The 230686-nt window shown below is 56.7% G+C and carries 195 protein-coding genes, 4 tRNA genes, 1 other RNA gene and 6 pseudogenes (1 of these 206 only partly in view); 142 read left to right on the top strand and 64 right to left on the bottom strand.

Annotated elements, in window-relative coordinates; translation table 11 throughout:
- The 4 genes from metC to ACLHDD_RS12420 form a co-directional block, all read right to left on the bottom strand.
- Positions 1-627, bottom strand: the 5' portion of a protein-coding gene (metC, locus tag ACLHDD_RS12435) for a cystathionine beta-lyase (RefSeq protein ID WP_427104363.1). 564 nt of this gene lie to the left of the window's left edge; only the first 627 of its 1191 coding nucleotides appear in the window; its start codon is at positions 625-627; its stop codon lies beyond the left edge, outside the window.
- A 133-nt stretch (positions 628-760) separates the two neighbouring features.
- The gene (locus ACLHDD_RS12430) at positions 761-2047 is read right to left on the bottom strand and encodes a TRAP transporter large permease (protein ID WP_427104362.1); all 1287 of its coding nucleotides are present in this window, start codon (positions 2045-2047) and stop codon (positions 761-763) included.
- Positions 2048-2061: 14 nt separating this feature from the next.
- A complete protein-coding gene (locus ACLHDD_RS12425) occupies positions 2062-2568 on the bottom strand; it encodes a TRAP transporter small permease (protein ID WP_427104361.1) in 507 nt (168 codons plus the stop codon).
- A gap of 46 nt (positions 2569-2614) precedes the next feature.
- Positions 2615-3586 carry a TRAP transporter substrate-binding protein gene (locus ACLHDD_RS12420; protein WP_427104360.1) on the bottom strand — a complete coding sequence of 324 codons (972 nt, stop codon included), beginning with the start codon at positions 3584-3586 and terminating at the stop codon, positions 2615-2617.
- Positions 3587-3934: 348 nt separating this feature from the next.
- On the opposite strand from ACLHDD_RS12420, the gene exbB reads away from it, so the two are divergent.
- The 3 genes from exbB to ACLHDD_RS12405 all read left to right on the top strand — a co-directional run bounded on the left by exbB (position 3935) and on the right by ACLHDD_RS12405 (position 6645).
- Positions 3935-4657, top strand: coding sequence for a tol-pal system-associated acyl-CoA thioesterase (gene exbB, locus ACLHDD_RS12415; protein ID WP_427104359.1), 723 nt, complete (start codon positions 3935-3937; stop codon positions 4655-4657).
- Between the two features lie 6 nt (positions 4658-4663).
- Positions 4664-5086: a TonB system transport protein ExbD gene (gene exbD, locus ACLHDD_RS12410; RefSeq protein WP_427104358.1), complete on the top strand. Its 423-nt coding sequence runs from the start codon at positions 4664-4666 to the stop codon at positions 5084-5086.
- Between the two features lie 236 nt (positions 5087-5322).
- Entirely contained in the window at positions 5323-6645 is a 1323-nt protein-coding gene (locus ACLHDD_RS12405; RefSeq protein WP_427104357.1) for an MFS transporter, read from the top strand.
- Here ACLHDD_RS12405 and ACLHDD_RS12400 read toward each other — a convergent pair.
- From ACLHDD_RS12400 to ACLHDD_RS12380, 5 genes are read right to left on the bottom strand one after another with little or no spacing between them, the layout of a single operon-like run.
- Positions 6642-7616, bottom strand: coding sequence for a Csu type fimbrial protein (locus ACLHDD_RS12400; protein ID WP_427104356.1), 975 nt, complete (start codon positions 7614-7616; stop codon positions 6642-6644). The two genes, ACLHDD_RS12405 and ACLHDD_RS12400, sit on opposite strands and share 4 nt — an antisense overlap.
- Positions 7613-10063 carry a fimbria/pilus outer membrane usher protein gene (locus ACLHDD_RS12395; RefSeq protein ID WP_427104355.1) on the bottom strand — a complete coding sequence of 817 codons (2451 nt, stop codon included), beginning with the start codon at positions 10061-10063 and terminating at the stop codon, positions 7613-7615. Before ACLHDD_RS12395 ends, ACLHDD_RS12400 begins: the two co-directional genes overlap by 4 nt.
- A 7-nt stretch (positions 10064-10070) precedes the next feature.
- Positions 10071-10769 (bottom strand): fimbrial biogenesis chaperone, encoded by a 699-nt coding sequence (locus tag ACLHDD_RS12390; protein ID WP_427104354.1) that lies wholly within the window; start codon positions 10767-10769, stop codon positions 10071-10073.
- A gap of 25 nt (positions 10770-10794) precedes the next feature.
- Positions 10795-11310 (bottom strand): Csu type fimbrial protein, encoded by a 516-nt coding sequence (locus tag ACLHDD_RS12385; protein WP_427104353.1) that lies wholly within the window; start codon positions 11308-11310, stop codon positions 10795-10797.
- Positions 11311-11332: 22 nt separating this feature from the next.
- A complete protein-coding gene (locus tag ACLHDD_RS12380) occupies positions 11333-11902 on the bottom strand; it encodes a spore coat protein U domain-containing protein (protein ID WP_427104352.1) in 570 nt (189 codons plus the stop codon).
- 544 nt (positions 11903-12446) lie between these two features.
- Here ACLHDD_RS12380 and ACLHDD_RS12375 point away from each other — a divergent pair.
- From ACLHDD_RS12375 to ACLHDD_RS12365, 3 genes are all read left to right on the top strand, one after another.
- Positions 12447-14531 carry a putative bifunctional diguanylate cyclase/phosphodiesterase gene (locus ACLHDD_RS12375; RefSeq protein WP_427104351.1) on the top strand — a complete coding sequence of 695 codons (2085 nt, stop codon included), beginning with the start codon at positions 12447-12449 and terminating at the stop codon, positions 14529-14531.
- Positions 14532-14675: 144 nt separating this feature from the next.
- Positions 14676-16817, top strand: coding sequence for a putative bifunctional diguanylate cyclase/phosphodiesterase (locus ACLHDD_RS12370; protein ID WP_427104350.1), 2142 nt, complete (start codon positions 14676-14678; stop codon positions 16815-16817).
- A 114-nt stretch (positions 16818-16931) separates the two neighbouring features.
- Positions 16932-18335, top strand: a complete 1404-nt coding sequence (locus ACLHDD_RS12365) for a PLP-dependent aminotransferase family protein (protein ID WP_427104349.1) — start codon at positions 16932-16934, stop codon at positions 18333-18335.
- Here ACLHDD_RS12365 and ACLHDD_RS12360 read toward each other — a convergent pair.
- Positions 18332-18814: a YlaC family protein gene (locus tag ACLHDD_RS12360; RefSeq protein ID WP_427104348.1), complete on the bottom strand. Its 483-nt coding sequence runs from the start codon at positions 18812-18814 to the stop codon at positions 18332-18334. The genes ACLHDD_RS12365 and ACLHDD_RS12360 overlap by 4 nt on opposite strands.
- A gap of 332 nt (positions 18815-19146) precedes the next feature.
- On the opposite strand from ACLHDD_RS12360, the gene ACLHDD_RS12355 reads away from it, so the two are divergent.
- The gene (locus ACLHDD_RS12355) at positions 19147-19758 is read left to right on the top strand and encodes a cupin domain-containing protein (RefSeq protein ID WP_427104347.1); all 612 of its coding nucleotides are present in this window, start codon (positions 19147-19149) and stop codon (positions 19756-19758) included.
- 270 nt (positions 19759-20028) lie between these two features.
- Positions 20029-22878 (top strand): EAL domain-containing protein, encoded by a 2850-nt coding sequence (locus tag ACLHDD_RS12350; RefSeq protein WP_427104346.1) that lies wholly within the window; start codon positions 20029-20031, stop codon positions 22876-22878.
- Here the strand turns inward: ACLHDD_RS12350 and ACLHDD_RS12345 are convergent.
- Complete coding sequence (locus ACLHDD_RS12345; RefSeq protein ID WP_427104345.1) at positions 22875-23939, bottom strand: LacI family DNA-binding transcriptional regulator; 1065 nt, start codon at positions 23937-23939, stop codon at positions 22875-22877. The genes ACLHDD_RS12350 and ACLHDD_RS12345 overlap by 4 nt on opposite strands.
- Before the next feature lie 223 nt (positions 23940-24162).
- Between ACLHDD_RS12345 and ACLHDD_RS12340 the strand changes: the two genes are divergently transcribed.
- Positions 24163-25473, top strand: a complete 1311-nt coding sequence (locus ACLHDD_RS12340) for an MFS transporter (RefSeq protein WP_427104344.1) — start codon at positions 24163-24165, stop codon at positions 25471-25473.
- A 10-nt stretch (positions 25474-25483) separates the two neighbouring features.
- The gene (locus tag ACLHDD_RS12335; protein ID WP_427104343.1) at positions 25484-27853 is read left to right on the top strand and encodes a TIM-barrel domain-containing protein; all 2370 of its coding nucleotides are present in this window, start codon (positions 25484-25486) and stop codon (positions 27851-27853) included.
- Between the two features lie 165 nt (positions 27854-28018).
- Here the strand turns inward: ACLHDD_RS12335 and ftnA are convergent, their stop codons facing one another.
- Positions 28019-28525 (bottom strand): non-heme ferritin, encoded by a 507-nt coding sequence (gene ftnA / locus ACLHDD_RS12330; protein ID WP_427104342.1) that lies wholly within the window; start codon positions 28523-28525, stop codon positions 28019-28021.
- Between the two features lie 466 nt (positions 28526-28991).
- On the opposite strand from ftnA, the gene ACLHDD_RS12325 reads away from it, so the two are divergent.
- The 13 genes and pseudogenes from ACLHDD_RS12325 to mrdA all read left to right on the top strand — a co-directional run bounded on the left by ACLHDD_RS12325 (position 28992) and on the right by mrdA (position 42873).
- The gene (locus ACLHDD_RS12325; RefSeq protein ID WP_427104341.1) at positions 28992-29663 is read left to right on the top strand and encodes a nucleoside recognition domain-containing protein; all 672 of its coding nucleotides are present in this window, start codon (positions 28992-28994) and stop codon (positions 29661-29663) included.
- Positions 29653-30129, top strand: coding sequence for a YjiG family protein (locus tag ACLHDD_RS12320; RefSeq protein WP_128085743.1), 477 nt, complete (start codon positions 29653-29655; stop codon positions 30127-30129). The genes ACLHDD_RS12325 and ACLHDD_RS12320 overlap by 11 nt, the downstream gene beginning before the upstream one ends.
- Positions 30130-30133: 4 nt before the next feature.
- Entirely contained in the window at positions 30134-31237 is a 1104-nt protein-coding gene (locus tag ACLHDD_RS12315; protein ID WP_427104340.1) for a M20 peptidase aminoacylase family protein, read from the top strand.
- A gap of 290 nt (positions 31238-31527) precedes the next feature.
- Positions 31528-33114, top strand: coding sequence for a peptide chain release factor 3 (prfC, locus tag ACLHDD_RS12310; RefSeq protein WP_427104339.1), 1587 nt, complete (start codon positions 31528-31530; stop codon positions 33112-33114).
- A gap of 261 nt (positions 33115-33375) precedes the next feature.
- The gene (gene osmY, locus ACLHDD_RS12305) at positions 33376-33990 is read left to right on the top strand and encodes a molecular chaperone OsmY (protein ID WP_427104338.1); all 615 of its coding nucleotides are present in this window, start codon (positions 33376-33378) and stop codon (positions 33988-33990) included.
- A 98-nt stretch (positions 33991-34088) separates the two neighbouring features.
- The gene (locus ACLHDD_RS12300; protein WP_003848537.1) at positions 34089-34250 is read left to right on the top strand and encodes a DUF1328 domain-containing protein; all 162 of its coding nucleotides are present in this window, start codon (positions 34089-34091) and stop codon (positions 34248-34250) included.
- Positions 34251-34468: 218 nt separating this feature from the next.
- Positions 34469-35520 (top strand): annotated as a pseudogene (locus ACLHDD_RS12295) (patatin-like phospholipase family protein).
- Positions 35517-36314: a TatD family hydrolase gene (locus ACLHDD_RS12290; RefSeq protein ID WP_427104337.1), complete on the top strand. Its 798-nt coding sequence runs from the start codon at positions 35517-35519 to the stop codon at positions 36312-36314. The pseudogene ACLHDD_RS12295 and the gene ACLHDD_RS12290 overlap by 4 nt, the downstream one beginning before the upstream one ends.
- Before the next feature lie 241 nt (positions 36315-36555).
- Positions 36556-37335, top strand: a complete 780-nt coding sequence (deoC, locus tag ACLHDD_RS12285) for a deoxyribose-phosphate aldolase (protein ID WP_427104336.1) — start codon at positions 36556-36558, stop codon at positions 37333-37335.
- 59 nt (positions 37336-37394) lie between these two features.
- On the top strand, positions 37395-38723 hold the full coding sequence (deoA, locus tag ACLHDD_RS12280) for a thymidine phosphorylase (protein WP_427104335.1): 1329 nt from the start codon (positions 37395-37397) through the stop codon (positions 38721-38723).
- 95 nt (positions 38724-38818) lie between these two features.
- On the top strand, positions 38819-40042 hold the full coding sequence (deoB, locus tag ACLHDD_RS12275) for a phosphopentomutase (protein ID WP_427104334.1): 1224 nt from the start codon (positions 38819-38821) through the stop codon (positions 40040-40042).
- A 26-nt stretch (positions 40043-40068) separates the two neighbouring features.
- On the top strand, positions 40069-40782 hold the full coding sequence (deoD, locus tag ACLHDD_RS12270; RefSeq protein ID WP_427104333.1) for a purine-nucleoside phosphorylase: 714 nt from the start codon (positions 40069-40071) through the stop codon (positions 40780-40782).
- 219 nt (positions 40783-41001) lie between these two features.
- On the top strand, positions 41002-42873 hold the full coding sequence (gene mrdA / locus ACLHDD_RS12265; RefSeq protein ID WP_427104332.1) for a penicillin-binding protein 2: 1872 nt from the start codon (positions 41002-41004) through the stop codon (positions 42871-42873).
- A 29-nt stretch (positions 42874-42902) separates the two neighbouring features.
- Here the strand turns inward: mrdA and ACLHDD_RS12260 are convergent, their stop codons facing one another.
- On the bottom strand, positions 42903-44222 hold the full coding sequence (locus ACLHDD_RS12260; protein ID WP_427104331.1) for a methyl-accepting chemotaxis protein: 1320 nt from the start codon (positions 44220-44222) through the stop codon (positions 42903-42905).
- 222 nt (positions 44223-44444) lie between these two features.
- On the opposite strand from ACLHDD_RS12260, the gene ACLHDD_RS12255 reads away from it, so the two are divergent.
- From ACLHDD_RS12255 to ACLHDD_RS12235, 5 genes are all read left to right on the top strand, one after another.
- Positions 44445-44520: transfer RNA gene (locus ACLHDD_RS12255), tRNA-Phe, on the top strand.
- A 320-nt stretch (positions 44521-44840) separates the two neighbouring features.
- A complete protein-coding gene (locus ACLHDD_RS12250; RefSeq protein WP_427104330.1) occupies positions 44841-45812 on the top strand; it encodes a diguanylate cyclase domain-containing protein in 972 nt (323 codons plus the stop codon).
- A 703-nt stretch (positions 45813-46515) separates the two neighbouring features.
- A complete protein-coding gene (locus ACLHDD_RS12245) occupies positions 46516-46680 on the top strand; it encodes a general stress protein (protein WP_004571242.1) in 165 nt (54 codons plus the stop codon).
- A gap of 500 nt (positions 46681-47180) precedes the next feature.
- Positions 47181-47663, top strand: coding sequence for a ferritin-like domain-containing protein (locus ACLHDD_RS12240; protein ID WP_427104329.1), 483 nt, complete (start codon positions 47181-47183; stop codon positions 47661-47663).
- A gap of 10 nt (positions 47664-47673) precedes the next feature.
- Positions 47674-48180 carry a ferritin-like domain-containing protein gene (locus ACLHDD_RS12235; protein ID WP_427104328.1) on the top strand — a complete coding sequence of 169 codons (507 nt, stop codon included), beginning with the start codon at positions 47674-47676 and terminating at the stop codon, positions 48178-48180.
- A gap of 74 nt (positions 48181-48254) precedes the next feature.
- Here the strand turns inward: ACLHDD_RS12235 and treF are convergent, their stop codons facing one another.
- Together treF and ACLHDD_RS12225 are read right to left on the bottom strand one after the other, a co-directional pair.
- Positions 48255-49913, bottom strand: coding sequence for an alpha,alpha-trehalase TreF (treF, locus tag ACLHDD_RS12230; RefSeq protein ID WP_313655340.1), 1659 nt, complete (start codon positions 49911-49913; stop codon positions 48255-48257).
- A 351-nt stretch (positions 49914-50264) separates the two neighbouring features.
- Positions 50265-51122, bottom strand: a complete 858-nt coding sequence (locus ACLHDD_RS12225; RefSeq protein WP_427105208.1) for an SDR family oxidoreductase — start codon at positions 51120-51122, stop codon at positions 50265-50267.
- Between the two features lie 98 nt (positions 51123-51220).
- On the opposite strand from ACLHDD_RS12225, the gene ACLHDD_RS12220 reads away from it, so the two are divergent.
- From ACLHDD_RS12220 to ACLHDD_RS12185, 8 genes are all read left to right on the top strand, one after another.
- Entirely contained in the window at positions 51221-51601 is a 381-nt protein-coding gene (locus ACLHDD_RS12220) for a winged helix-turn-helix transcriptional regulator (RefSeq protein ID WP_427104327.1), read from the top strand.
- Positions 51602-52388: 787 nt separating this feature from the next.
- Entirely contained in the window at positions 52389-53801 is a 1413-nt protein-coding gene (locus ACLHDD_RS12215) for a cytochrome ubiquinol oxidase subunit I (protein WP_427104326.1), read from the top strand.
- Position 53802: 1 nt separating this feature from the next.
- Entirely contained in the window at positions 53803-54807 is a 1005-nt protein-coding gene (gene cydB, locus ACLHDD_RS12210; protein ID WP_427104325.1) for a cytochrome d ubiquinol oxidase subunit II, read from the top strand.
- A gap of 1 nt (position 54808) precedes the next feature.
- Positions 54809-54976 carry a DUF2474 domain-containing protein gene (locus tag ACLHDD_RS12205; RefSeq protein ID WP_427104324.1) on the top strand — a complete coding sequence of 56 codons (168 nt, stop codon included), beginning with the start codon at positions 54809-54811 and terminating at the stop codon, positions 54974-54976.
- A 336-nt stretch (positions 54977-55312) separates the two neighbouring features.
- Positions 55313-56182 (top strand): helix-turn-helix domain-containing protein, encoded by an 870-nt coding sequence (locus ACLHDD_RS12200; protein ID WP_427104323.1) that lies wholly within the window; start codon positions 55313-55315, stop codon positions 56180-56182.
- Positions 56183-56374: 192 nt separating this feature from the next.
- Positions 56375-56569 (top strand): hypothetical protein, encoded by a 195-nt coding sequence (locus ACLHDD_RS12195; protein WP_427104322.1) that lies wholly within the window; start codon positions 56375-56377, stop codon positions 56567-56569.
- 402 nt (positions 56570-56971) lie between these two features.
- The gene (locus ACLHDD_RS12190; protein ID WP_427104321.1) at positions 56972-57727 is read left to right on the top strand and encodes a siderophore-interacting protein; all 756 of its coding nucleotides are present in this window, start codon (positions 56972-56974) and stop codon (positions 57725-57727) included.
- A gap of 72 nt (positions 57728-57799) precedes the next feature.
- Positions 57800-58330: a PadR family transcriptional regulator gene (locus ACLHDD_RS12185; protein ID WP_427104320.1), complete on the top strand. Its 531-nt coding sequence runs from the start codon at positions 57800-57802 to the stop codon at positions 58328-58330.
- A 2-nt stretch (positions 58331-58332) separates the two neighbouring features.
- Here ACLHDD_RS12185 and ACLHDD_RS12180 read toward each other — a convergent pair whose 3' ends face one another.
- Entirely contained in the window at positions 58333-58629 is a 297-nt protein-coding gene (locus tag ACLHDD_RS12180) for a SelT/SelW/SelH family protein (RefSeq protein WP_427104319.1), read from the bottom strand.
- 485 nt (positions 58630-59114) lie between these two features.
- Between ACLHDD_RS12180 and ACLHDD_RS12175 the strand changes: the two genes are divergently transcribed.
- Positions 59115-59612: a CinA family protein gene (locus ACLHDD_RS12175; RefSeq protein ID WP_427104318.1), complete on the top strand. Its 498-nt coding sequence runs from the start codon at positions 59115-59117 to the stop codon at positions 59610-59612.
- 26 nt (positions 59613-59638) lie between these two features.
- Here the strand turns inward: ACLHDD_RS12175 and ACLHDD_RS12170 are convergent, their stop codons facing one another.
- On the bottom strand, positions 59639-60622 hold the full coding sequence (locus ACLHDD_RS12170; protein ID WP_427104317.1) for an MDR family oxidoreductase: 984 nt from the start codon (positions 60620-60622) through the stop codon (positions 59639-59641).
- Positions 60623-61182: 560 nt separating this feature from the next.
- On the opposite strand from ACLHDD_RS12170, the gene ACLHDD_RS12165 reads away from it, so the two are divergent.
- Entirely contained in the window at positions 61183-63336 is a 2154-nt protein-coding gene (locus tag ACLHDD_RS12165; RefSeq protein WP_427104316.1) for an ornithine decarboxylase, read from the top strand.
- A gap of 764 nt (positions 63337-64100) precedes the next feature.
- On the opposite strand, the gene mltC is transcribed toward ACLHDD_RS12165, so the two are convergent.
- From mltC to mutY, 3 genes are read right to left on the bottom strand one after another with little or no spacing between them, the layout of a single operon-like run.
- On the bottom strand, positions 64101-65180 hold the full coding sequence (gene mltC, locus ACLHDD_RS12160) for a membrane-bound lytic murein transglycosylase MltC (protein WP_427104315.1): 1080 nt from the start codon (positions 65178-65180) through the stop codon (positions 64101-64103).
- A gap of 54 nt (positions 65181-65234) precedes the next feature.
- Positions 65235-65507, bottom strand: a complete 273-nt coding sequence (locus ACLHDD_RS12155; protein ID WP_269293789.1) for an oxidative damage protection protein — start codon at positions 65505-65507, stop codon at positions 65235-65237.
- A complete protein-coding gene (gene mutY, locus ACLHDD_RS12150; RefSeq protein ID WP_427104314.1) occupies positions 65507-66592 on the bottom strand; it encodes an A/G-specific adenine glycosylase in 1086 nt (361 codons plus the stop codon). The genes ACLHDD_RS12155 and mutY overlap by 1 nt, the downstream gene beginning before the upstream one ends.
- Positions 66593-66746: 154 nt before the next feature.
- Here mutY and trmB point away from each other — a divergent pair, with 154 nt between their 5' ends.
- From trmB to ACLHDD_RS12135, 3 genes are all read left to right on the top strand, one after another.
- Positions 66747-67466, top strand: coding sequence for a tRNA (guanosine(46)-N7)-methyltransferase TrmB (gene trmB / locus ACLHDD_RS12145; protein WP_427104313.1), 720 nt, complete (start codon positions 66747-66749; stop codon positions 67464-67466).
- Positions 67466-67792 (top strand): YggL family protein, encoded by a 327-nt coding sequence (locus ACLHDD_RS12140; protein ID WP_427104312.1) that lies wholly within the window; start codon positions 67466-67468, stop codon positions 67790-67792. The genes trmB and ACLHDD_RS12140 overlap by 1 nt, the downstream gene beginning before the upstream one ends.
- 104 nt (positions 67793-67896) lie before the next feature.
- Positions 67897-68613: a DUF2884 domain-containing protein gene (locus ACLHDD_RS12135; RefSeq protein WP_427104311.1), complete on the top strand. Its 717-nt coding sequence runs from the start codon at positions 67897-67899 to the stop codon at positions 68611-68613.
- A gap of 35 nt (positions 68614-68648) precedes the next feature.
- On the opposite strand, the gene hemW is transcribed toward ACLHDD_RS12135, so the two are convergent.
- Genes hemW through ACLHDD_RS12115 form a run of 4 tightly spaced genes read right to left on the bottom strand, consistent with a single transcriptional unit; the run spans position 68649 to position 71670 of the window.
- Positions 68649-69788, bottom strand: a complete 1140-nt coding sequence (hemW, locus tag ACLHDD_RS12130) for a radical SAM family heme chaperone HemW (protein ID WP_427104310.1) — start codon at positions 69786-69788, stop codon at positions 68649-68651.
- Positions 69781-70374, bottom strand: coding sequence for an XTP/dITP diphosphatase (locus ACLHDD_RS12125; RefSeq protein ID WP_427104309.1), 594 nt, complete (start codon positions 70372-70374; stop codon positions 69781-69783). The genes hemW and ACLHDD_RS12125 overlap by 8 nt, the downstream gene beginning before the upstream one ends.
- A 21-nt stretch (positions 70375-70395) precedes the next feature.
- A complete protein-coding gene (locus tag ACLHDD_RS12120; RefSeq protein ID WP_427104308.1) occupies positions 70396-70950 on the bottom strand; it encodes a YggT family protein in 555 nt (184 codons plus the stop codon).
- Positions 70951-70962: 12 nt separating this feature from the next.
- Positions 70963-71670, bottom strand: coding sequence for a YggS family pyridoxal phosphate-dependent enzyme (locus ACLHDD_RS12115; protein ID WP_427104307.1), 708 nt, complete (start codon positions 71668-71670; stop codon positions 70963-70965).
- Between the two features lie 14 nt (positions 71671-71684).
- Between ACLHDD_RS12115 and ACLHDD_RS12110 the strand changes: the two genes are divergently transcribed.
- Positions 71685-72677 (top strand): type IV pilus twitching motility protein PilT, encoded by a 993-nt coding sequence (locus ACLHDD_RS12110; RefSeq protein ID WP_427104306.1) that lies wholly within the window; start codon positions 71685-71687, stop codon positions 72675-72677.
- Between the two features lie 6 nt (positions 72678-72683).
- Here ACLHDD_RS12110 and ruvX read toward each other — a convergent pair whose 3' ends face one another.
- The 6 genes from ruvX to ACLHDD_RS12080 all read right to left on the bottom strand — a co-directional run bounded on the left by ruvX (position 72684) and on the right by ACLHDD_RS12080 (position 76896).
- Positions 72684-73103 carry a Holliday junction resolvase RuvX gene (gene ruvX, locus ACLHDD_RS12105; protein ID WP_427104305.1) on the bottom strand — a complete coding sequence of 140 codons (420 nt, stop codon included), beginning with the start codon at positions 73101-73103 and terminating at the stop codon, positions 72684-72686.
- The gene (locus ACLHDD_RS12100) at positions 73103-73666 is read right to left on the bottom strand and encodes a YqgE/AlgH family protein (protein WP_427104304.1); all 564 of its coding nucleotides are present in this window, start codon (positions 73664-73666) and stop codon (positions 73103-73105) included. Before ACLHDD_RS12100 ends, ruvX begins: the two co-directional genes overlap by 1 nt.
- Positions 73667-73752: 86 nt before the next feature.
- Entirely contained in the window at positions 73753-74697 is a 945-nt protein-coding gene (gene gshB, locus ACLHDD_RS12095; RefSeq protein WP_427104303.1) for a glutathione synthase, read from the bottom strand.
- A gap of 104 nt (positions 74698-74801) precedes the next feature.
- Entirely contained in the window at positions 74802-75533 is a 732-nt protein-coding gene (gene rsmE, locus ACLHDD_RS12090) for a 16S rRNA (uracil(1498)-N(3))-methyltransferase (protein ID WP_427104302.1), read from the bottom strand.
- 69 nt (positions 75534-75602) lie between these two features.
- A complete protein-coding gene (gene endA / locus ACLHDD_RS12085) occupies positions 75603-76307 on the bottom strand; it encodes a deoxyribonuclease I (protein ID WP_427104301.1) in 705 nt (234 codons plus the stop codon).
- A gap of 76 nt (positions 76308-76383) precedes the next feature.
- A complete protein-coding gene (locus tag ACLHDD_RS12080; RefSeq protein ID WP_427105207.1) occupies positions 76384-76896 on the bottom strand; it encodes a SprT family zinc-dependent metalloprotease in 513 nt (170 codons plus the stop codon).
- 207 nt (positions 76897-77103) lie between these two features.
- On the opposite strand from ACLHDD_RS12080, the pseudogene ACLHDD_RS12075 reads away from it, so the two are divergent.
- Both ACLHDD_RS12075 and ACLHDD_RS12070 read left to right on the top strand, forming a co-directional pair.
- Positions 77104-78248, top strand: a pseudogene (locus tag ACLHDD_RS12075) (glycosyltransferase).
- Positions 78238-79509 carry an O-antigen ligase family protein gene (locus ACLHDD_RS12070; protein WP_427104300.1) on the top strand — a complete coding sequence of 424 codons (1272 nt, stop codon included), beginning with the start codon at positions 78238-78240 and terminating at the stop codon, positions 79507-79509. Before ACLHDD_RS12075 ends, ACLHDD_RS12070 begins: the two are co-directional and overlap by 11 nt.
- A gap of 80 nt (positions 79510-79589) precedes the next feature.
- Here the strand turns inward: ACLHDD_RS12070 and ACLHDD_RS12065 are convergent, their stop codons facing one another.
- Positions 79590-80987: a sugar porter family MFS transporter gene (locus ACLHDD_RS12065; protein WP_427104299.1), complete on the bottom strand. Its 1398-nt coding sequence runs from the start codon at positions 80985-80987 to the stop codon at positions 79590-79592.
- Positions 80988-81512: 525 nt separating this feature from the next.
- Entirely contained in the window at positions 81513-82664 is a 1152-nt protein-coding gene (metK, locus tag ACLHDD_RS12060; protein WP_427104298.1) for a methionine adenosyltransferase, read from the bottom strand.
- Between the two features lie 839 nt (positions 82665-83503).
- Here metK and speA point away from each other — a divergent pair.
- The 3 genes from speA to ACLHDD_RS12045 all read left to right on the top strand — a co-directional run bounded on the left by speA (position 83504) and on the right by ACLHDD_RS12045 (position 87218).
- Positions 83504-85480: a biosynthetic arginine decarboxylase gene (gene speA / locus ACLHDD_RS12055; protein ID WP_427104297.1), complete on the top strand. Its 1977-nt coding sequence runs from the start codon at positions 83504-83506 to the stop codon at positions 85478-85480.
- Between the two features lie 170 nt (positions 85481-85650).
- Positions 85651-86571 (top strand): agmatinase, encoded by a 921-nt coding sequence (gene speB / locus ACLHDD_RS12050; RefSeq protein WP_313654865.1) that lies wholly within the window; start codon positions 85651-85653, stop codon positions 86569-86571.
- A gap of 236 nt (positions 86572-86807) precedes the next feature.
- The gene (locus ACLHDD_RS12045; protein ID WP_427104296.1) at positions 86808-87218 is read left to right on the top strand and encodes a YidB family protein; all 411 of its coding nucleotides are present in this window, start codon (positions 86808-86810) and stop codon (positions 87216-87218) included.
- Between the two features lie 63 nt (positions 87219-87281).
- Here ACLHDD_RS12045 and ACLHDD_RS12040 read toward each other — a convergent pair whose 3' ends face one another.
- Complete coding sequence (locus tag ACLHDD_RS12040) at positions 87282-88037, bottom strand: M48 family metallopeptidase (protein WP_427104295.1); 756 nt, start codon at positions 88035-88037, stop codon at positions 87282-87284.
- A 271-nt stretch (positions 88038-88308) separates the two neighbouring features.
- On the opposite strand from ACLHDD_RS12040, the gene tkt reads away from it, so the two are divergent.
- From tkt to ACLHDD_RS12005, 7 genes are all read left to right on the top strand, one after another.
- The gene (tkt, locus tag ACLHDD_RS12035; protein ID WP_427104294.1) at positions 88309-90303 is read left to right on the top strand and encodes a transketolase; all 1995 of its coding nucleotides are present in this window, start codon (positions 88309-88311) and stop codon (positions 90301-90303) included.
- A 315-nt stretch (positions 90304-90618) separates the two neighbouring features.
- Positions 90619-91638 carry an erythrose-4-phosphate dehydrogenase gene (gene epd / locus ACLHDD_RS12030; RefSeq protein WP_427104293.1) on the top strand — a complete coding sequence of 340 codons (1020 nt, stop codon included), beginning with the start codon at positions 90619-90621 and terminating at the stop codon, positions 91636-91638.
- 51 nt (positions 91639-91689) lie between these two features.
- On the top strand, positions 91690-92853 hold the full coding sequence (gene pgk, locus ACLHDD_RS12025; protein WP_427104292.1) for a phosphoglycerate kinase: 1164 nt from the start codon (positions 91690-91692) through the stop codon (positions 92851-92853).
- Positions 92854-92958: 105 nt separating this feature from the next.
- Positions 92959-94038 (top strand): class II fructose-bisphosphate aldolase, encoded by a 1080-nt coding sequence (gene fbaA, locus ACLHDD_RS12020; protein ID WP_427104291.1) that lies wholly within the window; start codon positions 92959-92961, stop codon positions 94036-94038.
- A 180-nt stretch (positions 94039-94218) separates the two neighbouring features.
- Positions 94219-95100, top strand: coding sequence for a small-conductance mechanosensitive channel MscS (gene mscS, locus ACLHDD_RS12015; protein WP_427104290.1), 882 nt, complete (start codon positions 94219-94221; stop codon positions 95098-95100).
- Positions 95101-95224: 124 nt separating this feature from the next.
- On the top strand, positions 95225-95848 hold the full coding sequence (gene argO, locus ACLHDD_RS12010; RefSeq protein ID WP_427104289.1) for an arginine exporter ArgO: 624 nt from the start codon (positions 95225-95227) through the stop codon (positions 95846-95848).
- Between the two features lie 144 nt (positions 95849-95992).
- On the top strand, positions 95993-96718 hold the full coding sequence (locus ACLHDD_RS12005) for an oxidative stress defense protein (RefSeq protein WP_427104288.1): 726 nt from the start codon (positions 95993-95995) through the stop codon (positions 96716-96718).
- A gap of 30 nt (positions 96719-96748) precedes the next feature.
- Here the strand turns inward: ACLHDD_RS12005 and ACLHDD_RS12000 are convergent, their stop codons facing one another.
- Complete coding sequence (locus ACLHDD_RS12000; RefSeq protein WP_427104287.1) at positions 96749-97654, bottom strand: LysR family transcriptional regulator ArgP; 906 nt, start codon at positions 97652-97654, stop codon at positions 96749-96751.
- Between the two features lie 181 nt (positions 97655-97835).
- Between ACLHDD_RS12000 and rpiA the strand changes: the two genes are divergently transcribed.
- Positions 97836-98495, top strand: coding sequence for a ribose-5-phosphate isomerase RpiA (rpiA, locus tag ACLHDD_RS11995; protein ID WP_288475651.1), 660 nt, complete (start codon positions 97836-97838; stop codon positions 98493-98495).
- A gap of 279 nt (positions 98496-98774) precedes the next feature.
- Positions 98775-100013, top strand: coding sequence for a phosphoglycerate dehydrogenase (serA, locus tag ACLHDD_RS11990; protein WP_427104286.1), 1239 nt, complete (start codon positions 98775-98777; stop codon positions 100011-100013).
- Between the two features lie 152 nt (positions 100014-100165).
- Here the strand turns inward: serA and ACLHDD_RS11985 are convergent, their stop codons facing one another.
- The 3 genes from ACLHDD_RS11985 to zapA form a co-directional block, all read right to left on the bottom strand.
- Positions 100166-100759, bottom strand: coding sequence for a 5-formyltetrahydrofolate cyclo-ligase (locus ACLHDD_RS11985; protein WP_427104285.1), 594 nt, complete (start codon positions 100757-100759; stop codon positions 100166-100168).
- Between the two features lie 76 nt (positions 100760-100835).
- A non-coding RNA gene (ssrS, locus tag ACLHDD_RS11980) (6S RNA) lies at positions 100836-101019 on the bottom strand.
- Between the two features lie 40 nt (positions 101020-101059).
- Entirely contained in the window at positions 101060-101389 is a 330-nt protein-coding gene (gene zapA, locus ACLHDD_RS11975) for a cell division protein ZapA (protein WP_008925677.1), read from the bottom strand.
- Positions 101390-101559: 170 nt separating this feature from the next.
- Here zapA and ACLHDD_RS11970 point away from each other — a divergent pair, with 170 nt between their 5' ends.
- The 8 genes from ACLHDD_RS11970 (at position 101560) to ACLHDD_RS11935 (ending at position 111594) form a co-directional block, all read left to right on the top strand.
- The gene (locus ACLHDD_RS11970) at positions 101560-102138 is read left to right on the top strand and encodes a YecA family protein (RefSeq protein ID WP_427104284.1); all 579 of its coding nucleotides are present in this window, start codon (positions 101560-101562) and stop codon (positions 102136-102138) included.
- 46 nt (positions 102139-102184) lie between these two features.
- Positions 102185-103507 carry a Xaa-Pro aminopeptidase gene (gene pepP / locus ACLHDD_RS11965; RefSeq protein WP_427104283.1) on the top strand — a complete coding sequence of 441 codons (1323 nt, stop codon included), beginning with the start codon at positions 102185-102187 and terminating at the stop codon, positions 103505-103507.
- Positions 103504-104682, top strand: coding sequence for a 2-octaprenyl-6-methoxyphenyl hydroxylase (gene ubiH, locus ACLHDD_RS11960; RefSeq protein ID WP_427104282.1), 1179 nt, complete (start codon positions 103504-103506; stop codon positions 104680-104682). Before pepP ends, ubiH begins: the two co-directional genes overlap by 4 nt.
- Positions 104683-104695: 13 nt before the next feature.
- Positions 104696-105898, top strand: a complete 1203-nt coding sequence (gene ubiI / locus ACLHDD_RS11955; RefSeq protein WP_427104281.1) for an FAD-dependent 2-octaprenylphenol hydroxylase — start codon at positions 104696-104698, stop codon at positions 105896-105898.
- Positions 105899-106328: 430 nt separating this feature from the next.
- Entirely contained in the window at positions 106329-107426 is a 1098-nt protein-coding gene (gene gcvT, locus ACLHDD_RS11950; protein ID WP_427104280.1) for a glycine cleavage system aminomethyltransferase GcvT, read from the top strand.
- 23 nt (positions 107427-107449) lie between these two features.
- A complete protein-coding gene (gene gcvH / locus ACLHDD_RS11945) occupies positions 107450-107836 on the top strand; it encodes a glycine cleavage system protein GcvH (protein WP_427104279.1) in 387 nt (128 codons plus the stop codon).
- An 80-nt stretch (positions 107837-107916) separates the two neighbouring features.
- A complete protein-coding gene (gcvP, locus tag ACLHDD_RS11940) occupies positions 107917-110790 on the top strand; it encodes an aminomethyl-transferring glycine dehydrogenase (RefSeq protein ID WP_427104278.1) in 2874 nt (957 codons plus the stop codon).
- Between the two features lie 60 nt (positions 110791-110850).
- The gene (locus ACLHDD_RS11935; RefSeq protein WP_427104277.1) at positions 110851-111594 is read left to right on the top strand and encodes an SDR family oxidoreductase; all 744 of its coding nucleotides are present in this window, start codon (positions 110851-110853) and stop codon (positions 111592-111594) included.
- Between the two features lie 30 nt (positions 111595-111624).
- Here the strand turns inward: ACLHDD_RS11935 and ACLHDD_RS11930 are convergent, their stop codons facing one another.
- A complete protein-coding gene (locus tag ACLHDD_RS11930) occupies positions 111625-113064 on the bottom strand; it encodes a 6-phospho-beta-glucosidase (RefSeq protein ID WP_427104276.1) in 1440 nt (479 codons plus the stop codon).
- Between the two features lie 115 nt (positions 113065-113179).
- The gene (locus ACLHDD_RS11925; RefSeq protein WP_427104275.1) at positions 113180-113896 is read right to left on the bottom strand and encodes a MurR/RpiR family transcriptional regulator; all 717 of its coding nucleotides are present in this window, start codon (positions 113894-113896) and stop codon (positions 113180-113182) included.
- A 167-nt stretch (positions 113897-114063) separates the two neighbouring features.
- On the opposite strand from ACLHDD_RS11925, the gene trhA reads away from it, so the two are divergent.
- Complete coding sequence (trhA, locus tag ACLHDD_RS11920; RefSeq protein ID WP_427104274.1) at positions 114064-114729, top strand: PAQR family membrane homeostasis protein TrhA; 666 nt, start codon at positions 114064-114066, stop codon at positions 114727-114729.
- Between the two features lie 63 nt (positions 114730-114792).
- Here trhA and ygfZ read toward each other — a convergent pair whose 3' ends face one another.
- A complete protein-coding gene (ygfZ, locus tag ACLHDD_RS11915; protein ID WP_427104273.1) occupies positions 114793-115779 on the bottom strand; it encodes a tRNA-modifying protein YgfZ in 987 nt (328 codons plus the stop codon).
- A 226-nt stretch (positions 115780-116005) separates the two neighbouring features.
- Here ygfZ and sdhE point away from each other — a divergent pair, with 226 nt between their 5' ends.
- Both sdhE and ACLHDD_RS11905 read left to right on the top strand, forming a co-directional pair.
- The gene (sdhE, locus tag ACLHDD_RS11910) at positions 116006-116272 is read left to right on the top strand and encodes an FAD assembly factor SdhE (protein ID WP_111142224.1); all 267 of its coding nucleotides are present in this window, start codon (positions 116006-116008) and stop codon (positions 116270-116272) included.
- Positions 116247-116657 carry a protein YgfX gene (locus tag ACLHDD_RS11905; RefSeq protein ID WP_427104272.1) on the top strand — a complete coding sequence of 137 codons (411 nt, stop codon included), beginning with the start codon at positions 116247-116249 and terminating at the stop codon, positions 116655-116657. The genes sdhE and ACLHDD_RS11905 overlap by 26 nt, the downstream gene beginning before the upstream one ends.
- Before the next feature lie 58 nt (positions 116658-116715).
- On the opposite strand, the gene fldB is transcribed toward ACLHDD_RS11905, so the two are convergent.
- A complete protein-coding gene (fldB, locus tag ACLHDD_RS11900; protein ID WP_128083941.1) occupies positions 116716-117234 on the bottom strand; it encodes a flavodoxin FldB in 519 nt (172 codons plus the stop codon).
- A gap of 102 nt (positions 117235-117336) precedes the next feature.
- Between fldB and xerD the strand changes: the two genes are divergently transcribed.
- The 6 genes from xerD (at position 117337) to ACLHDD_RS11870 (ending at position 124174) form a co-directional block, all read left to right on the top strand.
- On the top strand, positions 117337-118230 hold the full coding sequence (gene xerD, locus ACLHDD_RS11895; RefSeq protein WP_427104271.1) for a site-specific tyrosine recombinase XerD: 894 nt from the start codon (positions 117337-117339) through the stop codon (positions 118228-118230).
- A gap of 21 nt (positions 118231-118251) precedes the next feature.
- Positions 118252-118965, top strand: coding sequence for a bifunctional protein-disulfide isomerase/oxidoreductase DsbC (gene dsbC / locus ACLHDD_RS11890; protein ID WP_427104270.1), 714 nt, complete (start codon positions 118252-118254; stop codon positions 118963-118965).
- Positions 118966-118968: 3 nt separating this feature from the next.
- On the top strand, positions 118969-120705 hold the full coding sequence (gene recJ, locus ACLHDD_RS11885) for a single-stranded-DNA-specific exonuclease RecJ (RefSeq protein ID WP_427104269.1): 1737 nt from the start codon (positions 118969-118971) through the stop codon (positions 120703-120705).
- Positions 120706-120933: 228 nt separating this feature from the next.
- Positions 120934-122032 (top strand): peptide chain release factor 2 gene (gene prfB / locus ACLHDD_RS11880; RefSeq protein ID WP_111142219.1). Its coding sequence is split into 2 segments (ribosomal slippage): positions 120934-121008 and positions 121010-122032, totalling 1098 coding nucleotides; the frame shifts between segments, so codons are not numbered across the junction.
- Between the two features lie 9 nt (positions 122033-122041).
- Entirely contained in the window at positions 122042-123562 is a 1521-nt protein-coding gene (gene lysS, locus ACLHDD_RS11875) for a lysine--tRNA ligase (protein ID WP_427104268.1), read from the top strand.
- Positions 123563-123679: 117 nt separating this feature from the next.
- Positions 123680-124174, top strand: a complete 495-nt coding sequence (locus ACLHDD_RS11870; RefSeq protein WP_427104267.1) for a cupin domain-containing protein — start codon at positions 123680-123682, stop codon at positions 124172-124174.
- On the opposite strand, the pseudogene ACLHDD_RS11865 reads toward ACLHDD_RS11870, so the two are convergent.
- A pseudogene (locus ACLHDD_RS11865) lies at positions 124171-124604 on the bottom strand (serine protease); the annotation flags it as partial. The gene ACLHDD_RS11870 and the pseudogene ACLHDD_RS11865 overlap by 4 nt on opposite strands.
- A gap of 472 nt (positions 124605-125076) precedes the next feature.
- On the opposite strand from ACLHDD_RS11865, the gene ACLHDD_RS11860 reads away from it, so the two are divergent.
- From ACLHDD_RS11860 to ACLHDD_RS11825, 8 genes are all read left to right on the top strand, one after another.
- The gene (locus ACLHDD_RS11860) at positions 125077-125637 is read left to right on the top strand and encodes a helix-turn-helix transcriptional regulator (protein ID WP_427104266.1); all 561 of its coding nucleotides are present in this window, start codon (positions 125077-125079) and stop codon (positions 125635-125637) included.
- Between the two features lie 1107 nt (positions 125638-126744).
- Positions 126745-127290, top strand: coding sequence for a fimbrial protein (locus ACLHDD_RS11855; protein ID WP_427104265.1), 546 nt, complete (start codon positions 126745-126747; stop codon positions 127288-127290).
- 590 nt (positions 127291-127880) lie between these two features.
- A complete protein-coding gene (locus ACLHDD_RS11850; RefSeq protein WP_427104264.1) occupies positions 127881-130430 on the top strand; it encodes an outer membrane usher protein in 2550 nt (849 codons plus the stop codon).
- A gap of 26 nt (positions 130431-130456) precedes the next feature.
- Entirely contained in the window at positions 130457-131203 is a 747-nt protein-coding gene (locus ACLHDD_RS11845) for a fimbria/pilus periplasmic chaperone (protein ID WP_427104263.1), read from the top strand.
- 271 nt (positions 131204-131474) lie between these two features.
- Positions 131475-132023, top strand: coding sequence for a fimbrial protein (locus tag ACLHDD_RS11840; protein ID WP_427104262.1), 549 nt, complete (start codon positions 131475-131477; stop codon positions 132021-132023).
- 12 nt (positions 132024-132035) lie between these two features.
- On the top strand, positions 132036-132548 hold the full coding sequence (locus tag ACLHDD_RS11835) for a fimbrial protein (RefSeq protein ID WP_427104261.1): 513 nt from the start codon (positions 132036-132038) through the stop codon (positions 132546-132548).
- A complete protein-coding gene (locus ACLHDD_RS11830) occupies positions 132548-133108 on the top strand; it encodes a fimbrial protein (RefSeq protein ID WP_427104260.1) in 561 nt (186 codons plus the stop codon). Before ACLHDD_RS11835 ends, ACLHDD_RS11830 begins: the two co-directional genes overlap by 1 nt.
- A 167-nt stretch (positions 133109-133275) precedes the next feature.
- A complete protein-coding gene (locus ACLHDD_RS11825) occupies positions 133276-134199 on the top strand; it encodes a fimbrial protein (RefSeq protein WP_427104259.1) in 924 nt (307 codons plus the stop codon).
- 48 nt (positions 134200-134247) lie between these two features.
- Here ACLHDD_RS11825 and ACLHDD_RS11820 read toward each other — a convergent pair whose 3' ends face one another.
- Positions 134248-134874, bottom strand: coding sequence for a serine protease (locus tag ACLHDD_RS11820; protein ID WP_427104258.1), 627 nt, complete (start codon positions 134872-134874; stop codon positions 134248-134250).
- Positions 134875-135202: 328 nt separating this feature from the next.
- Here ACLHDD_RS11820 and ACLHDD_RS11815 point away from each other — a divergent pair, with 328 nt between their 5' ends.
- Complete coding sequence (locus ACLHDD_RS11815) at positions 135203-136366, top strand: MFS transporter (protein ID WP_427104257.1); 1164 nt, start codon at positions 135203-135205, stop codon at positions 136364-136366.
- Here ACLHDD_RS11815 and ACLHDD_RS11810 read toward each other — a convergent pair.
- Positions 136363-137283, bottom strand: coding sequence for a LysR family transcriptional regulator (locus tag ACLHDD_RS11810; protein WP_427104256.1), 921 nt, complete (start codon positions 137281-137283; stop codon positions 136363-136365). The genes ACLHDD_RS11815 and ACLHDD_RS11810 overlap by 4 nt on opposite strands.
- A 102-nt stretch (positions 137284-137385) precedes the next feature.
- On the opposite strand from ACLHDD_RS11810, the gene lysA reads away from it, so the two are divergent.
- Positions 137386-138642 (top strand): diaminopimelate decarboxylase, encoded by a 1257-nt coding sequence (gene lysA / locus ACLHDD_RS11805; protein ID WP_427104255.1) that lies wholly within the window; start codon positions 137386-137388, stop codon positions 138640-138642.
- 165 nt (positions 138643-138807) lie between these two features.
- A complete protein-coding gene (locus ACLHDD_RS11800) occupies positions 138808-139260 on the top strand; it encodes a GNAT family N-acetyltransferase (protein ID WP_427104254.1) in 453 nt (150 codons plus the stop codon).
- A 36-nt stretch (positions 139261-139296) separates the two neighbouring features.
- On the opposite strand, the gene ACLHDD_RS11795 is transcribed toward ACLHDD_RS11800, so the two are convergent.
- From ACLHDD_RS11795 to mutH, 4 genes are all read right to left on the bottom strand, one after another.
- The gene (locus tag ACLHDD_RS11795; protein ID WP_427104253.1) at positions 139297-140337 is read right to left on the bottom strand and encodes an NADP(H)-dependent aldo-keto reductase; all 1041 of its coding nucleotides are present in this window, start codon (positions 140335-140337) and stop codon (positions 139297-139299) included.
- Positions 140338-140477: 140 nt separating this feature from the next.
- The gene (locus ACLHDD_RS11790; protein WP_427104252.1) at positions 140478-140696 is read right to left on the bottom strand and encodes a YgdI/YgdR family lipoprotein; all 219 of its coding nucleotides are present in this window, start codon (positions 140694-140696) and stop codon (positions 140478-140480) included.
- Positions 140697-140814: 118 nt separating this feature from the next.
- Positions 140815-141525, bottom strand: a complete 711-nt coding sequence (locus ACLHDD_RS11785; RefSeq protein WP_128083953.1) for a TerC family protein — start codon at positions 141523-141525, stop codon at positions 140815-140817.
- A gap of 98 nt (positions 141526-141623) precedes the next feature.
- Positions 141624-142301, bottom strand: coding sequence for a DNA mismatch repair endonuclease MutH (gene mutH / locus ACLHDD_RS11780; RefSeq protein WP_427104251.1), 678 nt, complete (start codon positions 142299-142301; stop codon positions 141624-141626).
- Positions 142302-142985: 684 nt separating this feature from the next.
- Here mutH and rppH point away from each other — a divergent pair.
- From rppH to recD, 12 genes and pseudogenes are all read left to right on the top strand, one after another.
- A complete protein-coding gene (rppH, locus tag ACLHDD_RS11775; protein ID WP_313654756.1) occupies positions 142986-143513 on the top strand; it encodes an RNA pyrophosphohydrolase in 528 nt (175 codons plus the stop codon).
- Between the two features lie 12 nt (positions 143514-143525).
- Positions 143526-145772 carry a phosphoenolpyruvate--protein phosphotransferase gene (ptsP, locus tag ACLHDD_RS11770; RefSeq protein WP_427104250.1) on the top strand — a complete coding sequence of 749 codons (2247 nt, stop codon included), beginning with the start codon at positions 143526-143528 and terminating at the stop codon, positions 145770-145772.
- A gap of 267 nt (positions 145773-146039) precedes the next feature.
- Positions 146040-146920, top strand: a pseudogene (lgt, locus tag ACLHDD_RS11765) (prolipoprotein diacylglyceryl transferase).
- Positions 146917-147711, top strand: coding sequence for a thymidylate synthase (gene thyA / locus ACLHDD_RS11760; protein ID WP_427104249.1), 795 nt, complete (start codon positions 146917-146919; stop codon positions 147709-147711). Before lgt ends, thyA begins: the two are co-directional and overlap by 4 nt.
- Positions 147712-147896: 185 nt before the next feature.
- Positions 147897-148364 (top strand): prepilin-type N-terminal cleavage/methylation domain-containing protein, encoded by a 468-nt coding sequence (locus ACLHDD_RS11755; protein WP_427104248.1) that lies wholly within the window; start codon positions 147897-147899, stop codon positions 148362-148364.
- On the top strand, positions 148361-148888 hold the full coding sequence (locus ACLHDD_RS11750; protein WP_427104247.1) for a prepilin peptidase-dependent protein: 528 nt from the start codon (positions 148361-148363) through the stop codon (positions 148886-148888). Before ACLHDD_RS11755 ends, ACLHDD_RS11750 begins: the two co-directional genes overlap by 4 nt.
- Positions 148885-149289: a DUF2509 family protein gene (locus tag ACLHDD_RS11745; RefSeq protein ID WP_427104246.1), complete on the top strand. Its 405-nt coding sequence runs from the start codon at positions 148885-148887 to the stop codon at positions 149287-149289. The genes ACLHDD_RS11750 and ACLHDD_RS11745 overlap by 4 nt, the downstream gene beginning before the upstream one ends.
- 46 nt (positions 149290-149335) lie before the next feature.
- Complete coding sequence (locus ACLHDD_RS11740; RefSeq protein ID WP_427105206.1) at positions 149336-149575, top strand: prepilin-type N-terminal cleavage/methylation domain-containing protein; 240 nt, start codon at positions 149336-149338, stop codon at positions 149573-149575.
- 101 nt (positions 149576-149676) lie between these two features.
- Positions 149677-153054, top strand: a complete 3378-nt coding sequence (gene recC, locus ACLHDD_RS11735; protein ID WP_427104245.1) for an exodeoxyribonuclease V subunit gamma — start codon at positions 149677-149679, stop codon at positions 153052-153054.
- A gap of 106 nt (positions 153055-153160) precedes the next feature.
- On the top strand, positions 153161-156052 hold the full coding sequence (gene ptrA / locus ACLHDD_RS11730; protein ID WP_427104244.1) for a pitrilysin: 2892 nt from the start codon (positions 153161-153163) through the stop codon (positions 156050-156052).
- Entirely contained in the window at positions 156049-159588 is a 3540-nt protein-coding gene (recB, locus tag ACLHDD_RS11725) for an exodeoxyribonuclease V subunit beta (protein ID WP_427104243.1), read from the top strand. The genes ptrA and recB overlap by 4 nt, the downstream gene beginning before the upstream one ends.
- Positions 159585-161426, top strand: coding sequence for an exodeoxyribonuclease V subunit alpha (recD, locus tag ACLHDD_RS11720; protein ID WP_427104242.1), 1842 nt, complete (start codon positions 159585-159587; stop codon positions 161424-161426). Before recB ends, recD begins: the two co-directional genes overlap by 4 nt.
- 51 nt (positions 161427-161477) lie before the next feature.
- Here the strand turns inward: recD and argA are convergent, their stop codons facing one another.
- Complete coding sequence (gene argA, locus ACLHDD_RS11715) at positions 161478-162806, bottom strand: amino-acid N-acetyltransferase (RefSeq protein ID WP_313654743.1); 1329 nt, start codon at positions 162804-162806, stop codon at positions 161478-161480.
- Positions 162807-163038: 232 nt separating this feature from the next.
- On the opposite strand from argA, the gene amiC reads away from it, so the two are divergent.
- Positions 163039-164283, top strand: a complete 1245-nt coding sequence (amiC, locus tag ACLHDD_RS11710; protein ID WP_313654742.1) for an N-acetylmuramoyl-L-alanine amidase AmiC — start codon at positions 163039-163041, stop codon at positions 164281-164283.
- A gap of 110 nt (positions 164284-164393) precedes the next feature.
- Here the strand turns inward: amiC and ACLHDD_RS11705 are convergent.
- The 3 genes from ACLHDD_RS11705 to ACLHDD_RS11695 form a co-directional block, all read right to left on the bottom strand.
- Positions 164394-164470 (bottom strand) — tRNA-Met (locus tag ACLHDD_RS11705).
- Positions 164471-164523: 53 nt separating this feature from the next.
- Positions 164524-164600, bottom strand: a tRNA-Met gene (locus ACLHDD_RS11700).
- A 59-nt stretch (positions 164601-164659) separates the two neighbouring features.
- Positions 164660-164736: transfer RNA gene (locus ACLHDD_RS11695), tRNA-Met, on the bottom strand.
- A gap of 203 nt (positions 164737-164939) precedes the next feature.
- On the opposite strand from ACLHDD_RS11695, the gene mltA reads away from it, so the two are divergent.
- Both mltA and tcdA read left to right on the top strand, forming a co-directional pair.
- Complete coding sequence (gene mltA, locus ACLHDD_RS11690) at positions 164940-166088, top strand: murein transglycosylase A (protein ID WP_427104241.1); 1149 nt, start codon at positions 164940-164942, stop codon at positions 166086-166088.
- Positions 166089-166136: 48 nt separating this feature from the next.
- A complete protein-coding gene (tcdA, locus tag ACLHDD_RS11685; RefSeq protein ID WP_427104240.1) occupies positions 166137-166949 on the top strand; it encodes a tRNA cyclic N6-threonylcarbamoyladenosine(37) synthase TcdA in 813 nt (270 codons plus the stop codon).
- Here the strand turns inward: tcdA and csdE are convergent.
- Positions 166928-167383, bottom strand: a complete 456-nt coding sequence (csdE, locus tag ACLHDD_RS11680) for a cysteine desulfurase sulfur acceptor subunit CsdE (protein ID WP_427104239.1) — start codon at positions 167381-167383, stop codon at positions 166928-166930. The genes tcdA and csdE overlap by 22 nt on opposite strands.
- Positions 167384-167385: 2 nt before the next feature.
- Positions 167386-168594 (bottom strand): cysteine desulfurase CsdA, encoded by a 1209-nt coding sequence (csdA, locus tag ACLHDD_RS11675; protein WP_427104238.1) that lies wholly within the window; start codon positions 168592-168594, stop codon positions 167386-167388.
- A gap of 208 nt (positions 168595-168802) precedes the next feature.
- Here csdA and ACLHDD_RS11670 point away from each other — a divergent pair, with 208 nt between their 5' ends.
- The 4 genes from ACLHDD_RS11670 (at position 168803) to rlmM (ending at position 171815) form a co-directional block, all read left to right on the top strand.
- Positions 168803-169027 carry a YgdI/YgdR family lipoprotein gene (locus ACLHDD_RS11670; protein WP_427104237.1) on the top strand — a complete coding sequence of 75 codons (225 nt, stop codon included), beginning with the start codon at positions 168803-168805 and terminating at the stop codon, positions 169025-169027.
- Between the two features lie 331 nt (positions 169028-169358).
- Positions 169359-170276, top strand: coding sequence for a transcriptional regulator GcvA (locus tag ACLHDD_RS11665; protein ID WP_046102471.1), 918 nt, complete (start codon positions 169359-169361; stop codon positions 170274-170276).
- Positions 170277-170326: 50 nt separating this feature from the next.
- A complete protein-coding gene (locus ACLHDD_RS11660; RefSeq protein ID WP_111141923.1) occupies positions 170327-170722 on the top strand; it encodes a DUF423 domain-containing protein in 396 nt (131 codons plus the stop codon).
- Entirely contained in the window at positions 170715-171815 is a 1101-nt protein-coding gene (gene rlmM, locus ACLHDD_RS11655; protein WP_427104236.1) for a 23S rRNA (cytidine(2498)-2'-O)-methyltransferase RlmM, read from the top strand. Before ACLHDD_RS11660 ends, rlmM begins: the two co-directional genes overlap by 8 nt.
- A gap of 24 nt (positions 171816-171839) precedes the next feature.
- Here the strand turns inward: rlmM and xni are convergent, their stop codons facing one another.
- The 3 genes from xni to queF form a co-directional block, all read right to left on the bottom strand.
- On the bottom strand, positions 171840-172595 hold the full coding sequence (gene xni, locus ACLHDD_RS11650; protein WP_427104235.1) for a flap endonuclease Xni: 756 nt from the start codon (positions 172593-172595) through the stop codon (positions 171840-171842).
- 34 nt (positions 172596-172629) lie between these two features.
- Positions 172630-173994, bottom strand: coding sequence for a nucleotide 5'-monophosphate nucleosidase PpnN (gene ppnN, locus ACLHDD_RS11645; protein WP_427104234.1), 1365 nt, complete (start codon positions 173992-173994; stop codon positions 172630-172632).
- Positions 173995-174162: 168 nt separating this feature from the next.
- A complete protein-coding gene (gene queF, locus ACLHDD_RS11640; RefSeq protein WP_427104233.1) occupies positions 174163-175008 on the bottom strand; it encodes an NADPH-dependent 7-cyano-7-deazaguanine reductase QueF in 846 nt (281 codons plus the stop codon).
- Between the two features lie 62 nt (positions 175009-175070).
- On the opposite strand from queF, the gene syd reads away from it, so the two are divergent.
- The 4 genes from syd (at position 175071) to ACLHDD_RS11620 (ending at position 177771) form a co-directional block, all read left to right on the top strand.
- The gene (gene syd, locus ACLHDD_RS11635) at positions 175071-175619 is read left to right on the top strand and encodes a SecY-interacting protein (RefSeq protein ID WP_427104232.1); all 549 of its coding nucleotides are present in this window, start codon (positions 175071-175073) and stop codon (positions 175617-175619) included.
- 584 nt (positions 175620-176203) lie between these two features.
- Positions 176204-176533: a YqcC family protein gene (locus tag ACLHDD_RS11630; RefSeq protein ID WP_427104231.1), complete on the top strand. Its 330-nt coding sequence runs from the start codon at positions 176204-176206 to the stop codon at positions 176531-176533.
- Positions 176533-177312 (top strand): tRNA pseudouridine(65) synthase TruC, encoded by a 780-nt coding sequence (truC, locus tag ACLHDD_RS11625; protein ID WP_427104230.1) that lies wholly within the window; start codon positions 176533-176535, stop codon positions 177310-177312. Before ACLHDD_RS11630 ends, truC begins: the two co-directional genes overlap by 1 nt.
- A 12-nt stretch (positions 177313-177324) precedes the next feature.
- Positions 177325-177771, top strand: coding sequence for a flavodoxin (locus ACLHDD_RS11620; protein WP_427104229.1), 447 nt, complete (start codon positions 177325-177327; stop codon positions 177769-177771).
- Between the two features lie 64 nt (positions 177772-177835).
- Here ACLHDD_RS11620 and garD read toward each other — a convergent pair whose 3' ends face one another.
- Positions 177836-179395: a galactarate dehydratase gene (gene garD, locus ACLHDD_RS11615; RefSeq protein WP_427104228.1), complete on the bottom strand. Its 1560-nt coding sequence runs from the start codon at positions 179393-179395 to the stop codon at positions 177836-177838.
- A 573-nt stretch (positions 179396-179968) separates the two neighbouring features.
- Between garD and ACLHDD_RS11610 the strand changes: the two genes are divergently transcribed.
- The 6 genes from ACLHDD_RS11610 (at position 179969) to ACLHDD_RS11585 (ending at position 186999) form a co-directional block, all read left to right on the top strand.
- Complete coding sequence (locus ACLHDD_RS11610) at positions 179969-181327, top strand: MFS transporter (RefSeq protein ID WP_427104227.1); 1359 nt, start codon at positions 179969-179971, stop codon at positions 181325-181327.
- The gene (locus tag ACLHDD_RS11605) at positions 181327-182673 is read left to right on the top strand and encodes an enolase C-terminal domain-like protein (protein ID WP_427104226.1); all 1347 of its coding nucleotides are present in this window, start codon (positions 181327-181329) and stop codon (positions 182671-182673) included. Before ACLHDD_RS11610 ends, ACLHDD_RS11605 begins: the two co-directional genes overlap by 1 nt.
- A 10-nt stretch (positions 182674-182683) precedes the next feature.
- The gene (gudD, locus tag ACLHDD_RS11600; RefSeq protein WP_427104225.1) at positions 182684-184015 is read left to right on the top strand and encodes a glucarate dehydratase; all 1332 of its coding nucleotides are present in this window, start codon (positions 182684-182686) and stop codon (positions 184013-184015) included.
- Positions 184016-184060: 45 nt separating this feature from the next.
- Entirely contained in the window at positions 184061-184831 is a 771-nt protein-coding gene (garL, locus tag ACLHDD_RS11595; RefSeq protein WP_427104224.1) for a 2-dehydro-3-deoxyglucarate aldolase, read from the top strand.
- Positions 184832-184850: 19 nt separating this feature from the next.
- Complete coding sequence (gene garR / locus ACLHDD_RS11590) at positions 184851-185735, top strand: 2-hydroxy-3-oxopropionate reductase (RefSeq protein WP_427104223.1); 885 nt, start codon at positions 184851-184853, stop codon at positions 185733-185735.
- A gap of 73 nt (positions 185736-185808) precedes the next feature.
- A complete protein-coding gene (locus ACLHDD_RS11585; protein WP_427104222.1) occupies positions 185809-186999 on the top strand; it encodes a glycerate kinase in 1191 nt (396 codons plus the stop codon).
- Between the two features lie 72 nt (positions 187000-187071).
- On the opposite strand, the gene barA is transcribed toward ACLHDD_RS11585, so the two are convergent.
- A complete protein-coding gene (barA, locus tag ACLHDD_RS11580; protein ID WP_427104221.1) occupies positions 187072-189801 on the bottom strand; it encodes a two-component sensor histidine kinase BarA in 2730 nt (909 codons plus the stop codon).
- Positions 189802-189893: 92 nt separating this feature from the next.
- On the opposite strand from barA, the gene rlmD reads away from it, so the two are divergent.
- The 6 genes from rlmD to queE all read left to right on the top strand — a co-directional run bounded on the left by rlmD (position 189894) and on the right by queE (position 198625).
- A complete protein-coding gene (gene rlmD / locus ACLHDD_RS11575; RefSeq protein WP_427104220.1) occupies positions 189894-191210 on the top strand; it encodes a 23S rRNA (uracil(1939)-C(5))-methyltransferase RlmD in 1317 nt (438 codons plus the stop codon).
- 29 nt (positions 191211-191239) lie between these two features.
- A complete protein-coding gene (gene relA / locus ACLHDD_RS11570; RefSeq protein ID WP_427104219.1) occupies positions 191240-193471 on the top strand; it encodes a GTP diphosphokinase in 2232 nt (743 codons plus the stop codon).
- A 137-nt stretch (positions 193472-193608) separates the two neighbouring features.
- Complete coding sequence (mazG, locus tag ACLHDD_RS11565; protein ID WP_427104218.1) at positions 193609-194397, top strand: nucleoside triphosphate pyrophosphohydrolase; 789 nt, start codon at positions 193609-193611, stop codon at positions 194395-194397.
- Between the two features lie 229 nt (positions 194398-194626).
- Entirely contained in the window at positions 194627-196264 is a 1638-nt protein-coding gene (gene pyrG / locus ACLHDD_RS11560; RefSeq protein WP_010248572.1) for a glutamine hydrolyzing CTP synthase, read from the top strand.
- 76 nt (positions 196265-196340) lie between these two features.
- Entirely contained in the window at positions 196341-197636 is a 1296-nt protein-coding gene (eno, locus tag ACLHDD_RS11555; RefSeq protein WP_427104217.1) for a phosphopyruvate hydratase, read from the top strand.
- Between the two features lie 317 nt (positions 197637-197953).
- Positions 197954-198625 carry a 7-carboxy-7-deazaguanine synthase QueE gene (gene queE, locus ACLHDD_RS11550; RefSeq protein WP_427104216.1) on the top strand — a complete coding sequence of 224 codons (672 nt, stop codon included), beginning with the start codon at positions 197954-197956 and terminating at the stop codon, positions 198623-198625.
- Positions 198626-198714: 89 nt separating this feature from the next.
- On the opposite strand, the gene queD is transcribed toward queE, so the two are convergent.
- Entirely contained in the window at positions 198715-199074 is a 360-nt protein-coding gene (queD, locus tag ACLHDD_RS11545; RefSeq protein WP_427104215.1) for a 6-carboxytetrahydropterin synthase QueD, read from the bottom strand.
- 297 nt (positions 199075-199371) lie between these two features.
- Here queD and cysJ point away from each other — a divergent pair, with 297 nt between their 5' ends.
- From cysJ to ACLHDD_RS11530, 3 genes are read left to right on the top strand one after another with little or no spacing between them, the layout of a single operon-like run.
- Positions 199372-201177 carry an NADPH-dependent assimilatory sulfite reductase flavoprotein subunit gene (gene cysJ / locus ACLHDD_RS11540; protein ID WP_427104214.1) on the top strand — a complete coding sequence of 602 codons (1806 nt, stop codon included), beginning with the start codon at positions 199372-199374 and terminating at the stop codon, positions 201175-201177.
- Positions 201177-202898, top strand: coding sequence for an assimilatory sulfite reductase (NADPH) hemoprotein subunit (gene cysI / locus ACLHDD_RS11535; RefSeq protein ID WP_427104213.1), 1722 nt, complete (start codon positions 201177-201179; stop codon positions 202896-202898). Before cysJ ends, cysI begins: the two co-directional genes overlap by 1 nt.
- A complete protein-coding gene (locus ACLHDD_RS11530; RefSeq protein WP_288474539.1) occupies positions 202895-203629 on the top strand; it encodes a phosphoadenylyl-sulfate reductase in 735 nt (244 codons plus the stop codon). Before cysI ends, ACLHDD_RS11530 begins: the two co-directional genes overlap by 4 nt.
- A 76-nt stretch (positions 203630-203705) precedes the next feature.
- On the opposite strand, the gene ACLHDD_RS11525 is transcribed toward ACLHDD_RS11530, so the two are convergent.
- Positions 203706-203990, bottom strand: a complete 285-nt coding sequence (locus ACLHDD_RS11525; RefSeq protein WP_427104212.1) for a YciI family protein — start codon at positions 203988-203990, stop codon at positions 203706-203708.
- 9 nt (positions 203991-203999) lie between these two features.
- Positions 204000-205013: an aminopeptidase gene (locus ACLHDD_RS11520; protein ID WP_427104211.1), complete on the bottom strand. Its 1014-nt coding sequence runs from the start codon at positions 205011-205013 to the stop codon at positions 204000-204002.
- Between the two features lie 364 nt (positions 205014-205377).
- Between ACLHDD_RS11520 and cysG the strand changes: the two genes are divergently transcribed.
- From cysG to rpoS, 13 genes and pseudogenes are all read left to right on the top strand, one after another.
- Positions 205378-206793, top strand: coding sequence for a siroheme synthase CysG (gene cysG, locus ACLHDD_RS11515; RefSeq protein WP_427104210.1), 1416 nt, complete (start codon positions 205378-205380; stop codon positions 206791-206793).
- Positions 206794-206802: 9 nt separating this feature from the next.
- Entirely contained in the window at positions 206803-207711 is a 909-nt protein-coding gene (gene cysD / locus ACLHDD_RS11510; RefSeq protein WP_427104209.1) for a sulfate adenylyltransferase subunit CysD, read from the top strand.
- Between the two features lie 11 nt (positions 207712-207722).
- Positions 207723-209149: pseudogene (gene cysN / locus ACLHDD_RS11505) on the top strand (sulfate adenylyltransferase subunit CysN).
- Positions 209149-209754 carry an adenylyl-sulfate kinase gene (gene cysC / locus ACLHDD_RS11500; protein ID WP_427104208.1) on the top strand — a complete coding sequence of 202 codons (606 nt, stop codon included), beginning with the start codon at positions 209149-209151 and terminating at the stop codon, positions 209752-209754. Before cysN ends, cysC begins: the two are co-directional and overlap by 1 nt.
- Before the next feature lie 54 nt (positions 209755-209808).
- Positions 209809-210129, top strand: coding sequence for a DUF3561 family protein (locus ACLHDD_RS11495; protein WP_111141643.1), 321 nt, complete (start codon positions 209809-209811; stop codon positions 210127-210129).
- Between the two features lie 177 nt (positions 210130-210306).
- Positions 210307-210624, top strand: a complete 318-nt coding sequence (gene ftsB / locus ACLHDD_RS11490) for a cell division protein FtsB (RefSeq protein ID WP_111141653.1) — start codon at positions 210307-210309, stop codon at positions 210622-210624.
- 3 nt (positions 210625-210627) lie between these two features.
- A complete protein-coding gene (ispD, locus tag ACLHDD_RS11485; RefSeq protein ID WP_427104207.1) occupies positions 210628-211344 on the top strand; it encodes a 2-C-methyl-D-erythritol 4-phosphate cytidylyltransferase in 717 nt (238 codons plus the stop codon).
- On the top strand, positions 211344-211826 hold the full coding sequence (gene ispF, locus ACLHDD_RS11480) for a 2-C-methyl-D-erythritol 2,4-cyclodiphosphate synthase (RefSeq protein WP_086906370.1): 483 nt from the start codon (positions 211344-211346) through the stop codon (positions 211824-211826). The genes ispD and ispF overlap by 1 nt, the downstream gene beginning before the upstream one ends.
- Positions 211823-212863, top strand: a complete 1041-nt coding sequence (gene truD / locus ACLHDD_RS11475) for a tRNA pseudouridine(13) synthase TruD (protein WP_427104206.1) — start codon at positions 211823-211825, stop codon at positions 212861-212863. Before ispF ends, truD begins: the two co-directional genes overlap by 4 nt.
- Before the next feature lie 191 nt (positions 212864-213054).
- Positions 213055-213816 (top strand): 5'/3'-nucleotidase SurE, encoded by a 762-nt coding sequence (gene surE, locus ACLHDD_RS11470; RefSeq protein ID WP_427104205.1) that lies wholly within the window; start codon positions 213055-213057, stop codon positions 213814-213816.
- A complete protein-coding gene (locus ACLHDD_RS11465) occupies positions 213810-214436 on the top strand; it encodes a protein-L-isoaspartate(D-aspartate) O-methyltransferase (RefSeq protein WP_427104204.1) in 627 nt (208 codons plus the stop codon). Before surE ends, ACLHDD_RS11465 begins: the two co-directional genes overlap by 7 nt.
- A gap of 162 nt (positions 214437-214598) precedes the next feature.
- Positions 214599-215699: a murein hydrolase activator NlpD gene (gene nlpD, locus ACLHDD_RS11460; RefSeq protein ID WP_427105205.1), complete on the top strand. Its 1101-nt coding sequence runs from the start codon at positions 214599-214601 to the stop codon at positions 215697-215699.
- A gap of 57 nt (positions 215700-215756) precedes the next feature.
- A complete protein-coding gene (gene rpoS / locus ACLHDD_RS11455; RefSeq protein ID WP_427104203.1) occupies positions 215757-216749 on the top strand; it encodes an RNA polymerase sigma factor RpoS in 993 nt (330 codons plus the stop codon).
- A gap of 146 nt (positions 216750-216895) precedes the next feature.
- Here the strand turns inward: rpoS and mutS are convergent, their stop codons facing one another.
- Positions 216896-219457 (bottom strand): DNA mismatch repair protein MutS, encoded by a 2562-nt coding sequence (gene mutS / locus ACLHDD_RS11450; RefSeq protein WP_427104202.1) that lies wholly within the window; start codon positions 219455-219457, stop codon positions 216896-216898.
- A 295-nt stretch (positions 219458-219752) separates the two neighbouring features.
- Positions 219753-220400 (bottom strand): two-component system response regulator NarL, encoded by a 648-nt coding sequence (gene narL, locus ACLHDD_RS11445; RefSeq protein WP_427104201.1) that lies wholly within the window; start codon positions 220398-220400, stop codon positions 219753-219755.
- A 316-nt stretch (positions 220401-220716) separates the two neighbouring features.
- Between narL and ACLHDD_RS11440 the strand changes: the two are divergent.
- The 7 genes and pseudogenes from ACLHDD_RS11440 (at position 220717) to ACLHDD_RS11410 (ending at position 230559) form a co-directional block, all read left to right on the top strand.
- Positions 220717-222107 (top strand): annotated as a pseudogene (locus ACLHDD_RS11440) (NarK family nitrate/nitrite MFS transporter).
- Between the two features lie 102 nt (positions 222108-222209).
- On the top strand, positions 222210-225971 hold the full coding sequence (locus tag ACLHDD_RS11435; protein WP_427104200.1) for a nitrate reductase subunit alpha: 3762 nt from the start codon (positions 222210-222212) through the stop codon (positions 225969-225971).
- Positions 225968-227512, top strand: a complete 1545-nt coding sequence (narH, locus tag ACLHDD_RS11430) for a nitrate reductase subunit beta (RefSeq protein WP_427104199.1) — start codon at positions 225968-225970, stop codon at positions 227510-227512. The genes ACLHDD_RS11435 and narH overlap by 4 nt, the downstream gene beginning before the upstream one ends.
- Positions 227509-228237, top strand: a complete 729-nt coding sequence (gene narJ, locus ACLHDD_RS11425; RefSeq protein WP_427104198.1) for a nitrate reductase molybdenum cofactor assembly chaperone — start codon at positions 227509-227511, stop codon at positions 228235-228237. Before narH ends, narJ begins: the two co-directional genes overlap by 4 nt.
- Positions 228234-228911, top strand: a complete 678-nt coding sequence (gene narI, locus ACLHDD_RS11420; protein ID WP_427104197.1) for a respiratory nitrate reductase subunit gamma — start codon at positions 228234-228236, stop codon at positions 228909-228911. Before narJ ends, narI begins: the two co-directional genes overlap by 4 nt.
- A gap of 149 nt (positions 228912-229060) precedes the next feature.
- Positions 229061-230143, top strand: a complete 1083-nt coding sequence (mltB, locus tag ACLHDD_RS11415; RefSeq protein ID WP_427104196.1) for a lytic murein transglycosylase B — start codon at positions 229061-229063, stop codon at positions 230141-230143.
- Between the two features lie 80 nt (positions 230144-230223).
- Positions 230224-230559, top strand: a complete 336-nt coding sequence (locus tag ACLHDD_RS11410) for a zinc ribbon domain-containing protein YjdM (RefSeq protein ID WP_427104195.1) — start codon at positions 230224-230226, stop codon at positions 230557-230559.
- Positions 230560-230686: the final 127 nt, after the last annotated feature.

Genomic DNA, 230686 nt, shown 5'->3' with positions numbered 1-230686 from the left:
GGTGCCGGCCTGAATCGAGATATCGACGCCGTGCGCGAGGGCATTAAAGAAGATCCCGGCCGCCCAGGTGTTGTCGAGCATGATGATTGCGTCAGGTGCGCGGGCGCGAACGGCCGCGACTATTGCCGGAATATCCTGCACTTCCATGGTGATGGAAGCGGGTGATTCAAGGAAAACGACCCGGGTGTTGGGCTGCACAAGCTCAGCAATTTCGCTGCCAAGGGTGTGATCGAACCAGCCCGTCGACACCTGCATCTTCGCCAGGATTTTCGTGCAGAAATCCTGCGTTGGTTCATAAACGGCACCGCTCATCAGCACATGATCGCCCGCTTCTACAAACGCCAGAATCGCATTCGCCACCGCCGCTGCGCCGCAGGGGTAGAGCACGCAGCCTGCACCGCCTTCCAGCTCGGTCATCGCATCCTGCAGTGCAAAGTGAGTCAGGGTGCCCCGGCGGCCATAAAAGAGTTCGCCTTTTGCCCGGCCTGCGGTGGCGCGCTTTTTTTCCGCAACGCTATCGAAAACCAGCGAAGAGGCGCGCTGAATAACCGCATTCACCGAACCCTGGGTATAACGCTTGCTGCGTCCTGCGCTGACGAGCGTGGTATCAATTTTTCTGGTGGTCATGAGTCGCCTTTGCCGCTTCTGACTAAGCCCTCACGTTATCACGAAACGACCAGCAGGGTTGAGACTCAATGGTGATTATCAGAGTGCGTCGCAGCATAAAAAACGGGCCCGCGAACGGGCCGCTTTTATTGTGCTACATCACGCCCATCAGGTGCGGTAACCAGAGCGAAATGGCAGGGACATAGGTAATCAGCATCAGCACCAGGAACAGCATGCCGTAGAAGGGCAGCATCTCGCTGACCACCTGTTCAATCTTCTGTTTACTCACGGCACTGGCAACAAACAGCACCGTGCCGACCGGCGGCGTAATCAGCCCGATCCCCAGGTTGGTCAGCATGATCATGCCGAAGTGAACCGGATCGATGCCCAGCGCGGTCGCCACCGGCAGCAACACCGGCGTCAGAATCAGGATTAGCGGTGCCATATCCATCAGCGTGCCCACCACCAGCAGCAGGATATTGATGCACATCAGAATCACATATTTGTTATCGGAGAAGCTGGTGAAGGCTTCCGTAATCAGGGTCGGAAGCTGCATGAAGGTCATTACTGCGCCGAAGCCCGTCGCGAAAGCGATCAGCACCATGACGATGGTGACGGTTTTAATGGTGCGGAACAGCAGAATGTGCAGCTGACGCCACCTGAAATCGCGATAGATAAACATCGTCACAAAGAAGGCCCAGAGACAGGCAATGGCCGCAGATTCCGAGGCGGTAAAGATGCCCGAGAGGATACCGCCCATAATGATCACCACGGTAAAGAGCCCCCAGAACGCATCGAAGAAGATCTTTAGCGCCAGACGAAACGGGATCCGTTCGCCTTTGGGGTAGCCGCGTTTGCGGGCAAAGCCCAGACACATCACCATCAGGCAGGCCGCCAGCAGCAGGCCAGGGAAGATCCCGGCGACAAACAGGGACGAGATGGTCACCATGCCGCCGGTCGCCAGCGAATAAATCACCGAGTTATGACTGGGGGGCGTCAGCACCGCCTGCACCGAGCCACTGGCGGTGACAGCGGCGGCGAAATCACGCGGATAACCTTTCTCCTCCATCTGCGGGATCATCACCGAGCCAATCGAGGCGGTATCCGCGACCGATGAGCCGGAGATCGCGCCAAAGAAAGTTGAGGCGACAATGTTAACCAGGGAGAGCCCGCCGCGAATAAAGCCGACAAAGATATAGGCGAAGTTGACCAGCCGCCGGGCAATGCCGCCCTCTGCCATGATTGCGCCAGCCAGAATAAAGAATGGGATGGTCAGCAGCGAAAATTTATTGATACCGTTGGTCACCTGAATCACCACCGCCTCCAGCGGCAGATCGATCCACCACGCCCCGATAAAGGCGCTGAGGCCGACGGCGAAGGCGACCGGAAAGCCCACCATCAGCAATACCAGCAAACTGCCTATCAGAATCAATGCATCCATTTTTCTGCTCCGCGTTAGTGGGTGCCGCCCAGCGAGACAACCGGCCGCTGACTCTGATCGCCGTTCAGCAATCGCTCAATGACAAACAGCAGGGTAAAGATCGCGCCGATCGGAATCGGCAGATAGATCTCGCCGTAAGTCACCGCAGGCAGCGCAGCGAGATGCTGAAACCACATCGCTTCGCACAGGCTGTAGCTGGCCTGAAAGATGACCAGACAGGTGACGATCATCAGCAGGTCGCTGATGCGCAGCATCAGGCGCTGCCGGGCGGGCGACAGGCGATCGGTAACCATCGACACGCAGATATGGGTTCCGGCGCGCAGGCCCACCGGCGCGCCAATAAACGTAAAAATAATCATGCAGATAATGGCGACCGGTTCCGGCCAGGAGAGCGCGCCATTCATCACGTAACGGGCGAAGATCCCCACCGGGATCACCGTCACCATGATCAGCAGCGCCACAGCGGCCACCAGCATGCAGAGCAGATAAAGCCCATCCATCAGACGCGTATAAGCAGTCATAACTGATACCTGTGTAAGCACGCCACACGGCAGTGTGGCGCCGGGATTATTTCACCTCAGCGATCCGGGTCATCAGATCCTGATATTTGCCGGCAAACTGATCGCGCACCGGCTGCGTCGCTTTGACGAAATAGTCGCGGTCGGTCTGCTGGAACGTGACGCCGCCCGCCTTCATTTTGGCGATCGCGTCGTCAGTGTAGGTAGCCCAGAGCTGGCGCTCTTCATCCTGCGCCTCTTTACCCAGCTTTTTCAGCAGCGCCTGATCCTCGGGTTTAAGGCGATCCCAGGCGCGTTTTGAATAGAGGATCATCTCTGGCTGGATAAAGTGGCCGGTGAGGGTGTAAAACTTCGCCACCGGCAGATAGTTGTGGGCCACAAAGGTGGGGGGATTGTTCTCGGTGCCATCGACTACGCCGGTCTGCATGGCGCTGAAGACCTCGCTGACGCCCATCGCCACCGGGTTGGCACCCATGGCTTTCAGTGTCGCCAGTGAGATGGCACTGTTCTGCACCCGAATTTTCATACCTTTGAGATCCTCGGGTTTCGCCAGGGGGTTTTTGGTGATCATGTTGCGCTCACCCGCATCGGTCCAGCCGAGAAAGACCATGCGGGCATTAGGATCGCTGTCGAACCGGCTGGCGATCTCGCGACCTATCTCACCATCCAGAACCTTGTGCATGTGGTCAACGTTGCGAAAAATATAGGGCAGCGTCAGCACGCTGGTTTCCGGAGCAATGGAGGTCACTGGCGCCAGCGAAACGCGAATCATATCAATGGCGCCGAGCTGCACCTGCTGTAGCGTCTGGTCTTCATCACCCAGTACGCCACCGGCATAAATTTTCATCTCCAGCCGTCCGTTCGTGGCCTGTTTCAGCTTGTCACCCATGTGCTGCAGGGCGACCACCGTCGGATAGCCCGCAGGCTGGACTTCGGCAACTTTAATGACCTGTGCCAGGGCGGTACTGCTCATCACCGTCACCGCCAGGGCCGTCGCCAGACCTGTTTTTATCATTCTCATTATATTGTCTCCCGCAGAGGTAGGACGGCCCGGGATCGGGGCTGAACGCAGAGGGCCGTGAGGAGCCAGCATAGTGAAAACCGTCCTGAGTAAAATGCAGCAATGCTGATTGAATGAAACCCATCACATTTTGAAACGTTGTTTTAATAAATTTTCATGCGGCTTCACATTTTAGAAACGTACAGGCATATCGCCATTAAAACCGCCGAAAGCAGGTCATCTGGGACCCTTAACTTTGTAAATACTAATGAGAACTACTATCAATTCGGCACCATTTTGCTATTATTTGTCCTTGTTTTGCATCCCTGAATCAGAAGTTGGAGAAGCAGCGTGGTAGCCAGTGAGTTGATGCAAACGGACCTCTCCGTTTGGGGCATGTATCAACATGCCGATATCGTGGTAAAGGTGGTTATGGTTGGCCTGTTGCTGGCCTCTGTCATAACCTGGGCGATTTTCTTCGGCAAATATGCCGAACTCAGCGCGGCTAAGCGTCGCCTGAAGCGTGAGCAGCAGGCGCTGGGCGAAGCCCGCAATCTCAATGATGCCGCCCGTATCGCCCAATCGTTTACCGGCCACAGTCACAGCGTGGTGCTGCTGAACGACGCACAGAATGAACTTGCGCTGTCGGCGGGTGTGGAAGACACCAACGGAATCAAAGACCGCACCAGTTTTCGCCTTGAGCGCCGCGTGGCGGCCTTCAGCCGTCATGCCGGACGAGGCAATGGTTTCCTGGCGACCATCGGCTCTGTCGCGCCATTCGTAGGGCTGTTCGGCACGGTCTGGGGCATCATGAACAGCTTTATTGGCATCGCGAAAACGCAGACCACCAATCTCGCCGTGGTCGCGCCGGGGATTGCCGAAGCACTGCTGGCGACCGCAGTAGGTCTGGTGGCGGCTATCCCGGCAGTTGTCATCTACAACGTGTTTGCCCGCATGATCGCTAACTATAAAGCCTCGCTGGGCGATGTTGCCGCTCAGGTTATGCTGCTGCAGAGTCGTGATATCGACCTCGGCACCGTTGCGCGGGATGTTCCGCGTCCTGCCACTGCGCAGAAGCTGCGGTTAGGGTAAGCACTGATGGCAATGCGATTAAACGACGACCTGGATACACAGGGTGAAATGCACGAAATCAACGTGACGCCGTTTATCGACGTCATGCTGGTGCTGCTGATCATCTTTATGGTGGCTGCGCCCCTGGCGACAGTCGATGTGCGGGTTAATCTGCCGGCCTCCACCAGTGCGCCGCAGCCACGACCGGAAAAGCCGGTCTATCTGTCGATTAAGGCGGATAAGCAGCTCTATGTCGGCAACGATCGGGTCACGCCTGATTCGCTGGTAAACGTGCTGACCAGCCAGACCCAGGGCAATAAAGAAACCACTATCTTCTTCCAGGCAGACAAGTCAGTAGATTATGAAACGCTGATGAGCGTGATGGATAAGCTGCGCACGGCGGGTTATCTGAAGATCGGCCTGATGGGCATGGAATCCGTAAAGAAATAGCGGCTTATCCGGTTTCTGAACAAGGCGACGGCTTCCGTCGCCTTTTTTTATGCCTGCGCGACAGCCATACAAAATCAGGCCAACGGGCGATCGCACCGATCGGTTATGCTGGCTGCGCTTATTTGTTAACTGGTTGTTACTCATGTACATAGTTTTGTAAAGTGCAATGGTGAGCCCGGTCACATTATTCCTGCTTCAGGCAGGCTAAAACGGCTAAAAAACAATAGGAAGCCGTTATGAGTCACACCCCGTCTTTACAAAAGCCACCCAAAAGTGCCGCGCGGACAATCTTTAACGTCACCAGTGGTAACTTTCTGGAGATGTACGATTTTATGGTGTTTGGTTATTACGCAACTGCGATAGCCAAAACCTTTTTCCCGGGTGACGACCCCTTCGCTTCTCTGATGCTGACCCTGATGACCTTTGGTGCAGGCTTTCTGATGCGCCCGCTGGGGGCGATCATTCTGGGGGCCTATATTGACCATCACGGTCGTCGTAAAGGGCTGCTGCTGACGCTGAGCCTGATGGCGATAGGTACGCTGACCATCGCGCTGGTGCCGGGCTATGCGACCCTGGGCGCGGCGGCTCCGATTCTGATTCTGCTGGGCCGGCTGCTGCAGGGCTTTTCCGCAGGTGTTGAGCTGGGTGGCGTATCGGTCTATCTGGCGGAGGTTGCTCCTGAAGGCCGCAAAGGCTTTTTCGTCAGCTGGCAGTCGGGCAGTCAGCAGATTGCGGTGATCTTCGCCGCACTGCTGGGGCTGATGCTGAACCACCTGCTGGCAAAAGAGGCCGTAACAGAGTGGGGCTGGCGTATCCCGTTTGTAGTCGGCTGTCTGATTGTGCCGTTCCTGTTCTATATCCGCCGGATGCTGGAGGAGACCGAGGCCTTCAGCAAGCGTAAACATCGTCCGGGCATGGCAGAAATCATGCGGTCGGTAGCCAGTAACTGGGCGCTGGTGCTGGCGGGGATGCTGATGGTCGTTACCACGACGGTGATGTTCTATATGATCACCGCGTTCACCCCCACCTTTGGCAAAACCGTGCTGATGATGAGCGACAAGCAGGCGTTTCTTGTGACGCTCTGCGTGGGTGTGTCAAACCTTTTCTGGCTGCCGCTGATGGGGGCGCTGTCAGATCGTGTCGGGCGTCGTCCGCTGCTGATTGTCTTTACGCTGCTGATGATTGTCACCACCTGGCCGGTGCTGCACTGGCTGGTGGGATCGGCCAGCTTTGCCCACCTGCTGGAAGCGGAGCTCTGGCTGTCGTTCCTCTATGCCAGCTATAACGGGGCAATGGTGGTTTATCTGGCGGAGATCATGCCTGCTGAGGTGCGCGCTGCCGGTTTCTCAATGGCTTACAGCCTGGCAACGGCGCTGTTTGGCGGCTTCACCCCGGCCATCTCCAGCTACCTGATCCACGCCACCGGTGACAAGGCGATGCCGGGTGTCTGGCTGACCTTTGCGGCCGTCTGCGGGCTGATCGGCACACTGCTGATTGGCCGGATGGTGAAGCAGTACCAGCTGCGTCACCGCACCGCGCCGGTCAGCGCCTCACTCTAAAACGACAAATCGACCACCACGCTGTCGCTGTAGTTTCCGGCTGGCGGCGTGCTCTGCGAAGTCAGGATGCGCGCGGTGTAGTTATAGCCGCGCGTCAGTCCATCCGCTGACACCGCCGAGGAGATCGTACTGCTCCAGCGTTCCGTTCCTGCCGACCCCCAGCGATTGCTGCCGGACTCTTTGTAAATCTCATAACTCAGACGATTAGCCCCGCTGGCCATATTCCGTACGCTGCCGACCGGATAGCTGCCATTACTCAGCCCCACCGTATAGGTACTGCCTTTGCTGCACAGCACGTTAATGGTCTGTGTGACGGCGGAGAAACTGCCGACCAGCGGCGCACTGCCAAAGCTGATGTTGGGTGAGGTAATCGTCGTGCAGTCATTGGTGAGGATGGCGGTGACGGTGATGGGGATGAGGCCGCTGCCGTTCTGTTCGCTCAGGCAGAGACCGCCTAAACTGATGCTGGTGCAGACGCGATATGTCACCGCCATATTCAGCGTTACCTGATACGTCCCGGCGGCCACGACCTGGCCGGGCACGGTTCGCAGATAGACCGGAATGGCGAAATTAAGACTGCCCAGCAGGCCCGCCAGGTTGATCAGGGTCTGCGATACATAGACGTAAGGCGCGCCGCCAATCGTCAGTTCGCTGGCACAGGCCGAGTCGGTACAGAGCCGGACCGGCACGTTGTCGCTGCCGGTGTCACCGCTGCGCTTTAATATACCGCGCGTGCCGTTATTGCTGGTTGCGCCGGTCAGCTGGAAGGTAATCTGGTTATTGCCCAGCAGTGACAGGGTTGAACCCGCCCCGCAGTTGACGTTGGCGTTGGTGCTCGCAGAACTGATCGTGGTGTTTGCCACAAAGGTGGTGATCGAGCCGAAGCTGGCGCTGGAGGCGGGCAGGTTACAGGCGGCGTAACCCAGCGGGGACAGCAGCAGCAGGCCAGCCAGTAGCAGAAATCTCATCATGGTTTTGCTCCGGAGGGAAAAGAATCAGCGGCCGTGACGGCGTTGTCGGGCGTCAGGGGCAGCAGCGCACAGGTCAGGGGACCGTAAGTTTTCAGCGCCTGAGGCTGGCCGCTGGCGATGTGCAGTCTGGTTTCGCAACGGCGACCGTCGGGCGTGAGCACCGTAATCGGGTTAAGGGTGGCGAGATTCTCCATCCAGACGAGGCCATCCCAGCCAACATATTCGGTGGGATGATCGGGGCGCAGCACCTGACTGGAAACCGGCAGCGGCTGCCCCTGAGCGTCAAGCAGGATAACGCTGGCCGAACGCAGTTTCTCCACCGGGAAATCGAGCAGGTAGCCGCTCTGACGTTTCACTGCGAAGCGCTGCTCGACCCGGGGCGTCGTCATGTCGGCGGGCAGATCGAGTGTGTCGATATCATAGCGGGCCGGGTAGTAACTGCTGATGGCGGGCACCAGCAGATAACCCTGCTGGCTGGTGCGGCCCATCGGCTGATTTTCGTAGCGGACGGTCACACCGGGATAGCGGGTTTTCACCAGCACAAAGGCATCATTGATCGCGTTAGCGGCAAAGAGATGATTGTCCATCACCACCAGCGAGCCGGAGAGATCGGCCCACTGCGTGAGGTTGTCATCGTCGCCATAAAAACCCGCTGCGGTGTCGATCTGGTTATTACGATAGCGCAGACTGCCCTGACGATAGTCGCCGCTGTTACCGCTCTGATTCGCCCAGCCCGCATCCCAGGCGATACCGCCGTCGCTGGGCATGGCACGCGAAGCATAAAGGCGCTGACTGTCCCGGCCTCGCTGGTCGCGTTCGGTGCTGATTGCCGCGCTGCCCTGTTCGCCAAACGGAATTACCAGCGAAATGGCGCCGGTCCAGCTCTTCTCCTGCTGATCGCGGCTGGCCGAGACGTAAAGGCTGCTGTTACCCCACAGGTTTTTGCTCCAGGAGAGGTTCCATAGCCGGGTGCGATCGCCCTGGCCGTCCGTGATATCGATAAAGGCGGCCCCCACGCTGCCAAAGCGGTTCAGGGAGACGCTGGCGCTATACTGCGCGCTGCGGCGCGACAGGGCATAGCGGCGGCTGTCCGGCATCCCCCCGGCGCGACTGCCGACCAGCGCCAGATTGCCGAACGTGCTGCTGCGCTGGATCTGCTGCGTGCCAAGGTTGAACCAGCGATTGTTGTACTGATATCCCCAGCTATATTGCCTGCCGTTTTCACCCTCAAGCTGGCTCTGCGCAACCGCGCCGTTGACCACGCCCCAGCTGCCGACGCGTAGCTGCCCGCCAACGCCGCCCATTGCCAGGCGTTTACTGCCTTCGGCGTGGCTCTCCAGCGTCAGCCAGTCCGTCATGCCGTATCGCCAGGAGCCGCTGGCGGCGGCAGCCCCATAATCGAAGTTGCGGATACCGTAGTTTTCGCGGATCGCGCCCGCAGAGAGCGCGTAGTCCGACAGGCCCGGTTTCAGCAGATTACTGGAGACATAAAACGGCATGGTGGTGGTAATGCGGCGACCCACCGCGTCGGTGGTGGTGATCACGGCGTCACCCGCACCGTTGACAAAGGGCACGTTGGTCATCGACCACGGGCCGGGTTGCACATTTGCCTGGCTGGAGCGATAGCCGTTGATAAAGAGATCGACAGTTGAGGGCACGGCGGCCTGGCCGGAGAAGGCGGGCAGCGGATAGGTCACCAGATCGGGGCGCACGCTGAAGTCGCGGCCCACCTGCAGGCCGCCGAGCCGCACGCTGCTGCTCCACGCCAGCGAGTCGGTGATCAGATCGCCGACCCGCCAGCTCATCGCCATGTTTTCATCGTCGTAACTCCACCAGCTGTCATAACGGATGTAGCCATCGTCCTGATAGGTGGTCTGGCCTTCGAGCTGCTGCAGCCAGACGCCGTTGCTGGAGAGGTGCCCGGCCTCGCCGAACAGACGCAGCTCATTCCACACCGAGAGACGGGTGCCGCTGTTATCAGTGCGGCTGGCGTAAAGATCATAATTAATCAGCGCGCCCCGGCTGGTGCGGCCCGGATAGCGTGGCCCGTTTTTCGCCTCGCCGATCACCTGACCCGGCAGCCACGCGGGCGGCACGGTCAGCAGCAGCCGCTGCCGCGCCGCGTCATATTCCACGTCTGCCGCCTGCAGGCTGCTGACATCGACCAGCGACTCAGCGCCCAGCTTTTCCGCTGGCAGACCGGCACGCTGCAGGTCGCCACGGCGCAACAGAAAATGTCCGTTGCGCTGCCCGACCGGTACGATGTTGCCGCTGGCCTGCTGGTTAACGACCAGCTCCAGCATATATTGCTGTACGTCGCTGTGGCTCTGCAGGCTGGGCGGCGGTGGCAGGACGGAGTAAGTCTCCGCCCGCACCGCATCAGGTGCTGCCGCGCAGAGAAGGCTGGCGACTGCCAGCGCGCAGGGATGTGGGGAAAAAGTTCGCATGCAGCGCTTACTTCTGAGCCGCGCTGCGCCACTGCTTTTTGTTCACTTCTGCGCTGAGTTCACCACTGACCGGTGAGGTCAGTGGCCAGCGGTGATCACTCTCTGCCAGGACGTAGCCATAGAGGCCTTCCCCCAGCCGGCGACCGCCAATCGTGACATTGCTCAGCCGGGCATGGCCGTTGCCGCTGTTGGTCAGCTGAAGCCAGCGTTTGCCGCCCTCGCTGACCTGGTGCCAGCGCAGCACCGGGCGCACGCTGTCGGCGGTCACACCCTGTCCATACACAAACAGCGGCACCGAATAGCGCATCTGGAAGGTCAGCCCGGCCTGGTTTTCACCGGGATTGCGCGGTGTCGGAATTTCATCCAGCACCACCCGATAAGCCTGCTCTTTACCGGCGGCAGGCGACATCTGTTTGATCAGCCTCACCAGCTGTTTCTGCCCCGGATCCATCCGCACCATCGGTGGACTGGCGACGACTTCCTGCTGGGTCTGATACTGCTCCTGGCCGTTAATCTGCTGCCAGCTGAAGACCCGGACCTGCATCATGGTACTGCTGTTTCCCCGGTTCTCCAGCCAGAGTTCGCTGGCTTTCTCTTCGGGATTAATGGCGGGGTCAATGGGCCAGATCATCACCGAGTTAGCGGCGAAGGCCGGAGAGAGCAGGCCGGAATTCAACAGTAACAGCAGAGCGCGCAGTGGCTTCATGTGCATATCCTTGTTTTATATTGCCTCACCAGCTCAGGGTGACGGTCAGCGTGTCGGTATAGACGCCCGCGCGTGCAGTGCCAGGCAGTTTCAGCTGCCCGTAAATGGGCAATGTAATGTTGCTGGCATTGCTGTAGCTCAGTGGCACCGACTGATTAACCGGGATCACGGTAGTGCGGCTGGCGTCACTAAAGAGCGTATAAGGCACGGTATTGCTGAAACCGGGCAGCTTCAGATTACGGCTTGTGGTGAAGTTACTACCCTGATTGATGCTCATGCTCAGCGTAGTGCCCGGCGTACAGGCCAGATTAATGGAGGTGCTCTGCACAAAGCTGGCGTTGACGGTCGTGGCTGACACGCCAGACTGCGAACCAAAATTCAGCGCACCGAAAATGCCGGTGTTGGTTCCGGAGATTACGCAGCCTGCCACAATCGATGCGGTGACCTGGAAGGTGCTGGTCGGCAGACTCCAGGCGCGGAGACTACCGGTCAGCAGCGTCACACTGCATACGATTAGCAGGCAGGCTCGCCAGAGAACCACCCTGAGTGTCCTGGGACAGCAGTTAATAGTTCACGGCGACGTTGATCGTATCGGTGTAGGTGCCGGCAGGGATTAGCGGGTTAAAACCGCCGCCCACGACCCGTCCGTAGATGGCGTAATTTGTGCCCAGTGTCGGATCGGAGGTGCCGCTGGCCGCGATGGGCGTATTGTTCGCAATCGCGGTTGTGAAGGAGGCGTCACTGTAGAGGGTATAGGCGATGCCCTGAGCATTGTCCGATCCCAGCAGCAGATAGCGTGGCGAGGCCGAGGCGGTACCATAGATCGTGGCGGGTGCCGTATTGCTGCTGGTCACGACCACGTTGTAGTCCTGACCCGTGGTGCAGCGCACAAAAATACCGTTACCGGCGGCCCCGACAAGGGTGGCGTTCAGCGTATCAAAGGTAGCTGCACTGCTGCCAAAGTTCAGTGTACCGAAGTTAACACCCGCCGTGGCGGACTGGCCGTTAACCAGGCAACCGGTCGTCAGCGTAAGGGTGGCATTGATGGTTCCCGAGGTCGTCGCGGCCTGCGTTAAGGTGGGAAAGGCGACCGTTAATCCAGCAGCAGCAAAAAGAAAAAGCTTGAGTTTCATAATATTTCCTTACGGATTATCGAGATTCAGTGCTTTTTCACCCGGTGCAAATTAATAATTCCAGCGCAAAAACAGGAAATAAAAAGAGCAGCGTGCTTACTGCTGTCGTTATAAGAAAATCCCTGGACTTAAGGATGATGATTTATATCAGTTTTACTTACTATAGATCAGTTAAAGCGTTACGCGAAGCACCGCCGTTTATTTTTCTCTAATCTAATGCGCATCCTGGCCGATAACCCAGTAACAGCAAGGCGCAAAGCGGAGCGGCAAAGCGGAATGACCCGATTTTTTCGACCTCTGGAATGCTTTCTGCTCCGGTGATATGTTCCTGAACCAATCAGACAAAATAACGATTTACCGGCTGGCATAGCTGGCGGGTAATCAGATGCAGAATATTAAACGCCTGCGTCTGCGGGCGCGTTTGGCCGGATCTTAAGAATGCATAAATACCGGAATTAACCACTTTCACCCACTGGGTGTTTATTTAAATGATTTTTCAGACTGCACACAGCACCTGTTTTCTGCAGGTGGTGAGGAGTTACCTATGTTGCCTGTCACCTGGGATAGCGTTCTGATCAGCGTTTCGCTGATCGTGGCCTTTATTGCCTCTTTTACTGCGCTGGATACTGCCGGACGCGTGGCGGTTTCCCGTGGCTGGAGCGCCCGGTTCTGGCTGCTGGCAGGCGGTTCCGCCATGGGCATCGGCATCTGGGCGATGCACTTTATCGGTATGCTGGCGATGATGATGCCGATGACGATGCGCTATGACATCCGGCTGACGGCCCTCTCGTTGCTGGTGGCGATCCTGGCCTCAATGCTGGCCTTTGGCCAGACGGTCGGCGGGCTGCATCTTACCCGGCAGCGGCTGCTGCGCGGTAGTCTGATTCTGGGTGCGGGCGTAGTGGCGATGCACTATCTCGGCATGTGCGCACTGCTGATTGAACCGCGACCTGAATGGGATAGCGTGCTGGTGGCGCTCTCAGTGCTGATTGCCTTTGTCGCCTCAGGTGTGGCGCTCTGGCTGGCATTTCATCTGCGCAAAGCTGAACAGCATCTCCTGCTGATGCGGGGACTGGCGTCGCTGGTCATGGGGATTGCAATAGCCGGTATGCACTATGTGGGCATGGCGGCGGCGACATTCAGTCATCACAGTATGATGCAGTCACACGGTCTCAGTAATCCGGGACTGGCGGTATGGGTAACGCTGATAACACTGACGATCCTGGGGATCACGCTGCTCTGCTCAATGCTGGATGCACAGATGCGCGCCACGCGGCTGGCGGCTCGGCTCAGGCGTGCAAACAAGGAGCTGCTGCAGCTGGCACTCCATGACAACCTGACCGCGTTGCCAAATCGGGTCATGCTGGAGCAGCAGCTCGATCGGGTGATCAAAAAAGCGATGCTCAATGATTTTCGCTTTGCCGTGATCTATATGGATCTTGACGGCTTCAAAGCCGTGAATGATACATGGGGCCACCACGTCGGCGATCGGCTGCTGCTGGCGGTTGCGGAACGGTTGCGCAGCCAGCTCAGCGAGACCATGCTGCTGGCGCGTCTGGGCGGCGATGAATTTGTGCTGATGGTGAAGAGATGCGACATCAGCCCGGCACGCCAGCTGGCACAGCGACTGGTGAAAGTGATCGGCGCACCGTTTGAATTTGACCGCTATGTCCTGCACGTTTCGCTCAGCGCGGGCATTGCGATCTTTCCTCTGCATGGCCGCAACCGGCAGGAGCTGTTGTTTAACGCCGATGCCGCCATGTACCACACCAAAAACAGCGGGCGAAACGGCTGGTGCCTGTTTGAACTGGCCATGAGTGCCGCGACGCAGCATCAGCTGGAACTGACCAACGATCTCTGGGAGGCGCTGGAGCGCCAGCAGATGAGACTGTTTTATCAACCGAAATTCCGTTCCGGCGGCACACGCTTAATGGGATTTGAAGCCCTGCTGCGCTGGCAGCACCCCCAGCGGGGCTTGCTGACGCCGGAGCTGTTTCTGCCGCGTGCCGAAAAAACCGGGCAGATTGTGGCACTTGGCAATTGGGTGATCGAGGAAGCCTGCCGTCAGCTCAGAATCTGGCACAACCAGGGCCATACTGAATGGACCGTATCGGTTAATCTCTCCGCTTTGCAGTTTCATCAGCGCGATTTGCTGGCCACCCTGACCCGGACGCTGACCCGTTATCAGTTGCCGGGCTGCGCGCTGATGCTGGAGATCACGGAAGCCATTGCGATGCGCGATCCTGTTTTCAGCCAGCAGCGTATCCGGGAACTGCAGCAGGCGGGCGTCAGCATCGCGATCGATAATTTCGGTATCGGCTACGCCAACCTGCTGCATCTGAAAGATCTGGATGCCAGCGAACTCAAGATCGACCGCAGCTTTATTAACTGCCTGCGACCCGGCAGTGAAGATGCAACGGTGGTCAGTGCCATGCTGACCCTGGCGCAGAGCCTCAATCTGCGGATGGTGGCAGAAGGCGTTGAGACGGAAGAACAGCAGCATTTACTCACCAGCCTGGGCTTTGATGCGCTACAGGGGTATCTGCTGGGCAAGCCGACGCCCGCCGATCGGGTTGAGGTGTTCAGCTTCACCGCCCGGCAACACCCGATGGCGTCGGCTTCAGGCTGACGCTTTTAATAGGTTTCAGCATTCACAATAAGCGGAAACCTGCGGCATTAACGGCTCATCAGCCGTTAAACCGCGCCGATAATAAAGAAAATAGTCATGAAATCTCTGTTCAACGCCTGACACGGCTTTACCCGGGAATGCACAATGTTAGCAACCTCATACGACTCATTTATTGTCATCGTTTCAGTTCTTGTCGCGATGCTGGCTTCGTTTACTGCCCTGGACATGGCAGGCCGCGTGGTGCATTCGACCGGCAACGTTGCGCTGGTCTGGCTGTTTGGCGGCGGTTTTTCCATGGGAATTGGCATCTGGGCAATGCACTTTATCGGCATGCTATCGATGAACATGGAAATGGTCATGAGTTATGACGCTGCACTCACGGCGTTATCAGCGGCTATCGCGGTGTGCGCATCGATCTTCGCGCTATGGCTGGTCTGCAATGGCGATCTGCCGCTGCGGCGGCTGGTGGGCGGAGCACTGATCCTCGGCAGCGGCGTGGTAGCGATGCACTATACCGGCATGGCAGCCCTGATGTTCACGCCCGGCATCGTCTGGAAGTGGGGCTGGGTGGCGCTGTCAGTGGTCATCGCCCTTGTCGCCTCCGGCGCGGCGCTGTGGCTGGCGTTTAACCTGCGGGAGGGGGGCTCTGGCCGGATTACCCTGCTGCGTATCGGCGCATCAATGGTCATGGGATGCGCGATTGCGGGGATGCACTATACCGGCATGGTGGCGGCAGAGTTTCCTGTTCACAGTCATTCGGTCGGGCAGGGGGTCAACAGCGACTGGCTGGCGATTCTGGTTACGGTAGTCACGCTTTCCATCCTGGGCATCACGCTACTGGTGTCGATGCTGGATGCGCGGCTCCAGGCGCGCACCTCGCTGCTCGCCAGTTCGCTGGCCGATGCCAATCGCGAGCTGGCGCAGCTGGCGCTGCACGATAACCTGACGCGGCTGCCTAACCGCATCCTGCTGGAAGATCGGCTGGAGCAGGCGATAAACAAAGCGAACCGCGAAAAGACGCAGTTTGCGCTGATGTTTATGGATCTCGACGGGTTCAAGGCGGTAAACGATGCTTTCGGCCACCATATTGGCGACAGCCTGCTGGTGGGCGTGACCGAGCGAATGAATCAGCAGATGACCGGCTACTTTACGCTGGCGCGGCTGGGCGGGGATGAGTTTGTGCTGCTGGCGGAGATCGAGGATCCTAACGATGCGGCGGCCATCGCCGACAAACTGGTTAAAGCGGTAGACTCCCCGTTCGATATCTCACGCTATGAGCTGGTGGTGTCGCTGAGTGTTGGCATCGCGGTCTATCCCGGCGATGGGGTAGATGAGCGTGAACTGATGTTCAACGCCGACGCGGCGATGTACCACACCAAAAACAACGGCCGCAACGGCTATACCTTCTTCCAGCCCTCTATGAACATTCAGGCGCAGAGCCAGCTTCAGCTGAACAACGATCTCTGGCAGGCGCTGGACAATGAGGAGCTGCGGCTCTTCTATCAGCCCAAATACTGCGCTCCGCGCGGCCCGATCCTCGGCTTCGAGGCGCTGCTGCGCTGGCAGCATCCGCATCGCGGCCTGCTATCGCCCGATAAGTTCCTGCCGATGGCGGAAAAGACCGGCATGATTATCAGCATCGGCAACTGGGTGATCCACGAAGCCTGTCGCCAGCTGCGGCAGTGGCATCTGCAGGGCCATCCGGACTGGTCGGTCGCGGTAAACCTGTCGGCGCTGCAGTTTGAACAGGCGAATCTGGTGAAGACCGTGATGGAGGCGCTGAAAACGCATCAAATCCCGGCCGAACAACTGACGCTGGAGGTCACGGAAACCACCGCTATGCGCGATCCGGACGAGAGCGTGCGGATTCTCACCGAGCTGACTCAGCTGGGCGTTAAAGCCTCGATCGATGACTTCGGCACCGGCTACTCCAGCCTGCTCTATCTGAAGCGGCTGCCCGCCAGCGAACTCAAAATCGATCGGGCATTTGTCAGCGAACTGCAGCATCAGAAAGAGGATGCGACCATCGTCTCGGCGATTGTGGCCCTGGCGCAGTCGCTGCAGCTGAAAGTGGTGGCAGAGGGTGTGGAAACCGCCGAACAGCAGGCCTTCCTGACCAGCCTGGGCTGCAGTATGCTGCAGGGCTATCTGCTGGGCAGGCCGGTGCCGCCTGAGCAGGTGCCGGAAATGGCAAACTTTGTAGCAGAAAAGGAAGAGCCGGCTGCCACTGAAAGCGACTGTGCAGACAGCCGTCAGCCGCTGACCCCGGAGATTGCTGCCGTCTGATGCGCCTCTGACCGGACAGATATCCTTTGTGCCAGGCCGATAAGCGACGCGTAGCGCCTGCCATTGATCGCTGTGCGTGGTAAAGTCTCGCGGTTAAACAAGGAGAGGTCACCCGTGGCAAAATACCAGCGATTGATGGATGAGATTCAGCAACAGATAGAGGCCGGTATCTGGCTGCCGGGCACCCGTCTGCCGTCGTTGCGCCAGCAGGTGGCGCAGCAGGGAGTCAGCCTGATGACGGTGCTCCATGCCTATGAGTTGCTTGAAAGTCAGGGCTGGATTGTTTCCCGTCCTCAGTCGGGCTATTACGTGGCGCCGCGTGCGCTGGCACCCGCTCCGCTGAGTGTCGCGATCAGCGAACAGGTCGATATCAACGACTTCGTATTTGATGTGCTTCAGGCAACGCGCGATCCCGCTATCGTCCCGTTTGGCTCCGCCTTTCCCGATCCTGCGCTCTTTCCGCAGCGCCAGCTGATGCGCTCGCTGGCAAACGTCTCGCATCATCTGACCCCCACCGATGCGCTGCACAACCTGCCGCCCGGTAACGCCACGCTTCGTCAGCTGCTGGCACAGCGCTACGCGCGGCAGGGCATCACTCTGTCGCCGGATGAAATTGTGATCACCAGCGGGGCGCTGGAGGCGCTGAATCTCAGCCTGCAATCCCTGACGGAGCCGGGCGACTATGTGGTAATCGAACAGCCGGGCTTTTATGGGGCGCTGCAGGCGATCGAGCGGCTCAGGCTCAAGGCGCTGGCGATCCCGGTGGACGCTAAACAGGGTATCGATCTGATACAGCTGGAGGAGGCGCTACAGCGCTGGCCCGTAAAAGCCTGCTGGCTGATGACCACGCTGCAGAACCCGCTCAGCGTCAGCCTGACCCCGGAGCGTAAGCAGCAGCTGGTGGCGCTGCTGGCACGGTATCAGGTGCCAATGATCGAAGACGATGTGTATGCCGAACTCTGGGCCGGAGACGTTCCGCCGCTGCCCGCTAAAGCCTGGGATCGTCAGGGAAACGTGCTGCATTGCGGGTCATTCTCGAAATCGCTGGTAGCGGGGTTTCGCGTGGGCTGGGTCGCTGCAGGCCAGCATGCGCAGCGAATCCAGCGGCTGCAACTGATGAGTACGCTCTCAACCAGTGCGCCGATGCAGCTGGCACTGGCTGATTTTCTCGCCACCCGGCGTTATGACACCCACCTGAAGCGGTTGCGGCAGATTCTGTCGAAGCGACAGCAGATGGTGCGTCAGGCGTTACTGAAGGTGCTGCCGCTGCAGGCCACGGTGAGTGAAGCCCGCGGCGGCTATTTTCTCTGGGTGACCCTGCCGGAACGTATTGATACCACCCGGCTTTACCAGCAGGCGCTGGCGCAGGGGATCAGTATCGCACCGGGGCAGTTATTTTCGGCAGGCGAGCAGTTCAGTCACTGCTTCAGGCTGAACACCGCCTGGCCGTGGGACAGTCGGGCCGAGGCGGCAATCGAAACGCTGGGCCATCTGATGGCGGAAGGGCTGGCGGATTAAACGTTCGCTGCCTGCTGGTGGCCCCAGGTCAGGTAGTAGACATCGTAGAAATCCACTTCTCCTTTTTGCGTCAGCAGACGCTGGATGCCGCTTTTCACCCGCTCCGGCGTCTCGGGCAGGGAAAGGATGCGCGTGATAGCCTGCTCACGCACCGGCTGCACGTAATACCATTCGCCGTTGTAGCAGACGCGCAGGTCGAGCGCATCGATATCTTCAAAGCGATATTTCGGGTTGATATCAAGTAGCATCAGCAGGCTCATCACCAGCACAAACACGGTAGCAAACCAGAAGGCAGGCCAGCCCAGCATCTCCGTGGTGAAAATCAGCGCCACACACAGGCCGTAGCAGAGGTACATGACGGCCCAGAGGCCCGGATGATTTTTCAGAAACGAGAGGCTGAAGCGCGGCAGGTTGTCGCGACGTTCTTCACGGTTGAGTGTGGCGATCTCGTCGATCAGGATTTGTTTAATAGCGTCCATTAGTTACCTCACTGTCATCTGTTAGCTATTACAACAGATAACAGTCAAGCACATCAGAAACAGATCAGTGCATTTTTTATATAACAGTTAAAGGGGCAGCTGCCCGGCCAGGTGCGGACAGAACCGGCTTCCACGGCAATCTGACAATTTGCAACACTTTAGCGCAGCAACAACCGCTCTCTGGCCGCTACCCGGGCACGGGCTGGCCCTACAGATTGCGATACATTTGACTTTAGTCAGCCATATCAGTCAATTATCGCAGTTCTGCTGGCTGGCGCACATTGCTTTGTGGCCGGGGTTTGCCACACTGAGAAAAAAGCCGGAGAACCTGTATGCGAGCCCCATCTTCCAGTCTGCTATTAATGATGTCTTTTGCCGCAGGAACCTTCTCGGCCGGAGCCTCTGACAATCCGCAGCACCTGATGCTTGCCAGCCCATCGGGCGGCGTGCCTAACAATCCGTTACCACTGATCATCTGGCCGCGCGTGGTGCCGGAAGATGAAGAGATTGCTGTCTGGTTTGAGAAAACCTTTGAGGAGAACGGCTGGCCGCCAGCCTGGCGCTATCCGATCTACCCTTATACCCACTACCATCCCAACACCCATGAGCTGCTGGGCGTAGCGGAAGGCTGGGCGGAAGTGCTGTTCGGCGGTGATTCCGGCCGGATGGTGACGCTGCGCGCCGGGGATGCGGTACTGATCCCGGCGGGTGTCGGCCACCGGCAGGTCAGCGCCAGTGACGATTTTATGGTGGTGGGGGCCTATCCCCGTGGTATGTCACCCGAGACACTTCGTGATGAGCCCGCGCGGCTGCAGCGATCGCAGGAACAGGTGAAAAACGTGCCTCTGCCCACCCGGGATCCCTTTACCGGCAAAGAGGGCGCATTGACAGAGATCTGGCAGCCGATTGCGGCGATGCATTTGCAGCAGCAGACCGATTTCTAGACGTCCGCTATCCCGCAAAAAGTAAAAAATCGCGAGCCTGCCTCGCGTTTTTTCTGGCTGCCGGCACCTGACAATGCCATGCGTTATCTGCACATTTTTTCGCCACAGCACCATTGAATATTTGCTCACCGCTGCCGATAACTCTCCTGTTAAGACTCACTATTTTTTTGTAATACGCTTGTGATTACAGGCCTTTTCCGTTTTAGTCCCTGCGAGCGTATTAAGAAATTTCAGGCCGTTACCCGGCTTCCGAGCAGCAGGCAAATAACAATGGATAATAACTCAGATGTCATGTATCGCACGCTGGTACACAGTGTGATCGACTACGCGATCACGATGCTTAAACCGGACGGAACGATCGCCAGCTGGAACAGTGGCGGTCAGCAGGTGCTGGGTTACCTGCCGGATGAAATTATCGGTCAGCCCGTCGCCCTGTTCTACAGCGAAGAGGATCGTCGTCGCAGTCACCCGCAGCGGGATCTTGAGATGGCGGTCAGCACCGGACGTGCTGAAAGCGCAGGCTGGCGCTGCCGCAAAGACGGCAGCGCCTTCTGGGCCGAGGTGATAATCTATCCGATCCGTGACGAGGCGGGGCATCTGCTGGGCTTTTCTCTGGTCTGTCGGGACTGCACCCGGCAGCAGGAGCAGCAGCGTAAAGAGCGTGAGCAGGAGATGCGCTTCCGGCTGCTGGTCGAGGGCGTGACCGATTACGCCATTTACATGCTCGATCATGACGGCAACGTGGTGAACTGGAATGCCGGCGCGCAGCGCGCCAAAGGCTATGTGGCAGAAGAGATTGTCGGCCAGCACTTTTCCCGCTTCTACAGTGCCCAGGATCGCCTGAATCATATTCCCGGGCAGAACCTGCAGACCGCATTCCGCACCGGCCGTTTCGAAGATGAAGGCTGGCGCTACCGTAAAGATGGCAGCGCCTTCTGGGCACATGTCGTGATCGATGCGATCCGCGATGATCAGGGCAAGCTGCTGGGCTACGCCAAAATCACCCGTGACTGCACGGAGCAGCAGCGCGTCCGCAGTGAGCAGCGGCAGCAGGAGCAGCGTTTCCGTCTGCTGGTAGAGGGCGTCACCGACTATGCCATCTACATGCTGGATATCAACGGGGTGGTGGTGAACTGGAATGCCGGTGCGCAGCGCGCCAAAGGATACAACGCGGACGAGGTGGTGGGGCAACACTTTTCGTTGTTTTACAGTGCGCAGGAGCGGCTCAACAGGACACCGGAAGCGAACCTCGGCATCGCGCTCAAGACCGGGCGCTTTGAAGATGAGGGCTGGCGTTACCGCAAAGATGGCAGCGCCTTCTGGGCACATGTGGTAATCGATGCCATCCACGACGATGAAGGCAAACTGATCGGTTTTGCCAAGATTACCCGCGACCGTACGGAACGCCGTGAGCAGGAGCAGCAGATCCTGCGTGCCCGCGATCTGGCGGAAGCGCAGAGCGCACAGAAAACGGCACTCTCCCGTTTTCTGGATAATATCATCGCCAACATTCCCTCCTGCGTCATTGTCGAGGATGCGATCACCCGCGAGCTCCTGTTAGTTAACGATCGCACGCAGCAGCTGTTCGGGCTGTCGAAAGCGCTGATCGTCAACAAGCGCCCACACGAATGCATGTCGCCTGAACTCAGCGACTACTTCAACAATCTGGCCGACGTTGCGTTGCGCAGTGAGGGCGTTCATGAACGCGAACAGCTGCTGATGACCGCCAGCGGCGAACGTATCCTGCATACCCGCGCGAAAGCCATTGCCGGGCAGGATGCACGTCGTAACTACCTGATGCTGCTGGTAGAGGATGTCACCGATCAGCGGGCCGCGGATGCCCGTATTCACCACATGGCGCATCACGACAATCTGACCAGCCTGCCTAACCGCATCCTGTTCCGTCAGCGGTTGAGCGAAGCCCTGCGCATTGCCGGTCAGACGAAGCAACAGAGTGCCGCGCTCTGCCTTGACCTTGACCACTTTAAAAATGTTAATGATGCGCTGGGTCACCAGATTGGCGATGAGCTGTTGCGCAGCGTGGCAAAACGTCTGCGCAGCGCGCTGCGTGACCAGGATACGCTGGCACGCATCGGCGGCGATGAGTTCGCTATTGTTCTGCCATCAATCTCCAGCAGTGACGAGGCGAGCATCGTAGCGCAGCGCCTGATTGAGGCGATTCGGCCACCGATGAATATCGACGGCCATAATCTGTCGGTCGGGCTGAGCGTGGGGATTGCGCTCAGCACGGCCATCACCAATACGCCGGAGCAGCTGCTTCGCTGTGCGGATATGGCGCTGTATGAAGCCAAACGCAGCGGTCGCAACCGCTATGAGCACTTTACGCTGGAGATGGATGACCTGGCGCGCAGCCGTCGGCTGATTGAAAACGATCTGCGTGATGCCATCAGCGGCGGCCACCTGCGGCTCTACTATCAGCCCATCACCAACGGCGATCATCACACCATCATCGGCTACGAGGCGCTGATGCGCTGGCACCATCCGATCCGGGGGCTGATCATGCCCAAAGACTTTATTCCGATCGCCGAAGAGACCGGCCTGATTCACATGCTGGGCGCTTTCGCACTCTATGAAGCCTGCCGTGAAGCGGCGAGCTGGGAAGGGGAGCAGTCGGTCTCGGTCAATCTCTCACCATTGCAGTTTAAAAACAGCTCACTGGTGCAGGTGGTCGAAGGCGCACTAAAGGAGTCGGGGCTGGAGCCGGCGCGACTGGAGGTGGAGATTACCGAATCGGTGTTGCTGGATGATTCGCTGGGCAATATCCGGACTCTGCAGAATCTCAAGGCGCTGGGCGTTCAGATCGCGCTGGATGACTTTGGTACCGGCTATTCATCGCTGAGCTACCTGCGATCCTTTCCGTTTGACAAGATCAAAATCGACAAGTCATTCATTAATGATATGGGCGACAGCCGCGAGGCGCTGGCGATTATCCGCGCCATTACCGGCATGAGCCGCAGTCTGGATATCCAGATCACCGCTGAAGGGGTGGAGAGCGATGAGCAGTTCGCACGGCTGCGTGACGAGGGATGCACCCTGTTTCAGGGCTTCCTGTTCGGCCGCCCTCAGCCGTCGGAACTGCGGCTTAAAACGCTGGATTAATCGTAAAGGCCATGTTGCTGTACCGGCGCATGGCTGAGATTATCCCGGATGCGGCGCACCGAGTCGCGCACCACCAGCCTGCCATTCAGCAGCAGGCTGCCCGTGGGCGTGCCGGGATTCAGCCGCATCTCCTGCAGCAGCTTCACTGCGGCGGCACCCAGCTCATCCCGTGGCACCTGCACCGAGGTCAGCGGAATATCGTGGATGGTCGCAAGGTTAAAACCATCCATGCTCATCACTGAAATAGCCTGCGGTACCCGCAGCCCGGCCTGCTGCAGCGCACTCACCGCACCGGCAGCAATATAGTCGCCGCTGGCGAGGATTGCGGTAGGACGCAGCGCGTCCGGGCAGTGGCGCAGATAGTCACCGAGGCGTTCTGCCGCCTCATGGCTGCTGAAGCTGTTCAGGGTCAGCAGATGCTGGCGACTGTCAAAGCGCAGATTCATCGCGTGCCAGGCGTCACGGACCCCCTGCAGTCGCTGTTCCATGGTATAGCGGCGCAGACAGTGCAGTGACAGGATCTGCCGGTGGCCCTGCTCAAACAGATAGCGCGCGGAAAACTCGCCAATCAGCTGATGATGGGGGGAGACCGACGGCAGACGCATACGGCGGTCGCGGGCGTTAATCAGCACGCAGGGCTTGTGCATCTCCGCCGCCAGCTGATGAATATGTTCATCATCGATGCCGATCAGAATGGCCGCTTCAGTCTGCTGCATTTTATCAATAAACAGCGTGGCATCACTTTCGACTTCCTCCAGCGGGCAGAAGCGCAACCGCACCTCATGCGGCTCCACCGCCTGACTGATCCCCTGAATCACCTTGTAGTAGAAGATGTCGCTGCGCACATCAAAGGCGCGGGGCGGGGCAAACACCATCAGATCATTGAGCAGCAGGCGGCCGCTGTGCAGGTTATCCAGCACGCCCTGCTGCTGCGCCACGGCCAGCACCTTATCTCGCGTGGCGGGTCGGGTATTGGCTTTACCTGCCAGCACCCGCGACACCGTACTGACAGAGACGCCGCACAGGGCCGCAATTTCGCTGACTTTCAGCCTTTGTTTCATTCTGTGATCGCCTTCAAATCTGCTGATGAAAAATTTTTCATGACCTGCTAAATCGCTTCAGATAAGGGTCAGGAGGCCATTTTTTGCCCCCATTCAGCCTGCCATGAAAAGCGTTGCAAAAAAGAGGCTGTACCCGCGTTTCACACTTTTTTAAGTTCGAAAAAAGGACACGCGGTACGCCATCAGGCGATGTGCGTAATCAATGGTAATAAGGAGTGGCACGATGAGCCTCGAATCGACAACCAAACCCATGAGTGCATCGCGCACGGTGCGCGTGATCAAAAATTTACGCTGGTGGATGCTGGGGATGTTTCTGCTGGGGGTAACCGTTAACTACATCACCCGCAACTCGCTCGGCATCCTGGCACCGGAGCTGAAAACCAGTCTGAATATGACCACCGAGCAGTACTCCTGGGTGGTGGCGGCCTTTCAGCTGGCCTACACCCTGTTTCAGCCATTATGCGGCTGGCTGATCGACGTGATCGGCCTGAAGATGGGCTTTCTGATCTGTGCGCTGGTCTGGTCGGTGACCTGCCTGCTGCACGCGGGCGCCGGAAGCTGGCTGCATCTGGCCCTGCTGCGTTTTGTCATGGGTGCGTCGGAAGCGGCGGCGACCCCGGCTAACGCCAAAGCTATCGGCGACTGGTTCCCTAAAAAGGAGCGCCCGGTCGCGGCAGGCTGGGCGGGCGTTGGCTTTTCGATTGGGGCGATGCTGGCGCCGCCGATTATCTATATCGCACACGTTACTTTTGGCTGGCAGGGCGCCTTCCTGCTGACTGGTGGGCTGGGGCTGCTATGGGCAGGACTCTGGTGGTGGGGTTACCACGCGCCACAGAACCACCCCCGTCTTTCCGCCGAAGAGCGCGATTTTATTCATCAGGATAATGAGGCGGTCGGCGAAAAGCTGCCGTTCTTCGCCGCGCTGAAAGTGATTGGTAAGGAGAAGAAGTTTTACGGTATTGCGATCCCGGCCTTTCTCGCCGAACCGGCCTGGGCGGTACTGAGCTTCTGGGTGCCACTCTATCTTGCTAATGAGCGCGGCATGGATCTTAAACAGATCGTGATGTTCGCCTGGCTGCCGTTTCTGGCCGCCGATCTCGGCAGCATCGCCAGCGGCTATCTGACCCGACTCTGTGTGCGCTGGTTCGGCATGACCCGCGTAAACTCCATTGTCGCCAGCTCGGTGACCGGTGCGCTGCTGATGGTGTCACTGGCGCTGATGACCCTGGTGAAAGATCCCTGGCTGGCGATCGCCCTGATCTCTGTCGGTGGTTTCGGGCACCAGGTGATCTCCTGCATGTTGAGTGCGCTGGTCGTGGAGCGGTTTGATCGCCGCCAGATGGCTACGGTCAATGGGATGCGTGGCTCCTGCGCCTGGATCGCCAGCTTTATCTTCTCGCTGATTATCGGTGTTACCGCCGATACCATCGGCTTCAACCCCCTGTTTGTGGCGATGGGCTTCTTTGACCTGATTGGTGCCGTTTTCCTGGTGATGCTGATCGCCGAACGCCGCCAGCGCCCTGCTAACCTGTAAGGATACCGCAATGAAAACGCTGAAGAACTGGACGCTGCACCAGCACGCCGACCACTTTGTTGAGCTTAAGGTGGAAGATCGTCACGTCCTGCGGCTGTATGTGCTGGAAGATAAGCTGATGCGCGTGTTGCTGAAGCGCGACGGCGAGCTGGCGCTGAACCGCACCTGGAGTATCGCGCCAGTTGGGGATGTGCCCTGGCAGGGGCGCGACCGCGAAGCGCTGGATGGCTTCACGCTGCCAGCTTTTCAGCTGGAGCACGATGCGCAGCAGCTGCGTGTCAGCACGCAACAGCTGCGGGTGACGGTACATCAGCCACTCTGCCTGAGCTGGGAGCAGTTCGACGGCGAGAACTGGCAGCCGCTGACGGCGGATCGCCATACCGGGGCCTATCTGCTCAATGCGCATGGCGACGGGGTCGAGCATTATCAGCGGCGTCAGCCGCAGGATCGGGTTTATGGTCTGGGCGAAAAGAGCGGCGACCTGAACCGGGCCAACCGGCGCTTTGAAATGCGTAATCTCGACGCCATGGGCTACAACGCTGCGACGACCGATCCGCTCTATAAACATATTCCGTTTACCCTGACACAGCGCGATGGGGTCAGCTTTGGCCTGTTCTATGACAACCTCAGCAGCAGCTGGCTCGATCTGGGCAATGAGCTGGATAACTATCATCTGCCTTACCGCCGCTACCGTGCTGAGGCGGGCGATCTCGACTACTACATGATGCTCGGCCCGACCCTGCTCGATGTTACTAAAGCCTTTGTGCGCCTGACCGGACGCACCCTGTTTCAGCCCAAATGGAGTCTGGGCTACAGCGGCTCCACGATGCACTACACCGATGCGCCTGACGCACAGCAGCAGCTGCAGTCTTTTATCCGCCTGTGCCGCGAGCATGAAATCCCCTGCGACTCGTTCCAGCTCTCGTCGGGTTATACCTCGATTAACAACAAGCGTTACGTTTTCAACTGGAACTACGACAAAGTCCCGAACCCCAATGCGCTGAGCGACGCATTTCATGATGCGGGTATGAAGCTGGCGGCCAATATCAAGCCCTGCCTGCTGCAGGATCATCCGCGCTATCAGGAGGTAGCGGCGCAGGGGCTGTTTATTCGTGACTCGGAGCAGGATCGCCCGGAGCGTTCGGTGTTCTGGGACGATGAGGGATCGCACCTCGACTTTACGCATCCGCAGGCGGTGCGCTGGTGGCAGGAAAATATCACTCAGCAGTTGCTGGAAAAGGGCATCGATTCGACCTGGAACGACAACAATGAATATGAAGTGTGGGATGGTGAAGCCCGCTGTCACGGGTTCGGTCAGCCCATTGCCATCAAGCATATCCGGCCGGTGATGCCGCTGCTGATGATGCGTGCGTCGATGGAAGCGCAGCAGCAGTTCGCGCCACACAAGCGGCCCTATCTGATCTCACGCTCCGGCTGTGCCGGGATGCAGCGTTATGTGCAGACCTGGAGCGGCGACAACCGCACCAGCTGGCAGACGCTGCGCTATAACATCCGCATGGGGCTGGGGATGAGCCTGTCCGGGCTGTTTAACGTCGGTCACGATGTCGGCGGATTCTCCGGCGACAAACCGGATGCCGAGCTGTTTGTGCGCTGGGTTCAGAACGGCGTCATGCATCCGCGCTTTACTATCCACTCATGGAATGACGACCACACGGTCAATGAACCCTGGATGTATCCGGCGGTAACGCCAATGATCCGCGAGGCAATCCGGCTGCGCTATCGCCTGATGCCCTATCTCTACACCCTGGCATGGCAGGCCAGCGTGGAAGACGAGCCGATGCTGCGGCCGACCTTTCTTGATCATGAGCAGGATCCGCAGACTTATCAGGAGTGCGATGACTTTATGCTGGGGCGTGACCTGCTGGTGGCCAGCGTGGTGGAGCAGGGCGCGCGCAGCCGTGAGGTCTATCTGCCCCGTCATCGCGGCGGCTGGTATGACTGGCACAGCGGCAGAGCGTTTATGGGCGGCGAAACGGTCACCCTGGACGCGCCGCTGGATCGGCTGCCGCTGTTAGTGCGGGCGGGCGCAGTCATCCCGCTGGGCGAGTGCGAAACCACCATCGATGCGCGTCGCGATACGGTGCGGCAGTGGCAGATCTGGCCTGCACCGGACGGCGTGACCACCACCGGGGAAACCTTTGACGACGATGGTGAGAGCCATGGCTGGCAACAGGGGAATGCCCTGTGGCTGCGCTGGACGCTCAGCAGCAGCGTCACCCGCATCGATCTGACGGTGGAGAGACGCGGAGATTATCAGCCTGCCTGGCGTGAGATCGCGTTATTACTCCCGGCGGGCGAAAGCCGTGAGCTGTGGGTAAATGGCGAGAAAGCGGCGAGTTACCGGCTGGAATCACGGTGATGAAATGGCTGCAGGATGAAAATGCGTCCGGCCCCAAAAGGGGCCGGATGGGGCAGCGGGCAAAATCAGATTCGCTTCGCTGCCGGAGTCTGTTTCTGGCTGACTTCGCGCGCTGACCGCGGCCGGTAAGGAAAGGTCTGCGGTCTGAATCAGCCCCAGTGATGATTACTCTGCGTGGTTTTCGGTGCTCATGCGGCCCAGATCTTTATCAACCAGGAACAGGCCGTTGCCGCTGTTGCTGACCAGCGCCAGTTTATCCAGCACGGTTTTAAACAGCTTCTCTTCTTCATGCTGCTCGGCGACATACCACTGCAGGAAGTTGAAGGTGGAGTAATCCTGAGAGGTCATGGCGGCATGCGCCAGCTCGTTGATTTTACGCGTGATCAGCTGTTCATGCTCCAGCGCCTGCTCCAGCACTTCGTTCAGCGAGGTGAACGCAACCGGCGGCGCGGCAATGGTGCCCAGCACCGGCATCGCGCCGGTGTCGCTCAGGTAGTCGAACAAACGCTGCATGTGCTGCATCTCTTCGCGTGAATGCATTTTCAGGAAGGAAGCGGCACCCTCGAAGCCTTTGTCGCTGCACCAGGCGCTCATTTGCAGATAAAGATTGGCAGAGAAAAATTCCAGGTTTAGCTGGTCGTTTAAACGTCCAGTCATTTCAGCAGTCAGCATGGCCGAATCCTTTTAAGAAGAAGTTAAATACAGAGGTGAAGCGGTGAATTATGCATCAGAGAGGTGAATAATGTGAAGCCTTTTTCGTGAAATGGCGGAATTTATCTGTTTGATTTAAATAGAATTATTCAGGAAATTGAATGCGACCGATTCTCATTTTTCCTCGCGGCCTGCCGGGCCATAAAGCCAGAAAAATCAGCACCATGATAGTGCGGACTGGCGGGCATCTGCGAGTGAGGGGCGCGCAGCAGGCGGTGAAATTCCTGGTCGGCCGATGGCCCGGCGAAATGAGGCCAGGATCCCAGCGCACCCCGTCGCCACGCAATACGCGCAATCACAGGGTCCGACCGCTGGCAGGACGGTTAATCGTGCGGCTCTGGCATAGATCCTGCTTGAAACCACCTTCACTTCATTAAATCTGCCTGCAACGGAAACAGGCAGTTAATCCGGTTTACAGGAGAAGAACATGTCAGATGAACACCTGGTGGCGACGCCGGTGAAAATAGCGGCCACCAAAGGCAGTTACGTCGCATTAATTTTTGCCATTCTGTTTTTCTCAGGGCTGTTTTATAAGGTGGAGGGACTGTCCTGGCTCGGTGCCTTTGACTTCACCACCCTGGGAGGCAGCTTCGGCACCATGAAAGATCCCGCCAGCAACACCTTTCTGGGCGCAGGCGGACTCAGCGCCAAAGCGGGCTTCCTGTTCGCTCTGTCGCTGACGCCCACGGTAATGCTGGCGCTGGGCGTGCTGGAGATCTTTACTCACTACGGCGCGATCCGCGCGGCACATCGGTTGCTGACGCCGCTGCTGAAGCCGCTGATGGGGCTGCCGGGCCGGTGTGGACTGGCACTCATCACCGACCTGCAAAGTACTGATGCCGGGGCGGCCTTGACCAAAGAGATGGCCGACCAGAAACAGATCGGTAAAAAAGAGCTGGTGGTGATGAGCGCCTGGCAATATTCCGGTGCCGGCTTAATTAACAACTATTTCGCCATCGGCTCCGCGCTGTTTGCCTCAATGACGCTGCCGATCATCATTCCGCTGTTACTCATGTTCGTACTGAAATTTGTCGGTGCGGCGATAACGCGCGCCGTGTTAAACAGTATCTATAAAAAGGATTTCGCCGATGAAAAATAGTCCCGCCACGACCGCCGCTAATCCGTTTGATGTGTTTGTCACCGGCGCGCGCAAAGGGTTTCACATTGCCATCCATAATCTGATGCCGAATGTGGTGATGGCTTATGTGCTGGCCGAAGTCCTGAACCTGCTTGGGATTATGCAGTTTCTCGGCCACGTCTTTGCGCCGGTGATGGGGCTGTTTGGCCTGCCGGGCGAGGCGATCACGGTGCTGCTCACGGCATGGCTGTCGTCATCGGCAGGCACCGGCGTCGCGGTCAGCCTGCTGACCAAAGGATTGCTGACAGGAGCCGACATCACCATTCTGGCTCCGGCAATTTTTCTCATGGGGTCGCAGCTGCAATATATGGGGCGGCTGCTGGGCGTGGCCGACGTGCCCAAAAAATACTGGCCGCTGCTGATGCTGGTCAGCATCATCAACGCGCTGATCGCAATGTCTGTTATGCGTCTGTTTATACAGGAGTAACGCTGTGTCTGAGGTTTTAGAGCATTACCACTATTTGCACGAAATTCCGGAACTCGGTTTTCAGGAGGTGAAAACCTCGGCCTATATCGCAGACCAGCTGGAGAAAGCGGGCCTGAAGGTGACGCGCAATATTAACAACACCACCGGCATCGTGGCAGAGATTGACAGCGGCGTACCGGGCCCTGTGCTGGCACTGCGCGCGGATATGGATGCGCTGGGGCATATCATTGATGGTGTGCCGTGTGCGCGTCATACCTGCGGCCACGACGGGCACGCGTCGGTGGTGCTGACGGCGGCGGCAGCGCTGCTGCGCGAGGGCACGGTAAAGCGTGGCCGGCTGAAGGTTCTGTTCCAGCCCGCCGAAGAGCTGGGGGCCGGGGCGCTGTCAATGATCGCGGGTGGCGCGCTGGATGATGTTGAGATGATCCTGGGGTTCCATCTGCGTCCGCTGGAGGAGTGCGTGGTCGGCCAGGCGATACCCGCGGTGCTCTATTCCGCCTGCAGCACGCTGGAAGCCACGATTAAAGGCCAGCCCGCGCACGCGGCCCGTCCGCATCTGGGCGTGAATGCGCTGGATGCTGCCGTGCAGGCGGTGCAGGCCGTTAACGCTATCCATCTGCCACCTGGCCTGACCTGGAGCGTCAAAGCGACCCGCTTCCTCTGCGATGCGGGTGTGACCAACTCGGTGCCGGATGAGGCCCGCGTGGTGTGGGACCTGCGCTCGCAGGAGAACGGGCCGATGACCCTGCTGAAAGAGCAGGTCACGCGCGCCATCACCCACAGCGTAGCGGCACTGGGGGCCAGCGCGGACGTGCGCGTGCTTAAAGAGATGCCCGCTGCCGAGATCGATGATGAGGCCACCGCCGTGATCCGCGCCGCCATCGTTGAGGTGCTGGGCGAAGAGGGGGCGCTGCCGATCCGCACCACGCCAGGCAGCGAAGACTTCTTTTACTATCCGGTGACGCGGCCGGGCGTCAAAGCGGGATTCTGGGGGCTGGGCACCAGTCTGACGCCGGGCCTGCATCATCCTGAGATGCGTTTCGATCTCAGCTCGCTGGAGATCGGGGTGCAGATCTTTAAAGCCTGCGTCAGAAAGGTGCTGGGTTAACCGGGGCCGGATGGCCGCAGCGCCCTCTGGTGCTGCGGCCGCCTCGCCGTGTTCCGATCCGCCGCCGATAAATCGCATTTCTCTCCCTGTAGGCCGCGCGCGCAAAATATTGTATGCTATGCCGCCTTAAAGCTGACCAGGTAACCGGACTTCACGCCAATGTAACGACGCGCTGACCCGCCAACGATTAATTATCGATTTTGGCACCGTTTACCCGCCGGTAAGGTTCTGCCGGCCACCGTGATTTATCAGCAGCGCCAGCAGGTGCGCTGCCTATTGAGAAGAATTCCATGTCTAATCCCTTTTTAGAAGAGGTGGCTCGCCGCCGCACCTTCGCGATCATTTCTCACCCGGATGCCGGTAAAACCACCATTACCGAAAAAGTGCTGCTGTTCGGACAGGCTATCCAGACCGCCGGTACGGTGAAAGGCCGTGGCTCTAACCAGCACGCCAAGTCAGACTGGATGGAGATGGAGAAACAGCGTGGTATCTCCATCACCACCTCGGTCATGCAGTTTCCCTATCGCGACAGCCTGGTCAACCTGCTGGATACCCCAGGCCACGAAGATTTCTCGGAAGATACCTACCGCACCCTGACGGCGGTCGACTGCTGCCTGATGGTGATCGATGCCGCGAAAGGCGTCGAGGATCGTACGCGCAAGCTGATGGAAGTCACTCGTCTGCGCGATACGCCGATCCTGACCTTCATGAATAAACTTGACCGAGACATCCGCGATCCGATGGAGCTGCTGGATGAGGTTGAGAGCGAGCTGAAAATCGCCTGTGCGCCAATTACCTGGCCGATTGGCTGTGGCAAACTGTTCAAGGGCGTTTATCACCTTTATAAAGATGAAACTTATCTTTATCAGACCGGTAAAGGCCACACCATTCAGGATGTGCGCATCGTGAAGGGGCTGAACAACCCGGATCTCGACGCGGCCGTAGGCGACGATCTGGCATCGCAGCTGCGTGAAGAGCTGGAGCTGGTTCAGGGGGCCTCCCATGAGTTCGAGCAGGACGCTTTTCTGAATGGCGAACTCTCTCCGGTCTTCTTCGGCACCGCGCTGGGTAACTTCGGTGTCGATCACATGCTGGATGGCCTGGTTTCCTGGGCGCCGCGTCCGATGCCGCGTGACACCGACACCCGTCGGGTGGAAGCGAAAGAAGAGAAGTTCACCGGCTTCGTGTTTAAGATCCAGGCCAATATGGACCCGAAACATCGCGACCGCGTCGCCTTTATGCGTGTGGTGTCCGGTAAATATGAAAAAGGGATGAAGCTGCGTCAGGTGCGCACCGGCAAAGACGTGATGATTTCCGACGCACTGACCTTTATGGCCGGCGATCGTGCGCACGTTGAAGAAGCCTATCCCGGCGACATCATCGGGCTGCACAACCACGGCACTATTCAGATTGGCGACACCTTTACCCAGGGTGAGAACATGAAGTTCACCGGCATTCCGAACTTCGCGCCAGAGCTGTTCCGCCGTATCCGTCTGCGCGATCCGCTGAAGCAGAAACAGCTGCTCAAAGGGCTGGTTCAGCTGTCGGAAGAGGGCGCCGTGCAGGTGTTCCGTCCGGTGCATAATAATGATCTGATCGTAGGCGCCGTCGGGGTGCTGCAGTTCGACGTGGTCGTGGCACGTCTGAAAAGCGAATATAACGTCGAAGCGATCTACGAAGCGATTAACGTCTCAACGGCGCGCTGGGTAGAGTGTGACGACGTGAAAAAGTTTGATGACTTCCAGCGTAAAAACGAAGTTAACCTGGCGCTCGATGGCGGTGATAATTTGACTTATATCGCGCCAACGATGGTGAATCTGAATATTACGCAGGAACGTTATCCCGACGTCCGTTTCCGTAAAACGCGCGAGCACTGATCGCACTGTTTCCGGGCCATTCCAGCCGGGAGTGGCCCTGTTTTCCCCCCTCCAGACTCCTCCTAAAAACACCATCTTTCCTCTGTTTTGACGTGTGATCAACCAGTTAGCCAGGCAAGTTGCAAAATGCCGTCTATGATTATTTTATCGGACGGCGGAAGAGACTTCTCTTGTCCTTACGTCCAGTAACGCAGCGGCATTTATTGCTTCTGTTTCGCCCACAGTTTTTTGGGTGAGTTAACTGATAGAAGGAAGATATCGATGAACAAGACTAAGATTGCTAAAACCCTGATGGCCGCCATGATTGGTTCAGCTCTGATTAGCGGCAGCGCACTGGCTGATGAATCCATGTCGCAGAAAGCGTCACAGGCAGCCGACAGCGCGGGTTCAAAAATCGATAGCTCTATGAAAAAAGTCGATGGTTTTATGGATGACAGCGGCATCACTGCCAAAGCCAAAGCGGCTCTGGTGGATGACGACGCAATTAAAAGCACGGATATCTCGGTAAAAACGCATCAGGGCGTCGTGACCTTAAGTGGTTTCGTCACCTCACAGGCGCAGGCTGAAAAGGCTGTGGCTGTGGTGCAGAAAATCGAAGGGGTTAAATCCGTCAGCGACAAACTACACGTCAGAGACAGCAAATCATCTTCAGTGAAAGGTTATGCAGGCGATGCCGCAACGACCAGCGAAATTAAAGCTAAGCTATTAGCAGATGACATTGTCCCGTCGCGCAACGTCAAAGTTGAGACTACCGACGGTGTTGTTCAGCTTTCAGGCCATGTTGCGACTCAGGCACAGTCAGACCGTGCAGAAAGCATCGCTAAGGCCATTGAAGGCGTGAAAAGCGTTAAGAATGACCTGACGGTTAAGTCTTAATGGCTGACGTGCGGCTGCTCCGGTAGCCGCACGAATAAAAGACACCCATCCGGGGATGAAACAAGCAGTTCGAATTTAAATAGGGTAAGGAGAGGCTTATGTTTCGTTGGGGCATTATTTTTCTGGTCATCGCGCTGATTGCTGCAGCGTTAGGTTTCGGCGGTTTAGCAGGTACAGCAGCATGGGCAGCTAAAGTTGTCTTCGTTGTCGGTATTATCCTGTTCCTCATCAGCCTGTTTACCGGCCGTAAAAAGCTTTAGCCGATGAGTCCTGCAGTATAATGCAGTCTGTTGCATAGTGCGGAGACCCGTCATCTGCAGCAAGTGACCTGAAGAGAGGGATTCCTTCATCTCGCTGCAATGGCAAGCCAGCCTGCTGGCCTGCCGGTTAAAGGATTAGATGACTGGTTCTCCGGAATGTTGCCGCTACAGACGGCATGATCCCTCAGCATACCCGGAAACCTTAAGAGGTTTGCACAGTGGGTATTCGCATTCCTGTTACGCCTGGCGCCCTTGAACCTCTGGCGCTGACGCCTTTTAAATCCCGAAAACTCGCTCTCGTCTGTGAAGGTGGTGGCCAGCGCGGTATTTTTACTGCTGGCGTTCTTGATGAATTTCAGCGCGCCCGATTTAACCCTTTTCAGCTGCTGCTTGGCACCTCTGCGGGTGCACAAAACCTCTCTGCCTATCTTTGCGGTCAGCCTGGCTATGCCCGGCGCGTGATTACCCGCTATACCACCAGCAAACTCTTTTTTGATCCGCTGCGCTTTGTGCGGGGCGGCAATCTGATCGACCTCGACTGGCTGATTGAAATCACCCGCAGTGAATTTCCGCTGGCGATGCAGCATGCCGAGCAGGCCTTTGCCAGTGGACGTGAATTTTATATGTGCGCCTGCCGCAGCGACGACTATACGCCAGGCTATTTCACGCCTACCGCCGAAAACTGGCTGGACCTGATCAAAGCCTCCAGCGCCATTCCCGGCTTCTACCGGCTGGGCGTCGAGCTGGAGGGAGTCAGCTACCTCGACGGCGGCATCAGCGATGCGATCCCGGTGCGGGAAGCTGCGCGTCGTGGAGCCGATACCATCGTCGTCATCCGCACCGTGCCATCGCAGATGTTCTATACGCCAAAATGGTTTAAGCGTATGGAGCGCTGGCTCAGCACTGGCGCGCTGCAGCCGATGATCAACGTGCTCAATAAACATGAGCAAAGCTATCGTGAGATTCAGCAGTTTATTGAAAATCCGCCGGACAATTTGCGTATTATTGAGATCTTTCCCCGCGTGTGCTGGCCAGCAGTGCGCTGGGTAGTCGGATCGCCTCGCTGAATCAGGATTATCATCTGGGACGGCGCTGCGGACGCTACTTTATTGCCACGCTGGGGCAGTGGCTGAGCGATGCGGAACCGCTGAGCCCGCCGCGCATCCTGACGCCGCCCGCGCCGGTTGCTAACGCGCCAGACACCCGTCGGATCATCACGCCGTCACTGGCGGATAATGATGCGGATTATGACAAAGGATCGCTGGCATGAAATTTATCGACACGCACTGTCACTTTGATTTTCCCCCTTTTGAAGGGGATGCTGTCGCCAGCCTGGCCCGTGCGGCGGAGGCGGGCGTAGAGAAAATAATCATTCCGGCCATTGATGCCAGCCGTTTCGGGCGGGTCTGTGAACTGGCCGCGACGCATCCGGCGCTCTACGCCGCACTGGGGCTGCATCCCATCGTGATTGAACATCATCGGGACGAGCATCTCGATCAGCTGGAAATCTTACTGCAACAGCGGCCGCGTAAGCTGGTAGCGATCGGCGAGATCGGGCTGGATCTCTTTCGCGACGATCCACAGTTTGATAAGCAGCAACGCGTTCTGGACGCGCAGCTCAGGCTGGCGAAACGCTACGCGCTGCCGGTGATCCTCCATTCGCGCCGGACGCACGACAAGCTGGCGCAGATCCTGCGTCGGCACGATCTGCCGCGCCGGGGCGTGGTTCACGGCTTCGCGGGCAGCCTGCAGCAGGCACAGGCTTTCATCAGACTGGGCTATGCGATTGGCATTGGCGGAACCATCACCTATGAGCGCGCCAGCAAAACCCGACAGACCGTGGCGCAGCTGCCGCTCTCGTCACTGCTGCTGGAAACTGACGCACCCGATATGCCGTTGCACGGCTTTCAGGGGCAGCCTAATCGCCCTGAGCAGGCGCGTCAGGTATGGCAGGTGCTTTGCAGCCTGCGTGAAGAGTCACCAGAAGAGATTGCTGACGCGCTGTGGCAGAACAGCCAGCAGCTGTTTCAGCTCGATCCGGCGTTTCCCACGCTGCACACCTGATCTTCTCAGCATTCCCTCAGCCAGCCGGTTTAAATGTGATAATAGTAACATTGCGCCGGTTGGCGTATAATACCGATTAAGCCTGTTATCTGAGATTTCAGTCACAGTATACGTGGCATCTTTGCATCATCTTCTTATCCCTATGTGACTCATGGCACATATCAGGCCGCTCCGGAGTGTTACTATTATAACATTCCGCCGATGAGCCGGTGGGTTGCATCCCGATTCTCTGGAGAACCACATGACCGATATCAAACACCTTGCCCTGCGCGCCCTGAAACTGATGGATTTGACTACCCTGAATGAAGACGACACTGATGCAAAAGTGATCGCCCTTTGTCATCAGGCCAAATCCCCGGCGGGCAACACCGCCGCGATCTGTATTTATCCGCGTTTTATTCCGATTGCGCGTAAAACGCTGCGCGAGCAGGGCACCCCGGAGATCCGCATCGCCACCGTGACTAACTTCCCGCACGGCAATGACGATATTGACATTGCGCTGGCAGAAACCCGCGCCGCTATTGCCTACGGTGCTGACGAGGTGGATGTGGTCTTCCCGTACCGTGCACTGATCGCCGGTAACAGCCAGGTCGGTTTCGACCTCGTGAAAGCCTGTAAAACCGCCTGCGCGGAAGCGGATGTGCTGCTGAAGGTGATCATCGAAACTGGTGAGCTGAAAGAGGAGGCGCTGATTCGTCAGGCATCTGAAATTGCTATTGATGCGGGTGCGGACTTCATCAAAACCTCTACCGGTAAAGTGCCGGTTAACGCCACGCCGGACGTAGCGCAGATCATGATGAACGTGATCCGGGATAAAGGCGTCAGCCAGCAGGTCGGTTTCAAACCGGCGGGTGGCGTACGTACCGCCGAAGATGCCGCGATCTACCTGCAGATGGCCGACGCGACGCTGGGCGCAGAGTGGGCCGATGCGCGTCATTTCCGCTTTGGCGCATCCAGCCTGCTGGCGAGCCTGCTTAACACCCTGGGTCACAAGAGCGATACCAGCAAAGCCGGTTACTGATCCCTCTGGCGGTCGCCGACCGCCTCTTCTTCACTCTTTCCCTGAACCAGGGGGCTACCTTGTTCCTGCCACAAGAAATTATTCGTAAAAAACGTGATGGTCTTGCGCTGACGGAAGAGGAGATCCGCTTCTTCATCAACGGCGTGCGTGACAACACCGTGTCAGAAGGGCAGATCGCCGCGCTGGCGATGACCATCTATTTTCATGATATGACGCTGCCGGAGCGGGTGGCGCTGACGATGGCGATGCGTGATTCCGGCACGGTGCTGAACTGGACGTCGCTGAACCTCAACGGCCCGCTGGTGGATAAGCACTCGACCGGCGGCGTCGGCGATGTTACGTCGCTGATGTTAGGGCCGATGGTTGCTGCCTGCGGCGGCTATGTGCCGATGATCTCCGGACGTGGCCTGGGCCATACCGGCGGCACGCTGGACAAACTTGAGGCGATTCCGGGCTTTGATATCTTCCCGAACGATAACCGCTTCCGCGAGATTATCAGGCAGGTCGGTGTCGCCATTATCGGCCAGACCAGTTCGCTGGCGCCAGCGGACAAGCGGTTCTACGCGACACGAGATATCACCGCCACCGTCGACTCAATCCCGCTGATTACCGCCTCAATTCTGGCGAAAAAGCTGGCGGAAGGGCTGGATGCGCTGGTGATGGATGTCAAAGTCGGATCCGGCGCATTTATGCCAACCTGGGAGGCATCGGAGAGCCTGGCGCAGTCAATTGTTGGCGTCGCCAATGGCGCAGGCTGTCAGACCACCGCGCTGCTGACCGATATGAATCAGGTGCTGGCCTCCTCAGCCGGTAATGCGCTGGAGGTGCGCGAAGCGGTGCGCTTCCTGACCGGAGAGGCACGTAATCCGCGTCTGCTTGAAGTCACGCTGGCGCTCTGCAGCGAAATGCTGATCTCCGGCAGGCTGGCGGCCAGCGACAGCGAAGCCCGCCAGAAGCTGATGACGGTGCTGGACAATGGCCAGGCCGCGGAATGTTTTGGCCGCATGGTGGCTGCTCAGAAGGGGCCTGCTGATTTTGTCGAACGTTATGAAGCCTATCTGCCGCGGGCCACACTGAGCAAACCGGTCTATGCCGACCAGCCAGGCATCGTCAGCAGCATGGATACCCGTGCGCTGGGCCTGGCCGTGGTGGCGATGGGCGGTGGACGTCAGCGCGCCAGCGATACCATTGATTACAGCGTGGGGTTAAGCGAGATGATTACCCTGGGCGAACGTGCCGATGCACAGCGTCCGCTGGCCGTCATCCACGCCAGTAGCGAGGATCACTGGCAGCAGGCCGCCGCCGCGGTGAAAGCCGCGCTGGTGATCGGCGACAGCGCCCCGGCGGAGACGCCCGTTGTTTACCGCCGTGTGACCAATGTCAGCTAACTGCTTCGTAACCGATGCCAGCGGCGATCCATTCGGGTATACTGATCTGATCGCTTTTTTTTGACTTGTCACGCGCGGATGCGCAGGAGACTTGCATGAAACGTGCTTTTATCATGGTTCTCGATTCCTTTGGAATTGGGGCCAGTAAAGATGCCGATAAATTCGGCGACGCAGGTTCGGACACCTTAGGTCATATCGCCGAAGCCTGCTTTAAGGGCGAAGCAGATAAGGGGCGTAAAGGCCCACTGCATCTGCCAAATCTCACCGCACTGGGCCTGGGGAAAGCCGCTGAGCTGTCCACCGGTCGCTTCCCGGCGGGTCTGGATCCTGAAGCGAAAATCACGGGCGCTTATGCTTACGCCAGCGAACTCTCATCAGGTAAAGATACGCCGTCCGGCCACTGGGAGATCGCCGGCGTGCCGGTGCTGTTTGACTGGGGCTACTTCAGCGACAAAGAGAACAGCTTCCCGCAGGAACTGCTGGATAAGCTGGTTGCGCGCGCGGATCTGCCAGGCTATCTCGGTAACTGCCACTCTTCCGGCACCGTCATTCTCGACCAGCTGGGCGAAGAGCACATGAAAACCGGCAAGCCGATCTTCTATACCTCGGCAGACTCGGTGTTCCAGATCGCCTGTCATGAAGAGACTTTTGGTCTTGAACGTCTCTATGCGCTGTGCGAAATTGCCCGCGAAGAGCTGACCGAAGGGGGCTACAACATTGGCCGTGTCATCGCACGTCCGTTTGTGGGAGACAAAGCAGGTCAGTTCGAGCGTACCGGCAATCGCCACGATCTGGCGGTCGAGCCGCCTTCCGCCACCATGCTGAAAAAGCTGGTGGATGAGAAGGGCGGTCATGTGATCTCTGTGGGTAAAATCGCGGATATCTACGCGGAACAGGGCATTACCAAAAAGGTCAAAGCGACCGGTCTGGATGCGCTGTTTGACGCCACGATTCAGGAGATGAAAACGGCGCCGGATCAGGCGATTGTTTTCACTAACTTCGTAGACTTTGACTCCACCTGGGGCCATCGTCGCGACGTCGCTGGTTATGCTGGCGGACTGGAACTGTTTGACCGCCGCCTGCCGGAACTGATGGAATTAGTCGGTGACGATGACATTCTGATTCTGACCGCAGACCATGGCTGCGATCCGACCTGGCAGGGTACTGAGCACACCCGTGAGCACATTCCGATTCTGATCTACGGACCGAACGTCGAGCCAGGCTCGCTCGGTTATCGCGAAACCTTCGCCGATATTGGTCAGACAATTGCACACTATTTTGGCCTGTCCGAGATGGACTATGGCAAGAACATGCTGTAAATCAGCAATTTAATAAGGATTAAACAATGGCAACCCCTCATATTAATGCTGAAATGGGTGATTTCGCAGACGTCGTACTGATGCCTGGCGACCCGCTGCGTGCGAAACATATCGCAGAAACCTTCCTGGAAAACGCGGTAGAAGTGAACAACGTGCGTGGGATGCTGGGCTACACCGGCACCTACAAAGGCCGTAAAGTCTCTGTGATGGGCCACGGCATGGGGATCCCTTCCTGCTCTATCTACACCAAAGAGCTGATCACCGATTTCGGCGTGAAGAAGATCATCCGCGTCGGCTCCTGTGGTGCGGTGCGTGCAGATGTCAAACTGCGTGACATCGTGATTGGTCTGGGTGCCTGCACCGATTCCAAAGTAAACCGTATGCGTTTTAAGGATCACGACTTCGCGGCGATTGCGGACTTCGATATGGTGCGAAACGCGGTGGATGCGGCAAAAAACCTGGGCGTTGACGCACGCGTCGGCAACATCTTCTCTGCTGATCTCTTCTACACCCCGGATCCGCAGATGTTCGATGTGATGGAAAAATATGGCATCCTGGGCGTAGAGATGGAAGCCGCGGGCATCTACGGTGTGGCCGCGGAGTTTGGTGCGAAAGCGCTGACCATCTGTACCGTTTCTGACCATATCCGTACGCACGAGCAGACTACTGCTGCTGAGCGCCAGACGACCTTCAACGACATGATTAAAATTGCGCTGGAGTCTGTCCTGCTGGGTGACTGAACCGCGTGGCGGACGGGCGCGCCCGTCTGCTGCCCGTCGTCCTGAACAGATCCTCCTCTGACGGAGGATCTGCATTTCCCCGCTGCCTTTCCGTAACATTCACATCAAATGACACACTTTTGCTGAGGCTTGTGCATCTTCGCGCTGGCACCCCGGTGGTCGTGTCTTATCATAGTGCGCAACAACAGATAATAAAGAATTGTCCGATAATACCTCCTGATGAATTTTCGTAACTTCGACGCTGAAGAGAAGCTGTTTGCCCGCCGTGCCGCGATAGCCTTTGCGCTGGTCTGTACCTGTTTCACAATTCTTGGCGTAAACCTCTACCGCCTGCAGGTGCGCGATCATGGCTATTACCAGACGCGCTCTAACCAGAACGACATCAAAATGATCCCCATCGCGCCTGTGCGCGGACTGATCTATGACCGCAACGGTATCCCGCTGGTGCGCAATGTCAGCTGGTACGCTATTACGCTGACGCCGTATAAAGTCAGCGACATGGATGCCACACTGCGCGCACTGACGCCCATCATAGATCTGACGCCTGAGGAAATTGAGACGTTCCGCCATGCGCTGAAGCAGACCAGCCGTTACAAGCCAGTGATGCTGAAAGAGGAGCTGACCGAGGAGCAGGTCGCCCGCTTCGCGGTGAATCAGTTTCGCTTTACCGGGGCGACGATTGAAACCTATCAGGATCGTGAATATCCCTATGGCGCAGATCTGGCGCATGTAGTGGGTTATGTGTCGAAAATCAATGACAGCGACTATAAGCGGCTGAATGCCGAAGGCATTGCGGAAAACTACGCGGCTGACCATAACATCGGTAAGCAGGGGATTGAGGGCTATTACGAAACGCTGCTGCACGGCAAGCCAGGTTATCAGGAAGTGGAGGTTGATAACCACGGCCGGATTGTGCGGGTGCTGAAAGAGGTGCCGCCGGTCGCCGGTAAAAACCTGACGCTGACGCTGGATCTGCATCTTCAGCAGTATGTGGAGAGCCGTCTGGCGGGGCAGCGTGCGGCGCTGCTGATTGAGGATCCGCATGACGGTTCGGTGCTCGCAATGGTTTCCAGCCCGAGCTACGACCCCAATCCATTCGTCAAAGGCATCAGCTATCAGGCCTATAAAAAATTGCTGCAGGATAAGGATCTGCCGCTGATCAACCGCGTGACGCAGGGACTCTATCCGCCCGCCTCGACGGTGAAGCCTTACATGGCGATGTCGGCGCTGCTGACCCATGTGATCACGCCGCAGACGCAGTTCTTTGGTGCGCCGACCTGGACGCTGCCCGGCACCGATCGGCGCTATCGCGACTGGAAAAAAACCGGTCACGGCATGCTGGATGTAACCCGCGCCATCGAAGAGTCCGCCGACACCTTTTTCTATCAGGTGGCGTTTATGATGGGCATCGACCGGATTCACACCATGCTCAGCCAGTTCGGTTATGGCAAGCCTACCGGAATCGATCTGAATGAGGAGTACAACGGCTTACTGCCGAGCCGCGAATGGAAGCAGAAGGTGCATAAAAAACCCTGGTATCAGGGAGACACCGTTTCCGTGGGGATCGGTCAGGGCTACTGGATTGCGACGCCGATTCAGATGGTAAAAGCGATGGTGGCGCTGATCAACAACGGTCGGGTTATCGCGCCTCATCTGCTGGAGAAAACCCAGCGCGGCACGCTGGTGGAGAACTACCATCCGGGGCTGGGCGAGACACAGATTGGCGATCCCCATTCACCTTACTGGTCGCTGGTGCGTCACGCGATGTTTGGTATGGCAAATGCACCCAACGGCACCGGGTATAAATATTTCCACACCGCACCTTATGGCATCGCCGCAAAAAGCGGGACCTCGCAGGTGTTCAGCCTGCGTCAGAATCAGACCTACAACGCGAAGATGATCCCGGTCCGGCTGCGCGACCATATCTTCTACACCGCCTTTGCGCCTTTTAACGATCCAAAAGTGGCGGTGGCGCTGATCCTGGAGAATGGAGGTGGAGAAGGGGTTACGGCAGCGCCGGTAATGCGGGACATTCTGGATCACATCTTTATTCCGCCGACGCCGGATGCACCAGCTCCGGCCACGCCATAAAAAAGGGGGGGCGTGCCCCCCGCTTTGCGTCAGACGCTGAGCGTTTTCGTCACCTGACCGATTGCGTGCACCACATCCGTTGCGCCCTCGCGAATCTCCGCAATAACGCCACCCGCTTCCTGCGCCAGCTGTACGCCCTGATCGGCACGTTTCAGGTTCGACGCTATTCCTTTCAGGGCCCGGCTCGCCAGCAGATGGTTCTGCTGTATGCGGTTTTCGATGTCGGTGGTCGCCCGGTTGATGTTCGCCGCCAGTGTGCGAACTTCGTTCGCTACCACCGCAAAGCTGCGGCCATGGCTTCCGGCGCGCGCCGCTTCGATGGCAGCATTCAGCGCCAGCAGGTTAGTCTGATCGGCGATCCGGCGAATCCCTTCCACAATTGCTCCGATACGATCTGACGATTCACTCAGTCCGTTAATATCCCCGGAGATTCCCTGGAGTTCGCCCGCCAGTGCATTCATGGTTTCGACGCTGCTGGCGATCACATCCGCACCCAGTTTTGTGCTTTTGTCCGTCTGCAGCGCGGTATGATAGGCCCGCTGCGCCGCATCATGCTCCTGCTGATTCTTTTTGACCTGATCGGTTACATCGGTCGCGAACTTGACGATCTTATAGAGCCTGCCCTGTTCATCAAACACCGGATTGTAGGTGGCGCGCAGCCAGACTGTCTCACCCTGCTTATTGACGCGGGGAAACTGACCGGAGACAAATTCGCCCCGGTTCAGCTGCTGCCAGAACTCACTGTATTCCCGGCTGTCACGCACGGCTTGTGAACAGAAGCGGCTGTGATGAACGCCTTCCACCTCTTCGCGACGGTAGCCCATGGTTTTCAGGAAGTTATCATTGGCTTTCAACACTTCCCCTTTCAGGTTAAAGGCGATCACCGCCATCGAGCGTTCTATGGCGGTCGTGATGGCGCGCTGCTCCTGCGCATCGCTGATATGGCTGGTAATGTCAGTGGCCAGTTTGACGATTTTGATCACCCGACCGTGACGGTTCTGCACCGGGACATAGTTGGCTTCCAGCCAGATTGGGCGGCTGTTCTTTGCCATGCGCAGAAACTTATTGCTGAAGCTTTCGCCCCGGTTGAGGCGCTGCCAGAAATCGCGATAGGCCTGTGACTGCAGCTGTTCCGGCGTGCAGAACAGGCTGTGGTGCTGACCTTCAATCTCCGCCAGCGTGTAGCCCATGCTTGCCAGAAACAGCGCGTTGGCGCTGAGAATGGTGCCATCGGGTGAGAATTCGATCATGGCGATGGAGCCGTTGAGAGAGCTCAGCGTGGCCGCTGAGTGTGAACGCTTCTGCCAGCTATGACGGGAAGCAATACCTGATGTAATAGTAGAAAACATGATGATCCTTATTATTAGTGTGTGTCTCGCAAGCTATATCGGCAAAATGGCGGCGGAAAAGAGAGGTGACCCCGTTGCTGACTAAAATTTATTCAATCGGTGATCACTTTCTGGCGGCGTAAGAGGGGTGATCGCCAGGTTGATGGAAAAGCGGCCAGTTGGTGTGATTTTGGTGAAAAGCGTTTGACGCTGCCGGGCCGCTTTGGTTTAATGCGCCCCGTTGCCCGAATAGCTCAGTCGGTAGAGCAGGGGATTGAAAATCCCCGTGTCCCTGGTTCGATTCCGGGTTCGGGCACCATCTTTAAAGAACCCGCCTCTGGCGGGTTTTTGCGTTCTGAAGCGGACCCGTCATCAGATCCGATGCAGTCGCTGTCTCCCGCCGAACAATCCGAATTTCAATTTCCGCTGTTCATTACGGCCCTGAATTAAGTCGCCCTGCAAACAGATTTCACGGCGAAATCAATTTGCCGTCCCGGCTCTGTGCTGCATTGCCAGAATGTCACCGCCTGATATGCTGTCCAGCCTGCAATTGGCCGCGACTAATCGTGTTTTATAGGCGACTCTTTACAGAACCCACCGGACAGGCAAAATACCCCTTTTTCCAGCGCTCTTACGGTCATGTCAGAAGAAGCACTGCGGCAGCAGATACAGAACCTGAAAAAGCACAATGCGCGTCTGAAGCGTATAGCGCATGACGCCCGTACCAAACTCAACGCGGCGCTGGATGGCACCGGGCTGTTTCTGTGGCAGCTCGATATCCCTACTGGCAAACTGGTGATTTTTAACCGGCGCTGGGGGGCTATGCTGGGTTTTCAGCCGAAAGAAACCGACGCCAATTTTGAATCCTGGAAAGAGAGCCTGCATCCTGATGACGCCGATGAGGTCCTGCAGGCGTTTTATGACCATATTGCTGGCAAAGCGCCTTACTACGAAGCACTGCACCGCATGATCGCGAAAAACGGCAGCATTACCTGGGTGCTGGATCGCGGCCGGATCAGCGAGTGGAATGCCGAGGGCGAGCCGGTAAAAGTGATCGGTACTCATATCGATATGACGAAAGAGAAGCAGTACGAAGCGCAGCTCGCGCTGCTGGCTCTGCATGATCCCCTGACGCTGCTCAACAATCGCCACGCACTGCAAAACTATTTCAGCGAAATGCGGTCGCAGGGAGCGCTTTGCATAGCCTTTATTGACCTGGACAATTTCAAGCATGTTAACGACACCCTGGGACATCGCAGCGGTGACGAAGTCCTGATCCAGCTCAGCCAGCGTTTAACGGAATGTGTGTCGGCAGAAGGAATTATTGGCCGACTTGGCGGCGATGAGTTTGTTCTGCTATTACCCTATCCGTTACATCATCCGCGCGTGAAAGCGCTGGCAGACGCCTGTCTTGACGCTGTACTCACGCCGTTTGAGATGTCAAACGGGCACGCTCAGATTGGCGCTTCTGTTGGCGTGTCCCGGGTGCTGGAAAACGATGACTTCGATACCGCCCTGGCACGGGCGGATGAAGCGATGTACCGCATTAAGAAAAACGGCAAACGCGGTGTCGCGATTGATGACGTTTCCCCCGTAGCATCCGACCGCTGACCTAATCACTGACGCAGCACCTCTTCCTGGTAACACCCGATATCTGCCCCATTTTCACTGTCATCTCTGGCGAACGGTGCGTAACTCCACACAACAGAAATTTTAGTATTAATCCTAAAGCCGCGTCTCTGCGCTTCGCCTGAATAGTTTATCGCTTCGCTTATTTCTTATTATTCGCGCCAATAACAGGGGCGCATCCAAATTTAATTTTTATTAAATCAGCATAATTGATCGTTTATTGATCAAAAAAGGTTATTTTCAACTGGTGCGATCAATTCCCTGCGTCTCGCTTAATTCCCGGGTGACAAGGAAATGGTCTGACTGTATTTGCCGCTTCGCTTAGGGAAATTGATCGTTTGTTGATCATCTTCACTAACTGATATTGCTGAGGTCATCTTCTTGCCGCTTCGGTTACTATTTTTTCAATTGGACATTTTTCGAAAATGATCGATTAATAGGGCGCGGCGATTTCTGGCTAACATTTTGCCGCGTCGCTGCGCTTTTTTCTGAATAAAAAGGAGCGATAGTTTAAATAGGTTATCAATTCCGGGGAGTCACCTGTCTCCATTAATCCGGAATGTAATGGGTTTTTATTTTATCGCTTGATCGGTCCGGTTTTCTGTCTACATTTAGATTGCTGAAATGGCCTGATGAAGCATTAACTGTGCAAATTCTGATTTTTAATTTCAAAGAGGAACACAGAATGACTCAATATCGTGGTGGGGCCGGAAACTTTGCGGCTGATAAAGAGCGTGCTGCGGAAGCGGGACGCAAAGGTGGTCAGAAAAGCGGCGGGAACTTCAAAAATGATCCCGAACGTGCGATTGAGGCGGGACGTAAGGGAGGGAAAGTAAGTCGGCGGAGCTGAACGGATTTGACGCTGCTCAGAGGGCAGTCGATACCGTATGCCGGACTGTAAAGATTCTCTTTTATTTTCCTGCTAAATAATTACATTCTGAATTGTGTCTCTGCTGAAGCATCAGCGGGCAAAAACGCCGTTAATTAAACCGGAAGGGTTTCCTTTCCGGTTTTTTATTTCCTGGCAATTAAAGTTATACCGGTTAATAAAGTCTTGTACAGGTAATGTATGGCTGGTGCATTTTTTACGCGCCTGTTCGTGAAATTTATACAGCGATTTAGAAAATTGTACAAATTCCGTTGTGGCTAGCGAAGCCGCGACTGGAAAATCATTTATAAGCTAACATGTTGCTATAAAAGGGAAAATGTATTTCATATACTACTTTTGTGTTAAATTCATACCGATGCAGTATGCGATATTAAAAATCTCCACTAGACTTTCCGGATGTCAGCGAAATGACTGGCGTTGCGTTATTAATGACGCAGCTCTTTTAACAATGAGGCTATCTTATGACGGTGAAAACATTGAATGACCTGTTCATCCATGACCTGTCCGATGTCTACAGCGCTGAAAAACAGATAACTCGTGCATTGCCTAAAATGGCGCGTGCTGCCAGTGACGAAAATCTTATCGCTGCCTTTAATCAGCATCTGGAAGAGACCCGGGCGCAGATTGAGCGACTGGATGAACTGGTGGAGATGACGCCTGAGGTCAGAATTAAACGAATGAAGTGTCATGCGCTCGAAGGTCTGGTCGAAGAGGCGCAGGAGATTATCGAATCCGTCGAAAAAGGCGAAATCCGCGATCAGGGCCTGATCGGTGCGGCGCAGAAGGTGGAGCACTATGAAATTGCCACTTACGGTACGCTGCATGCACTGGCGCTGAAGCTGGGGTACACCAAAGCGGCAGAGCTGCTGGAAACGACCCTGAATGAAGAAAAGCAAACGGATGAGAAGCTCACCTCGGTAGCTGAAGCGATAACCGTATCCTGAGGAGATCGACATGACGGCGATTGAACATTATCACGACTGGCTGCGCGACGCGCATGCTATGGAAAAACAGGCGGAAAGCATGCTCAGCAAGATGTCGGGCCGCCTTGAACACTATCCGGCACTGGAACAGCGTCTGGCTCAGCACCTCGACGAAACGAAACATCAGCTGAGGCTGCTGGAACAGCTGCTCGACAGCCATGGTATCGATCACTCTGTGATGAAAGATGCGATGGGTAAAATGGCGGCCACCGGTCAGGCCGTAGGCGGAATGTTCAACTCAGATGAAGTGGTCAAGGGTGCCATCAGCGGCTATGTCTTTGAGAATGCTGAAATCGCCAGCTACACCAGCCTGATCGCCACGGCTGAGCAGGTCGGTGACGCACAGGGCGTTCGCATACTGAGTGAAATCCGCGATCAGGAAGTGGCCATGGCGGAGTGGCTGCTGCAACATATCCCTGAAGTCACCCAGCAGTTTCTGCAACGTGCCTCGCAGCCAGGTACTGAAGCCAAAAAGTAGTAAAGTAGTATTGCAGAATGACCTGCATGAAAAAGCCGGGCGAGCCCGGCTTTTTACGTTAGCGTAGCGGACACTTAGTCCACCATCAGATGGCCATACATCGTCATCAGCTTACGCGTCACGCCGTTAGTCCAGCCAAAACCATCCTGCAACGGATATTCACCGCCGCCGCCCGGACGCGCACGCTCACCGCTGATGTCATACTTTTCGACCAGCTTGTGATGCAGCTGATAGAAGTTTTTTACAGTGTTGAGCCAGTTCACCGCGACTTCCGTCGCCAGCGTCTCTTCGCCATAATTGTTCAGGCCAACAATCGCCATCCACTGCATAGGGGCCCAGCCGTTAGGCCGATCCCACTGTTCACCGCTCTCGACCATTGAGGTCAGCAGGCCACCATTGCTCAGTAACAGGTGACGCAGGGAAATCGCCTGCAGATGTGCCTGATGCGGTGTGGCCAGCCCGACAAACAGCGGAACCACAGACGCCACGGTAAAGGCACCGAAACGTTCACGACGCCAGTCGTAGTCACGGAAGACGCCAGCGGTGCTGTCCCACAGATAGCGGGTGATCGCACGTTTACGCGCCTCAGCTTTTTTCTGCCACGCCAGCGCCGTCAGCTCTTCGCCCTTGGCGTGCGACAGTGTCGCGATCATCAGCTCCAGCTTGTACAGGAACGCGTTCAGATCGATAGGGATAAATTGTGTGGTACGAATGCTCGACAGCCGCTTCGGATTGCGCAGCCAGCGCGAAGAGTAATCCCAGCCCGACTCGGCCCCGGCACGCAGGTCGCGATAGACCTCGCTGGCCGGGCGCTTCGATTCACGTGCGGTTTCCACATCTTCCATCCACGACTCATCGCGCGGCGTATCGCGGTCGTCCCAGTAGCGGTTCAGCAGCGAGCCGTTGGGCATCCGTACAACATGGCGATAGGCCTGATTCGGCATCAGCGAACCGGCGCCATCCATCCAGAACTGATACTCCTTCATCAACTGTTCCTGATAGCGTTTCGCTCCGCGCACGCCATCTTCCTCGAACAGCTCTACCATCAGTGCAAAGACCGGTGGCTGCGAGCGGCTGAGGTAGTAAGTCCGGTTGCCGTTTGGCACATGACCATAGTTGTCGATCAGCCAGGCGAAGTTATCCGCCATGTGACGCAGCAGGTCGTCACGGCCCGACTCCGCCAGGCCAAGCATGGTGAAGTAGGAGTCCCAGTAGTAGGTTTCGCCAAAGCGCCCGCCCGGCACGACATAGGGTTTTGGCAGCGGCAGTAGCGATGAGTGCGGCATGTGCTGCTGTGGCATTTTGGTCAGGACCGGCCACAAATCATCGATATGCTCGTTGAGCGTTTTATCCGGGTTAGAGACATAAAAGCTTTCGTTAACGCCAGGCAGATAAAAGTGATCGGCGACAAAACGCGACAGGTCGAAGTCACTGCTGCGTTTCTGACGGCGATAGCGCATCAGCACATCCAGCGGATCGTACTTTGGCGAACAGTCGGGGAAGGTTTTACTGTCCTCAAAAATCCGCGACATCTGGACATGTTCAAACAGTTCCAGATAACGATCGGCAGGCGTAAGCGCATCCGGGGCAGGCAGGCCTTCAATCAGCTCCGGCTCCGGTTCAGAATCCTGCATGCGCTCCAGTTTCAGTTCATGGGGATCGTATTGATACTCAACTTCCGCCCCGGCACGAACTTCTTCCAGTGCATTCTGTTGCTGGCGATAAGTATTAATAGCGGCCTCCTGAGCGGTCGTGGTTGCACAAAGGACAAATTATAGCCCCCCCGACCTGCGGAACAACAATGCAGATTATCTATGAACGTAATAAAAATTGTCTATTAATCGAGGTTTTTTAATAAATCTCAGGCATTTCAACTAAATATGGCCCTGTCTGCCAAAAACATATTTCGGATGAATCTCTTAGCGGTCTGAATTAAAAAATTTAACCTGAAGAAAAATGACGCCTGTTAACATTTTGACACAGCGTCATTGCCCTGCAAGGGGGCAAAAAAGGGCATACGCAACGGGAAAGTGAGGCGGGCGAAGAGGCGGAGCGGAAGGGGCTCCCGCTCAGCCTGAACTGCGTTATGCCTTCGCCAGCGCAGTGCGGATCACCGCCTGCCAGGTGATCGTTGGACGGCCAGTCAGACTGCTCAGCTGGCGGGAATCACTAAAAAGAGCGCCTTTCTCTGCACCCGCATCGGAGTCAGCCAGCATTTCTGCCAGACCTTCCGGCAATCCGGCGCTTTTCAGCGCGGCCGTAAATTCAGCCTGAGAAAGATTCACATATTCGACTCTTTCACCGCTCTGCGCGGCGATTTCGGCCGCAAACTCCGCCAGCGTATAGCTGTCGTCACCGGCCAGCTCATAGATTTTTCCGGCCTGATCTGCCCGGGTCATGACTTCCGCTGCGGCGTCCGCATAATCCTGACGCGCAGCTGAAGCAATGCGGCCGGTGCCTGCCGCGCCGATAAACGCATGGTGTGCCAGCGCCGGAGGAATGCTGGCAGCATAGTTTTCGGTGTACCAGCCGTTGCGCAGCAGGGCGAACGGGATGCCTGAATCCTTCAGCAGTGCTTCTGTCGCGCGATGCTCCAGCGCCAGACCCAGCGGTGAGGTATCCGCATGCAGCAGACTGGTATAGGCGATAAAGCTCACCCCTGCGGCGCGGGCGGCCCTGATGACGGCCCTGTGCTGCGCTTCACGCTGTCCGACTTCACTGCCGGAGATCAGCAGCAGCTTTTCCACACCAGAAAAAGCGGTTTCCAGCGTGTCTGGCTGGCCGTAATCGGCCTGGCGGACAACAACACCCTGTGCCGCCAGATCGGCAGCTTTAGCGAGCGTTCGCACAACAGCAACGATCTCCTGCGCCGGGACTTTTTTCAGTAGTGCCGCGATCACCTTACGGCCGAGCTGGCCAGTTGCACCTGTCACTGCAATCATCATCTTTCTCCTGTGGCGGTTGGTGAAATTCAGATTAGGGGATAAACTAACTTTTAGTAAGTACTTACAAAATTGTTAGTGTGGGAAAGGCAGATTAAATGGCTGAAAAATTAAGAGAAAAATTTATCCGTGGCGAACTTCTTAACGTGAATTGCCCTTCGCGTGACGTCCTGAAGCGGGTTACCAGCCGCTGGAGCGTGCTGATTCTGCTGGCACTGCAGGACCAGACGCTGCGCTTCAGTGCGCTACGCCGGGCCGTCGGCGGTGTCAGCGAACGGATGCTGGCGCAGAATCTGCGTTACCTGGAGGAAGATGGTTTTGTCCAGCGTATCGCTTTCGATGTGGTGCCGCCCCATGTGGAGTACCGTCTGACGCCGCTTGGCCGCGAGGTTGGGGAGCAGGTCGTAGGGCTGGCGGACTGGCTGGAAGCGAATCTGGGCCGGATTCTGGCTCAGCGCAGCAACGCCCCGACAGCGTAAGTTTCCATGAAAGTCGTCAGAGTGTGATGACACCGGCATTCTTTTATACGCATTTATGCTTCTCAACATCACGTTTTTTCCGCCGCAACCGCGACACCGGCAGGAGGGTACAAATAACCCGGGTGGTTCTCCACTTTATTGCGGCTAATTAAATCGACCTGTTCAGCGCGGGACGGCAATAATCTGCGGTCTGGCTTTCATTGTTAATTCGTGCGTAATTTCCGACTCATTTTATTAACATTTCTGCTGCCTGTTGAACTCCCGTTCCGCTGTTTATTCTGGCAGGATCGCTGTCAGGATCGGCTGGCGTAAAACAAAAAATAAAACAAAGCGGCAGAGCCTGCTGTTTCCCGGTTTAACCTGTTAAGAAATAAGATGATTTAATTTTTCCTGCTTCACTTTTCGCACCGTCTGGTCCGCATGCTGAGTAAAATAGTGCCTGAAAACAGGCCGTTGAGAGGATTTTTCAGGCGGAGTTTGTGTTCGCCCGCCCGCCTTTTTGATGCTGTAAATACCGTAACATTAATGACACAAAAACACCCTGTAGTTAACCTTTACGCCTTATTTTTAAATAAATAATTCCTGCTAAAAACAATGATCAAAATCAAAAAAGACTGTTATAGTTTTCATTAACCCCACTGTTTCTGTTTCCTCGTCGCGAATAGTTCTAAATTTGCGGCGGGAATTTCAATAAGCGCAGAGAAGTCGCGTATCAGGCTTAAGTTGTTAATTATAAGTAAATACATGGTGTTCTATGTGGCAAATCTATGTGGCAAAGAGGTAAGCAATGTTCGGATTAGATGCCTTTCATCTGGCCAGGATACAGTTCGCATTTACTGTTTCCTTCCATATTATCTTTCCCGCCATCACCATCGGTCTCGCCAGCTTCCTGGCCGTCCTCGAAGGTATGTGGCTCAAAACCCGCGATCAGACCTATCGCGATCTCTACCACTTCTGGTCGAAAATCTTTGCCGTCAACTTCGGCATGGGTGTGGTTTCCGGGCTGGTCATGGCCTATCAGTTCGGCACCAACTGGAGCGGCTTCTCGGAATTTGCGGGCAGCATCACCGGTCCGCTGCTGACCTATGAAGTGCTGACAGCGTTCTTCCTGGAAGCGGGCTTCCTCGGCGTTATGCTGTTCGGCTGGAATCGCGTTGGCCCGGGTCTGCACTTCTTTGCCACCTGCATGGTCGCTCTGGGAACCCTGATCTCTACCTTCTGGATCCTGGCGTCTAACAGCTGGATGCACACGCCGCAGGGTTACCTGATCGAGAACGGGGTCGTGGTGCCACAGGACTGGCTGAAAATCGTCTTTAACCCTTCATTTCCTTACCGCCTGTTCCACATGTCAGTGGCGGCGTTCCTGGCGAGCGCTTTCTTTGTAGGATCGTCTGCGGCCTGGCATCTGCTGAAGGGCAATAACAATCCGGCTATCCGCAGGATGTTCTCCATGGCGCTGTGGATGGCCCTGATTGTCGCGCCAATTCAGGCGATGATTGGCGATGCGCACGGTCTGAACACCCTTGAGCATCAGCCTGCCAAAATCGCGGCTATCGAAGGCCATTGGGAAAACCCGCCGGGAGAAGCGACGCCGCTGATCCTGTTCGGCATCCCTGATATGGAGCAGGAGCGAACCAAATATGCGCTGGAAGTGCCTTATCTGGGCAGCCTGATCCTGACGCACAGTCTGGATAAGCAGGTGCCGGCGCTGAAGTCGTTCCCGAAAGAGGATCGACCGAACTCAACCGTCATCTTCTGGTCCTTCCGTGTAATGGTGGCGCTGGGCCTGCTGATGATTACGCTGGGTGTAGTCAGCCTGTGGCTGCGCTTTAAAGGCCGCCTTTATGAGTCGCGTCCTTTCCTGTGGTTTGCGCTGCTGATGGGACCATCCGGTCTGATTGCGATTCTGGCGGGCTGGTTCACGACAGAGATTGGTCGCCAGCCGTGGGTCGTCTATGGCGTACAGCGAACGATTGATGCGGTTTCCGCGCATGGCGATATGCACATGAGCATCAGCCTGCTGGCCTTTATTCTGGTTTACAGCTCGGTGTTTGGCGTGGGATATCACTACATGATGCGCCTGATTAAGCAGGGACCGGTTGTCGGCGAAGGCCACGTTACCGAAGAGGGTGGACCCGGTCAGAAGAAAACCCCGGCGCGTCCGCTTTCCGCTGCCACCTTTAAGGATGGAGAGCACTAAGATGATCGATTTTTCCGTAATCTGGTTTGTCATTATTGTCTTTGCCACCCTGATGTATATCGTGATGGACGGCTTCGACCTGGGTATTGGCCTGCTGTTCCCGTTCAATAAAGATGTCGGTGAGCGCGACATGATGGTGAACACCGTCGCGCCGGTCTGGGATGGTAATGAAACCTGGCTGGTGCTGGGCGGCGCGGGCCTTTTTGGTGCGTTTCCGCTGGCCTACGCGGTAATCACCGACGCCCTGTCGATTCCGCTGACCGCCATGCTGATTGGCCTGATTTTCCGCGGGGTCGCCTTTGAGTTTCGCTTCAAGGCGGTTGAGGGACACCGGGCCTTCTGGGACAAATCCTTTATTGCCGGTTCAGTTATTGCGACCTTCAGTCAGGGGGTAGCAGTCGGCGCTTTCCTGGATGGTATCCCGGTCGAGGGCCGCCACTTTGCCGGTTCGGCAATGGACTGGCTGGCACCGTTCCCGCTGTTCTGTGGGCTGGGTCTGGTCGTGGCCTATGCGCTGCTGGGCTGCACCTGGCTTATCATGAAGACCGAAAATGAGCTGCACCGTAAAATGTCTGCGCTGGCGACGCCGCTGGTCATCGCGCTGTTAGTGATTATCGGTATCGTCAGCCTGTGGACGCCGTTCTCACATGCGGACATCGCGCATCGCTGGTTCAGCAGGCCAAACCTGTTCCTGTTCCTGCCGGTTCCGGTGCTGGTTCTGCTCTGTTCATGGGGGATTGTGCGCGCCATCAGGCGTGAAGCGCACTACTCACCGTTCCTTCTGACGCTGGCACTGATCTTCCTGGGCTTCTCAGGGCTGGGTATCAGCGTCTGGCCAAACATCATTCCGCCCGCGATCACGATCTGGGATGCTGCCTCACCACCGCAGAGCCAGGCCTTTATGCTGGTCGGTAGCCTGCTGATTATCCCGATGATTCTGGGCTACACCTTCTGGAGCTATTACGTGTTCCGTGGAAAAATCAAAGCAGACGCAGGATACCATTGATATGAAAAGCCTCAGCAGCATGAAAGACCACAAGGAAGAAACGAAAGCGCCCTGGTGGAAACGTGTGATGTGGCTGGTCGTTATCTATGCCGCCAGCGTTCTGGCGCTGGGGGTGGTTGCCTCGCTGTTCCGCATGATGATGACAGCAGCGGGCATGCGCAGCCACTAGCTGCGGGCAGAAAGGGCTGAACGTCTGCCCGGCGCCGGGTGATTACGCACCGTCTCGTTGCAGAGCATCGTCACCCGGTCAGCGCCTGGCGTCGTTCAGCCTGATTTGTTCGTGAAGTGCCGGGCGTGACGCCAGCCCTATGCGCTCATCACTTCAGGTTGTGTTGTATGGAAGGCTGACGCATGTCAGCCTTTTTTAGTTAGTAACCTAAGCAATTAATGCGGTCTGCGGCTGAAATGGCGGTTTATCGCCTCCCTTAGCTTATGGCCAGAGGTGATTTTTGCTATTCTCATGTGCCGAAAATTCCAGTCCTAATCTGCGTCGTAACTTGCCATCATGCTCAGTCAGGCCATTAAAAAACAGCACATCAACGATCTGGTTGAGTGGATAGAAGCCAATCTCACCGACGACCTGAACATCGACCAAATCACGCTCAAGTCAGGGTATTCCAAGTGGCACATGCAGCGCATGTTCAAAGAGATGACGGGGCAGACGCTGGCGGCTTATACCCGCAAACGGCGTCTGACAATGGCAGCGATGGCGTTGCGCCTGACGCGCATGACGCTTATCGATATCGCTGTTCGCTTTGGCTTTGATAATCAGCAAAACTTTACCCGCGTTTTTAAAGGCCACTTTTCGCTGACGCCTGGCGCGTTTCGCCGCGTTCCTCATCTGCCAGTGAAAAACTTTCATGGCCGCATTCTGGCGCGCACGCTGGCTGAACGCGCGACGCTGGTGGAGCGCGAAGAAGCATTGCCTCTGTGTGGAGAGACGCTGGAGTGGGAGTGTAAGTTCGGAGATTACATTGCCGACCGCGATCACCGGGTGGCCGATCAGGCGCGACATCTGGTGGCGCTGGCAGGGAGTCAGGTAACGCAGGGCTGGCTGGGCTTTCAGTATGGCCCCGGCGACAGCTCTGCCGACCAGCAGAATATCAGCCTGTTTCAGGCGCTGGAGCCGCAGCATGCCGGACTGCTGGGGGATAACATCACAAGCTGGCATGAGGCGTGCGGCCTCTATGCGTCAATCCGCTGGAGCGGCAGACCAGAACAGCTCACGCGCTTTATCGAGGACATCTACTATCAGCATCTGCCCGCGTTGGGCGTATCGCGTCGTCCGGGCAAAGATCTGCTGCGACTCGATTTTGCGCACTGCAGATCCGACTGGCTCAGCGGCGTGTTTTCCATTCCTGTTACCCAGGCATAGGCTTCAGCGCATTCATCTTTCGTGCGGTAAACCGTGACAAACCGCACGATTTTATAAAATAACGTGCCCGGCTGGCGTAAAATCCTCCTCCGAAACCCCGTCTTACTTTAATCAGCGAGCTTCTGTGACGGGGCTGGAATATTCATCTGCATTTCAGGCCGTTTCCGGCCAGAACGACAACCGAAGACCACTATGCGACGCTTATTGATTTCCCTTATTCTGGCATTGCCTGTTATGGCAATGGCGCAGCAGGCTGAGCCTTTCTCACCCCCTGCCGGACTGCATCCGCACTCTCAACGCTCTCAGCATGAAATTCTGGGCGACGGGGAACTGCCGGAGCACACCAGTTCAGACATGCCTCTTTCCGGATTTAACGATACGCTGTAAGTCCGGTTGCGCTGCCGGTAACCGCAGCGCGCAAGCGTAACCGACTCATCACGAGCCGGGTACGCTTATGCCTTCACCTCCCGGCTCTGCGTTCACCTGCTGCCTCTCTCCTGTTCGTTCCTGTTTTAAGCTGGCTGTTACGTGGCTCTCTGGCCGCTGCCCGCCATCCCGACTTCTGTCCTTTTTCTGCACTGTTCCTGTGCCGGATGAGGCGTCGTGTCGTCGGTGTAAAACATATCTTAGCGCAGCCGATCGCATTTTTCGTTCTTGTGCTTAAGATATATCATAGCTAATCTTCAGGCTTCAGATGAGAATGATTTTTATTTAATGATTCCGGCGTGCCCATCTGCGGGCATTCCGGCTTTCGGGAGAGATAAGTTGCCTGTATCAGCGAATCCACGTATGCCGCAGCGCGTCCGCAATGAATTACGTTTCCGCCATATTGAGGTTATCAGTAAAACGCAGATCGCCGGTCACTTCTGGCGTATCCGCTTCAGCGGCAGCGATCTGGCGGGCTTTACCTCGCCAGGCTTCGACGACCACATCAAAGTCTTTTTTCCTGCTGACAATACGCCGCTTGCTCTGCCGCAGATCACGGAAGAGGGCATCGTCTGGCCCGACGGACTGCGGCCGCAGGCGCGGGACTACACGCCGCTGGCGTTTGATGGGGAGTCTTCACTGACCCTCGACTTCTATATTCACCAGCAGGGTGTCGCCAGTGACTGGGCAACGCGGGCGCAGCCTGGCGATCGGCTGGTTATCGGCGGGCCGCGTGGTTCGCTGGTGGTGCCGACCGATTATGCTTTTCAGCTCTGCGTCTGCGATGAAACCGGTCTGCCCGCCTTTGCGCGCCGTCAGCGTGACGTACAGGCGCAGGCGTTGCATCTTTTCGCCTTTACCGATGAAGCGACGGGCCGCGATTATTTGCCAGCGACGGATAACCTGACAACACACTGGCTCGGCAGCGGTCAGATGCAGAAGGCGCAGATCAGTGACCTGATGGCCCGGCTGGATCAGATCGCGCTGCCGGCAGAAGATTACTTTATCTGGCTGACCGGCGAGGGGGAGGCGGTGAAAGCCCTCTCTGACTACTTCACGGTGCAGCGCGGCCTTGACAGCCAGTTTGTGCGGGCGGTGGCCTACTGGCACGCGAAGTAAGCGGTGGCAGCAATTGAGTTTTGTCAGGCGGCGAACTACCATCAACCTCCTTTTTTCCCCGCAGGGCAGGCCATGAAACTGTATCCGACTTCCACCCCCTCTGACGCACAGGCTGGCTGCGGCGAGCGTCGCAAACGACGTGAAAAAATGCTGGAAGCGAGTGAGATCCGCCTGCTGATGCTCTACTTTCTGGAACAGCGTGCGGCGCACGGCTATGAACTGATTAAGTCGGTTGAAGAGCTGTCGAAAGGGGAGTATTCGCCGAGTCCGGGCATTATCTACCCGAATCTGACGCTGCTGGAGGAGATGGAGGCGATTCAGGTGGTGGACGCGCAGGCTACGCGCAAAGCCTATCGCCTGATGCCTGCGGGCAGGGCGCAGTTGGCCGGGCAGCGTGAAATGGTCCCCGGTCTGATCGCGCGGCTCTCTTCGCTGGCGGTGCTGGTCAACAACCGCAGCATTCCAGCCGTGGAGCAGGCGATTCATGGGCTGAAGGTCGCGCTGAACCGGCGGCTGGCGCAGGAAGATATTTCAGACGCCGCGCTGCAGACGCTGATTCAGGCGCTGCATGACGCGGCAGAGAAAATCACCCGCAGTGAATAGCCTTAGCTGATTTCCGTTTTATGCTTGTCGATATGGCCCAGCGTGCGGTCCGGGAAGCAGATGTCGCGTACGCGCTGCTTCAGCGTAGTCGCATCCGGGAATCCGCCATCACGCTTACGTTCCCACAGCAGATGGTCATCCAGCATAATCTCAAAAACACCCCCCGTACCCGGCTTCAGCGTCACCTCTGCCAGATCTTCCGCGAAGGTGTGCAGAAGTTCCTGTGCCATCCACGCTGAACGCATCAGCCAGTTACACTGCATACAGTAATGAATAACAACCACCGGTTTTTGCGCCATAACTCTCGTCCTTTACGTTTTGATAAATGCTGATGCATTCGGGTTAAAAATCTGTGCGCTGTGGTGAGTTGTCCCGTTAAACCTGCCTGATGGCATGAGGCGGGTAAAGCCTGGAGCATCGGCATATTGCTCATGCCTGTTACCGCGCTGCTCGCGCGTTTTTTTATGCTGCCTGCAGACAGGGAGGCGAATAGTAACAACTAATCTGTAGCTTCGCGCCTTTGCGACTCGCATTTCAGTGATTGACGCACGATTCTCCCTGCCTGCTGAGCGGCACTGCAGCCTGCTGCGACCGCGCAGATGCCCTGCCGGACAGCATCGGCAATGGCGCGCTCAGGCTGATTCCGGGAAGCATGCTAAGCGACACTGTCCAGAATTTCAACGCAGAGATCTGGCCGTTTCGCTTTTAAAAACATTGTGTTGCAAGTTTTTTATTGCTGATTTTGCGCTATACCTGGAGTGCCGGACAGACTCAGGAGACCATTATGGCAATATCACTTGATCAGACCGCTGAACAATTGGGTAAAATTTTACTTTCTTGCGGATGGCATCTGACCACCGCTGAATCCTGCACCGCCGGGCTGATCAGCATGACGCTGGCGGCAGTAGAGAACAGCGGTGACTTTTATACCAGTGGCTTTGTGACCTACAGCGAAAACGCCAAAATCCGTCTGCTGGGGGTGCATCCTGGCACGCTTAAACAGCATACGGCGGTAAGCGAACAGACAGCCCGTGAGATGGTGCAGGGTGCCTGTGCCCGTTCGGGGGAGCCGGTAGGATTGTCGATTACCGGCTATGCCGGTCCGCATGGCGGTGAAGATGGTACCCCGGCGGGCACCATCTGGTTCGGCTGGATGTTGCCGGACGGCAGGGATGAGGCGGAATGCCATCAGTTCAGCGGCGATCCGAAATCCGTGATGGAGCAGGGCACGCAGTTCGCGCTGCAGGGACTGATCAAACGGTTACGGCAGATCGCCGGCTGAAGGCAGGAACCGCGCTGTAGTCGGGCTCAGCGACAGTCGACGATCAGCCGCCCCTGCACGCGGCCTTCCAGCAGATCCTGCGCGCGCGTGCCGGCTTCGGTCAGCGGAATCACCTGGCTCAGCCTGCTAAGCTGTTCACCATCCAGCAGTTCACCAAGCCGCTGCCACGCCTGCTGGCGCAGCGGCTTCGGACACATCACGCTGTCGACGCCGGTCAGCGTCACGCCACGCAGGATAAAGGGAGCGACGCTGGCTGGCAGATCGAGTCCCTGGGCCATGCCACAGGTGGCGACCACACCGTCCCGCCGGGTGGCGGCCAGGACATTCGCCAGCGTGTGGCTGCCAACGCTGTCGATGGCGGCAGCCCACTGCTCTTTAGCCAGCGGCTTACCAGGCTGTGAAAGCGTTTCACGGTCAATCACGGAGGCTGCGCCCAGGGTGTCGATTAACCAGGCGTGGTCGCTGGCGCGTCCACTCGATGCCGTCACCTCATAGCCCAGACGCGCCAGCAGGCTCACGCTATAGCTGCCGACGCCGCCGCTGGCACCGGTCACCAGTACCGGCCCGTGTTCCGGCGTGATGCCCTGTTTTTCCAGCGCCATCACGCAGAGCATCGCGGTAAGGCCCGCCGTGCCGATAGCCATTGTCTGCAACGGACTCAGCGTGGCGGGCACCTTCACCAGCCAGTCACCGCTGACGCTGGCTTTCTGCGCCAGGCCGCCCCACTGTTTTTCACCGACGCCCCAGCCCGTCAGCAGGGCCACATCATCTTCTTTCCAGTCCGGGTGGCGGCTGGCCGTCACCCGGCCAACAAAATCGATCCCCGGCACCATAGGAAACTGGCGCACGATCGGGCCTTTGTTGCAGATCGCCAGGGCATCTTTGTAGTTGAGGGATGAGTAGCTGACGTCGAGGGTGACATCATGGTCGGGCAGTTGGGATTCGGGGAGATCTTTTAGCAGGGAACGGTAACCCTGTTCGTCATTTTCAATGATCAGTGCCTTGAACATGCCACCTCCGGCAGTGGGGAAAGAAAAGCTAAGTCTACGCCAGGCCGTCGCGATGCGGTAGGGCAGGGAGTCGCCTCCGGGCCAGCAGAACGGCTGCCTGGATAATGCACATTCAGATTTGCAGGGCAATAAGTGCATAAATTCGCATGTATTTCAGATAATTAATCGGAAAACAAAGCGCAGCAAAAGAAATTAAGTTATATAAATCATCGTGTTGTGCATTGGCCAGGTGAATGGGTAATTAGAGGTTCCGGCTTGTCGGTGCTTAAAAAAGATGACATGATGAGCGCCACTTTTTGTCCCTGCTTCTTCACCATCGAGGACGTCGCCATGTCCGGTTTACCGCGCATCCGCCCGTCTTACCGTTCGCGTTTTCCGGCGCACAGCGGGCTTGTCTCTTTCCCGATATCTCCGTTACTGATCATGCGGTGAGTCCGTCAGGCAGTGGTGGTGAAGTACCTTCACCTGCCGCGTAATGCCTGCCGATCGGTCATTATTCGCCGGGGCACCGTCCCCATAATTGTGCCGCAGGCACTTCTCCCTGACGTTGGGGATTCGCTATGACTCCACTGAAAATTGCTGCCAGCGCCGCCGTGGCGCCCAGCCTGACCCTGAACACCGCGCGTGATGTGGTGACGCTGGATAACACCGACTTTACCGACGTGGCGGCGGTTGTCGTCTCGCTGGCAGATACCCGCAGCGGTGTGCTGACGCTGCTGCGCCACACCGGCTTCAATCTGCCGGTCTTTGTTGCAAACGCCTTTGAAGAGGAGGTGATGCATCTGCCCGGCGTCAGCGGTGAGCTGAATGGCGAGCCAGAGGCGTGGCAGGCGCTGGAGGCGGCTGCACAGGCTTATGAAGCCGCGCTGCTACCGCCGTTCTTTGAGACGCTGAGCCGCTATGTCGATATGCAGAACAGCACCTTTGCCTGTCCCGGCCACCAGGGCGGGGCGTTCTTTAAAAAGCATCCGGCAGGCAAACAGTTCTTCGACTTTTATGGCGAGAACGTTTTCCGTTCGGACATGTGCAATGCTGATGTCAAGCTGGGTGACCTGCTGATCCATGAAGGCTCCGCCAAAGATGCGCAGAAGTATGCCGCGAAGGTGTTTAACGCCGACAAAACCTACTTTGTGCTGAACGGCACCTCCAGCGCCAATAAGGTTGTTACCAATGCGCTGCTGACCCGGGGCGATCTGGTGCTGTTCGACCGTAACAATCATAAGTCGAACCATCATGGTGCGCTGATTCAGGCGGGCGCGACACCGGTTTATCTTGAGGCGGCGCGTAATCCTTTTGGCTTCATTGGCGGTATCGACGCGCACTGCTTTGATGAGACCTATCTGCGTGAGCAGATTGCGGTGGTGGCTCCCCAGCGTGCCCGGGAGGCGCGGCCGTTCCGTCTGGCGATTATTCAGCTGGGCACCTATGACGGCACGGTCTACAACGCGCGTCAGGTGGTGGATCGCATCGGCCACCTGTGCGACTACATCCTTTTTGACTCCGCATGGCTCGGCTATGAGCAGTTCATTCCACTGATGCAAGGCTGTTCGCCGCTGACGCTGGAGCTGAATGAGAACGATCCGGGCATCTTTGTGACACAGTCCGTGCACAAACAGCTGGCCGGTTTTTCGCAGACGTCGCAAATCCATAAGAAGGATAATCACATTCGCGGTCAGCGGCGCTTCTGCCCGCACAAGCGTCTGAACAACGCCTTTATGCTGCACGCATCCACCAGCCCGTTTTATCCGCTGTTTGCCGCGCTGGATATCAACGCCAGAATGCATCAGGGCGAAGCGGGACGTCGTATGTGGGATGAGTGCGTCAGGCTGGGGATTGAGGCACGCAAAGCGATCCTGGAACGCTGTGAAATGATCCTGCCGTTTGTACCGGAGACGGTAGCGGGGCAGCGCTGGCAGGATGCCCCGACGGAGACAATCGCCCGCGACCTGCGTTACTTCAGCTTCGAACCACAGGCGACGTGGCACGGTTTCGCCGGTTATGCACGCGACCAGTATCAGGTCGATCCCTGTAAACTGCTGCTGACCACGGCGGGCATCGACGCGGCCAGCGGTGAGTATCGCGATTTTGGTATTCCGGCAACGATCCTGGCGAACTACCTGCGTGAGAATGGCATCGTGCCGGAGAAGTGCGATCTTAACTCGATCCTGTTCCTGCTGACACCCGCAGAGAGTCCGGAGAAGATGGTCAATCTGGTGGCGATGCTGGCGCAGTTTGAGCAGCACGTTAAAGAGGATGCACCACTGGCTGAAGTGCTGCCGACCCTCTACCGCAAAAATGCCGCACGCTATGCGGGTTATACCCTGCGTCGTCTCTGTCAGGAGATGCACGATCTCTACGTCAGCCACAACGTGAAGGATCTGCAGCGCCTGATGTTCCGCGCCGCAGAGTTCCCGGCGGTCAGGGTGAATCCGCAGGATGCGCATCAGGCCTATATTCGCGGTGACGTAGAGCTGGTACCGATAGCCGGGGCGGAAGGGCGAATCGCGGCGGAAGGGGCGCTGCCTTATCCTCCTGGCGTGCTCTGCGTGGTGCCAGGAGAGGTCTGGGGCGGCGCGGTTCAGCGCTATTTCCTGGCGCTGGAAGAGGGGCTGAATCTGCTGCCTGGCTTCTCACCCGAGCTGCAGGGCGTTTACACCGAAGAGGATGAGCAGGGACGTAAATACCTGGTGGCCAATATGATGGTGGCGGGCTGATCTGAGCGGGGCTTTTTGTTCGCTGCGCGAACGGGGCTGTGTTTTTACGCTGAGTGGGATTCGCCCGCTGGGTTAAGGGGAATTCGCTGCGCGAACGGGGCTGTGTTTTTACGCTGAGCAGGTTTCGCCCGCCAGGCGAGCGGGAGTTTCAGGTTGCCCGTGCAGGCGGACGCGTTAAGGGGCGGACACCCGCCCCTTAACAATCCCGGCGTCCGGCTGCCTCCGCGCCCCGCTTTGCGGGGTGCCCTCGTCACGCCCTGCGGCCTGCGGTTGTTCCTCGGCGCTGCGGACGCCTCTTGAATACACCGTCGCCTGTACGTTTTTTTGTTCACTTCCATGCAGCGTTGTCTGCTGGTTTGGAAGCAACAGCCAGTCCCGTGAACCCGAAGCGATTAAATACTCAACACAGAAAGACGAAATAGCAGCGGGGAGGGAGGCCGTCAGAACCGCTGAGCGGATAGGGGATTTCAGGACGAGCGACAGGGATGCCGCGAAGAGGCGGGCTCGCGCCAGGGATGGCGCATCCCGCCGGTCCGTGAGAAATCCGGAAAGAGTGAAGGGACCGCGAAGCGGCGGTGATGCAGGCCGGAGCCCGGGGTCAGGGGGGCGCGGCGACTGGCGCCCCCCTGTCGGTCGCCTGCAGAGGCGGGCCTGAAACTGCCCGGCTTGCCAGGCGAACGAAACCCGCACAACGTAAAACCACTGCCAGGCGAAACCCAGCCTCGTTTGCGCAGTAAACTCCCACCGCGCAGCGAGCACCCTAATCAGAACCCTCTGTAACTCCGCTGCGCGGTACTCACTTTATAGAGATAACGGCGCGACTCCGCTGACGGGTGCTGACTGGTCAGCGTCTGATAGACTTTATTCGGTGACATATTGTTAATCATCGCAAACGCCCGATCTTTATCGCTTGAGAAGACGCGTAATACACTGCCCGCCCCGCCGTTATAGGCCGTGATTACGGCATAGCGACGCGACAGGGGATCCTGAATGCCGCCCAGATAACTGCGCTGCAACAGCGCCAGATAGGCTGTACCGGCGTCGATATTATTTTCCGGATCAAGCAGATAGCTGCGGCTTGGCTTGCCCCATTTACCTTTCATGCGGAAGACATCCACACCGGCGGTATGCTGTACGACCTGCATCAGGCCCAGCGCATCTGAATGGCTGACCGCATAGGGGTTGAAGCTCGACTCAGTCTGCATAATCGCCAGGATCAGTGACGCATCAACGCCGTACTCTTCGGCGGCTTTCCGCACCATCGGCAGATATTTGTGGGCACGCTTGTCGAGGTGGTTCGGCACCATCGGAATCGAAACAGAGTAAATCACATGCAGACCGGACGTACGGCGCATCAGTTTGTGCTGGAGCAGATAGTCCGCAAAGGCTTCAGCACGGCCCTGCCAGCGAATCGGCTGACCGGTATTATCCAGTACCTGACCATAGAGCAGCGGCTCTTTACTGATCTCGATGTCGTTGGCATCGGAATAGAGGTCGACATTGCCCGGATCTTCGCCAATCAACAGGGTGGTGACAATCGCCTGGCGCAGGCTGGCCATCGGATCGGTGCCCGAGATCGTTTCGATCGTCAGCTTACCGCTCTCAAAGTTGATGTGGCTGCGGGTGTAATAGTTGTCGCTGTATTTGACGTAATCTTTCGGTCCGGCAATCAGGACCTCATTGATACCCCAGATATTCTCAATATTGTGAGCAAACTGCCCCATCAGAATATCAAAGCCATTGGTATCTTTTACCCACTCTTCATGGAACTGCTGATGTTTCGACCCGGAACAGGAGACCAAAAGTGGTGCTATCACCAACAAGGCGATTAATTTTTTATTCATTGGGAGTGCAAGCCTGACCTGGATAACCGGCCTCCGTGAAGAGGCCTGGAATGTTTATGCTTCTGGCGGAGTATAGCCTTCGATATGAACGTCCTTTCCTTCGAACAGGAAATTGACCATCTCCTTCTCCAGCACTTTACGATCCTCGGGATTCATCATGTTGAGCTTCTTCTCGTTGATCAACATGGTCTGTTTGGCCATCCACTTCTGCCAGGCTTCTTTGGAAATCTCGTTGTAAATACGCTTACCCAGCTCGCCCGGGTAAAGCTGAAAATCCTGTCCTTCTGCGTCGCGCTGTAAAAAAGTACAAAAAATCGTGCGGCTCATTACTCTTCCTCATTAATCTCGCAACTGTTCAGAGCCAGTTGTCGGGGATGGCGCAGCTCGTGTAACAGGCGCTCAACGGGTGCGGCTAATCCCACAGATGGTGGCAGCGCTAAGTTATACCAGAGACCGCCTGCTTCATCCATCGCCGCCCCGGCAGAAGGCCATGCCAGCCACATCGGGACGATATCCAGATGGAAATGGCTGAAGGTGTGACGAAAGGCGGTCAGCTGTTGCGGTTTATCATGAATGCCCCGCGCCGCCAGCCAGTCGGTCATGGCCGCTTCGGAGGTGAACTGCGGGAAGCAGAACAGCCCTCCCCACAAGCCCACCGGCGGCCGCTGCTCCAGCCAGACCTCATCGCCAGCCTGCATCATCAGAAACCAGCCGCTGCGCTCGGGCAGTACCTGCTTAGGCTTTTTGCCGGGATAGCTCGCCCAGCTGCTGCTGGCGTAGGCCTCACAGCCGCTGTTCAGCGGGCAGATTTCGCACTTTGGTTTTGACCGGGTACAGACGATAGCCCCCAGATCCATCATCGCCTGGTTGAACTGGCTGACGCCCCCGGCAGGCGTGACCTCTTCGCTGATTTGCCAGAGCCGCTTCTCGACCTCTTTTTTACCCGGCCAGCCGCTGACGGCGTAGCAGCGGGCCAGCACGCGCTTGACGTTGCCATCCAGAATCGGGAAATGCTGCCCCAGGGAGAGCGACAGAATCGCGCCTGCCGTCGAGCGGCCAACGCCGGGCAGGGCGGATACATCCTCAAAGTTCTGCGGAAACTCGCCGTGATGAACATCAACAATCTGCTTCGCGGCTTTATGCAGATTACGCGCACGGGCGTAGTAGCCGAGGCCGGTCCAGAGATGCAGCACCTCGTCCAGCGGTGCCGCAGCCAGATCGGTGACCGTGGGGAAACGCGCCATAAAGCGTTCAAAATAGGGGATAACCGTGGCAACCTGGGTCTGCTGGAGCATCACTTCGGAGAGCCACACCTTGTAAGGCGTTTTCTCCAGCTGCCACGGCAGGGTTTTGCGACCGAAGCGCTGATACCAGTCCAGCACCTGTTGCGCGAACTGCTGCGCTTGCATCATAAGAAGGAAATTTTCCGTGTTTACTCTACACTCAGGCAGGAATTCCAGCACATGCGCACCTGGGTGTAAACCGGAAGATTGCAAAGGCTTGCTTCTGCTTATGAACTTTGCATAATGCCCGTTTCCCGGAACAGGCTAACCAGCAGGCTTTTACATGATTAATGACGTCATCACCCCAGAATTTGATGAGAACGGGCGGCCATTGCGCCGGATCCGCAGCTTTGTGCGCCGCCAGGGTCGCTTAACGAAAGGCCAGCAGCAGGCGCTGGATACCCTGTGGCCGGTTATGGGCGTGGAATACCAGCCGGAACCTGTCGATCTGACCGACCTGTTTGGCCGCGATGCTCCGGTAACGCTGGAGATTGGCTTTGGTATGGGCGCTTCGCTGGTGACCATGGCGCAGAACACGCCGCACCAGAACTTCCTGGGAATCGAAGTGCACGCGCCGGGTGTCGGTGCCTGCCTGGCCTCGGCGAAAGAAGCCGATGTACAGAACCTGCGGGTGATGTGTCATGACGCGGTAGAGGTATTGGAGAAGATGATTCCGGATAACTCGCTGCGCATGGTTCAGCTCTTCTTCCCCGATCCCTGGCATAAAGCTCGTCATAACAAACGCCGTATCGTTCAGGTGCCCTTCGCCGAACTGGTGATGCGCAAGCTGAAGAAGGGCGGCGTCTTCCACATGGCGACCGACTGGGAAGCCTACGCCGAACACATGCTGGAAGTCATGAACAGCATCGATGGCTATCGCAACCAGTCAGAACAACAGAATTACGTGCCGCGTCCTGAAACGCGTCCACTGACCAAGTTTGAGCAGCGCGGGCAGCGTTTAGGCCACGGCGTATGGGATTTAATGTTTGAGAGGGTGAAATAATGGCCACACAACGCAGCCGCCGTTTACGTAAAAAACTGCACATCGACGAGTTTCAGGAGCTGGGATTCTCGGTTGCCTGGCGCTTCCCGGAAGGCACCAGTGAAAGCGAAATCGATGAAACGCTGAACCAGTTCATCAATGAAGCGATCGATCCAAATGGTCTGGCCTTCGATGGCAGCGGCTATCTGGTGTGGGAAGGTCTGGTCTGCCTGCAGAAAACCGGCAAGTGCACCGAAGAACATCGTGCGCTGGTGCGCAAATGGCTGGAAGAGCACAAGCTGCAGGATGTGCAGACGACGGAACTCTTTGACGTCTGGTGGGACTAAACGCTACGCCCCCGGTGCGTATCGCGGGCCAGGCTTTCAGTCACACAGCGTCGGGCTGAGTCCCGATCTCTGAACGGTTTCAGACCAGATGTTAGGGAGTGAATATGATGCGTAAAGCGCTTCTTGCTGTACTGCTGGTGGCAGCAACCCAGGCGCAGGCCGCCTATGAATGCAGCGTTAAGCCGCAGGACGACGTGGTGATTAAGCCGCAGAGCGTGCAGGTGGTCGGGGCAAACGGCAATATGGAAATCTCGCCGCAGGGCGATGTGCAGTTCAATGGAAAGCGGGTCGCGCTGGACACGGCCGACCGCCAGAAAGCGATCGATTATCAGAATGCGCTGCGCCGCGATCTGCCCTGGATCGACAGCGGAGCGACGTCACGTCTGGAGAAAGGGCGTGCGGCACTGGATCGGGTCATCGTCGAAAAGCTGGGGAGCGGCAGCAACGTCCGCAACCGCCTAACGACCCTGAATGGTCAGCTGAAGCAGCAGATGAATCGCATCATTGAGCATCGCGAAGATGGTCTGACGTTCCATCATCAGGCGATCGACAAGGTGCGCGCTGAAGGCGAACGGCTGGTACAGTCGACGCTGGGCGGCGTCATGCAGGACAGTCTGAATGAGATGGGCAGTCAGCAGGGCAGTGGCGGCAGCAACCCGCTGCAGGCAATTATGGGAAATCTGGGCGGTCTGCAGCAGTCGATTCAGGCTGAGTGGAGCAAGCAGGAGCAGGATTTCCAGAACTTCGGTCACGAAGTCTGCAATCGCGTCATCTCCCTGGAAGATCAGCGTAAACAGCTCGCTGGCGCACTGAAAAACTAAGTTAACGCCTCAGCCTGTTGGCCGGGGCGCCTTACTTACTCTTCCGCTAAAAACAGCTCCAGCAGCGAATTCAGGAACAGCTTTCCTTTCTCCGTAATCTGCCACTGCGCCGGGGTTTCGATCACGTAACCGGCGGCGATGGCGGCATCCATCTGCGGACGGATGGTCTGCTCCGGTAAACCGGTGTAGCGGCTGAACGCGTCGCGCGGGGCCGCTTCCAGCAAACGAAAACGGTTCATGAAATACTCAAACGGCTTGTCGCTGTCTGCCACGTCATACTGCTTTTCACGGTAGTTGCCCTGCATGAAGCCACGTGGATGGCGGGTTTTCACCGTGCGGACAATGCGGCCATCCGGCTGCGTCAGCTTGCCATGCGCGCCACAACCAATCCCCAGATAGTCGCCAAAGCGCCAGTAGTTGAGGTTATGTTCACAGCGGTAGCCCGGCTTCGCATAGGCGGAAGTTTCATATTGCTGATAACCGGCGTCCCGCAGCAGCCTGTCGCCCTGTTCAAAGATATCCCACAGCGCATCATCATCCGGCAGCACCGGCGGGCGTGAGCCAAACAGGGTGTTGGGCTCGATGGTGAGCTGATACCAGGAGAGATGCGGTGGATTAAGGGCTATCGCCCGGCGTAAATCGTCGAGCGCCTCTTCCAGCGACTGATCGGGCAGGCCATGCATCAGGTCGAGGTTAAAGCTGCGCAGCGACAGGGAAGCCGCCAGCTCAGCAGCGCGAACCGCCTCTTCCGGGCCATGAATACGGCCCAGACGCTGCAGTTTCTGCGGGCTGAAGCTCTGAACGCCAATAGAAATGCGGTTGATCCCGGCGCGCTGATAGGCGCTGAAGCGGTCCGCTTCCACGGTGCCAGGATTGGCTTCCATGGTTACTTCCGCATCCGGCGCAAGGTTCAGACGCGCCCGTACGCCATCCATCAGCATCTGCATGGCACTGCTGCTCAGCAGACTGGGCGTGCCGCCGCCAATAAAGATCGTACGCACTTCCCGGCCATGAATCAGCGGCAGGTCGATCTCCAGATCGCGCAGCAGATGCTGCACGTATTCAACGTGCGGCACCTCATCTTTCAGCGCGTGGGAGTTAAAATCACAGTAGGGGCACTTCTGCACGCACCATGGAATGTGGATATAGAGACTCAGTGGCGGCAGATTAGGCATTACGCATCGCTTCCAGCAACAGCGTCAATGCTTTACCCCGGTGCGACACTGCACCCTTTTCCGCTTTGCTCAGTTCGGCAGCGGTTTTACCCAGCGCCGGAACAGAGAAAATCGGGTCGTAGCCAAAGCCACCGTTGCCAGAGGCTGAGTGGGTGATCTCACCTTCCCAGCTGCCGTGGAACACCAGCGGCGTCGGGTCTTCCGCATGGCGCAGATAGACCAGTACGCAGTGAAACTGCGCCTGACGCTGACCGTCCGGCACGTGCTCCAGCGCCTGCAGCAGCTTCTCCAGATTCTGCTGATCGCTGGCATCCTCGCCGGCATAGCGTGCCGAGTAGATGCCAGGCGCGCCGCCCAGCGCATCCACGGCCAGACCCGAATCGTCGGCAATCGCCGGTAAGCCGGTGATCTGCGCCGCGTGACGCGCCTTGATAATCGCGTTCTCAATAAAGGTCAGGCCGGTCTCTTCCGCCGACTCAACCCCAAGGTCACTCTGTGCGACGATATCCAGACCAAACGCGGAGAGTAACTCCGCCAGTTCACGCACCTTGCCGGGATTGCCGGTGGCGAGGACAACTTTTTGCATAACGGTTCCAGTTTGATTCATTTACAGCAGATACCAGAGACCCGGGAACAGGTCCATGCCGAGAAAGTTCAGGGCATACAGCACCAGGATGACGATCATCGCCGAGAAATCGATGCCGCCCATCGCAGGCAGAATACGGCGAACAGGGGCCATCATCGGTTCGGTTAACTGCACCAGCAGATAGTCAACGGGGCCGCGACCCTGGCTGATCCAGCTCATCAGCGAGCGGATAATGATGACCCAGAAGACCAGATAACCGGCGGATTTCAGCAGCGACAGCAGACCGACCAGCAGGTTAGTCGGATCGACAGAGAACACGCCGACCTGAATCAGCAGCAGAATCGGGTATTTCAGGGTGGTCAGCACAAAGGCCAGCAACAGCGAGGCGGTATCGATGGGCCCCAGTGCCGGAATAATGCGGCGCAGCGGCTTCACAACTGGCTGGGTCACTTTGACGACAAACTGCGCAAGGGGATTATAGAAATCGCAGCGCGACCACTGCATCCAGATGCGCAGCAGCAGTACCATTACGTAGAGATCAATTAGCGTTTTTACTAAAAACGTCAGTGTTAACATGAAGTTCCTCTGTTATTTTTGTGAGTTGTGCGCATAGTCTCGTGCGCCAAAAATGGCGGTGCCAATACGCACCATTGTACTGCCTGCGGCGATTGCCGCCTCCATGTCATCGCTCATTCCCAGCGAGAGCGTATCAATGCCCGGATATTGCTGCTGCAACTGCCGGAAGGCCTCTGCCATTTGCTGACATACCGCCAGCTGCCGCGCATAATCACTCTCTGCGGCCGGGATAGCCATCAGTCCCCGCAGCCGCAGCTGCGGCAGGCCCGCAATCTGCTCCGCCAGCCCGGAAACGGCCTCCAGCATGATGCCAGATTTGCTGTTCTCGTCACTGATATTTACCTGAATTAATACATTCAGGGGAGGCAACGTTGCAGGCCGCTGATCGTTGAGCCGTTGCGCAATGCGCGGACGGTCAATGGTATGACACCAGGCAAAATTTTCTGCCACCAGACGACTTTTGTTGGACTGCAACGGGCCAATGAAGTGCCAGACCAGCTCAGGATGTGCGGCCAGCGCCTGAACCTTTTCAACCCCTTCCTGAACGTAATTTTCGCCGAAGGCTATCTGGCCAGCGGCAAACGCCGCTTCGACCGCGCTCGCAGGTTTGGTTTTACTGACTGCAAGCAGGGTAATTTCTTCTGGATCACGGCCGCAACGCGCGGCAGCGGCGGCCATTCTCTGCCGCACTTGCTGTAGGTTCTGCTGGATTGAGGTCATAGTCAGGAGACATTATGAATCTGGATGAAATAGTGGCGCTTAGTGTAAAGCATAATGCCGCCGATCTGCACCTTTGCAGCGGACATTTGCCCCGCTGGCGGCGGCAGGGCAGGCTGGAAACCCTGCCACAGCAGCCCCGGATCACCGACGATGGGATAGCGCAGTTTATGGCGCAGTGGCTCAGTGACCCACAGCGCCAGCAGCTGAAGCGTACGGGCCAGATCGATTTTGCCCTGAGCCTGGCCAACGGCACGCGCCTGCGTGCGAATCTGTTCAGGCAGCGCGATGGCCTGTCGCTGGCGCTGCGTATTATCGCCACGACATGCCCCACACTGGCGGCATTGCAGTTGCCCGAGAGCGTACCGGCGCTGCTGACGCTGGAGGAGGGGCTGATTCTGGTAACCGGGGCGACGGGCAGCGGAAAATCCACCACGCTGGCGGCCCTGGTGGATGCGCTGAACGGCCAGCAGGCGCGTCATATCATCACGCTGGAAGATCCGATTGAGTTTATTCACCAGAGCCAGCAGTCACTGATTCAGCAGCGGGAAATCGGCCTGCACTGCGCGTCGTTCGCGCTGGGCATCAGGGCGGCACTGCGGGAAGATCCGGACGTTATTCTGCTGGGTGAGCTTCGCGATAGCGAAACGATTCGTCAGGCGCTGACGGCGGCGGAAACCGGCCATCTGGTGCTGGCAACACTGCATACCCGGGGTGCGGCGCAGGCCATAGATCGGCTGGTGGATGTCTTTCCGGCAGAGGAGAAGTCGCTGGTGCGAACCCAGCTGGCGGGCAGCCTGAAAGCCGTGATCGCGCAGCGTCTGGTATCCTCAGTAGCGGGCGGGCGCATCGGCCTGTTTGAGATCCTTATCGGCACGCCTGGCATCACCAATCTGATCCGCGAGGGAAAGATGCACCAGATTCCTGCGCTGTTGCAGACCGGCGCCCAGGCCGGTATGCAGACATTTGAGCAGAGCCGTCTGGCGCGACAGGTCGCCGGTCTTATTTAGCTGACATCAGTAATGGTTTTCGAACCAGTCCTGCAAAATAATGGCGGCAGACTGCGAATCGACCGATCCTTTATTGAGCGCACGATAGCCGCCGCGCTCGAACAGCCCAGCCCGCGCTTCTACCGTGCTGAGGCGTTCATCCTGCAGCTCAACCCGGATGCCAAAGCGGCCATGCAGGCGATTGGCGAACTTACGGGCGCGTGCGGTCAGCGGCTGCTCGGTGCCATCCATATTCAGCGGCAGTCCCACCACTACAAAATCGGGCTGCCACTCTTTCAACAGCTTTTCGATCAGCAGCCAGTCCGGGGTGCCATCCTGCGCTTTCAGCGCCGTCAGGGGGCGGGCGCTGCCGGTGAGCTGCTGACCCACCGCGACACCAATACTTTTGGTGCCAAAGTCGAAACCTAACAGAGTCTGTGTTGACATCAGGCGTGTCCGGCGTCGCTGGCCATGTTGTGAATATCGACGCCGATACTGCGCGCCGCCTCACGCCAGCGCTCTGCCACCGGCGTCTGGAACAGGATATTGCTGTTGGCAGGGGTAGTCAGCCAGGCGTTTTCCATCAACTCATTCTCCAGCTGGTCTTTCTCCCAGGCACAGTAACCCAGCGCCACCAGCACATTGGCCGGCTGAGAGGGGGTGCCGATTGACTCAAGCACGTCACGGGACGTGGTGATGATCGTGTTATCGGAGACACGAATGCTGGAGGTAAACGTGCGTTGCGCTGAGTGCAGAATAAAGCCGCGGTCTTCCGCCAGCGGCCCGCCGGTAAAGACCGGTTTATCCAGCCGGATCGCCGGGTCGCGATCGTCAGCGGAGATTTTCAGTTTCTTCAGAATGCCTTCAACCGTCAGGTTTTCCATGGGCTTATTGATGATGAGTCCCATTGCACCCTCTTCGTTATGTTCGCAGAGATAAACCACGGAACGTTTGAAAAAAGGATCCTGCAATGAAGGCATGGCAATCAAAAAGTGATGTTGTAAATTCATTCTCACACGATATACCAAAAAATAACCGGCGCGCGACGGCCGCACCGGTATTGGGTTGATCACGGAGCCTCGCCCCGGCGTCTTGCTCAGCCCAGGCGTTTCTCAATGGCATCCATCAACATGCCGGTGATGGAGATCGGGAACGCAGCCTCAATTTCACGTACGCAGGTCGGGCTGGTCACGTTAACTTCAGTTAGTTTATCACCGATGATGTCGAGACCGACAAAAATCAGTCCTTTTGCTTTGAGCGTCGGACCGACGCGGCGTGCAATTTCCCAGTCGCTTTCGCTGAGCGGACGCGCTTCACCGCGTCCACCGGCAGCCAGGTTGCCACGGGTTTCGCCGCCCTGCGGGATACGCGCCAGGCAGTAGGGCACGGGTTCGCCGTCCACCACCAGCACACGCTTATCACCCTCTTTGATCGCCGGAATGTAGTTCTGCGCCATGCAGAAGCGACTGCCATGTTCGGTCAGGGTTTCAGTGATGACACCAAAGTTCGGGTCATCCTGTTTCACGCGGAAAATAGACGCGCCGCCCATGCCATCCAGTGGCTTCATGATGATGTCGCCATGTTCCTGCCAGAAGTCGCGCAGCTGCGCCTTGCTGCGGGTGACCAGCGTGTCAGGCGTAAACTCAGCAAACCAGGCGGTGTAGAGTTTTTCGTTGCAGTCACGCAGGCTCTGCGGTTTGTTGACGATCAGCGTCCCCAGCTCTTCCGCGCGCTCCAGAATATAGGTCGCGTAGATGAACTCGGTGTCAAAAGGAGGATCTTTACGCATCAGCACGACGTTCAGATCGGCCAGCGGGATCACCTGTTCACTGCCGAACTGATACCAGTTATCAGGATTCTGCTCGACGCTCAGCAGACGGGTACGCGCAGACGCTACGCCACCGCGCATGGAGAGGTCGTGCATCTCCATGTAGTGAATTTCATAACCACGGCGCTGTGCTTCCAGCAGCATGGCGAAGCTGGTGTCTTTTTTAATATTGATGGACGAAATCGGGTCCATCACAATGCCAAGTTTAATCATTATTATCTCCTCGGTAAGGCGGACTCTGCCGCCTCGTCTGGTTCGGTCTGCAGTGGGCCGATGGGTCAGAATGTGATGCCTGCGCTCACTGCTAAAAGTATCGCTTAACCCAGGTCGCCAAACCTCACCTGAAGTGCCGTAATGGCCGTCAGCGCAGTAGTTTCAGTTCGCAGCACCCGTGGACCAAGCAGAATGTCAGTAAAACCGTGCTCTGCTGTCATCGCAATCTCATCCGCAGACAGCCCGCCTTCAGGACCAATCAGCAGCCGCACCCGTTCAACGGGCTGCGGCAGCGTATTGATACTGTGACTGGCGCGGGGATGCAGGTTGAGCTTCAGACCGCTGTCTGCTTCCGCACACCAGGCTTCCAGCGTCATCGCATCACGAATCAGCGGCACGCGATTGCGGCCACACTGTTCACAGGCGGCAATCGCAATTTTCTGCCACTGCTGGATTTTCTTTGCCAGACGCTCAGCATCAAGCTTTACGCCACAGCGCTCGGAAAACAAGGGTGTAATGACATTCACGCCCAGTTCGATCGATTTCTGGATCGTGAATTCCATTTTTTCACCGCGCGACATCACCTGACCTAAATGCAGATGCAGAGGTGACTCACGATCGTCCGGCTGGCTTTCTGTGACCGATACTTTTACACGCTTTTTGTCGACATGCGTGATCTCTGCTGCAAAAGTCAGATTAGTGCCATCAAAGAGTTCCAGACGCTGACCGGCGGTCATCCTGAGCACCCGGCCGACATGATTGGATGCATCTTCATCCAGGGTAAATTCACTGCCGGTGCTGAGGGGACCGGCGTGATAGATACGAGGTATGCGCATAAGGTTCCTGAACCGGACGCCGCACAGTGGCGGCGTCATGGAGAAAAAAGCTAGTGTAGGGCAGGGATTTTAACGCTGGCAAGCCTGCTGAACATAAGGATTGTGATTGCCCTGGACTCTGGCAATGCGCTGGTCGCGTTCACACTCCCATTTTGTGACGGGATAGAGCTTATCCCAGGCCGTAAACAGCTGCGTCTGCTGGCGCGAAATACGCAGATGATACTGATCGCGCATGTAGAAGTAGGTGCGGGCAATGGCACCGCGCGCCCGTGCAGGCGGCTCAGCCTGTTTGAGTTTAAAGTCGACCTTCATTTCACACTGGCCATACTGCTTTTCGCTGCCGTTCCACTGACTGTAGGCGAAGTTGCCACGGTCGCCATTCACTTCGCCTACCGCAGGCTGCAGGTTATGCAGGTCGGTTTCGATGCGACGATAGTCAGGATCTTTACTGCAGTTTTTACGGCCACCCGCCTGCCAGCACTGGCGCTGATGACCAAACTCCCAGGCCGGCATCACATGTTCCCACTCAATGCGCGCGGCGCGGTTGGCGTTTTTACGCACCTGATAGCCACAGCTGTTGAGGTCGGGAACGCCTTTTTTTCCCTGCCACGTAATTTTACAGCCACAATAGAAAGAGCCAGGCGCATCGGCGTTGATCGCCGCCGCATAGGTTTTGGCCTGCTGGAAGTTATTCTGGTGATAGTTGTTCAGGTCGAGGGCGCCAGCGGCGGGCGCAAAGAGCAGCGCAAGCGCCAGAGTGAGTGTGCGAGACATATTCCGGATTTCTACTTAGTACGAAAAAGGGCGGCAGGTTAACAGAATGTAGAATAGGGCGGAATGGGGATTCTTCTCAGGTCGCGATAAACTCGCCCGCGATCAGCAGGCTGCCGCAGTGTACGCAGCGATATTCGCTCTCTTTGCGCAGCACGCGATTATGACGGCGGACGGTCAGCTGATGCTGCTGACACTGACAGCGGTAGGCAAAGGTGTTGCTGCGCACGGAGGCGATCTCAAACTGATGGGTACGCCGTGCCGGTACGCCCAGCACCTGCTCCATCATCCACTTCCACTCTTTGCCGTGCGGGGCAACACGACCGAACTGCTTCCAGACCAGCAGATGTGCCAGCTCATGCGGCACCACCTCATCAATGAAGGCTTGCTGGTTTTCCAGCAGCAGCACCGGATTGAGGCGAATCTCCCAGGCATTGAGCCAGGCGGTGCCCGCCGCCGTGCCGCGCTGCTGGTAAAGCAGTTTCGGTTCAGGCCAGTCAGTCTTCAATGCCTGATTAGCGCGGTCAAGTGACTGGCGCAGCGAGCGCATCACGGCCTGCTGCAGAGCGATGGGAAGTCGGGGCGTTTTCATGGCGCTCAGAATAGTCGCCGCCGCGCCGGAACTCAACGTTGTCCGCGAAAATCGGCAGCACAGTCGCTATACTTTGCCGCCAGTTTCCCGCCAGATAATCTTTGACAGTAATACGATCTGAACAGGCCAGACGACTGACTGAAATTTCGGGATTAAATAGGGTTATGGCCTCTTATAGAATATCCTGTTTATAAGGTTCACTGCAGAGTGAATAAGAAGCGGATGGCAAGGTGTACGGACAACGCAATGAAAAATAAGAACATCAGGAAACAGCGGATAGTACTGGTTACTGATTTGATGGCTGGCCGTGGCGGCATGGAAAATGTGACCTGTCAGCTGATCACTGCTCTGAATGCTGAAGCCGGAACGGAAGCGGGGCTGTTTATTATCAACAGCGGTGAAGAGAGTCTCTCCCGCGCCTGGACCGCCAATGCCGTTTTAGCTGAAAGCATCTGCACGCTGCGGAACAAGAAGATAAAAAATCTGATCCACACGCTCAGAATGGCCGCTTTTTCCGGCGCTATCAGCCTGACCACGTTCTGACTCTGAACACGATTCCTACTTTAATGGCCCGGCGGGCCATCAGGCTGTCCGGACGTAAAATCGTTCTGTCGAGCTGGATGCATCTCCCTCCACGGGATCGCTATCGCCCACACTACCTGCGGCAGGCCGACCACCATTTTGCGATTAGTCATCAGATCAAACAGCAGCTGGTGGCGCTGGGCATTCCGGCAGCCAGTGTTGATGTGATCCACAACCCCGTCAGGCACAGCGACGTCGTGATTGGCAGGCCGCAGGCGCTGAAATTTCTCTACATTGGCCGGGTTCACTTTCAGCGCCAGAAGCAGCTGAAAGATCTCTTTGATGCCCTGCATCAGCTCACCGTCCCCTGGACGCTGGAGATTGTGGGTGACGGTGAAGATCTGACACGGTGCCAGGACTATGTGGCGCAGCTCGGCATCCAGGATCGTATCACCTGGCATGGCTGGCAGGAGAATGCCTGGGCTTATGTCAGCAGCCACATAAAACAGGTTTCATGTCTGATCATGACCTCTAACTTTGAAGGATTTCCGCTGATCCTGCTGGAGGCAATGTCGCGCGGGGTCTACTGTGTTTCATCTGACTGCGTCAGCGGGCCAGCGGAGATTATTCAGAACGGTCTGAATGGTCAGCTTTACCCTACTAATGACAGCATGGCGCTGGCTGCGATTCTCAACGCCATGACCGGGGATTTTCACTTCCCTGCGCATCAGGTTATCAAAGCGAGCATCACCGGTTTTTATGAGGAAAATTATATGAAGCACCTGATGAGTGTGTTTAGCCGCCTGACTGAGGTTAAACATGACGATTAAAACCGGCCGCGACGGATTAACGTTGCTGGTGAACTTCTCGGTTATTGCGCTCTGCCTGGCGCTGTCGCTGAATATGTTTGTTACGGGCCTGCCACAAAAGATTTTCTATGTCGTTTCTTATCTCTCCGTCGCCGCCGTGCTGTATGGCGTGGCGCGCAGGCGGATGGACTTTAAAGAGAACCGTTTTTACCTGCTCCTGTTTGCGGTGCTGATCCTCTTCGCGCTGATTCGTTTATCCTGGGCGATTCACGTCAGGGGCGTCGAAACCGCGCCGTCGACCGATGCCATCACCAATATCGGGAACTATCTGCTGGGCGCGAAGCGTCTGCTTTTAGGCGCTTTTGTGCTGCTCAGTCTGGCGATTTACGGGCAGCGGGTCTCGCTGACCACACTGCGTATCGGCAGGCTGCTGATGCTGGCGGGGCTGCTGATCACGCTGGGCTTCGGGATTCATGAGCATCTCTACACGGAGAATGTTCGCATCAAGCTCACCACTGAAGCGGCTTCTATGTCTTCCTACATGATTCTGTTTATCTATTGCGCCTGGCTCTGGCTGAGCCGCTTTGAGACGAATGCTTACTGGAAGGTTGCTGATAGTGTGGCGTTGGGGGTGACGCTGGCCCTGCTCTATCTGTGCGGCACCCGTGTCACCCTGATTGCGCTGGTCGTGGCAGGGCTGCTGTTCCTGCTGCAGACCTACAGGCTGGCGCTGTTCACTAACTGGCGAACGGGCTCACTACTGGCAGGGCTGCTGGCGGTGCTGTTTCTGATGACCAGCAATCGCTGGGTGGAAGGCGTCCGGGACATAGAAAACTACGGTTCAAACAGTTCGACCTCGCTGGGCGCACGTGTGGCCATCTGGGGTGGGGCAATGAACTTTATTGAGCATCATGAGGGCTTCGCGACGCCGGATGCGCGAACGACCGGGGCACGGAAGTTTATCATGGCCCACTATCCGCACAATGTTGAAGGCTATACCAACGTCAAATACAACATGCACAATGAGTTTCTGGAGGTCACTACGCTGCAGGGCTGGCTGGGAACACTGTCGCTGGCGTTACTCTATCTGACCGTACTGGCGGGCAGGCTGAAGAAATGCGATCTGCGTGGTGTGGCGCTGCCGATCGCAGGGCTGTTTATTTGCGGGCTGACCGACTCGGTGCTGCCTTATAATCAGACCGCCACCATTTTCATTATGGCGCTGGCGCTCTGCTGCCTGCCGCGCAGCTTGCCGCCAGCACGGATGACATCTTCATCCTGATACGCTGACCCAATAAAAAGGGCGGGGTTTCCAGAGAAACCCCGCCCTTTTTTCATGCGTTATCTTAGTCGCGCGTTATCTTAGTCGCGTGAACCGATGTCGCGCAGTTTTTTACCGGCCATCAGATTGCGTTCGATATGCTCCAGCGAGACGTTTTTAGTCTCCGGGATCAGCATCACCGTCAGCAGAATGAAGAACAGGTTAAGCGCTGCGTAAACCCAGAAGGTATTCGCATTGCCCAGCGTATTCAGCATCGTCAGGAAGGTCGCGCCCACAATCATGTTCGCAATCCAGTTGGTGGTGGTAGAAACGGTGATACCGAAATCGCGGCCTTTCAGCGGCTGAATCTCGGAGCAGAGTACCCAGATCAGCGGACCGGCTGACATCGCAAAGCCTACGATGAACATCAGCAGCATACCGATGGCGAAGTACTGCGCGCCCGGGGTATGAATACCGAAATGCAGCATGGTACCCAGAACGCCCATTCCGGCCGCCATCACCATAAAGCCCAGAATCAGGGTCGGTTTACGGCCCCAGCGATCCACCAGACCGATGGCAATAAAGGTCGCCAGTACGTTAATCAGACCCACAATCACCGTGCCCCACATCTGTTGGGTCGTGTTGGCGAAACCGGCGATTTCAAAGATTTTCGGCGCGTAGTACATGATGACGTTCATGCCGGTAAACTGCTGCATCACCTGCAACAGGATGCCGAGATAGACCGCGCGGCGGAAGTGGCTGCTGGTGGTGAACAGACCCCAGCCAGACTGTTTGACCTTCAGGCTTTCACGAATCTCTTCCAGCTCACGTTTTGCCTGCTCACTGGTGTCACGCAGACGATCCAGCACGCGTTGAGCATCGCGGAAGTTACCTCGCGCTGCCAGCCAGCGTGGGCTGTTTGGCAGGAAGAAAACCCCGATCAGCAGCAGCAGTGCCGGAATGGTGATGATGCCCAGCATCCAGCGCCAGTTGCCGGTAAAGCTGAAGGCCGTATCGGTCAGGTAAGCACCCAGAATACCGATGGTAATCATCAGCTGATACAGCGAAATCATACTGCCACGAATTTTTTCCGGCGCAATTTCAGAAAGGTAGAGCGGGGCGGTATAAGAGGCGATACCCACTGCCAGGCCCAGCAGAACGCGGGCACTGATCAGCATTTCCGGATTCGGTGACATCGCTGACCAGAGTGAGCCGATAACAAACAGAATCGCCCCGGTCATCAGGCTTTTTTTACGGCCCAGGCGGGATGACATCCAGCCGCTGCCGATAGCGCCGACTGCGGCACCAAACATCATGGAGCTGACGATCCACTCCTGCTGATGCGCGGTAACATTAAAGTCCTTTGCGATAAACGGCAGGGCACCGGCGATGACGCCGATATCCAGACCGAACAGCAGACCCGCAAGGGCCGCCAGAAAGCAGACAAATAAGGTCATCGCCTTATTTGAAGTTCTGCTTTTACGTGTATTGCCAGGCATTTTAGCCTCCAGGTTTATCCATCATTGTTTTTATCAACGTTAAAAAACCGTTCGCGAGAAAAATGTGAAGTCGATCACTTTTGTGTAACCGTTTACACACGCTGAAACCCTGAAATTCAGCCTGTTTCTCTCGTAAAGATTAATTAATCAGTGAGGTATAGCACTCATCGAGTTTCTGACAATGCTCTGTTTACCGGCTATCAGACGACGCTGAAAATAACGCATTTTCAGAAGAATAACTACGTGCGTTAAATCTTAAATACCAGATAAACAAAGCATTTCGATTTGTAATCGTTAACATTTTGTTGTCAGAAAAAGCGAAAGGAAGTGTAGCTGAGAAATAAGAAATTGCGCTGACGCGAAAAACGCACGCCGGAGGTGGTGTTTTTTGCAGAGGAATCAGGCCAGACAGTGCGGCTGCACAGAGTGCGCGAAGGGAGAAAATTTGCGTCTGCCTTTGGCGCTGCGGCTGAAAGAATAAAAAAACCCTGCCCGCAGGCAGGGTTTCGTCAGCAGCCGGTGATCTTACAGGCCAGCCGCTTCACGCAGCAGGGCGGCCTTGTCAGTTTTTTCCCATGGGAAATGCTCGCGACCAAAGTGACCATAAGCGGCGGTCTCTTTGTAGATTGGATGCAGCAGATCCAGCATCTGAATCAGACCGTATGGACGCAGGTCGAAGAACTCGCGCACCAGCAGCGTGAGCTGCTCGGTTGAGACCTTCTCGGTGCCAAAAGTTTCTACCATGATAGAGGTTGGTTCAGCCACGCCGATCGCGTAGGAGACCTGAATTTCACAACGGTCAGCCAGACCGGCCGCGACGATGTTTTTCGCCACGTAACGCGCGGCATAGGCTGCAGAGCGGTCGACTTTAGATGGATCTTTACCGGAGAATGCACCGCCACCGTGACGCGCCATGCCGCCGTAGGTGTCCACAATGATTTTACGACCGGTCAGGCCGCAGTCGCCCATCGGGCCGCCGATCACAAAGCGACCGGTTGGGTTGATGTGATATTTGGTGGTGGCGCTCAGCCATTCTGCAGGCAGAACCGGTTTGATGATCTCTTCCATCACTGCTTCCTGCAGATCGCTCTGGCTGATGGATTCGGCGTGCTGGGTCGACAGAACCACGGCATCGATGCCGACGATTTTGCCATCGTCATACTGGAAGGTCACCTGGCTCTTGGCATCCGGACGCAGCCACGGCAGCGTTCCGTTTTTACGGACTTCAGCCTGACGCTGAACGAGACGGTGCGCATAGGTTACCGGCGCAGGCATCAGCACGTCGGTTTCGTTTGTGGCATAACCGAACATCAGGCCCTGGTCGCCCGCACCCTGTTCCAGCGGATCGGTACGGTCAACGCCCTGGTTGATATCCTGAGACTGTTTACCAATGGCGCTTAATACAGCGCAGGAGTTGGCATCAAAGCCCATATCGGAATGAACATAGCCGATTTCACGTACAGTTTTACGGGTGATCTCTTCGATGTCGACCCATGCGCTGGTCGTGATTTCACCGCCAACCAGCACCATGCCGGTTTTGACGTAGGTTTCGCAGGCCACGCGCGCTTTAGGATCCTGTTCCAGGATTGCATCCAGCACAGCATCGGAAATCTGGTCGGCGATTTTATCGGGATGTCCTTCTGATACGGACTCGGACGTGAAAAGGTGTTTAGCCATTCTGTTCTTTACCTTAAATTTGGTTTGAGTACGACTGCATAGCATCAGGAAAGGTTTCTGACCTGACGCCCCTTCAGGCAAAGCCGCGAGCAGTGAGGAGATATCAGCGCAGCAGGCTGATACCGCCTGAATCGTAACCTGTTTAGATGGAAAACCATCTGGACGGCTATTTTAGGATAGAGGATAAACCAATTGCCAGCCCTTTTTCTGTTTCTGCTTTCGCCCTGTCGCTGTTATCGGCATAATTTACTGAGGCTGCACACAATTCCCCGATAATCTTTTTGCATTTTTTCGCGGTAAACTGTATAAAACGCCGCTGCTTTTGCTGGCAGCAGCAAGGATGACGCCCCTGACTGCGTCGCGCCTGTCAGACCCGGGTCTGGCTTTCACCCTGGTTGTTCTCCATGTGCTTCTGACACATGCGGAGGTGATACAAGTAATGAACCACGCGTTTTCATCTTTCGGTTCTCTGCGCTGCGCCGCTGCGCTGGCTCTCTCCTGCTTCCCATCTGTTTCTCATGCCTGCCGATACGCTGTCCGCTACGGTAATTTTACCGACACAGGCACCGGCTAATCTTTACCTCTGTTCTTAGGTTTTTCTTCTCTGCGGCTGCGCCGCGGAACGACACCGGTTATCTCTGGTCTATACCGATGGTTAAATGTTCTCTGTTTAAACCGGGATGGTCAGGGTGTTTTACACTTAACGCTGAGGCGTGAATCGCGCTGGCAAGAATGTCAGGTGAACAGGACAGTGCATTTAATGTGGCGACAGGTTTTCAGATTAGCGGCCATACAGCCGGCTAACAGTTTTATCTTTCAACGGAAAATTGAGGTTCGCGATGTCTGACGACATGAAGAATATCAAAGGTTCGTCAGCTGGCGAACAGGGTACACTCCGCTCCATGCAGGAGGTGGCAATGAACGATCAGGATGCGAGCAAAATGTTGCGTACGTACAACATTGCCTGGTGGGGTAACAACTATTACGACGTTAACGAACTGGGCCATATCAGCGTCTGCCCGGACCCGGATCGTCCCGAGGTGCGTGTCGATTTAGCCCGGCTGGTTAAAGAGCGCGAAGCACAGGGCCAGCGTCTGCCCGCACTGTTCTGCTTCCCGCAGATCCTGCAGCACCGTCTGCGCTCCATCAATGCCGCGTTTAAACGCGCGCGCGAATCTTACGGCTATACCGGCGACTACTTCCTGGTTTATCCGATTAAGGTCAACCAGCATAAACGCGTTATCGAGTCGCTGATCCACAGCGGTGAGCCGCTGGGACTCGAAGCCGGTTCGAAAGCAGAACTGATGGCGGTGCTCGCCCATGCGGGACAGACCCGTTCAGTAATCGTCTGTAACGGCTACAAAGACCGCGAATATATTCGTCTGGCGCTGATTGGCGAAAAGATGGGCCACAAGGTCTATCTGGTGCTGGAAAAGATGACTGAAGTGCGGCTGGTGCTGGAAGAGGCCGGGCGTCTGAATGTGGTGCCGCGTCTGGGTATCCGTGCGCGTCTGGCGTCGCAGGGTTCCGGCAAATGGCAGTCAAGCGGTGGCGAAAAGTCCAAGTTTGGCCTGTCGGCGACTCAGGTGCTGAAACTGGTTGAGATTATGCGTGAAGCAGGCCGCATCGACAGCCTGCAGCTGCTGCACTTCCATCTGGGATCGCAGATGGCCAATATCCGCGATATCGCTACTGGCGTACGAGAGTCTGCGCGCTTCTATGTGGAACTGGCGAAGCTGGGCGTCAACATTAAATGCTTCGACGTCGGTGGCGGGCTGGGCGTCGATTATGAAGGTACGCGCTCGCAGTCTGACTGCTCGGTCAACTATGGCCTGAATGAGTACGCGAATAACGTGATCTGGGCAATCGGTGCCGCCTGTGATGAGCATGGTCTGGAACATCCGACGGTCATCACCGAGTCGGGCCGTGCCGTGACCGCACACCACACGGTGCTGGTTTCGAACATTATCGGCGTGGAGCGTAACGAGTTCAGCGAACCTGAAACGCCGGATCCGGATGCGCCACGTCCGATTCTCAGCATGTGGGAAACCTGGCAGGAGATGCACGAGCCGGACACCCGCCGCTCGCTGCGCGAATGGCTGCATGACAGCCAGATGGACCTGTCTGATATCCATACCGGCTATTCGTCCGGCACCTATGACCTTAAACAGCGTTCATGGGCTGAGCAGCTCTATCTGAGCATCTGCCATTACATTCAGCAGCACCTCGATCCGAGCAACCGTGCGCACCGTCCGATCATCGACGAACTGCAGGAGCGGATGGCGGATAAGATTTACGTGAATTTCTCGCTGTTCCAGTCGATGCCGGATGCATGGGGTATCGACCAGCTCTTCCCGGTACTGCCGCTGGAAGGGCTGAACAGGAAGCCGGAGCGTCGTGCCGTGCTGCTCGACATCACCTGTGACTCTGATGGCACTATCGATCACTACGTCGATGGCGACGGCATCGCGACCACGCTGCCGATGCCGGAATATGACCTGGATAACCCGCCGATGCTGGGCTTCTTTATGGTCGGTGCCTATCAGGAGATCCTGGGCAACATGCACAACCTGTTCGGCGACACCGAGGCGGTGGATGTCTACGCGCGCGAGAACGGTGAAGTCGAAGTGCAGCTCTCCGACGAAGGGGACACGGTGGCAGACATGCTGCGCTACGTGCAGCTTGATCCCAACGAGCTGATGACGCTATTCCGTAATCAGGTTCAGACGTCCGATATCGACGACGAACTGCGTGCGCAGTTCCTCGAAGAGTTCGAGAGCGGCCTCTACGGATACACTTATTTAGAAGATGAGTAACCGACGCGGGCAGGCGGCGATCGCATATTGCAGTTGCCGTTCACTATGTCGATAATCTGACACACTCAATCCCTTCCTCGTCGGGCCTAACGACGCGGAGGGGATTTTTTTCATCTCAACCTTAATGGCTTGCGGGCCTGGCCCGACTTACGCACATAGAGAGAGCAATTATGTATAACACGCTTGGCAATCAGTACGACAACTCCCTGGTTTCTAACGCCTTTGGCTTTATGCGTTTCCCGCTGAATTTCCAGCCTTATGACAGCGACGCAGAGTGGGTGATCACTGGCGTTCCTTTCGATGCCGCCACCTCGGGTCGTCCAGGCAGCCGTCTGGGGCCGGGAGCCATCCGTCAGATCTCCACCAATCTGGCGTGGGAAGGCTGCCGCTGGCCGTGGGATTTCGATCTGCGTCAGCGTCTGAACGTCGTTGACTGCGGCGATCTGGTTTACGCCTTTGGTGATTCGCAGGATCTCTCCGATAAGTTACAGGCCCATGCAGAAAAACTGCTGGCTAACGGCAAGCGCATGATGACCTTCGGCGGCGACCACTACGTTACGCTGCCGCTGCTGCGCGCTCATGCGAAATATTTCGGCAAGATGGCACTGGTGCACTTCGATGCGCACACCGACACCTACTCCAATGGCCCGACGTTCGACCACGGCACCATGTTCTTTACCGCGCCGAAAGAGGGGCTGATCGATCCACAGCACTCCGTGCAGATTGGTATCCGCACCGAATTCGACAAGAGCCTGGGCTTCAACGTGCTGGATGCGGCGCAGGTCAACGACCGCAGCGTTGACGATATCCTGGCCGAAGTAAAACGCACCGTTGGCGACCTGCCAGTCTACCTGACGTTTGACATCGACTGTCTGGATCCGGCCCATGCGCCAGGCACCGGCACGCCAGTCATTGGCGGTCTCACCACCGACAAGGCGACCAAGCTGATCCGTGGCCTGCAGGGGATGAACATTGTCGGGATGGACCTGGTCGAAGTCGCACCGGGCTATGACCACGCCGATCTGACTGCACTGGCGGCGGCTACGCTGGCGCTGGATATGCTGCATGTTCAGGCTGTGAACAAAGGCTGATGCCTGCGTGACCTGAAACGCCTGCCGGTTATGTCTGGCAGGCGTCGGTTTTCACCTTTCTTACCGCGGCGGTGCCTTACTCACACCGTTTTGACTGCTCATCCCTGCCCGCCATACCCCTGCCGCAATTTGGCTTTCGTTACAACATTCCTGTTAATCCGGAGTGCGACGCATCGGGCGCAATCCTGCATCAGCAACTAAACTGATTGATACCCATTCTCAATGTGGAGGCAATCATGGGCTTTCTTGATGAACTGGCAGGTTCACTGCAGAACCACCAGAGTGACGGGCACCTGCCGGGACAGCTTCAGGCGGTCTGGCACTGGGTGCAGGAGCAGGGCGGTATTGAAGTGTTATTGCAAAAATTTCAGCAGGGCGGACTGGGTGAGGTGTTCAGCTCATGGATTGGCACCGGGGCGAATCAGCCGCTGGCGCATAGCGATATCCATTCGGCGTTTGGTCAGGCTGAGCTGCAGTCGCTGGCGGAGAAGCTGGGCACCGATGTGCAGGGTTCGGCGGGAACGCTGGCGGTGATCCTGCCGCAACTGATCGACCGGATGTCGCCGCAGGGGCAGATGGACGAGGCTTCATTGCACGAGAACAAACTCGATCTGGGCTCCATGGTAAATCAGATATTCCATCGTTAACCTGATAATCGCCCGCTGAACCGTATGACAGGCGCATCCATTACAGTGCGCCTGTCACTCGCCTTACTTCGCGTCGGCCGCAATACGTTCGCGTATATGCTCTGCACGGGCTTCAGAGGCCGGGTGCGAATCAAACATAGAACTCTGACGTCCCTGTTCCAGCTTCGCCAGCTTCTCGAAGCTGGTTACCAGTCCCATCGGATTGATGTTGCGTTTCTTCATCAGGTCGTAGGAGTAGTCATCTGCCTGCGACTCCTGGGTCTGGGAGAATTGCGCGTTGACCAGTTTTTCACCCATTTCGCCCAGCTGCGACTGCGACAGGGAGCCGATCACTCCCCCCACTGACGCGGCTGCCGTACGTGCCGCAGTAGTGGCATACGCCAGCTGCATCGCCTTGCGCGTATGGCCCAGCGCGACGTGGCCCATCTCATGGCCCAGCACGCCTTCGACTTCATTGTCGGTCATCATATCCATCAGGCCGCTGTAAACGCGGATACAGCCGTTCGCCATCGCCCAGGCGTTAACGTCTTTAGTCTGATAGACCTTGTAGTTAGCCGGAGTGCCATTGATATTATCGCCCAGTGCCGCCGCGATTTTGTTCAGACGCTGCTGATAGTCGCTGTTCGCAGGCGCAATCTGATTCTCTTTGTCCATCTGCTCACAGGATTTATCGCTCAGCTGCTTTACCTGATCGTCGCTCAGGGTATAAGCCTGAAACGCCTGTGCACCCGACTGCATCAGCGCATTATTGTCTAAACCCTGACAGCCGCTGAGCAGCGTTGCCAGCCCAAGCGCACATACCGTTTTCTGGATTTTCATGCTCGATCCCATTCATAACAAGGTAAGAAAAACAAACACCTGAAACTCAGCCAGGTGGATAAACGTTTTGGTTATAGCGTGCCCGTCTGCACTTTGCTAGCAGAGTTGGCCGGAAATGCCAGACGAAGCGGCTGCATTTAGCGTTTTGCAGCATGTACTTTTGCCCCGACTTTCATGTACATTGATGGGCAACTTTTTCCTTGTTTTGCCCGGTAACTCATTAATAACAATGAGTTAAGGTGCGAAGCATTAATCCGACCTGGAGTAGAAAATGCCCTCTCGTAAAGAGCTTGCCAACGCCGTTCGCGCGTTAAGTATGGATGCAGTACAGAAAGCGAAGTCGGGACATCCGGGTGCCCCAATGGGTATGGCGGACATCGCTGAAGTCCTCTGGCGCGGCTATCTGAACCACAACCCAACGAACCCGCTGTGGGCTGACCGCGACCGTTTTGTGCTCTCTAACGGTCACGGCTCAATGCTGATCTATAGCCTGCTGCACCTGACCGGCTACGATCTGCCTATGAGCGAGCTGGAAAATTTCCGTCAGCTGCACTCTAAGACTCCAGGTCACCCGGAATATGGCTACACCGCAGGTGTGGAAACCACCACCGGTCCGCTGGGCCAGGGTATCGCTAACGCCGTCGGCTTCGCGATTGCAGAGCGCACGCTGGCCGCTCAGTTCAACCGTCCGGGTCATGATATCGTAGACCACAACACCTATGTCTTCATGGGTGACGGCTGCATGATGGAAGGCATCTCTCACGAAGTCTGCTCGCTGGCGGGAACGCTGAAACTGGGCAAGCTGGTGGCCTTCTATGATGATAACGGCATCTCTATCGACGGTCACATTGATGGCTGGTTCACCGACGACACCGCGAAGCGTTTTGAGGCTTACGGCTGGCACGTAATCCGTGGCATTGATGGTCACGATGCAGAGGCCATTGCCAAAGCGATCGACGAAGCGAAAAGCGTCAGCGACAAACCTTCACTGCTGATGTGCAAAACCGTGATTGGCTTCGGTTCGCCGAACAAAGCGGGCACGCATGATTCACACGGCGCGCCGCTGGGCGATGACGAAGTGGCACTGACCCGCAAACAGCTGGGCTGGAACCACGCACCGTTCGTGATCCCTTCTGACATTTACGCTGAGTGGGACGCGAAAGAAGCGGGCCAGGCAAAAGAGTCTGCCTGGAATGAGAAATTCGCCGCCTATGCGCAGGCGCATCCGGAGCTGGCGGCTGAGTTCAAACGTCGCGTCAGCAATGAACTGCCGGCGAACTGGCAGGAAGAGTCGCAGAAGTTTGTTGAGCAGCTGCAGGCTAATCCGGCGAAAATCGCCAGCCGTAAAGCCTCACAGAATGCCATCGAAGCTTTTGGTAAAATTCTGCCAGAATATCTGGGTGGCTCAGCCGATCTGGCGCCAAGCAACCTGACCATCTGGTCCGGCTCTAAGCCGATCAATGAAGATGCGGCCGGTAACTACATTCATTACGGTGTGCGCGAGTTCGGTATGACCGCCATTGCTAACGGCCTGGCGCTGCACGGTGGCTTCCTGCCTTACACCGCAACCTTCCTGATGTTCGTAGAATATGCGCGTAATGCTGCGCGTATGGCTGCACTGATGAAGATTCGTCAGATCATGGTCTACACCCATGACTCCATTGGCCTGGGCGAAGATGGCCCGACGCACCAGCCGGTTGAGCAGATGGCGAGCCTGCGTACCACACCAAACATGAGCCTGTGGCGTCCATGTGACCAGGTGGAATCTGCCGTGGCGTGGAAATATGCCATTGAGCGTAAAGACGGCCCGACGGCGCTGATCTTCTCCCGTCAGAATCTGGCGCAGCAGGAACGTGATGCTGCACAGCTGGCTGACGTCGCGCGCGGCGGTTACGTGCTGAAAGCGTGCGAGGGCACACCGGAGCTGATTCTGATCGCCACCGGTTCAGAAGTGGAACTGGCGGTAGGTGCCTGGGACAAACTGACCAGCGAAGGCCGCAAAGTGCGCGTGGTCTCTATGCCATCGACCGATGCTTTCGACAAGCAGAGCGATGAGTATCGTGAATCTGTACTGCCAAAAGCGGTCAGCGCACGCGTCGCTATTGAAGCGGGTATCGCAGATTACTGGTTCAAATACACTGGCCTGAACGGCGCGATTGTGGGCATGACCAGCTTCGGCGAATCTGCGCCTGCAGATCAGCTGTTTGAACTGTTTGGCTTTACCGTCGACAACGTGGTCGCGAAAGCGAAGGCGTTGCTGGCGTAAAAAGCAGCCAGGCGGGTCTGTTCTCGTCTGGCAGTAAAACCGGGGGACGATATTTTCGTCCCTTTCTCCTCTTTTATTCCTGCAGTAATAACTGATTTTTGCCCGTTTTTGTGATGTAGATCCAAATTTAAGCAGGCAGATTGATCACAGTCATTCCCGTTATTCCTGCATTCTATTATTGTAGCTGAACCGTTTCAGTCTCCGGGCAAATCGTCCTGGTTTCGGACAAAGCCGGGTAAGAATCTCCTGTACAAAATGCAGTGAAACGCTCAGGCTAACGGCACGTTTTTTTCAGTCTGACGTGGCAGGAGAGAAATGACGGTACGGGTAGCAATAAATGGTTTTGGCCGGATTGGACGCAACGTCCTGCGTGCGCTCTATGAAACGGGCCGGCGGGCGGAAATCACCGTCGTCGCCATTAACGAGCTGGCTGAAGCCACCGGCATGGCGCACCTGCTGAAGTATGATACCAGCCACGGCCGTTTTGCTTTCGATGTCCGACAGGAGCGCGATGTGTTGTGTGTGGGAGGCGATACCCTGCGCATTCTTCACCGTGCTGATATTGCCGATCTTCCCTGGCGCGAACTGGACGTGGATGTCGTGCTGGACTGCACGGGCGTCTACGGGTCGCGCGCCGACGGTGAAGCGCATCTGCAGGCGGGCGCGAAGAAAGTCCTGTTCTCGCATCCTGGCGGCCATGACCTCGACGCCACCGTCGTGTATGGCGTGAATCAGCAGGATCTGACGCCCGGCGATCGCATCGTCTCCAACGCCTCCTGTACCACCAACTGCATTATTCCGGTGATCAAACTGCTGGATGACGCCTTTGGCATCGAGTCCGGCACTGTCACCACGATCCACTCCGCGATGCACGACCAGCAGGTCATCGACGCCTATCACAGCGATCTGCGTCGTACCCGCGCCGCCAGTCAGTCGATCATTCCAGTCGACACGCGGCTGGCCGCCGGGATTACCCGCATTTTTCCGAAATTCAACGATCGCTTCGAGGCGATAGCCGTTCGCGTGCCAACGATTAACGTGACGGCCATCGATCTCAGTGTTTCTGTACGTCAGCCCGTAAAGGCTTGTGAGGTGAACACCCTGCTGCAAAGCGCGGCAGAGGGGGCATTTCGTGGTATAGTTGACTATACGGAATTACCGTTAGTCTCAGTCGATTTTAACCATGATCCGCATAGTGCCATTGTGGATGGAACACAAACGCGGGTCAGTGGTCAACACCTTATCAAGACCCTGGTCTGGTGTGACAACGAATGGGGCTTCGCTAACCGGATGCTCGACACGACGTTAGCGATGGCCGCAAGTGGTTTCAGGTAAGACGCGGTTTGCGTCTGGCAAAACTTATGAGAATCAACGAGAGGATTCACCATGTCTGTAATTAAGATGACCGATCTGGATCTGGCTGGCAAACGCGTGCTGATCCGTGCCGATCTGAACGTACCTGTTAAAGAAGGTAAAGTGACGTCTGATGCACGTATCCGTGCTTCTCTGCCAACCATTGAAGCGGCGTTGAAGCAGGGCGCGAAAGTAATGGTTACCTCTCACCTGGGTCGTCCGACCGAAGGTGAATATAACGAAGAGTTCTCACTGCTGCCGGTAGTTAACTACCTGAAAGAGAAGCTGAACGGCACCACCGTAACGCTGGCAAAAGATTACCTCGATGGCGTTGAAGTTGGCGCTGGCGAGCTGGTGGTTCTGGAAAACGTTCGCTTCAACAAAGGCGAAAAGAAAGACGATGAAGCACTGTCTAAAAAATATGCTGCCCTGTGTGACGTCTTCGTGATGGATGCTTTTGGTACCGCGCACCGCGCGCAGGCGTCTACCCATGGCGTCGGCAAATTTGCGCCTGTCGCCTGTGCAGGCCCGCTGCTCTCCGCTGAGCTGGAAGCGCTGGGTAAAGTGATGAGCAACCCTGAACGTCCACTGGTTGCGGTCGTTGGTGGCTCTAAAGTTTCGACCAAATTCGATGTGCTGCAGTCTCTGGTGAAAATCGCGGACACCGTGATTGTCGGCGGCGGCATCGCTAACACCTTTGTGGCTATCGACAACAACGTCGGTAAATCACTCTATGAACCCGACTTCGTTGAAGCGGCTAAAGGCCTGCGCGACCAGTACGGCATCCCGGTTCCGGTTGACTCACGCGTTGGCACGGAATTCTCTGAAACTGCCCCTTCAACCGTGAAAAAGGTTTCGGAAGTCGCGGATAACGAAGAGATTATGGACTTCGGTGATGAAACCGCACAGGCAATGGCGGCCATTCTGAAGAACGCCAGAACCATCCTGTGGAACGGTCCGGTAGGCGTGTTTGAGTTCCCTAACTTCCGTAAAGGAACTGAGATCGTGGCTAACGCCATTGCAGACAGCGACGCGTTCTCTGTGGCAGGCGGCGGCGATACCTTAGCGGCTATCGATATGTTCGGCATTGAAGACAAAATTTCCTACATCTCGACCGGCGGCGGCGCATTCCTGGAGTTCGTGGAAGGCAAAAAACTGCCAGCCGTTGCCATGCTGGAAGAGCGTGCGAAGCAGTAATCCTTTGGGGGCGGTGCCTGACAGCATCGCCTGAAGTCTTGCCCGACTGGGCGTTTAAATCGACGTTCCTTAAGGGGAACAACGGTCACGAAACAGGACACAATCATGTCTAAAATTTTTGATTTCGTAAAACCCGGCGTTGTTACTGGTGATGACGTACAGAAGATCTTCAAAGTTGCAAAAGAGAACAAATTCGCACTGCCAGCCGTAAACTGCGTCGGCACCGACTCCATCAATGCGGCACTCGAAGCGGCAGCGAAAGTTAAAGCGCCTATCATCATCCAGTTCTCTAACGGTGGTGCGGCCTTTATCGCAGGTAAAGGCTTCAAGACTGACAAGCCACAGGGCGCGGCCATCTTCGGTGCTATCGCTGGCGCACACCATGTTCACCTGATGGCAGAGCAGTATGGCGTGCCGGTTATCCTGCACACCGACCACTGTGCCAAGAAACTGCTGCCGTGGATCGACGGTCTGCTGGACGCGGGCGAAGCGTACTTCCAGAAAAATGGTAAGCCACTCTTCTCTTCTCACATGATTGACCTGTCAGAAGAGTCTCTGGAAGAGAATATCGAAATCAGCAGCAAGTACCTGGCGCGCATGGCCAAACTGGACATGACCCTGGAGATCGAACTGGGCTGCACCGGTGGTGAAGAAGATGGCGTGGATAACAGCCACATGGACGCATCAGCGCTCTACACGCAGCCAGAAGATGTAAACTACGCGTACGAAAAACTGCATGCGATCAGCCCGCGCTTCACCATTGCGGCCTCATTCGGTAACGTTCACGGCGTTTACAAGCCAGGCAACGTAAAACTGACCCCAACCATCCTGCGTGACTCGCAGAAATTTGTCTGTGAAAAACATGGCCTGCCGCACAACGCGCTGGACTTCGTTTTCCACGGCGGTTCCGGTTCTTCAGCAGCAGAAATCGAAGAGTCTATCAGCTACGGCGTGATCAAGATGAACATCGATACCGACACCCAGTGGGCGACATGGGACGGTATCCTGCAGTACTACAAAAAGAACGAAGGCTATCTGCAGTCCCAGCTGGGTAACCCGGAAGGCGACGACAAGCCAAACAAGAAATATTATGACCCGCGTGTCTGGCTGCGTGCTGCCCAGTCCTCAATGGTCGTGCGTCTGGAGCAGGCTTTCAAAGAGCTGAACGCTGTCGACGTTCTGTAACGTTTATCCGTTACCGTACAAAAAAGGCCCGAAAGGGCCTTTTTTTATGCGTTAAGCCAGCCGGAAGAGAGGGGGATTTGGCACTTCATCTGATAATTGATTACCCTTGTTACCAGGGTGTCGGATTACATCTGGCAGTTTTGTCATTCCCCGATGGGAAGCTAACAACAGGGCTTATTAATGGAAGAGTTACACGTCGTCGACGGCATCAATAACGCGGGCAACTGGCTGATACGCAATCAGGCGCTGATCCTCAGCTACGCCGTCAATATCGTTGCGGCCATCGCCATTCTTATCGTCGGGATGATCATCGCCCGCATTATCTCCAATACGGTCAATCGTCTGCTGCGGGCCCGTCACATCGACGCCACCGTTGCCGATTTCCTCTCTGCGCTGGTGCGCTATGGCGTCATTGCTTTTACGCTTATCGCCGCGCTGGGGCGCATTGGTGTCCAGACGGCCTCGGTGATTGCCGTGCTGGGTGCTGCCGGACTGGCCGTGGGTCTGGCCTTACAGGGCTCACTCTCAAACCTGGCGGCTGGCGTATTGCTGGTGACCTTCCGTCCGTTCCGGACTGGCGAGTTTGTCGATCTGGGTGGCGTAATGGGCACTGTCCTGAACGTGCAGATCTTTTCCACCACGCTGCGCTCTGCAGATGGCAAAATCGTCGTCGTACCGAATGGCAAGATCATCAGCGGAAACATCGTCAACTTCTCGCGCGAGCCGGTTCGCCGCAATGAGTTTATTATTGGCGTTGCCTACGACGCGGATGTAGATGAAGTAATCGCGTTACTGCAGCAGGTGGTGGAAGCCGATGAGCGCGTACTGAAAGACAAGGGCATTCAGATCGGTCTGAACGAGCTGGCCGCATCCTCCCTGAACTTCGTAGTGCGCTGCTGGAGTAACAGCGGAGACCTCCAGAATGTCTACTGGGACCTGATGAAGAACTTTAAACGTGCCCTGGATGAGAAAGGGATTGGCATTCCTTATCCACAAATGGATGTGCATCTTCATGCGGTCAGTAAGCCAGAGGCTACAGCACCCGAGGCACAGCCACAGTAAACTTTCGTCGGGCGACCCGGGTCGCCCATTAATTCTGCTAATCGCAGATTAATTCTTTCAATTTCCGCTTATTACCTTCTCTCCTTATACTTCACCGCATCGAATCCTGTGAGGAAGTAATCCTGTGTTATCTCTTTATTTTCAGGGGCTTGCGCTTGGCGCTGCGCTCATCCTGCCGCTGGGCCCTCAGAACGCTTTTGTGATGAATCAGGGCGTGAAGCGCCAGTATCATCTGATGACAGCGGCACTCTGCTCGCTGAGCGATATTCTGCTGATCTGTGGCGGCATCTTTGGCGGCAGCGCACTGCTGAACCAGTCGCCGCTGCTGTTGATGGCCATTACCTGGGCAGGCGTTGCCTTTCTGCTGTGGTATGGCTGGGGGGCGCTGCGCAGTGCTTTTCGTGGCGACGCTGACCTGGCACAGGGTGAGACGTTAAAACAGGGCAGGGGACGAATTATCGCAACGCTGCTGGCGGTCACCTGGCTCAATCCACACGTCTATCTTGATACGTTTGTGGTCCTGGGCAGCCTGGGCGGTCAGCTGCCGACCACTACGGCACGCCAGTGGTTCGCACTGGGGACCATCAGTGCATCGGTACTGTGGTTCTTCGGTCTGGCGCTGCTGGCGGCGTGGCTCTCCCCGCGGCTGCGCACGATGAAAGCACAGCGCATCATTAATCTGCTGGTCGGTGCGGTCATGTGGTTCATCGCTCTGCAGCTGGCTCGCCAGGGCATAGCCGGTTTTTGAATCCGGTCGCGAGCCGTGCCGGTAATTGCCGCATGACGGGCGAACTTTTGCCATAATGACCACTCAAAGCATGGCGCATACCGATGCGCTGCTGGGCTTCGCCGGTTAGAAGCCATCATAGTGACCTTTTCAAGGAGGACTTTCATGAAACTGAAAGCATTGGCTCTGGCCGCAATCATGAGCGCCGGGGCACTGCCTGGCGTATACGCTGATGAGTTACCGAACGGGCCCCACGTGGTGACCTCAGGCAAGGCAACAGTCGATGCCCGTCCCGATATCGCCACGCTCTCTATCGTGGTGAACGTCTCATCCAAAGATGCCGCCGATGCGAAAAAGCAGGCGGACAGCCGGGTTGCTCAATATTTCGATTTTCTGCAGAAAAATGGCATTGAGAAGAAAGATATCGAGGCGGCTAACCTGAGCACGCAGCCTGAGTATGACTACACCAAAGAGGGTAAATCAGTCCTGAAAGGCTACCGTGCTGTCCGTCAGGTACAGGTCACGCTGCGCCAGCTGGACAAGCTGAACGATCTGCTGGATGGCGCATTGAAGTCAGGCCTGAACGAGGTGCGTAGCGTTGAGTTAGGCGTGGCAAACCCGGAGAGTTATAAAGAGCAGGCGCGTAACGCGGCGATTAAGAATGCGACCCGGCAGGCATCCCAGCTGGCAGAAGGATTTAACGCGAAGCTGGGGCCGATCTACAGCATTCGTTACCAGGTTGCCAACTATCAGCCGATGCCGATGAACCGCATGTATAAAGCGGCGGCGGCGGCAGATACCTCTGCGCAGGAAACCTATGATCAGCAGAGCATCAACTTTGACGATCAGGTTGATGTGGTGTTTGAGATCAAGCCCAACGCGGCACAATAAAAAAACGGGGCTGTTGCCCCGTTTTTGTTTTCAGGCGACGACTTCATCCTGACGCAGCACCCGATGTCCGTGCGCAATCAGCGCATCGGTGACCCGACGCATTAACCGGCTTTCAGGCGCAAACCGGTGCCAGTAGAGCATGCGGCGCTGATAGAGGCCTGGCGTCAGGTCAATTAACTCTCCGCTTGCCAGCTCACGCTCAATCTGCAGATGCGGGATCATGCAGCAGGTCGATCCCTGTCGCGCCATCTGCACAAAGGCCTCTGAGGAGTTCACGATGTGGCACGGAACGCTGCCTGGTGACAGGTCAAAGTTCTGCTGCAGAAAAGCCTGGTGCATATCGTCAAGGTGGTCAAACGCGACCGCAGGCGCTTTCAGCAAAGCAGAGCGGGTGACGCCGTTCGGGAAGAAGCGATCGGCAAAGTCACGCGACGCCACAAACAGGTAGTCAAGCGCGCCGAGCTGATCCACCAGGCAACTGGGCAGAGGCTGTGGCTGAATACTGACCGCGCCCACCACTTCGCCCCGACGCAGGCGCTCCTGGGTGCGGGTTTCATCTTCAACCTGCAGGTTCAGGCGGACGGGCGAGTCTGCCAGCACATCTTTCAGCGCAGGCAACAGCCAGGTCGCCAGACTGTCGGCGTTGACCGCCAGCGACAGCAGCAGGGGCGTGGTGCCACTATTCTCATCGCCCAGCCACTCCTCTTCCAGCAGTTCCACCTGGTGCAGCAACGCCAGCAGTTTCTGGCCCTGTTCGGTGGGGCGCGGCGGCACCGTGCGCACCAGCAGCGGCTGGCCAAACAGGTTTTCCAGCTGCTTGATGCGCTGTGATACCGCCGACTGCGTGATACACAATTTTTGTGCGGCACGCTCAAATCCGCGTTCGCGGATCACTGAATCCAGCGCCTGAAGCGTTCGATAATCCGGGCGTTTCATTGTTGTTTTTTCTCCTTCAGGGTGGACGTTACTCTGCCACAAGCGTGTCACCGGTAATGGCTCACTTGTTTTTGTGGGCTGGCTTCCAAACCGATAAATCCACGTCGGTCAGCCGCGCATTTTCAGCAAGCCTTGTTTTATACTACGCGCACTTCGTTGTCGCACAGGTTTTAAACATACCATGACCCAGGATGAACTGAAAAAAGCCGTTGGCTGGGCTGCACTTGAGTACGTGCAGCCAGGCACCATTGTTGGCGTAGGCACCGGATCGACCGCTTCCCACTTTATCGATGCGCTTGCCACGGTCAGACATCAGATTGACGGCGCCGTCTCCAGCTCCGACGCCTCTACCCAGAAGCTGAAAAGCCTGGGCATTCAGGTGTTCGATCTGAACGAGGTTGACCAGCTGTCGGTCTATGTTGATGGCGCAGATGAGATCAACCCTCAGATGCAGATGATCAAAGGCGGTGGAGCGGCGCTGACACGGGAAAAAATCGTGGCTGCGGTGGCACAGACGTTTATCTGTATCGCCGACGCCTCGAAAGAGGTGGATGTACTGGGCCGTTTTCCATTACCGGTTGAGGTGATCCCGATGGCGCGCAGTTATGTGGCGCGTGAACTGGTGAAAATGGGAGGGCTGCCTGAGTATCGTCAGAACGTGGTCACTGACAACGGCAACATTATTCTTGATGTGCATAATCTGCGCATTCTCGATCCGATCGAACTGGAAAAAACTATTAATGCCCTGCCTGGCGTCGTTACCGTCGGTCTTTTTGCCGCGCGTGGTGCCGACATCGCGCTGATTGGCGGGCCGGACGGGGTGAAAACCATCAAAAGATGATCTGGCCGGCGTCACTCTGGCGCCGGTTATTTCTGCCTGCAAATCATCTTTTCTCGCCCGGATGAAATTTGGTGACTTATGTCACATAACCGTCATCGGCAGTGAGTTCATTCTCTCTTAAACGCCCACCTCATGATTTTGTCCGGCAATGTGCTGCCGTCAGCCGTTGCCGTGCTGGCCTCTGGGCAATCGTTTGTATTGCCGGACGCGATTTTTTTGATATTTTGACAGAAGGCTGGCTTATGGTAGTCCTCATTGAACGCTGAATAGGATCGGGAAATGGCAAAGGTATCACTGGAAAAAGATAAGATTAAGTTCCTGCTGGTGGAAGGTGTCCACCAGAGTGCGCTGGATAACCTGCGGGCTGCAGGCTACACCAACATCGAATTCCACAAGGGCGCACTGGACTCCGACGCATTAAAAGCATCGATCCGCGATGCGCATTTCATTGGTATCCGTTCCCGCTCCCAGCTTACTGAAGAGATTTTTGCCGCAGCTGAAAAGCTGGTCGCCGTGGGTTGTTTCTGTATCGGTACTAACCAGGTTGATCTGGACGCTGCGGCCAGCCGGGGGATCCCGGTATTCAACGCGCCGTTCTCTAATACCCGCTCGGTGGCTGAACTGGTGATTGGTGAGATGCTGCTGATGTTGCGCGGCATCCCGGAAGCGAACGCGAAAGCTCACCGTGGCATCTGGAACAAGAATGCCAAAGGCTCGTTTGAAGCGCGTGGCAAGAAGCTGGGAATCATCGGTTACGGTCACATCGGTATGCAACTGGGTGTGCTGGCGGAAAGTCTGGGGATGCACGTTTTCTTCTACGACATTGAAAACAAACTGCCGCTGGGAAATGCCACCCAGGTTCGCTATCTTAATGACCTGCTCAGCATGAGCGACGTTGTCAGCCTGCACGTGCCGGAAACCCTCTCCACGCAGGATATGATTGGCGCAGAACAGCTGGCGCAGATGAAGCCTGGCGCGCTGCTGATTAACGCCTCTCGCGGTACAGTGGTCGATATCCCGGCGCTGTGCGACGCGCTGGCCAGTAAGCATTTGGGTGGCGCAGCCATTGACGTCTTCCCCGTAGAACCGGCTACCAACAGCGATCCCTTTATTTCACCACTGAGTGAGTTCGATAACGTGATCCTGACGCCGCACATTGGCGGCTCGACGGAAGAAGCGCAGGAGAATATTGGTATTGAGGTGGCGGGCAAACTGGCGAAATACTCCGACAACGGGTCGACGCTGTCAGCAGTCAATTTCCCGGAAGTCTCATTGCCAATCCACGGCATCAGCGCCAGCCGCCTGCTGCATATCCATGAAAACCGTCCAGGTGTGCTGACGGCCATTAACCAGATTTTTGCGGAGCAGGGCATCAACATTGCCGCTCAGTACCTGCAGACGTCGCCATTTATGGGGTATGTGGTTATCGACATTGATGCGGAGCCAGAGGTGGCGGATAAAGCCCTGCAGCTGATGAAGGCCATTCCGGGCACTATTCGCGCCCGTCTGCTTTACTAAGCACTTCAGACAGGAGGTGGTGCCAGGGTGTGCCACTTCATAGTGTCAGCAACGTCAGGCTCGGGCTGCTTTGCGGCTGAGCCTGTTCCTTTCATGCTGCACTCTTCTTTGTTGCCTGATCCGGGATTCAGCCGTGTAAAAGCGGGGCGCTTCTACTCCCACTGCCAGAGCCTTGATGGCGTGATAACTGCAGGCAGAGCCACATCCCATTCTGCCACCGGCAACTCCTCCACCCGCTGACAGTCGTGCGCCACACCTACGGGCAGAAAGCCGTGCTGCTGCCAGTTCTGCAGCGTGCGATCGTAGAAACCGCCTCCCATTCCCAGTCGCTGCCCGTGCTGATCGAATGCGACCAGCGGTACCAGCATCAGATCCAATTGATCCAGAGTGATCAACTGCCGGATATCCAGCGGCGGCTCCGGGATGCCCAGTTTATTGGTGATCAGGGGGGTGTCAGGCGTGTAGCGTAAAAACAGTAGATGACCGGGGGAGAAGGGGTGTAAAACTGGCAGGCAGACCGTCTTTTTCAGGTGCCAGAGCCGGGCGATCAGGGGACGGGTATTAAGTTCGCCATCCACGGAGAGAAACAGTGCTACGGTGTCTGCCGCGGAGAGTGGCGCAACGTTCAGGGCAAGCTCAGCGAGCTGTTCCGCCGCCTGGGCCTGTTGCTCATCAGTCAGAGCACGTCGCAGATGGCGCACCTGCTGACGAATCGCCTGACGTTGTGTCATGGAAGGTTCTGACATGATTTTTCCGCCGGATAAGCCACTGAGCAGCCACTATAACATGTCAGTCGGGGAAAAAAGCAGGACGAAAAGAAGGGAGATCTCCGAGATGCCGCCGCAGGCTGTAACCCTTGAACCCTTGGTTCAAGGTGAACATGCCGTCGTAACCATCAGGCTTCTCGGACGAACCGAGCATGCACACAGGTTACAGAGCGTCACATTCTGTTTTTTCGAAATATCGGCTCAGGGGACTGGCCCGCTTGCAAACATCTCAGAGAAAGTTTACCTCACCGTTGCCTGACGTGTAGCAACCATGAAGTTTTATTCGAACTTCGCACCCTCACGTTCGGAGATGCGGCCCTGCTCAACCAGTGCCTGTTCAATCGTCTGCTGCAACATACGGATGCGTTGTTCCATATTAGCAGCATAGTCGCGCGTTTTCACTTTCTCCTGAGCGAGCTCGTGGCAGACGTTTAACGCGGCGATAAACACCAGTTGTTCTGTATTTGTGACTCTAGTGCGAACTTTCAGATCTTGCAACCGCTGATTGAGATCTTCAGCCGCGCTATTGAGCGCATCTTGCTGCTCTGGCGGACAATTCACTCTCAACGAACGACCAAAAATTTGTAAATCTACCGGTTGTGCAGACATGCCACCTTCCTGACTGATTCCTTCGCTCGCCACTCCCTTAGCGGTCAATGGCTTGGGAGGCGGGCAACTATATAGACCCACGAAATAAGATACAACCCCTTTTCTGGAAACCTTGAGGCAGCTAGTGGTAGCATAACACGAACTTATTCTGCCAACGACGATGAAAACTTATGTCCTTACAGAACGCAACCCCCGATTACAACGCGCTTGCCGCCATACTCTCACAGCAGGGTGTAGGAATGACGCCAGCAGAAATGCATGGCCTCCTGAGCGGCATCCTTTGCGGCGGTAACCAGGACACCAGCTGGAAAACGCTGGTACACGATCTGGCTAACGAAGGCATGGCGTTTTCACACACTCTTGCCGTGCCGCTGGCGGCGCTGCACGAACATACGGCGACCACGCTGGAAGACGACGGTTTTCTGTTTCAGCTGCTTCTGCCCGCTGACGATGACATTACCGTCTTTGACCGCGCCGATGCGCTGGCTGGCTGGGTTAACCATTTTCTGCTCGGCCTGGGTGTAACCCAGCCTAAACTGGATAAGGTCACGGGCGAAACCGGTGAAGCGATTGATGACCTGCGTACGATTGCACAGCTTGGTTATGAAGAAGATGAAGACCAGGAAGAACTGGAGCAGTCGCTTGAAGAGGTGATCGAATATGTGCGCGTGGCGGCACTGCTGTGTCACGACACCTTTACTCGCCGGCAGCCCACTGCCCCCGAAGTCCAGAAGCCGACGCTACACTAATTTCAGGGCAACGAGTTTAACCGGTCAGTTTACAGGGAGTGCAGAGATGATTTCACTGGAACGTTTTCAGAAGCGTCGTCAGGCGCTGCTGGCGAAGATGGCACCAGGAAGCGCAGCGTTAATTTTTGCTGCGCCTGAAGTTACGCGCAGTAACGACAGTGAGTATCCGTTCCGCCAGAGCAGCGATTTCTGGTATTTCACCGGGTTTAATGAACCGCAGGCGCTGCTGGTGCTGATTAAAAGCGATGAAAATCATAACCACAGCGTGCTGTTTAACCGGGTACGCGATCTCAATGCAGAAATCTGGTTTGGCCGCCGGCTGGGCCAGCAGGCGGCACCGGAAAAGCTGGGCGTCGATCGCGCGTTACCCTGGAATGATATCGGCGAACAGCTTCACCTGCTGCTCAACGGCCTGGATGTGATTTACCATGCGCAGGGCGAGTATGCCTATGCGGATGCGCTGGTGTCCGGCGCACTGGAAAAGCTGCGTCGCGGTTTCCGTCAGAATCTCAGCGCGCCAGCAACCGTCACAGACTGGCGTCCCTGGGTGCATGAGATGCGCCTGTTTAAAGATGAGGATGAGATCGCGCTGTTACGCCGTGCCGGAGAGATCACCGCGCTGGCGCATACCCGCGCGATGCAGGCCTGTCAGCCTGGCATGTATGAGTATCAGCTCGAAGGGGAAATCCATCACGAATTTACCCGTCACGGCGCACGTTATCCCTCCTATAACACCATTGTGGGCGCGGGCGAAAATGGCTGCATCCTGCACTACACCGAAAACGAAAGTGAGATGCGCGACGGCGATCTGGTGCTGATCGACGCGGGCTGCGAGTTCCAGGGCTATGCAGGCGATATCACCCGAACCTTCCCGGTGAACGGCAAATTCAGCCCGGCCCAGCGTGCCATTTATGACATTGTTCTCGCCTCACTGAAGCGCTCTCTTGAGCTGTTCCGACCTGGCGTCAGCATCCGTGAAGTCAATGATGAAGTGGTACGCATCATGGTTACAGGGCTGGTGGAGCTGGAGATTCTGGACGGTGATGTTGATACCCTGATCGCTGAAGAGGCGCACCGCGCATTCTTCATGCATGGCCTGAGCCACTGGCTGGGTCTGGATGTGCATGATGTCGGTCACTACGGCACCCCGAGCCGCGACCGGATTCTGGAGCCTGGTATGGTGTTAACCGTTGAGCCGGGCCTCTATATCGCGCCGGATGCGGATGTGCCTGCCCGCTATCGCGGTATTGGTATCCGCATTGAAGATGACATCGTGATCACCGAAACCGGCATTGAAAATCTCACCGACAGCGTTGTGAAAGAGGCCGATGAGATTGAAGCACTGATGGCGGCGGCACGACAGGCATGACGATTCTGATTGCCGGTGGCGGTATGACCGGGGCGACGCTGGCGCTGGCGATCTCCCATCTGACTCAGGGCACACTGCCGGTTACGCTGATTGAAAGCAGTGAGCCAGGCAGCCGTGCGCATCCGGGTTTTGATGGCCGTGCGATTGCGCTCTCTGCCGGTACCTGCCAGCAACTGGCGGATATTAACCTCTGGCAGACTATTGCCGGTTGTGCCACGCCGATTACCCATATCCATGTTTCCGACCGTGGTCACGCTGGTTTTGTCTCGCTGGCGGCGGCGGACTACGCTATTCCGGCGCTGGGGCAGGTGGTCGGGCTGTTCGACGTAGGTCAGCGGCTGTTTGCGGAACTCGAAAAAGCGCCGGGGATTACCCTGCGCTGTCCGGCCCGCGTAGTCCGGGCGGAACGCACTGCGCAGCAGGTTGAAGTGACACTGGATAATGATGAGCGTCTCAGTGGCCAGCTGCTGATCGCGGCAGATGGGACGCGCTCTGCGCTGGCCGCCGCGTGCGGCATCCAGTGGCAGAGTGAGGCGTATCAGCAAATCGCGGTGATCGCCAACGTCTCTGCGGCGCTGCCGCATCAGGGGCGCGCGTTTGAGCGCTTCACTGAGCATGGCCCGCTGGCGCTGCTGCCGATGTCTGACAACCGTCTGTCGCTGGTCTGGTGTCTTCCGGACACGCAGCGCGACCTGATTTCACAGTGGAGCGATGCCGAATTTCTCAGTCAGCTGCAGCGCGCCTTTGGCTGGCGACTGGGTAAATTTACCCACACCGGCCGGCGTGACTATTATCCACTGGCGCTGCACCAGGCGGTGTCACCGGTCGCGCATCGCGTGGCGGTCGTCGGCAACGCGGCCCAGACGCTGCATCCGATTGCCGGGCAGGGCTTTAACCTGGGGCTGCGCGATGTGATGTCACTGGCTGAAACCCTGGCCGCCGCCCATCGGCAACAGCAGGATTCCGGCAGTTATCCGGTGCTGCATCGCTACCAGCAGCGTCGCCAGGCCGACCGCGCCACCACCATCGGCATCACCGATGGGCTGGTGCGCGTCTTCGCGAATCGTTATGGTCCGCTGATTGCGGGACGTAACCTGGGTCTGCTGGCAATGGATCATCTGCCGTGGCTACGAAATCAACTGGCCGAGCGTACGCTTGGCTGGGTTAAGCGTTAATAAAGAGGCTCAGATGCAAACTTTTGATGTGGTGATTGCCGGTGGCGGTATGGTAGGACTGGCAGTGGCCTGTGGCTTACAGGGCAGTGGACTGCGCGTCGCCGTGCTGGAGAAAGCACCGGAGCCACCGATGGCACTGAGTGCGTCACCCTCAATTCGCGTGTCAGCAATCAATGCCGCCAGCGAACGGCTGCTACAGAAGCTCGATGTCTGGTCGGCCATTCTCTCACAGCGTGCCAGCGCGTATCACGGCATGGAAGTGTGGGACAAAGACAGTTTCGGCAGCATTGCCTTTGATGATCAGCAGCAGGGCCTGTCGCATCTGGGGCATATCATCGAAAATCCGGTCATTCACCATGCGCTCTGGCAGCGTGCCAGCGGCTGCAGCGACGTTACGATCATGGCACCTGCACAGCTTCAGCAGGTTGCTTTTGGTGACAATGAAGCCTTTATTACCCTGCAGGATGGCACCATGCTGAGTGCGCGGCTGATGATTGCTGCGGACGGTGCTCACTCCTGGCTACGTAACAAGGCCGACATTCCGCTGACCTTCTGGGATTATGATCATCACGCATTAGTGGCCAACGTCCGCACGGAAAAGCCGCACGATGCGGTAGCCCGTCAGGTGTTTCACGGCGACGGCATTCTGGCTTTCCTGCCGATGCAGGACCTGCACCTGAGTTCGATCGTCTGGTCGCTCGCGCCACAGGAGGCGAGTCGCCTGGAAACCATGCCTGACGCGCTGTTCAATCAGCAGCTCTCTGTGGCGTTTGATATGCGGCTTGGCTTGTGCCAGCTGGAGAGTGAACGCAAATCATTCCCGCTGGTGGCGCGCTATGCCCGTCAGTTCGCTGCTCACCGTCTGGCGCTGGTGGGCGATGCGGCGCACACCATTCATCCGCTGGCTGGCCAGGGCGTGAACCTGGGCTTCATGGATGCCGCTGAGCTGATTGGTGAAATTCGTCGCCTGCATCAGCAGGGTAAAGATATCGGTCAGCACCTCTATCTGCGCCGTTATGAGCGCAGTCGCAAGCACAGCGCGGCCATGATGCTGGCGGGCATGCAGGGCTTCCGTGAAATGTTTGCGGGCAATCATCCGGCAAAAAAACTGCTGCGTGATGTGGGCCTGAAACTGGCCGATCGTCTGCCGGGCGTCAAACCGATGATGCTGAAGCAGGCGATGGGGCTGAACGATTTGCCCGCCTGGCTCCGCTAATTCCCCCCTCTGAAAGCCAGCCTGCGCTGGCTTTTTTTATCGCTGAAACTCCGCTGCACCATAAAAAGGCAACGCTGCACCAGCAGGGTTCCTCATTTGATTTATTCTAATTTTGCCGCACAATTCGCATTAGTTTTTTTCATTCATGACGTTTATGCGTCTGGTATTTTTTTAACATCCCGGACGCCCTCTCGCATAAATTTGCTGCGTATATTTAAAAGCCCTGCATTTATTGCGCGATTAATCACAAAATCGCAGTTTTTTATCCTGCTGACGCGCCTTTCTGGTTAGGCTGTGCTTCTGATTTCGCCCCCGGTTTGCTTATGGTTAATCCTCAGATTCGGTGGTAACGTCAGTCATAAGAGAACGTTTGCGTCGGTGCTGGAATCCGGCGCACTTTTGCACTCACTCGCTTCTGCACAGGATCGTTATGACTCAGCAAACACCTCTGTTTGAACAGCATCAGGCCTGCGGTGCCCGCATGGTGGATTTCCACGGCTGGATGATGCCGCTGCACTATGGCTCACAGATGGATGAGCATCATGTAGTGCGCACCGACGCCGGCATGTTTGACGTCTCCCACATGACCATTATCGATCTGACAGGTCCGCGCACCCGCGAATTCCTGCGTTATCTGCTGGCAAACGATGTGGCAAAGCTGACGCAGCCGGGCAAAGCGCTCTATTCCGGCATGCTGAATGCCTCTGGTGGCGTCATTGACGATTTAATTGTTTACTTTATGAGCGAGGATTTTTTCCGGCTGGTGGTTAACTCCGCGACCCGTGAAAAAGATCTCGCCTGGATCGCGCAGCACGCTGAAGGCTATGGCATCACGCTGACTGAACGCGATGACCTGGCCTTGATCGCCGTGCAGGGGCCAGAGGCGCAGCAGAAAGCGCAGACGCTGTTTACTGAGGCGCAACGCGAGGCTGTGGCGGGCATGAAGCCCTTCTTCGGTGTGGCGTCAGGCGACCTGTTTATCGCCACTACCGGCTATACCGGTGAAGCAGGCTATGAGATTGCCTTGCCCGCTACGGAAGCGGCCGGGTTCTGGCAGCGTCTGCTGGCGGCAGGCGTGAAGCCCGCCGGCCTGGGGGCGCGCGATACGCTGCGCCTGGAAGCGGGTATGAATCTCTATGGTCAGGAGATGGATGAAAGCGTGTCACCGCTGGCCGCGAATATGGGCTGGACCCTCAGCTGGGAACCTGCCGATCGCGATTTTATCGGACGGGAAGCGCTGGAAGTGCAGCGTGAACGGGGTACCGACAAGCTGGTGGGGCTAATCCTCAGGGAAAAAGGGGTGCTGCGCAACGGCCTGCCGGTGCGCTTCACCGATAGTCAGGGGCAGTTGCAGGAGGGGATCATTACCAGTGGCTCGTTCTCACCGACACTGGGTTGCAGCATTGCCCTGGCGCGCGTGCCGGCCAGCGTCGGCAGCAGCGCCATTGTTGAGATCCGTAACCGTCAGATGCCGGTCCAGGTAACCCGTCCCGTTTTTGTCCGCGCTGGTAAACCGGTCGCTCAGTAAATTTTATTCAGGAGAAATGGCCAATGAGCAATGTGCCAAATACGTTGAAGTACCGTGACAGCCACGAGTGGGTGCGTAAAGAAGCCGACGGCAGCTACACCGTGGGTATCACGGAACATGCGCAGGAATTACTGGGCGACATGGTGTTCGTCGACCTGCCGGAAGTGGGCGCGACCTTTGCCGCAGGTGAAGAGTGCGCGGTCGCCGAGTCTGTTAAAGCCGCTTCAGATATTTATGCGCCGATCAGCGGCGAAGTGGTCGCGGTCAATGACGCGCTGACCGACTCACCTGAGCAGGTCAACAGCGAACCCTATGACGGTGGCTGGTTATTTAAACTCAAAGCCAGCGACGAGTCTGAAATCGACTCGCTGCTGGATGCCGATGCGTATAAAGCCTCCATCGACGAGTAGTCGTCAGGCGGCCTCGCAGCGAGGCCGCAGATTTCTTTTTGATCTTCGGTTCCCCCAGCCCGATTCAGGATTTACTGCTAATGACTCAGACTCTCAGCCAGCTTGAACACAACGGTGCTTTCATCGAGCGCCATATTGGTCCTTCACCTGAGCAGCAGGCGCTAATGCTCGAAGCCATTGGTGCCCGCTCGCTGGAGGCGCTGATCGGTACGATTGTGCCGGCAGACATTCAGCTACCGGGCCCGCCCGCGGTGGGCGATGCCGTCACGGAACAGCAGGCGCTGGCGGAGCTGAAAGCGATGGCCAGCCAGAACCTGCGTTACAAATCCTGGATTGGGATGGGATACAGCGCGGTGATCACGCCACCAGTGATTCTGCGTAATATGCTGGAGAATCCGGGCTGGTACACGGCTTATACTCCTTATCAGCCGGAAGTTTCCCAGGGCCGTCTGGAAGCACTGCTGAACTTCCAGCAGCTGACGCTGGACCTTACCGGCATGGATATCGCCTCGGCCTCTCTGCTGGATGAGGCGACCGCCGCGGCGGAAGCGATGGCGATGGCAAAACGCGTCAGCAAGCTCAAAAACGCCAACAAATTTTTTATTGCCGATGATATTCATCCGCAGACGCTGGATGTGGTCCGCACCCGTGCGGAAACCTTTGGCTTTGAACTGATCGTGGATCGTGCAGAAAAAGCGGCTGAGCATGAGGACCTGTTTGGCGTGCTGCTGCAACAGGTCGGCACCACTGGCGACACGCATGATTACAGCGCGCTGATTGGCGAACTGAAAGCGCGCAAAGTGGTGGTAAGCATGGCGGCGGACTTTATGTCGCTGGTCTTACTGGAGGCGCCGGGCAGGCAGGGCGCAGACATTGTCTTTGGTTCAGCCCAGCGTTTTGGGGTGCCTATGGGTTATGGCGGCCCGCACGCCGCCTTCTTCGCCAGCCGCGACGAGCATAAGCGTTCTATGCCCGGCCGTATCATCGGAGTGTCGCGCGATGCCGCAGGCAACACCGCGCTGCGTATGGCAATGCAGACCCGCGAACAGCATATCCGCCGTGAAAAGGCCAACTCCAACATCTGTACCTCGCAGGTACTGCTGGCCAACATCGCCGGTCTCTATGCGGTGTTCCATGGCCCGGCGGGTCTGAAACGCATCGCCTCGCGCATTCATCGCTTCACCAGCATTTTGGCGGCGGGACTGCAGCAGGGCGGCCTGACGCTGCGCCATCAGCACTGGTTCGACACGCTGACGGTCGACGTGGCGGATAAAGCCGCCGTGCTGAATCGCGCACTGAGCTTTGGCGTAAACCTGCGCAGCGACATCCACAACGCGGTGGGTATCACGCTGGATGAAACCACCTGCCGTGACGATATCCTGGCGCTGTTCGAGATTCTGCTGGGCGATGACCACGGTCAGAATCTGGACGCGCTCGACAGCGACGTCGCCCTCGCAGGCCACGCGATTCCGGCGGGGCTGCAGCGTCAGAGTGAGATTCTGACCCACCCGGTCTTCAACCGTCATCATAGCGAAACCGAGATGATGCGTTACATGCACAGCCTGGAGAAAAAGGATCTGGCGCTGAACCAGGCGATGATCCCCCTCGGCTCCTGCACCATGAAGCTCAACGCCGCCGCCGAAATGATTCCGATCACCTGGCCGGAATTTGCGGAGCTGCATCCGTTCTGCCCGGCAGAGCAGGCCACCGGCTACCTGCAGATGATCGGCCAGCTTTCGCAGTGGCTGGTACAGCTCACCGGCTATGATGCGCTCTGTATGCAGCCTAACTCGGGCGCGCAGGGCGAATATGCCGGGCTGCTGGCCATTCGTCGTTACCATGAAAGCCGTGGCGAGAGCGATCGCCATCTCTGCCTGATTCCAAATTCGGCGCACGGCACCAACCCGGCTTCCGCGCAGATGGCGGGCATGGACGTGGTGGTGGTGGCCTGTGACAAGCAGGGCAACATCGACCTCAACGATCTGCGTGAAAAAGCGGCGCAGGCGGGCGATAAACTCTCCTGTATCATGGTGACGTATCCGTCCACGCACGGCGTCTATGAAGAGACGATCCGCGAAGTGTGCCAGATTGTGCATCAGTATGGCGGTCAGGTTTATCTGGATGGTGCAAACATGAACGCGCAGGTCGGCATCACCACGCCGGGTTATATCGGCGCGGATGTCTCGCACCTGAACCTGCATAAAACCTTCTGCATCCCGCACGGCGGCGGCGGCCCGGGCATGGGCCCGATTGGCGTAAAAGCGCACCTCGCGCCCTTTGTTCCGGGACACAGCGTCGTACAGATCGACGATATCCTGACGCAGCAGGGGGCCGTCTCCGCAGCGCCGTTTGGCAGCGCCTCTATCCTGCCAATCAGCTGGATGTACATTCGTATGATGGGCGCAGAGGGATTGAAACAGGCCAGTTCGGTAGCGATTCTGAACGCCAACTACATTGCCAGCCGCCTGAAGTCCGCCTATCCGGTACTCTATACCGGTCGTGACGGGCGTGTGGCGCACGAATGTATTCTCGACATCCGTCCGCTGAAAGAGCAGACCGGTATCAGTGAGCTGGATATTGCGAAACGCCTGATTGATTTCGGCTTCCATGCACCGACCATGTCGTTCCCGGTCGCGGGTACCCTGATGGTCGAGCCGACAGAGTCAGAGAGCAAAATTGAACTGGATCGTTTTATCGACGCGATGCTGGCTATCCGCATGGAGATCGACCGGGTGGCTGCAGGAGAGTGGCCGCTGGACGACAACCCGCTGGTGAATGCGCCCCATACTCAGCTGGAAATCGTCAGTGAGTGGTCGCACCCTTACAGCCGTGAACTGGCGGTCTTCCCGGCAGGCAGCCATAACAAATACTGGCCAACGGTAAAGCGTCTGGATGATGTTTTTGGTGACCGTAACCTGTTCTGCTCCTGTGTGCCGATGAGCGACTATCAGTAACGCGCAGAGTCATCACCCCACCGGGCCGATTCGTCGGCCCTTTTTTTTAGGAGAAGCAGCATGAAACTGGCACTGGTAACGGGCGGCAGCCGGGGCATCGGACGGGCCACCGCGCAGTTGCTGGCCGCCCGGGGATACCGGGTCGCGGTGAACTATCATCAGCGTGAAGAGGAAGCCCGGCAGGTGGTGGCGCAGATCCGGCAGCAGGGCGGTGACGCCTTTGCTATCCGGGCAGACATCAGCGATGAAGCGGAAGTGATGGCGCTCTTTGCGCAGCTCGACCAGCAGCCGGAACCGCTGACGCTGCTGGTGAACAATGCCGGGATTCTGTTTCAGCAGTGCCGTACCGAAGATCTGGATATGGCGCGCCTGCAGAAGGTATTTGCCACTAACGTTATCGGCACCTTTCTCTGCTGTCGCGAGGCGGTGAAGCGAATGGGCACCCATCATGGCGGTCAGGGCGGGGCGATCGTCAATGTCTCATCAGCGGCATCCCGTATCGGTGCGCCAGGCGAATATGTTGATTACGCCGCCTCAAAAGGGGCGATGGATACGCTGACTAAAGGTTTATCACTGGAAGTGGCGCAGCAGGGGATTCGGGTGAATGGTGTCCGGCCGGGATTCATCTACACAGAGATGCATGCCGATGGCGGCGAGCCAGGCAGAGTGGATCGGCTGGCCAGCGCAATCCCGATGGGACGGGGCGGCAGAGCCGAAGAGGTAGCAGAAGCTATCGTCTGGCTGGCCAGCGAGGCAGCTTCTTATGTCACCGGCAGCATCATTGACGCTGCCGGTGGCCGTTAATCCGCATTGCCCGGGGGCGGGCGCAAGGCGTTACAGGTTTTCGCCGTTGCTGGCGATAACCTGCTGATACCAGCTGAAGCTCTTCTTCTTCGCTCGGGAAAAATCACCGCTGCCGTCATCGTTTTTGTTCACGTGAATGAAGCCGTAACGCTTGTCGTACTGACCGGTGGTAAAAGAGACACAGTCCAGACAGCCCCATGGCGTATAACCCATCAGGTCTACGCCATCCCAGGTGACGGCTTTCTTCATCTCTTCAATATGCGCGCGCAGGTAGTCGATGCGGTAGTCATCTTCAATCACACCATCGGCATTGGGCTTATCGATAGCGCCAAAGCCATTCTCCACAATAAACAGCGGTTTCTGGTAGCGTTCATACAGATCGTTCAGAACATAGCGCAGACCCACCGGGTCAATCTGCCAGCCCCAGTCTGAGGCTTTTACATGCGGGTTCTTCACCACACCTTCAAAGCCGGTAATAGGATCGTCAACACCGCTGGCATCCGTCTTCACGGCATTACTCATGTAGTAGCTGAAGCCCACATAGTCTGCGCATCCCTCGCGCAGCGTGCGGGCATCGTCAGCTTCCATCTGAATGTCATAGCCTTTGCGCGCCCACTCTTTAAGGGTGTAGGCCGGGTAGGCACCGCGCATCTGCACGTCACTGAAGACATAACGCTGATGCATCGCTTCCTGAGCCAGCACAACATCATCCGGATGGCAGGAGAAGGGATAGACCGGCACCATGGCGATCATGCAGCCAATCTTAAACTCAGGGTTGATGGCGTGGCCGAGCTTCACCACCCGGGCGCTGGCAACAAACTGGTGATGCATCACCTGATACATTGCCTGTTCCGGCTTCTCATGCTCTGTGAAGATCACGCCTGAGCAGCAGTAGCCAAACAGCGGATACTGCCAGTTGCGCTGGTTGTTGATCTCGTTAAAGGTCATCCAGTACCTGACCTTGTTCTTATAGCGGTTCAGCACGACTTCGCTGAAGCGCACAAAGAAGTCGACCACTTTGCGGTTATGCCAGCCGCCATACTCTTTCACCAGGTGATAAGGCATTTCAAAATGCGACAGGGTGATGACCGGTTCAATGCCATACTTCAGCAGTTCATCAAACAGATCGTCATAAAACTGCAGGCCGGCTTCGTTGGGCTGCTGCTCATCGCCGTTGGGGAAGATGCGGGTCCAGGCGATGGAAGTGCGGAAACATCTGAAGCCCATCTCGGCGAACAGCGCGATATCCTGTTTGTAATGGGAATAAAACTCCACGCCCTGATGGTTTGGATAAAAGCAGCCGGGCTGCACGCCATCGGTGATCTCCCGGTCCACGCCATGGGAACCGCCGGTGAGGACATCAGCAATGCTTACGCCTTTGCCACCCTGATCCCAGCCGCCTTCAACCTGATGCGCGGCGACGGCGCCGCCCCAGAGAAAGCCCTTTGGTAACTGCAATTCTGCACTCATGCACGACTCCGTTGCGGATAGTGAAATTGAGCTGAGTGTAGCAAGGACCTAAAGAAAGTCACGATATAACAGTGCGCCGGATATTGCGTTTGTTACATCTGAAAAACAGGCTGTTTTATTTTCCCAGCTGACGACCGATCGCTTCAATAATATAGGTGACCGGCACCTGGGTCGTAATGTCACAATGATCTGCCGTGCGGATAATCGGCACATGATAGCAAAGTGAGAAATCGGCCAGCTTTGCCAGCGAGCAGCTTTCCGTGTTGGTAATGGCGACGATCTTACACTTGTTCAGGCTGAACTGACTGGCAATGCGCAGGATTTCTTCGGTTTCACCGGAAACGGAAAGAACAATCGCCACAGCATTGTCATAAAGGTCAGGCGTGACGGGATAATAAGGATCGTCAATCGCGTGGCTGAATTTGCCGAGATTAGAAAAGAAACGCGCGCCATATTTTGCCAGGCTGCCGGAGGTGCCGACGCCAATAAAGAAAACCTGCTCCGCCTGATTAATCTTTTGTGCAACCTGCGCAATGAGATCTTCAAATTCAGGGTTATTGATACTTTTAAAAAAGCTCAGCATATCGCTGACGCCTGCCGTGTTAAGCAAGGGCGGGCTCTGCTCGTTCAATCGCAGACGGATGCGGAATTCTGACCAGCCTTCACAGCCCATTTTGCGGCAGAAACGCAGCACGGTGGTGGTAGAGACGCCCGTCTGCTCAGCCAGTTCGCGAATCGTCATATAGCTGACGCTTTCACGGTGCTTAATGATGAACTGATAGACCTGCATTTCCAGATCGTTAAGGCGGGCGAGATCGCGATGCGATAACATGAGTGACTCGTTGAACAGTTGACCGGTGGTTAGCTTATCAGATTTAGCGTGCAAATCAGGGACAGAGAATCACAGCAGAAATTTTTAGCGTACAACTGTACACTGAAAAAAATGTTGGTTACGCTGAAGAGCGTGATTTCAGTGCCAGTGTTACTCAGGAAATGGAAATGACCACGACGCTCTCTCATAAAGCCCGGTCCGCTGCGGGCGACTGGTTCGCAGAAGAAATCGCTAACAGTATCAGTCACGGTCTCGGCTGCCTTTTCGGCATTGTCGGGCTGGTGCTGATGCTACATCAGGCCGTTGAAAGACAGGCGGACGCGTTAACGTTTATCAGTTATAGCCTCTATGGCGGCAGCATGATCCTGCTGTTTCTCGCCTCGACGCTTTACCACGCAATCCCTGCTGGCCCGGTCAGGCCCTGGCTGAAAAAGCTGGATCACTGCGCCATCTATCTGCTGATTGCCGGCACCTATACGCCGTTTCTGCTGGTCGGTTTGCGAACGCCGTTGGCCTACGGATTGATGGCGGTTATCTGGCTGCTGGCGCTTTCTGGCGTGCTGTTTAAGCTCACGATAGCCGAGCGTTTTAAAGCGCTCTCGCTGGTGACCTATCTCTGCATGGGGTGGCTTTCGCTGATCGTGGTTTATCAGCTGGCGATGATCCTGCCGCCGGGCTGCGTCTGGCTGCTGGCGGCGGGCGGGATTGTCTATTCGCTGGGGGTCATTTTCTATGTGGCGCGGCGCATTCCCTATAACCACGCCATCTGGCATGGATTTGTACTGGGCGGCAGCCTCTGCCATTTCTGCTCCATCTACTTCTATGTTCGCTGATGCCAGCCTGTTCCGCTAAGCCGTGCTGGCCCGTCCACTGAACGGAAGGGCCAGCAGGCGGAATCAGCCTTCGTCCAGCGAATAGGGCAGCGGCTGAATGGTCAGACGGCCGCCCTCATCCCCTTCAACCCGCAGCACGCTATCTGGCTCCAGATCGTTGTTGAGCACCACCTGAATCCAGCTGGTGCCGTCATCTAACTGCACCGCGGCCAGCACGCTGCCGGTACGACGCCAGCGATCGCCTATCTGCAGCTCCAGTGAGCCATTCGCTTCGGGCAGATGGCTTGCCTGGCCTGCCAGCCAGTAAAGCGCGCGCTTATTGGCACCGCGATATTTGGCCCTGGCCACCATCTCCTGACCGGCATAGCACCCCTTTTTAAAGCTGATGGCATCCAGCGCCTGCAGGTTTGTGGCCTGCGGAATAAACTGCACGCTGGTGGCCGGATCGATTACCGGAATCCCTGCTTCGATATCCAGTGCCAGCCACTGCTGACTGTCATTGAATTGCGCATCGTCGTTGAGCTTCTGCTTCAGCGTCTCCGCTACTGCCAGTGAGGTGACAATCAGGAAGCGTTCGGCCGGATACGCGAACCAGAGCAGCGTGGTCTCACCCTGCTGCACCACCGGCTTTTCGCTGTCGGGCAGGCTGTCAAACAGACTGGTCAGCGCAGCGCGCGCCTGAAATCCGGCCACGCCCAGCACCACTGACTCATCATCGGCAACCATCGTTACTTTCGAAAAGACCGCATATTTCTTTAACTCGGTCAGCTGGGTGTCGCGCAATGCACGGCGGATCAGATAGGCATAGCCTTCTCCGCGATGAAACAGGCGCAGGCTACTCCACATCTTGCCCTTTGCATCGCAGTGCGCGGCGGGTGAGTGGTGATCGGCATCCAGTGACGCAACATCCAGCGTCAGCTGACCCTGCAGGTAAGCGGTGCTGTCGGCACCGGTGATGGAAACCAGTGCCCAGTTATCCAGTGACATCAGGGTTAACGGCAGACGGGACGACGCGGCAGGCTGGCGCGGCGGTAAAGTAAAAGTGGGCATGGAGATATCCTGTGTAAGAAGGTTCATCCGGAACAGTGTCTTCAATGTTAAAAGAGCCGACTGGCAATGCAACCTGTTTACGGAAAACGGCGCACAAAAGGCGTGATAACCCTGAAAAGATCCGGCCTGAAATGTGGCAGGTTGCACAGCATAAGACGCCATGCCTGCGAGCGGGATTAAACCAGGTTACACTAGGCGCCACGTTGTGAACTGTGGAAACTGATGCATGGATATTAATGATAAATCACGTATTCAGTGGGCCTGCCGTCGCGGCATGCTGGAGCTGGATGTGGCGATTATGCCGTTCTTCAAATTTGAGTATGACACGCTGAGCGACACCGATAAGCGGGTGTTTGTAGCCCTGCTGAAGAGTGACGATCCCGATCTGTTTAACTGGCTGATGAATCACGGTGAGCCAAAAGATCCTGAACTTAAGCGGATGGTCAATCTGATCCAGCAGCGCAACCATGATCGCGGCCCCGTGGCAATGTGAACTGAGACCTTCCCGGCTGGCGCACGGATTACTGTGCGGCTGGCTGATGGCTGCGGTCACGGGTATTGGACTGCTGACGTTACCTGCAGACGTTTGGCTTATCAAAAGCGCAGTGATACTGCTGTTGCTGACGGAGGGCTGGCAACATTACCGGCGGCTGGCGCAGCGGCGCGGCGTGCTGCAGCGGGAAAGCATGCATTGCTGGATCTGGCAGGGAAAGCGCTTCCGGCCGGTGCAGCCACTGCGCTGGCTGCCGACCGGTGTACTGCTGGTGGCGAAGAGCGAACAGGGTGACGTATTGCGCTGGTGGCTGATGCAGGACAGTATGCAGCCTGGCGAATGGCGGGCGTTACGCGCCTGCTGCTTCAGCAGGGCGCAGCCCTGAACGCAGTCAGGCTGGAAAGGGCGCAGATCTTTCACCGGCCTGCGTCCGGCAGAGGGCGCTAAAGCAGTCCGGCGGTTTCGGTTAACACCTGTTCGCACCACTGCTCTACGCGCTCATCGGTGATCTCAAACTGATTGACGTCATCCAGCGCCAGACCCACAAACTGTGAGCCATCGGCACTCAGCGGTTTCGGGCTGGTGAACTCATAGCCTTCAAGCGGCCAGTAACCGACAAAACGCACGCCCATCGGTTTCAGCAGATCGTGCAGCATACCGAGTGCATCTAAAAACCACTCGCCGTAGCCAATCTGATCGCCCATGCCATACAGCGCGACGATCTTATTCTGCAGGTTCAGCGCGGGCAGCTGCGTCCAGATCGCTTCCCAGTCCTCCTGCAGCTCACCGAAATCCCAGGTCGGGATACCCATGATCAGCAAATCGTACTGCTCCATCAGGCGCGGATCATCATCCTTCACGTTGTGCAGCGTCACTAACTCTTCGCCAATGAAATCGCGAATTTTCTCCGCTACGATTTCGGTGTAACAGGTACTGGAACCGTAAAAAAGACCGATTTTCATGCAGATAACACTCTGTAAATACTGACTCTGGCGCAATTGTACCAGAAGCGCTGCTGAATCAGGCATAATGAGCATGATTTTACACCAGACGGCGGAGATAACGTGCAGGACAGCGAACTGACAGAACAGTTTCTTGATGCGCTCTGGATTGAACGCAATCTGGCGCAGAACACGCTCGCCTCCTATCGTCAGGATCTGCAGACGCTGACAGGCTGGCTGGCGCATCACGGGCTGACATTGATGAGCGTGACACCGCTGGATCTGCAGCAGTTTCTGGCAGAAAGGCTGGAGGGCGGCTACAAGGCGACCAGCTCAGCACGGCTGCTGAGCGCGATGCGTCGTCTGTTCCAGTATCTTTACCGCGAAAAGCAGCGGCCGGACGATCCGAGCGCGCTGCTTTCCGCACCTAAACTGCCGCAGCGTCTGCCGAAAGATCTCACCGAGGCGCAGGTTGAGCGGCTGTTGCAGGCTCCCGATACAAATATTCCGCTGGAGCTGCGCGACAAAGCGATGCTGGAGCTGCTTTACGCCACCGGCCTGCGCGTTTCCGAACTGACGGGCCTGACGCTCAGCGATATCAGCCTGCGCCAGGGCGTTGTTCGCGTCATCGGTAAAGGGGATAAAGAGCGCCTGGTGCCTTTAGGTGAAGAAGCGGTTTACTGGCTGGAGCAATATATGGAACATGGCCGGCCCTGGCTGCTTAACGGTCAGACGCTGGACGTGATGTTTCCCAGTAACCGGGCGCAGCAGATGACCCGGCAGACTTTCTGGCACCGCATCAAGCATTACGCCACGCTGGCAGGCATCGACAGCGAGAAGCTATCGCCGCATGTGATGCGCCATGCCTTTGCGACCCATCTGCTGAACCATGGTGCCGATCTGCGTGTCGTACAGATGCTACTGGGACACAGCGATCTCTCCACCACCCAGATTTATACGCACGTTGCGACTGAGCGTTTGCGACAGTTGCATCAACAACACCATCCGCGGGCCTGAACCGCGGCCATAAGGACAAAAATGAACAAGCATTTCGTGATGCTGGCCCTGTTAGCCAGCGCCTTTTCCGGCCTGGCCCATGCCGATGACAGTGCCATTCAGCAATCCCTTAAAAAGCTTGGTCTGAACCAGACCGAAATCAGCCCGTCGCCGCTGCCCGGTTTTAAAACCGTGCTCTCGGAAAGCGGCGTGCTCTACGTCACCGATGACGGCAAGCACATGATCCAGGGGCCGCTCTATGACGTCAGCGGCAAACAGCCGGTCAACGTCACAAACCAGCTACTGGACAAAAAGGTTGAGGCGCTGGTGCCGGAAATGATCGTCTATAAAGCGCCGAAAGAGCAGCATGTGATCACGGTCTTCACCGATATCACCTGCGGCTACTGCCACAAGCTGCACGAGCAGATGGCCGACTACAATGCGCTGGGCATTACCGTGCGCTACCTGGCGTTCCCGCGCGAAGGTCTGAACGGCCAGATTGAACCAGCGATGAAGGCGATCTGGTGTAGCGCTGACCGCAACAAAGCGTTCGATGAGGCGATGAAAGGCAATGCACCGAAGATGGCCGCCCCGGACAGCTGCAAAATTGACATTGCACAGCATTATAAACTGGGGGTGCTGTTCGGTATTCAGGGCACGCCTGCAATGCTGACTGACACTGGCATGATGATCCCGGGCTACCAGTCGCCGCAGGAGCTGAAGCAGGTGCTGGACAATCAGAAACGTGGTGGGTAATCGGTGGTAAAACAGGATGTGGAACTCCGTCGCCGAGAGGTGACGGTTGACGATGCGCTTCCGGCCAGCCTGCCGCCGTTGCTGAAACGTCTCTACCTGCAACGCGGCGTGCGTGACGCTGCGGAGCTGGAGCGCGGCGCCAGAAATCTGCTGCCGTTTCAGTCCCTGAGCGGGATTGACGACGCGGTGGCGCTGCTGCATGCGGCGCTGCTGGATGGCCGTCGCATTATGGTTGTGGGCGACTTCGATGCGGATGGCGCAACCAGTACCGCGCTGACGGTAATGGCGCTGCGCAGTATGGGCGGCAACAATGTGCAGTATCTGGTGCCCAATCGCTTTGAAGATGGCTATGGCCTTAGCCCGGAAGTCGTTGAGCAGGCGCGCGCGCGCGGTGCCGCGATGATCCTGACGGTCGACAATGGCATCTCCTCTCACGCAGGCGTTGAGTGTGCGCATCAGTATGGTATTCCGGTTCTGATCACCGACCACCATCTGCCAGGTGAGACGCTGCCCGCCGCTGAGGCGATCGTTAATCCCAATCTGCCCGATTGCGATTTTCCGTCGCGTGCTCTGGCCGGTGTCGGCGTTGCGTTCTATCTGATGCTGGCCCTGCGTGCCCACTTACGTACTCAGGGCTGGTTTGGCGCCACCCGTGCAGAACCCAATCTGGCAGAAATGCTGGATCTGGTGGCGCTCGGCACGGTCGCCGACGTGGTGCCGCTCGATGTGAATAACCGCATTCTGGTGTGGCAGGGACTCAGCCGGATTCGGGCCGGAAAATGCCGTCCCGGCATCCGTGCGCTGCTGGAGATTGCCAATCGCGATGCCCGCCAGCTGGCGGCCAGCGATCTCGGTTTTGCGCTGGGTCCCCGACTCAATGCCGCAGGACGCCTTGATGATATGTCGGTAGGCGTGGCGCTGTTAATGACGGACGATCTCAGCCAGGCGCGGATGCTGGCCAGCGAGCTGGATGCGCTCAATCAGACCCGAAAAGAGATTGAGCAGGGCATGCAGAGCGAAGCACTGGCGCTCTGTCAGGCGCTGGAGCGTGAACAGCGTGACCTGCCGCTGGGACTGGCTTTCTATCATCCCGAATGGCATCAGGGCGTAGTGGGGATCCTCGCGTCACGACTGAAAGAACGCTTTCACCGCCCGGTGATTGCCTTTGCGCCAGCGGGCGACGGCACACTGAAAGGGTCAGGCCGCTCGATTGCCGGTCTGCATTTGCGCGATGCACTGGAGCGGCTGGATACGCTGAATCCAGGCCTGATGCTGAAGTTTGGCGGTCACGCGATGGCGGCAGGCCTGTCGCTGGAGACGGAACGCTATGAGGAGTTTCGTCAGCGCTTTGCCGAACTGGTGGGTGAGTGGCTGGATGGCGAATCCCTGCAGGGCATCATCTGGTCAGATGGCGCGCTGCAGCCGCAGGAGTTCTCACTGCAGACGGCGGAGATGCTGCGCGAAGCCGGCCCCTGGGGCCAGGCTTTCCCGGAACCCGCATTCGACGGCAAATTCAGGCTGCTGCAACAGCGGCTGGTGGGCGAGCGGCATCTGAAAGTGATGGTCGAGCCGCTTGAGGGCGGGCCGCTGATCGACGGTATCGCTTTCAATGTCGATACGACGCTGTGGCCTGACAGCAGCGTCCGGCAGGTCGAACTGGCCTACAAACTGGATATCAATGAGTATCGCGGTAACCGCTCGGTGCAGCTGATCATTGATCACCTCAGGCCACTGAACTGAGTCAGCGGGACGCGCGTCAGCAGAAATGGCGGACGCGCGTCAGGCCGATGGCCTCTCCTTTCAGCCGCAGCAGAAACCCGAATGGCACCCTGACCTGCTGGCAGCGGTGGCAGGTCATGCAGTCACAGCATCTGCCCGCTGTCTCAACGCTACAATCTGCCGACACTTTCGGGTAAACTTACAGGTTAATTTTCCTGTCCCATCGAACATAATAAAGACGCCAAAGCCATGTTTGAAATTAACCCGGTCAAAAACCGTATTCAGGACCTCAGTGAGCGCAGCGACGTTCTTCGGGGGTATCTTTGACTACGATGCCAAGAAAGAACGCCTCGAAGAAGTAAACGCGGAGCTGGAACAGCCCGATGTCTGGAACGAGCCAGAACGCGCCCAGGCGCTGGGCAAAGAGCGCTCCTCGCTGGAAGCAATCGTACAGACGCTGGAGCAGATGTCTCAGGGTCTGGAAGATGTACAGGGCCTGCTTGAGCTGGCCGTTGAAGCGGAAGATGAAGAAACCTTCAACGAAGCCGTTGCCGAGCTGGATGGGCTTGAGAGCAAACTGGGCGAGCTGGAATTCCGCCGCATGTTCTCCGGTCAGTATGACAGCGCCGATTGTTACATCGATCTGCAGGCTGGCTCTGGCGGCACCGAAGCGCAGGACTGGGCCAGTATGCTGATGCGTATGTATCTGCGCTGGGCGGAAGCCAAAGGTTTCAAAACCGAAATTATTGAAGAGTCTGAAGGTGAAGTCGCAGGCATTAAATCTGTGACCATTCGCGTGTCAGGCGACTACGCCTTTGGCTGGTTACGCACCGAAACGGGCGTGCATCGCCTGGTGCGTAAGAGCCCGTTCGACTCCGGCGGCCGTCGTCACACCTCATTCAGCTCCGCCTTTATCTATCCGGAAGTGGATGATGATATCGATATCGATATCAACCCTGCTGACCTGCGTATTGACGTCTACCGCGCATCCGGTGCGGGTGGCCAGCACGTTAACCGTACAGAGTCCGCCGTACGTATTACCCATATTCCAACCGGCACCGTGACCCAGTGTCAGAACGACCGCTCTCAGCACAAGAATAAAGATCAGGCAATGAAGCAGATGAAAGCGAAGCTTTATGAGCTTGAGATGCAGAAGAAAAATGCTGAGAAACAGGCGCTGGAAGACAATAAGTCCGACATCGGTTGGGGAAGTCAGATCCGTTCTTACGTTCTTGATGACGCACGCATCAAGGATCTGCGCACTGGCGTAGAAACACGTAACACCCAGGCGGTGCTGGACGGCGATCTGGACCGATTCATTGAAGCAAGTTTAAAAGCAGGGTTATAAGGAACCGACATGTCTGAACAAGAACCGCAGAGCGCTGATGCCGCCGTAGAGTTAAACAACGAACTGAAAACGCGTCGCGAAAAGCTAGGCGCACTGCGTGCTAATGGCGTGGCGTTCCCTAATGATTTCCGTCGCGACAGCCTCTCAAATCAGCTGCATGAGCAGTATGATGAGAAAAGCAACGAAGAGCTTGAAGATCTCGGTATTGAAGTCAGCGTTGCCGGACGTATGATGACCCGTCGTATTATGGGTAAAGCCTCGTTCGTGACCCTGCAGGACGTTGGCGGTCGCATTCAGCTCTATGTGGCGCGTGACGACCTGGCCGAAGGCATCTACAACGAGCAGTTCAAAAAGTGGGATCTCGGCGATATTCTCGGCGCGCGCGGTAAACTGTTCAAAACGAAAACTGGCGAACTGTCCATTCACTGTTCTGAACTGCGCCTGCTGACCAAAGCCCTGCGTCCGCTGCCAGACAAGTTCCACGGCCTGGCCGATCAGGAAACCCGTTATCGTCAGCGTTACCTCGATCTCATCGCCAATGATGAGTCGCGTAACACCTTCAAAATTCGTTCGCAGATCATGGCTGGCATCCGTCAGTTCATGGTGGGCCGCGACTTTATGGAAGTGGAAACGCCAATGATGCAGGTGATCCCGGGCGGGGCGTCTGCGCGTCCGTTCATCACCCATCACAACGCGCTGGATATCGATATGTATCTGCGTATTGCGCCGGAACTCTACCTGAAGCGTCTGGTCGTGGGCGGATTCGATCGCGTGTTCGAGATCAACCGTAACTTCCGTAACGAAGGCATTTCGCCGCGCCATAACCCTGAGTTCACCATGATGGAACTCTATATGGCCTACGCAGATTATAAAGATCTGATCGAACTGACCGAAAGCCTGTTCCGTACGCTGGCGCAGGATGTGCTGGGCAGCACGGTTGTGCCATACGGCGAGCAGGAGTTTGATTTCGGTAAGCCGTTTGAAAAACTGACTATGCGCGAAGCGATCAAGAAATATCGTCCGGAAACGGACCTGGCCGATCTGGAGGATTTCGACAAAGCGGTTGCGATTGCTGAGTCGCTGCATATCAAGGTCGAGAAAAGCTGGGGCCTGGGCCGCGTCGTCACAGAGATATTCGAAGAGACGGCAGAAGCGCATCTGATTCAGCCAACTTTCATCACCGAATATCCGGCTGAAGTCTCTCCGCTGGCGCGTCGTAACGATGTGAACCCTGAAATTACCGATCGCTTTGAATTCTTTATTGGCGGCCGTGAAATCGGTAACGGCTTCTCCGAGCTGAATGATGCCGAAGATCAGGCGGAACGTTTCCTGCAGCAGGTGAATGCCAAAGATGCGGGTGATGATGAGGCCATGTTCTATGATGAAGACTATGTGACCGCGCTGGAGCATGGTCTGCCGCCAACGGCCGGTCTGGGCATCGGGATTGACCGCATGGTGATGCTGTTTACCAACAGCCACACTATCCGCGACGTGATCCTGTTCCCGGCGCTGCGTCCAGGCAGCAAGTAATCGTTAAGCATGCATTGAAGGCCGGGTTTCCGGCCTTTTTTATGTCTGCGGTTCGCCCTGGCAAGCCTGATGCGATTCTTTCTGCCTGACTGAATTTCTCAATCCGGAGCAACGATAATGACACAACGGCCCGACTGTATTCGTCACTGGCAAACGCTGGAAGGCGAGGATAACGAACATTATGCCGACAGTGATGAGCGCATGTCGATAGGCGCGCCACTGGGAAGATTGCTGGGATTAACCCGCCTCGGTATTCACCATGAAAGGCTTTTGCCAGGACGGCGCATGTCCTATCCCCACGCGGAGAGCGCGGAAGAGGAGTTTATCTTTGTGCTTGAAGGGTATCCTGACGCCTGGATCAACGGCGAGCTGCATCCGCTGTCGCCGGGTGATGCAGTGGCCTTTCCGGCGGGTACCGGTATCTGCCACACCTTTATCAATAACAGCGAGCATGAGGCCCGCTTTTTAGTCGCAGGTGAAACCAGCAAGCCTGAGAATCGTATAGCCTATCCGCTTAACCCGGACTACGAAGCCACCCGTAAAGACAAATGGCTGAATCCGCCTGAACAGCTAATGGGTGATCATCCTGGTTTGCCCGACAAAAAACCTTAGGGTTTCAGGGGCTTTTTCAGGCAGGTTTCGAAATGCGCGTATGGCACGTAGAGCGCTACGTTCTTGAAGAGCGTTTTGCCGGTGGCGTTGTCATCGATGTTATTGCTGTAACCAATAATCACACCCTCCTGCGTGTCGTCAGAGGCGTTATACACTGTGTCGCCCGACATGCCTTTTACCACCCCCGCATTGGCCGCAACCACGACGCACGCGGGTTTAATCCAGCTGTTCGCCAGCGTGGTATTAATCAGGTTCTGCCCACTGGAGCTGACCGGCATAGCGGAAATAAAACTGTAGCCGTAGAGATTCACCCAATCACCGATATGGCTATTGCGAAAGCTGGGGGCAGATTCCGTCGCTTTGTGTGGTAAATCACGGCCAGATCGCATTCCGGATGCCAGACTTTAAGCCGGTACAGTGAATATTCGGCATGTCAAAAGTTAAAGTCAGAGTGAGCTGTCAGAATCTGAATGACAGAGCCAGCTTGCAGATACTGACCATCCAGGTGTTCAATTAAATTAAGCAGGTAAAAAGAGGGTGTAATAGTTATCTGAGTTTAAAGCATTAAAGCAATGAACCTGGCATCGCAGGTATTACGATTTTAGTGCAATATGATGTTTAATGTTGTGTAAAATATGTTTGCTTACTTATTTAAATGTTTTTCAGAGGTGAATAACTCTATAAAATTTAGGGTTTTTACGTCTCAGATTTGATTGCTCGCTATTTTAAATTTAATTTTAAGTAACACCGATGATTAAAAAGAAACGGATGTAAATTATTCCCTGTCATTTTTAACTCTTGTTTTTGCAGCATTGATTATAAAATAGCTCGCCGACTCAGCTGAGAGGCAACGTGTGTTCTGGATCTCTTCAAATGAGAATTAATCTACTGGGTTGATGATAATGAATAGCGAAATCTTTATTCTGGATAATGATATCTATTTGATTAATGGGGTGAGAGAGATTGTGAAGGCTGATTTCTCAGTCATCAACAAGCACATGATAATCAGGCAGGTTAGTCTTATTGAGTTAATGAATATTGATCACAGATATAAGACCTTAAAAAAACACAGTATCGCTATTGTCCCCGCAAACCGATACGAAACACTGAGCATCTTTGCGGGCATGGAACAGATAAAGATGGTGCCCGCCAACGTCAGTATAGCGACAATGGCTGCATTACTTCATGATGTTACCATTTCGGGTAACCATTCGGATTGGGGAACTATCCGTCACCAGCTTTGCCTTACAGCTAAAGAGAGGCGATATTGCTATATGGTGTTCAGAGGCATATCCAATAAAAAAATTGCCCGTTATTTCCAGTGCACTGAAAAGAACATCAGCTATCTGAAAAGGAAAATCATGTCAAAATGGCGATGCAAAAACAGTCTGGAATTTTATAAAACCGTTACCTGGTTTTATAGCGACAATGAAAGCCTGCATGGTGAGTCCCGCATGGCGTAAATCTGCGAATATTTTTTGAAAAATCCGGCTGAACGGCAGGCGATGGTTAGCCTGCATTGAGCCGGTCACCTCCTCTTTACCTGCATACCAATGCTGGCCATCACTCAAGATGACAGCAATCTGTCGCCAGACGTAACGAAAATGCTTAAAATCATCAATCTGCCTGTCACACCAATCAGAATGGCAGAATAAAGGCCCTCGGATAATTTTCGCTTTTATAACAATGTTTTCTTTCGCATAACGCCAAAACGGTTTACTTATTGTCTGCTTACATCCCTCTTGTTAACAGCTCACAGCTCACAGCTCACAGCTCACAGCTCACAGCTCACAGCCAGCAAATTTTCTGCGTCTTTTCGTAAGGACTGGATGGGTTATTACTGTTACGAAAAATGATAGTGACACTCATAGCGGGAAAAACCCTGAAACAGACATAACAGGCTGTTTCAGCCTGTCAGGTTTCACATCGTTTAAATCAGGAAGGGGCAACACGATTAAACGACTGCCTGGAGTAACGATCACGCCGTTTAGACCAGAGTAACATTACTCTCCCTGACAGAGTTTTCCGGTTAAAACCTGTAACAGATGCGCGGAACGTCTTACCGTTAACAGTCTTAATGCCAGAGAACAGCGCACGATGTCCCTGCTTCAGTGTATTATTATTTGTCATCCTGATTGCAATATGAGTCCATTTTGATAACAGAATAGCTTTTATTTCCAGATATCTGCTATCAGGTCAATCATATCGGTCTGATTAGCGCAAGGTGCGTTGCTGGAAATATCCTAAAGTATTCAGGTTGAATTTAATATTTCCTTAACAATAAAGCGGGCGGCAATATTGAGGAGGCGTCTATATATTCCAATTTGGCAATGAAAGTGGCGCAGGAATGGAATCCTGTCTGGATAATTCCTATACACAAGTTGTTTCGTTTTTTCATTGGCTGAAGGTATAAATACGTCCGTCATAAGCAAGTCGATATGGCGGTAAGGGCAGGGGGCCTTTACCTCACTACTTAATATAAAAAAGCGGCCCCATTATTAATGGGCCAGTTTTTTATGTGGCAATCTCTGCTTTATCAAGTGGCAGAATTTACTTTAAGGATGAGACAAATGAAAAAGATTAAACTGGCGATGATTATGGGCATGGCCCTGGCAAGCAGCACCGTATTTGCAGCTGACCAGGGGCATGGCGTGGTTAACTTCAAAGGCGAAATCATTGAGGCACCCTGCTCAATTTCTGCTGACTCTGTTGAGCAGACCATTGATTTGGGTCAGGTGACAAGTTCAACGCTGAAAGGCGGTAAATCATCTTCTCCGGTAGCTTTCTCAATTAAACTGCAGGACTGTGATGTTACTTCTCTGGCCAAAAAGACGGTCACGGCGACTTTTACAGGTAAAGCCGCCAGTTTTGATTCTACCTCTTCACTGCTTGCACTCAGCGGTACGGCTTCAGGCGCAGGGATTGCTATCACTGATGATGGCAAAAAGCCTGTCAAGCTGGGCACGGCCAGCACGCCTTTCACGTTAAACGATACGTCCACTACCGCGACTCTGCAGTATGCTGCCTTCCTGCAAGGGGCTACGGATAATACGCAGAACCCCGTTATTGCAGGTCAGTTCACCAGCATCGCTAACTTTACTTTAGCTTACGAGTAAAAGCTGGCGCCTTACAAGCAGGCGTTAAGACGCCTGCTTTTTTAAATTTGCACTATCAGAGTGTGTTATTCGATGACCGGTGAAAAGATCATTTTTCCCGGCAGTGGGACTTTTTAAATCACTTTATTTTGTCTGGTCTGCCAGTGACACTGAACAGAAGGCAAATTCAGTCAGCTGACACAATTATGGATTCTCGCAGAATTGTTGGTATTAACAGGCGTTACAAACCTAAAAAGCATTAAACGTTCCTGTTAACCACAGTAACCAATGATGAGCTGGACACATGAAGGTCACTCAGAATGGCGCTGGTAGGTTATTTGATACAACCCGCTTTGTCATACAGCTAACGGATGAGCCATTCGGTAAATTTTAATAAAACTATAACGAGCAGATCTTTTTTGATTACCAGAAGAACAGAATGCTAGTCAGATGTTTAGTAGTGCAGGGGGGCTGTCAGAATCCGGGATGATTTATACCAGGTGTCATAATCCGGCAGTATGATTCTTAAATTTAATTTTAGATTGGTAGCCGGTGATAATTCTGACCAGGGATTGTTCAGATTACTATTCGTTTAAAATGGATTATTGCTGATGAATGCAAAGCATAAAAAAGTAGAGCTGAAAAAAGCAAACAGTAAAGTTAATCCTTTATTTATCAGTGCACTGTTCGTTTTAGGTGGTAATTTTAATGCCGAAGCCACAGATTCTCTAAGCGAACAGGATATTCAGTTTAACACTGACGTACTGGATGTCAGAGATCGTCAGCATATTGATCTGAGCCATTTTTCACGGGCAGGTTATCTGATGCCAGGAAAATATCACATGGTACTACGTGTGAACCATCATCAGTTGAATGAAATTGATGTGGAATTTAAGGCTCCTGAGAGTAATCCCAGTGGAAGTGAGCCCTGTATTACTGCGGCGATTGCAGAGCAGATCGGCCTGAAGAAGAGTGCGGAAAAGCAGTTAGCCTGGCAAAATGGCGGGCAATGTGTTGACCTCTCTTCATTACCAGGCGCGCAGGCGAAAGGAAATCTGGCTGAAAATGCGCTGGATATTTCTATTCCGCAGGTTTATATCGAATACATTTCTGACAGCTGGGATCCACCTTCACGCTGGGATCAGGGTATTGCGGGCGGGATTTTTGACTATAGCCTGAATGCACTTAACAAAACCCATGGTGAAAATAATAATAGTGAACAGGATGTTAGCGGCAATGGTGTGGTCGGTATTAATGCCGGACCATGGCGATTGCGTGGTGACTGGCAGGGAAATTATAATCATCGCTCGGGGGCTGGAAAATCGTCGCAGCATAGTCTGAGGATGAGCCGTTACTATATGTATCGTGCTATTGGTGCTTTGGGTGCCAGACTGACACTGGGGGAGAACTACTTCTTTTCCGATATCTTCGACAGTTTTCGGTTTATGGGTGCCAGCCTGATTTCAGATGACGGTATGCTGCCTCCTAATCTGCGTGGCTATGCTCCTGAAGTCAGCGGTGTGGCTAAAACAGATGCAAAAGTGACGGTGAGGCAGGAGGGGCGAGTCATTTATGAAACTCAGGTTGCTGCTGGCCCGTTTCGTATACAGGATTTAAGTTCAGCCGTCTCCGGTACGTTAGACGTCCAGATTAAAGAGCAGGACGGTACTGTGCGTACGTTTCAAATCAACACATCCAATATTCCTTATCTGACCCGACCTGGTCTTGTACGGTATAAAATGGCCATTGGTCAGCCATCTGATTATTTACGGCAGACCCGTGGCCCGGGATTTGCGAGTAGTGAATTTTCATGGGGTATTAATAACGGCTGGTCACTCTATGGCGGCTCAATTCTGGGCGGTAATTACAATGCACTCTCTCTTGGACTAGGGCGAGACTTGCTGACGCTTGGCGCACTATCAGTAGACGTGACGCAGTCGCGCGCGCGTTTTTCTGATCGAAGCAGTAAAGCAGGCGAATCTTACAGAATGAGTTATTCCAAGCGTTTTGAGGAACTGAACAGTCAGGTCACTTTTGCTGGCTATCGCTTTTCAGAACGGGATTATCTCAGCATGTCCCAGTATCTGGAATTACGTTATCTGGGCACCAATATTGGCCGGGGTAAAGAACTCTATACCGTGACCTTAAATAAGCAATTTGAATCGTCAGGCCTGAGCAGTTATTTAAACTACAGTCATCAGACCTATTGGGATCGGCCAGAAAACGATAACTACACGTTCTCGCTGGCGAAATATTTTGATTTTATGCGCTTGAAGAATCTTAGCGTAAACCTCACTGCATATCGTTCAGTCTACAATGGTCTGCATGACGACGGGGCTTTTATGATGCTCAGCGTCCCCTGGGGAAATAACGCGTCAGTCAGTTACAGTAACCAGTACTTTAAAGGTCGAGCTTCGCATAATGTCAATTACAGCCAGCGAATCGATAACAATAGTAATTATCAGATAAGTGCAGGCATCGGTTCTGATGGAAGGGCTGGTGCGGGCGGTTTTTATACACGTGATGGTGACCTGACCAGTGTAACGGCAACCGCAAGCTACAACGACAGTTATTACAGTGCTGTCGGATTGTCATTGCAGGGCGGGGCAACGGCGACGGCAAAAGGTGTGGCACTGCATCGTGTTACAACACTGGGAGGCACGCGGATGATGATCGACACAGACGGCGTCTCTGGCGTTCCGCTCGTTGGTAACGGTGGGGTGAGCCACAGTAATTTTGCCGGTAAAGGCGTAATTGGCGATTTAAATAATTATTACCGTAGCACTGTTCACATCGATCTTGACAGGCTGGCTGATAATGTCGATGCAACACGTTCAGTAGTACAAAGTTCGCTGACAGAAGGTGCAATTGGCTACAGGAAAATGGGGGTTATTGCGGGTGAAAAAGCAATGGCTGTTGTCAGACTTTCAGATGGAAAATCTCCTCCTTTTGGTGCGATTATTGAAAATGGTCATGGTTACCAGACCGGTATTGTTAATGATGATGGCAGTGTCTGGTTAACCGGTATCAATGCGGGAGAAAAAATGAATGTAAAGTGGGACGGGAAAGAACAATGCAGTATTACTTTACCCAAGCCATTGCCTTCTTTAGCTAGCGCTTTGCTTTTACCCTGTGAAACAGTCATCGGGAATAAGATTTGATCTGGCATTATTGAATGAGGTTTGTAATGAATTTTAAAAAATTATCATCTTTTTTTATCAGTCTGTTTATAGGGGCTGCATTTATACATCAGGCCAATGCTGCTATCGCGCTGGATCGTACACGCATCGTTTATGATGGCGGTAATAAATCAATGAGCGTAAGCATTACAAATAAAAATAAAGAGCTGCCTTATCTGGCACAGGGATGGATTGAAGATGCGGAAGGGAAAAAAATTGACTCCCCATTTATTTTGCTGCCACCCTTGCAGCGTATTGAGCCTTCAGCAAAAAGTCAGCTTAAAATTCAGTCAGTAGGGGGGGTAAACCTGCTGAAGCAGGATAGAGAAACGCTCTTTTACTTTAATCTGCGTGAGATTCCGCCGAAAAGTAACAAGCCAAACACCCTGCAGATTGCCTTGCAGACGCGGATCAAAATGTTTTACCGCCCTCACGCACTGATGAAAAATTCGGTGGAAATGATAAATATATGGAAGGATAAAATCACGCTGACGCGGGAAGGGGGAAAATACCGGGTAAACAACTCCACGCCCTATTTTTTTACTATAGCGACTGTCAGTGTTGCTAACAAAGATATTGCTGAAATGAAGCCAGTAATGATCGCGCCACAAAGCAGCATGGTAATGCCTGTCAGCGCTGAGAGGATGGGCAATGCACCTGAGCTTTCATTCATCAATGATTATGGCGGACGACCAAAACTGATTTTTCGTTGCAGCAGCGTGGAGTGCAGAGTGGGTGAATATAAAGATGGCTGATGCTCACATGTCGCAACGCCTGAAAAGCAGTAAGACAGATACAGACGGGTGGCGGATGCCTGAATGCTTACATCAACCGGAGAAGGGTACCGGACAGTAGGCAGGCTGTTGCTGATGCAACTTTGTGGCACCCACCGTTACGAATACCCCTCTGCACGTCAGAGGATCCAACCTCGCATGCGCTATGCAGGAGAGCCGCTTGCGTAATATCCGTTTGGGCAACCGCAGTGAGCCACTTATTTTCGCCTGAACGACGATTGAGGCTACGATTATGCCGGTAAAAACCAGCGCACATTGTCTGAAATGCTTTGGCCTGTCGGGATTCATGAGAATATTTTTCACTATTTTAAGTTATCTTGCGTTTCAGCCTTTATATGCAAACAGCGCCATTAATGTGAACCCTCTTGCCATTAATATAACGGGGACGGTAGTGGCTAATGCTGCCTGTACATTCAACGGTGACAAAGAGATCAATATCGAGTTTGGTGAGGTCTGGATCGACGAAATTACCGGCGATAACTATAAGAGAACGCTGCCTTACACATTGAAATGTGAAGGTGATGCGAACGGAAAAAGTATTCAGATGCGGTGGGTAGGAACCTCAGCGATTTTTAACTGGACACTGCTAAAAACAGATAATAAAGGTCTGGGGATTGAACTGCGTCACAACAACAAACAGGTCAGGCCGAATACCTGGTTTACAATTAATGCCGCCTCACCCCCGCAACTCGATCTGGTGATAGTAAAAAAAGCAGGTGCCTCTTTAGTTAACGGACAAGAGTTCTCTGCCTCCGCAACGCTGGAAGTGGCCTATAATTAAGGATTAATAACGATGAAAGTCCCTCTGCAAACGCTATTAAGCCTGAAGCTGCTGACTTTCGCAGCCCTGCAGCTTTTATTTCCCTCCTTCGCCTGCGCCGTTGAGAAAGGCGACACGCTTAAGGTAACGCTTCACGGTACATTGAAGCGTAAGCCCTGTCATATTAGCAACGATAAGATCATTGAGGTCGCTTTTGGTAATGTTGGGGTGAAAAAAGTGGATGGCCAGCGTTACATTCAACCCATCGATTATCAGCTTGAATGTGAGAGTCCTGATGATGCGGCGACATTAAAGATGACTATAAAAGGTACTCAGACGCTGTATAACACAGGGGCTATTACCACTAATGTCAGTGGCCTGGGTATTAAAGTTTTGCAAAACGGCTCCGCTATCGTGATTAATCAGCCTTTCATCATTGATTATCGTCATCCTCCTGTACTTCAGGCTGTTCCCGTGACCTCGGGGCAGGCATTGACTGAAGGTGTTTTCAGCGCAACAGCGACACTGCTGGCGGAGTATGAATAATGGGAAGAAATGAATGGGTTCTTTTTCAAAACAGATTAAAAAAAACGATGCCAGTTCTGCTCCTGTTTTTAATGCTCTTTTTCCAGGGCAAATCGGGGGCCGTTACAGACAACCTGAAATTTTCGGGGAATCTTGTTGCTGAACCCTGCGTGCTTGACCCCGCGACGGAAAGCATTGAGCTCGATTTTGGAACCATTATCGATAAATACCTCTATATCAATCAGCGAATTCACAGTCAGCCATTTACCGTGCGATTACTTGACTGCGATCTATCACTGGGTTCGACAGTCTCCCTGACCTTTAGCGGCTCCACGGACAGCGAGCTGACCGATATGTTAGCCGTATCAGGCACAGCGAGCGGCATTGCAATCGGTCTGGAAACCACTGAGGGCACGGCAATTCCCTTTAAAAAAGTAACGCCGGCTTTCAGGCTGATGTCAGGCACCACCGAACTGATATTAAAAGGCTATGTACAGGCTAAACCAACGGCTTTAAAAAATCGCACGATTGTCAGAGGGCCATTTAATGCGGTGGCGAATTTCACGCTTAATTATGAATAGCAGGCGGGTTATCGCATCAGCTATATCAGCGGCTGTCGGCTTTTTGGATCAGCCTGGCTGAATCTGTATCCGGGTAGCCATTCCTGACAGGAAGGTAATAAGTTCAGTGAGAGAAAGTGATGATGAAGTTAATAAAGTTAGCGTGCTTGTTTTTGCAGAAGATAGCGATGGCAGTTTTTTTAATCTGGCTGTGGAGTACCAATGCCAGCGCCTATGATTTTACACTGACCTGCTTTGGACCGAATGGGGGGCATGAGGGCAGGTGCGGTAAGCATCAGGATTTTGTACTGACGAAAATTTCCGATGCGCATGATGGCGTAACAATTCCCCTGCCATTGTCTGTTAATCCCGGTGGGAGTTATCTCTATTTGTATCTGGCAAGCTGTTCCTCTGATACCAGTTGCGAATTAGCAAGCGGTATCCTTTATCAAAAATTTATAGGCGTGCAAAATGTCAGCCTCGGGACATGGGGCAACGCCGCAAAACTGTTTCTGGATGGCGTAAACAGGCTGCGAGGCACTTTCTCACCAGCAAGTGCTTTCGATCAGACAACCTACTGGGATTACGCCAATCTTTGCCTGAGCGTTACGATAGTTAACTATTCCAGGACGTGGTATGTCTGGGGACTGGATTATGGAATTCCCATGAATAACGTCAGATGTACTGTGCCCATTAATCGCGTGGCGGCGGACACCTGTAGCGCAACAACCCCGAGTATTGATGTCGCTTTTGGTGAGGTTGAACGCGCTGAAATCTCCACTCAGGCTGGCGGTATCTATGACAAAACCAAAAGCTTTACGCTGAACTGCACAGGCGGCAGTGCACATAATTTCCTGGTTACGCTGAATATGACACCTGTTTCCTGGTCTCCCTCCCAGATGGTCACCAGTAACCCGGCGCTGGGCGTCAGCATGAGTAAAGATGGAGTTCCCATACACTCCAGTTCCGCTTTCATCATGAACGTGCCAGCAGGAGGCTCAGATGTCGCTAATCTGGTCTTCAGCCTGTTAAAAAACCCGTCGACACCTGCCGGCAATATTGCAACCGGCGACTTCACGGCTTCAGCCACGCTTATTGTGACCGAAATCTGACACACAAGGGTCGTTCTGATTCAACCGGCTGCTCAGGATGCATCAATATCAGGATTTAATCACCTGATGCAGCCAGGTTTCAAAACGCGCGTATGGCACATAGAGCGCTACGTTCTTATAGAGCGTTTTGCCGGTGGCGTTGTCATCAATGTTATTGCTGTAACCAATAATCACACCTGCCAGCGTGTCGTCAGAGGCGTTATACACCGCGCCGCCCGACATGCCTTTTACCACCCCCGCATTGGCCGCGACCACGACGCACGCGGGTTTATTCCAGCTATTGGCCAGCGTGGTATTAATCAGGTTCTGCCCACTGGAGCTGACCGGCATAGCGGAAATAAAACTGTAGCCGTAGAGATTCACCTGGTCACCGATATGGCTGTTGCGAAAGCTGGGGGGCAGATTCTGTTCGCTGTTCCTATGGTAAACCACGGCCAGATCGCATTCCGGATGCCAGGCTTTGACCCGGTAAAGCGAAAATTTCGCCACGTGCGCGGCGGTCAGACTGTACTCCGGCGTGAGCGGGATGGTGGTACCTAGCGTACCTAAACCCAGTATGGTGGGAATACCGGTCACCGTCATATCAACCCGTTTTTCTGCTTCCCGACTGTACTCATAATGACCGACTGAGCAACCTGTTAAGCCAAAAACCAGCAAGGCTATAAGTCGTTGCATTCTCTCTCCCTGCGTCAGAAATGGATGATTAAATGGCTATTCATCAGGGATATATCGGCAAGGCTACGGATTTATTAATCCATGCCCGGTTAAAAAGCGTAAACGCTGAGTGAAAAATTACAACCCGATATGGTCAGCCGGGGTGGTTATCACAGCAGCGAATCCCTGGGATTATTGCGTTCCAGGCAATAATCCTTTGCGGCGTACAGGCTATGTCGTGCATCGGGGTTATGCTGTAATACTTCGCGTGACGCAGATCAAATTTTATAGCGCGTCGCGTCGCTGCGCAGTTGCGCGGTTCACCTGCAAATAAGACCGGGAGAGAGTTATGCCTGTAGCATTACTGGCGCTGGCGCTGAGTGCGTTTGCCATCGGAACCACGGAGTTTGTCATTATGGGACTGCTGCCGGAGGTGGCTCGCGACCTTCAGGTGTCCATTCCGTCGGCGGGCTGGCTGATCAGCGGCTATGCGCTGGGTGTGGCGATCGGTGCGCCAATTATGGCGCTGCTGACCGCACGGCTGCCGCGCAAAAAAACGCTGATTCTGCTGATGGTCATCTTCATCATCGGCAACCTGCTGTGCGCGCTGGCCTATAACTATCACCTGCTGATGCTGGCCCGGATCGTTACTGCGCTCTGTCACGGTGCGTTTTTCGGTATCGGCGCGGTGGTCGCGGCCAGTCTGGTGCCTGCCGATCGTCAGGCGTCTGCCGTGGCGCTGATGTTTACCGGACTCACCTTAGCCAACGTGCTCGGCGTGCCGCTGGGCACCAGTTTTGGACAGATGTTTGGCTGGCGCGCGACCTTCTGGGGCGTGGCAATAATTGGTGTGCTGGCGTTTATCGCCCTGATCGTGAGTCTGCCGCAGAACAGACAGGAAAAACCGGTTCATCTGGCGAGTGAAATTGGTGCGCTGGCTAACGGTAAACTGTGGCTCTCCTTACTGATGACGGTGTTTTTTGCTGCGGCGATGTTCGCACTGTTCAGTTATATTGCGCCGCTGCTGACAGAGGTAACCGGTATCAGCGGTCGTGGCGTAAGCTGGACGCTGTTCCTGATTGGCGCAGGCCTGACGGTCGGTAATATTCTCGGCGGCCGGCTGGCCGACTGGAAAGTCTCCTTTAGCCTGATCCTCAGCTTCTCCCTGATCGCTATCTTCTCGCTGCTGTTCAGCTGGACCAGCCATGCGCTGTGGCTGGCCGAGATTACCCTGTTCCTGTGGGCGATGGCCACTTTTGCTACCGTGCCCGGTCTGCAGATCAACGTGGTGCGTCACGGTAAAGAGGCGCCTAATCTGGTTTCCACCCTGAACATTTCGGCATTTAACGTCGGCAACGCGCTGGGTGCCTGGGTGGGCGGAGCCGTGATTGGCGAAGGATTTGGCCTGACGGCGGTGCCGGTTGCCGCGGCTGCGCTGGCCGTTATCGGCCTGCTGATCTGCCTGTTCACCTTCCGTAAATCAGGTCGTGCGACCGCCAGCGTCCGCGCTTAAGTCAGACGCGCAGCGATCCGGGCTGGAAAGTCACTTACCTGCTGCTGCAGGTGAGTGACAAAAGCGTCAACCAGCGCCGAGGCGGGACGGTGACAGGGCCTCACAAGACTGACGGTAAACGGCACCGCCACACTGAACTTACGCATCACCACGCCGCTGTCAGCGTAATCCAGCGCCGTCAGCGGATTTACGATCGAAATCCCCACGCCCGCTCTGACCATTGCGCATACGGAGGCCGCGCTGTGCGTCTCCATCACCAGCCGTCGTTCGACGCCCTGTTCCTGAAACAGCGTATCCAGCAACTGGCGATAGCTGTCGCTGCGCGACAGGCTGACATACTTTTCGCCTGCAAAATCGTGTGGCGTCAGCTCGTCACGCTCGCATAAGGGATGCTGCTGCGGCAATACACACACCTCGTCGCAGGTCAGCAGGGCAAAGCGATCCGTACCGGCCGGGGCGTGCTGGGTTTCGGTTAAGCCAAGGTCATAACGCTGCGCGGAAAGCCACTCTTCCAGCAGCGGCGACTCCTGCGGAATGACATTCAGACTGACATCCGGGTAGCGCTGCAAAAAAGGCTGGCACAGCGGCGGCAGCAGCGACTGCGAAAAGACGGGCAGGCAGGCAATCGACAGCTCACCCTGGCGGAACTGGCGCAGCCCCTCGGCGGCCTCCATGATGCGGTCCAGTCCATACCAGGATCGCTGCACCTCTTCAAACAGTCGCAGACCCTGCACCGTAGGCTGCAGACGACCGCGCACCCGGGCGAACAGCGCCAGCCCCAGTTGCTGCTCCAGGCGCGCCAGCTCCCGGCTCACGGTCGGTTGTGATGTGTGAAGTAGCGTGGCCGCCTGGGTCAGGTTGCCGCTGGTCATTACTGCGTGAAAGACCTCAATATGCCGCCAGTTTATGTTTGCCACAGCTGCTACCTATATCCATTCTGCATAGATGCTATTAAAACAGATATTTTTCGCTATGGCATGTTTCTGGCTTAATGCCGTTATCGCCACAGGAGAACTGCTATGCCACGTCCTTTACAGAATACCGAAACCGCGCTCAACGCCGCGCATCTGCTGCCGCTGGCACGCCGTTATGCCGGGCCATTCTGGGCTTATGATGCGCAGATTATTGAGGCGCGGATTGCCCAGCTGCAGGCGTTTGATGTAGTGCGCTTTGCACAGAAAGCCTGCTCGAATATCCATATTCTGCGCCTGATGCGCGCGGCAGGCGTGAAGGTGGATTCGGTCTCACTGGGCGAAATTGAACGTGCGCTGGCCGCCGGTTATCAGCCCGGTGGTGATGAGATCGTCTTTACCGCCGATCTGTTTGACCAGCCGACGCTGGAGCGGGTCACGGCGCTGAAGGTGCCGGTGAATGCCGGATCAATCGATATGCTGCATCAGCTGGGCGCGATGTCGCCAGAACATGCGGTGTGGCTGCGGGTCAACCCTGGCTTTGGTCATGGTCACAGCCAGAAAACCAATACCGGCGGTGAAAACAGCAAGCATGGCATCTGGCATGGTGACCTGGAAGAGGCGCTGGCCGCGATTGCGCAGCATGGCCTGAAACTGGTGGGCATTCACATGCACATCGGCTCAGGCGTGGACTATGGGCATCTGCAGCAGGTGTGCGATGCGATGGTGGAACTGGTGGTGGCCTCCGGTCAGGATCTCACGGCGATCTCTGCAGGCGGCGGCCTCTCTGTGCCATACCGCTATGGCGAAGAGGCGATCGATACCGCACACTACTTCGGACTCTGGGATGCGGCACGGCAGCGCATCGCGCAGCACCTGGGCCATGCGATCAAACTGGAGATCGAACCGGGGCGCTTCCTGGTGGCCGAGGCGGGTGTGCTGGTGTCGCAGGTCCGGGCGGTGAAGTCGATGGGAAGCCGTCACTTCGTGCTGGTCGATGCCGGTTTCAGTGACCTGATGCGCCCTTCGATGTACGGCAGCTATCACCATATTTCGCTGATGACGGGCGACGGGCGGACGATTGATGCGCAGCAGACTGTCGATACGGTGGTTGCGGGTCCGCTGTGCGAATCGGGCGATGTCTTTACCCAGCTGGAAGGCGGCATGGTCGAGCCGCGCGCGCTTCCGGCGGCAAAAGTAGGCGATTACCTGGTCTTTCATGACACCGGTGCTTATGGTGCTTCGATGTCCTCTAACTACAACAGCCGCCCGCTGATCCCCGAAGTGCTGTTTGAGCAGGGCCAGCCGCGTGAAATCCGCCGCGCGCAGACAATCCAGTCGTTGCTGGCACTGGAAATCGGCTAATCTTCCCGGCGGCCAGCACGCCGCCTCTGTGCCACCTCATAAACTGCCCGCTCTGCTTAGCGGGCAGTTTCACGTCTGCGCCCTGTGACCGAAGAGATTGCCTTTTCTGGCGCAGGCTTCAGCAATATCGTCATCCGCACAGTGCTCCCTTTAAAGGATGTGAATGTGATTAAGATCGTTTCGCTCAGCGAAGTCCCGCAGTTTGCCGAACAGATTACTGACTGGCAGTGGCGCGCCTTTGGTGACGCCAGCAGTCGGGCGTTTTTTAAAAGCGTCGTCAACAGCAGCCTGAACGGTGCTGAATTCCCGATTACGTTTGTTGCGATCGAGGCGGGCAGGGCGATCGGCACCGTCGGCTTCTGGCGCTGCGACCTCATCAGCCGTCAGGATCTCTTTCCCTGGCTGGCGGCTCTCTATGTGGATGAACCGGCACGAGGCAAAGGCGTGAGTGAGGCGTTGCAGCAGCATGTCATTGCATGGGCTCAGGAACAGGGCTATCCGCGGTTGTGGCTATGGTCCACCTTCACGGGCTATTACGAACGGTTTGGCTGGCTGCCACAGGGTGAGGCGCTGGAGTATCCTGACAAGCCTGTCAGGCTCTACTGCCGCGACCTGTAAAAGAGGCCAGCCACCGACGGCAGCTGGCAGGCACATTCAGGGCGCCGGATAGGTATAACGGCGGTGAATCGCCTCAATACCTTCCAGGATCTCTGTATTTAAAGTCAGATTAAAGCTGTCGATGTTCAGCTGCAGCTGCTCAAGCGTGGTGGCGCCCAACAGTGTACTGGCCACAAACGGCTGCTGTCGCACATAGGCAAGCGCCATCTGTGACGGGTCGATCTGATGCTGCTGAGCCAGAGCCACATATTCGGCAATCGCCTGCTGTGACTGCTCGCCGCTGTAACGGGTGAAGCGGCTGAACAGCGTATTGCGCGCACCCGCAGGCTGTGCGCCATTAAGATATTTACCGCTCAGCGTGCCGAAGGCCAGGCTGGAATAGGCGAGCAGCTCGACCCCTTCATGCTGGCTGATCTCGGCCAGGCCAACTTCAAAACTGCGGTTCAGCAGGCTGTAGGGATTCTGGATGCTGACGATACGCGGCAGCTCATGTTTCTCTGCCAGCTGCAGGTAGCGCATGACGCCCCACGCGGTTTCGTTCGACACTCCGATATAGCGGATTTTACCGGCGCGAACCTGTTCGGTCAGCGCTTCCAGCGTCTCCAGCAGCGTGACCTGCGCAGTGGTTTCGCTATACTGATAGCCAAGTTTGCCAAAGAAGTTAGTCTGACGCTGAGGCCAGTGCAGCTGGTAAAGGTCAAGGTAGTCGGTATTCAGGCGTTTCAGACTGGCGTCGAGCGCGGCGCGGATATTTTTTCGATCCAGCGCCATATCCGGACGAATGGTGGCATCGCTGCCGCGCGTTGGCCCGGCGACTTTGCTGGCCAGAATGATTTTGTCGCGACAGCCGCGCGCTTTAAGCCAGCTGCCAATATAGCGTTCAGTCAGACCCTGGGTTTCCGGGCGCGGTGGCACCGGATACATTTCGGCAGTATCAATAAGATTGATGCCAGAACGGATAGCTAAATCCAGCTGAGCATGCGCGTCGGCTTCGCTGTTCTGTTCGCCAAACGTCATAGTGCCCAGTCCCAGCTGACTCACTTCCAGCGTGCTGTGGGGAATACGATGATAGTGCATTGCCAGCGTCCTTTTCTTTATGGAACGGAATGTTGTGTCCTCAGGGACTATAGCGCGAGCAATGGCGGGGAAGGAAGGGGGAAAAGTCGGGGAAATCACCTGTCAGCGGCGAAGCGGTGACAGGTGGTTAAATCGGGCACTTAACGTTCAATGATCGTTGAGACCTCGTCACTGTTAATCTGTACGGCGTGGCCCGTCTGGTCGGTGTATTCAACCAGGCCCGTCTCTTTATCAATGCTGGGCTTTCCTTCGGTCATGATCATGCGGCCATCTTTGGTCGCCATCACGTAATCAGAACTGCATCCACTTAAACATGCTGCGGCTAATACTATCAGTGCTGCGCCTGCCAACCCTCTCATCACGCCTTATCCTCACAAATTGTCGATTGCAAAAAGTGTAGTAATAAATGGTTTTGCCAGCGGGGTTAATCGAAGGAATCTGAAAATAACCGGGCGAGCAGGCTCGCCCTTGACTTTCTCAGGCGTGCTTTTTCTTACTGCGCATCAGATTAAGGCACTCAACCGCCATTGAGAAGAACATGGCGAAATAAATGTAACCTTTTGGTACATGCACCGCAAAACTCTCCAGAATCAGGGTAAAACCAACCAGGATCAGGAAAGAGAGCGCCAGCATTTTGACGGACGGATGGCGGTCCACGAACTCGCCAATGGCACGCGCGGCGAACATCATCATCATCACGGCAATCACGACCGCCGCCATCATAATGAACAGATGATCGGACAGGCCGATGGCGGTGATTACGGAGTCAAGGCTGAAGATGATGTCGAGCATCATGATCTGCACAATCGCGCCCAGAAACGAATGTACGCGGGTGTTGTGTTCGCCTTCGCTGCCCTCGATCGTTTCGTGGATCTCCATGCTTGATTTCCAGAGCAGGAACAGGCCACCGAACAGCAGAATCAGATCGCGTGCAGAGAAAGGGTGGTCCATCAGCGTGAAGAGCGGGTTAGTCAGACGCGCGACCCACGCAATGGAAGCCAGCAGACCCAGACGCATTAACATTGCGCCCATCAGCCCAATGCGGCGTGCGCTGGCTTGCTGATGTTTCGGCAGTTTCGCGACCACCAGTGACAGGAAAATGATGTTATCAATACCCAGCACCACCTCAAGGATGGTCAGGGTACCCAGCGCCAGCCAGGCGTTGGGGTCAGAAATCCACTCAAACATACCGACATTCAATCCTAAACGAAAAGTAAACGACGATTATACGCATTCGATTCGCCGATCTCCCGCAAAATTGCGGCCCTGTCGGCGTGGAAGACGATTCAGAGCAGAAAATGGCGTGCCAGCAGCGGGCCGGTGAAACTCTTTTTAAGGTAAAAGCCACGCGGCAGGGTCAGGATCGGCTGGCCCTGATCGCCGATCCCTTCGGTCAGGGCTCTGCTATTGGCGGCTTTAGGACGGATCTGCAACCAGGCGCCGTGTCGTGCCGTGATCTGCTCAACGCGTCCCAGCACGATCATATCCATCAGCTCTTCCCAGTCCTGGCGCAGCAGCTCATCTTCTTTTTCGTCCGGGCTCCAGAGCAGCGGCGCGCCGACACGGCGTTCCCGCAGCGGGATCGTCCGTTCGCCTTCCACCGGGACCCAGAGTACCCGGGCCAGCTTATGGCGTACATGGCTGGTCTGCCAGGTGACACCACTGTTGCCGGTCAGAGGCGCGACACAGACAAAAGTGGTTTCCAGCGGTTTACCCTGCGCATCAATCGGGATGGTTTTCAGTTCGATGCCAAGATGCGCAAAATCCTGTTCCGCTTTGCTGCCGGCGCTGGCACCAAGGTGCCACTCCAGCAGCATACCGACCCAGCCTTTGTCGCGTTTCAGATCGGCAGGCATCGGCAGACCCGCGCGTCCAGCCAGCGTCTCCAGCGTAAATCCGGCTAAATCCTGGGCGCGCGCCAGCAGGCTGGCTTCATCTTTGGGTGGTCCGGGCTGGTTACGCATGTCACTCACTTAATCTGGTCAAAAATTATACAGCGGCGAACAGGTCAGGCACCTGAGAATAATAAACCGCCATCGGGATCGATAATAACATGATAGATCATGCTTTTTTGACTGCGGCAGCCCGACGTCATCCACAGGCGTTCCGGGTTATCCCGGTTTACCCGCAACAATGAACAGGATCTCCAGCCCGGTTATCCACAGAAAAATGGGATAACACCCCGTTATGTACGGTACTGGTTCCATTTACAGCCTTGACTTTTCCTGATGTGAGCATATTTTCACCGCCATGACCTGACTCTGAGCAATTATCTGTGGATAAAAAAGTCAGTGGTTAAATTTTAAACATTTGTCAGCAGCCGCAAAACTATTCGTTGTTTATAAAAAGCGTGCTGAAGGGCATTATGGATATAATTTCAATAATATCATAGAGATAATAAGGTGGTGTGCGCTGGCTATCTGACGTCATAAAAAGAGGTTATTCAGTTAACTCCCGCGTTCTGCACAAAGCTATCCACAGAAATAGTGAATAAGATCGATTTTTTTGGTGGTTTTTGTTTATAACTTTACGCTTTCCTGTGAGTTATCCCGAAAAACAGGGCTTAACCCCTCATGAATCCAGTGGTTTACCGCCTGTAAGGAGTATGAAACAATCAGCCCATTCAAATTTTGCTTTGAGGTAGTCCGGTGATCGATGATGATGGCTACCGCCCGAATGTTGGTATCGTAATCTGTAACCGGCAGGGACAAGTGTTATGGGCCAGGCGCTTTGGACAGCACTCCTGGCAATTTCCTCAGGGAGGCATCAATCCCGGTGAAACCGCAGAACAGGCGATGTATCGCGAACTGTTCGAAGAGGTCGGGTTGCACCGGAAGGATGTACGTATACTTGCTTCTACCCGTAACTGGTTGCGTTACAAGTTGCCAAAACGTTTGGTGCGTTGGGACACAAAGCCGGTATGTATCGGCCAGAAACAAAAGTGGTTTCTCTTGCAGTTAATGTGTAATGACGCGGATATCAATGTGCAACACAGCAGCACGCCGGAGTTTGATGGCTGGCGCTGGGTCAGTTTCTGGTATCCGGTGCGTCAGGTTGTCTCTTTTAAACGCGACGTTTACCGTCGGGTGATGAAGGAATTCGCTGGCGTGGTAATGACTATGCAGGAGAGTGCGGGGCAGCGAAACAATTCTGCCCATCGACGTAAGAGAGGATAGGCCACGCCCTTTATGCTCACTCAGTTGCGCGAAATTGTAGAAAAAGTGGCGAGTGCGCCGCGTCTCAATGAAGCACTCGACATTCTGGTCAATGAGATCTGTCTGGCGATGGAAACGGAAGTCTGTTCCGTTTACCTCGCCGACCACGATCGTCGCTGCTATTACCTGATGGCGACGCGCGGACTTAAAAAGCCGCGTGGCCGCACGGTGACGCTGGCGTTTGATGAAGGGATTGTCGGTTTAGTGGGCCGTCTGGCTGAGCCAATCAACCTGGCGGATGCGCAGAGCCACCCCAGCTTCAAATATATTCCCTCAGTGAAAGAAGAGCGCTATCGCTCCTTCCTCGGCGTTCCCATTATCAGTCGTCGCCAGCTGCTTGGCGTGCTGGTGGTGCAGCAGCGCGAACACCGTCAGTTTGATGAAAGCGAAGAGTCGTTTCTGGTCACGCTGGCCACGCAGATGGCGACGCTGCTGTCACAGTCTCAGATGGGACAGTTATTTGGTCAGTTCCGGCAGACCCGGGTGCGCGCCATTGCGGCAGCGCCGGGCGTCGCCGTGGCGCCAGGCTGGGTCGATGAGACTCAGCCCCTGCTCGACCAGGTTTCGGCCGCCTCAACGCTGGATGTACAGCGTGAGCGCGAACGGCTGTCGCTCGCCATGAGCGAAGCAGCCAATGAGTTTCGTCGCTTCAGTAAGCGTTTCAGTGCCAGCGCCCAGAAAGAGAGCGCGGCCATCTTCGATCTCTACTCTCACCTGTTAACGGATGCCCGGCTGAAAAAGGATCTGTTCGCGGAGATCGAACGCGGATCCGTCGCCGAATGGGCGGTAAAACAGGTGATCGGGAAATTTGCTAAGCAGTTCGCCAGCCTGAGCGACAGCTATCTGCGCGAACGCGCAGGCGACCTGCGGGTGCTGGGTCAGCGCCTGCTGTTTCACCTTGATGATACGCTGGTCGGCACCAACGCCTGGCCGGAGCGTTTTGTACTGGTGGCCGATGAGCTGACCGCCACCACCTTAGCGGAGCTGCCGCAGGAGCGGCTGGCGGGCGTCGTCGTGCGCGATGGCGCCGCCAACTCGCACGCCGCGATTCTGACGCGCGCCATGGGCATCCCGACGGTGATGGGAGCGGATATTCAGCCTCATCAGCTGAACAAACGTCTGCTGATCGTCGATGGCTATCGCGGTGAGCTGCTGATCGATCCCGAGCCGGTGCTGGTGCAGGAGTATCAGCGACTGATCAGCGAAGAGAATGCGCTGAGCAAAATGGCGGAAGGGGTTGTCGACCAGCCGGGTGAGCTGAAAAGTGGCGAGCGCGTGCAGGTAATGCTGAACGCCGGATTAAGCCCGGAGCATGAGCAGGCGCTCGGCAGCTGGGTAGATGGCATTGGCCTCTATCGCACCGAAATCCCCTTTATGCTGCAAAACGGCTTTCCGTCTGAAGAGGAGCAGGTCGCGCAGTATCAGGGCATGTTGCAGCTGTTTCACGATAAGCCCGTCACGCTGCGTACACTCGATGTCGGGGCAGACAAACAGCTGCCTTACATGCCAATCAGTGAAGAAAACCCCTGTCTGGGCTGGCGCGGTATCCGTTTGACGCTCGACCAGCCGGAGATTTTTCTGGTGCAGGTGCGCGCAATGCTGCGTGCTAACGCCGCCTCCGGCAACCTCAGTATCCTGCTGCCCATGATCAGTCATATCGATGAGATCGACGATGCAAAACAGCTGATCGATCGTGCCGGTCGTGAAGTGGAAGAGATGCTGGGATACCCCATTCCCGCGCCGCGTATCGGTATCATGATCGAAGTGCCGTCAATGCTGTTTATGATCCCGCATCTGGCATCGCGGGTCGATTTTATTTCGGTTGGCACCAACGACCTGACTCAGTATCTGCTGGCAGTGGACCGCAATAACACGCGCGTCGCCAATCTTTATGATTCGCTGCATCCGGCGATGCTGCGCGCGCTGCATGCAATCGCGCAGGAAGCCCGTCTGGCTAATCTGGAATTGTGCCTGTGTGGTGAAATGGCGGGCGATCCGATGTGTGTCGCTCTGCTGGTCGGTCTGGGTTATCACCACCTCAGCATGAACGGCAGGAATGTTCCGCGCGTAAAATATCTGCTGCGTCATCTGGATTATGAAGAGGCGCAGACGCTCAGCGAGCAGGGGATGCATGCGCACACGGCGAAGGAAGTCCGCCATCTGGTTTCAGCGTTTATGGAGCGGCGTGGTCTGGGGGGGTTAATCCGCGGCGGTCGCTAACCGCCGGGCCCGTCAGGCTATTTTATTTGTCATTCCGCCTCCGGGCAGTGCTCACAATCCTCACGTACGCTGTGTACGCGCCGGTTGTTCCGCGCTGCCCGTATCCGGACTGGCTGTAACAACGTATGCCTGACGGGTCAGGCTATACGGGTTATCCGCGTTTACATTTGCGGGACATTTCACAAAACCGGCTGTGCTATGATGCGCAGCCTTAATTTATGTGCCTGACAACACCCCTTTTCAGGGCTGAAAAATAGACGGTGAATGATGAATAACGGCTATATTGCATTTCCGCAGTTCGATCCGGTGATCTTTTCGATCGGACCGGTTTCGCTTCACTGGTACGGTCTGATGTATCTGGTGGGCTTTGTTTTCGCCATGTGGCTGGCGGTACGCCGGGCAAACAAACCTGGCAGCGGCTGGAAAAAGAGGAAGTTGAGAACCTGCTGTACGCCGGTTTCCTGGGAGTCTTCCTGGGCGGACGTATCGGCTATGTGCTGTTCTACAACCTGCCACTGTTCCTGGAAAATCCACTCTATCTGTTCAAAGTCTGGGATGGCGGCATGTCGTTCCACGGTGGCCTGATCGGGGTGATTGTGGTGATGCTGATCTTCGCCCGCCGCACCAAACGCACTTTCTTCCAGGTCTCTGATTTTATTGCACCGCTGATTCCGTTTGGTCTGGGCGCCGGTCGTCTTGGCAACTTCATCAACGGCGAACTCTGGGGCCGTGTCGATCCGAACTTCCGCTATGCCATGCTTTTCCCGGGCTCACGCAGCGAGGATGTCGCGCTGGCCGCCAACAATCCGCAGTACCAGGCCCTGCTGAACACCTACGGCGTGCTGCCGCGTCACGCGTCGCAGCTCTATGAGCTGGCGCTGGAAGGTATCGTACTCTTTATCATCCTCAACCTGTTTATCCGCAAGCCACGCCCGATGGGCAGCGTCTCTGGCCTGTTCCTGATTGGCTATGGCGCGTTCCGCATTATCGTGGAGTTCTTCCGCCAGCCGGATGCCCAGCTTGGCCTGTTTGAAGGCGGCATCAGCATGGGCCAGATCCTCTCTGTGCCCATGATTGTTGCCGGCGTTATTATGATGATCTGGGCGTATCGTCGTCGCCCGCAGCCCCAATTTCGTGAGGAAAAATGAAACAGTATCTGGATTTAATGCGGCATGTGCTGAACGAAGGCACACCAAAAGCTGACCGTACCGGCACCGGTACGCTTTCAATTTTTGGTCACCAGATGCGTTTCAATCTGCAGGATGGTTTTCCGCTGGTCACCACCAAAAAATGTCATGTCCGCTCGATTATTCATGAGCTGCTGTGGTTCCTGAAGGGTGACACCAACATCGGCTACCTTAAAGAGAACAAGGTTTCGATCTGGGATGAGTGGGCAGATGAGAATGGCGATCTCGGCCCGGTCTATGGCAAACAGTGGCGCAGCTGGGGAACCGCCAGCGGCCAGGAGATTGACCAGTTGAGCCAGGTGATGGAGCAGCTGAAGCGCGATCCCGACTCCCGGCGGATTATCGTGTCTGCCTGGAATGTGGGTGAACTCAGTGAGATGGCACTGGCACCCTGCCACGCGTTTTTCCAGTTCTATGTGGCGGATGGCAAACTCTCCTGCCAGCTCTATCAGCGTTCTTGCGACATCTTCCTGGGCCTGCCGTTCAACATCGCCAGCTATGCACTGCTGGTGCACATGGTTGCGCAGCAGTGCGATCTGCAGGTCGGTGACTTTGTCTGGACCGGCGGCGATACGCACCTCTACAGTAACCATCTGGAGCAGGCGCGCCTGCAGCTGACCCGCGAACCGCGTCCATTGCCAAAGCTGGTTATCAAGCGCAAACCGGCGTCACTGTTTGACTATCAGTTCGATGACTTTGAGATTGAAGGCTACGATCCGCATCCTGCGATCAAAGCTCCGGTCGCCATTTGATCGATAAAAATGAGAAAGCCCTGGCTCGCCGCCAGGGTTTTTTTTTGCCTGCAGATCGCCCATTCTGCGGCAGTGCTCGCACGCTTTTGCCCGACTCTGTCAGTGAAGCCGATTCTCTGCCAGCTTCGTTCCAGCGTGCCTGAAAAACGCTTGTCTCACCTCTCCGCAAACCGCACGCTCACCCGATGAAAACAGCATACATGCGGGGCTTTACCCTGCCAGAACTGCTGCTGGTGATGGTGATTGCCGGCACATTAAGTCTCGCGGGATTGCACGGCTGGCAGCGCTGGCAGCAGCGACAGCAACTGCGCGACAGCGCGCAGCAGCTGCAGGGATTTCTGCTGCGGATACGCGCCAGGGCAAACCGGCACAACAGCGACCTGCTTTTATGGTCGCGGTCTGGTACGCCCTGGTGCATCGGTGTCGGCAGCCCTGTCGGTGAATGCCATCCCGGTAACACGCTGCATTTCATCGTCCCCCATCGGGATGTTGCACTGACTGGCATCCGCGGCGAACCGGGCTTCTATGGCCGTCGCAATGTCGCCACTGCGGGCAGCATCGTGCTGGAAAACCGCGCCGGACGCATAAGGCTGATCATCTCGGCCAGGGCCCGTATTCGTCTTTGCATGACGGATGAGGAGAGTTGTCGTTGAAAGTATCCGGATTCAGCCTGCTGGAGATGCTGATTGCAATGGCAATCAGTGCCGTCGTGATGATCAGCGTCGGACGTTTTCTGCCGCGGCTGGTGGCAGAGAGTGCCAGCGTGCTACAGCGTGCGCAGCTGCGTCAGGAGTTACAGCAGATAATGACCACACTGGAAAAAGCAGTGCGGCGTGCCGGCTATTGTCATGGCGAATGCGGGCCGGGCGCACTGACCCTCCGCGAGAACTGCCTGCTGCTGCGCTGGGATGAGAACAGCAACGGGAGATGGGACGCGGCAGGTCATACCGGCAGCGATTATTACGGCTATCGCCTGCGACAGCAGCAGCTTGAGACGCAGCGCGGGGTGGATGAGTGTCAGTCTGCGGGGTGGGAGCGGCTATCCGATCCCGCCTTCATGACGCTGGAGCAGTTCAGTCTCCGCCGGCAGGGCAGGCAGATCAGAATCGTACTGCAGGGGCGGGCCGGACGCTGGCTTGAAACGATCGAGAGCTGGGTTGAAGGAGAGAATCTGTGAGGCAGCGAGGCAGCAGCGCCCTGGGCATGGTCATGATGATGCTGCTGATCGGCAGCATTACGCTGCACGCCAGCCGCAACATGTCTGAGCAGGGAATGCGCCTGCTGGCGAATGAGCAGCATGACATTAACGATTTCTGGCAGGCGCAGTCTGCGTTGCAGTGGGGGTTTTCCCTGCGCTGGTCAGCCAGCGAGGCCGCGCACTGTCAGCAGGACGCGCGCCAGGGCTGGCGCAGTTGTTTACAGAGAGGAGAAAAGGATGATGTGCTGCTTAAAGGTGAAGCCAGCAACAGTGGCATGGCCGTCTGGCATTGGGGCCGGTTACAGGGCCATCAGGTCATTGCGCTGCCCCACGGCTGGATCGACTATTGTCCGCTCACGCCCCCGGCAGCCTGCCTGTAACTGCCGCGGATTCAGCCTGCCGGAGCTCCTGTTTGCATTGCTGCTTATGGCGCTCAGCACCAGCACACTGCTGCACTATCACCGCGCGCTGGCGCTGAGCTTCAGTCAGCAGTGGGCGCAGCGCGAGGCCTGGCGGGTCGCTGAACAGCGACTGAACGGGCATGACGTGGCAGGCTGGCGATCCAGCCTGCAGCAAAAAACGGGTCCGTCAGGTTGTTCCTTTGAGCAGGCTGACGTCATGGGCCCCTGGCAGCGCCGCGCCACGCTCACGCGACTGCGATGTTAAGCGCGCCATATCGCCCTTTTGATGGGTTTCAGCAGCGATACGCGGTAAAGTGACAGGGCCGCAATACCGCAGTCATGTTCTGAGTTATCACAGGAGTTTTCATGTTTCATGTCTATCACTCAAATCAGCTTGATGTGCTGAAGATTCTGGCGGCTGCGGTGATTAAACATGATCCTCTTGATGACCCGTTCGCCTCTGAGATGATCCTGGTGCAGAGCCCCGGAATGGCGCAATGGCTGCAGATGGAGCTGGCGCAAACCTTTGGCATTGCCGCCAACATTGAGTTTCCGCTGCCCGCCAGTTTTATCTGGGAAATGTTTGTCCGCGTCCTGCCGGACATCCCGGTAGAGAGCGCCTTCAGCAAGGCCAGCATGGGCTGGAAACTGATGCACCGGCTGCCGGTCATGCTGGAGCAGGACGAGTTTACCTCGTTGCGGCACTACCTCCATGACGACGGCGACAAACGTAAGCTGTTTCAGCTCAGTACCCGCATAGCCGATCTCTTTGACCAGTATCTGGTTTACCGGGCCGACTGGCTCAACAGCTGGGAGCGCGGTGAAACGATCGAAGGTCTGGGGGATGCGCAACGCTGGCAGGCTGCGCTCTGGCGCGACCTGGTCAGTTATACTCAGGTCCTGCGCCAGCCGGAATGGCACCGTGCTAACCTCTATGCGCGCTTTATCCAGACGCTGGAGCAGGCGAAAAGCACACCGGACAATCTGCCAAAGCGGGTGTTCATCTGTGGCATCTCGGCGCTGCCGCCGGTCTATCTGCAGGCGCTGCAGGCGCTGGGTCGTCACATCGATATCCATCTGCTGTTCACCAATCCCTGTCGTGACTACTGGGGCGATATTCAGGACTACGCGTTTCTGGCGAAGCTGCAGAGTCGTCAGCGCCGGCGACATGGCGCGGATGAAACGCGCGCGCTTTTCCGCAATGCAGAGCAGGCCCCGGCGCTGTTTAACGACGCCGGGGAACAGCAGCTGACGAATCCGCTGCTTGCCTCCTGGGGGAAACTGGGACGTGACAATCTGTTCCTGCTCAGTCAGATGGACTCAAACGACGATATCGATGCCTTTGTAGATGTTGAACCGGACAACCTGCTGCACTGTATGCAGCACGATCTTCTTAATCTGCAGGACAACGCCATTATCGGTCTGAACGCCGCAGAACTGGCGCACAGCGATCGTAAGCGCTGTCTGGATCCGGACGATCGATCTATTGCCGTTCAGGTCTGCCACAGCGCCCAGCGCGAGGTCGAAGTCCTGCAGGATCATCTGCTGGCGATGATGGAGGCCGATCCGGATTTAAAAGCGCGTGACATCATCGTCATGGTGGCCGATATCGACGCCTATGCACCTTTCATCCAGGCGGTATTTGCCAATGCGCCAGCCGATCGCTATCTGCCCTTTGCCATTTCAGACCGTCGCGCCAGTCAGGCGCATCCAGCCATTGTGGCGTTTCTGCAGCTGCTGGCGCTGCCGGACAGCCGGTTTGTCTCGGAAGATGTGCTGGCATTGCTGGATGTCCCGGCGCTGGCTGCTCACTTCTCGATTGATGAAAGTGGCCTGCGTTTGCTGCGGCGCTGGGTCAGTGAATCGGGCATACGCTGGGGCCTGGATGATGCCAGTGTGGAGGCGCTGTCACTCCCCATCACCGGCCAGCACACCTGGCGATTTGGCCTGCAGCGTATGCTGCTCGGTTATGCGATGGAGAGCCACAACGGTGACTGGGAAGGGATCCTGCCCTATGACGAATCGAGTGGTCTGGTGGGAGAACTGGCGGGCCATCTGGCAGAGCTGCTCTCCCGGCTTAACGACTGGCGACAGCGGCTGGCTGAAGCCCGGCCACTGGCAGAGTGGCTGCCACTGTGCCGTGAACTGCTGAACGCCTTTTTCAGCCCCGATGCAGAAACCGAGGCCGCACTGCTGCTGGTCGAGGAGCAGTGGCAGGCGCTGATCGACTACGGCATGGCTGCGCGGTTTGAAGAGGCGATTCCGGTATCACTGTTGCGCGACGACTTGCGCAGCCGGCTCGACCAGCAACGTATCAGTCAGCGTTTTCTGGCCGGACAGATTAACTTTTGTACCCTGATGCCGATGCGATCCATTCCTTTCCAGCTGGTCTGTCTGCTGGGAATGAACGACGGCGTCTATCCACGCACGCTTGCGCCGCTGGGTTTCGATTTAATGCAGCAACAGTCCCGCAAAGGCGACCGCAGCCGCCGCGATGATGACCGTTATCTCTTTCTGGAGGCGATGATCTCTGCGCAGCGGCAGCTTTATATCAGCTACATCGGCCGGGCGATTCAGGATAATACCGAACGCTACCCCTCTGTACTGGTCACAGAGTTGCTGGATTACATCGGACAGAGCTTCTATCTGGAGGGTGACGGCCACCTTGAGCTGGATGAGAGTGCAGAACGGGTGCGGATGCACCTGCAGCATCTGCATAGCCGGATGCCGTTTGACGCGGAGAACTTTCAGCCTGCTGCCCGGGTGCAGAGTTTTGCCCGTGAGTGGCTGCCTGCCGCGCAGAAAGCAGGTCAGCCTCAGCCCGACTTTGTGCAGCCGCTGACGGCCCCGGTAATTGAGACCCTGACGCTGGAAGCGTTTCTGCGCTTCTGGCGGCATCCGGTGCGTGCCTGGTTCCACCAGCGGCTCGGCGTCAGTTTCTGGCTGGAGGAGAACGAACTGCCCGACAGCGAACCTTTTGCGCTCGACAACCTCGAACGTTATCAGATTAACGCGCAGCTGCTGAATGCGCTGGTTGAAGGTGAGGATACGCAGCGGCTCTATGCGCATCATCGTGCGGCCGGTAATCTGCCCTATGGCGCGTTCGGTGAACTGTTCTGGCAGGCACAGCGCGATGAGATGCAGGAGGTGGCCGTGGAAGTCGTCACGCAGCGCAGCGACGGCGTGAGCTGGGAAGTCAATCTGCAACTGGATCAGGTCAGCTTAACCGGCTGGCTGACGCAGGTGCAGGATGATGGACTGCTGCGCTGGCGGCCTGGCGTGCTCAACATGAACGATGGACTGTTGCTCTGGCTGGAGCATCTGGTCTACTGCGCACTGGGCGGCACCGGCAGCAGCCGGATGTTTGGCCGCCAGAAGAGCCGCTGGACGTTCCTTGCGGTGCCGCAGGCAGAGGCGGTCGCGGCGCTGAATGAGTATGTTGCGGGCTATCTGGCCGGTATGCGTCAGCCGCTGATGTTACTCAACAAAAGCGGAGGCGCCTGGCTTACCGCCAGCTACGACAAAAAAAGTCAGCAGATGCTTACTGATGAGGCGACGCAGCTTAAAGCGCGTAATCGCCTGCTGGCCGCCTGGCAGGGCAACTATCAGGTGGAAGGTGAGGGAGGCGACCCCTATCTGCAGCGTCTTTGCCGGGTGCTGGATGAAGCACAGCTGCAGCAGATCACTGAGGCGGCACAGCACTGGTATCTGCCCGTGCTGACGGCGCATCAGGACGATGAATAACCGCTCAGCGCGCGTTTTTGCCTATTAATTTTACACAGCAATTTTGCTCTGCTTTGAGTTGCCGGGTCAGAAACGGGCGGCTTATCGGGAAATGAGAGGAGTTTACATGCGGGTATACGCACGCTGGATAGCGGCGCTGGTGTTTGGCCTGACGGCCTGCACGGCTCTGGCGGAGGCCTCATCAGGCTGGCAGCCAGTGAATGAAACCATTCGCAAAAGTGAACAGGATCCGCGCCATTATCAGGCAATCCGGCTGGATAACGGCATGACCGTATTACTGGTTTCCGATCCGGTCGCGCCGAAATCCCTGGCCGCGCTGACACTGCCGATAGGATCGCTGGACGATCCCGATCAGCAGGCAGGACTGGCGCACTATCTGGAACACATGGTGCTGATGGGCTCAAAGCACTACCCGCAGCCAGACAATCTGGCCGAATTTCTTAAAAAACATGGCGGCAGCCATAACGCCAGTACCGCTGCTTATCGCACCGCTTTCTATCTGGAAGTGGAAAATGATTCGCTGGCACCGGCGGTTGATCGGCTGGCCGATGCCGTGGCTGAGCCGCTGCTGGATCCGGTTAATGCCGATCGCGAACGCCATGCCGTCAACGCCGAGCTGACAATGGCACGTTCACGCGACGGACTGCGTATGGCGCAGGTCGGCGCAGAAACCCTGAATCCGGCGCATCCGGCGTCACGCTTCTCAGGCGGGAATCTCGATACCCTGAAAGATAAACCTGGCAGCAAGCTGCACCAGGCGCTGCTGGATTTCTACCACACCCATTACTCGGCCAACCTGATGAAGGCGGTTATCTACAGCAACAAGCCGTTGCCAGAAATGGCGGCAATTGCGGCGAAAACGTTTGGCCGGGTGCAGAATCATGATGCCAGCGTGCCGGCGATAACGGTGCCGGTAGTGACCGATGCGCAGCAGGGCATCATCATTCACTACGTTCCGGCTCAGCCGCGCAAACAGCTTAAACTTGAGTTCCGCATTGCCAATAACAGCGATCGCTTTCGCAGTAAAACCGACACGCTCATCAGCTATCTGATCGGTAATCGCAGTAAAAACACGCTGACCGACTGGCTGCAGAAACAGGGGCTGGCCGACGGCGTTAACGCGGGCGCTGACCCAATGACCGAGCGTAACAGCGGCGTCTTTGCTATTACCGTCTCCCTGACTGACAAAGGTCTGGCGCAGCGTGACGAGGTCGTGGCGGCGATCTTCAGCTACATCCATCTGCTGCGTCAGCAGAGCGATGATAAGCGTTACTTCGATGAGGTATCGCATGTACTGGCGCTCGACTTCCGCTATCCCTCTATTACCCGCGATATGGATTACATTGAGTGGCTGGCAGATACCATGCTGCGCGTTCCGATTGAGCATACGCTGGATGCCCCCTATCTGGCGGACCAGTATGACGCGGCCGCGATACATGCCCGGCTGGATGAGATGACGCCGCAGCATGCGCGCATCTGGTATATCAGCCCGCAGGAGCCACACAATAAAAACGCCTATTTTGTTGAGGCGCCCTATCAGGTAGAGAAAATCACACCCGCTACCTTCGCTGACTGGCAGCAGCGTGCCAGTCAGATCCCCCTTGCGATGCCGGTGCTGAATCCCTATATTCCGGATGATTTCACCCTGTTGCCGTCTGATGGCAAAATTTATACCCATCCGGTCAGGCTGGAGAATAAAGAGGGAATGCGTATTTACTGGATGCCCAGTCGCTACTATGCCAGTGAGCCGAAAGCGGCGATAACCCTGGCGCTGCGCAATAAAAATGCCATCAGCGACGCCCGTCAGCAGGTGCTGTTCGGGCTGAACGACTACCTTTCCAGCCTGGCGCTGGATGAACTTAACTCACAGGCTTCGGTGGGTGGCATCAGCTTCTCAACCGGTGAAGATCAGGGGCTGGTGTTCAGCGCCAATGGTTTTACTCAGCGGCTGCCAATGCTGCTGAAGAAGCTGGTAGAAGGGTATGCCAGTTTCCGGCCGACAGAACAGCAGCTTGAGCAGGCCAAATCCTGGTATCTGGAGCGGCTCGACGCGGCGGAAAAAGGCAAAGCGTTTGAGCAGGCTATTCAGCCGATGCAGATGCTGTCACAGCTGCCCTACACCCAGCGCGAAACCCGCCGCCGGCTGGTGAGTGGTATCTCGCTTCAGGATGTCAGTGACTACCGCGATACGCTGTTTCGTGATGCCACGCCAGAGATGATGGTGGTGGGAAATCTTAGCGCAGACAGCGTGGTCCGGCTCGGGCATGAGCTCAGGGAGCAGATGCAGAGTCATGCACCGCGTAACTGGCCCAGCCAGTTCGTCACCATCAACAAACCGCTGAAAGTCAATCTGCAGCAGCAGGGCAGCAGCACCGACTCTGCTCTGGCCGCACTCTACGTACCACTGGGGTACAGTGAATATCAGAGCATGGCGAACAGCGCGATGCTGAGCCAGATCGTACAGCCGTGGTTCTACAATCAGCTGCGTACCAAAGAGCAGCTTGGCTATGCGGTGTTTGCCTTCCAGATGCCCGTGGGACGGCAGTGGGGCGTTGGTTTCCTGTTGCAAAGTAACAGTAAGCAGCCCGGCTGGCTGTTACAGCGATATCAGGCGTTCTATCCTCAGGCAGAAAAAAGATTGCGCAGCATGAGTCAGGCCGATTTTGTACAGTACCAGCAGGCGATGATTAACGATCTGCAGCAGCGTCCTCAGACGCTGTATGAAGAGGCCGATCGTTTCGGCCGCGACTTCGACCGCCAGAACGACCGCTTTGATACCCGACAGAAAATGATTGAGCAGGTTCAGCAGCTGACCCCAATCAGCCTGGCGGACTTTTTCCGGCGCGCCGTGATTGAACACAAAGGTATGGTGATGACCTCACAGATTGCAGGCACCGGCAATGGCAAAACTGAATTTGCCCGGCAGCCTGGCTGGAAGACCTGGGCTGAAGTCGCAAAACTGCAGCAGTCGCTGCCGGTAAAGAGTGAAACCCCATGACGCCGTTACCTGCTATTTCGCTGAATCCTCTGACACTGCCGCTCAGGGGCGAGCGACTGATTGAGGCGTCCGCCGGTACCGGCAAAACCTTTACCATCGGTCTGCTTTATCTGCGGCTGCTGCTGGGGCTGGGCGACGAAAATGCTTACAGCCGGCCGCTCTCGGTGGAAGAAATTCTGGTCGTGACCTTTACCGAGGCCGCGACCGCTGAACTGCGCGGGCGCATCCGTGAGAATATTCATCAGCTTCGTCTGGCCTGCATTCGCGGCAAAAGCAGTAATCCGATGCACCAGTTACTGCTGGCGCAGATGCCGGATCTGAGTCAGGCCGCCGCACAACTGCTGGCGGCTGAACGACAGATGGACGAAGCCGCCATATTCACCATTCACGGTTTCTGTCAGCGGATGCTTAATCTCAATGCTTTTGAATCGGGGATGCTGTTCGAGCAGGAGTTAATTGAAGATGAGCAGGCGCTGCTGAAACAGTCAACCGCCGATTTCTGGCGTCGCCAGTGCTACCCACTGAGTCTCGATGTGGCGCGGATCATCGCCGCAGAGTGGAACGGACCTGACAGTCTGCTGGCAACGCTGCGCCCCTGGCTGCAGGGGGAGTCGCCGGGGCTGAAACGTCCGCCTGCAGCCGGTGAGACACTGGAGAACCGCCACGCCCGTAACCTGGCGCGTATCAAAACCATCAAGCAGCAATGGCAGGCGCTGAGCGCAGATGTAGAGGGGATCGTCAGCGCATCAGGCGTGGATAAGCGCAGCTACAGCAGTAAACACCTGCCCAACTGGGTGGCCCGCGTCACGCTGTGGGCCAGCAGCGAGACGCTGGATTATCAGTTACCTAAAGAGCTGGAGCGCTTCGGGCAGCAGGTGCTGGCGGAGAAAACCAAAAAGGGTGAAGCGCCCCGTCATGCGCTGTTTGAGGCGATCGATCAGTTCCTGGCCGAACCCCTGTCGCTGCGCGATGTGATCATCGCTCAGGCGCTGTCCGATGTGCGTGCCACAGTGCAGCGTGAGAAACGGCTACGTGCGCTGTTAGGCTTTGACGATCTGCTCAGTAAGCTGGATGAGGCGTTGCAACAGCCGGGCGGCGTCCTGCTGGCCGAAACCATCAGGACACGCTTTCCGGTTGCCCTGATTGATGAGTTTCAGGATACCGATCCACAGCAGTATCGTATCTTCCGCGCGCTCTACATTAATCAGCCTGAACAGGCACTGTTTCTGATTGGCGATCCCAAGCAGGCGATTTATGCGTTTCGTGGCGCGGATATTTTTACCTATCTGCGGGCCCGAAGCGAAGTTAGTGCTCACTACACACTGGATACCAACTGGCGCTCCTCTCCCGAAATGGTCGCGAGCGTCAACCGACTGTTTTCTCAGGTCAATTCGCCTTTTCTCTTTTCGGCAATCCCTTTCCAGCCAGTGAAGCCCGCCGCATCGAATCAGTCGCTGACGCTGACGCGTGATCAGCAGCAGCAACCGGCGCTGCGCTTCTGGCTGCAGCCCGGCGAGGGCGTCGGCAGTAGTGACTACCAGCAATTTATGGCGCAGCAGTGTGCGGCCGACATCAGCCGCTGGCTGATTGCAGGTCAGCAGGGACGCGCCCTGCTGGGCAAAGGTGAGGCGCTCCAGCCGGTGCGGGCGTCCGACATCACCGTACTGGTGCGCAGCCGCAATGAGGCCGGTTTAATCCGCGATGCGCTGAATGCGCTGGCGATTCCATCGGTCTATCTTTCCAGCCGGGACAGCGTCTACATCACGCCGGAAGCGCGTGAGTTACTCTGGCTGCTGCAGGCGATACAGGCACCGGAACAGGAACGCCTGCTGCGCAGCGCGCTGGCCACCTCCATTTTTGCCATCGATGCGGCAACGCTTGACGCGCTGACGCAGAACGAACGCGAATGGGATGCGCTGGTGGACCAGTTCGCCACCTGGCAGCAGCTGTGGCACCAGCGCGGCGTCCTGCCGATGCTGCGGGACGTGATGATTAAACGGCAGCTGGCAGAGAATATGCTGGCCTCGGAGAGTGGTGAGCGGCGGCTGACGGACCTGATGCATCTGGGTGAACTGCTGCAGGAGGCGTCGGTGCAGCTGGAGAGTCCGCATGCGCTGGTGCGCTTCCTGGCGCAGCAGATTGCCCGGCCAAACAGCCAGGCCGCCAGCCAGCAGCTGCGTCTGGAAAGCGATCGGCATCTGGTGCAGATCATCACCATCCATAAATCGAAAGGGCTGCAGTATCCGCTGGTCTGGCTGCCGTTTGCTGCCGGATTCCGCGAGGCGGCCAGCGCGCTCTACCACGACCGCGACACCTTTACGGCGCTGCTGGATGTGCAGGGTGATGCACAAAGCCTGGCGCTGGCCGAAGAGGAGCGTCTGGCGGAAGATTTGCGACTGCTCTATGTGGCGCTGACCCGTTCGGTCTATCACTGCAGTGTCGGCATTGCGCCGCTGATTAAAGGCACCCGCAAAAAAGAGGGTGAAAGCGATCTGCACAAGAGCGCGCTGGGCTATCTGGTGCAGCAGGGCGAGGCGGCTGATGCCCGGCAGCTCAGCCAGCGGCTGAATGCCTTATGCGGTGAGGGCATTGCGCTGACAGAAGAGGATCTGCTGCCAGGCGAGAGGTGGCAGGATGCACGACAGGATGATGAGGCATTAAGCAGCCGCGACATGACGCGCACGCTGACCGATCTCTGGCGCGTAACCAGCTACTCTGGCCTGCAACAGCATCATAGTTCACCGCTGCTGGATGCGCTGCCCAGCTTCGATATTGACGCGGCAGGTGAGGAGGAAGCGAACGAAGAGGCGGCTCTGACGCCCCATCACTTTCCGCGCGGTGCGGCACCTGGCACGTTTTTACATGGTCTGTTTGAGTCGATCGACTTTACCGAGTCGCCGGATCGCATGTGGCTTGAAGATCAGCTGCAGCATAATGGCTATTCGCTGAGCTGGTTACCGGTTCTGGAGCAGTGGATCGAGCGCGTTCTGCGCACGCCGCTTAACGCGGAAGGGGTGACGCTGTCGGCGATAAAGAGCAGCGAACGGCTGATTGAGATGGAGTTCTATCTGCCAATCAACAACCTGCTGACGGCGGCCGATCTCGACGCGCTGCTGCGGCGTCATGATCCGCTTTCCCGCCAGGCTGCCCCCCTGGATTTCCGTCAGGTGCGCGGAATGCTGAAGGGCTTTATCGATCTGGTCTTCCGCTGGCAGGGCAAATATTATCTGCTCGACTATAAATCGAACTGGCTCGGGGACAGTCACGCCGCTTACACCCCTGAGGCGATGGCGCAGGCAATGATCGGCCACCGCTACGATCTGCAGTATCAGCTCTATACGCTGGCGCTGCATCGCTATCTGCAGCATCGTCTGCCCGGCTACCGCTATGAGAACCATTTTGGTGGCGTATTTTATCTGTTTTTACGCGGGATGGATGGCAGTTCGCCGGATAACGGCATCTTTGCTACCCGTCCTGATGAAGACTTTGTGGAAGAAATCGATGCACTGTTTGGTGAACCCGGGGAGGGGGTATGAATGAGATGCTAAGCCTGCTACTGCAGGCGGCAGAGAAACGTCTCCTGCGGCCACTGGATATTCAGTTTGCGCGACTGATCGCGCCGGAATCACAGCCTGCGCTGCTGCTGGCAGCGGCCTGCGTCAGTGCGGAAGCCGGTGAGGGTCATGTCTGTCTGCCACTCAGCAACCTCTGCGAAGCAACCCTGTTTGCCGGTCGTCAGCCTGCGCTGGCCCAGGCAATCTGGCAGGCGGCGGGCGCGCCGGATGACTGGCCTGCACGTCTGGCTGACTGGCCAGCCGTCAGCGACGGCAGCCGGGTGACGCCGCTGGTGCTGAGCCACCAGCGTTTGTATCTGCACCGGCTGTGGCAGAGTGAAGGCCGGGTAGCCGACTTCTTTGCCGCGCAGGAGGTAAAAACCACGTTTGATATCCAGGCCGCGAGTGAGGTGCTGAACACGCTGTTTGGTGACCAGCCAGAGGACTGGCAGAAGATTGCGGCGGCCGTGGCGCTGACCCGCAAGACGGCGGTGATCTCTGGCGGGCCGGGCACCGGTAAAACCACCACCGTGGCAAAGCTCCTCGCTGCACTGATCCGGCTGCATCCGGGCGCGCTGCGGATCCAGCTGGCCGCACCAACCGGCAAAGCCGCGGCGCGGCTGACCGAATCACTGGGCAAAGCCCTGCAGGATCTGGCCGTCAGCGACGAAGAGCGCCGGCGTTTTCCGGCTGAAGCCACCACGCTGCATCGTCTGCTGGGCGCTCAGCCCGAAACCCAGCGGATGCGCTACCATGCCGGAAATCCGCTGCATCTGGATGTACTGGTCGTGGATGAGGCATCGATGGTTGACCTGCCGATGATGGCAAAACTGATTGCCGCACTGCCTGGCCATGCGCGCGTGATCTTTCTGGGCGATCGCGACCAGCTCGCCTCGGTTGAGGCGGGGGCCGTGCTGGGTGATATCTGCCGCTGCACCGAGGGCGGTTACAGTCTGGCCCGGGCAGAGCAGCTCACACGGCTGACCGGCTGCGCCCTTGAGGGCAGTGATGATGCACAGGCACCCTCCGTGCGCGACAGCATCTGCCTGCTGCAGAAGAGTTACCGTTTTGATGCCACCTCCGGCATCGGTCAGCTCGCTAAAGCGATCAACCGGGGGGATGCTGTGCAGGTCAATGCTCTGTTCACCTCGGCCTGCGCGGATGTCAGCTATCAGACGCTGAACAGCGCCGAAGCCTATCAGGCGATGCTGGATGAGGTCGCGCAGGGGTATCAGCCGTTTCTGCAGCTCATCAGAGAGCAGGCGCCTCCGGCGGAGGTGATTGCCGCGTTTGGCCGGTATCAGCTGCTGTGTGCATTACGTGAAGGGCCCTTTGGCGTGCAGGGTCTGAATCAGCGCATCGAACAGCGACTGATGCAGTTACAGCGCATCCGGCGTCCCGGCGTCGGCAGCCGCTGGTATGCCGGACGGCCGGTAATGATCAGCCGCAATGACAGCGCGCTTGGCCTGTTCAATGGCGATATCGGCATTACGCTGCGCGATGAGGAGGGCAATCTCAGGGTCTTCTTCCCGCTGCCGGATGGGTCGATTAAGGCGATTCAGCCGAGCCGGTTGCCATCACACGAAACGGCCTGGGTTATGACGGTGCACAAATCGCAGGGATCGGAGTTTGACCATACTGCGCTGGTCATGCCGACGCAGTTTCTGCCGGTGCTGACGAGGGAGCTGGTCTACACCGCGATCACCCGTGCGCGGCGACAGCTGACGATTTACAGCGAACCGGGGGTGTTCCAGCGTGCGGTTCAGCTGCAGACGCAGCGACGCAGCGGTCTGGTCGAACGCCTGGGCGCAGACGGCTGAAGAGGGCAGAAAACAGGTGGCCCGGAGGCCGCCTGTTTCCTACCGTGTCCGTCAGGTAAGGTCGGCCATCAGCACTTTTGAGCGGCGCTGATAGTTGTACATCTCTTTTTTACTCTCCGGCAGCGACTCAATATCGACCGGGGTAAAGCCGCGCTCCTGGAACCAGTGGATGCTGCGGGTGGTTAACACAAACAGTTTTTCCAGCCCCATCTGCTTCGCCTGAAGCGCCACACGCTGCAGCAGCATCTCACCGCGTGAAGAGCTACGATAGTCCGGATGCACTGCCACACAGGCCATCTCACCAATCTTCTCATCCATAAACGGATAGAGTGCGGCACAGGCGATGGTCAGGTTATCGCGCTGAATGATGGTGAATTTGTCGATCTCCATTTCCAGCTGCTCGCGGGAGCGACGCACCAGAATACCCTGCTGCTCCAGCGGACGGATCAGTTCGAGGATACCGCCGATATCGTTGATGTTGGCGCGGCGGATCTGCTCTGCCGACTCCATCACGATCTGCGTGCCGATACCGTCGCGAGAGAAGAGCTCCTGCAGCAGCGCGCCATCTTCCTGATAGCTGATCAGGTGGCTGCGGCGCACGCCACTGCGGCACGCCTTTACGGCGCCACGCAGGAAACGGACGGTGCCGGAAAGGTAATCGCCCTCTTTTTCAATTTCATCGATACGGGCCTGGGCATCATTCGGGAACAGCTCGGAGATAATTTCACCTTCGCTGTTCAGCACGCCCTGCTCAGAGCAGAAGCCGATCATCTTTTCCGCTTTGAGCTTAATCGCCAGTTGAGTGGCCACCTCTTCTGACGTCAGATTGAAGCTCTCACCGGTAACAGAAACGGCCACCGGGCCCAGCAGCACTATAGCGTCGTTATCCAGCTGACGATGAATCGCCTCTTCATCAATACGACGGATGCGCCCGCTATGACAGTAATCCACACCATCATCCACGCCCAGCGGCTGCGAAATAATAAAGTTGCCGCTGACGACATTAATATGCGCGCCCTGCAGCGGCGTGTTGTTGAGACTCATTGAGAGGCGGGCGGTAATATCCAGCTGCAACCGGCCAGCCGCCTGCTTAACCAGTTCCAGTGACTGCGCATCGGTGACCCGGGTGAACTTGTGATAAACCGGCTCCAGCTGCTGCTGAGCGAGGCTGGCATCAATCTGCGGCCGTGCGCCATATACGACCACCAGGCGGATGCCCAGACTGTGCAGCAGGCCGATATCGTTAACGATGCCAGAGAAGTTCTCATGCTCAATCGCTTCGCCACCCAGCATGATGACAAAGGTTTTGCCACGGTGGGCATTGATATAGGGAACGGTATGGCGAAAACCCTGAACCAGCTCGGTACTACGTTCCTTCACGGCCAACCCTCAATGAATGTTTATTCGTATTTTTTGTATTTTTATGCTTTTACGAACGGATTTGCAAGCCTTAATCCTGACGAAAATTTACGTTTTTCCGGGTGTCAAAGCCGCTAAGAGCCTGCATTATTTAGGGTTTCCGGGGTGACATCATCCTGTGGATTGGATAAAGTTTTCGCCGCCATTTTTTTAACTGGCGCTTTTTCAGACATAACACAGCAGCTGGAGCGGCATGTCAGACGGTAATTCCCATTTTTCACGCAGACGATTTTTACAGGGGACAGGCGCCTTACTGCTGTTAAGCGTCAGCCGCACAGGGCTGGCGGCCAAAAATCACATTGTGGCAGTACGGATCTGGCCCTCATCCACCTATTCACGGATGACGCTGGAGTCCAGCGTCGCGCTGAAGTATAAACAGTTTGCCCTGACCCATCCCGATCGTCTGGTGATCGATATTGAGGGCCTGCACCTTAATCCGGTCCTGAAAGGGGTCAATAAGCAGGTCCGGGTCGACGATCCCTTTATCAAAAATGCCCGCGTTGGCCAGTTCGACAGCAATACGGTGCGCGTGGTACTCGAATTAAAGCGCAACGTCGCGCCGAAAATCTTTAACCTGGCACCGGTCGCCGGGATCAACCACCGGCTGGTCGTCGACCTTTATCCGAGTCAGGATCATGTGGAAGATGATCCGCTGCTGGCGTTGCTGAAAGATTATAACCAGGGCGAACTCGAAAAGGATGAAGGGGTGCAGGCGCCTCTGCCGGGCAAAGCAGGACGTGACCGGCCGATTATTATCATGATCGATCCCGGTCATGGTGGCGAAGATCCCGGCGCGCATGGCAAATATAAGACCCGCGAGAAGGATATCGTGCTGAAGATTGGCCGGCGACTGAAAGCATTGATCGACAAACAGCCCAATATGAAAGCCTACATGACACGCAACGAAGATGTCTTTATTCCGCTGCGGGTCAGAGTCGCTAAAGCCCGGAAGCAGCGCGCCGATCTCTTTGTCTCCATTCATGCCGATGCGTTTACCAGCCGCGCAGCACGGGGATCCTCGGTATTTGCCTTATCCACCAGCGGCGCGACCTCCGCCGCTGCCCGCTTCCTGGCACAGACACAAAACGAATCTGACCTGATAGGCGGCGTCAGCAAAAGCGGTGACCGTTACCTCGATCACACCATGTTCGATATGGTGCAGCGGCAGACGATCCACGACAGCCTGAAATTTGGTAAAGAGGTGTTGCATCGCATGGGGCGCATCAACCATCTGCATAAACGCACGGTGGATCAGGCCGGATTTGCGGTTCTTAAAGCGCCGGACATCCCCTCTATCCTGGTAGAGACAGCCTTTATCAGTAATGTGGAGGAGGAGCGTAAACTGCGCACCACCCGCTATCAGCATCAGGTCGCTGAGGCGATTCTGAACGGCATCAAAGCCTATGTCGAGAGTGGGGCGGCGCTGGCCCATCGGTAACGCAGAGCGGGTAGCACGGGCTATCCGCACGCTTTTCAGAAAGGAGAGGGCGTAAAAGAAGATCAGGAACGTCAGAAACAAAAAAACACCCTTTCAGGTGTTTAAATGATTGGTTGCGGGGGCCGGATTTGAACCGACGACCTTCGGGTTATGAGCCCGACGAGCTACCAGGCTGCTCCACCCCGCGTCCGTATCATACTGACTTCACATTGTGACTTCTGAAAACTGCGGCAGAAGTGTTGGTTGCGGGGGCCGGATTTGAACCGACGACCTTCGGGTTATGAGCCCGACGAGCTACCAGGCTGCTCCACCCCGCGTCCGTATTGCGCATTGCGACTTTTCACATTGTGACTTCTGAAAACTGCAACAGAAGTATTGGTTGCGGGGGCCGGATTTGAACCGACGACCTTCGGGTTATGAGCCCGACGAGCTACCAGGCTGCTCCACCCCGCGTCCGTGGAAGCGCACTATACTCTCCGCGCTGATTGATGCAACCCCTTTTTACAGATAAAGGCCAAATTAACAGCCAGTTGCTGAAGGATTCCCCCATCTGATTAATTATTGAACTGATCCGCACAGTGTGAAAGCGGATGCATTTCATTCTGTCGGGGGCTTTGCTATCGTCGCGGGGCGAACAGTTATAAAAAGAGAAGAAAATGAAATTACATTGGGTGAAGTATGCACTCACTGGCGCGTTGATTACGCTGCTGGCGGCCTGTAGCTCTAAACCGACCGATCGCGGTCAGCAATATAAGGATGGCAAACTGGAACAGCCGCTGGCGCTGGTAAATCAGCCTAACGCCAAAGGCGCACCGGTAAATGGCCGGGACTTTGGTGAGCAGGTGCGCCAGATCCAGTCCGCCTCATCGGCACTCTATGGCCGTCAGAGTGGCACCTACAGCGCCATCGAGAGCTGGCTGCTGGCGGGGGCCGATACCCGACAGCTTCGCCAGTATGGCCTGAATGCCTGGCAGATGGAGGGCACGGATAACTACGGTAACGTGCAGTTCACCGGATACTATACGCCGGTAGTGGAGGCGCGTTACACCCGTCAGGGCGAATTCCAGTATCCGATCTATCGTATGCCACCACGCAAACGCGGTGAAAAATTACCGAGCCGTGCCTCTATCTATAGCGGCGGGCTTGATGACCGCTACGTCATCGCCTACAGCAACTCACTGATCGATAACTTCATGATGGATGTGCAGGGCAGCGGGTATGTCGATTTTGGCGATGGCCGTCCGATGACCTTCTTTGGCTACGCCGGCAAGAATGGCTGGGGCTACCACAGCATCGGTAAAGAGCTGATCGACCGCGGCGAAGTGAAACGCGAAGATATGTCGATGCAGGCAATCCGGCAGTGGGCACAGGAGCACTCGCCACAGGAAGTGCGTGCGCTGCTGGAAACCAACCCGTCATTCGTATTCTTTAAGGCCGAGCCCTTTACGCCGGTGCGTGGTGCCAGCGCGGTACCGCTGGTCGCGAAAGCCTCCGTGGCCTCTGACCGCTCTATCATTCCGCCGGGCACGGTGCTGCTGGCGGAAGTGCCACAGCTCAATGAGAAGGGCAAGTTCAACGGTAAATATGAGATGCGCCTGATGGTCGCCCTTGATGTGGGCGGCGCGATTAAAGGACAGCACTTTGATATCTATCAGGGGATCGGCCCGGATGCGGCGCATCTGGCGGGCTTCTATAATCACTATGGCCGCGTCTGGGTTCTGAAAGCCGCGCCGGGTGCCGGACAGCCGCTGTTCTCCAGTCCGCAAAACGGTAATAATGGTTCACTGCTTCTCGGCGCTAACTAATTTCTTCTCTGCGGGCCTGCGGGCCCGCACGACGTTACAGGTTCAACTATGAAAGTGTTAAACGACGCCTGGCATCAGCGCTTTGGCGGCACGGCGCGTCTCTATGGTCAGGATGCGCTGCAACGGTTTGCTGACGCCCATTTCTGCGTTATCGGAATCGGCGGCGTTGGCTCCTGGGCGGCGGAGGCGCTGGCACGCACCGGGATTGGTAAAATCACCCTGATTGATATGGATGATGTCTGTATCACTAATACCAATCGTCAGCTGCACGCGCTGCAGGGCAACGTCGGCAAAGCCAAAACAGAGGTCATGGCAGAGCGGTTGCGTGCCATCAACCCGGATTGTGAAGTTATCTGCATCGATGACTTTATCACGCCAGAGAACACCGCAGACCTGATGGCCGCCGGTTTTGATTATGTGATCGATGCCATCGACAGCGTGCGGCCTAAAGCGGCGCTGATCGCCTGGTGTCGCCGGAATAAGATCCCGCTGATTACCACCGGCGGTGCCGGCGGGCAGATCGATCCGACTCAGATCCAGGTCGCAGATCTGGCGAAAACCATCCAGGATCCCCTGGCGGCGAAACTGCGCGAACGGCTTAAAAGCCTGGGCGTGGTAAAAAACAGTAAGGGTAAACTGGGCATCGACTGCGTCTTTTCCACTGAGGCGCTGGTCTATCCGCAGGCTGATGGCAGCGTCTGTGCCTCACGCAGTACGGCGGAGGGGCCGAAGCGCATGGACTGCGCATCCGGCTTTGGCGCCGCCACCATGGTAACGGCCACCTTTGGTTTTGTGGCCGTTTCACACGCGCTGAAGAAGTTTCTGGCGCGCGCCGCGCGTCAGGACGCCGCCAGCGCCTGACGCGCGGCGTGCGCGACCGCAGTGGCCAGGGCTTGCAGGCCACTGCTGCGCGATGCGCTGAGCTGGGCGCGCAGACCCAGTTCATCAAAGAGTTGCAGAGGATCGCTGGCGAGCAAATGCTGCGGCGTCTGCCCCTCGACGGCGGTCAGCAATACCGCCAGCAGGCCGCGCACAATTCGTCCTTCGCTGTCACCATAGAAATGCAGCGTTCCCTCATCCTGCAACTGGCTGCCCAGCCAGACCCGATTCTCACACCCGCTCAGTTCGATCTCCGCGCGCTTCAGCTCTTCTGGCATCGCTGGCAGCTGACGGCTCAGCTGAATCAGCTGGCGATAACGATCTTCCCACTGATGAAAGCGACCGAAGCTCTCTTTCAGCGTAGCGACAGTGATCTCTGCGCCAAACGGGTGTGGCGCTAACGGTGATGAACGCATAGTTAAAACTCCGATAACAGCGAGATGGCGCTCTTCATGGCGCACACCAGCGCATCAACATCCTGCAGATTATTATAGGGGGCAAAAGAGGCGCGCAGCGTACCGCTGACGCCAAGCGCCGCCATCAGCGGCTGCGCACAGTGCTGACCGGCGCGCAGGGCGATACCCTGTTCCGCCAGCAGGGTTACCAGGTCACTGTGGTGCAGACCGGCAAACTCAAACGCCAGCAGGCTGGCGTTGCTGCAGCGGAAACTGCGAAAGCCAGGCAGTTCCGCCAGCTGCTCCTCAGCCTGGGTGGCAAGCTGCTGACTCCAGCGCTCCGCCTGCGGCAGGTCGTACTGCGACAGCCAGCTCAGCGCGGCACTTAATCCGACGACGCCCGCCACATTTGGTGTTCCTGCCTCAAAACGCCAGGGCACCGGCTGCGGCGTGAAGTCACTGAAATCGACCTGGGTCAGCATTTTGCCGCCGCCCTGCCACGGCACCATCGCTTCCAGCAGCGCCGCTTTGCCATACAACGCGCCAATCCCCATCGGGCCATAAATCTTGTGCGCGGAAAAGGCGTAAAAATCGATGTCGAGTGCCTGAAGATCCGGCGGACAATGCACCACGCCCTGCGCACCATCGACCATGACCTTCGCGCCCACGTCATGGGCCAGCGTTATCGCCTGGCCGAGATCGGGACAGCCGCCGGTGACGTTTGACATCTGACTCACCGCCAGCAGACGCGTCCGGCTATTGAGCAGGGCAGGTAACTGGCTGATATCGGGCAGGCGATCCGGGCCTAATGGCCATTTTACAACACGAGCACCGCAGGCCCTGGCGGCCATCAGCCACGGAACCAGATTAGCGTGATGCTCGGCTTCGCTGACGACAATCTCGTCACCGGGCTGCAGGCGCGGACGCAGCCAGCTGTTGGCCACCAGGTTTATCGCTTCGGTCGTGCCACGTGTCCAGACAATTTCACGATCATCTGCGGCATTAAGCCAGCGGGCCACCTGCTCGCGCGCTTGCTCATAGCGCTGCGTCAGGGCCTGGGCGGCAGCAAACTGGCTGCGATGCACCGTACCGGCGCTAAGGCTGTAAAACTGCCGGGTGCTCTCAATGACAGCGTGAGGTTTGAGCGTGGTTGCTGCGCTGTCGAGATAAACCCCGGCGTCAGAGAGCGCAGGAAACTGCTGGCGAAAAGCGGTGGGATTAAAAGCGGTCATGCCGGGTCCGTGATAAGAAAATTAGGACCAAACTGAAAGAATGGTCTGCGTCTGGCAAAGCTGAAAAAGCGCGTTATGCTGAATATTGCAAGGTTTGAACCAGACCCGCATAACGACGGAACATTTCGTAGTCGATCTCACTTTTCGGCTGCCTCTGATTAGCGTAACGCGGGCGGTTTAATGCAATCAATCTACAAGGAGATAGCAGATGAATAAACTTACCGCAGTACTGGCCGTGTGTACGCTGGCTTTTACCCTGAGCGCCTGTTCAAGCAACTATGTCATGCATACGAACGACGGCCGTACTATTGTGGCGGCTGGTAAGCCAAAGGTCGATAGTGATACCGGTATGATCAGCTATAAAGATGCGAATGGCAACGAGCAGCAGATCAATCGCTCTGATGTGAAAGAAATGGTTGAAGCAGGCCAGTAAGAGCAAAAAAAAGCACCGCAATTTGCGGTGCTATTTAAAATCACTATGGACAGACAGGGTAAATCTACAGGAATTAAGAGTTTGATCCGCAATCATCAGATCAAAAATTGCAAACACAACATCACGACCACAAGCCAAAAGCTTTCACAAAATCTGCGAACTCACTCACAAATCTAAAAACTTTTCGTTCCGGCTCTGGAAGTGCGGCAACTATAGGTATTTGCTGGTGGTTCCTCAACGGACAAATTATAATGCCTCGGATTAAAAATTCTAATACGTAAACGCTTTGTATAAGCCCGCGTATTTTTTGCCGCGCCGGATACGGAAAACCATGTCGAAACGCCTTCCTCCTCTCAACGCACTGCGTGTTTTCGACGCAGCCGCACGCCATTTAAGCTTTACCAAAGCCGCTGAAGAACTCTTTGTCACCCAGGCTGCTGTAAGCCATCAGATTAAATCTCTGGAAGATTTTCTGGGTTTAAAGCTGTTTCGGCGGAGGAATCGTTCGCTGTTACTGACTGAGGAAGGACAAAGCTACTATCTCGATATCAAAGAGATCTTCTCTGCCATCAATGAAGCGACCCGTAAACTGCAGGCGCGCAGTGCCAAAGGGGCGCTGACCGTCAGTCTGCTGCCAAGTTTCGCCATTCAGTGGCTGGTTCCACGTCTCTCCAGCTTTAATATGGCTTATCCGGGAATCGATGTGCGCATCCAGGCCGTGGACCGTGATGAAGAGAAGCTGGCCGATGATGTTGACGTGGCAATTTTTTATGGGCGCGGTAACTGGCCAGGGCTCCGGGTTGAAAAACTCTATGCCGAATATCTGCTGCCCGTCTGCTCACCGTCGCTAATGACCGGCGATAATCCGCTGAAAACGCCAATGGATCTGTCGCGCTTTACCCTGCTGCATGATGCCTCGCGCCGGGACTGGCAATCCTATATCCGTCAGCTGGGGCTGCAGCATATCAACGTGCAGCAGGGCCCAATCTTCAGCCACAGCGCGATGGTGCTGCAGGCGGCTATTCATGGGCAGGGGGTGGCGCTGGCGAACAATGTCATGGCGCAGAGCGAAATCGAGGCCGGACGATTAATCTGCCCGTTTAATGATGTGCTGGTCAGTAAAAATGCTTTTTATCTGGTTTGTCATGACAGTCAGGCAGAACTGGGTAAAATAGCCGCCTTTCGGCAGTGGATCCTGGCAAAAGCCGCAACAGAACAAGAAAAATTCCGCTTTCGTTATCAACAATAACATCCTGATTTAATAGGATTACGATGCAAAAGCATCCTGAGGATCGGTGAATGTCCAGTCGTGCCATGTTTATTTTTGCCGCAATCAGCGGGTTTCTGCTGGTGGCGTTTGGCGCATTTGGTGCCCACGTGCTGAGTCGGTCACTTGGCGCCGCTGAAATGGCCTGGATTCATACCGGGCTGGAGTATCAGGCTTATCACACCTTAGCGGTGATGGGGCTGGGGGCCGCGATGTTACGTCGCGCCAATATCTGGTTTTACTGGAGCAGTGCGCTGATGGCGCTCGGCACCGTGTTGTTCAGTGGCAGCCTCTATTGTCTGGCGCTGTCACATCTGAAGTTTTGGGTTTTTATCACGCCAGTGGGCGGGGTCTGTTTTCTCGCCGGTTGGGTATTGATGTTGATTGGCGCGCTGCGTCTCAAACGAAAGGCAGAACGCCATGAATAAAGTTTTACTCTATTGTCGTCCCGGTTTTGAAAAAGAGTGTGCGGCAGAGATTAGTGCCAGAGCCGCAGAACGTGAGATTTACGGTTATCCGCGGGTCAAAGATAACGCCGGTTACGTATTGTTTGAATGTTACCAGTTCGAAGATGCCGAGCGTCTGGCGCGTGAACTGCCGTTTGATGAGCTGATTTTTGCCCGACAGATGCTGGTCGTCGGTGAACTGCTGCGTGATCTGCCGCAGGAAGACCGCATTACCCCGATTGTCGGCATGCTGACCGGCGTGGTAGAGAAGGGGGGTGAGCTGCGTGTTGAAGTGCCGGACACTAACGAAGCCAAAGAGCTGACGAAATTCTGTCGCAAGTTCACCGTCCCGCTGCGCGCGGCACTGCGTGAAAGTAAAATCCTGCTCAATTATGAGAGCCCGAAACGCCCGGTGGTGCATGTATTTTTCATTGCGCCGGGCACCTGTTACGTCGGCTACTCCTTCCGCGAAAACAGCTCACCGCTGTACATGGGGATCCCACGGCTTAAGTTCCCCGCCGATGCGCCAAGCCGCTCCACGCTGAAACTGGAAGAGGCGTTTCACGTCTTTATCCCGGAAGATGAGTGGGATGAGCGTTTAGCCAGCGGCATGTATGCGGTGGATCTCGGTGCCTGTCCGGGCGGCTGGACCTGGCAGCTGGTTCAGCGCAGCATGATGGTCTATGCGGTGGACAACGGGCCGATGGCGCCGAGTCTGATGGATACCGGCCAGGTGATGCACGAAAAGGCCGATGGCTTTAAATACCGGCCGCCCCGTAACAACATCAGCTGGCTGGTGTGTGACATGGTGGAGAAGCCGGTGCGCGTGGCTAACCTGATGACCGACTGGCTGGTTAATGGCTGGTGCCGCGAGGCAATCTTCAACCTGAAGCTGCCGATGAAGAAGCGTTACGAAGAGGTCACGCAGAATCTGGCGATGATGCAGGAACGCTTTGATAATGAGGGGATCAACGTGCAGATCCGTGCCCGTCAGCTCTATCACGATCGCGAAGAAGTTACGGTTCATGTGCGCCGGATCTGGGCCGCTATCGGTGGTCGCCGCGACGAACGCTAATCGCCGGGCTGAGTGCAACTGCACTCAGCCGGTATAACGTAGCGTATTCAGGTTGCCCTGTAATATCAGATCCCGCTTCAGCGTCGCCACCTCACGGCTGATCTCAGCCATCCGCTGGCCTTCCTTAATCTTTTCCCGCCACTTTGCAGGCACCTGCTCCAGTTGCTGATAGATCCCTTCAAGCGAGTGAAACTCTGCCAGCAGCTGTTTCGCACTTTTCGGGCCAATGCCGGCGATACCAGGGATTTTACTGCTGCTGATCCCGCAGAGCCCCCAGTAGTCGGGAAGTCGCTCCGGAGCCACGCCAAATTCCGCTTCAATAAAGGGCAGGTCGAGCCACCGTTTCTGAAAATAGTCACGGATGCGGATGTCGGGTGCCAGCAGCTGACAGTACCCTTTGTCCGTGGAGACAATGGTGGCCTGGTGCCCCGCCTGAGCCATTTTCACCGCCAGCGTGGCCGCGAGATCATCCGCCTCATCTTCGCCGGCTATCCAGCAGCTGACGCCCGCCGCACGAAAGGCGTCCTGCAACGCTGGCATTTCCGCCTGCAGGTCATCAGGCATAGGAGGACGGCCACTTTTATAGTCGGGCAGTAGCTGATGACGCCAGCCCTGATGACGCGCTTCACCATCAAACACGGCCACCGCGTGCGTTGGTCGGGTGTGACCCAGTACCTGACGCAGCGCGACTACACACCCCTCTACGCAGGGCGAACCCTGAACCGCGTGCAGGCGCCGAATCAGATTCAGGGCATCGATAATAACAAGATGAAAAGCCATGAGCGTATGGGCAGCCCGTGGGCTGCCTCCTGGTTTATTTGATAATTTCGTAGCAGGGGATGTAGGCGGTACCGGGCAGTTTCATTCGTTGCTGCGCCACAAATCCCTGCAGCAGCTCATCCATACGGTGCATGATGTCGGGATCGCCATGCAGCTTGTAGCGGCCCTTCTCACGAATCTCGCGAATCCCCATCTCTTTAACGTTACCGGCGACGATGCCTGAGAAGGCGCGACGCAGGTCGGCAGCCAGTTTTTCAGGTGCCTGATTCGTATAGAGATTGAGGTTGGCCATATTCTCGTGAGTCGGAAGGAACGGCACCTGCAGATCAGGTTCGATGCGAATCGACCAGTTAAAGCTATAGGCGTCACCGGTTTCGCGACGATTCTCTTTGACCTGCGGCATCGCTTTCTTCATCAGACGAGCCACTTCCGCCGCATCATTGATAATGATCTGATAATGTTTACGCGCCTGTTCGCCCAGCGTGTTGACGATGAAATCATCCAGCACACGGAAGTAGTCGGCACTCTCTTCGGGGCCGGTCAGAATCAGCGGCAGCAGCTGGTCATTGTTCTGCGGATTCATCAGAATGCCCAGCAGATAGAGCAACTCCTCTGCGGTACCGACGCCACCCGGGAAAATGATGATGCCATGCGCGATGCGCACGAACGCTTCCAGACGTTTTTCGATATCCGGCATGATGATCAGCTCATTCACCAGCGGGTTCGGCGGCTCCGCCGCAATGATCGAGGGTTCGGTCAGGCCAATAAAGCGGCTGTCACGGTAGCGCTGCTGGGCATGGCCGACCGCCGCCCCTTTCATCGGCGCTTCCATCACCCCCGGCCCGCAGCCGGTACAGATATTCAGCTCGCGCAGTCCGAGCTGCGTCCCGACGTTGCGGCAGTACTGATATTCGACAGCGTTAATGGAGTGACCGCCCCAGCAGACCACCGTGTTGGGATCTTCGCCGATGTGCAGGGCCCGCGCATTGCGCAGAATGGAAAACACGGTATTGGTAATCGTGACAGAATCGTTCTCTTCGGCTGCGGTAAGCCGCCCCGGTGAGTTGAGCTGTCCGCTGACAAACAGGATGTCACGCAGTACAGCAAACAGGTTTGCCTGCAGCGAGCGGATAATACGGCCATCCACAAACGCCTCTTCCGGCGGATTGATCAGCTCCAGTTTAACGCCGCGCTCCTGGCGCAGCACATTGATGTCGAAATTTTCAAAGCGGGAGAGCAGTTCGTGGCTGCTGTCGGTCTGGCTGCCGGAATTAAGCACGGCCAGAGAGCAATTGCGAAACAGCTGGTAGAGGTCGCTGCTGGCTGTGCGCTTGAGCATATCGACTTCCAGCTGCGAGAGCAGATCCATTGAGCCAAGAGGGCTGATGTGGGTAATCAAATGAGCTCCTTTACACCCGCCTGGGTGCGTGTTGGCACTGCAACGGCAGTGACGAAAATCCCGGGGCGGCATCCATACGTTGCCGCCATTACCAGAGTAGCCTTGTCAGCCCGCACAGCTCAAGCGGAACTACGCGCGCAGCATGCAGCCTGCGAGAAATCTCGCAAACTACTGACGAACCAGCCGTGAAAAGCCGGGCGTGAAGGGCACATTGGTGCGCCATGGGTTGATGTCCAGCCCGCCACGCCGGGTGTAACGCGCATACACCGTCAGGGCGTCCGGATGACAGAAACGCATCACATCATTAAAGATGCGCTCGACACACTGCTCATGAAACTCGTTGTGCTGGCGGAATGAGATCAGATAGCGCAGCAGGGCTTCACGATCGATGCGCGGGCCTTTATAACGGATCATCACTGAGCCCCAGTCCGGCTGATTGGTGATCAGGCAGTTAGACTTAAGCAGATGGCTGACCAGCGTCTCTTCAACGATTTCACTGCCTGCAGCATCAGCCAGATAGTCAGCATTGAAGCGATAATCCTCGATAGTGATATCCTGCTCATCGATGCAGCTGCCCTCAAAGTGCCCGATTGGCTGACCTTCCACCTCACTGAGCCGGAACAGCGCAACCCGTACTTCACCTTCTGCGCAGGCGCTCAGGTCACGCTCCAGCGTCTGCCGGACGTCGCCCCAGTCGGCAAAGCGGGTCTGATTGAAGCTGTTCAGGTAGAGCTTGAAACTCTTCGATTCGATAAGGTTGCGGCTCTGCGCGTCCAGCACCACTTCACCTACGGCGACCTGCGGCAGGCCCTTGCTGTTAAGCCATGACAGCTCATACAGGGTCCAGATATCGCCGCCGGTAAAGGGCAGGCTGTCGGGAAACAGTCCAAGAGGTTCACGGTTCAGGCTGCGCGGCACGGCCTGCAGCAGGTCTTTGTCATACCGATCGTGATAGGCTGTGGGTTTGCCCAGTGTCAGGTTGCTGAGTGCCTGATCCTGTTCGTGAGTAGTCATTGCGGTTACCACCAAAATTAATCAAAGTGGCTAAGTGTAACCCATCAGAAGTGAGAATATGAATGATGCAGCAAACTGCCGCCGCGTTGCGCGACTTTACCCAGCGCTACTGCCAGCTCTGGCTTCAGCAAACCGGTCACGCACCGGCCAGCAGCGATCTTTACGGTGTGCCGTCGCCCTGTGCGCGGGAAGATCGCGACCAGCAGGTGCTCTGGCAGCCGCAGCCTTTTACGCTGCCGCCGACGCTGGAGGCTATTGAGCGTGCCATCGATCTTCAGCTTCAGCCGTCAGTGACGGCGTTCTACACCGCGCAGTTCGCGGGTGACATGCGGGCCACGCTGGGCGAGCAGTCGCTGACCCTGCTGCAGGTCTGGAGTGAAGAGGACTTTCTGCGGTTGCAGGAGAATCTGATTGGGCATCTGGTGATGCAGCGCCGGCTCAGGCAGTCGCCAACGCTGTTCATTGCCACCACTGATTCAGAGGAGGAGATCGTTTCGATCTCGAATCTGACAGGCGAAGTGATCCTGGAGCAGCCGGGCCGGAAACAGCGCACACTTTTAGCTGAAAGTCTTGAGATATTTCTTAAGTCATTACAACCGGTTATCAACTGAATCGCAGTGATTTGCCGCTGAGCTTGTGAGAGATCTCTTACATCTGCTGTGCGAGATCGCTCTATCGGTTCTGAGACATCCGGAAGGCCATAATGTAAAAATATTGTGAATCATAAACTTAATGGCGATTATCTGAATTTGCACCGCACATTTCGTAAAGTTTTGCCGTAAGTCCCTTGTGCGCTTTACGCGTTATGTCAGAATGTTTCTCGCTGCAGGATGCTCAGGAAACGGAATCGTCAGGACGATGATAAGCCATGAGGCAGGAACGTAACGGAGTTTACGGCACACGGAAGGTTTCAGGATGAAACAGGATCGCTCAGGGTGAGCAAGGGACACCTCCAGGATGGAGAATGAGAGCCCCTCAGAAGAGGTGGTGGGCCTGGATGCTAAGGATACATCAGGATGATGCGCGACAGGAGTTCGCACTGGACAAGTTGTCATGGAAGAGCAGGGAGCACTAACGTAGCGGGATGGCTGCAAACGAACCGGGAGCACTGTTTATACAGTGCTCCCTTTTTTGTGCCTGTGCCAGGAAGTGATATCCTTGCCGCCCATTTTTGACGGCTTGCTGGAGGTGGCGTATGACGCCCGAACAACTGATTACGCAAAGGCTGGAACAGCTGGAAGCGGTGATGCGTGAATATGAACTCTGGCAGAGTACGCCGCCGCCGGAAGGCGCGCTCGACAGTCGTGAACCTTTCTGCATGGATACGCTGGCGCCGCTGCAGTGGCTCCAGTGGGTGCTGGTCCCGCGGATGCACGCCCTGATTGCGGCCCGGCAGCCGTTACCGCAGAACTTTGCCGTTGCTCCCTATTACGAAATAGCGCTGGTGCCTGATCAGCCGGGTATTGCGCCCCTGCTGCTGACTCTGCGTCAGCTTGATGCACTGCTCCAGGATGCGGCTCACTGATGCTGGAAATACTTTATCAGGATGCGTGGCTGGTGGCGGTCAACAAACCCAGCGGCTGGCTGGTTCATCGCAGCTGGCTGGACCGGCATGAAACGGTGTTTGTGATGCAGACCGTGCGCGATCAGATCGGCCAGCATGTCTTTACCGCACACCGGCTGGATAAACCGACCTCAGGCGTACTGCTGATGGGACTCTCCAGCGAAGTCGGCCGTCTGCTGTCCCAGCAGTTTGAACAGCATCAGATGCAGAAAACCTACCATGCCGTCCTGCGCGGCTGGCTGGAGAGCAGTGGGACACTTGACTATCCTCTGGTGGAAGAGCGGGATAAAATTGCGGACAAGCACGCCAGCGAACCGCTTACCGCCCAGTCGGCGATCACCGATTATCAGGCCCTGGCGACCGCCGAGATGCCGGTCGGTATTGGCCGCTATCCCACTTCGCGTTACAGCCTTGTCGAACTCTCACCCCGCACCGGCCGCAAACATCAGCTGCGTCGCCACATGTCACATCTGCGCCATCCCATTATTGGCGATTCAGCGCACGGCGATCTGCGGCAGAACCGGGGGGCCGCGCAGCACTTTGGCGCTAACCGGCTGATGCTTCACGCCAGCAGCCTGGCGCTGACCCATCCGGTAACCGGTGAGCCTTTGCTGATACGCGCCGGGCTGGATAGTGTCTGGCAGAATCTGATGAGCCAGTTTGGCTGGCAGGATACGCTGCCGGAGGTGCCGCGGGTTGAGTTTGCCGCCGCGCCAGGCGAGGATAAGGTTTCAGAATAAGGGAGAAAGCAGATGGCAAAGATTGGCATTTTTGTAGGCACGGTATACGGCAATGCGCTGCTGGCAGCGGAAGAGGCGGAGCCGATTCTGCAGCAGCAGGGACACAGCGTGACGCTGTTTGACGATCCGACGCTGGCCGACTGGCAGGCGTTTACCAGCGATGTGGCGTTGATCATCACCTCAACGACCGGTCAGGGCGATTTCCCCGACACCCTTTCAGGTCTGTTCCATGCGATAAAAGAGAAGCTGGGCCATCAGCCCGCGCTGCGCTATGGCGTGATTGCATTAGGTGACAGCAGCTATGACCATTTCTGTGGCGCGGGCAAAGCCTTTGATGCGCTGCTGCAGGAGCAGGGTGCGCAGCGGGTTGGTGAGACACTGCTGGTGGATGCCACGGAAAATCCGGAGCCGGAAGCCGTGACTTCTCCCTGGGTTGAAGCCTGGGGCGCACAGCTCTGACGCCGCCGCCAGGCTTATCGCCGCGTAACCGCCTGAAGATAAGCCTGGCCCGGGCGCCATACGATCAGGTGACCGGCGCCGGATTAAATACCGCCAGCTGATTACGGATCCCCCAGCGATCGGACCAGGTCTGCTTACGGCCGCTGGCGATATCCAGAATCAGTTCAAACAGTCGCCAGCCCACCTGTTCAATACTCTCTTCCCCGGTGGCAATCGTTCCGGCATTGATATCCATCAGATCGTGCCAGCGCTCGGCCAGCGCATTTCGCGTTGCCATCTTGATCACCGGGATCGCCGCCAGGCCATAGGGCGTGCCGCGGCCCGTCGTAAAGACCTGCAGAGTGATGCCGGAGGCCAGCTGCTGCGTGCCGCAGACAAAATCGCTGGCAGGCGTCGCCGCATAGATCAACCCGCGCCGCGTGGGGCGCTGGCCGGGGGAGAGCACTTCGACAATGGCGCTGCGGCCTGACTTGGCAATAGAGCCAAGCGCCTTTTCCACCACGTTGGCGAGTCCGCCCTTTTTATTGCCCGGCGACGGGTTGGCACTGCGATCGGTCTGGCCCTGGTCGAGATAATTATCATACCAGGCCATCTCCTCCAGTAAGCGCTTACCGACCTCCTGATTGATTACCCGTGGCGTCAGCAGATGAATCGCATCACGAACCTCGGTCACTTCTGAGAACATCACCGTCGCGCCACAGCGCACCAGCAGATCGGAGGCGAAGCCCACCGCCGGGTTGGCCGTCACACCGGAGAACGCATCGCTGCCGCCACACTGCATACCGACAATCAGCTCAGCTGCGGAGCAGGTTTCGCGCTGGCGCTGATTCAGCCGCTGAAGATGCCGCTCCGCGACCTGCAGAATCTCCTGCACCATCGCGCCGAAACCCACCAGCTTTTCATCCTGCAACCGCACGATGTCGCCGTCATCCAGTGAGATCGCCTGCACATCAGCCGTGCCGGTGAGCAGACGCTCCGGCTGTAACTTTTCGCAGCCCAGGCCGACGACCATCACTTCGCCGCCGAAATTGGCATTCAGCGCCAGGTTGTGAATGGTGCGAATCGGCACCACCGCCGCAGGCGCATTGATCGCGACGCCGCAGCCATAAAGGTGATTCAGGGCGACCACGCCATCCACATTGGGATAACGCGGCAGCAGCTCCCGTTCAATGATCTGTACGACATGATCGACCACGCCCGCCACGCAGTGCACGCTGGTGGTAATACCGAGCAGATTGCGCGTGCCGACGCTGCCATCCGCATTGCGATAGCCCTCGAAGGTATAGCCTTCCAGCGGCGGCAGCGCGGGCGGCACCTGAGTGGCTAACGGCAGGCTGGCCAGTGGCGGGGCGTCCGGCAGTGCGACCAGCGACTCATCAATCCAGCTGCCCTGTGCGATATCCCGCAGCGCATAGCCAATCACTTCGCCATAACGCAGGATTGCCTCGCCCTGGCGAATCGCACTCAGCGCCACCTTATGGCCCTGTGGCACATGCTCCGTCAGCGTCAGCCCGTCAGCGAACCGGGTTCCGGCGGGCAGCCCCAGGCTGTTAACCACAATAGCCACGTTGTCGTGCTCATGCACTTTGATATAGAGCGGTCGTTCATCTGTTTTAGGATTCATCGCTTACCTTTACCTCTGTCGCGCCGGCGTGATGCGGCACGCTGTAATGATTTGACCTGTCACACGGGGGTTTGCCAGTTTCAGTATAAGGAGCGGGGCCGGGGCGCGCATTGTGCAAATGTCTACCATTAGGGGCATTCATTCCGCCGTTTTGGGTCGGTTATCCAAAAGCAAGTGAAGACCCTCACAAACAGCGTGGGAAAGCGTCGCCGGAGGCGCTGAACAACGCTGAAAAGCACACTTTCGTGAGCCATCCCGCAGCCTTTTGTGCATCCGCAAGATAATCCCTTCAACACCTCCGCTATTCCAGGGCAATGCGCCAATGTGCTGGCCGCAGGCTGTTCCTATACTGAGTTCCGTTAGCCAAAGTCAGGTTATCTGTCACGACGTATTACTTATCCGGTAAAGGCAGCAGGGCACCTGAATCGCCGTGACCGTCAGACTCCGGATGGATAAATAAAGGTTTGCCAGAACAAAAAATCGCCGTGTTTAACCCAACTTCTCTCTGATACCCAACGCGATGTGTATGCAGTCAGAGCGAATGTAGCTCGCGCTATATTTCAGGAGTGCATCATGAATAGTTTCAGCCAGACTGCGGAAACGGTGCAAAAACGCACCAATGCCCGTTACTGGATTGTGGTGATGTTGTTTATCGTCACCTCATTCAACTACGGTGACCGCGCCACCATTTCCATTGCCGGTTCGGCGATGTCTAAAGATATCGGCCTGGATTCAGTCGGACTCGGCTATATCTTCTCTGCGTTCTCATGGGCCTATGTGATCGGCCAGATCCCCGGGGGCTGGTTGCTTGATCGCTTTGGCTCAAAACGGGTTTATTTCTGGAGCATCTTCACCTGGTCGCTGTTCACCCTGCTTCAGGGGTTCGTCGATATTTTCAGCGGCTTTGGCATCGTTATGTCACTGTTTATTCTGCGTTTCCTGGTCGGTCTGGCCGAAGCACCTTCCTTCCCGGGTAACAGCCGCATCGTGGCGGCCTGGTTCCCGGCGCAGGAGCGTGGCACGGCCGTGGCGATCTTCAACTCGGCACAGTACTTCGCCACTGTGATCTTCGCGCCCATCATGGGCTGGCTGGTTTCCGCCGTGGGCTGGTCGCATGTGTTCTGGTTTATGGGGGGGCTGGGCATCATCCTCAGCTTTATCTGGCTGAAGGTCATCCACGATCCCAACGATCATCCCGGCGTCAATAAAGCGGAACTGGAGTACATGGAGCAGGGTGGTGCGCTGATCAATATGGACGCCAGAAAAGAGAGCCGTAAAGTAAGCTGGAGTGAAAAGTGGTTCCAGATCAAACAGCTGCTGACGTCGCGCATGATGCTGGGGATCTACCTCGGTCAGTACTGTGTTAACGCCTTAACCTACTTTTTTATCACCTGGTTCCCGGTCTATCTGGTACAGGCGCGCGGCATGTCCATTCTGAAAGCGGGCTTTGTGGCCTCTGTTCCGGCGGTGTGCGGCTTCCTCGGCGGCGTGCTGGGCGGCGTAATCTCCGACTGGCTGATGCGTAAAACCGGCTCGCTGAATATTGCCCGTAAAACCCCTATTGTGCTGGGCATGCTGCTTTCCATTTCGATGGTGATGTGTAACTACACCGACACTGAATGGATGGTGGTGTTCTTTATGGCGCTGGCGTTCTTTGGCAAAGGCATTGGCGCGCTGGGCTGGGCGGTAATGGCGGATACGGCACCGAAAGAGATTAGCGGCCTGAGCGGTGGCCTGTTCAATATGTTTGGTAACTTATCCGGCATCGTGACCCCTATCGCCATCGGCTACATCATCGCCACCAGCGGATCGTTTGAAGGGGCACTGGTCTATGTCGGTATCCATGCCTTTGTCGCCGCCTTCAGCTTCCTGGTGATTGCCGGAAATATCAGACGTATTGAACTGAAAACCTGGACCGGTAAGGACGCCTGATGAATACACAAAGCTCACCGGTCATCACCGACATGCAGGTTATCCCGGTCGCGGGGTACGACAGCATGCTGCTTAACATAGGCGGCGCGCACAACGCCTGCTTCACCCGCAATCTGGTGGTACTCACGGACAGCGCCGGGCATACCGGCGTCGGTGAAGCGCCCGGCGGCGACACCATCTATCAGACGCTGGTGGCGGCCATTCCACTGGTAAAAGGTCAGCAGATCGCCCGGATGAATCGTCTGGTGCAGCAGGTGCATCAGGGGAATCAGTCAGCAGATTTCACCACCTTTGGCAACGGCGCCTGGACCTTTGAGCTGCGGGTCAATGCGGTGGCTGCGCTGGAAGCGGCGCTGCTTGACCTGCTGGGACAGTGCCTGGGCGTGCCCGTGGCTGAACTGCTTGGGCCGGGTAAACAGCGGGACGAGGTCACGGTGCTGGGCTATCTGTTCTATCTCGGCGATCGCCGCAAAACCGATCTGCCCTATCAGTCGGGTGAGCAGGCCACACACGACTGGTATCACCTGCGTCATCAGGAGGCGCTGACCAGCGAGGCCGTCGTCAGGCTGGCTGAGGCGGCACAGGATAAGTATGGCTTCAGGGACTTCAAGCTCAAAGGCGGCGTGCTGCCGGGCGAGCAGGAGATCGCGACAGCGGCGGCGCTGAAGCAGCGCTTCCCTGACGCGCGTATCACAGTCGATCCCAACGGGGCCTGGCGGCTGGATGAGGCGATAGCCCTCTGTAAGGGAATGCAGGATGTGCTGAGCTACGCCGAAGATCCGTGCGGCGCGGAGCAGGGTTACTCGGGACGCGAGGTCATGGCTGAGTTCCGGCGCGCCACCGGCCTGGCGGTCGCCACCAATATGATTGCCACCAACTGGCGTGAGATGAACCACGCGGTGATGCTCAATGCGGTCGATATTCCGCTGGCCGATCCCCACTTCTGGACGCTCAGCGGGGCGGTTCGGGTAGCCCAGTTGTGCGATGAGTGGGGACTGACCTGGGGCTGCCACTCTAACAATCACTTCGATATTTCGCTGGCGATGTTCACCCACGTTGGTGCCGCCGCACCGGGTCATCCGACAGCGATTGATACGCACTGGATCTGGCAGGAGGGCGACCAGCGCCTGACCAAAAATCCGCTGCAGATTCGCAACGGTAAGATCGCCGTGCCCGAGGCACCGGGTCTCGGTGTCGAACTTGACTGGGATCAGGTGAATAAAGCCAGTCAGCTTTACCACGCTCTGCCCGCCGGGGCGCGGAATGACGCGACGGCAATGCAATATCTGATCCCAGGCTGGACGTTTGATCGCAAGCGCCCGGCATTTGGCCGCACAACAGCATAAGGAGCTGGAGATGAGTTCAACACCGAAAGTGACCGCTATGCAGGTAATCCCGGTGGCAGGCTACGACAGCATGCTACTGAACCTCAGCGGTGCGCACTCACCATTCTTTACCCGCAACATTGTAATTATCAAGGATAACGAAGGACACACCGGCGTCGGTGAAATCCCGGGCGGCGAAAAAATCCGGCAGACGCTGGAAGATGCTGCGGCGCTGGTGATCGGCAAAACGCTGGGCGAGTACAAAAATACGCTCAGTCTGGTGCGCAGCACCTTTGCCGACCGCGATGCCGGCGGGCGCGGCAACCAGACGTTTGATCTGCGCACCACGATCCATGTGGTGACCGGCATTGAAGCGGCGCTGCTTGACCTGCTGGGTCAGCACCTGGGCGTTAACGTCGCCTCACTGCTGGGCGACGGGCAGCAGCGCGACCGCGTGGAGATGCTCGGCTATCTGTTCTATATCGGCGACCGCACGAAAACGTCGCTCGCTTATCAGAGCCAGCCGGACGATCCGTGCGACTGGTACCGGCTGCGCCACGAAGAGGCGCTCACCCCGGATGCCGTTGTGCGCCTGGCGGAAGCGGCTTACGAGAAGTATGGCTTCAACGACTTTAAGCTGAAAGGTGGCGTTCTGCGCGGCGGTGAAGAAGCCGAGGCGGTGACGGCGCTGGCGACGCGTTTTCCTGAAGCTCGGATTACGCTCGACCCCAATGGCGCCTGGTCGCTCAACGAGGCAATTATCCTCGGCAAGCAGCTCAAAAATGTGCTGGCCTATGCGGAAGATCCCTGTGGCGCTGAACAGGGCTATTCAGGCCGTGAAGTGATGGCGGAATTTCGCCGCGCGACCGGTCTGCCGACGGCAACCAATATGATCGCAACAGACTGGCGGCAGATGGGCCACACTCTGTCGCTGCAGTCGGTAGACATTCCGCTGGCCGATCCGCACTTCTGGACCATGCAGGGTTCGGTGCGGGTGGCGCAGATGTGCCACGACTTTGGCCTGACCTGGGGCTCCCACTCAAACAACCATTTCGATATTTCGCTGGCGATGTTCACCCATGTGGCTGCGGCGGCACCGGGCGCGATTACCGCCATCGATACCCACTGGATCTGGCAGGAGGGCAATCAGCGCCTGACCAGAGAACCATTCCGGATTAAAGGCGGCATGGTGCAGGTGCCACAGAAGCCAGGTCTCGGCGTCGAGCTGGATATGGACCAGGTGATGCAGGCCAACGCGCTCTACCAGAAGCAGGGGCTGGGCGCACGCAACGATGCCGAGGCGATGCAGTTTTTAGTACCGGGCTGGACGTTCGATAACAAGCGCCCGTGCCTGGTTCGTTAATCTTTCGGGCTTCCTTCGCAGAGCCCTCTTCACAGGAGTTGAAACATGAGTAATGCAGCCTGGGCTAATGGATTTCGCCGCCGCCTGTTAGCGGGCGACACTCTGATCGGCAGCTGGTGCGCGCTGGCTAGCCCCATCTCCACGGAAATCCTGGGGCTGGCCGGTTTTGACTGGCTGGTACTCGATGGCGAGCATGCGCCCAACGATATTACGACGTTTGTGCCGCAGCTCATGGCGCTGAAAGGCAGCCAGAGCGCCGCCGTGGTGCGGCCGCCCTGCAATGAGCCGGTAATCATCAAGCGTCTGCTGGATATCGGTTTCAGCAATCTTCTGGTGCCCTTTGTCGAAACCAGAGAAGAGGCGCTGCAGGCTGTTGCGTCAACCCGCTATCCGCCCGCCGGTATCCGCGGTGTCTCGGTCTCTCATCGCAGCAATATGTACGGCACGCTGCCCGACTATAACCAGCTGATCAATGACAACATTACGGTGCTGGTGCAGATCGAAACCCAGCAGGCTGTTGACAACATTGACGCCATCGCGGCGGTCGACGGGGTCGACGGAATTTTTGTCGGGCCGGGCGATCTCTCGGCTGCACTGGGCTACCTCGGTCAGCCCGCGCATCCGGAGGTGCTGAAAGTGATTAAACACATTTTCGAGCGTGCCCGCGCGGCCGGGAAGCCGAGCGGCATTCTGGCACCGGTAGAGGCGGACGCGCGTCGCTATCTGGAGTGGGGCGCCACCTTTGTGGCGGTCGGCAGCGACGTCGGGCTGTTCCGCAACGCCTCGCAGGCGCTGTGCGACAAATTTAAGCGCTAATTCATTAAGGAGAAACGCAATGAAAATTGGCTTTATTGGCTTAGGTATTATGGGCAAACCCATGAGTAAAAATCTGCTGAAAGCCGGCTATTCGCTGGTGGTACGCGACCATAATGCCAGCAACGAAGCGGAGCTGACTGCGCTGGGCGCGACTGTAGCGAAATCACCCAGAGAGGTGGCTGAGCAGTGCGATGTGGTAATTACCATGGTGCCTAACTCGCCGCAGGTCAGAGAGGTCTGCCTGGGAAAAGAGGGCATTATCGACGGCGCGAAGCCAGGTCTGGTGGTGATCGACATGAGTTCGATTGCGCCGCTGGCGAGCCGGGAAGTGCACGATGCGCTGGCAGAAAAGCAGATCAAAATGCTGGATGCGCCGGTCAGTGGCGGTGAACCTAAAGCGATTGAGGGCACGCTCTCGGTCATGGTCGGTGGCGATAAGGCGGTGTTTGATCAGTGCTATGACATCATGAAGGCGATGGCCGGTTCGGTCGTCCATACCGGTGATATCGGTGCAGGCAACGTCACAAAACTGGCTAACCAGGTGATCGTGGCGCTGAATATTGCGGCGATGTCCGAGGCCTTATCACTGGCGACCAAAGCGGGCGTCAATCCGGATCTGGTTTATCAGGCGATCCGTGGCGGCCTGGCGGGCAGCACGGTGCTGGATGCTAAAGCGCCGATGGTGATGGATCGCAATTTCAAACCTGGCTTCCGCATCGATCTGCATATCAAGGATCTGGCGAACGCCCTGGATACCTCGCACGGCATCGGTGCGCATCTGCCGCTGACGGCGGCGGTAATGGAGATGATGCAGGCGCTGCGCAACGACGGGCAGGGTAACGCCGACCACAGCGCGCTGGCCTGCTATTATGAGAAGTTAGCGAAGGTTGAAATCGCCCGCTAAAACCTGGTGCCGGTCTTCCGAAACCGGACGGGTTCAGAGTCGTTTCAGTTACTCAACAGTGCTCGGATTGCCTATGAAAATCGTAATCGCACCGGATTCATATAAAGAGAGTTTATCCGCCCTGGATGTGGCATCGGCGATTGAAGCGGGTTTCCGTGACATCTTTCCCGATGCGCATTACGTGAAAATACCGGTCGCCGATGGTGGTGAAGGCACGGTGGAAGCGATGGTGGCGGCGACGAAGGGAAAGATCGTCAGGCTGAAGGTGACCGGGCCGCTGGGCACCCAGGTTGATGCCTTTTATGGCCTGTCCGGCGATGAGTCTACAGCCTATATCGAAATGGCCGCGGCCAGCGGGCTGGAGCGGGTGCCTGCCTCTCAGCGCGATCCGCTGATCACCACCTCGTTTGGCACGGGTGAACTCATCAGGCATGCGCTGGATAAAGGCGTCGGCCACATCATCATTGGCATCGGTGGCAGCGCCACTAATGATGGTGGCGCCGGGATGATGCAGGCGCTGGGCGCACAGTTACTGGACGTCAGTGGTCAGCAGATCGGCCACGGCGGCGGGGCGCTTGCCCGGCTTGCCCGCATCAATATTGACGCGCTGGACGCTCGCCTTCAGCGTTGCCGCATCGAAGTGGCCTGCGACGTCACTAATCCGCTGACCGGCAAAGAGGGCGCCTCGGCGATTTTCGGCCCGCAGAAAGGGGCGACACCGGCACTGGTGCAGCAGCTCGATCAGGCGCTGGCGCACTACGCCGCGATCATTCAGCGCGACCTCGATATTGATGTACTGACTATTCCGGGCGGCGGCGCAGCGGGCGGAATGGGGGCTGCGCTGCACGCCTTCTGCCATGCGGAGCTGCGGCGCGGCATTGAGATTGTTACGGAAGCGCTGGGGCTGGCGGAACAGGTGAAAGATGCTGACCTGGTGATCACCGGAGAGGGACGTATTGACAGCCAGAGTATCAATGGCAAGGTGCCGGTTGGTGTCGCCAGTGTTGCAAAGCGATTCAACAAGCCGGTTATTGGCATTGCGGGCAGTCTGACGGCGGATGTGGGGGTCGTGCACCAGCACGGCATCGATGCAGTCTTCAGCGTGCTTTACAGCATCTGTACCCTGGATGAAGCCCTTGCCAGCGCCGGAAAAAATGTTGAGATGACGGCGCGTAACGTGGCGGCCACGCTGAAGCTGGGCGGCTTTCATGCCCTCCAGGCGGCACCCGGCCACCCGGCCAGCGCGGGTTTAAGCGCAATGTAACCGGCGGTAAGTCTGGCCCGTCGCGTTGATGGAGCCGCGCCTGCGGCCCTGAAACCGGGCCGCACTCTGCCTTTACGACATGCCCAGCAGCTGCCGGGCTTCTCTGGCGACGTTCTCCATTTCATCCTGTAACTCCAGCAGTTCCGGCTCCAGCGCGGCGATATCGCTGACCTCAGGCAGCTCTTTTTCCAGCTGGTGACAGAGCTGCTTCATGCGCGGCACGCCGCTGTAACTGGCACTGCCATGCAGCTTGTGAATGATTTCGCGCAGGGCGCTGAGGTCGTTGTCTGCCATGAACTGCGCGATCTTCGCGTGCACTTCCGGCAAAAATTCCAGCAACATGCGCAGCAAATCGCGCGCCAGTTCGGGCTTGCTGGCTGCCTGTCGCAGCGCCAGCTGCCAGTCCAGCGTCGGCAATATCGCAGGCAGTTCCGGCACAGACACCGCCGGTGGCGGCGTATAGCGCGCCAGCAGCTGTCTTAACTTGCTCTCATCAATGGGTTTGGCCAGATAGTCGTTCATGCCCGCCTTGATTAACTGCTCACGTTCGCCATCTATCGCGTGGGCGGTAACCGCCACGATGGGTGTACTGGCGTGATGCGGCAGGGTGCGGATGATTTCGCTGGCGCGAATGCCATCGATGTCCGGCATCTGAATATCCATCAGGATCACATCCAGCGCATGCTGACGGGCCTCCCGGATGGCGTGTCCGGCGTTGCTGCACAGCAGGATATTCTGCACCTGCTCCTCCAGCAACGCGCCAATCAGTTTGAGGTTAGCGGGATTATCGTCCACCGCCATCACCGTCAGTGGCAGACGGGGAGAGGGTGGCAGTTTGCTCATCTGCCGGGTGTGCAGATCCAGCAACATGGGCAACAGGCGTGTCAGGGAAATCGGCTTCGCAATGCAGCCATCAATGCCGCGCCCTTTCAGCTCATCGGCCAGCAGCATCATCGGACTCGGCAGCGCCATCAGCACATTATCTGCCCGCTCCAGCAGCGCATTGATCCTTCTCTCACTGAGCAGTTCAGGCTGGCTGACATCGACCGGCATCGCCATCAGCAGCAGCGGGTAGTGCGCCTCATTCAGTCCTTCCAGCGTTTCGCTGTAGTCGATCTGCAGCGGCGTGGCGCTCAGCATCTCCAGTGCCGCGCTGGCCACGATGGCATCGGCCTCCACATAGGCGATACGCGTATGGGATAGCGCGTCCAGCACGCGGGGCATACCTGGCGCATTGGGGTTAAGATCGAGCTGCACACGTATGACAAAGGTCGATCCCTGATCCGGCTGGCTGCTGAACGTGATATCGCCGCCCATCTCCCGCACCAGTTTCTGCGTGATGACCAGTCCCAGCCCGGTTCCGCCGTGCCGGCGCGAAATACTGGCATCAGCCTGACGAAAGGCCTGGAAGAGCTGGGTCTGCTGCTGCTCAGAGATGCCGATACCGCTGTCCTCGACCTGAATTTCCAGCTCAACCCGCGACTGGGTGATTACGCGCTGCCCGACGCGCAGGCCTACATACCCCTGTTCAGTAAATTTAATCGCATTGCCGATCAGGTTAGTCAGGATCTGCTGCAGACGCAGCGCATCGCCAATCACGTTGTCCGGCACGCTACTGTCACACACCACTGTCAGCTCCAGTCCCTTCTCATGGGCCGACGGGGCGAGCAGCACCAGGGTTTCATCCAGCGTGGCACGCAGCGGGAAAGGGATCGCCTCCAGCATCAGCTTGCCCGCTTCCAGCTTCGAAAAATCGAGCACGTCGTTAATAATGCTGAGCAGGTTATTGGCCGAGCGCTCAATGGTCTGCATGTAGTCACGCTGGGTTGTGCGCAGCTGGGTTTTCAGCATCTGCCGGGTAAAGCCCAGTACGCCGTTAAGCGGCGTTCGCAGCTCATGTGACATATTGGCCAGAAACTCCGACTTGATGCGCGCCGCTTCCTGGGCGCGCTTCTTCGCCAGATCCAGCTCTACATTCTGAATCTCCAGCTGTTCCAGCGTTTCCCGCAGATCGTAAGTGGCCTGGTCGATATTGTGCTGCATCTCTTCGTGATAGGCGGTCAGCGACATCGCCATCGCATTGATGCCATTCTTCAGAATGCTGAGCTCGCCCAGCATGTAGCCCTCTACGCGGCTGTCGAGCTGGCCGCGCCGGATGCGGTCAACGGTGGTCACCATATTGCGGATCGGCCCGGTGACGTCGCGCATCAGACGATAGGCAAACAGCATCGCGAGGCAGAGGCAGAAAAGCAGCATCAGGGTGGCGACAAATACCTCTTTATACTGCTGCAGGCGTACCGACTGAAGATCCAGTTCTATCGCCACATAGCCCAGCGGATTGCCTGCGGGTTTTGCCGCTTCATCCGGTAGTTCATCCGCGTCGTAGCGCTCGCTGGTTATCGGAGTGCGCAGAATCAGCAGGCTGCCGTGACGCTCCATCGAGACATCGTCGGGCAGTGCACGAATATCCGCCCGCTGCTGCAGGCTGAGGTTTTGCTTGTGATTAGAGGTGACGTAGAGCTGGTTATCGTTATCAAATACCGAGATAGCTCTGACGATACCCGAATGACGCCGGTGCAGCAGGCTCACCAGTTTGCGCATGGCATCGCGGTCGTGCCAGGTCATGCTGTATTCGCTGGAGATCGCCAGCGGTTCAATGATGTTAGCCCCTGCATCAATGACCTGTCGCTGCAGCTCATTGTAGCGGTGCACCACAAAAAATGAGCTGAGCAGCAGGCCAACCATCAGCACTGGTGCCAGAATTAAAATCATCATTCGCGCCCGCAGGCTGTATTTGGTCATAATAGTCGCCTGGCTACTCCGGCATTAACGTCCCTGTGCAGACTGTCGGTGACACTCTGCAGGCCGTATCGATAAAGAGAAAGAAAAACACTATGGCGCAATTTTACGTTGCAAAACAGCGCGTGACGACGCAACAGCGCATTACCGTCACCATCGATGAGCTCGACCCGTTCGGACAGGGCGTGGCACGCCACAAGGGTAAAGCCCTGTTTGTCACAGGCGCTCTGCCGGGTGAACAGGCGGAGGTCGCGCTGACAGAGGATAAACGTCAATTTGCCCGGGCGAAAGTGACACGACTGCTTAGCCGCAGTCCGGCACGCGTGACGCCACGCTGCCCGCACTATGAACGCTGCGGAGGCTGCCAGCAGCAGCATGCGGACGTGGCGCTTCAGCAGCAGAGTAAAGCGCAGGCACTGAGCCGGATGCTGAGCCAGGCCGCTGCCCGGGATGTACCGATCGACGAGGTTATCGCCGGGGCGCCCTGGGGCTACCGTCGCCGCGCCCGGCTGGGCCTGCAGTGGCATAACAAAGCGCAACGATTGCAGATGGGGTTTCGCCAGGTAGCCAGCAACGATCTGGTTGATGTGCAGCACTGCCCTGTTCTGGTGCCCGAACTTGAGGCATTACTGGTTCCGCTGCACCGCTGTCTCAGCGGACTGCGGGCAGTAAGGCGGCTTGGTCACGTGGAGCTGGTGCTGGCGGATAATGGTCCGCTGATGATTCTGCGCCATCTTGATGCGCTGCATGCAGACGACCGTGAAAAACTGGAACAGTTTTCGCATGAGCACCAGCTGATGCTGTTTCTGGACGCGGGCGATGATGCGCTGACCGCATTACAGGCCCCGACGCCGTTTTATCAGACTCATCAGCTTAAGCTAACCTTTAGCCCACAGGATTTTATTCAGGTTAACGATGGCGTTAATCAGCAGATGGTGGCAACGGCGATAAGCTGGCTCGACCTGCAGCCCGAAGACCGGGTGCTGGATCTGTTTTGCGGCATGGGAAACTTCACACTTCCTATAGGAATCTTCGTACAAAATGTTGTAGGTGTGGAGGGGATTGCAGCATTAGTGCGGCAGGCAGCGTATAATGCCGAATTGAATAATCTTAAAAATGTCAGTTTCTTTCAGCATAATCTGGAAGAAGAGGTGTCGCGCCAGCCGTGGGCGGCACAGGGATTTAACAAGGTATTACTCGATCCGGCACGCGCCGGGGCTGCGGGCGTCATGGCGCATGTGGTTAAACTTGCCCCTGAACGCGTGGTCTATGTTTCGTGTAATCCCACAACACTTGCCCGCGACAGTCAGACATTGCTGTCGGCTGGCTACCAATTGGAAAGGGTCGCGATGCTGGATATGTTCCCTCATACCCGTCATCTCGAATCCATGGTGCTGTTCAGAAAAACATAAGCGATGTATGTCGTTGTGCAGGAGAGGTTATGGTTGCGGTCAGAAGTGCGCATTTAAATACTGAGGGGGATTTCGCCCTCGACCAGTGGATCGCCAGTCTCGGTATCGCTAACCCGCAATCATGTCAACGCGTTGCCGAAACCTGGCGCTACTGCGAAGCGCAGACGCAGGACCATCCCGATCAGTCGCTGCTGCTGTGGCGCGGTATCGAGATGGTGGAAATCCTCTCGATGCTCAGCATGGATATCGAAAGTCTCTGTGCGGCGCTGATCTTCCCGCTGGCTAACGATGAAGTGGTCAGCGAAGAGGAGCTGGAAACCGCCGTCGGTAAAGGCATCGTCTCGCTGGTCCACGGCGTGCGCGACATGGACGCCATCCGGCAGCTGAAAGCCATCCACAACGACTCCATGGCGTCTGAACAGGTGGATAATGTCCGCCGTATGCTGCTGGCCATGGTGGAAGATTTCCGCTGCGTGGTGCTGAAGCTGGCTGAACGCATCATGAACCTGCGCGAAATGAAAGATGCGCCGGAAGATGAGCGGGTACTGGCCGCTAAAGAGAGCACCAATATCTATGCGCCCCTGGCCAACCGGCTGGGGATCGGCCAGCTCAAATGGGAGCTGGAAGATTACTGCTTCCGCTATCTGCATCCCGATGAGTACAAGCGCATTGCGAAGTTACTGCATGAGCGGCGGATTGACCGTGAGCAGTACATCGATAATTTCGTCAATAATCTGCGTAAAGAGATGGCTAAAGAGGGCGTCCGTGCTGAAGTCTATGGCCGTCCTAAACATATCTACAGCATCTGGCGCAAGATGCAGAAAAAGTCGCTGGCCTTTGATGAGCTGTTCGACGTGCGGGCGGTGCGCATCGTGGCCGACCGCCTGCAGGATTGCTATGGCGCACTGGGGACGGTGCATACGCTCTATCGTCATCTGCCCAGCGAGTTTGACGACTACGTCGCGAACCCCAAACCCAACGGCTACCAGTCGATTCACACCGTGGTATTAGGGCCGCAGGGCAAAACGGTGGAGATTCAGATCCGCACCCGCCAGATGCATGAAGATGCCGAACTGGGCGTGGCGGCGCACTGGAAATATAAAGAGGGGCCGACCTCCAGCAGTGCGCGCGGCGCGGCTGGCCACGAAGAGCGTATTGCCTGGCTGCGTAAGCTCATCAGCTGGCAGGAGGAGATGGCCGACTCCGGCGAGCTGCTGGAAGAGGTCCGCAGTCAGGTGTTTGATGACCGGGTCTACGTCTTTACGCCCAAAGGCGACGTGGTGGATCTGCCCGCGGGATCGACCCCGCTCGACTTTGCCTACCATATTCATAGCGACATCGGTCACCGCTGCATCGGCGCAAAAATCGGTGGCCGTATCGTGCCGTTCACCTATCAGTTGCAGATGGGCGATCAGGTTGAAGTTATCACGCAGAAGCAGCCGAACCCGAGCCGCGACTGGCTCAATCCGAATCTGGGCTATATCACCACCAGCCGCGGACGGTCAAAGATCCATAACTGGTTCCGCAAGCAGGATCGCGATAAAAACATTGTCGCCGGACGCCAGATTCTGGACAACGAACTGAATCAGCTGGATATCAGCCTGCGTGAAGCGGAAAAACTGCTGCTGCCGCGCTACAACGTGACCTCGCTGGAGGAGCTGCTGGCGGCGATTGGCGGCGGTGATATTCGCCTCAATCAGATGGTGAACTTCCTGCAGGCGAAGCTGAACAAGCCAAGCGCCGAAGAGGAAGACCGTGAAGCGCTGCGTCAGCTGACCCAGAAAGCGCACACCGCGTCAGCCCGTAAAGAGAGCGGACGTGTGGTGGTGGAGGGCGTGGGCAATCTGATGCACCACATCGCCCGCTGCTGTCAGCCGATTCCTGGCGATGACATCGTCGGCTTTATCACCCAGGGGCGCGGTATCTCTATTCACCGCGCCGACTGTGACCAGCTGGCGGAGCTTATCTCACATGCGCCTGAACGTATTGTCGATGCGGTGTGGGGCGAAAGCTACTCCAGCGGCTACTCGCTGGTGGTGCGCGTCACCGCCAACGATCGCAGCGGTTTACTGCGCGATATCACGACGATTCTCGCCAACGAGAAGGTCAATGTTCTGGGCGTCTCCAGCCGCAGCGACACCCGCAAGCAGCTGGCGACCATCGACATGGACATCGAGATCTACAATCACCAGGTCCTGGGGCGGGTGCTTGCGCGCCTCAATCAGGTCTCTGATATCATTGACGCCCGTCGCCTGCACTGAGTGGCAGCCAGCGGAGCAACCGGACGAGGTTGCGCGGGTCTCCTATGCACCACCTGAGAGAGCCGGATGCGATTCAGCATCCGGCTGTCGCGCCTCGCTCTTTATCTCTGATCTGACATAGTAAGGACCCGCCTGAAATGAACGCTGTTGAGCGCCTGCTTGGCATCATGAAAACCCTGCGCGATCCGCAGCAGGGCTGTCCGTGGGATCGCGAACAGACTTTCGCCTCTATTGCCCCTTATACGCTGGAAGAGACTTACGAAGTGCTGGACGCCATTCAGCGCGAAGATTTTGACGATCTGCGCGGTGAACTGGGCGATCTGCTTTTCCAGGTGGTGTTTTACGCGCAGATGGCGAGTGAACAGGATCGCTTTAACTTTGAAGATATCTGTCACGCCATCAGCGACAAGCTGGAGCGCCGTCATCCGCACATCTTTGGCGATGCCACGGCTGAAACCAGTCACGAGGTGCTGAAAAACTGGGAGGCGATTAAAACTGCCGAGCGGGCGGACAAAGCCCAGCACTCGGCGCTGGACGACATCCCGAAAGCGCTGCCCGCACTGATGCGCGCCCACAAGATTCAGAAGCGCTGTCACAACGTTGGCTTCGACTGGAGCACGCTGGGGCCGGTAGTGGCGAAGGTACACGAAGAGATCGATGAGGTGATGCACGAGGCGCAGCAGAGCGAGGTAGATAATGAGAAGCTGGAAGAGGAGATTGGCGACCTGCTGTTTGCGACCGTTAATCTCTCACGGCACCTGGGCAGCAAAGCGGAAACCGCGCTGCAGAAAGCCAATGACAAATTCGAGCGCCGGTTCCGCCAGGTGGAGGCGATTATCACGGCGCAGGGGTTAGCGATGCCAGGTGCGACGCTGGAGCAGATGGAAGCCGCCTGGCAGCAGGTGAAAAAAGCGGAGAAGCGCTGATTATTCCAGCGCTGTGCATAAAGTCGCCGTTTGCGCTTACTCGATTCAGCGCGGCTGCAACTTTGTGACGCACGTCAACATTTCGGGGGCAGCTATCCGCTATGTTAGCCGTAGCAATGCGTTGGAGGATGGCTGTGATTCATCAATTGTGGCTGATAGCGGTTTCCAGTATACTGTTTTCCCGTCCTGGTTATTCCACCGTCTTTAAACCTAAACTCTCAGGTTCAGCATGACAACGAATTATATTTTTGTGACCGGCGGGGTCGTTTCCTCTCTGGGTAAAGGCATTGCCGCAGCCTCCCTCGCAGCCATTCTCGAAGCCCGTGGTCTGAACGTGACCATCATGAAGCTGGACCCGTATATCAACGTGGATCCAGGCACCATGAGCCCGACGCAGCACGGTGAAGTGTTCGTCACCGACGACGGCGCCGAAACCGATCTGGATTTGGGTCACTATGAGCGCTTCATCCGTACCAAAATGTCGCGCCGTAACAACTTCACCACGGGTCGTATCTACTCAGAAGTCCTGCGCAAAGAGCGCCGTGGCGACTATCTGGGTGCGACCATTCAGGTTATCCCGCACATCACCAACGCCATTAAAGAGCGCATTATTGAAGGCGGTGAAGGTCATGATGTGGTGCTGGTCGAGATCGGCGGCACGGTAGGGGATATCGAGTCACTGCCGTTCCTGGAAGCGATTCGCCAGATGGCCGTTGACGTGGGTCGCGAGCACACCATGTATATGCACCTGACGCTGGTGCCTTATATGGCCGCGGCAGGCGAAGTGAAAACTAAACCCACCCAGCACTCAGTAAAAGAGCTGCTGTCGATTGGTATCCAGCCTGACGTGCTGATTTGCCGTTCCGACCGGGCCGTACCGGCCAACGAACGCGCCAAAATCGCGCTGTTCTGTAACGTCCCTGAAAAAGCGGTTATCTCGCTGAAAGACGTGGATTCCATCTACAAGATTCCTGGCATGCTGAAATCGCAGGGCCTGGATGACTATATCTGCAAGCGTTTCAACCTGAACGCACCGGAAGCCAACCTGGCCGAGTGGGAGCAGGTGATTTACGAAGAGGCCAATCCGGGTGGTGAAGTCACCATCGGCATGGTGGGCAAATATGTTGAGCTGCCCGACGCCTATAAATCTGTCATTGAAGCGCTGAAGCACGGCGGTCTGAAAAACCGTGTCACCGTTAACATTAAGCTGATTGACTCGCAGGATGTTGAATCACGCGGTGTCGAATTACTGAAAGATCTGGATGCGATTCTGATCCCGGGTGGCTTCGGTTACCGTGGCGTGGAAGGCAAGCTGATGACTGCGCAGTACGCACGTGAAAATAACGTGCCTTACCTTGGCATCTGCCTGGGCATGCAGGTCGCGCTGATGGAGTTTGCCCGCAACGTCGCCGGGATGCCGGGTGCCAACTCCACTGAATTTGTGCCAGACTGTAAATACCCGGTGGTGGCGTTAATCACCGAATGGCGTGACGAAGATGGCAACGTCGAAGTCCGCAGCGAGCAGAGCGATCTGGGCGGTACCATGCGCCTGGGCAGCCAGCAGTGTCAGTTAACGCCGGGCAGCCAGGTTCGCCAGCTCTACGGCTCTGACACCATCGTTGAGCGTCATCGCCACCGCTACGAAGTTAACAATATGCTGTTAAAGCAGATTGAAGCAGCCGGTCTGCGTGTGGCGGGTCGTTCTGGTGACGATCAGCTGGTCGAGATCATCGAGATCCCGAACCACCCCTGGTTTGTCGCCTGCCAGTTCCACCCGGAGTTTACCTCGACCCCGCGCGATGGCCATCCGTTGTTTGCCGGTTTTGTTAAAGCCGCGCATGAGCATCAGAAGCGTTTAGCGAAGTAAGTTTCACAGACAGCGCGCGAACTTTTCGCGCGTTGTCTGTCTTAGGATTGACTAACTTGTACTGAGGAAAATCGTAATGTCCAAAATCGTAAAAGTCATCGGTCGCGAAATTATCGACTCACGTGGTAACCCGACTGTTGAAGCTGAAGTGCATCTGGAAGGCGGTTTTGTCGGCCTGGCCGCTGCACCATCAGGTGCCTCTACCGGCTCACGCGAAGCGCTGGAACTGCGTGACGGTGACAAATCACGTTTCCTGGGCAAAGGCGTCACCAAAGCCGTTGCTGCAGTAAACGGTCCGATTGCTGACGCGGTGAAAGGCAAAGACGCGAAAGATCAGGCGAACATCGATAAGATCATGATCGACCTGGACGGTACTGAGAACAAATCTAACTTCGGTGCAAACGCCATTCTGGCTGTGTCACTGGCCGCCGCGAAAGCCGCTGCAGCCTCTAAAGGTCAGGCGCTGTATGAGCACATTGCTGAACTGAACGGCACCCCAGGCAAATACTCTATGCCTCTGCCAATGATGAACATCATCAACGGTGGCGAACATGCTGACAACAACGTCGACATCCAGGAATTCATGATCCAGCCGGTTGGCGCGGCAAACATTAAAGAAGCCATCCGCATGGGTTCTGAAGTTTTCCACAACCTGGCAAAAGTGCTGAAAAGCAAAGGCATGAGCACCGCTGTCGGTGACGAAGGCGGCTACGCACCAAACCTGGGTTCCAACGCTGAAGCGCTGGCTGTTATCGCAGAAGCGGTAAAAGCAGCAGGTTACGAGCTGGGCAAAGATATCACTCTGGCGATGGACTGTGCGGCATCTGAGTTCTACAAAGATGGCAAATACGTTCTGGCCGGTGAAGGCGGTAAAGCGTACACCTCTGAAGAGTTCACCCACTTCCTGGAAGATCTGACTAAACAGTATCCGATCGTCTCTATCGAAGATGGCCTGGATGAATCTGACTGGAACGGCTTCGCTTACCAGACCAAAGTGCTGGGCGACAAAATCCAGCTGGTGGGCGACGACCTGTTCGTAACCAACACCAAGATCCTGAAAGAAGGTATCGAAAAAGGTATCGCTAACTCCATCCTGATCAAGTTCAACCAGATCGGTTCTCTGACCGAAACCCTGGCTGCGATCAAAATGGCGAAAGATGCAGGCTACACCGCAGTAATTTCTCACCGTTCAGGCGAAACCGAAGATGCGACCATCGCTGACCTGGCGGTCGGTACGGCTGCAGGCCAGATCAAAACCGGTTCAATGAGCCGTTCTGATCGTGTGGCTAAGTACAACCAGCTGATCCGTATCGAAGAAGCGCTGGGTTCAAAAGCGCCATTCAACGGTCTGAAAGAAGTGAAAGGTCAGTAATGACCCCTGTCGATGTCGCTTAACGCGGCATTGCAGACGCTGAAAGCCCCGCCCTGTGCGGGGCTTTTTGTTGGTGGCGATGTACCGGGGCGGATCACAGCGCCCGATTATAAACGGCCAGCCGCGGCCGCTCTGCCAGACTTACCCGCACAATCTGCGATGCGCTCTGGTGTCTGTCTGCTGCGTTTTGCGCCTGTCAGCCGTCTTAACGCGCCTTTCTCTATTCTGTCCGGCGCAGAGAAAAAGCACGACGCGTGGTTGAGCTGCGCGGCAAATCTGCCATAATCAGCGCCCCGATTTCTCCAGGTGAGTAAATAATGTTCTACCCGATTAACGAAATGTTCCAGACGCTGCAGGGCGAAGGCTATTACACCGGCGTTCCTGCTATCTTCATTCGCCTGCAGGGATGTCCGGTAGGCTGCAGCTGGTGCGATACCAAACATACCTGGGAAAAGCGGGCAGATCGGGAAACGTCGCTGGGCGATATTCTGATAAAAACGGTGGAAAGTGATGCCTGGGGCGACGCCGACGCGGCGACGCTGCTGCACGCCATCGCAGAGCAGGGCTGGACGGCCCGGCACGTGGTCATCACCGGCGGCGAACCGGCGATCTACGACCTGCGTCCGTTAACCGCAGCCCTGGAAGAGCAGGGTTTCCAGTGCCAGATCGAAACCAGTGGTACCCATGAGATCCACTGTTCCGGACAGACCTGGGTGACCGTCTCGCCAAAGGTCAACATGCGCGGTGGCTATGACGTGCTGCCCCAGGCGCTGAGCCGGGCCGATGAAATCAAGCATCCGGTCGCTCGTGAGCGGGATGTGGAGGCGCTGGATCAGCTGCTGGCAGGCGTGAATGATGCCAAAGCGCGCATCATCGCGTTACAGCCGATCAGCCGCAAAGAGGATGCTACCCGACTCTGCATTGAAACCTGCATTGCCCGTAACTGGCGTCTGTCGATGCAGACTCACAAATATCTCAATATTGCCTGACCGCACGGCGGGGAGCGTCGTCAGTCCGAACATCGTCTAAACGGGAAGAGAGTAAGGCGTGTCGGATCGAAAACTTCGATCCGACAGAGTCAGCCGCGGTAAACGCAGCCCGCAGTGCAGGTTTCTTTGATCATTACCGCAGTTAACAGCGGCAGCTGAGGCTTCATCTGATCCCAGATCCATCTGGCCAGCACTTCGCTGGTGGGATTTTCCAGGCCGGGAATATCATTCAGATAGTAGTGATCCAGCCGATTATAGACCGGCATAAACGCCGCTTTTAATTCAGCAAAATCCATAACCCAGCCGGTATGCGCATCCACTTCGCCGGTGATCTCCAGACGAACCAGGAACGAGTGACCGTGCAGACGGCCACATTTGTGTCCGGCCGGCACATTCGGTAAATGGTGCGCGGCTTCGAACTGGAACTCTTTAAACAGGGTGGTAGACATAGTGGTTCTCAGACATTTAAAAACCGCTGGATTCTACCTGATTAGCGCTTTCTTCGCACCCGCATAGCACAAAGCGTCTCTTTTCTGCCACGCCCTTCGCCGACGACCAGCTAATTAACTGATATATCACCGCTTTGCTTACCACTTTTAACGATTGGTCCAACCAGGAAAACCACTTAGTCATTTTGGTTATTTGATATGTCGAAGGTGTATTTAATCGTTAATATACAGCCCGGTAACCTACGTACTCTTCCGCCATTTACGGTCCGGACTTCTGATACTGGAATTTTTTACGCGATGACGACTCAGGCACCTGGTTCAATGCTTCCGCTCTCCCCGGAACAACTCGCCCGCTTACAGGCGGCGACGACAGATTATTCCCCGACTCAACTGGCGTGGCTGTCAGGCTATTTCTGGGGTCGGGTGGAACAGACCCCGGGCAGCGCCGTCGCCAGCCCGCCGCCTGCACCGGTCGAAGCACCTGCGATTACGCTGCTCTCCGCCTCGCAGACGGGTAACGCCCGCCGTCTGGCTGAGCAGCTGCGCGATGACCTGCTGGACGCGAAGCTGAACGTCAGCCTGGTGAATGCCGGGGATTACAAGTTCAAACAGATTGGCCAGGAAAAGCTGCTGGTCGTCGTGACCTCCACTCAGGGTGAAGGTGAGCCGCCGGAAGAGGCAGTCGCGCTGCACAAATTCCTGATGTCGAAAAAGGCACCGAAAATGGAGGGGGCAGCCTTTGCCGTCTTTGGCCTGGGCGACACCTCTTATGAATTTTTCAGTCAGGCGGGTAAAGATTTCGACAGTCGCCTGGCCGAGCTGGGCGCCGAACGTCTGCTGGATCGGATTGATGCTGATGTCGAATATGCGGATCAGGCCACGGCCTGGCGCAGCGCACTGACTGAGATTCTGAAACAGCGCGTGCCCAGCGAATCACCAGCCCAGGCGGCGGCGACGGCAGCAGGCAGTGTCAACGAAGTCACCACCAGCCCTTACAGCAAAGAGACACCGCTTAGCGCAAGTCTGGCGGTGAACCAGAAAATTACCGGCCGTGACTCTGACAAAGATGTGCGCCATATCGAAATCGACCTGGGCGACTCAGGTCTGCGCTACCAGCCTGGCGATGCGCTGGGCGTCTGGTATGAAAACGATGCGGCGCTGGTCAGCGAACTGCTGGCGCTGGTCTGGCTGAAAGGTGATGAGCCGGTCACGGTTAATGGCATCACGCTGCCGCTGGCAGAGGCGCTGCAGAAACATTTCGAACTGACGGTGAACACCGCGCAGATCGTGGCGCAGTACGCTCAGCTGTCAAAAGATGCAGAGCTGCTGTCGCTGGTGGATGATAAAGCGCGCCTGCAGCAGTATGCGCAGCGCTATCCGATTGTGGACATGGTGCGTCTGGCCCCGGCTGAACTTACGGCTGAGCAGCTGACCGCGCTGCTGCGTCCGCTGACGCCGCGACTCTACTCTATCGCTTCATCCCAGGCGGAAACCGACAGCGAAGTGCACATTACCGTCGGCGCCGTTCGCTTCGATATCGAAGGTCGCCAGCGCGGCGGCGGTGCCTCGACCTGGCTCGCCGATCGCATCGAAGAAGAGGGCGAAGTCCGCGTCTTCATCGAACACAATGATAATTTCCGCCTGCCGGCCAATCCGGATGCACCGGTGATCATGATTGGTCCGGGCACCGGCATCGCGCCGTTCCGCGCCTTTATGCAGCAGCGCGACAACGACGGTGCCAGCGGTAAAAACTGGCTATTCTTTGGTAATCCGCACTTCACCGATGACTTCCTCTATCAGGTGGAGTGGCAGAAATATGTGAAGGATGGCTTGCTGACCCACATCGACCTCGCCTGGTCACGCGATCAGGCCGAAAAGATTTACGTTCAGGATAAGATCCGCGCGAAAGGGGCGGAAGTGTGGCGCTGGATCGAAGAAGGTGCGCACCTTTATGTCTGTGGTGATGCGAATCGGATGGCAAAAGACGTCGAGCAGGCACTGCTGGATGTGGTGGTCGAACACGGCGGAATGGATCGTGAAGCGGCCGATGAATTTTTAAGTGAGCTGCGCATTGAGCGCCGTTATCAGCGAGACGTTTACTAATGAGCGATAAACACCCTGGACCGCTGGTTGTAGAAGGCAAACTTTCAGATGCCGAGCGTCTGAAGAAGCAAAGCAATTATCTGCGTGGCACCATCAAAGAAGATCTGGAAGAGGGTCTGACCGGCGGCTTTACCGGCGATAACTTCCTGCTGATTCGTTTTCACGGCATGTACCAGCAGGATGACCGCGATATTCGTGCCGAGCGTGCTGAGCAAAAGCTGGAGCCGCGTCACGCCATGATGCTGCGCTGCCGTCTGCCGGGCGGCATCATTACGCCGACGCAGTGGCTGGCTATCGACAAATTTGCCACCGATAAAACGATTTATGGCAGTATCCGTCTGACGAACCGCCAGACCTTCCAGTTCCACGGCATTCTGAAGAAAAACGTGAAGCCGACGCACCAGATGCTGCACGAAGTGGGGCTGGATGCGCTGGCGACCGCCAATGACGTGAACCGTAACGTGCTCTGTACCTCGAACCCGGTGGAGTCAGAACTGCATCAGGAAGCGTACGAGTGGGCGAAGAAGCTCTCTGAGCATCTGCTGCCACGCACCCGTGCCTATGCGGAGATCTGGTGGGATCAGGAAAAAGTCGCGACCACCGATGAGGAGCCGATACTCGGCGAAACCTATCTGCCGCGTAAATTTAAAACCACCGTGGTGATCCCGCCGCATAACGATGTGGATCTGCACGCCAACGATCTGAATTTTGTCGCCGTTGCCGAGCAGGGCAGGCTGGTTGGCTTTAACCTGCTGGTCGGTGGCGGTCTGTCGATCGAGCACGGCAACAAAGCGACTTACGCCCGCACCGCCAGCGAATTTGGCTATTTTCCGGCAGAGAAGATCCTGGATGTGGCCGCTGCGGTGGTTACGACCCAGCGCGACTGGGGTAACCGTACCGATCGCAAAAACGCCAAGACCAAATACACCCTGGAGCGCGTGGGCGTCGAAACCTTCAAAGCGGAAGTCGAGAAGCGCGCAGGCGTCACCTTCGATCCGATCCGTCCGTATGAGTTCACCACCCGTGGCGATCGGATCGGCTGGATCAAAGGCATCGACAATAAATGGCATCTGACGCTGTTTATCGAAAACGGCCGTCTGCTCGACTATCCGGGCCGTCCGCTGAAAAGCGGAATTGCGGAGATTGCGAAGATCCATCAGGGCGATTTCCGCCTGACCGCCAACCAGAACCTGATTGTGGCGGGCGTGCCGGAAAGTGAAAAAGCGAAGATTGAAGCGATCGCCCGCGATCATGGTCTGATGGAGCAGGTCACGCCGCAGCGTGAAAACTCTATGGCCTGTGTCGCATTCCCGACCTGTCCGCTGGCAATGGCCGAAGCCGAGCGCTTCCTGCCTGCGTTCGTGACCAAAGTCGAAGGGATTATGCACGCGCATGGCGTAGGCGATGAGCACATTGTGTTACGCGTCACCGGTTGTCCTAACGGCTGTGGCCGTGCCATGCTGGCAGAGCTGGGCCTGGTAGGTAAAGCGCCGGGTCGCTACAACCTGCATCTGGGCGGCAACCGTACCGGGACGCGCATCCCCCGTATGTACCGGGAAAACATTAACGAAAGCGAAATTCTCGCCACGATTGATGAGCTGGTGGGACGCTGGGCCACCGAACGCCAGGCCGCCGAAGGCTTTGGTGATTTTACCATCCGCACAGGCATTGTTGCGCCGGTGCTGGACCCGGCACGCGATTTCTGGGAGGAAGCAAAATGAGTCAGCCCGACCTCGCCGCACTGAATGCGATGTCTAAGGTCCAGCGCGCGATGGCGCTGGCCGCGACCAATGCACAGCTGGAGAAAGCCTCAGCGGAAGAGCGGGTCAGCTGGGCGCTGGAGAATCTGCCGGGCGCCTATGTGCTCTCGTCCAGCTTCGGCATCCAGGCTGCCGTGTCGCTGCATCTGGTGACGCGTCAGCAGCCCGATATCCCGGTGATCCTGACGGACACCGGTTATCTCTTCCCGGAAACCTATCGTTTTATTGATGAGCTGGCCGACCAGCTCAATCTCAACCTCAAAGTTTTCCGCGCCGACACCTCACCGGCCTGGCAGGAAGCGCGCTACGGCAAACTGTGGGAGCAGGGCGTCGAGGGGATTGAGAAGTATAACGAGATCAACAAGGTTGAACCGATGAACCGCGCGCTGGAGACGCTGGGTGCGCAGACCTGGTTTGCGGGATTACGCCGCGATCAGTCGGGCAGCCGGGCCAACCTGCCGGTGCTGGGCGTGCAGCGTGGCGTTTTCAAGCTGCTGCCTATCATCGACTGGGACAACCGTCAGATTCATCAGTATCTGGAGCAGCATAAGCTGAAATACCATCCGCTGTGGGATGAAGGCTATCTCTCCGTGGGCGATACCCATACCACCCGCAAGTGGGAACCGGGTATGGCTGAAGAAGAGACGCGCTTCTTCGGCCTGAAACGCGAGTGCGGCCTGCACGAAGGCTGATACTGAGCTTCTCTCCCGCCGTGGGGGAGAAGCTCTGAGGCCGTGCGTCTGACGCAGCATGCACGGCCGTCCACAACTATATCCCTTTTAACGCCGCAAAGGCTTCTGCCGATCGGGTCACATTGACTTTTGTCACCTCATACTGCGCCACGGCGACAAACGGATCTTCCGCCAGAATCGCATCCAGCCGTTCCCGTTCGATATCCCTGACCAGCAGCATCCCGCCGGTACGCGGATCCTTGCGGCCTGCCGCGATAAATATATCCGCCGCAAAATAGCGATCCAGCCAGTCGATATGAGGAGCCAGCAGGGCCTCTACCTCCTCTACCGGACGAACATAGTTCAGAAACACTACGTACATATCAGATCCTTACACTTTAGGGTTGGTCAGTTCGCTGATCAGCGGCAGCAGCACGCGTACGCTGTCGCGGGTTCGCTGGGTTATCTGGCCCGGCAGCCAGCGGTCAAGATAGGTCAGGTTGTCCAGATCGGTCTGATGCCGGGTGACGCCATCCGGAAAGTGACGGCTGCGATGACGCTGAATTTCGCCATCTTTGTTACCCAGCGCCCAGTTACTGGCTGTCACATCCAGCAGCGGGAAGCCCGCCCGGTCAAAGGCATTCGGGCCTTTAAAATCTTTATGGCTGATCGGGTGACTGGCTGCCGGGATACCCTGCTGACGTGCCAGGACCAGCGCGCGTTCGCTGGTCTGCTTGCGTACAACGCGGGGCGTATTGATACCGCTGTTAAAATAGAGATGATCGCCAGTGATCAGGCTGTTCAGATCGATTACCAGCAGCGTATTTTTCTTTTCACGCGTGCTCATTCGCTCGACATAATCGTCCATGCCGTGCAGATCCGCTTCTCCGGCGCTCAGCGCCACAAAGCGTATGCCGTAGTGCAGCGGTTTATGGCTCAGTTGCTGGGCCAGCTCCAGCATCACGCCCAGACCCGAGGCATTATCGTCGACACCCTGCAGACGCAGGCCGCCGAGGTTGCGACGCGCCTGGCTGCTGTTCTGCGGCGTCCAGGTATCAAGATGGGCCACGATCAGGATTTCCTGCGGCACGCTGCCTGCGCGCGCGGCAATGACGGAAGTGGCGGTAAGCTTATGCCAGCGCTGCGCACCGTCATCTTCCTGCCACCTGTAGCCGGTGTTGAACTGCCGGGTATTGGTCTGATAACCCAGCGTTGTAAATTGCTGCTGCAGATAGTCCGCTGCCATCAGCTCCGCAGGGCTACCGCTCATCCGGCCAGGGAACAGGGTGGCAATGTGCCGGACCTGCTGCTCGGCAAACTGACCGGTCGGCAGGGCCAGCGCCAGCGGAGAGATGAGTGCGCCAAACAAAACTGTCGCTACCCTCAGGCGGAGGGAACCAAACATAGTGCATCCTTTTTTTCGTTATCCGGGAGCCTTTCTGCATGCGGGCCATAGCCCGCCACGCCGGGCGCATTATACCCCTTTTGCACCGCCGTCCGGTGAGGGGATTCGGGCGCTGAACCGCTAATCAGCACGTCGTGTCAGTATTACTGGCACTTATCTGCTTCTGGTCCCGGGCAGGGATGCATAAATCTGTGAATCACTTCACGAAAAAGTCATTTAATTTCATCTGTTAAGATCAATTTGTTCTGTGCTCTGCCGGGGCGTTATTCCATTCGGTAACTACTCATTCCAATTCGTAATTTCATCTGCCTGAACCCTGCGACGTATAGTCGCGTTAATACAAAGTTAAAACATCAGGGTTAACGTGAACTATCTGCCTCTTTTTGCCGATCTCTCTGGCCGCCCGGTTCTGGTTGTCGGTGGTGGAGATATTGCGGCACGTAAAATTGAACTGCTGCGTCGCGCGCGCGCGCGTATCCAGATCGCTTCCCGCGAACTCTGCCCTGAACTACAGGCACTGCATGATGAGCAGGCGCTGGAGTGGATAGCGACCACGTTTGATCCGGCCCAGCTGGATAACGTTTTTCTGGTGATTGCCGCCACCGACGACAACGCACTTAATACCCAGGTTTTCGATGCTGCCAATGCGCGGCATAAGCTGGTTAATGTGGTCGATGACCAGCCGAAATGCACCTTTATCTTCCCCTCGATTGTTGACCGCTCACCGCTGGTGGTGGCGATCTCCTCCAGTGGCACCGCCCCGGTGCTGGCCCGTATGCTGCGTGAAAAAATTGAAACGCTGCTGCCTGCCACACTGGGACAGATGGCGGAGGTGGCCGGACTCTGGCGCGATAAGGTCAAACAGCGTTTCAGCCGCATGTCCGACCGCCGCCGCTTCTGGGAACGCGCCTTTGAAGGGCAGTTTGCCAGCCAGATAGCCGCCGGCAACGTTGAAGAGGCGAAACAGATCCTGGACCGCGAACTCCATGCCGAGCCGACCCGTCAGGGCGAGATCTTCCTGGTGGGCGCGGGCCCTGGCGACAGCGGCCTGCTGACGCTGCGCGGCCTGCAGGTGATGCAGCTGGCCGATGTGGTGCTTTACGATCATCTGGTCAGCGAGGAAGTGCTGGATCTGGTGCGCCGCGATGCCGACCGCATCTGCGTCGGCAAACGCGCCAGCGCCCATACGTTGCCGCAGGATGAGATCAATCAGCTGCTGGTTTCACTGGCGCTTAAGGGGAAGCGGGTCGTACGGCTGAAGGGGGGAGATCCCTTTATCTTTGGCCGCGGCGGCGAAGAGCTGCAGGCGGCCCAGCTGGCAGGCGTTCCCTTCCAGGTGGTGCCAGGCGTCACGGCCGCCGCGGGCGCAACAGCTTATGCCGGGATTCCGCTGACCCATCGCGATTACGCGCAGAGCGTAATGTTTATTACCGGTCACTGCCGTCCTGATGGGCATGACATTGACTGGCCATCGCTGGCGCGTGCGCGTCAGACGCTGGCCATCTATATGGGCACCGTGAAAGCGGCCGCGATCAGCGAAGCGTTAATTGCCCATGGCCGCGCGCCCTCCACGCCGGTGGCGGTGATCAGTCGCGGCACCCGCCAGGATCAGCAGGTGCTGACCGGCACCTTAGAACAACTTGAGGCGCTGGCCGCCTCAGCACCCACTCCGGCGCTGCTGGTGATTGGAGAGGTGGTAAATCTGCACGGGCAACTCGCCTGGTTTAAACATTCGGCACAGCAGGGGGCTCGCGAGTCCGCCGTTGTCAATCTGGCTTGAGGGAAAATCATGGACCAAAAACGACTCACTCATCTGCGTCAGCTGGAGGCGGAGAGTATCCATATTATTCGCGAAGTGGCGGCGGAGTTCAGCAATCCGGTGATGATGTACTCCATCGGTAAAGACTCATCCGTCATGCTGCATCTGGCGCGCAAAGCCTTCTATCCGGGCACGCTGCCGTTCCCGCTGCTGCATGTGGATACCGGCTGGAAATTTCGTGAAATGTACGAATTCCGTGACCGCACCGTGAAAGCGATGGGCGCAGAGCTGCTGGTTCACCGCAACCCGGAAGGTGTGGCGATGGGGATCAACCCCTTTGTTCACGGCAGTGCCAAACACACGGACATCATGAAGACCGAAGGGCTGAAGCAGGCGCTGAACAAATATGGTTTTGACGCGGCCTTTGGCGGCGCACGTCGTGACGAAGAGAAATCACGCGCGAAAGAGCGCATTTACTCGTTCCGCGACCGCTTCCATCGCTGGGACCCGAAAAACCAGCGTCCTGAGCTGTGGCACAACTACAACGGTCAGATCAACAAAGGCGAAAGCATCCGCGTCTTCCCGCTGTCGAACTGGACCGAACTGGATATCTGGCAGTACATCTTCCTGGAAAATATCGAGATCGTGCCGCTCTATCTCGCCGCGCCGCGTCCGGTGCTGGAGCGCGATGGCATGCTGATGATGATCGATGACGATCGCATCAACCTGCAGCCGGGCGAAGAGATCACCGAGCGGATGGTGCGTTTCCGCACGCTGGGCTGCTGGCCGCTGACCGGCGCCGTAGAGTCTGAGGCGCAGACGCTGCCGGATATCATCGAAGAGATGCTGGTTTCCACTACCAGCGAGCGTCAGGGCCGCGTGATCGATCGCGATCAGTCCGGTTCGATGGAACTGAAAAAACGTCAGGGTTATTTCTAAGGAGACGCCAGATGAATACCGTAATTGCACAACAGATTGCCGAGCAGGGTGGCGTTGAAGCCTGGCTGACCGCGCAACAGCACAAAAGCCTGCTGCGTTTTCTGACCTGCGGCAGCGTGGACGATGGCAAAAGTACGCTGATCGGTCGTCTGCTGCATGACACCCGTCAGATCTATGAAGATCAGCTCTCATCCCTGCACAACGACAGCAAGCGTCACGGCACACAGGGCGAGAAACTCGATCTGGCGCTACTGGTGGATGGCCTGCAGGCAGAGCGTGAGCAGGGCATTACCATCGATGTGGCTTACCGCTACTTCTCGACCGAAAAACGTAAATTTATCATTGCCGACACGCCGGGCCATGAGCAGTACACCCGCAACATGGCGACCGGCGCCTCAACCTGCGATCTGGCGATCCTGCTGATCGATGCGCGTAAAGGCGTGCTGGATCAGACCCGCCGTCACAGTTTTATCTCGACGCTGCTGGGGATCAAACATCTGGTTGTGGCGATCAACAAGATGGATCTGGTGGAGTACAGCCAGGAACGTTTTGAGCAGATCAAACAGGATTACCTCGATTTTGCGGCTCAGCTGCCCGACGATCTTGATATCCGCTTTGTGCCGATGTCGGCGCTTGAAGGAGACAACGTCGCCTCTGCCAGCCAGACCATGCCGTGGTACAGCGGCCCGACGCTGCTGGATGTGCTGGAAACCGTGGAGCTGAAGCGTGTCGTCGATCATCAGCCGATGCGTTTCCCGGTGCAGTATGTCAATCGTCCGAACCTGGATTTCCGCGGCTATGCCGGCACGCTGGCATCGGGCAGCGTGCAGGTGGGACAGCGTGTCAAAGTGCTGCCTTCCGGCGTCGAGTCTACCGTTGCGCGCATTGTCACCTTTGATGGCGATCTGCAGGAAGCGGGCGCAGGCGAGGCGATCACCCTGGTGCTGGCGGATGAGATTGATATCAGCCGCGGCGATCTGCTGGTCGACGCCGGTGAAACGCTGACGGCGGTTCAGTCCGCCAGCGTTGATGTGGTCTGGATGGCGGAGCAGCCGCTGCAGGCCGGTCAGAGCTATGACCTGAAAATCGCCGGGAAAAAGACCGTGGCCGGGTTGAGAAGGTGCTGCATCAGGTCGAAATTAACTCACTGGAGACGCATCAGGTCGATGCGCTGCCGCTGAACGGCATCGGTCGCGTTGAGATCACCTTCGATGAACCGATGGTGCTCGACAGCTATCAGCAGAACCCGGTGACCGGCGGCATGATCTTTATCGATCGCCTGAGTAACGTCACCGTCGGGGCCGGCATGATTTATCAGCCGAATCTGGACGCGCCGGTTAACCGCGGTGAGTTCAGCGCCTTTGAGCTGGAACTGAATGCGCTGGTGCGCCGTCACTTCCCGCACTGGAATGCGCGTGACCTGCTGGGCGGTCAGTAATGGCCGGGCATGATGAGAATGTGGTGTGGCATGACCATCCGGTGACACGCGCCGCTCGCGAGCAGCAGCATGGTCACCAGGGGGCGGTGCTGTGGTTTACCGGGCTTTCGGGCTCGGGCAAATCAACCGTTGCGGGCGCGCTGGAACAGGCGCTGCACCGTATCGGCGTCAGCACCTATCTGCTGGACGGTGACAACGTGCGCCACGGCCTCTGCCGTGACCTCGGTTTCAGCGATGACGACCGCAAAGAGAATATCCGTCGGGTCGGCGAAGTGGCGAAACTGATGGTCGATGCCGGGCTGGTGGTGCTGACGGCCTTTATCTCGCCGCATCGCGCCGAGCGGCAGATGGTGCGCGATCTGCTCGAACCCGGACAGTTTATCGAGGTCTTTGTTGATACGCCGCTGGCCGTGTGTGAAGCGCGCGATCCCAAAGGCTTGTACCGTAAAGCGCGTGCGGGTGAGCTGCGTAATTTCACCGGTATCGACAGCGTTTATGAGGCGCCTGACCGCCCGGAAATCCAGCTGGATGGCGAACAATTGGTTACAAAACTGGCAGCCCAATTGTTAGACCTGCTGCGTGACCGCGATATCATCAGATCCTGAAGAGACAGCGGCAGATCGCTTCTGATTTGCCGCCCTCGCGCCAACAGGATGCCTATGCAGAACATTACCCCAATGCTCGCCCGTAAAGATGACGCTTCCCGTGATGAGCCGCGCTCATTGCTGCCGGGTGGCGTGATCGGCTTTCTCGCTTACTGGTGCGCGCTGGCGATTCCCTTTCTGCTGTTCGGCTCTAACACGCTGTTTTTCTTTCTTTATACCTGGCCATTCTTTCTGGCCCTGCTGCCGGTTGCCGTGGTCACGGGTATCGCACTGAATACGCTTCTCAGTGGTCAGTGGCTCTGGGCTGCACTCGCCACGGTGATTATTGTGGTCACACTCTTCTGGCTGATGTTCTCTTTCCTCTCCGGCTGGTAACGCCTCACGCCGCCTGTACTGATGTGCAAACGCATCGGCAGGTTACAAATCTTTTCCCGTCAGAATCGGCACAGATTCATATTTTGCACAGACGCGCAGCAAAGCGCGCCATTTTCGCGGCTGGTGTGGAGTCCTGTGCAAAGTTATGGGATGATTGGGCCGATTTTAGGGGGCGGGATGGGAAAACTGACGTTACTGTTACTGGTGCTGCTTGGCTGGCTGCAATATTCGTTGTGGCTGGGGAAAAATGGCATCCATGACTATACGCGCGTCAATGATGATGTCGCGGTGCAACAGGCAAACAATGCCAAACTGAAGTCGCGCAACGATCAGCTGTTTGCCGAAATTGACGACCTCAATGGCGGCTCGGAAGCGATCGAGGAGCGTGCACGCAACGAACTGGGCATGATTAAGCCCGGTGAGACCTTCTATCGTCTGGTGCCTGACCAGAACAAACGCAACGCGCAACTCTCTGCGCAAAACCAACAACGATAAAACATGAACACTCTGGCCTCCCTTGCGGATGTGATTGCCGTGGTGCCCGCTGCCGGGATTGGCAGCCGCATGCAGGCAACCTGTCCGAAGCAGTATCTGACGATTGGTCAGCACACCCTTCTGGAACACAGCATTGCCCGTCTGTTTTCCCATCCCGCTATCCGGCAGGTTATTGTCGCCCTCAGCCCCGACGACCAGTATTTCAGTTCGCTGCCGCTGGCCCAGGATCCCCGTGTGCTCCGGGTTACCGGTGGCGAGACGCGCGCCGAATCCGTGCTGGCTGGCTTACAGGCCGCCCAGGGTTCCGCGTGGGTGCTGGTCCATGACGCGGCGCGTCCCTGCCTGCATCCCGACGATCTTCAGCAACTGCTGAATGTGCGCCAGCAGAGTCACGTCGGCGGGATTCTGGCCGCGCCCGTGCGCGACACCATGAAACGGGGCGAGCCGGGTAAAGCGGCGGTCGCTCACACGGTGGAACGCGACGATCTCTGGCACGCCTTAACGCCACAGTTCTTCCCGCATGCGCTGCTTACCGCCTGCCTGACGCGCGCGCTGAACGAAGGCGCCACTATCACCGATGAAGCGTCGGCGCTGGAGTATTGTGGCTACCATCCGCTGCTGGTCAGCGGACGCAGCGATAACATTAAAGTCACCCGGCCGGAAGATCTGGCCCTGGCGGCTTTCTATCTGAGTCAGATTCAATTAAAGGAGAGCGCATGATGCGTATCGGTCACGGTTTTGACGTTCACGCCTTTGGCGGAGAGGGTCCGTTAGTGATTGGCGGTGTGCGGATCCCGTTTGAGCAGGGGTTTATCGCCCATTCGGATGGCGACGTGGCGCTGCATGCGCTCACTGATGCTCTGCTGGGTGCCGTCGCGATGGGCGATATCGGTAAACTGTTCCCGGATACCGATCCCGCCTTTAAAGGCGCGGACAGCCGGGGCCTGCTGCGCGAGGCCTGGCGCCGTATCGAAGCCAAAGGCTATCGCATCGGCAATGTGGACGTCACGATTATCGCGCAGGCACCTAAAATGCTGCCGCACGTGCCGCAGATGCGAATTAACATCGCGGAAGATCTGGGTTGCCACATGGATGCCGTCAATGTGAAAGCCACTACGACAGAAAAGCTGGGCTTTACCGGGCGCGGCGAAGGGATCGCCTGCGAGGCAGTGGCCTTACTGCTGAAAGCAGACAGCCAATGAATCTGAATTACCTGCACGGCACGCCCGTCGCCTCCGGCGTCATCAAGGCGAATCCGGACGATTTTGTGGTCGTGGAAGATCTGGGCTACGGCCCGGATGGAGAAGGTGAGCATCTGCTGGTGCGCATCCGGAAGGTGGGCGCTAATACCCGCTTCGTGGCGGAAGCGCTGGCGAAGTATCTTGGCGTGCCTGCGCGCGACCTGAGCTATGCCGGGATGAAAGACCGCCATGCGGTGACGGAGCAGACGCTCTGTTTCCGTCTGCCGGGCAATGCGATGCCCGATCTGCGCGGTTTCGCGCTGGAAGGGGTCGACATCCTGCAGGCGGTGCGCCACAAACGTAAGCTGCGCATCGGTGCGCTGGCAGGCAACGCGTTCCGGCTGGTCATTCGTCAGATCAGTGACCGTGACGCTGTCGAAACCCGGCTGGCGCAGATTTGCGCGGCGGGTGTGCCGAACTATTTCGGTGAACAGCGCTTTGGTCGCGGCGGTAATAACCTTGTGATGGCGGAGAAGTGGGCGCGCAATGAGATTAGCCTGCGCGACCGCAACAAGCGCAGCCTGATGCTCTCTGCCACCCGCAGCGCGCTGTTTAACCAAGTGACCAGCGCGCGTCTGCAGCAGCAGGGTGGGCTGACTCAGGTGCTCAACGGCGATGCGCTGCAGCTGACCGGCCGTGGCAGCTGGTTTGTCGTGCAGCCCGATGAGCTGGCAGAGTCGCAGCGCCGGGTCGATCAGCATGAGCTGCGCATTACCGCGCCGCTGCCGGGGCGCGGCGAGCCAGGCCCACAGGCGGAGGCGCTGGCTTTTGAACAGCAGGTGCTGGCCGATGCTACACTGTTAACCGGTCTGACTGAACGCGAGAAAGTCGACGCCGCACGCCGCGCCATGCTGGTGGTGCCGCGCGATATGCAGTGGCACTGGCAGGATGCGGCGACGCTGGTGCTGGCGTTCTGGCTGCCCGCAGGCAGCTTTGCCACCAGCGTTGTCCGGGAACTGCTGACCCACACGGACTCCCCCGACCAGCCTGATGAGTAATCGCTGTCGCAACATTGTCCACGGCGTGGGTAATGTTGCGGCAAACCTCTGTTGTCCTGTGATTTACGCCTACCACTTCCTCGCGTGCCTCGCTAGAATGCAAAAATCGCTGTCCATGTCCCACCTGTTGCCATGCCGTTCAGACAGGTTCAGCCACAGCGACCAGTCGAATAAAAAAAGGTCAGAACGAAATGCGGATATTGCTCAGTAACGATGACGGCATTCATGCGCCAGGGATTCAGACTCTGGCAAAAGCCCTTCGGCAGATTGCTGACGTTCAGGTTGTTGCCCCCGATCGTAACCGAAGCGGTGCCTCGAACTCATTAACCCTGGAAACGCCTCTGCGCACCTTCACCCATGAAAACGGCGATATTGCGGTTCAGATGGGCACGCCGACCGATTGCGTTTATCTGGGGGTGAATGCACTGATGCAGCCGCGTCCCGATATTGTGGTATCAGGAATCAATGCCGGCCCCAACCTGGGTGATGATGTGATCTACTCCGGCACGGTAGCGGCCGCGATGGAAGGGCGGCATCTTGGCCTGCCGGCTATCGCGGTATCGCTGAATGGTCATCAGCACTACGCGACGGCGGCGGCGGTCGTATGCGCCATCCTGAAAGCGCTGACGCATAAACCGCTGCGTACGGGGCGCATACTCAACATCAACGTTCCCGATTTACCTCTGGCAGAGCTTAAAGGTATTCGCGTAACGCGCTGCGGCAGCCGCCATCCTGCCGACCAGGTGATTGCCCAGCAGGATCCACGTGGCAATACCCTCTACTGGATTGGCCCGCCCGGTGAACAGCTGGATGCGGGGCCGGATACAGACTTCGCCGCCGTAGATCAGGGCTATGTGTCTGTCACCGCACTGCACGTCGATTTGACGGCGCACAGCGCGCAGGATGTGCTTAGCGACTGGCTGACCCACGCTGAGGTAAACCTGGCATGGTAAACCGGCGTATTGAGACATTGTTGTCGCAGCTGCGTCAGCAGGGCATCGATGATGAAAATCTGCTGAAAGCCCTGAGTGACGTGCCACGCGAGCGTTTTATCGACGAGGCTTTCGAGCATAAAGCCTGGGACAATGTTGCCCTGCCTATCGGCTCCGGACAGACGATCTCTCAGCCTTATATGGTGGCGCGAATGACGGCGCTACTGGCGCTCAATCCGCACTCGCGGGTGCTGGAAATTGGCACTGGCTCGGGTTACCAGACGGCCATTCTGGCTCATCTGGTCGATCATGTTTATTCCGTGGAGCGGATTAAAGGGTTGCAGTGGCAGGCCAAGCGTCGCCTCAAGCAGCTGGATCTGCATAACGTTTCTACCCGCCATGGCGATGGCTGGCAGGGCTGGCCTTCGCGTGGCCCTTTCGATGCGATTATTGTTACGGCGGCACCGCCGGAAATTCCGATTGCGCTGATAGCACAGCTGGCAGAAGGCGGCATTATGGTGCTGCCGGTTGGCGAAGAGCAGCAGGTGCTGAAGCGCCTGCGTCGTCAGGGCGAAGAGATCGTGGAAGAGATCATTGAGCCGGTGCGTTTTGTGCCACTGGTGCAGGGCGATTTGGCCTGACTTTCTACGTATTTCTTCACAACTGTTTCATGGCACCACGTAGCTGATGTTGTTACTATCCAATTTATGCATTAAAAAAACAGATTTTATCGCGCCATGCAGAGCATTCTGCTGGCAGGTTCAGTGAAATACACAGAACAGCGCTGCCATCACGGGGGATTAATGAGCACGGGAAGCACACTTTTTCAGTTACGCCGTCTGGCGGCTCTTTCACTGGTCGGTTTCTGGCTGGCAGGATGCAGCTCTGGCGACAATTCTCAGGCCCCTATCAGTCGTGTCGGCGATAATGGCGGCATGCTGAACAGCCCGGCGGGCGGAGGTCAGGTTTCAGGCGGTATTCCTGCTGCACCCTCTCAGGGACAAATGTTAAGCAGAAATTCAGTATCTGCTCCAGTCAGCGGTGGAATGATTAGTACCAGCAATAATGTTGAAACGCAGAATGGCCGTATAGTGTACAACCGCAGTTACCAGAATATTCCTAAGGGTAGCTACTCTGGTGAAACGTACACCGTTAAGCGTGGAGACACATTGTTCTATATTGCCTGGATCACCGGCAACGATTTCCGCGATTTAGCCCAGCGCAACAACGTTCCGGCGCCATACAGCCTGAATGTCGGGCAGACTTTACAGATTGGAAATGGGTCGGGTCAGCCAATTACCGGTGGAAATTCCATTACTGCGGCTGATGCAACGCAGGGCGGGATTGTGGCAGCACCACAAATTAAATCTCCTGCTGTTGCACAGCAACCTGTTATTACGTATTCTGATGATTCGGGAAATTCGGGTGGCAGCAAATTGTTGCCTTCGAAAGGAGCAAATGTTGCAACGACAACAGCTCCAGTGATTACCGCACCCCCTACGGTTAGCAGCACAACCAACAGTTCAACGCCGGTCGGAAGCTGGCGCTGGCCGACTGATGGGAAGATTATTGATAACTTCTCTGCCGCCGAAGGTGGCAATAAAGGTATCGATATCGCCGGGACACGCGGACAATCTGTGGTGGCCACTGCTTCAGGACGAGTGGTTTACGCAGGTAACGCACTCCGGGGTTACGGTAATTTAATCATCATCAAACACAATGATGATTACCTGAGCGCCTACGCCCACAACGATACAATGCTGGTCCGGGAACAACAGGAAGTTAAGGCGGGGCAAAAGATCGCTACCATGGGTAGCACCGGAACCAGTTCAGTCAGATTACACTTTGAAATTCGTTACAAGGGGAAATCCGTAAACCCGTTGCGTTATTTACCGCAGCGATAATCCGGCAGAACACAACAGCTTTACGTTCTGCCCTGGAATCACGGGTAGGAGCCGCTTATGAGCCAGAATACGCTGAAAGTAAACGAGTTACATGAGAACGCGGAATTCGATGAGAACGGAGCTGAAATTTTTGACGAGAAAGCACTCGTTGAAAACGAAGTCAGTGATAGCGACGTAGCGGAAGAAGAGTTGCTATCACAGGGTGCGACGCAGCGTGTCTTAGATGCGACGCAGCTCTATCTCGGGGAGATTGGCTATTCTCCGTTGTTAACGGCAGAGGAAGAAGTGTTCTTCGCTCGCCGTGCATTGCGGGGTGATATTCCTTCCCGTCGCCGTATGATTGAAAGTAACTTACGCCTGGTGGTTAAAATCGCCCGTCGTTACAGCAATCGTGGTTTAGCACTGCTGGACCTGATTGAAGAAGGTAACCTCGGCCTGATTCGTGCCGTTGAGAAATTTGATCCGGAGCGCGGGTTCCGTTTCTCAACTTATGCCACCTGGTGGATTCGTCAGACTATTGAACGGGCGATCATGAATCAAACCCGTACTATCCGTCTGCCGATTCACATCGTGAAAGAGCTGAATGTTTATCTGCGTACTGCGCGTGAACTTTCCCACAAGCTCGACCATGAGCCGAGTGCGGAAGAGATCGCTGAGCAGCTTGATAAACCGGTTGATGATGTCAGCCGCATGTTGCGTCTCAACGAACGCATCACCTCAGTCGATACGCCATTAGGCGGAGACTCTGAGAAAGCGCTGCTGGATATTCTGGCCGATGAAAAAGACAACGGTCCGGAAGACACCACGCAGGACGATGATATGAAACAAAGCATCGTCAAATGGCTGTTCGAACTGAATGCCAAGCAGCGTGAGGTACTGGCGCGTCGCTTCGGTCTGTTGGGCTATGAAGCCGCAACGCTTGAGGATGTGGGCCGCGAAATCGGCTTAACCCGCGAGCGTGTACGTCAGATTCAGGTTGAAGGTTTGCGCCGTCTGCGCGAAATCCTGCAGGCGCAGGGTCTCAACATTGAAGCACTCTTTCGTGAATAATCGTCATTAAGCCTGTTGGCTGACTTACGCAAAAAGCGGTGGTGAAAACCACCGCTTTTTTTATGCCTGCGGAAAAAGTAAAACGCGGCGCAGAGGCAGAATGCACGGCGGAACCGCACCGCGTGGGAACGCGGCGCGGTACGAGGTCAGACCAGTGATTTAAGACGGTAAATCCAGTCAAGTGCCTGACGCGGCGTCAGTGTATCCGGATCCAGCGCTTCCAGTGCCTCTATGGCCGGCGATGTCTCCTCCACCAGCAGCGGCAGCTGAGACCCATCGACGGTCGAGGAGGCAGCGTGACCGGACACCGTTTCCAGCTCCTTCAGCTTGTTCCGCGCCCGCTTAATCACCTCTTTCGGCACGCCAGCCAGCGCGGCCACGGCCAGACCGTAACTCTTACTCGCCGCGCCTTCCTGAACGCTGTGCATAAAAGCAATGGTTTCCCCATGCTCGACGGCATCCAGATGGACATTGACCACACCTTCCATTTTTTCCGGCAGGGTGGTCAGTTCAAAGTAGTGCGTGGCAAACAGCGTCATGGCCTTGATGCGGTTGGCCAGGTTCTCGGCGCAGGCCCAGGCCAGCGACAGACCGTCATAGGTTGAGGTGCCGCGGCCAATCTCATCCATCAGCACCAGGCTGTTTTCGGTGGCGTTGTGCAGGATGTTGGCGGTTTCCGTCATCTCCACCATAAAGGTCGAGCGACCGGAGGCCAGGTCATCAGCGGCCCCGACGCGGGTAAAGATGCGATCCAGCGGGCCAATCAGCGCCTCGTCGGCGGGCACAAAACTTCCCATCCAGGCCATCAGTGCAATCAGCGCCGCCTGCCGCATATAGGTACTTTTACCGCCCATATTAGGACCGGTGATGATCAACATTCTGCGCTGAGGCGCCAGTGACAGCGGATTGGCAATAAACGGCTCTTTCAGCACCTGTTCAACCACGGGATGGCGACCACCGCTGATTTTGATTCCGGCTTTATCCTGTAATACCGGACGGCAATAGTTAAGGGTCCAGGCTCGTTCCGCCAGGTTGCTTAACACATCCAGCTCAGCCAGCGCCGTTGCGCTCAGCTGCAGATCTTCAAGATGGGGCAGCAGCTGATCGAACAGCGCCTCATAGAGACTTTTTTCCAGCGACAGGGCTTTGCTTTTGGAGGTCAGGACTTTGTCTTCATACTCCTTGAGTTCCGGAATGATGTAGCGCTCAGCATTTTTCAGCGTCTGACGGCGCACATAGTGCATCGGAACCTGATGGCTTTGTCCCCGGCTGACCTGGATGTAATAGCCGTGCACGCCATTGAATCCGACCTTCAGGGTGTCGAGTCCCAGCTTCTCGCGCTCGCGGATTTCCAGCCTGTCGAGGTAGTCGGTAGCACCATCGGCCAGCGCGCGCCACTCGTCCAGCTCCGCGTTGTAGCCGGGCGCAATCACGCCGCCGTCGCGGATCAGCACCGGCGGTGACTCGATGACGGCCTGCTCCAGCAGCTCGCGCAGTGCGGTAAACTCACCCATCCGGGTACGCAGTTTCTGCAGCTGAGGCGCCTGTACATCAGCCAGCAGGCGGTTGAGTTCCGGCAATTGCTGGAACGCGTGACGCATGCGAGCCAGATCGCGCGGACGGGCGGTGCGCAGGGCCAGCCGCGCCAGAATACGCTCCAGATCGCCAACCTGACGCAGCACCGGTTGCAGTGCTTCGCTAAGGTTCTGCAGCTCAGCAATCGACGCCTGACGCTGGGTAATTGTCTCCGCATCACGCAGTGGCATGTGCAGCCAGCGCTTCAGCATCCGGCTTCCCATCGGCGTGACCGTTTTATCCAGCACGGCCGCCAGCGTATTGTCGGTACCGCCGGCCATGTTCTGGGTGATTTCCAGATTACGGCGGGTGGCGGCATCCATGATAATGCTGTCCTGCTGCCGCTCCATGCTCAGTGAGCGGATGTGGGGCAACGTGGTGCGCTGGGTATCTTTGGCATATTGCAGCAGACAACCGGCCGCGCTCAGTCCCAGATGCGCATTTTCCACGCCAAAGCCGTTAAGATCGCGGGTGCCGAACTGCAGATTGAGCTGCTGACGGGCGGTGTCGATCTCAAACTCCCAGAGCGGACGGCGACGCAGGCCGCGCCGCTGGTCGATCAGCGACATCGCCTGAAAATCTTCAGGATAGAGCAGCTCGGCGGGATTGGTGCGCTGCAACTCGGCCGCCATCGTTTCGGCATCGGCAGGTTCGCTCAGACGAAAACGGCCTGAGCTGATATCGAGCGTGGCGTAGCCAAAACCGCGCGGGCTCTGCACAATCGCTGCCAGCAGATTGTCATGCCGTTCCTGCAGCAGCGCCTCATCACTAATGGTGCCGGGGGTCACGATGCGCACCACTTTGCGCTCAACCGGCCCTTTGCTCAGCGCCGGGTCGCCAATCTGTTCGCAGATGGCAACCGATTCGCCCAGCTGCACCAGCTTAGCCAGATAACCTTCCACCGCATGATGAGGCACACCGGCCATCGGAATCGGTTCACCCGCGGATGCGCCGCGTTTGGTGAGTGAGATTTCCAGCAGCTGCGAGGCGCGCTTAGCGTCGTCATAAAACAGCTCGTAGAAATCACCCATCCGGTAAAACAGCAGAATGTCAGGATGTTCTGCCTTGAGGCGCAGGTACTGCTGCATCATTGGGGTATGAGAAGGAAAGTCCTTTTCGGTTGGCTCTTGCATAAGGTTTTAACTCATCTTTGCTGCGGTAAAGTTCTGGCGGTCAACGCCCATGAAACCGAAAGGAATTAGCGTCGGCGCGCAGGATAAACAGATGATAACGAATAGGGCAGGGCTTATGCCAGCCTGATGCATCGCCGCGCGCCTGACCCTGTAAAGCTGACAGGCATCCTGGCAAACGTGGCGGCGGCTGGCGACAGAAAAGTCACGGTTTTCAGATTACTGATCGATTGCTGCGAGGCGGCTCGCGGTTTACACGGCTATTCAGAGAGGCTGTCCGGTTCAGGAGCGCAGCCCGTCAGCGCAGCCCGTTCTGCAGCGCCCAGACGGCGGCTTCGAGCCGGGATTTGAGGTTCATCTTCTTCAGCAGGTATTTGACGTGAACCTTGACGGTGCTTTCGCTGATCGCCAGTTTTCGGGCAATTGTTTTATTCGTCATCCCCTCACTGATCAATAACAGGATTTCCCGTTCACGCCGGGTGAGCTGACTGATGTCGCCCGACCGTGCAGGTTGCGCTGCACGCAGTCGGGAAACCAGAACCGGCGTCAGCGCCTCGCTCAGGACAATCTGACCAGCCGCTGCCTGATACAGTGCTTTCAGCAGGGCTTCCGGCTCCATATCTTTCAGCAGATACCCATCAGCGCCGCGCTTCAGTGCGCTGACGACATCCTCTTCGTCATCTGACATGCTGAACACGACTACCCGGCCGGAAAGGGCCATTTCGCGCAGCTGAGTCAGGGTATCCAGTCCGTTCAGACCAGGCATGTTGAGATCGAGCAGGATCAGGTCAGGATCGTGCTGCTGAGCCAGCGCCAGCCCCTCGATGCCGTTACCGGCTTCGGCCACCACCTGCAGTCGCGGATCCAGTACCATCAGTTGCTTCATCCCGCTACGCAGCATGGGATGATCGTCAATCAATAAAAGTGTGTGTTTTTCTGCCGCCACCCTCTCTCCTGTTTCTGTCAGACCGCCAGCGTCGTGCAGATGAAGAGGCCTATCTTAACGGGGAAGCAGGGAGGCCACATACCCCCAAAGGACTACTCCTTTATTTCCATCTGACCTTCCTCTTGCGGATGCAGTGGGCAGGTGCGTTTAAACCTTATGATTTATAAGGGCTATTGATTTCTGGCTCGCTACTTAACCGGGACGAGCCGGGATGACGGCGCGCGGGCAACCTGCCTTGCCGTTGATTTGTGTCAAGCAAACGGGCAGGCCGGATACGCAGGATAGGCACAATTATTATTCTGCTGATGAGAGATCTATGACCCAATCTGCCCCTTTGCAAACCCCGACGCGCGGCGCCTTAATTCAGGACTGGCAGCCGGAAAACGAGGCGTTCTGGCAGGCGCGTGGTAAACGTATCGCCCGCCGTAACCTGTGGATTTCTGTGTTCTGCCTGCTGCTGGGCTTCTGCGTATGGATGCTGTTCAGCACCGTCGCGGTTAACCTGAATAAAGTTGGCTTTAACTTCAGCACAGAACAGCTCTTTTGCTGACCGCGTTGCCTTCCGTCTCCGGGGCGCTGCTGCGGGTGCCTTACTCTTTCGTCATTCCCATCTTCGGCGGACGCCGCTGGACCGCCTTCAGCACCGGCATCCTGATCGTTCCCTGTCTGTGGCTCGGCTTCGCCGTACAGGACAGTCAGACCTCCTTCGCGACCTTTATGATGATCTCGCTGCTGTGCGGTTTCGGTGGCGCGAACTTCGCCTCCAGCATGGGCAACATCAGTTTCTTCTTCCCCAAAGCCCGTCAGGGCGGCGCGCTGGGCATCAACGGCGGGCTGGGCAACCTCGGCGTCAGCGTGATGCAGTTCGTCGCGCCGCTGGCGATCTCCTGCGCGATTTTTGCCTTTGCGGATAAAGGCCATGCCACCGTCGCCGGTGAGACGATCTGGCTGGAAAACGCCGCCTGGATCTGGGTGCCGTTTCTGGCGGTCGGCACACTCGCAGCCTGGTGTGGCATGAATGATCTGGCGACGGCGAAATCTTCGTTGCGTGAACAGCTGCCGGTCCTGAAACGGCCGCACCTGTGGGTGATGGCGCTGCTCTATCTGGCGACGTTCGGGTCGTTTATTGGTTTCTCGGCCGGTTTTGCCATGCTGACGAAAACCCAGTTCCCGGGTGTCGTGATCATGCATTACGCCTTTTTCGGGCCGTTTATCGGCGCGCTGGCCCGTTCCGCAGGCGGCATCATCTCTGACCGTTTCGGCGGCACACGCGTCACCCTGATCAACTACGTGCTGATGGCGCTGTTTGCCGCGCTGCTGTTCCTGACGCTGCCGGGCGCCGGACACGAAGGCTCGTTCATCGCCTTTTTCGCCATTTTCATGGGCCTGTTCCTGACATCCGGCCTGGGCAGCGGATCAACCTATCAGATGATTGCAGTGATCTTCCGCAAACTGACGCTGCAACGCATCAAAGCCCGGGGCGGTGATGATGCGCTGGCCCACCGTGAAGCGGCAACTGAGACCTCGGCGGCGCTGGGCTTTATCTCCGCGATCGGTGCGCTGGGCGGCTTCTTTATCCCGCAGACTTTTGGCCTGTCGCTCGCCCTGACCGGCTCCCCTGCCGGCGCAATGAAAATCTTCCTGGTCTTCTATCTCTGCTGTATCGCGGTGACCTGGCTGGTTTACGGGCGAAAAGCACGCGCCTGATAACCACAACGCCGGTGTGGCGCACCGGCAACATTTTTCCTTTCTGTGTCGCGACAGATGCAGAGTCAGCAATGTCATACCAGGCCTTCAGGAGTACTCCGGATGAGCAAATTTCTTGATCGATTTCGTTATTTTAAACAGCTGGACGAGCCCTTTTCCGGCCAGCACGGGCAGACGCTCAACAGTAACCGCGACTGGGAAGAGGGTTACCGCAGCCGCTGGCAACACGATAAAATCGTGCGCTCAACCCACGGCGTGAACTGCACCGGCTCATGCAGCTGGAAAATCTATGTGAAAAACGGACTGGTCACCTGGGAGACCCAGCAGACCGACTATCCGCGCACCCGGCCCGATCTGCCCAATCATGAACCCCGTGGCTGTCCACGCGGAGCCAGCTACTCCTGGTATCTCTACAGCGCGAACCGCCTGAAATATCCGCTGATGCGTAAGACGCTAATCCAGCTATGGCGGGAAGCGAAAGCGCAGCACCGCGATCCGGTTGACGCCTGGGCGTCCATCATCAGCAACCCGGAGAAAGCCCGCAGCTACAAACAGGCGCGGGGACGCGGAGGCTTTGTCCGCTCCAGCTGGCAGGAGGTCAACGAGATGATCGCCGCCGCCAACATCTGCACCGCGAAGACCTTTGGCCCGGACCGCATCATGGGCTTTTCGCCAATCCCGGCGATGTCGATGGTCTCTTACGCCGCGGGCGCGCGCTATCTCTCTCTGATTGGCGGCACCTGCCTGAGCTTCTACGACTGGTATTGCGATCTGCCGCCCGCGTCACCCATGACCTGGGGCGAGCAGACCGACGTGCCGGAGTCGGCCGACTGGTATAACTCCTCCTATATCATGGCCTGGGGTTCAAACGTGCCGCAGACCCGTACCCCGGATGCGCACTTCTTTACGGAGGTGCGCTACAAAGGCACCAAAACCGTGGCGATCACGCCGGACTATGCCGAAGTCGCCAAGCTGTGCGACCAGTGGCTGAATCCGAAGCAGGGCACCGACAGCGCGATGGCGCTGGCAATGGGCCACGTCATGCTGAAAGAGTTTCATCTTGACCGTGAAGTCACCTATTTCCGCGACTACGTGCGCCGCTATACCGACATGCCGATGCTGGTGCTGCTGGAGCCGCGTGAGGGAGGCTACTATGCCGCAGGCCGTCAGCTGCGCGCCAGCGATCTGGTGGATGGACTCGGTCAGGAAAATAACCCGGAATGGAAAACCGTGGCGCTGAACCAGGCGACCGGTGAACTGGTTGCGCCGCAGGGCGCTATCGGCTTCCGCTGGGGCGAGAAGGGCAAATGGAATCTGGAGCAGCGCGATGGCCTGACACAGCAGGAAGTGGAGCTGCAGCTCAGCCTGCTCGGCAGCCACGACGAGGTGGTTGAGGTCGGTTTCCCCTACTTTGGCGGCATCACCCGCGAGCATTTCAACAGCGTCGCGCTCGATGAGATTCTGCGGCATAAGCTGCCGGTGAAACGGCTGCAGCTGGCGGATGGCAGTGAGGCGCTGGTCACCAGCGTCTACGACCTGACGCTGGCGAACTACGGCCTGGATCGCGGCCTGGAGGATGCCAGCTGCGCGCAGAGCTACGATGAGATCAAGGCCTATACCCCGGCCTGGGCCGAGCAGATCACCGGCGTCTCCCGTCAGAACATTATCCGCATTGCCCGCGAATTCGCCGAAAACGCCGAAAAGACCCGCGGTCGTTCGATGATCATTGTCGGTGCCGGTATGAACCACTGGTATCACATGGACATGAACTACCGTGGCCTGATGAACATGCTGATCTTCTGCGGCTGTGTCGGTCAGAGCGGCGGTGGCTGGGCGCACTATGTCGGCCAGGAGAAACTGCGTCCGCAGACCGGCTGGACGCCGCTGGCCTTTGGCCTCGACTGGCAGCGTCCGCCGCGCCAGATGAACAGCACCTCCTTCTTCTATAACCACTCCAGCCAGTGGCGCTATGAAACCCTGGCGACAGAGGAGCTGCTGTCACCGCTGGCGGATAAGCGCCGCTACACCGGCAGCCTGATCGACTTCAACGTTCGTTCCGAACGCATGGGCTGGCTGCCCTCCGCGCCACAGCTTAACGTCAACCCGCTGCACCTTGCGGCGCGGGCGAAAGCGGCCGGACAGTCGCCGCTGGCGTACACCGTGGAGAGCCTGAAGCAGGGCACCGTGCGTTTTGCGGCCGAACAGCCGGACGATCCGCAGAACTTTCCGCGCAACCTGTTTGTCTGGCGATCCAACCTGCTTGGCTCGTCAGGCAAAGGGCATGAATACATGCTGAAGTATCTGCTGGGCACCGAACATGGCATTCAGGGTAAAGACTTAGGCCAGCAGGGCCGCGAGAAGCCGGAAGAGGTGGAGTGGCGGGATCAGGGGGCCGAAGGCAAACTCGATCTGGTGGTCACGCTCGACTTCCGTATGTCGAGTACCTGCCTCTACTCCGATGTCGTGCTGCCGACCGCGACCTGGTATGAAAAGGACGATATGAATACGTCGGACATGCATCCGTTTATTCATCCGCTGTCGGCCGCCGTCGATCCGGCGTGGGAGTCGAAAAGTGACTGGGAGATTTACAAGGGCATTGCCAGAGCCTTCTCCGATCTCTGCCCCGGCCATCTGGGCGTGGAAACCGATGTGGTTACGCTGCCGGTGCTGCATGACTCGCCTGCGGAGCTGGCGCAGCCGTTTGACGCGAAAGAGTGGAAAAAGGGCGAATGCGACCTGATTCCGGGCAAAACCGCACCGCACATCATGGTGGTGGAGCGCGACTATCCGGCGACCTGGGAACGCTTTACCTCGCTGGGACCGTTGCTGGAAACCCAGGGCAATGGCGGTAAAGGCATCAGCTGGAACACCAGTAAAGAGGTCGATTTCCTCAGGCAGCTTAACTATGTCAAGGCGGCGGGCCCGGCGGCGGGACAGCCTAATATCGACACGGCAATCGATGCCGCAGAGGTGATCCTGACGCTGGCTCCGGAAACCAATGGACAGGTGGCGGTGAAAGCCTGGCAGGCGCTGGGCGAGATAACCGGCCGCGATCACACCCATCTGGCGCTGAACAAAGAAGATGAGAAGATCCGCTTCCGCGACATTCAGGCGCAGCCGCGCAAAATCATCTCCAGCCCGACCTGGTCAGGGCTGGAGGATGAGCATGTCTCCTACAACGCCTGTTACACCAACGTCCATGAGCTGATCCCGTGGCGTACGCTGAGCGGTCGTCAGCAGCTTTATCAGGATCATGAGTGGATGCGCGCCTTTGGCGAGAGTCTGATGGTCTATCGTCCGCCTGTCGATACCCGCGCGGCAAAGCCGCTGCTGAACAGCAAGCCCAACGGTAACCCGGAGAAAGCGCTGAACTTCCTGACGCCACACCAGAAGTGGGGCATTCACTCAACCTACAGCGACAATCTGCTGATGCTGACGCTGTCGCGTGGCGGACCGATCGTCTGGATGAGTGAAGATGACGCCCGTGAGCTGGGCATTATGGACAACGACTGGATCGAGGCATTCAACGCTAACGGCGCGCTGACTGCACGGGCGGTAGTGAGCCAGCGTATTCCGGCCGGAATGACCATGATGTACCACGCGCAGGAGCGCATCGTGAATATCCCGGGTTCTGAGATCACCCGCCAGCGTGGCGGTATCCATAACTCGGTCACGCGCACCTGCCCCAAACCAACACACATGATTGGCGGCTATGCGCAGCTCTCCTGGGGCTTTAACTACTACGGCACCGTCGGCTCTAACCGCGATGAGTTCGTGGTGGTCCGCAAAATGAACAACGTTAACTGGTTAGATGGCGAGGGCAACGATGCCTGCCAGGGCAGCCAGCAGGAGGTAAAACCATGAAAATTCGTTCACAGGTTGGCATGGTGCTGAACCTCGACAAATGTATCGGCTGCCATACCTGCTCGGTGACCTGTAAAAACGTCTGGACCAGCCGCGAAGGCATGGAGTATGCCTGGTTTAACAACGTCGAAAGCAAGCCCGGCGTCGGCTATCCGCACGCCTGGGAAGATCAGCAGAAGTGGAAGGGCGGCTGGATCCGTAAGATCAACGGCAGGCTGGAACCGCGCATGGGCAGCCGCGTCCGCCTGCTGTCGAAGATCTTCGCTAACCCCGATGTGCCTGCGCTGGATGACTACTACGAACCGTTCGATTTTGACTACCAGCATCTGCATACGGCACCCGCCGGTAAACAGCAGCCGATCGCCCGTCCGCGTTCGCTGATCACCGGTCAGCGGATGAAAAAGATCGAAAACGGTCCGAACTGGGAAGAGATCCTTGGCGGCGAGTTTGCCAGGCGTTCTCAGGACAGGAACTTCAACAACATCCAGAAGGAAATCTACGGCCAGTTTGAGCACACCTTCATGATGTACCTGCCGCGCCTGTGTGAGCACTGCCTCAACCCGGCGTGCGTGGCGACCTGCCCAAGCGGCGCGATTTACAAGCGCAGCGAAGATGGCATCGTGCTGATCGACCAGGATAAATGTCGTGGCTGGCGGATGTGTCTCACCGGCTGTCCCTACAAAAAGATCTACTTCAACTGGAAAAGCGGCAAATCGGAAAAATGTATTTTCTGTTATCCACGTATTGAAGCGGGTCAGCCCACCGTCTGCTCGGAAACCTGTGTTGGCCGGATCCGCTATCTGGGTGTGCTGCTCTATGACGCCGACCGCATCGAACGCGCAGCAGCAGCGGAGAACGAAAAGGATCTCTATCAGAGCCAGCTGGATATCTTTCTTGATCCGAACGATCCGGCGGTGGTTGCCCAGGCGCTGAAAGAGGGCATCGCGCAAAGCGTGATCGCTGCGGCGCAGCGCTCGCCGGTCTACAAAATGGCGATGGAGTGGAAGCTCGCGCTGCCGCTTCATCCTGAATACCGTACGCTGCCGATGGTCTGGTATGTGCCGCCGTTGTCCCCGATTCAGTCAGCGGCAGATGGCGGCGCACTGGCGCATAGTGGCGTACTGCCGGATGTGGAGAGCCTGCGCATTCCGGTTGAGTATCTGGCGAACCTGCTGACGGCCGGTGACACTGCGCCGGTGCTGATGGCGCTGAAGCGGATGCTGGCGATGCGTCACTACAAGCGCGCAGAGAGCGTGGACGGCGAGCGGGATATCCGGGCGCTGGAGCAGGTCGGCCTGACCGAAGCGCAGGCGCAGGAGATGTACCGCTATCTGGCGATCGCAAACTATGAGGACCGCTTCGTGGTGCCTTCCAGCCATCGCGAACTGGCGGGTGAAGCCTTTCCGGAAAGCAAGGGCTGCGGCTTTAGCTTTGGTGATGGCTGTCGCGGCAGCGACACGAAATTCAATCTGTTTAACAGCCGCCGTATTGATGCCATCGATATCAGTAAGAAAACGACGCGCCCGGAGGATGCCTCATGATCACACTGCGTATTGTTTCGCGCCTGCTCGACTACCCGGACGAGGCGCTCTTCACCCATGCCCGCGACCTGACGGAGGCGCTGAATAGCGCCGGTGAGCTCAGTGGGCCTCAGCGCGCACGGCTGAGGGGGTTTATTCAGCAGCTCTGCGCCCGGCCTCTGCTCGACGTGCAGGCGGACTATGGCGAACTGTTCGATCGCGGCCGCGCCACTTCGCTGCTGCTGTTTGAACATGTGCACGGGGAGTCACGCGATCGCGGTCAGGCGATGGTTGATCTGCTGGAACAGTATCGCGCCGACGGTCTGGAACTGGACAGCAAAGAGCTGCCCGACTACCTGCCGCTCTACCTTGAGTATCTCGCCTGTAAAAGCGACGAGGCCGCCCGTCAGGGGCTGGATGACATCGTGCCGATCCTGGCGCTGCTGGCCGCCCGCCTGGAGGCGCGGCAGAGTCCCTACGCCGGCCTCTTTACGGTGTTGCTGGCGCTCGCCGGCAGCGCGGTTGACGCTGCGGTACTGAAACCGCAGGTGGCACAGGAGGCGCGCGACGATACCCCGGCGGCGCTGGATGCCGTCTGGGAAGAGGAGCAGATTAAATTTCTCGGCGAGCAGGGCTGTGTCCCGGCGCAGCAGGCGATGCATCAGCGTCGCTTTGCCGATGCAGTTACGCCGCAGTATCTGGATATCGCCACGGCTACAGCGCGTATCACTGGAGAATCAGCATGAATTTTATCAACACCTTTTTCTTTGATATTTACCCCTATCTCGCCGGAACAGTTTTCCTGATCGGAAGCTGGCTGCGCTATGACTACGGGCAGTACAGCTGGCGCGCCGGTTCCAGCCAGATGCTGGATAAGAAAGGGATGCGCCTGGCCTCTAATCTGTTCCACATCGGCATCATCGGTATTTTCTTTGGTCACGTTGTCGGGATGCTGACGCCGCACTGGATGTATGAATCCTTTCTGCCAATGGACGTGAAGCAGAAGCTGGCCATGATCGCCGGGGGACTGTTCGGTGCCATGACGCTGGCGGGCGGGGCGCTGCTGCTGAAGCGCCGGCTGACTCATCCCCGGGTGCGCGCCACCAGCAGTGTCGGTGACATTCTGATCATCACGCTGCTGGTGGTACAGGCCACGCTGGGTCTGCTGACCATTCCTTTTTCCGCTCAGCATCCGGACGGCAGTGAAATGATGAAGCTGGTGGGCTGGGCACAGGCGGTGGTGACGTTCCACGCTGGCGCCTCGCAGCATCTGGACGGGGTGGCGCTGATCTATCGCCTCCACATGGTACTGGGAATGACGCTGTTCCTGCTCTTTCCGTTCTGCCGCCTGGTGCACATCTGGAGCGCGCCGGTTGAGTATCTGACCCGCCGCTATCAGCTGGTGCGAAATCGCCGCTGAACGCAGCATGGCCGCGGGAAAAATCGTACCCCACGGCCATCGCAACCGGCCGCCTCATTGACGTTTTTTTAAGATTCTGACCTGTATGTCATGGTCCTGAACGTCTACTATTAGCGCATCTGAATTCACCCCTCGTTTATGGATAACCGATGCGTTTCAAGTTAGCCCTTCTTGCATTTATTCCGCTTCTGGCGTCCTGCAGCAGCAAACCTGACGTTCCTTCACAGCAGAAGATGCTGCCTGCACCACAGGGCGGTTTTTTACTGCAGCCAGCGCACAGCGGACAGGCGATGTTTGGTGACTTTGCCGGTAATCCGGCAGCCGAACAGTTCATCGATAAGATGGTGGAGAAGCATGACTTTGATCGTCAGCAGCTGCACAACATCATCGGGCAGGCAAAACGCCTGGATTACGTGCTGCGGCTGATGGATCGTCAGGCACCAAGCTACACGCCTGCGCCAGGCCCTAACGGCGCCTGGATCCGCTATCGCAACAAGTTTATTACGCCGGACAACGTGCAGAACGGTGTAGCGTTCTGGAATCAGTATCAGGATGCGCTGCAGCGTGCGCAGCAGGTCTACGGCGTGCCGCCGGAAATCATTGTCGGTATTATCGGCGTGGAAACCCGCTGGGGTCGCGTGATGGGCAAAACCCGCATTCTGGATGCGCTGGCGACCCTGTCGTTTAACTACCCGCGCCGCGCCGCCTACTTCAGCAGCGAGCTGGAGACCTTCCTGCTGATGTCGCGTAAAGAGCAGGATGATCCGCTGGCGCTGAAAGGCTCGTTCGCCGGGGCGATGGGCTACGGTCAGTTTATGCCTTCCTCTTACAATGACTATGCGGTTGATTTCAACGGCGACGGTCATGCCAACCTGTGGGATCCGGTGGACGCCATCGGCAGCGTGGCACATTACTTCCAGAAGCATGGCTGGCGCAGCGGCGAAAATGTGGCGGTTCCGGCCAGCGGCCAGGCGCCAATGCTGGAAGACGGCTTCAAAACCCGTTACAGCGTGAGCATGTTGTCGGCCTCCGGTCTGGCGCCGCAGGGTTCCCTGGATGGAAACGATCAGGTCAGCCTGCTGCGCCTCGATCTGGGCACCAGCTATCAGTACTGGTACGGCTTACCCAACTTTTACGTGATCACCCGCTACAACCACAGCACCCATTATGCGATGGCGGTATGGCAGCTGGGCGAGGCGGTAAGCAAGGCACGGCAGGGCAGTCTGTTATAAAGGCTGTCCTTATTAACTGTAAGGTTATATGATGACGCCCTTTTTCAGGCCACCGCGCCGCTGATATTTCCGGAGTCGTTATGTCTTTACCTGCCTGCCCAGCCTGTCACGCCGATTACACCTGGCAAGATGGCGATAACCTTAACTGCCCCTCCTGCGGCCATATCTGGACCGAGGGAGAGGGCGAGAGCAGCAACGCCGCTCTGGACGTGCGTGATGCCAACGGCAACCTGCTGGCAGACGGCGACAGCGTGACGGTGATTAAAGATCTCAAGGTAAAGGGCAGCTCCTCTTCGCTGAAGATTGGCACTAAAGTGAAAAGTATTCGTCTGGTCGAAGGCGATCACAACATCGATTGTAAAATCGACGGTTTTGGCCCGATGAAGCTGAAGTCTGAGTTTGTGAAAAAGAACTGAGATCGGGGGCGCAGGGAAGCGCCCGCTGTTTTTCGTACCGTTTTAACATCTGCTATCCCGCTCCGCTAAAAGCCCGCGCACCGCGCGACACCCATCTCTCTGTCCCGTGCCGTTACACCACGCTATT

Source organism: Pantoea sp. NSTU24 (assembly GCF_050157905.1).
In the GTDB taxonomy this organism is placed as follows: Bacteria; Pseudomonadota; Gammaproteobacteria; order Enterobacterales; family Enterobacteriaceae; genus Pantoea.
Note: the sequence above shows the minus strand (reverse complement) of the source record. Positions and strands in the feature narration are given on the sequence as shown.

Bases quoted from the DNA above. Each gene is read 5' to 3' on its own strand.
- ACLHDD_RS11785 (WP_128083953.1), bottom strand. From the start codon at position 141,525: ATGTTTGAGTGGATTTCTGACCCCAACGCCTGGCTGGCGCTGGGTACC.
- mrdA (WP_427104332.1), top strand. From the start codon at position 41,002: ATGAATTTTCGTAACTTCGACGCTGAAGAGAAGCTGTTTGCCCGCCGT.
- ACLHDD_RS12360 (WP_427104348.1), bottom strand. From the start codon at position 18,814: ATGGACGCTATTAAACAAATCCTGATCGACGAGATCGCCACACTCAAC.
- queF (WP_427104233.1), bottom strand. From the start codon at position 175,008: ATGACTACTCACGAACAGGATCAGGCACTCAGCAACCTGACACTGGGC.
- ACLHDD_RS11530 (WP_288474539.1), top strand. From the start codon at position 202,895: ATGAGTCAGCCCGACCTCGCCGCACTGAATGCGATGTCTAAGGTCCAG.
- ACLHDD_RS11860 (WP_427104266.1), top strand. From the start codon at position 125,077: ATGAATAGCGAAATCTTTATTCTGGATAATGATATCTATTTGATTAAT.
- ACLHDD_RS12235 (WP_427104328.1), top strand. From the start codon at position 47,674: ATGACGGCGATTGAACATTATCACGACTGGCTGCGCGACGCGCATGCT.
- mltA (WP_427104241.1), top strand. From the start codon at position 164,940: ATGAAATTACATTGGGTGAAGTATGCACTCACTGGCGCGTTGATTACG.
- deoB (WP_427104334.1), top strand. From the start codon at position 38,819: ATGAAACGTGCTTTTATCATGGTTCTCGATTCCTTTGGAATTGGGGCC.
- ACLHDD_RS11620 (WP_427104229.1), top strand. From the start codon at position 177,325: ATGGCAAAGATTGGCATTTTTGTAGGCACGGTATACGGCAATGCGCTG.
- lysA (WP_427104255.1), top strand. From the start codon at position 137,386: ATGCCACGTCCTTTACAGAATACCGAAACCGCGCTCAACGCCGCGCAT.
- ACLHDD_RS11855 (WP_427104265.1), top strand. From the start codon at position 126,745: ATGAAAAAGATTAAACTGGCGATGATTATGGGCATGGCCCTGGCAAGC.
- ACLHDD_RS12215 (WP_427104326.1), top strand. From the start codon at position 52,389: ATGTTCGGATTAGATGCCTTTCATCTGGCCAGGATACAGTTCGCATTT.
- speA (WP_427104297.1), top strand. From the start codon at position 83,504: ATGTCTGACGACATGAAGAATATCAAAGGTTCGTCAGCTGGCGAACAG.
- ACLHDD_RS12340 (WP_427104344.1), top strand. From the start codon at position 24,163: ATGAGCCTCGAATCGACAACCAAACCCATGAGTGCATCGCGCACGGTG.
- mutH (WP_427104251.1), bottom strand. From the start codon at position 142,301: ATGCGTAACCAGCCCGGACCACCCAAAGATGAAGCCAGCCTGCTGGCG.
- ACLHDD_RS12380 (WP_427104352.1), bottom strand. From the start codon at position 11,902: ATGAAACTCAAGCTTTTTCTTTTTGCTGCTGCTGGATTAACGGTCGCC.
- epd (WP_427104293.1), top strand. From the start codon at position 90,619: ATGACGGTACGGGTAGCAATAAATGGTTTTGGCCGGATTGGACGCAAC.
- ACLHDD_RS12395 (WP_427104355.1), bottom strand. From the start codon at position 10,063: ATGCGAACTTTTTCCCCACATCCCTGCGCGCTGGCAGTCGCCAGCCTT.
- ACLHDD_RS12180 (WP_427104319.1), bottom strand. From the start codon at position 58,629: ATGGCGCAAAAACCGGTGGTTGTTATTCATTACTGTATGCAGTGTAAC.
- ACLHDD_RS12250 (WP_427104330.1), top strand. From the start codon at position 44,841: ATGTCAGAAGAAGCACTGCGGCAGCAGATACAGAACCTGAAAAAGCAC.
- ACLHDD_RS12345 (WP_427104345.1), bottom strand. From the start codon at position 23,939: ATGAAACAAAGGCTGAAAGTCAGCGAAATTGCGGCCCTGTGCGGCGTC.
- ACLHDD_RS12110 (WP_427104306.1), top strand. From the start codon at position 71,685: ATGAATCTGGATGAAATAGTGGCGCTTAGTGTAAAGCATAATGCCGCC.
- ACLHDD_RS12155 (WP_269293789.1), bottom strand. From the start codon at position 65,507: ATGAGCCGCACGATTTTTTGTACTTTTTTACAGCGCGACGCAGAAGGA.
- recB (WP_427104243.1), top strand. From the start codon at position 156,049: ATGACGCCGTTACCTGCTATTTCGCTGAATCCTCTGACACTGCCGCTC.
- ygfZ (WP_427104273.1), bottom strand. From the start codon at position 115,779: ATGCCCACTTTTACTTTACCGCCGCGCCAGCCTGCCGCGTCGTCCCGT.
- ACLHDD_RS12115 (WP_427104307.1), bottom strand. From the start codon at position 71,670: ATGACCTCAATCCAGCAGAACCTACAGCAAGTGCGGCAGAGAATGGCC.
- mutY (WP_427104314.1), bottom strand. From the start codon at position 66,592: ATGATGCAAGCGCAGCAGTTCGCGCAACAGGTGCTGGACTGGTATCAG.
- rpoS (WP_427104203.1), top strand. From the start codon at position 215,757: ATGAGCCAGAATACGCTGAAAGTAAACGAGTTACATGAGAACGCGGAA.
- ACLHDD_RS11410 (WP_427104195.1), top strand. From the start codon at position 230,224: ATGTCTTTACCTGCCTGCCCAGCCTGTCACGCCGATTACACCTGGCAA.
- amiC (WP_313654742.1), top strand. From the start codon at position 163,039: ATGTCAGACGGTAATTCCCATTTTTCACGCAGACGATTTTTACAGGGG.
- ACLHDD_RS11815 (WP_427104257.1), top strand. From the start codon at position 135,203: ATGCCTGTAGCATTACTGGCGCTGGCGCTGAGTGCGTTTGCCATCGGA.
- queD (WP_427104215.1), bottom strand. From the start codon at position 199,074: ATGTCTACCACCCTGTTTAAAGAGTTCCAGTTCGAAGCCGCGCACCAT.
- ACLHDD_RS12100 (WP_427104304.1), bottom strand. From the start codon at position 73,666: ATGAATTTACAACATCACTTTTTGATTGCCATGCCTTCATTGCAGGAT.
- ACLHDD_RS11795 (WP_427104253.1), bottom strand. From the start codon at position 140,337: ATGCACTATCATCGTATTCCCCACAGCACGCTGGAAGTGAGTCAGCTG.
- ACLHDD_RS12260 (WP_427104331.1), bottom strand. From the start codon at position 44,222: ATGTTTTCTACTATTACATCAGGTATTGCTTCCCGTCATAGCTGGCAG.
- gcvT (WP_427104280.1), top strand. From the start codon at position 106,329: ATGACTCAGCAAACACCTCTGTTTGAACAGCATCAGGCCTGCGGTGCC.
- metK (WP_427104298.1), bottom strand. From the start codon at position 82,664: ATGGCTAAACACCTTTTCACGTCCGAGTCCGTATCAGAAGGACATCCC.
- ACLHDD_RS11935 (WP_427104277.1), top strand. From the start codon at position 110,851: ATGAAACTGGCACTGGTAACGGGCGGCAGCCGGGGCATCGGACGGGCC.
- eno (WP_427104217.1), top strand. From the start codon at position 196,341: ATGTCCAAAATCGTAAAAGTCATCGGTCGCGAAATTATCGACTCACGT.
- ACLHDD_RS11970 (WP_427104284.1), top strand. From the start codon at position 101,560: ATGTCCTTACAGAACGCAACCCCCGATTACAACGCGCTTGCCGCCATA.
- ACLHDD_RS12120 (WP_427104308.1), bottom strand. From the start codon at position 70,950: ATGTTAACACTGACGTTTTTAGTAAAAACGCTAATTGATCTCTACGTA.
- ACLHDD_RS11665 (WP_046102471.1), top strand. From the start codon at position 169,359: ATGTCGAAACGCCTTCCTCCTCTCAACGCACTGCGTGTTTTCGACGCA.
- ACLHDD_RS12190 (WP_427104321.1), top strand. From the start codon at position 56,972: ATGCCGCAGCGCGTCCGCAATGAATTACGTTTCCGCCATATTGAGGTT.
- ACLHDD_RS12200 (WP_427104323.1), top strand. From the start codon at position 55,313: ATGCTCAGTCAGGCCATTAAAAAACAGCACATCAACGATCTGGTTGAG.
- ACLHDD_RS12125 (WP_427104309.1), bottom strand. From the start codon at position 70,374: ATGCAAAAAGTTGTCCTCGCCACCGGCAATCCCGGCAAGGTGCGTGAA.
- cysC (WP_427104208.1), top strand. From the start codon at position 209,149: ATGGCCGGGCATGATGAGAATGTGGTGTGGCATGACCATCCGGTGACA.
- cysD (WP_427104209.1), top strand. From the start codon at position 206,803: ATGGACCAAAAACGACTCACTCATCTGCGTCAGCTGGAGGCGGAGAGT.
- ispF (WP_086906370.1), top strand. From the start codon at position 211,344: ATGCGTATCGGTCACGGTTTTGACGTTCACGCCTTTGGCGGAGAGGGT.
- ispD (WP_427104207.1), top strand. From the start codon at position 210,628: ATGAACACTCTGGCCTCCCTTGCGGATGTGATTGCCGTGGTGCCCGCT.
- exbD (WP_427104358.1), top strand. From the start codon at position 4,664: ATGGCAATGCGATTAAACGACGACCTGGATACACAGGGTGAAATGCAC.
- ruvX (WP_427104305.1), bottom strand. From the start codon at position 73,103: ATGTCAACACAGACTCTGTTAGGTTTCGACTTTGGCACCAAAAGTATT.
- ACLHDD_RS11740 (WP_427105206.1), top strand. From the start codon at position 149,336: ATGGCGCTCAGCACCAGCACACTGCTGCACTATCACCGCGCGCTGGCG.
- csdE (WP_427104239.1), bottom strand. From the start codon at position 167,383: ATGCGTTCATCACCGTTAGCGCCACACCCGTTTGGCGCAGAGATCACT.
- ACLHDD_RS11670 (WP_427104237.1), top strand. From the start codon at position 168,803: ATGAATAAACTTACCGCAGTACTGGCCGTGTGTACGCTGGCTTTTACC.
- mutS (WP_427104202.1), bottom strand. From the start codon at position 219,457: ATGCAAGAGCCAACCGAAAAGGACTTTCCTTCTCATACCCCAATGATG.
- barA (WP_427104221.1), bottom strand. From the start codon at position 189,801: ATGACCAAATACAGCCTGCGGGCGCGAATGATGATTTTAATTCTGGCA.
- recD (WP_427104242.1), top strand. From the start codon at position 159,585: ATGAATGAGATGCTAAGCCTGCTACTGCAGGCGGCAGAGAAACGTCTC.
- deoD (WP_427104333.1), top strand. From the start codon at position 40,069: ATGGCAACCCCTCATATTAATGCTGAAATGGGTGATTTCGCAGACGTC.
- ACLHDD_RS12045 (WP_427104296.1), top strand. From the start codon at position 86,808: ATGGGCTTTCTTGATGAACTGGCAGGTTCACTGCAGAACCACCAGAGT.
- trmB (WP_427104313.1), top strand. From the start codon at position 66,747: ATGATTAATGACGTCATCACCCCAGAATTTGATGAGAACGGGCGGCCA.
- ACLHDD_RS11835 (WP_427104261.1), top strand. From the start codon at position 132,036: ATGAAAGTCCCTCTGCAAACGCTATTAAGCCTGAAGCTGCTGACTTTC.
- mscS (WP_427104290.1), top strand. From the start codon at position 94,219: ATGGAAGAGTTACACGTCGTCGACGGCATCAATAACGCGGGCAACTGG.
- mazG (WP_427104218.1), top strand. From the start codon at position 193,609: ATGAACGCTGTTGAGCGCCTGCTTGGCATCATGAAAACCCTGCGCGAT.
- ACLHDD_RS12370 (WP_427104350.1), top strand. From the start codon at position 14,676: ATGTTAGCAACCTCATACGACTCATTTATTGTCATCGTTTCAGTTCTT.
- ACLHDD_RS12040 (WP_427104295.1), bottom strand. From the start codon at position 88,037: ATGAAAATCCAGAAAACGGTATGTGCGCTTGGGCTGGCAACGCTGCTC.
- surE (WP_427104205.1), top strand. From the start codon at position 213,055: ATGCGGATATTGCTCAGTAACGATGACGGCATTCATGCGCCAGGGATT.
- truD (WP_427104206.1), top strand. From the start codon at position 211,823: ATGAATCTGAATTACCTGCACGGCACGCCCGTCGCCTCCGGCGTCATC.
- ftsB (WP_111141653.1), top strand. From the start codon at position 210,307: ATGGGAAAACTGACGTTACTGTTACTGGTGCTGCTTGGCTGGCTGCAA.
- ACLHDD_RS11870 (WP_427104267.1), top strand. From the start codon at position 123,680: ATGACACAACGGCCCGACTGTATTCGTCACTGGCAAACGCTGGAAGGC.
- ACLHDD_RS11435 (WP_427104200.1), top strand. From the start codon at position 222,210: ATGAGCAAATTTCTTGATCGATTTCGTTATTTTAAACAGCTGGACGAG.
- cysJ (WP_427104214.1), top strand. From the start codon at position 199,372: ATGACGACTCAGGCACCTGGTTCAATGCTTCCGCTCTCCCCGGAACAA.
- gshB (WP_427104303.1), bottom strand. From the start codon at position 74,697: ATGATTAAACTTGGCATTGTGATGGACCCGATTTCGTCCATCAATATT.
- ACLHDD_RS11925 (WP_427104275.1), bottom strand. From the start codon at position 113,896: ATGTTATCGCATCGCGATCTCGCCCGCCTTAACGATCTGGAAATGCAG.
- ACLHDD_RS11790 (WP_427104252.1), bottom strand. From the start codon at position 140,696: ATGAGAGGGTTGGCAGGCGCAGCACTGATAGTATTAGCCGCAGCATGT.
- queE (WP_427104216.1), top strand. From the start codon at position 197,954: ATGTTCTACCCGATTAACGAAATGTTCCAGACGCTGCAGGGCGAAGGC.
- gcvH (WP_427104279.1), top strand. From the start codon at position 107,450: ATGAGCAATGTGCCAAATACGTTGAAGTACCGTGACAGCCACGAGTGG.
- ACLHDD_RS11820 (WP_427104258.1), bottom strand. From the start codon at position 134,874: ATGCAACGACTTATAGCCTTGCTGGTTTTTGGCTTAACAGGTTGCTCA.
- gcvP (WP_427104278.1), top strand. From the start codon at position 107,917: ATGACTCAGACTCTCAGCCAGCTTGAACACAACGGTGCTTTCATCGAG.
- mltC (WP_427104315.1), bottom strand. From the start codon at position 65,180: ATGAATAAAAAATTAATCGCCTTGTTGGTGATAGCACCACTTTTGGTC.
- mltB (WP_427104196.1), top strand. From the start codon at position 229,061: ATGCGTTTCAAGTTAGCCCTTCTTGCATTTATTCCGCTTCTGGCGTCC.
- speB (WP_313654865.1), top strand. From the start codon at position 85,651: ATGTATAACACGCTTGGCAATCAGTACGACAACTCCCTGGTTTCTAAC.
- ACLHDD_RS12290 (WP_427104337.1), top strand. From the start codon at position 35,517: ATGAAATTTATCGACACGCACTGTCACTTTGATTTTCCCCCTTTTGAA.
- ACLHDD_RS12420 (WP_427104360.1), bottom strand. From the start codon at position 3,586: ATGAGAATGATAAAAACAGGTCTGGCGACGGCCCTGGCGGTGACGGTG.
- ubiI (WP_427104281.1), top strand. From the start codon at position 104,696: ATGCAAACTTTTGATGTGGTGATTGCCGGTGGCGGTATGGTAGGACTG.
- ACLHDD_RS12185 (WP_427104320.1), top strand. From the start codon at position 57,800: ATGAAACTGTATCCGACTTCCACCCCCTCTGACGCACAGGCTGGCTGC.
- ACLHDD_RS11840 (WP_427104262.1), top strand. From the start codon at position 131,475: ATGCCGGTAAAAACCAGCGCACATTGTCTGAAATGCTTTGGCCTGTCG.
- csdA (WP_427104238.1), bottom strand. From the start codon at position 168,594: ATGACCGCTTTTAATCCCACCGCTTTTCGCCAGCAGTTTCCTGCGCTC.
- ACLHDD_RS12325 (WP_427104341.1), top strand. From the start codon at position 28,992: ATGTCAGATGAACACCTGGTGGCGACGCCGGTGAAAATAGCGGCCACC.
- relA (WP_427104219.1), top strand. From the start codon at position 191,240: ATGGTTGCGGTCAGAAGTGCGCATTTAAATACTGAGGGGGATTTCGCC.
- dsbC (WP_427104270.1), top strand. From the start codon at position 118,252: ATGAACAAGCATTTCGTGATGCTGGCCCTGTTAGCCAGCGCCTTTTCC.
- ACLHDD_RS12140 (WP_427104312.1), top strand. From the start codon at position 67,466: ATGGCCACACAACGCAGCCGCCGTTTACGTAAAAAACTGCACATCGAC.
- ACLHDD_RS12005 (WP_427104288.1), top strand. From the start codon at position 95,993: ATGAAACTGAAAGCATTGGCTCTGGCCGCAATCATGAGCGCCGGGGCA.
- ACLHDD_RS12375 (WP_427104351.1), top strand. From the start codon at position 12,447: ATGTTGCCTGTCACCTGGGATAGCGTTCTGATCAGCGTTTCGCTGATC.
- ACLHDD_RS11465 (WP_427104204.1), top strand. From the start codon at position 213,810: ATGGTAAACCGGCGTATTGAGACATTGTTGTCGCAGCTGCGTCAGCAG.
- ACLHDD_RS11610 (WP_427104227.1), top strand. From the start codon at position 179,969: ATGAATAGTTTCAGCCAGACTGCGGAAACGGTGCAAAAACGCACCAAT.
- tkt (WP_427104294.1), top strand. From the start codon at position 88,309: ATGCCCTCTCGTAAAGAGCTTGCCAACGCCGTTCGCGCGTTAAGTATG.
- narJ (WP_427104198.1), top strand. From the start codon at position 227,509: ATGATCACACTGCGTATTGTTTCGCGCCTGCTCGACTACCCGGACGAG.
- ACLHDD_RS11845 (WP_427104263.1), top strand. From the start codon at position 130,457: ATGAATTTTAAAAAATTATCATCTTTTTTTATCAGTCTGTTTATAGGG.
- sdhE (WP_111142224.1), top strand. From the start codon at position 116,006: ATGGATATTAATGATAAATCACGTATTCAGTGGGCCTGCCGTCGCGGC.
- rlmD (WP_427104220.1), top strand. From the start codon at position 189,894: ATGGCGCAATTTTACGTTGCAAAACAGCGCGTGACGACGCAACAGCGC.
- ACLHDD_RS11930 (WP_427104276.1), bottom strand. From the start codon at position 113,064: ATGAGTGCAGAATTGCAGTTACCAAAGGGCTTTCTCTGGGGCGGCGCC.
- ubiH (WP_427104282.1), top strand. From the start codon at position 103,504: ATGACGATTCTGATTGCCGGTGGCGGTATGACCGGGGCGACGCTGGCG.
- exbB (WP_427104359.1), top strand. From the start codon at position 3,935: ATGCAAACGGACCTCTCCGTTTGGGGCATGTATCAACATGCCGATATC.
- ACLHDD_RS11585 (WP_427104222.1), top strand. From the start codon at position 185,809: ATGAAAATCGTAATCGCACCGGATTCATATAAAGAGAGTTTATCCGCC.
- ACLHDD_RS12320 (WP_128085743.1), top strand. From the start codon at position 29,653: ATGAAAAATAGTCCCGCCACGACCGCCGCTAATCCGTTTGATGTGTTT.
- ACLHDD_RS11825 (WP_427104259.1), top strand. From the start codon at position 133,276: ATGGCAGTTTTTTTAATCTGGCTGTGGAGTACCAATGCCAGCGCCTAT.
- ACLHDD_RS12300 (WP_003848537.1), top strand. From the start codon at position 34,089: ATGTTTCGTTGGGGCATTATTTTTCTGGTCATCGCGCTGATTGCTGCA.
- ACLHDD_RS12225 (WP_427105208.1), bottom strand. From the start codon at position 51,122: ATGATTGCAGTGACAGGTGCAACTGGCCAGCTCGGCCGTAAGGTGATC.
- gudD (WP_427104225.1), top strand. From the start codon at position 182,684: ATGAGTTCAACACCGAAAGTGACCGCTATGCAGGTAATCCCGGTGGCA.
- thyA (WP_427104249.1), top strand. From the start codon at position 146,917: ATGAAACAGTATCTGGATTTAATGCGGCATGTGCTGAACGAAGGCACA.
- recC (WP_427104245.1), top strand. From the start codon at position 149,677: ATGTTTCATGTCTATCACTCAAATCAGCTTGATGTGCTGAAGATTCTG.
- hemW (WP_427104310.1), bottom strand. From the start codon at position 69,788: ATGCCTAATCTGCCGCCACTGAGTCTCTATATCCACATTCCATGGTGC.
- rlmM (WP_427104236.1), top strand. From the start codon at position 170,715: ATGAATAAAGTTTTACTCTATTGTCGTCCCGGTTTTGAAAAAGAGTGT.
- deoC (WP_427104336.1), top strand. From the start codon at position 36,556: ATGACCGATATCAAACACCTTGCCCTGCGCGCCCTGAAACTGATGGAT.
- narI (WP_427104197.1), top strand. From the start codon at position 228,234: ATGAATTTTATCAACACCTTTTTCTTTGATATTTACCCCTATCTCGCC.
- ACLHDD_RS11520 (WP_427104211.1), bottom strand. From the start codon at position 205,013: ATGTTTGGTTCCCTCCGCCTGAGGGTAGCGACAGTTTTGTTTGGCGCA.
- ACLHDD_RS12245 (WP_004571242.1), top strand. From the start codon at position 46,516: ATGACTCAATATCGTGGTGGGGCCGGAAACTTTGCGGCTGATAAAGAG.
- prfC (WP_427104339.1), top strand. From the start codon at position 31,528: ATGTCTAATCCCTTTTTAGAAGAGGTGGCTCGCCGCCGCACCTTCGCG.
- ACLHDD_RS11605 (WP_427104226.1), top strand. From the start codon at position 181,327: ATGAATACACAAAGCTCACCGGTCATCACCGACATGCAGGTTATCCCG.
- syd (WP_427104232.1), top strand. From the start codon at position 175,071: ATGATGCAGCAAACTGCCGCCGCGTTGCGCGACTTTACCCAGCGCTAC.
- ACLHDD_RS12355 (WP_427104347.1), top strand. From the start codon at position 19,147: ATGCGAGCCCCATCTTCCAGTCTGCTATTAATGATGTCTTTTGCCGCA.
- tcdA (WP_427104240.1), top strand. From the start codon at position 166,137: ATGAAAGTGTTAAACGACGCCTGGCATCAGCGCTTTGGCGGCACGGCG.
- cysI (WP_427104213.1), top strand. From the start codon at position 201,177: ATGAGCGATAAACACCCTGGACCGCTGGTTGTAGAAGGCAAACTTTCA.
- fldB (WP_128083941.1), bottom strand. From the start codon at position 117,234: ATGAAAATCGGTCTTTTTTACGGTTCCAGTACCTGTTACACCGAAATC.
- osmY (WP_427104338.1), top strand. From the start codon at position 33,376: ATGAACAAGACTAAGATTGCTAAAACCCTGATGGCCGCCATGATTGGT.
- cydB (WP_427104325.1), top strand. From the start codon at position 53,803: ATGATCGATTTTTCCGTAATCTGGTTTGTCATTATTGTCTTTGCCACC.
- truC (WP_427104230.1), top strand. From the start codon at position 176,533: ATGCTGGAAATACTTTATCAGGATGCGTGGCTGGTGGCGGTCAACAAA.
- endA (WP_427104301.1), bottom strand. From the start codon at position 76,307: ATGTCTCGCACACTCACTCTGGCGCTTGCGCTGCTCTTTGCGCCCGCC.
- nlpD (WP_427105205.1), top strand. From the start codon at position 214,599: ATGAGCACGGGAAGCACACTTTTTCAGTTACGCCGTCTGGCGGCTCTT.
- ACLHDD_RS12205 (WP_427104324.1), top strand. From the start codon at position 54,809: ATGAAAAGCCTCAGCAGCATGAAAGACCACAAGGAAGAAACGAAAGCG.
- ACLHDD_RS12070 (WP_427104300.1), top strand. From the start codon at position 78,238: ATGACGATTAAAACCGGCCGCGACGGATTAACGTTGCTGGTGAACTTC.
- ACLHDD_RS11525 (WP_427104212.1), bottom strand. From the start codon at position 203,990: ATGTACGTAGTGTTTCTGAACTATGTTCGTCCGGTAGAGGAGGTAGAG.
- ACLHDD_RS12065 (WP_427104299.1), bottom strand. From the start codon at position 80,987: ATGCCTGGCAATACACGTAAAAGCAGAACTTCAAATAAGGCGATGACC.
- lysS (WP_427104268.1), top strand. From the start codon at position 122,042: ATGTCTGAACAAGAACCGCAGAGCGCTGATGCCGCCGTAGAGTTAAAC.
- ACLHDD_RS12135 (WP_427104311.1), top strand. From the start codon at position 67,897: ATGATGCGTAAAGCGCTTCTTGCTGTACTGCTGGTGGCAGCAACCCAG.
- rpiA (WP_288475651.1), top strand. From the start codon at position 97,836: ATGACCCAGGATGAACTGAAAAAAGCCGTTGGCTGGGCTGCACTTGAG.
- trhA (WP_427104274.1), top strand. From the start codon at position 114,064: ATGACCACGACGCTCTCTCATAAAGCCCGGTCCGCTGCGGGCGACTGG.
- ACLHDD_RS12335 (WP_427104343.1), top strand. From the start codon at position 25,484: ATGAAAACGCTGAAGAACTGGACGCTGCACCAGCACGCCGACCACTTT.
- zapA (WP_008925677.1), bottom strand. From the start codon at position 101,389: ATGTCTGCACAACCGGTAGATTTACAAATTTTTGGTCGTTCGTTGAGA.
- rsmE (WP_427104302.1), bottom strand. From the start codon at position 75,533: ATGCGCATACCTCGTATCTATCACGCCGGTCCCCTCAGCACCGGCAGT.
- ACLHDD_RS11850 (WP_427104264.1), top strand. From the start codon at position 127,881: ATGAATGCAAAGCATAAAAAAGTAGAGCTGAAAAAAGCAAACAGTAAA.
- ACLHDD_RS12175 (WP_427104318.1), top strand. From the start codon at position 59,115: ATGGCAATATCACTTGATCAGACCGCTGAACAATTGGGTAAAATTTTA.
- ACLHDD_RS12400 (WP_427104356.1), bottom strand. From the start codon at position 7,616: ATGATGAGATTTCTGCTACTGGCTGGCCTGCTGCTGCTGTCCCCGCTG.
- ACLHDD_RS12080 (WP_427105207.1), bottom strand. From the start codon at position 76,896: ATGAAAACGCCCCGACTTCCCATCGCTCTGCAGCAGGCCGTGATGCGC.
- ACLHDD_RS11495 (WP_111141643.1), top strand. From the start codon at position 209,809: ATGCAGAACATTACCCCAATGCTCGCCCGTAAAGATGACGCTTCCCGT.
- pyrG (WP_010248572.1), top strand. From the start codon at position 194,627: ATGACAACGAATTATATTTTTGTGACCGGCGGGGTCGTTTCCTCTCTG.
- ACLHDD_RS12390 (WP_427104354.1), bottom strand. From the start codon at position 10,769: ATGAAGCCACTGCGCGCTCTGCTGTTACTGTTGAATTCCGGCCTGCTC.
- xni (WP_427104235.1), bottom strand. From the start codon at position 172,595: ATGGCTTTTCATCTTGTTATTATCGATGCCCTGAATCTGATTCGGCGC.
- ACLHDD_RS12165 (WP_427104316.1), top strand. From the start codon at position 61,183: ATGACTCCACTGAAAATTGCTGCCAGCGCCGCCGTGGCGCCCAGCCTG.
- ACLHDD_RS12170 (WP_427104317.1), bottom strand. From the start codon at position 60,622: ATGTTCAAGGCACTGATCATTGAAAATGACGAACAGGGTTACCGTTCC.
- garL (WP_427104224.1), top strand. From the start codon at position 184,061: ATGAGTAATGCAGCCTGGGCTAATGGATTTCGCCGCCGCCTGTTAGCG.
- ACLHDD_RS12000 (WP_427104287.1), bottom strand. From the start codon at position 97,654: ATGAAACGCCCGGATTATCGAACGCTTCAGGCGCTGGATTCAGTGATC.
- pepP (WP_427104283.1), top strand. From the start codon at position 102,185: ATGATTTCACTGGAACGTTTTCAGAAGCGTCGTCAGGCGCTGCTGGCG.
- ACLHDD_RS12405 (WP_427104357.1), top strand. From the start codon at position 5,323: ATGAGTCACACCCCGTCTTTACAAAAGCCACCCAAAAGTGCCGCGCGG.
- ACLHDD_RS11985 (WP_427104285.1), bottom strand. From the start codon at position 100,759: ATGTCAGAACCTTCCATGACACAACGTCAGGCGATTCGTCAGCAGGTG.
- ptsP (WP_427104250.1), top strand. From the start codon at position 143,526: ATGCTCACTCAGTTGCGCGAAATTGTAGAAAAAGTGGCGAGTGCGCCG.
- ACLHDD_RS12240 (WP_427104329.1), top strand. From the start codon at position 47,181: ATGACGGTGAAAACATTGAATGACCTGTTCATCCATGACCTGTCCGAT.
- garR (WP_427104223.1), top strand. From the start codon at position 184,851: ATGAAAATTGGCTTTATTGGCTTAGGTATTATGGGCAAACCCATGAGT.
- ACLHDD_RS12430 (WP_427104362.1), bottom strand. From the start codon at position 2,047: ATGGATGCATTGATTCTGATAGGCAGTTTGCTGGTATTGCTGATGGTG.
- ACLHDD_RS11755 (WP_427104248.1), top strand. From the start codon at position 147,897: ATGAAAACAGCATACATGCGGGGCTTTACCCTGCCAGAACTGCTGCTG.
- ACLHDD_RS11830 (WP_427104260.1), top strand. From the start codon at position 132,548: ATGGGAAGAAATGAATGGGTTCTTTTTCAAAACAGATTAAAAAAAACG.
- fbaA (WP_427104291.1), top strand. From the start codon at position 92,959: ATGTCTAAAATTTTTGATTTCGTAAAACCCGGCGTTGTTACTGGTGAT.
- ACLHDD_RS11630 (WP_427104231.1), top strand. From the start codon at position 176,204: ATGACGCCCGAACAACTGATTACGCAAAGGCTGGAACAGCTGGAAGCG.
- serA (WP_427104286.1), top strand. From the start codon at position 98,775: ATGGCAAAGGTATCACTGGAAAAAGATAAGATTAAGTTCCTGCTGGTG.
- ACLHDD_RS12425 (WP_427104361.1), bottom strand. From the start codon at position 2,568: ATGACTGCTTATACGCGTCTGATGGATGGGCTTTATCTGCTCTGCATG.
- ACLHDD_RS11905 (WP_427104272.1), top strand. From the start codon at position 116,247: ATGATCGCGGCCCCGTGGCAATGTGAACTGAGACCTTCCCGGCTGGCG.
- narH (WP_427104199.1), top strand. From the start codon at position 225,968: ATGAAAATTCGTTCACAGGTTGGCATGGTGCTGAACCTCGACAAATGT.
- ACLHDD_RS12220 (WP_427104327.1), top strand. From the start codon at position 51,221: ATGGCTGAAAAATTAAGAGAAAAATTTATCCGTGGCGAACTTCTTAAC.
- ACLHDD_RS12195 (WP_427104322.1), top strand. From the start codon at position 56,375: ATGCGACGCTTATTGATTTCCCTTATTCTGGCATTGCCTGTTATGGCA.
- ACLHDD_RS12350 (WP_427104346.1), top strand. From the start codon at position 20,029: ATGGATAATAACTCAGATGTCATGTATCGCACGCTGGTACACAGTGTG.
- ptrA (WP_427104244.1), top strand. From the start codon at position 153,161: ATGCGGGTATACGCACGCTGGATAGCGGCGCTGGTGTTTGGCCTGACG.
- ftnA (WP_427104342.1), bottom strand. From the start codon at position 28,525: ATGCTGACTGCTGAAATGACTGGACGTTTAAACGACCAGCTAAACCTG.
- garD (WP_427104228.1), bottom strand. From the start codon at position 179,395: ATGAATCCTAAAACAGATGAACGACCGCTCTATATCAAAGTGCATGAG.
- pgk (WP_427104292.1), top strand. From the start codon at position 91,690: ATGTCTGTAATTAAGATGACCGATCTGGATCTGGCTGGCAAACGCGTG.
- ACLHDD_RS11660 (WP_111141923.1), top strand. From the start codon at position 170,327: ATGTCCAGTCGTGCCATGTTTATTTTTGCCGCAATCAGCGGGTTTCTG.